216 protein-coding genes, 4 tRNA genes, 1 other RNA gene and 13 pseudogenes (3 of these 234 only partly in view) are annotated in these 225,196 nt (G+C 68.3%); 98 read left to right on the top strand and 136 right to left on the bottom strand.

Annotated elements, in window-relative coordinates; all coding sequences use genetic code 11:
- Positions 1-823, top strand: partial view of an ATP-binding protein gene (locus tag GVO57_RS08025; protein ID WP_327785502.1) — the 3' portion only. 434 nt of this gene lie to the left of the window's left edge; the window shows 823 of its 1,257 coding nt (coding positions 435-1,257); its start codon lies beyond the left edge, outside the window; the stop codon is at positions 821-823.
- Between the two features lie 78 nt (positions 824-901).
- Positions 902-1,426, top strand: coding sequence for a response regulator transcription factor (locus tag GVO57_RS08020; RefSeq protein WP_160593900.1), 525 nt, complete (start codon positions 902-904; stop codon positions 1,424-1,426).
- Between the two features lie 144 nt (positions 1,427-1,570).
- Here GVO57_RS08020 and GVO57_RS08015 read toward each other — a convergent pair whose 3' ends face one another.
- The 8 genes and pseudogenes from GVO57_RS08015 to GVO57_RS07980 form a co-directional block, all read right to left on the bottom strand.
- Complete coding sequence (locus GVO57_RS08015; protein WP_160592714.1) at positions 1,571-2,821, bottom strand: cation:proton antiporter; 1,251 nt, start codon at positions 2,819-2,821, stop codon at positions 1,571-1,573.
- Positions 2,818-4,126 (bottom strand): annotated as a pseudogene (locus GVO57_RS08010) (sugar MFS transporter). The gene GVO57_RS08015 and the pseudogene GVO57_RS08010 overlap by 4 nt, the downstream one beginning before the upstream one ends.
- Positions 4,123-5,607, bottom strand: a complete 1,485-nt coding sequence (locus GVO57_RS08005; protein WP_160592713.1) for a tryptophan halogenase family protein — start codon at positions 5,605-5,607, stop codon at positions 4,123-4,125. The pseudogene GVO57_RS08010 and the gene GVO57_RS08005 overlap by 4 nt, the downstream one beginning before the upstream one ends.
- A gap of 88 nt (positions 5,608-5,695) precedes the next feature.
- Positions 5,696-7,740, bottom strand: a pseudogene (locus GVO57_RS08000) (glycoside hydrolase family 97 protein).
- Complete coding sequence (locus GVO57_RS07995) at positions 7,737-9,344, bottom strand: alpha-amylase family glycosyl hydrolase (RefSeq protein WP_160592712.1); 1,608 nt, start codon at positions 9,342-9,344, stop codon at positions 7,737-7,739. Before GVO57_RS07995 ends, GVO57_RS08000 begins: the two are co-directional and overlap by 4 nt.
- Positions 9,344-11,142 (bottom strand): annotated as a pseudogene (locus GVO57_RS07990) (alpha-amylase family glycosyl hydrolase). The gene GVO57_RS07995 and the pseudogene GVO57_RS07990 overlap by 1 nt, the downstream one beginning before the upstream one ends.
- 14 nt (positions 11,143-11,156) lie before the next feature.
- Positions 11,157-12,671, bottom strand: coding sequence for a tryptophan halogenase family protein (locus GVO57_RS07985; protein ID WP_160592711.1), 1,515 nt, complete (start codon positions 12,669-12,671; stop codon positions 11,157-11,159).
- 19 nt (positions 12,672-12,690) lie between these two features.
- The gene (locus GVO57_RS07980) at positions 12,691-15,567 is read right to left on the bottom strand and encodes a TonB-dependent receptor (protein WP_233281291.1); all 2,877 of its coding nucleotides are present in this window, start codon (positions 15,565-15,567) and stop codon (positions 12,691-12,693) included.
- A gap of 248 nt (positions 15,568-15,815) precedes the next feature.
- On the opposite strand from GVO57_RS07980, the pseudogene GVO57_RS07975 reads away from it, so the two are divergent.
- Positions 15,816-16,843, top strand: a pseudogene (locus tag GVO57_RS07975) (LacI family DNA-binding transcriptional regulator).
- 68 nt (positions 16,844-16,911) lie between these two features.
- Positions 16,912-18,408: an MFS transporter gene (locus tag GVO57_RS07970; protein ID WP_160592710.1), complete on the top strand. Its 1,497-nt coding sequence runs from the start codon at positions 16,912-16,914 to the stop codon at positions 18,406-18,408.
- 123 nt (positions 18,409-18,531) lie between these two features.
- On the opposite strand, the gene GVO57_RS07965 is transcribed toward GVO57_RS07970, so the two are convergent.
- From GVO57_RS07965 to groES, 5 genes are all read right to left on the bottom strand, one after another.
- Positions 18,532-18,960 carry an Hpt domain-containing protein gene (locus tag GVO57_RS07965; RefSeq protein WP_160592709.1) on the bottom strand — a complete coding sequence of 143 codons (429 nt, stop codon included), beginning with the start codon at positions 18,958-18,960 and terminating at the stop codon, positions 18,532-18,534.
- A gap of 115 nt (positions 18,961-19,075) precedes the next feature.
- A complete protein-coding gene (der, locus tag GVO57_RS07960; protein ID WP_160592708.1) occupies positions 19,076-20,437 on the bottom strand; it encodes a ribosome biogenesis GTPase Der in 1,362 nt (453 codons plus the stop codon).
- Between the two features lie 81 nt (positions 20,438-20,518).
- Positions 20,519-21,064 (bottom strand): hypothetical protein, encoded by a 546-nt coding sequence (locus GVO57_RS07955; protein WP_233281290.1) that lies wholly within the window; start codon positions 21,062-21,064, stop codon positions 20,519-20,521.
- A gap of 223 nt (positions 21,065-21,287) precedes the next feature.
- Entirely contained in the window at positions 21,288-22,931 is a 1,644-nt protein-coding gene (gene groL / locus GVO57_RS07950) for a chaperonin GroEL (RefSeq protein WP_160592706.1), read from the bottom strand.
- A 57-nt stretch (positions 22,932-22,988) separates the two neighbouring features.
- Positions 22,989-23,276 carry a co-chaperone GroES gene (groES, locus tag GVO57_RS07945; protein ID WP_160592705.1) on the bottom strand — a complete coding sequence of 96 codons (288 nt, stop codon included), beginning with the start codon at positions 23,274-23,276 and terminating at the stop codon, positions 22,989-22,991.
- A gap of 294 nt (positions 23,277-23,570) precedes the next feature.
- Between groES and sppA the strand changes: the two genes are divergently transcribed.
- Entirely contained in the window at positions 23,571-25,442 is a 1,872-nt protein-coding gene (sppA, locus tag GVO57_RS07940) for a signal peptide peptidase SppA (RefSeq protein ID WP_160592704.1), read from the top strand.
- Positions 25,427-25,999 carry an arsinothricin resistance N-acetyltransferase ArsN1 family B gene (locus tag GVO57_RS07935; protein WP_233281289.1) on the top strand — a complete coding sequence of 191 codons (573 nt, stop codon included), beginning with the start codon at positions 25,427-25,429 and terminating at the stop codon, positions 25,997-25,999. Before sppA ends, GVO57_RS07935 begins: the two co-directional genes overlap by 16 nt.
- Positions 26,000-26,073: 74 nt before the next feature.
- Here GVO57_RS07935 and GVO57_RS07930 read toward each other — a convergent pair whose 3' ends face one another.
- Positions 26,074-26,703, bottom strand: coding sequence for a trimeric intracellular cation channel family protein (locus GVO57_RS07930; protein WP_160592703.1), 630 nt, complete (start codon positions 26,701-26,703; stop codon positions 26,074-26,076).
- 43 nt (positions 26,704-26,746) lie between these two features.
- Between GVO57_RS07930 and GVO57_RS07925 the strand changes: the two genes are divergently transcribed.
- Positions 26,747-27,460 (top strand): DUF1275 family protein, encoded by a 714-nt coding sequence (locus GVO57_RS07925; protein WP_160592702.1) that lies wholly within the window; start codon positions 26,747-26,749, stop codon positions 27,458-27,460.
- A 56-nt stretch (positions 27,461-27,516) separates the two neighbouring features.
- Here GVO57_RS07925 and lpdA read toward each other — a convergent pair whose 3' ends face one another.
- The 6 genes from lpdA to zapE all read right to left on the bottom strand — a co-directional run bounded on the left by lpdA (position 27,517) and on the right by zapE (position 36,323).
- The gene (lpdA, locus tag GVO57_RS07920) at positions 27,517-28,911 is read right to left on the bottom strand and encodes a dihydrolipoyl dehydrogenase (RefSeq protein WP_160592701.1); all 1,395 of its coding nucleotides are present in this window, start codon (positions 28,909-28,911) and stop codon (positions 27,517-27,519) included.
- An 11-nt stretch (positions 28,912-28,922) separates the two neighbouring features.
- Positions 28,923-30,143, bottom strand: a complete 1,221-nt coding sequence (gene odhB, locus GVO57_RS07915) for a 2-oxoglutarate dehydrogenase complex dihydrolipoyllysine-residue succinyltransferase (protein WP_160592700.1) — start codon at positions 30,141-30,143, stop codon at positions 28,923-28,925.
- 2 nt (positions 30,144-30,145) lie between these two features.
- Complete coding sequence (locus tag GVO57_RS07910; RefSeq protein ID WP_160592699.1) at positions 30,146-33,067, bottom strand: 2-oxoglutarate dehydrogenase E1 component; 2,922 nt, start codon at positions 33,065-33,067, stop codon at positions 30,146-30,148.
- A 109-nt stretch (positions 33,068-33,176) separates the two neighbouring features.
- Positions 33,177-34,061: a succinate--CoA ligase subunit alpha gene (sucD, locus tag GVO57_RS07905; protein WP_160592698.1), complete on the bottom strand. Its 885-nt coding sequence runs from the start codon at positions 34,059-34,061 to the stop codon at positions 33,177-33,179.
- A 77-nt stretch (positions 34,062-34,138) separates the two neighbouring features.
- Positions 34,139-35,104 carry a malate dehydrogenase gene (gene mdh / locus GVO57_RS07900; RefSeq protein ID WP_160592697.1) on the bottom strand — a complete coding sequence of 322 codons (966 nt, stop codon included), beginning with the start codon at positions 35,102-35,104 and terminating at the stop codon, positions 34,139-34,141.
- Between the two features lie 106 nt (positions 35,105-35,210).
- Positions 35,211-36,323: a cell division protein ZapE gene (gene zapE / locus GVO57_RS07895; protein ID WP_160592696.1), complete on the bottom strand. Its 1,113-nt coding sequence runs from the start codon at positions 36,321-36,323 to the stop codon at positions 35,211-35,213.
- A gap of 167 nt (positions 36,324-36,490) precedes the next feature.
- Here zapE and GVO57_RS07890 point away from each other — a divergent pair, with 167 nt between their 5' ends.
- Genes GVO57_RS07890 through GVO57_RS07880 form a run of 3 tightly spaced genes read left to right on the top strand, consistent with a single transcriptional unit; the run spans position 36,491 to position 39,500 of the window.
- Positions 36,491-37,492 (top strand): efflux RND transporter periplasmic adaptor subunit, encoded by a 1,002-nt coding sequence (locus GVO57_RS07890; protein WP_160592695.1) that lies wholly within the window; start codon positions 36,491-36,493, stop codon positions 37,490-37,492.
- A complete protein-coding gene (locus tag GVO57_RS07885) occupies positions 37,486-38,778 on the top strand; it encodes an ABC transporter permease (protein ID WP_160592694.1) in 1,293 nt (430 codons plus the stop codon). The genes GVO57_RS07890 and GVO57_RS07885 overlap by 7 nt, the downstream gene beginning before the upstream one ends.
- Positions 38,775-39,500, top strand: coding sequence for an ABC transporter ATP-binding protein (locus GVO57_RS07880; protein ID WP_160592693.1), 726 nt, complete (start codon positions 38,775-38,777; stop codon positions 39,498-39,500). Before GVO57_RS07885 ends, GVO57_RS07880 begins: the two co-directional genes overlap by 4 nt.
- A gap of 212 nt (positions 39,501-39,712) precedes the next feature.
- Here GVO57_RS07880 and GVO57_RS07875 read toward each other — a convergent pair whose 3' ends face one another.
- Together GVO57_RS07875 and GVO57_RS07870 are read right to left on the bottom strand one after the other, a co-directional pair.
- Positions 39,713-40,252: a PaaI family thioesterase gene (locus tag GVO57_RS07875; protein ID WP_160592692.1), complete on the bottom strand. Its 540-nt coding sequence runs from the start codon at positions 40,250-40,252 to the stop codon at positions 39,713-39,715.
- 59 nt (positions 40,253-40,311) lie between these two features.
- A complete protein-coding gene (locus GVO57_RS07870) occupies positions 40,312-41,097 on the bottom strand; it encodes a succinate dehydrogenase iron-sulfur subunit (protein WP_160592691.1) in 786 nt (261 codons plus the stop codon).
- Positions 41,098-41,226: 129 nt separating this feature from the next.
- On the opposite strand from GVO57_RS07870, the gene GVO57_RS07865 reads away from it, so the two are divergent.
- Positions 41,227-42,135 carry a LytTR family DNA-binding domain-containing protein gene (locus tag GVO57_RS07865; RefSeq protein WP_160592690.1) on the top strand — a complete coding sequence of 303 codons (909 nt, stop codon included), beginning with the start codon at positions 41,227-41,229 and terminating at the stop codon, positions 42,133-42,135.
- 200 nt (positions 42,136-42,335) lie between these two features.
- Here the strand turns inward: GVO57_RS07865 and GVO57_RS07860 are convergent, their stop codons facing one another.
- Entirely contained in the window at positions 42,336-43,337 is a 1,002-nt protein-coding gene (locus tag GVO57_RS07860; protein ID WP_160592689.1) for a D-alanine--D-alanine ligase family protein, read from the bottom strand.
- Between the two features lie 104 nt (positions 43,338-43,441).
- On the opposite strand from GVO57_RS07860, the gene GVO57_RS07855 reads away from it, so the two are divergent.
- The 4 genes and pseudogenes from GVO57_RS07855 (at position 43,442) to GVO57_RS07840 (ending at position 47,845) form a co-directional block, all read left to right on the top strand.
- Complete coding sequence (locus GVO57_RS07855; protein ID WP_160592688.1) at positions 43,442-44,887, top strand: hypothetical protein; 1,446 nt, start codon at positions 43,442-43,444, stop codon at positions 44,885-44,887.
- Positions 44,887-46,034, top strand: a pseudogene (locus GVO57_RS07850) (alpha-hydroxy acid oxidase). Before GVO57_RS07855 ends, GVO57_RS07850 begins: the two are co-directional and overlap by 1 nt.
- Before the next feature lie 148 nt (positions 46,035-46,182).
- Complete coding sequence (locus GVO57_RS07845) at positions 46,183-47,181, top strand: tetratricopeptide repeat protein (protein ID WP_160592687.1); 999 nt, start codon at positions 46,183-46,185, stop codon at positions 47,179-47,181.
- Positions 47,182-47,248: 67 nt separating this feature from the next.
- A complete protein-coding gene (locus tag GVO57_RS07840) occupies positions 47,249-47,845 on the top strand; it encodes an MT-A70 family methyltransferase (RefSeq protein WP_160592686.1) in 597 nt (198 codons plus the stop codon).
- 9 nt (positions 47,846-47,854) lie between these two features.
- On the opposite strand, the gene GVO57_RS07835 is transcribed toward GVO57_RS07840, so the two are convergent.
- The gene (locus GVO57_RS07835) at positions 47,855-48,028 is read right to left on the bottom strand and encodes a hypothetical protein (RefSeq protein WP_233281288.1); all 174 of its coding nucleotides are present in this window, start codon (positions 48,026-48,028) and stop codon (positions 47,855-47,857) included.
- Between the two features lie 166 nt (positions 48,029-48,194).
- Between GVO57_RS07835 and GVO57_RS07830 the strand changes: the two genes are divergently transcribed.
- From GVO57_RS07830 to GVO57_RS07805, 6 genes are all read left to right on the top strand, one after another.
- On the top strand, positions 48,195-48,407 hold the full coding sequence (locus tag GVO57_RS07830; RefSeq protein WP_160592684.1) for a hypothetical protein: 213 nt from the start codon (positions 48,195-48,197) through the stop codon (positions 48,405-48,407).
- A gap of 115 nt (positions 48,408-48,522) precedes the next feature.
- The gene (tilS, locus tag GVO57_RS07825) at positions 48,523-49,473 is read left to right on the top strand and encodes a tRNA lysidine(34) synthetase TilS (protein ID WP_160592683.1); all 951 of its coding nucleotides are present in this window, start codon (positions 48,523-48,525) and stop codon (positions 49,471-49,473) included.
- A gap of 64 nt (positions 49,474-49,537) precedes the next feature.
- Positions 49,538-51,487, top strand: a complete 1,950-nt coding sequence (gene ftsH / locus GVO57_RS07820; protein WP_160592682.1) for an ATP-dependent zinc metalloprotease FtsH — start codon at positions 49,538-49,540, stop codon at positions 51,485-51,487.
- 218 nt (positions 51,488-51,705) lie between these two features.
- Positions 51,706-52,572, top strand: a complete 867-nt coding sequence (locus GVO57_RS07815; RefSeq protein ID WP_160592681.1) for an NAD(P)-dependent oxidoreductase — start codon at positions 51,706-51,708, stop codon at positions 52,570-52,572.
- On the top strand, positions 52,569-54,224 hold the full coding sequence (locus GVO57_RS07810; protein WP_233281287.1) for an amidohydrolase: 1,656 nt from the start codon (positions 52,569-52,571) through the stop codon (positions 54,222-54,224). The genes GVO57_RS07815 and GVO57_RS07810 overlap by 4 nt, the downstream gene beginning before the upstream one ends.
- Positions 54,211-54,816 (top strand): hypothetical protein, encoded by a 606-nt coding sequence (locus GVO57_RS07805; RefSeq protein WP_160592680.1) that lies wholly within the window; start codon positions 54,211-54,213, stop codon positions 54,814-54,816. Before GVO57_RS07810 ends, GVO57_RS07805 begins: the two co-directional genes overlap by 14 nt.
- A 59-nt stretch (positions 54,817-54,875) precedes the next feature.
- Here the strand turns inward: GVO57_RS07805 and GVO57_RS15425 are convergent.
- Positions 54,876-56,954: pseudogene (locus tag GVO57_RS15425) on the bottom strand (protein-disulfide reductase DsbD family protein).
- A gap of 188 nt (positions 56,955-57,142) precedes the next feature.
- Between GVO57_RS15425 and GVO57_RS07795 the strand changes: the two are divergent.
- A pseudogene (locus tag GVO57_RS07795) lies at positions 57,143-58,749 on the top strand (alkaline phosphatase family protein).
- A 440-nt stretch (positions 58,750-59,189) separates the two neighbouring features.
- Here GVO57_RS07795 and GVO57_RS07790 read toward each other — a convergent pair.
- The 3 genes from GVO57_RS07790 to panB form a co-directional block, all read right to left on the bottom strand.
- Positions 59,190-60,560 (bottom strand): outer membrane protein assembly factor BamB family protein, encoded by a 1,371-nt coding sequence (locus tag GVO57_RS07790; protein WP_160592679.1) that lies wholly within the window; start codon positions 60,558-60,560, stop codon positions 59,190-59,192.
- Between the two features lie 73 nt (positions 60,561-60,633).
- Positions 60,634-61,314, bottom strand: coding sequence for a tetratricopeptide repeat protein (locus GVO57_RS07785; RefSeq protein WP_160592678.1), 681 nt, complete (start codon positions 61,312-61,314; stop codon positions 60,634-60,636).
- Between the two features lie 124 nt (positions 61,315-61,438).
- Positions 61,439-62,296 (bottom strand): 3-methyl-2-oxobutanoate hydroxymethyltransferase, encoded by an 858-nt coding sequence (gene panB, locus GVO57_RS07780; RefSeq protein ID WP_160593896.1) that lies wholly within the window; start codon positions 62,294-62,296, stop codon positions 61,439-61,441.
- 781 nt (positions 62,297-63,077) lie between these two features.
- Between panB and GVO57_RS07775 the strand changes: the two genes are divergently transcribed.
- The 3 genes from GVO57_RS07775 (at position 63,078) to GVO57_RS07765 (ending at position 65,451) form a co-directional block, all read left to right on the top strand.
- Positions 63,078-63,151 (top strand) — tRNA-Gly (locus GVO57_RS07775).
- A gap of 365 nt (positions 63,152-63,516) precedes the next feature.
- Entirely contained in the window at positions 63,517-64,164 is a 648-nt protein-coding gene (locus tag GVO57_RS15605) for a T4SS efffector SepA family protein (protein ID WP_407695681.1), read from the top strand.
- Positions 64,165-64,215: 51 nt separating this feature from the next.
- The gene (locus GVO57_RS07765; protein ID WP_160592677.1) at positions 64,216-65,451 is read left to right on the top strand and encodes an MFS transporter; all 1,236 of its coding nucleotides are present in this window, start codon (positions 64,216-64,218) and stop codon (positions 65,449-65,451) included.
- Between the two features lie 173 nt (positions 65,452-65,624).
- Here GVO57_RS07765 and GVO57_RS07760 read toward each other — a convergent pair.
- A pseudogene (locus GVO57_RS07760) lies at positions 65,625-66,382 on the bottom strand (competence/damage-inducible protein A).
- Positions 66,383-66,440: 58 nt separating this feature from the next.
- Between GVO57_RS07760 and map the strand changes: the two are divergent.
- From map to GVO57_RS07715, 12 genes are all read left to right on the top strand, one after another.
- Positions 66,441-67,262 carry a type I methionyl aminopeptidase gene (map, locus tag GVO57_RS07755; protein ID WP_160593895.1) on the top strand — a complete coding sequence of 274 codons (822 nt, stop codon included), beginning with the start codon at positions 66,441-66,443 and terminating at the stop codon, positions 67,260-67,262.
- A 295-nt stretch (positions 67,263-67,557) separates the two neighbouring features.
- Positions 67,558-67,851 (top strand): hypothetical protein, encoded by a 294-nt coding sequence (locus GVO57_RS14950; RefSeq protein ID WP_233281286.1) that lies wholly within the window; start codon positions 67,558-67,560, stop codon positions 67,849-67,851.
- A complete protein-coding gene (locus GVO57_RS14945) occupies positions 67,734-68,144 on the top strand; it encodes an outer membrane protein assembly factor BamB family protein (RefSeq protein ID WP_456115034.1) in 411 nt (136 codons plus the stop codon). Before GVO57_RS14950 ends, GVO57_RS14945 begins: the two co-directional genes overlap by 118 nt.
- Positions 68,145-68,149: 5 nt before the next feature.
- Positions 68,150-69,727, top strand: coding sequence for an outer membrane protein assembly factor BamB family protein (locus GVO57_RS07750; protein ID WP_233281551.1), 1,578 nt, complete (start codon positions 68,150-68,152; stop codon positions 69,725-69,727).
- A gap of 179 nt (positions 69,728-69,906) precedes the next feature.
- A complete protein-coding gene (locus GVO57_RS07745; protein ID WP_160592676.1) occupies positions 69,907-70,245 on the top strand; it encodes a P-II family nitrogen regulator in 339 nt (112 codons plus the stop codon).
- Positions 70,246-70,359: 114 nt separating this feature from the next.
- Positions 70,360-71,772 (top strand): type I glutamate--ammonia ligase, encoded by a 1,413-nt coding sequence (glnA, locus tag GVO57_RS07740; protein WP_160592675.1) that lies wholly within the window; start codon positions 70,360-70,362, stop codon positions 71,770-71,772.
- A 136-nt stretch (positions 71,773-71,908) separates the two neighbouring features.
- A complete protein-coding gene (locus GVO57_RS07735) occupies positions 71,909-73,471 on the top strand; it encodes an MBL fold metallo-hydrolase (protein WP_160592674.1) in 1,563 nt (520 codons plus the stop codon).
- A gap of 145 nt (positions 73,472-73,616) precedes the next feature.
- On the top strand, positions 73,617-73,787 hold the full coding sequence (locus tag GVO57_RS14600; RefSeq protein ID WP_201752604.1) for a hypothetical protein: 171 nt from the start codon (positions 73,617-73,619) through the stop codon (positions 73,785-73,787).
- The gene (locus GVO57_RS07730; protein WP_160592673.1) at positions 73,784-74,053 is read left to right on the top strand and encodes a hypothetical protein; all 270 of its coding nucleotides are present in this window, start codon (positions 73,784-73,786) and stop codon (positions 74,051-74,053) included. The genes GVO57_RS14600 and GVO57_RS07730 overlap by 4 nt, the downstream gene beginning before the upstream one ends.
- A gap of 71 nt (positions 74,054-74,124) precedes the next feature.
- Positions 74,125-74,544, top strand: a complete 420-nt coding sequence (locus tag GVO57_RS07725) for a BLUF domain-containing protein (protein WP_160592672.1) — start codon at positions 74,125-74,127, stop codon at positions 74,542-74,544.
- 196 nt (positions 74,545-74,740) lie between these two features.
- Positions 74,741-75,178 (top strand): BLUF domain-containing protein, encoded by a 438-nt coding sequence (locus GVO57_RS07720; protein ID WP_160592671.1) that lies wholly within the window; start codon positions 74,741-74,743, stop codon positions 75,176-75,178.
- A 112-nt stretch (positions 75,179-75,290) separates the two neighbouring features.
- A complete protein-coding gene (locus GVO57_RS07715; RefSeq protein WP_160592670.1) occupies positions 75,291-76,427 on the top strand; it encodes a mechanosensitive ion channel family protein in 1,137 nt (378 codons plus the stop codon).
- Positions 76,428-76,448: 21 nt separating this feature from the next.
- On the opposite strand, the gene GVO57_RS07710 is transcribed toward GVO57_RS07715, so the two are convergent.
- Complete coding sequence (locus GVO57_RS07710) at positions 76,449-77,000, bottom strand: hypothetical protein (protein ID WP_160592669.1); 552 nt, start codon at positions 76,998-77,000, stop codon at positions 76,449-76,451.
- 199 nt (positions 77,001-77,199) lie between these two features.
- Positions 77,200-77,331 (bottom strand): hypothetical protein, encoded by a 132-nt coding sequence (locus tag GVO57_RS15265; protein WP_268830405.1) that lies wholly within the window; start codon positions 77,329-77,331, stop codon positions 77,200-77,202.
- Between the two features lie 195 nt (positions 77,332-77,526).
- Between GVO57_RS15265 and GVO57_RS07705 the strand changes: the two genes are divergently transcribed.
- Positions 77,527-78,651 (top strand): sensor histidine kinase, encoded by a 1,125-nt coding sequence (locus tag GVO57_RS07705; RefSeq protein WP_160592668.1) that lies wholly within the window; start codon positions 77,527-77,529, stop codon positions 78,649-78,651.
- Positions 78,638-79,396: a LytR/AlgR family response regulator transcription factor gene (locus tag GVO57_RS07700; protein ID WP_160592667.1), complete on the top strand. Its 759-nt coding sequence runs from the start codon at positions 78,638-78,640 to the stop codon at positions 79,394-79,396. Before GVO57_RS07705 ends, GVO57_RS07700 begins: the two co-directional genes overlap by 14 nt.
- Positions 79,397-79,507: 111 nt before the next feature.
- On the opposite strand, the gene GVO57_RS07695 is transcribed toward GVO57_RS07700, so the two are convergent.
- Positions 79,508-79,858: a UrcA family protein gene (locus GVO57_RS07695; protein WP_160592666.1), complete on the bottom strand. Its 351-nt coding sequence runs from the start codon at positions 79,856-79,858 to the stop codon at positions 79,508-79,510.
- Positions 79,859-80,142: 284 nt separating this feature from the next.
- On the bottom strand, positions 80,143-81,438 hold the full coding sequence (locus tag GVO57_RS07690) for a dicarboxylate/amino acid:cation symporter (protein WP_160592665.1): 1,296 nt from the start codon (positions 81,436-81,438) through the stop codon (positions 80,143-80,145).
- Positions 81,439-81,456: 18 nt separating this feature from the next.
- On the opposite strand from GVO57_RS07690, the gene GVO57_RS07685 reads away from it, so the two are divergent.
- The 7 genes from GVO57_RS07685 to rplL all read left to right on the top strand — a co-directional run bounded on the left by GVO57_RS07685 (position 81,457) and on the right by rplL (position 87,263).
- On the top strand, positions 81,457-81,735 hold the full coding sequence (locus GVO57_RS07685; RefSeq protein ID WP_160592664.1) for a hypothetical protein: 279 nt from the start codon (positions 81,457-81,459) through the stop codon (positions 81,733-81,735).
- 240 nt (positions 81,736-81,975) lie between these two features.
- Positions 81,976-82,641 (top strand): peptidylprolyl isomerase, encoded by a 666-nt coding sequence (locus GVO57_RS07680; protein ID WP_160593894.1) that lies wholly within the window; start codon positions 81,976-81,978, stop codon positions 82,639-82,641.
- A 121-nt stretch (positions 82,642-82,762) separates the two neighbouring features.
- Entirely contained in the window at positions 82,763-84,634 is a 1,872-nt protein-coding gene (locus GVO57_RS07675; protein WP_233281285.1) for a putative bifunctional diguanylate cyclase/phosphodiesterase, read from the top strand.
- Positions 84,529-84,807 carry a PilZ domain-containing protein gene (locus GVO57_RS14940; RefSeq protein WP_233281284.1) on the top strand — a complete coding sequence of 93 codons (279 nt, stop codon included), beginning with the start codon at positions 84,529-84,531 and terminating at the stop codon, positions 84,805-84,807. Before GVO57_RS07675 ends, GVO57_RS14940 begins: the two co-directional genes overlap by 106 nt.
- Positions 84,808-84,919: 112 nt before the next feature.
- A complete protein-coding gene (locus tag GVO57_RS07670) occupies positions 84,920-86,335 on the top strand; it encodes an NAD(P)/FAD-dependent oxidoreductase (RefSeq protein WP_160592663.1) in 1,416 nt (471 codons plus the stop codon).
- A 10-nt stretch (positions 86,336-86,345) separates the two neighbouring features.
- Positions 86,346-86,861: a 50S ribosomal protein L10 gene (gene rplJ / locus GVO57_RS07665; RefSeq protein WP_160593893.1), complete on the top strand. Its 516-nt coding sequence runs from the start codon at positions 86,346-86,348 to the stop codon at positions 86,859-86,861.
- A gap of 24 nt (positions 86,862-86,885) precedes the next feature.
- On the top strand, positions 86,886-87,263 hold the full coding sequence (gene rplL / locus GVO57_RS07660) for a 50S ribosomal protein L7/L12 (RefSeq protein WP_160592662.1): 378 nt from the start codon (positions 86,886-86,888) through the stop codon (positions 87,261-87,263).
- Positions 87,264-87,522: 259 nt separating this feature from the next.
- Here the strand turns inward: rplL and GVO57_RS07655 are convergent, their stop codons facing one another.
- Both GVO57_RS07655 and GVO57_RS07650 read right to left on the bottom strand, forming a co-directional pair.
- A complete protein-coding gene (locus tag GVO57_RS07655) occupies positions 87,523-88,521 on the bottom strand; it encodes a hypothetical protein (protein ID WP_160592661.1) in 999 nt (332 codons plus the stop codon).
- Entirely contained in the window at positions 88,500-90,737 is a 2,238-nt protein-coding gene (locus GVO57_RS07650) for a WD40/YVTN/BNR-like repeat-containing protein (RefSeq protein ID WP_160592660.1), read from the bottom strand. The genes GVO57_RS07655 and GVO57_RS07650 overlap by 22 nt, the downstream gene beginning before the upstream one ends.
- 124 nt (positions 90,738-90,861) lie before the next feature.
- On the opposite strand from GVO57_RS07650, the pseudogene thrB reads away from it, so the two are divergent.
- Positions 90,862-91,799, top strand: a pseudogene (gene thrB / locus GVO57_RS07645) (homoserine kinase).
- Complete coding sequence (gene rnhA / locus GVO57_RS07640) at positions 91,796-92,260, top strand: ribonuclease HI (RefSeq protein ID WP_160592659.1); 465 nt, start codon at positions 91,796-91,798, stop codon at positions 92,258-92,260. Before thrB ends, rnhA begins: the two are co-directional and overlap by 4 nt.
- A gap of 78 nt (positions 92,261-92,338) precedes the next feature.
- Here the strand turns inward: rnhA and GVO57_RS07635 are convergent.
- The 3 genes from GVO57_RS07635 to rpsA all read right to left on the bottom strand — a co-directional run bounded on the left by GVO57_RS07635 (position 92,339) and on the right by rpsA (position 94,711).
- Positions 92,339-92,424: transfer RNA gene (locus GVO57_RS07635), tRNA-Leu, on the bottom strand.
- A gap of 70 nt (positions 92,425-92,494) precedes the next feature.
- Positions 92,495-92,773, bottom strand: coding sequence for an integration host factor subunit beta (ihfB, locus tag GVO57_RS07630; protein ID WP_160592658.1), 279 nt, complete (start codon positions 92,771-92,773; stop codon positions 92,495-92,497).
- A 231-nt stretch (positions 92,774-93,004) separates the two neighbouring features.
- Positions 93,005-94,711 (bottom strand): 30S ribosomal protein S1, encoded by a 1,707-nt coding sequence (rpsA, locus tag GVO57_RS07625; protein WP_160592657.1) that lies wholly within the window; start codon positions 94,709-94,711, stop codon positions 93,005-93,007.
- Positions 94,712-95,237: 526 nt separating this feature from the next.
- On the opposite strand from rpsA, the gene GVO57_RS07620 reads away from it, so the two are divergent.
- Complete coding sequence (locus GVO57_RS07620; RefSeq protein WP_160592656.1) at positions 95,238-97,553, top strand: EAL domain-containing protein; 2,316 nt, start codon at positions 95,238-95,240, stop codon at positions 97,551-97,553.
- A gap of 296 nt (positions 97,554-97,849) precedes the next feature.
- Here the strand turns inward: GVO57_RS07620 and GVO57_RS07615 are convergent, their stop codons facing one another.
- Genes GVO57_RS07615 through aroA form a run of 3 tightly spaced genes read right to left on the bottom strand, consistent with a single transcriptional unit; the run spans position 97,850 to position 101,123 of the window.
- Positions 97,850-98,494, bottom strand: a complete 645-nt coding sequence (locus tag GVO57_RS07615; protein ID WP_160592655.1) for a (d)CMP kinase — start codon at positions 98,492-98,494, stop codon at positions 97,850-97,852.
- Positions 98,491-99,813 (bottom strand): tetratricopeptide repeat protein, encoded by a 1,323-nt coding sequence (locus tag GVO57_RS07610; protein ID WP_160592654.1) that lies wholly within the window; start codon positions 99,811-99,813, stop codon positions 98,491-98,493. The genes GVO57_RS07615 and GVO57_RS07610 overlap by 4 nt, the downstream gene beginning before the upstream one ends.
- Positions 99,810-101,123 (bottom strand): 3-phosphoshikimate 1-carboxyvinyltransferase, encoded by a 1,314-nt coding sequence (aroA, locus tag GVO57_RS07605; RefSeq protein WP_160592653.1) that lies wholly within the window; start codon positions 101,121-101,123, stop codon positions 99,810-99,812. Before aroA ends, GVO57_RS07610 begins: the two co-directional genes overlap by 4 nt.
- A gap of 169 nt (positions 101,124-101,292) precedes the next feature.
- Between aroA and GVO57_RS07600 the strand changes: the two genes are divergently transcribed.
- Together GVO57_RS07600 and GVO57_RS07595 are read left to right on the top strand one after the other, a co-directional pair.
- Entirely contained in the window at positions 101,293-101,607 is a 315-nt protein-coding gene (locus GVO57_RS07600) for an FYDLN acid domain-containing protein (protein WP_160592652.1), read from the top strand.
- A gap of 133 nt (positions 101,608-101,740) precedes the next feature.
- Positions 101,741-101,816 (top strand) — tRNA-Ala (locus GVO57_RS07595).
- Positions 101,817-102,004: 188 nt separating this feature from the next.
- Here GVO57_RS07595 and GVO57_RS07590 read toward each other — a convergent pair.
- The 3 genes from GVO57_RS07590 to cpdR all read right to left on the bottom strand — a co-directional run bounded on the left by GVO57_RS07590 (position 102,005) and on the right by cpdR (position 103,373).
- On the bottom strand, positions 102,005-102,613 hold the full coding sequence (locus GVO57_RS07590) for a pyridoxamine 5'-phosphate oxidase family protein (RefSeq protein WP_160592651.1): 609 nt from the start codon (positions 102,611-102,613) through the stop codon (positions 102,005-102,007).
- A 233-nt stretch (positions 102,614-102,846) separates the two neighbouring features.
- Positions 102,847-102,921: transfer RNA gene (locus tag GVO57_RS07585), tRNA-Val, on the bottom strand.
- 74 nt (positions 102,922-102,995) lie between these two features.
- Positions 102,996-103,373, bottom strand: a complete 378-nt coding sequence (gene cpdR, locus GVO57_RS07580; RefSeq protein ID WP_160592650.1) for a cell cycle two-component system response regulator CpdR — start codon at positions 103,371-103,373, stop codon at positions 102,996-102,998.
- Between the two features lie 158 nt (positions 103,374-103,531).
- Between cpdR and GVO57_RS07575 the strand changes: the two genes are divergently transcribed.
- Positions 103,532-104,410: an N-formylglutamate amidohydrolase gene (locus GVO57_RS07575; protein ID WP_160592649.1), complete on the top strand. Its 879-nt coding sequence runs from the start codon at positions 103,532-103,534 to the stop codon at positions 104,408-104,410.
- 227 nt (positions 104,411-104,637) lie between these two features.
- On the opposite strand, the gene GVO57_RS07570 is transcribed toward GVO57_RS07575, so the two are convergent.
- Genes GVO57_RS07570 through GVO57_RS07560 form a run of 3 tightly spaced genes read right to left on the bottom strand, consistent with a single transcriptional unit; the run spans position 104,638 to position 107,524 of the window.
- Positions 104,638-105,228, bottom strand: coding sequence for a cytochrome b (locus GVO57_RS07570; RefSeq protein WP_233281283.1), 591 nt, complete (start codon positions 105,226-105,228; stop codon positions 104,638-104,640).
- Positions 105,228-106,001, bottom strand: coding sequence for a SapC family protein (locus GVO57_RS07565; RefSeq protein WP_160592648.1), 774 nt, complete (start codon positions 105,999-106,001; stop codon positions 105,228-105,230). Before GVO57_RS07565 ends, GVO57_RS07570 begins: the two co-directional genes overlap by 1 nt.
- Before the next feature lie 47 nt (positions 106,002-106,048).
- On the bottom strand, positions 106,049-107,524 hold the full coding sequence (locus GVO57_RS07560; RefSeq protein WP_233281282.1) for an FAD-binding oxidoreductase: 1,476 nt from the start codon (positions 107,522-107,524) through the stop codon (positions 106,049-106,051).
- A 154-nt stretch (positions 107,525-107,678) separates the two neighbouring features.
- Here GVO57_RS07560 and GVO57_RS07555 point away from each other — a divergent pair, with 154 nt between their 5' ends.
- On the top strand, positions 107,679-108,131 hold the full coding sequence (locus GVO57_RS07555; RefSeq protein ID WP_233281281.1) for a hypothetical protein: 453 nt from the start codon (positions 107,679-107,681) through the stop codon (positions 108,129-108,131).
- Between the two features lie 113 nt (positions 108,132-108,244).
- Positions 108,245-109,683 (top strand): annotated as a pseudogene (locus tag GVO57_RS07550) (DEAD/DEAH box helicase).
- A 63-nt stretch (positions 109,684-109,746) separates the two neighbouring features.
- Here the strand turns inward: GVO57_RS07550 and tgt are convergent.
- The gene (gene tgt, locus GVO57_RS07545) at positions 109,747-110,874 is read right to left on the bottom strand and encodes a tRNA guanosine(34) transglycosylase Tgt (protein WP_160592646.1); all 1,128 of its coding nucleotides are present in this window, start codon (positions 110,872-110,874) and stop codon (positions 109,747-109,749) included.
- Positions 110,875-110,964: 90 nt separating this feature from the next.
- Between tgt and GVO57_RS07540 the strand changes: the two genes are divergently transcribed.
- Complete coding sequence (locus GVO57_RS07540) at positions 110,965-112,524, top strand: MFS transporter (protein WP_160592645.1); 1,560 nt, start codon at positions 110,965-110,967, stop codon at positions 112,522-112,524.
- An 87-nt stretch (positions 112,525-112,611) separates the two neighbouring features.
- Here the strand turns inward: GVO57_RS07540 and GVO57_RS07535 are convergent, their stop codons facing one another.
- The 24 genes from GVO57_RS07535 to GVO57_RS07420 all read right to left on the bottom strand — a co-directional run bounded on the left by GVO57_RS07535 (position 112,612) and on the right by GVO57_RS07420 (position 129,028).
- The gene (locus GVO57_RS07535; RefSeq protein ID WP_327785501.1) at positions 112,612-113,091 is read right to left on the bottom strand and encodes a superoxide dismutase family protein; all 480 of its coding nucleotides are present in this window, start codon (positions 113,089-113,091) and stop codon (positions 112,612-112,614) included.
- A 236-nt stretch (positions 113,092-113,327) separates the two neighbouring features.
- Positions 113,328-114,464 (bottom strand): OmpA family protein, encoded by a 1,137-nt coding sequence (locus tag GVO57_RS07530; protein WP_160592643.1) that lies wholly within the window; start codon positions 114,462-114,464, stop codon positions 113,328-113,330.
- 157 nt (positions 114,465-114,621) lie between these two features.
- Positions 114,622-115,074, bottom strand: a complete 453-nt coding sequence (locus GVO57_RS07525; RefSeq protein WP_160592642.1) for a DUF2793 domain-containing protein — start codon at positions 115,072-115,074, stop codon at positions 114,622-114,624.
- Between the two features lie 108 nt (positions 115,075-115,182).
- Positions 115,183-115,383 carry a hypothetical protein gene (locus GVO57_RS07520; protein WP_160592641.1) on the bottom strand — a complete coding sequence of 67 codons (201 nt, stop codon included), beginning with the start codon at positions 115,381-115,383 and terminating at the stop codon, positions 115,183-115,185.
- 48 nt (positions 115,384-115,431) lie between these two features.
- The gene (locus GVO57_RS07515) at positions 115,432-115,671 is read right to left on the bottom strand and encodes a DUF2312 domain-containing protein (RefSeq protein ID WP_160592640.1); all 240 of its coding nucleotides are present in this window, start codon (positions 115,669-115,671) and stop codon (positions 115,432-115,434) included.
- Between the two features lie 69 nt (positions 115,672-115,740).
- A complete protein-coding gene (locus GVO57_RS07510; protein ID WP_160592639.1) occupies positions 115,741-116,091 on the bottom strand; it encodes a hypothetical protein in 351 nt (116 codons plus the stop codon).
- On the bottom strand, positions 116,088-116,393 hold the full coding sequence (locus GVO57_RS07505) for a hypothetical protein (RefSeq protein ID WP_160592638.1): 306 nt from the start codon (positions 116,391-116,393) through the stop codon (positions 116,088-116,090). Before GVO57_RS07505 ends, GVO57_RS07510 begins: the two co-directional genes overlap by 4 nt.
- Positions 116,393-116,941 carry a glycoside hydrolase family 108 protein gene (locus tag GVO57_RS07500; protein WP_160592637.1) on the bottom strand — a complete coding sequence of 183 codons (549 nt, stop codon included), beginning with the start codon at positions 116,939-116,941 and terminating at the stop codon, positions 116,393-116,395. The genes GVO57_RS07505 and GVO57_RS07500 overlap by 1 nt, the downstream gene beginning before the upstream one ends.
- A gap of 160 nt (positions 116,942-117,101) precedes the next feature.
- The gene (locus GVO57_RS07495) at positions 117,102-117,455 is read right to left on the bottom strand and encodes a hypothetical protein (RefSeq protein ID WP_160592636.1); all 354 of its coding nucleotides are present in this window, start codon (positions 117,453-117,455) and stop codon (positions 117,102-117,104) included.
- A gap of 361 nt (positions 117,456-117,816) precedes the next feature.
- On the bottom strand, positions 117,817-118,179 hold the full coding sequence (locus GVO57_RS07490) for a hypothetical protein (RefSeq protein ID WP_160592635.1): 363 nt from the start codon (positions 118,177-118,179) through the stop codon (positions 117,817-117,819).
- Positions 118,176-118,436, bottom strand: a complete 261-nt coding sequence (locus tag GVO57_RS07485) for a hypothetical protein (protein ID WP_160592634.1) — start codon at positions 118,434-118,436, stop codon at positions 118,176-118,178. The genes GVO57_RS07490 and GVO57_RS07485 overlap by 4 nt, the downstream gene beginning before the upstream one ends.
- Positions 118,421-118,960, bottom strand: a complete 540-nt coding sequence (locus tag GVO57_RS07480) for a DUF4376 domain-containing protein (RefSeq protein ID WP_160592633.1) — start codon at positions 118,958-118,960, stop codon at positions 118,421-118,423. The genes GVO57_RS07485 and GVO57_RS07480 overlap by 16 nt, the downstream gene beginning before the upstream one ends.
- Positions 118,927-119,199: a hypothetical protein gene (locus GVO57_RS07475; protein ID WP_160592632.1), complete on the bottom strand. Its 273-nt coding sequence runs from the start codon at positions 119,197-119,199 to the stop codon at positions 118,927-118,929. Before GVO57_RS07475 ends, GVO57_RS07480 begins: the two co-directional genes overlap by 34 nt.
- Positions 119,196-122,033 carry a hypothetical protein gene (locus GVO57_RS07470; protein WP_160592631.1) on the bottom strand — a complete coding sequence of 946 codons (2,838 nt, stop codon included), beginning with the start codon at positions 122,031-122,033 and terminating at the stop codon, positions 119,196-119,198. The genes GVO57_RS07475 and GVO57_RS07470 overlap by 4 nt, the downstream gene beginning before the upstream one ends.
- The gene (locus GVO57_RS07465) at positions 122,030-124,675 is read right to left on the bottom strand and encodes a coiled-coil domain-containing protein (protein ID WP_160592630.1); all 2,646 of its coding nucleotides are present in this window, start codon (positions 124,673-124,675) and stop codon (positions 122,030-122,032) included. The genes GVO57_RS07470 and GVO57_RS07465 overlap by 4 nt, the downstream gene beginning before the upstream one ends.
- A 125-nt stretch (positions 124,676-124,800) precedes the next feature.
- Positions 124,801-125,304 carry a phage tail length tape measure family protein gene (locus GVO57_RS07460; RefSeq protein ID WP_160592629.1) on the bottom strand — a complete coding sequence of 168 codons (504 nt, stop codon included), beginning with the start codon at positions 125,302-125,304 and terminating at the stop codon, positions 124,801-124,803.
- Positions 125,301-125,489, bottom strand: coding sequence for a DUF1799 domain-containing protein (locus tag GVO57_RS07455; RefSeq protein ID WP_233281279.1), 189 nt, complete (start codon positions 125,487-125,489; stop codon positions 125,301-125,303). Before GVO57_RS07455 ends, GVO57_RS07460 begins: the two co-directional genes overlap by 4 nt.
- Before the next feature lie 149 nt (positions 125,490-125,638).
- Complete coding sequence (locus GVO57_RS07450; protein WP_160592628.1) at positions 125,639-126,052, bottom strand: histidine kinase; 414 nt, start codon at positions 126,050-126,052, stop codon at positions 125,639-125,641.
- Positions 126,052-126,990 (bottom strand): phage tail tube protein, encoded by a 939-nt coding sequence (locus GVO57_RS07445; protein WP_160592627.1) that lies wholly within the window; start codon positions 126,988-126,990, stop codon positions 126,052-126,054. Before GVO57_RS07445 ends, GVO57_RS07450 begins: the two co-directional genes overlap by 1 nt.
- A 3-nt stretch (positions 126,991-126,993) precedes the next feature.
- Positions 126,994-127,179, bottom strand: coding sequence for a hypothetical protein (locus GVO57_RS07440; RefSeq protein ID WP_160592626.1), 186 nt, complete (start codon positions 127,177-127,179; stop codon positions 126,994-126,996).
- A 10-nt stretch (positions 127,180-127,189) separates the two neighbouring features.
- Positions 127,190-127,600 carry a phage tail terminator protein gene (locus tag GVO57_RS07435; protein ID WP_160592625.1) on the bottom strand — a complete coding sequence of 137 codons (411 nt, stop codon included), beginning with the start codon at positions 127,598-127,600 and terminating at the stop codon, positions 127,190-127,192.
- Entirely contained in the window at positions 127,597-128,103 is a 507-nt protein-coding gene (locus GVO57_RS07430) for a phage virion morphogenesis protein (RefSeq protein ID WP_160592624.1), read from the bottom strand. The genes GVO57_RS07435 and GVO57_RS07430 overlap by 4 nt, the downstream gene beginning before the upstream one ends.
- Positions 128,100-128,825: a DUF1320 domain-containing protein gene (locus GVO57_RS07425; protein WP_160592623.1), complete on the bottom strand. Its 726-nt coding sequence runs from the start codon at positions 128,823-128,825 to the stop codon at positions 128,100-128,102. Before GVO57_RS07425 ends, GVO57_RS07430 begins: the two co-directional genes overlap by 4 nt.
- Complete coding sequence (locus GVO57_RS07420; protein WP_160592622.1) at positions 128,822-129,028, bottom strand: hypothetical protein; 207 nt, start codon at positions 129,026-129,028, stop codon at positions 128,822-128,824. The genes GVO57_RS07425 and GVO57_RS07420 overlap by 4 nt, the downstream gene beginning before the upstream one ends.
- Before the next feature lie 143 nt (positions 129,029-129,171).
- Here GVO57_RS07420 and GVO57_RS07415 point away from each other — a divergent pair, with 143 nt between their 5' ends.
- Positions 129,172-129,426 carry a hypothetical protein gene (locus tag GVO57_RS07415; protein WP_160592621.1) on the top strand — a complete coding sequence of 85 codons (255 nt, stop codon included), beginning with the start codon at positions 129,172-129,174 and terminating at the stop codon, positions 129,424-129,426.
- 33 nt (positions 129,427-129,459) lie between these two features.
- Here GVO57_RS07415 and GVO57_RS07410 read toward each other — a convergent pair whose 3' ends face one another.
- The 3 genes from GVO57_RS07410 to GVO57_RS07400 form a co-directional block, all read right to left on the bottom strand.
- On the bottom strand, positions 129,460-130,389 hold the full coding sequence (locus tag GVO57_RS07410; protein WP_160592620.1) for a major capsid protein: 930 nt from the start codon (positions 130,387-130,389) through the stop codon (positions 129,460-129,462).
- An 85-nt stretch (positions 130,390-130,474) separates the two neighbouring features.
- Positions 130,475-130,807: a DUF2190 family protein gene (locus GVO57_RS07405; RefSeq protein WP_160592619.1), complete on the bottom strand. Its 333-nt coding sequence runs from the start codon at positions 130,805-130,807 to the stop codon at positions 130,475-130,477.
- A gap of 41 nt (positions 130,808-130,848) precedes the next feature.
- Positions 130,849-131,781, bottom strand: a complete 933-nt coding sequence (locus tag GVO57_RS07400) for a hypothetical protein (RefSeq protein WP_160592618.1) — start codon at positions 131,779-131,781, stop codon at positions 130,849-130,851.
- A gap of 282 nt (positions 131,782-132,063) precedes the next feature.
- Between GVO57_RS07400 and GVO57_RS07395 the strand changes: the two genes are divergently transcribed.
- Together GVO57_RS07395 and GVO57_RS07390 are read left to right on the top strand one after the other, a co-directional pair.
- A complete protein-coding gene (locus tag GVO57_RS07395; protein ID WP_160593889.1) occupies positions 132,064-132,864 on the top strand; it encodes a DNA adenine methylase in 801 nt (266 codons plus the stop codon).
- Between the two features lie 131 nt (positions 132,865-132,995).
- Complete coding sequence (locus GVO57_RS07390) at positions 132,996-133,202, top strand: hypothetical protein (RefSeq protein WP_160592617.1); 207 nt, start codon at positions 132,996-132,998, stop codon at positions 133,200-133,202.
- A 160-nt stretch (positions 133,203-133,362) separates the two neighbouring features.
- Here the strand turns inward: GVO57_RS07390 and GVO57_RS07385 are convergent, their stop codons facing one another.
- Complete coding sequence (locus tag GVO57_RS07385) at positions 133,363-133,770, bottom strand: hypothetical protein (RefSeq protein WP_160592616.1); 408 nt, start codon at positions 133,768-133,770, stop codon at positions 133,363-133,365.
- Positions 133,770-134,405 carry an XRE family transcriptional regulator gene (locus tag GVO57_RS07380; protein WP_160592615.1) on the bottom strand — a complete coding sequence of 212 codons (636 nt, stop codon included), beginning with the start codon at positions 134,403-134,405 and terminating at the stop codon, positions 133,770-133,772. The genes GVO57_RS07385 and GVO57_RS07380 overlap by 1 nt, the downstream gene beginning before the upstream one ends.
- 76 nt (positions 134,406-134,481) lie before the next feature.
- Here GVO57_RS07380 and GVO57_RS07375 point away from each other — a divergent pair, with 76 nt between their 5' ends.
- The 18 genes from GVO57_RS07375 to GVO57_RS07290 all read left to right on the top strand — a co-directional run bounded on the left by GVO57_RS07375 (position 134,482) and on the right by GVO57_RS07290 (position 148,369).
- On the top strand, positions 134,482-134,763 hold the full coding sequence (locus tag GVO57_RS07375) for a helix-turn-helix domain-containing protein (RefSeq protein WP_160592614.1): 282 nt from the start codon (positions 134,482-134,484) through the stop codon (positions 134,761-134,763).
- A 94-nt stretch (positions 134,764-134,857) separates the two neighbouring features.
- Positions 134,858-136,657 carry a DDE-type integrase/transposase/recombinase gene (locus GVO57_RS07370; RefSeq protein WP_160592613.1) on the top strand — a complete coding sequence of 600 codons (1,800 nt, stop codon included), beginning with the start codon at positions 134,858-134,860 and terminating at the stop codon, positions 136,655-136,657.
- Complete coding sequence (locus tag GVO57_RS07365; RefSeq protein ID WP_160592612.1) at positions 136,654-137,415, top strand: AAA family ATPase; 762 nt, start codon at positions 136,654-136,656, stop codon at positions 137,413-137,415. Before GVO57_RS07370 ends, GVO57_RS07365 begins: the two co-directional genes overlap by 4 nt.
- A gap of 59 nt (positions 137,416-137,474) precedes the next feature.
- Positions 137,475-138,368, top strand: coding sequence for a helix-turn-helix domain-containing protein (locus GVO57_RS14935; protein WP_233281278.1), 894 nt, complete (start codon positions 137,475-137,477; stop codon positions 138,366-138,368).
- A complete protein-coding gene (locus tag GVO57_RS07355; protein ID WP_160592611.1) occupies positions 138,369-138,599 on the top strand; it encodes a hypothetical protein in 231 nt (76 codons plus the stop codon).
- Positions 138,600-138,743: 144 nt separating this feature from the next.
- Positions 138,744-139,316, top strand: a complete 573-nt coding sequence (locus GVO57_RS07350) for a host-nuclease inhibitor Gam family protein (RefSeq protein WP_160592610.1) — start codon at positions 138,744-138,746, stop codon at positions 139,314-139,316.
- A gap of 264 nt (positions 139,317-139,580) precedes the next feature.
- Positions 139,581-139,811 (top strand): hypothetical protein, encoded by a 231-nt coding sequence (locus GVO57_RS07345; RefSeq protein ID WP_160592609.1) that lies wholly within the window; start codon positions 139,581-139,583, stop codon positions 139,809-139,811.
- Between the two features lie 14 nt (positions 139,812-139,825).
- Complete coding sequence (locus GVO57_RS07340; RefSeq protein ID WP_160592608.1) at positions 139,826-140,326, top strand: helix-turn-helix domain-containing protein; 501 nt, start codon at positions 139,826-139,828, stop codon at positions 140,324-140,326.
- Positions 140,248-140,958 (top strand): regulatory protein GemA, encoded by a 711-nt coding sequence (locus GVO57_RS07335; RefSeq protein WP_160592607.1) that lies wholly within the window; start codon positions 140,248-140,250, stop codon positions 140,956-140,958. The genes GVO57_RS07340 and GVO57_RS07335 overlap by 79 nt, the downstream gene beginning before the upstream one ends.
- Before the next feature lie 83 nt (positions 140,959-141,041).
- Entirely contained in the window at positions 141,042-141,461 is a 420-nt protein-coding gene (locus GVO57_RS07330) for a hypothetical protein (RefSeq protein WP_160592606.1), read from the top strand.
- Between the two features lie 116 nt (positions 141,462-141,577).
- Complete coding sequence (locus GVO57_RS07325) at positions 141,578-141,871, top strand: hypothetical protein (protein WP_160592605.1); 294 nt, start codon at positions 141,578-141,580, stop codon at positions 141,869-141,871.
- Positions 141,868-142,161, top strand: a complete 294-nt coding sequence (locus GVO57_RS07320; RefSeq protein ID WP_160592604.1) for a VpaChn25_0724 family phage protein — start codon at positions 141,868-141,870, stop codon at positions 142,159-142,161. Before GVO57_RS07325 ends, GVO57_RS07320 begins: the two co-directional genes overlap by 4 nt.
- A 1-nt stretch (position 142,162) precedes the next feature.
- Positions 142,163-142,705 (top strand): phage protein Gp27 family protein, encoded by a 543-nt coding sequence (locus tag GVO57_RS07315; protein WP_160592603.1) that lies wholly within the window; start codon positions 142,163-142,165, stop codon positions 142,703-142,705.
- An 8-nt stretch (positions 142,706-142,713) separates the two neighbouring features.
- Complete coding sequence (locus tag GVO57_RS07310; RefSeq protein ID WP_160592602.1) at positions 142,714-143,076, top strand: hypothetical protein; 363 nt, start codon at positions 142,714-142,716, stop codon at positions 143,074-143,076.
- Complete coding sequence (locus GVO57_RS07305; protein WP_160592601.1) at positions 143,073-144,608, top strand: terminase large subunit domain-containing protein; 1,536 nt, start codon at positions 143,073-143,075, stop codon at positions 144,606-144,608. The genes GVO57_RS07310 and GVO57_RS07305 overlap by 4 nt, the downstream gene beginning before the upstream one ends.
- 1 nt (position 144,609) lies before the next feature.
- A complete protein-coding gene (locus GVO57_RS07300) occupies positions 144,610-146,544 on the top strand; it encodes a phage portal protein family protein (protein WP_160592600.1) in 1,935 nt (644 codons plus the stop codon).
- Positions 146,544-147,890, top strand: coding sequence for a PBECR2 nuclease fold domain-containing protein (locus GVO57_RS07295; protein ID WP_160592599.1), 1,347 nt, complete (start codon positions 146,544-146,546; stop codon positions 147,888-147,890). The genes GVO57_RS07300 and GVO57_RS07295 overlap by 1 nt, the downstream gene beginning before the upstream one ends.
- Positions 147,891-148,045: 155 nt before the next feature.
- Positions 148,046-148,369 (top strand): hypothetical protein, encoded by a 324-nt coding sequence (locus tag GVO57_RS07290; RefSeq protein WP_160592598.1) that lies wholly within the window; start codon positions 148,046-148,048, stop codon positions 148,367-148,369.
- Here GVO57_RS07290 and GVO57_RS07285 read toward each other — a convergent pair.
- The gene (locus tag GVO57_RS07285) at positions 148,359-148,745 is read right to left on the bottom strand and encodes a hypothetical protein (RefSeq protein WP_160592597.1); all 387 of its coding nucleotides are present in this window, start codon (positions 148,743-148,745) and stop codon (positions 148,359-148,361) included. The two genes, GVO57_RS07290 and GVO57_RS07285, sit on opposite strands and share 11 nt — an antisense overlap.
- A gap of 10 nt (positions 148,746-148,755) precedes the next feature.
- On the opposite strand from GVO57_RS07285, the gene GVO57_RS07280 reads away from it, so the two are divergent.
- Both GVO57_RS07280 and GVO57_RS07275 read left to right on the top strand, forming a co-directional pair.
- Positions 148,756-150,909, top strand: coding sequence for a hypothetical protein (locus tag GVO57_RS07280; RefSeq protein ID WP_160592596.1), 2,154 nt, complete (start codon positions 148,756-148,758; stop codon positions 150,907-150,909).
- Entirely contained in the window at positions 150,909-152,096 is a 1,188-nt protein-coding gene (locus tag GVO57_RS07275) for a right-handed parallel beta-helix repeat-containing protein (protein WP_160592595.1), read from the top strand. The genes GVO57_RS07280 and GVO57_RS07275 overlap by 1 nt, the downstream gene beginning before the upstream one ends.
- 267 nt (positions 152,097-152,363) lie before the next feature.
- On the opposite strand, the gene GVO57_RS07270 is transcribed toward GVO57_RS07275, so the two are convergent.
- The 17 genes and pseudogenes from GVO57_RS07270 to GVO57_RS07195 all read right to left on the bottom strand — a co-directional run bounded on the left by GVO57_RS07270 (position 152,364) and on the right by GVO57_RS07195 (position 166,296).
- The gene (locus tag GVO57_RS07270) at positions 152,364-154,520 is read right to left on the bottom strand and encodes a phage tail protein (protein ID WP_160592594.1); all 2,157 of its coding nucleotides are present in this window, start codon (positions 154,518-154,520) and stop codon (positions 152,364-152,366) included.
- Positions 154,502-154,882 (bottom strand): NlpC/P60 family protein, encoded by a 381-nt coding sequence (locus GVO57_RS07265; RefSeq protein ID WP_160592593.1) that lies wholly within the window; start codon positions 154,880-154,882, stop codon positions 154,502-154,504. The genes GVO57_RS07270 and GVO57_RS07265 overlap by 19 nt, the downstream gene beginning before the upstream one ends.
- Positions 154,879-155,697, bottom strand: a complete 819-nt coding sequence (locus tag GVO57_RS07260) for a DUF2163 domain-containing protein (RefSeq protein WP_160592592.1) — start codon at positions 155,695-155,697, stop codon at positions 154,879-154,881. The genes GVO57_RS07265 and GVO57_RS07260 overlap by 4 nt, the downstream gene beginning before the upstream one ends.
- Positions 155,694-157,982 (bottom strand): DUF2460 domain-containing protein, encoded by a 2,289-nt coding sequence (locus GVO57_RS07255; protein ID WP_160592591.1) that lies wholly within the window; start codon positions 157,980-157,982, stop codon positions 155,694-155,696. The genes GVO57_RS07260 and GVO57_RS07255 overlap by 4 nt, the downstream gene beginning before the upstream one ends.
- Before the next feature lie 37 nt (positions 157,983-158,019).
- Positions 158,020-158,607, bottom strand: coding sequence for a tail tape measure protein (locus GVO57_RS07250; RefSeq protein ID WP_160592590.1), 588 nt, complete (start codon positions 158,605-158,607; stop codon positions 158,020-158,022).
- Positions 158,600-158,800, bottom strand: coding sequence for a phage tail assembly chaperone (locus tag GVO57_RS07245; protein WP_160592589.1), 201 nt, complete (start codon positions 158,798-158,800; stop codon positions 158,600-158,602). The genes GVO57_RS07250 and GVO57_RS07245 overlap by 8 nt, the downstream gene beginning before the upstream one ends.
- 2 nt (positions 158,801-158,802) lie before the next feature.
- Positions 158,803-159,114, bottom strand: coding sequence for a gene transfer agent family protein (locus GVO57_RS07240; protein ID WP_160592588.1), 312 nt, complete (start codon positions 159,112-159,114; stop codon positions 158,803-158,805).
- Complete coding sequence (locus GVO57_RS14930) at positions 159,111-159,518, bottom strand: phage major tail protein, TP901-1 family (RefSeq protein ID WP_233281550.1); 408 nt, start codon at positions 159,516-159,518, stop codon at positions 159,111-159,113. Before GVO57_RS14930 ends, GVO57_RS07240 begins: the two co-directional genes overlap by 4 nt.
- A gap of 147 nt (positions 159,519-159,665) precedes the next feature.
- A pseudogene (gp17, locus tag GVO57_RS14925) lies at positions 159,666-159,950 on the bottom strand (tail completion protein gp17); the annotation flags it as partial.
- Entirely contained in the window at positions 159,947-160,165 is a 219-nt protein-coding gene (locus GVO57_RS07230; RefSeq protein ID WP_160592586.1) for a hypothetical protein, read from the bottom strand. The pseudogene gp17 and the gene GVO57_RS07230, both read right to left, overlap by 4 nt.
- The gene (locus tag GVO57_RS07225; RefSeq protein ID WP_233281277.1) at positions 160,165-160,746 is read right to left on the bottom strand and encodes a head-tail connector protein; all 582 of its coding nucleotides are present in this window, start codon (positions 160,744-160,746) and stop codon (positions 160,165-160,167) included. The genes GVO57_RS07230 and GVO57_RS07225 overlap by 1 nt, the downstream gene beginning before the upstream one ends.
- A 45-nt stretch (positions 160,747-160,791) precedes the next feature.
- The gene (locus GVO57_RS07220) at positions 160,792-163,068 is read right to left on the bottom strand and encodes a hypothetical protein (protein ID WP_160592585.1); all 2,277 of its coding nucleotides are present in this window, start codon (positions 163,066-163,068) and stop codon (positions 160,792-160,794) included.
- Positions 163,068-163,343, bottom strand: a complete 276-nt coding sequence (locus GVO57_RS07215) for a spike base protein, RCAP_Rcc01079 family (RefSeq protein WP_233281276.1) — start codon at positions 163,341-163,343, stop codon at positions 163,068-163,070. Before GVO57_RS07215 ends, GVO57_RS07220 begins: the two co-directional genes overlap by 1 nt.
- A gap of 78 nt (positions 163,344-163,421) precedes the next feature.
- Positions 163,422-164,447, bottom strand: coding sequence for a phage major capsid protein (locus tag GVO57_RS07210; RefSeq protein WP_407695727.1), 1,026 nt, complete (start codon positions 164,445-164,447; stop codon positions 163,422-163,424).
- Between the two features lie 59 nt (positions 164,448-164,506).
- The gene (locus GVO57_RS15420) at positions 164,507-164,647 is read right to left on the bottom strand and encodes a hypothetical protein (protein ID WP_327785500.1); all 141 of its coding nucleotides are present in this window, start codon (positions 164,645-164,647) and stop codon (positions 164,507-164,509) included.
- Between the two features lie 202 nt (positions 164,648-164,849).
- Positions 164,850-165,173: a DUF6127 family protein gene (locus tag GVO57_RS07200; RefSeq protein ID WP_160592583.1), complete on the bottom strand. Its 324-nt coding sequence runs from the start codon at positions 165,171-165,173 to the stop codon at positions 164,850-164,852.
- Entirely contained in the window at positions 165,163-166,296 is a 1,134-nt protein-coding gene (locus GVO57_RS07195) for a phage portal protein (RefSeq protein ID WP_160592582.1), read from the bottom strand. The genes GVO57_RS07200 and GVO57_RS07195 overlap by 11 nt, the downstream gene beginning before the upstream one ends.
- A 290-nt stretch (positions 166,297-166,586) precedes the next feature.
- Between GVO57_RS07195 and GVO57_RS07190 the strand changes: the two genes are divergently transcribed.
- The 8 genes and pseudogenes from GVO57_RS07190 (at position 166,587) to GVO57_RS07155 (ending at position 173,291) form a co-directional block, all read left to right on the top strand.
- Positions 166,587-167,276: a peptidylprolyl isomerase gene (locus GVO57_RS07190; protein ID WP_407695680.1), complete on the top strand. Its 690-nt coding sequence runs from the start codon at positions 166,587-166,589 to the stop codon at positions 167,274-167,276.
- A gap of 62 nt (positions 167,277-167,338) precedes the next feature.
- The gene (locus GVO57_RS07185) at positions 167,339-168,226 is read left to right on the top strand and encodes a TraB/GumN family protein (RefSeq protein ID WP_160592581.1); all 888 of its coding nucleotides are present in this window, start codon (positions 167,339-167,341) and stop codon (positions 168,224-168,226) included.
- Between the two features lie 138 nt (positions 168,227-168,364).
- A complete protein-coding gene (locus GVO57_RS07180; protein WP_160592580.1) occupies positions 168,365-168,967 on the top strand; it encodes a 50S ribosomal protein L25/general stress protein Ctc in 603 nt (200 codons plus the stop codon).
- 127 nt (positions 168,968-169,094) lie between these two features.
- The gene (gene pth / locus GVO57_RS07175) at positions 169,095-169,664 is read left to right on the top strand and encodes an aminoacyl-tRNA hydrolase (RefSeq protein ID WP_160592579.1); all 570 of its coding nucleotides are present in this window, start codon (positions 169,095-169,097) and stop codon (positions 169,662-169,664) included.
- Positions 169,665-169,669: 5 nt separating this feature from the next.
- Positions 169,670-170,274: pseudogene (locus GVO57_RS07170) on the top strand (TIGR02466 family protein).
- Positions 170,275-170,387: 113 nt separating this feature from the next.
- Positions 170,388-171,488 carry a redox-regulated ATPase YchF gene (ychF, locus tag GVO57_RS07165; RefSeq protein WP_160592578.1) on the top strand — a complete coding sequence of 367 codons (1,101 nt, stop codon included), beginning with the start codon at positions 170,388-170,390 and terminating at the stop codon, positions 171,486-171,488.
- On the top strand, positions 171,481-172,749 hold the full coding sequence (locus tag GVO57_RS07160; protein ID WP_160592577.1) for an alkaline phosphatase family protein: 1,269 nt from the start codon (positions 171,481-171,483) through the stop codon (positions 172,747-172,749). Before ychF ends, GVO57_RS07160 begins: the two co-directional genes overlap by 8 nt.
- Before the next feature lie 92 nt (positions 172,750-172,841).
- Positions 172,842-173,291 (top strand): MaoC family dehydratase, encoded by a 450-nt coding sequence (locus GVO57_RS07155; protein ID WP_160592576.1) that lies wholly within the window; start codon positions 172,842-172,844, stop codon positions 173,289-173,291.
- A gap of 31 nt (positions 173,292-173,322) precedes the next feature.
- On the opposite strand, the gene GVO57_RS07150 is transcribed toward GVO57_RS07155, so the two are convergent.
- The 3 genes from GVO57_RS07150 to trmD form a co-directional block, all read right to left on the bottom strand.
- A complete protein-coding gene (locus tag GVO57_RS07150; RefSeq protein ID WP_160592575.1) occupies positions 173,323-174,738 on the bottom strand; it encodes an AMP-binding protein in 1,416 nt (471 codons plus the stop codon).
- Positions 174,739-174,878: 140 nt separating this feature from the next.
- Entirely contained in the window at positions 174,879-175,268 is a 390-nt protein-coding gene (gene rplS, locus GVO57_RS07145) for a 50S ribosomal protein L19 (protein ID WP_160592574.1), read from the bottom strand.
- 3 nt (positions 175,269-175,271) lie between these two features.
- Positions 175,272-176,009, bottom strand: a complete 738-nt coding sequence (gene trmD, locus GVO57_RS07140; RefSeq protein ID WP_160592573.1) for a tRNA (guanosine(37)-N1)-methyltransferase TrmD — start codon at positions 176,007-176,009, stop codon at positions 175,272-175,274.
- Between the two features lie 130 nt (positions 176,010-176,139).
- On the opposite strand from trmD, the gene eda reads away from it, so the two are divergent.
- Complete coding sequence (eda, locus tag GVO57_RS07135; protein WP_160592572.1) at positions 176,140-176,754, top strand: bifunctional 4-hydroxy-2-oxoglutarate aldolase/2-dehydro-3-deoxy-phosphogluconate aldolase; 615 nt, start codon at positions 176,140-176,142, stop codon at positions 176,752-176,754.
- A gap of 215 nt (positions 176,755-176,969) precedes the next feature.
- On the opposite strand, the gene GVO57_RS07130 is transcribed toward eda, so the two are convergent.
- The gene (locus tag GVO57_RS07130) at positions 176,970-177,716 is read right to left on the bottom strand and encodes a prepilin peptidase (protein ID WP_407695679.1); all 747 of its coding nucleotides are present in this window, start codon (positions 177,714-177,716) and stop codon (positions 176,970-176,972) included.
- A 187-nt stretch (positions 177,717-177,903) separates the two neighbouring features.
- On the opposite strand from GVO57_RS07130, the gene GVO57_RS07125 reads away from it, so the two are divergent.
- A complete protein-coding gene (locus GVO57_RS07125) occupies positions 177,904-179,091 on the top strand; it encodes an acetyl-CoA C-acyltransferase (protein WP_160593883.1) in 1,188 nt (395 codons plus the stop codon).
- A 51-nt stretch (positions 179,092-179,142) separates the two neighbouring features.
- On the opposite strand, the gene GVO57_RS07120 is transcribed toward GVO57_RS07125, so the two are convergent.
- Positions 179,143-180,363, bottom strand: coding sequence for a hypothetical protein (locus tag GVO57_RS07120; RefSeq protein WP_160592571.1), 1,221 nt, complete (start codon positions 180,361-180,363; stop codon positions 179,143-179,145).
- Between the two features lie 68 nt (positions 180,364-180,431).
- Positions 180,432-180,734, bottom strand: coding sequence for an Hpt domain-containing protein (locus GVO57_RS07115; RefSeq protein ID WP_160592570.1), 303 nt, complete (start codon positions 180,732-180,734; stop codon positions 180,432-180,434).
- 129 nt (positions 180,735-180,863) lie between these two features.
- Here GVO57_RS07115 and GVO57_RS07110 point away from each other — a divergent pair, with 129 nt between their 5' ends.
- Positions 180,864-183,185: a coiled-coil domain-containing protein gene (locus tag GVO57_RS07110; RefSeq protein ID WP_160592569.1), complete on the top strand. Its 2,322-nt coding sequence runs from the start codon at positions 180,864-180,866 to the stop codon at positions 183,183-183,185.
- A 34-nt stretch (positions 183,186-183,219) separates the two neighbouring features.
- On the opposite strand, the gene GVO57_RS07105 is transcribed toward GVO57_RS07110, so the two are convergent.
- The 20 genes from GVO57_RS07105 to ndhC form a co-directional block, all read right to left on the bottom strand.
- Positions 183,220-183,492 (bottom strand): DUF1467 family protein, encoded by a 273-nt coding sequence (locus GVO57_RS07105; protein ID WP_160592568.1) that lies wholly within the window; start codon positions 183,490-183,492, stop codon positions 183,220-183,222.
- Between the two features lie 132 nt (positions 183,493-183,624).
- Positions 183,625-185,265: a ribonuclease J gene (locus GVO57_RS07100; RefSeq protein WP_160592567.1), complete on the bottom strand. Its 1,641-nt coding sequence runs from the start codon at positions 185,263-185,265 to the stop codon at positions 183,625-183,627.
- Positions 185,266-185,310: 45 nt separating this feature from the next.
- Positions 185,311-186,090: a type III pantothenate kinase gene (locus tag GVO57_RS07095; protein ID WP_160592566.1), complete on the bottom strand. Its 780-nt coding sequence runs from the start codon at positions 186,088-186,090 to the stop codon at positions 185,311-185,313.
- 20 nt (positions 186,091-186,110) lie between these two features.
- Positions 186,111-186,764 carry a biotin--[acetyl-CoA-carboxylase] ligase gene (locus GVO57_RS07090; protein WP_233281275.1) on the bottom strand — a complete coding sequence of 218 codons (654 nt, stop codon included), beginning with the start codon at positions 186,762-186,764 and terminating at the stop codon, positions 186,111-186,113.
- Between the two features lie 44 nt (positions 186,765-186,808).
- Positions 186,809-188,248: an NADH-quinone oxidoreductase subunit NuoN gene (gene nuoN / locus GVO57_RS07085; RefSeq protein WP_160592565.1), complete on the bottom strand. Its 1,440-nt coding sequence runs from the start codon at positions 188,246-188,248 to the stop codon at positions 186,809-186,811.
- Positions 188,248-189,780, bottom strand: a complete 1,533-nt coding sequence (locus GVO57_RS07080) for an NADH-quinone oxidoreductase subunit M (RefSeq protein ID WP_233281549.1) — start codon at positions 189,778-189,780, stop codon at positions 188,248-188,250. The genes nuoN and GVO57_RS07080 overlap by 1 nt, the downstream gene beginning before the upstream one ends.
- 40 nt (positions 189,781-189,820) lie before the next feature.
- The gene (gene nuoL / locus GVO57_RS07075; RefSeq protein WP_160592563.1) at positions 189,821-191,911 is read right to left on the bottom strand and encodes an NADH-quinone oxidoreductase subunit L; all 2,091 of its coding nucleotides are present in this window, start codon (positions 191,909-191,911) and stop codon (positions 189,821-189,823) included.
- Entirely contained in the window at positions 191,908-192,213 is a 306-nt protein-coding gene (gene nuoK, locus GVO57_RS07070) for an NADH-quinone oxidoreductase subunit NuoK (protein WP_160592562.1), read from the bottom strand. Before nuoK ends, nuoL begins: the two co-directional genes overlap by 4 nt.
- Positions 192,210-192,821, bottom strand: coding sequence for an NADH-quinone oxidoreductase subunit J (locus tag GVO57_RS07065; RefSeq protein WP_160592561.1), 612 nt, complete (start codon positions 192,819-192,821; stop codon positions 192,210-192,212). Before GVO57_RS07065 ends, nuoK begins: the two co-directional genes overlap by 4 nt.
- Positions 192,822-192,946: 125 nt before the next feature.
- Positions 192,947-193,432 carry an NADH-quinone oxidoreductase subunit NuoI gene (gene nuoI, locus GVO57_RS07060; protein ID WP_160592560.1) on the bottom strand — a complete coding sequence of 162 codons (486 nt, stop codon included), beginning with the start codon at positions 193,430-193,432 and terminating at the stop codon, positions 192,947-192,949.
- On the bottom strand, positions 193,429-194,475 hold the full coding sequence (nuoH, locus tag GVO57_RS07055) for an NADH-quinone oxidoreductase subunit NuoH (protein ID WP_160592559.1): 1,047 nt from the start codon (positions 194,473-194,475) through the stop codon (positions 193,429-193,431). The genes nuoI and nuoH overlap by 4 nt, the downstream gene beginning before the upstream one ends.
- Positions 194,472-196,475: an NADH-quinone oxidoreductase subunit NuoG gene (nuoG, locus tag GVO57_RS07050; protein WP_160592558.1), complete on the bottom strand. Its 2,004-nt coding sequence runs from the start codon at positions 196,473-196,475 to the stop codon at positions 194,472-194,474. The genes nuoH and nuoG overlap by 4 nt, the downstream gene beginning before the upstream one ends.
- Positions 196,476-196,484: 9 nt before the next feature.
- A complete protein-coding gene (locus tag GVO57_RS07045) occupies positions 196,485-197,144 on the bottom strand; it encodes a hypothetical protein (RefSeq protein WP_160592557.1) in 660 nt (219 codons plus the stop codon).
- 11 nt (positions 197,145-197,155) lie between these two features.
- Positions 197,156-198,454, bottom strand: coding sequence for an NADH-quinone oxidoreductase subunit NuoF (nuoF, locus tag GVO57_RS07040; protein ID WP_160592556.1), 1,299 nt, complete (start codon positions 198,452-198,454; stop codon positions 197,156-197,158).
- Positions 198,451-198,621, bottom strand: coding sequence for a hypothetical protein (locus tag GVO57_RS14595; RefSeq protein WP_201752708.1), 171 nt, complete (start codon positions 198,619-198,621; stop codon positions 198,451-198,453). The genes nuoF and GVO57_RS14595 overlap by 4 nt, the downstream gene beginning before the upstream one ends.
- The gene (locus tag GVO57_RS07035) at positions 198,618-199,289 is read right to left on the bottom strand and encodes a complex I 24 kDa subunit family protein (RefSeq protein ID WP_160592555.1); all 672 of its coding nucleotides are present in this window, start codon (positions 199,287-199,289) and stop codon (positions 198,618-198,620) included. The genes GVO57_RS14595 and GVO57_RS07035 overlap by 4 nt, the downstream gene beginning before the upstream one ends.
- Positions 199,289-200,521, bottom strand: a complete 1,233-nt coding sequence (locus GVO57_RS07030; protein WP_160592554.1) for an NADH-quinone oxidoreductase subunit D — start codon at positions 200,519-200,521, stop codon at positions 199,289-199,291. Before GVO57_RS07030 ends, GVO57_RS07035 begins: the two co-directional genes overlap by 1 nt.
- The gene (locus GVO57_RS07025) at positions 200,514-201,272 is read right to left on the bottom strand and encodes an NADH-quinone oxidoreductase subunit C (RefSeq protein ID WP_160593881.1); all 759 of its coding nucleotides are present in this window, start codon (positions 201,270-201,272) and stop codon (positions 200,514-200,516) included. Before GVO57_RS07025 ends, GVO57_RS07030 begins: the two co-directional genes overlap by 8 nt.
- 2 nt (positions 201,273-201,274) lie before the next feature.
- Positions 201,275-201,826 carry a NuoB/complex I 20 kDa subunit family protein gene (locus tag GVO57_RS07020; RefSeq protein ID WP_160592553.1) on the bottom strand — a complete coding sequence of 184 codons (552 nt, stop codon included), beginning with the start codon at positions 201,824-201,826 and terminating at the stop codon, positions 201,275-201,277.
- Positions 201,817-202,194 (bottom strand): NADH-quinone oxidoreductase subunit A, encoded by a 378-nt coding sequence (gene ndhC / locus GVO57_RS07015; RefSeq protein ID WP_160592552.1) that lies wholly within the window; start codon positions 202,192-202,194, stop codon positions 201,817-201,819. Before ndhC ends, GVO57_RS07020 begins: the two co-directional genes overlap by 10 nt.
- A 204-nt stretch (positions 202,195-202,398) precedes the next feature.
- Between ndhC and GVO57_RS07010 the strand changes: the two genes are divergently transcribed.
- Together GVO57_RS07010 and GVO57_RS07005 are read left to right on the top strand one after the other, a co-directional pair.
- Positions 202,399-202,890 carry a YbjN domain-containing protein gene (locus GVO57_RS07010; protein ID WP_160592551.1) on the top strand — a complete coding sequence of 164 codons (492 nt, stop codon included), beginning with the start codon at positions 202,399-202,401 and terminating at the stop codon, positions 202,888-202,890.
- A gap of 156 nt (positions 202,891-203,046) precedes the next feature.
- Positions 203,047-203,430 carry an META domain-containing protein gene (locus GVO57_RS07005; protein WP_160592550.1) on the top strand — a complete coding sequence of 128 codons (384 nt, stop codon included), beginning with the start codon at positions 203,047-203,049 and terminating at the stop codon, positions 203,428-203,430.
- A 17-nt stretch (positions 203,431-203,447) separates the two neighbouring features.
- Here the strand turns inward: GVO57_RS07005 and GVO57_RS07000 are convergent, their stop codons facing one another.
- From GVO57_RS07000 to GVO57_RS06985, 4 genes are all read right to left on the bottom strand, one after another.
- Positions 203,448-204,248, bottom strand: a complete 801-nt coding sequence (locus tag GVO57_RS07000) for an inositol monophosphatase family protein (RefSeq protein ID WP_160592549.1) — start codon at positions 204,246-204,248, stop codon at positions 203,448-203,450.
- Positions 204,249-204,311: 63 nt separating this feature from the next.
- The gene (gene efp, locus GVO57_RS06995) at positions 204,312-204,875 is read right to left on the bottom strand and encodes an elongation factor P (protein WP_160592548.1); all 564 of its coding nucleotides are present in this window, start codon (positions 204,873-204,875) and stop codon (positions 204,312-204,314) included.
- 154 nt (positions 204,876-205,029) lie between these two features.
- Positions 205,030-205,713, bottom strand: coding sequence for a thiamine phosphate synthase (gene thiE, locus GVO57_RS06990; protein ID WP_160592547.1), 684 nt, complete (start codon positions 205,711-205,713; stop codon positions 205,030-205,032).
- 117 nt (positions 205,714-205,830) lie between these two features.
- Positions 205,831-206,739 carry a class I fructose-bisphosphate aldolase gene (locus GVO57_RS06985; RefSeq protein ID WP_160593880.1) on the bottom strand — a complete coding sequence of 303 codons (909 nt, stop codon included), beginning with the start codon at positions 206,737-206,739 and terminating at the stop codon, positions 205,831-205,833.
- Positions 206,740-206,952: 213 nt separating this feature from the next.
- Between GVO57_RS06985 and GVO57_RS06980 the strand changes: the two genes are divergently transcribed.
- Positions 206,953-208,212 (top strand): Coenzyme F420 hydrogenase/dehydrogenase, beta subunit C-terminal domain, encoded by a 1,260-nt coding sequence (locus tag GVO57_RS06980; RefSeq protein ID WP_160592546.1) that lies wholly within the window; start codon positions 206,953-206,955, stop codon positions 208,210-208,212.
- On the opposite strand, the gene GVO57_RS06975 is transcribed toward GVO57_RS06980, so the two are convergent.
- The 5 genes from GVO57_RS06975 to tkt form a co-directional block, all read right to left on the bottom strand.
- Positions 208,202-209,245: a protochlorophyllide reductase gene (locus GVO57_RS06975; protein ID WP_233281522.1), complete on the bottom strand. Its 1,044-nt coding sequence runs from the start codon at positions 209,243-209,245 to the stop codon at positions 208,202-208,204. The two genes, GVO57_RS06980 and GVO57_RS06975, sit on opposite strands and share 11 nt — an antisense overlap.
- Positions 209,246-209,314: 69 nt before the next feature.
- Positions 209,315-210,508, bottom strand: a complete 1,194-nt coding sequence (locus GVO57_RS06970; RefSeq protein WP_201752707.1) for a phosphoglycerate kinase — start codon at positions 210,506-210,508, stop codon at positions 209,315-209,317.
- A 2-nt stretch (positions 210,509-210,510) separates the two neighbouring features.
- Positions 210,511-210,951: an MOSC domain-containing protein gene (locus GVO57_RS06965; RefSeq protein WP_160592544.1), complete on the bottom strand. Its 441-nt coding sequence runs from the start codon at positions 210,949-210,951 to the stop codon at positions 210,511-210,513.
- 89 nt (positions 210,952-211,040) lie between these two features.
- Positions 211,041-212,045 (bottom strand): type I glyceraldehyde-3-phosphate dehydrogenase, encoded by a 1,005-nt coding sequence (gene gap / locus GVO57_RS06960; RefSeq protein WP_160592543.1) that lies wholly within the window; start codon positions 212,043-212,045, stop codon positions 211,041-211,043.
- A 13-nt stretch (positions 212,046-212,058) separates the two neighbouring features.
- Positions 212,059-214,023: a transketolase gene (gene tkt / locus GVO57_RS06955; RefSeq protein ID WP_160592542.1), complete on the bottom strand. Its 1,965-nt coding sequence runs from the start codon at positions 214,021-214,023 to the stop codon at positions 212,059-212,061.
- Between the two features lie 172 nt (positions 214,024-214,195).
- Here tkt and GVO57_RS06950 point away from each other — a divergent pair, with 172 nt between their 5' ends.
- From GVO57_RS06950 to ssrS, 3 genes are all read left to right on the top strand, one after another.
- Entirely contained in the window at positions 214,196-214,456 is a 261-nt protein-coding gene (locus GVO57_RS06950) for a hypothetical protein (RefSeq protein ID WP_233281521.1), read from the top strand.
- A 32-nt stretch (positions 214,457-214,488) separates the two neighbouring features.
- Positions 214,489-214,875 (top strand): cell division protein ZapA, encoded by a 387-nt coding sequence (locus GVO57_RS06945; RefSeq protein ID WP_160592540.1) that lies wholly within the window; start codon positions 214,489-214,491, stop codon positions 214,873-214,875.
- A gap of 54 nt (positions 214,876-214,929) precedes the next feature.
- Positions 214,930-215,086, top strand: a non-coding RNA gene (gene ssrS, locus GVO57_RS15720) — 6S RNA.
- Between the two features lie 231 nt (positions 215,087-215,317).
- On the opposite strand, the gene fabG is transcribed toward ssrS, so the two are convergent.
- Together fabG and fabD are read right to left on the bottom strand one after the other, a co-directional pair.
- On the bottom strand, positions 215,318-216,058 hold the full coding sequence (gene fabG / locus GVO57_RS06940) for a 3-oxoacyl-[acyl-carrier-protein] reductase (RefSeq protein WP_160592539.1): 741 nt from the start codon (positions 216,056-216,058) through the stop codon (positions 215,318-215,320).
- A gap of 76 nt (positions 216,059-216,134) precedes the next feature.
- Positions 216,135-217,066: pseudogene (gene fabD, locus GVO57_RS06935) on the bottom strand (ACP S-malonyltransferase).
- Positions 217,067-217,314: 248 nt separating this feature from the next.
- Here fabD and rpsF point away from each other — a divergent pair.
- The 3 genes from rpsF to rplI are packed head-to-tail and all read left to right on the top strand — an operon-like array spanning position 217,315 to position 218,529.
- On the top strand, positions 217,315-217,680 hold the full coding sequence (rpsF, locus tag GVO57_RS06930; protein ID WP_160592538.1) for a 30S ribosomal protein S6: 366 nt from the start codon (positions 217,315-217,317) through the stop codon (positions 217,678-217,680).
- A gap of 14 nt (positions 217,681-217,694) precedes the next feature.
- Positions 217,695-217,919, top strand: a complete 225-nt coding sequence (rpsR, locus tag GVO57_RS06925; protein ID WP_046347832.1) for a 30S ribosomal protein S18 — start codon at positions 217,695-217,697, stop codon at positions 217,917-217,919.
- Between the two features lie 13 nt (positions 217,920-217,932).
- Positions 217,933-218,529 carry a 50S ribosomal protein L9 gene (gene rplI / locus GVO57_RS06920; protein ID WP_160592537.1) on the top strand — a complete coding sequence of 199 codons (597 nt, stop codon included), beginning with the start codon at positions 217,933-217,935 and terminating at the stop codon, positions 218,527-218,529.
- Between the two features lie 155 nt (positions 218,530-218,684).
- Here rplI and folE read toward each other — a convergent pair whose 3' ends face one another.
- Positions 218,685-219,296: a GTP cyclohydrolase I FolE gene (gene folE / locus GVO57_RS06915; protein WP_160592536.1), complete on the bottom strand. Its 612-nt coding sequence runs from the start codon at positions 219,294-219,296 to the stop codon at positions 218,685-218,687.
- Positions 219,297-219,408: 112 nt separating this feature from the next.
- Positions 219,409-222,033, bottom strand: coding sequence for a TonB-dependent receptor (locus GVO57_RS06910; RefSeq protein WP_160592535.1), 2,625 nt, complete (start codon positions 222,031-222,033; stop codon positions 219,409-219,411).
- Between the two features lie 282 nt (positions 222,034-222,315).
- Positions 222,316-225,196, bottom strand: partial view of a TonB-dependent receptor domain-containing protein gene (locus GVO57_RS06905; protein WP_233281520.1) — the 3' portion only. The gene runs 47 nt beyond the window's last position; 2,881 of the gene's 2,928 nt are visible here — the last part of the coding sequence; its start codon lies beyond the right edge, outside the window; the stop codon is at positions 222,316-222,318.
- Positions 225,165-225,196, bottom strand: the final stretch of a protein-coding gene (locus GVO57_RS06900; RefSeq protein ID WP_160592534.1) for a hypothetical protein. It continues 430 nt past the right edge of the window; only the last 32 of its 462 coding nucleotides appear in the window; the start codon falls outside the window, past its right edge — the gene reads right to left on this strand; the stop codon is at positions 225,165-225,167. Before GVO57_RS06900 ends, GVO57_RS06905 begins: the two co-directional genes overlap by 79 nt.

Raw genomic sequence — 225,196 nt, 5'->3', positions numbered from 1 at the left:
GGTCGATCCGGTGCCGCTTGCGCTGCCGCCGCCCTATGATGCCCAGCCGCTCGGCCTGTATCTGCAGGGCAGCATCGTCAGCTTCATCCTGATCGTCATCCTGCTCGTCGCGTTCGTGACCCGCATCGCGCGCAACCTTCGGGAACGCGATGCCGCGCTGGCCGCGATCCGCCAGCGCGCGGCGGAGGAGGATCACATCATCCGCATGGGGCTGCTTGCCTCGAGCGCGGCGCATGAACTGGGGACGCCGCTCGCCACCCTGTCGGTGCTGGTCAATGACTGGCGGACCATGCCCGAAATCCAGGGCCAGCCGGCGCTTGAGGACGATATCGACGACATGGATGCCGCGATCCGGCGCTGCAAGACCATCGTCAGCGGCATCCTGATGTCGGCCGGCGAGGCGCGCGGCGAGGCGACCGAGCGCACGACGCTGCGCGCCTTTCTGGCCGGTATTGTCGATGAATGGCAGGGCGTGCGCGGGCTGCGCCGGCTGGAGCTGTCGGACGATCTGGCCGCCGATCTGCCGATCCTGTCCGATCCGGCGCTGCGCCAGGTGATCGGCACCGCGATCGACAATGCCGCCGAGGTGTCGCCCGACTGGGTCGGCCTCAACGCGACGCTGGACGGCACGGCGCTGGTGCTGAGCGTGACCGACCGGGGACCGGGCTTTCCGGCCGATCTGCTCGATGGCTTTGGCCGGCCCTATCGCTCGACCAAGGCGCGGCCGGGGCCGGGCTGGGGCTGTTCCTGCTCGTCAATGTGGTCCGCAAGCTGGGCGGCACCGCCAAAGGCGCGAACCTGCCCGAAGGCGGGGCGCGGGTGACGATCCGGCTGCCGATCGCGGCGCTGAGCGTGCCGGACAGGGCGGGCGGATGAGCGCGCCGCCCGTGCTGCTGCCGCCCTGCTGCTGATCGTCGAGGACGATCCCGCCTTTGCGCGCACCCTCGCCCGCTCGTTCGAACGCCGCGGCTATCAGGTGGCGACCGCGACGGGGCATGACCAGCTGGCGGCCCTGCTTGCCACGGGCGCGCGGCCCAGCCATGCGGTCGTCGATCTGAAACTCGCCGGCGGCGCATCGGGGCTGGCCTGCGTGCAGACGCTGCGCCACGCCCTGCCCGAGGCGCGGATCGTGGTGCTGACCGGCTTTGCCAGCATCGCCACCGCGGTCGAGGCGATCAAGCTGGGCGCCGACCATTATCTCGCCAAGCCATCGAACACCGATGATATCGAGGCGGCGTTCGCGCGCATGGGCGGCGATGTCGATGCCCCGGTCGATGGCCGCCATTCGTCGATCAAGACCGTGGAATGGGAACATATCCACCAGGTGCTGGTCGAGACCGACTTCAACATCTCCGAGGCTGCACGCCGGCTGGGCATGCACCGCCGCACCCTCGCCCGCAAACTCGAAAAGCGCCAGCTGCGCTGACCGGCGCCAAACAACCGCTATGTAGCGCGTTTTTTTGTTCGTCTTTCCGGCCCATGCCGGACAAGACATGCAAGCCCGTCGGTCGTTAAGGGGCCGGAGCCCAGAAAGACCAGCGCTGATCGCGGACGAAGAACGTTCTTGTGGTCAGCGCGACGGGGGGCAAGGCGATGGCGGGGCCTCAGGACAGAGTGGATGCGGCTTCGCGCCTGTGGCCGGGCTGAGGACACGCAGCAGCGGGCCGGTCAGCAGCGTGCAGGCCAGCGCCATCAGCACGAGCGGGGCAAACAGTGCCCCGCCGATCACGCCGCGTTCGACAAGGATGGTCGCGACCAGCACCTCCATCAGCCCCTTGGTCTGGAGCGCGACGCCAAGCGCCAGCCCCTCGCGCTGCGTCAGTCCGGCGATGCGCGCGGCCAGCGCGACCCCGGCCACCTTGGCGATCACCGCCGCGCCGGTCAGCAGCAGTACCAGCGCGACCAGCGCTGGCGACAGCAGGTCCGCCGTGATGCGCAGGCCGGTTGCCATGAAGAAGAACGGCATCAGCAGGAACAGCGCCGGCCATTCGATGCGGGCGCGGATGTCAGCGCGCAGCCGGGCGGGAACGATCATGCCCGCCGCGAACGCGCCGATGACCGCACCCAGCCCGATCATGTCGGCCAGCGCGGCCGACAGCGCGGCAAACGCCGCCGCCAGGATCAGCGGTGCCGCCATGTCGCCCCGCCCGGCCAGCCAGGCCAGGCCGCGCCCGGCCGCCCAGAGCAGCAGGCCGTAAGCGGGCAGCCACAGGATCGATCCCACCGTCGCCGCCCCGCCGGCCACCAGCAGGATCGCGGCGACACACAGCCACATGCCCGCATCGGTGATCGCAGCGAGGCCCAGCGCGCGCTGACCAAAGCCGGTGCCGATCAGCCCAAGCTCGTCGAGCAAAGCTGCCAGCACCGGCAGGGCCGTCACCGACAGCAGCAGCGCTAGTGCGGCTGCATAAAGCCCGAAAGGCGTGCCCGGCGGCAGCGTTTCGGGCCAGACCCGCGCCAGCGGCACTGCAAGGGCAAAGCCGGCGGCGAGCGGGACGAGGAACGATCCGGCGGCGATCAGCGCCAGCCCGCGGCTGCGCCGGAGCACCAGGCTGTCGAGATGCATGCCCGTTGCAAAGGCGTAGAGGACGACGCCGATCTGCGCGACCGTGCCGATCGCCGCCGCCGAACCGGGCGGGAAGATCGCCGCCTGCACACCCGGCGCGATCCGCCCGAGGATCGCCGGGCCGAGCAGCACCCCGGTCACGATCTGCAGCACCGCAAGCGGCACGATCCGCGCCAGCCCGAACAGCCGCCACAACAGCCATGGCCCCGCGATCAGCAGGGCCGCCTGGACAAGCAGCTGGGCACCCGCGCTCATCGGCGCGTGGCCCGGCGGGCGAACAGGCCGAACCCGGCGATGACGGCATAGCAGAGAGCCGGCACCGCCAGCGCCGCACGCAGCCCGGCCAGATCGGCGACATGGCCGGTCAGCGGCGGGATCAGCGCGCCGCCGACGATCGCGACGCAGATGATGCCCGACCCATCGGCGGCGCGCGGCCCCAGCCCGTCACAGGCAAGGCTGAAGATGGTCGGAAACATGACCGCGTTGCACAGGCCGATCGCAAGCAGTGCATAGCCCGAAATCGCCCCGCCCGCGACCGCCGACACCAGCAGCAGCGCTATCGCCCCCGCGGCCACGCCCGTCAGCATCCGCCCGGGGGCGATCCGGCGCATCAGCGCCGCGCCGACGAACCGGCCAAGCAGCGCACCGCCCAGTAAAGCGGCACGTGCTGGCCCGCTGCGCGTTCGCCAAGCCCCAGAACATCGCCCTGCATCAGATAGTTGACGATCAACGATCCGATCGCGACCTCTGCCCCACATAAAGAAAGATCGACATGGCACCGAAGCCGAAGCGCGGCCGGGCGAGCAGATCGATCCCCGCCGGCATCCTGCCCGTCTGTGCCGGCGCGCCCGTCCCCGACATGGCCGGGCCGTCAGCGCCATCCCCCGCCAGCCGGTCCCGCCGCCGCCAGACGAGCAGCGCGACGACCAGGATGCCGGCCGCCAGCGCCAGATAGGTGCGCACGATGATCTGCGTCTCGGCAGCGCGATAGGCGGTGAGCGCATCCCCGGCCAGTCCGGCGGGATCGACGGTCGCAAGCGATCCGAGGATCAGCGACGCGCCCAGCAGCGGAAAGACGGTCGTGCCCAGCGCGTTGAACGCCTGCGCGAAGGTCAGCCGGCTGGGGGTCGAGCGCGCAGGGCCGAGCAGCGAGATCAGCGGGTTGGCGACCACCTGCACGGTGGTGATCCCGCTGGCGAGCACGAACAGCGCAGCAAGGAACAGCGCGAAGCGCCCCGACAGCGAAGCCGGGATGAACAACAGGCAGCCAGCCATCATCGTCACCAGCCCGAGCGCTGCCGCGCGCAGATAGCCGATGCGGCGGACCAGCGCGGCAGCCGGCAGCGACACGACGAAATAGGCGGCGAAAAACGCCGACTGGACGAGCATCGCCTCGGCATAGCTGAGCGTGAACAGTTCCTTGAGCTTGGGGATCAGAACGTCGTTCAGGCTGGTGATCCCGCCAAAGATGAAGAACAGCGCGAACACGAACAGCCGCAGGTCCGGCGCGTCCACGCCGTCCGCGTGCGGGGGGCTGCCCGATGCCGCCTGTGCCGTCATCGCTGCGCCCGCCATACCCCGTCCTTCCCGGCCGCCGCGGCCGTCTGCGCCAGCCATGCCTTCTGGCCGCCAAAGTTGCGCGCCGCGCGGCGCAGGAAATCATCGACGCGGTCGAGCCGCGCGGCCAGCCCCGGCGGCGGTGCCGCCCGCGCCGGTCCGGCAAAGGCACCATAGCCGGCCAGCAGGCAATACCATGACATGGGCGCATAGATGCCGCCAATGCCCAGCCCGTCGATCACCGCCCCCAGATCCTCCCCCGCCGTCCAGGCGGCAAGCACCGTTTCAAGACTGTCCGACAGGCCGGTCAGCGCCGCCGCGTCGCGCCAATAGGGCGTGTCCCGCCGGCCGTTCATCCGGTAATGGCAGACGATGTAATCGCGGATGCCGTCGATGCGCGCGGCGATGCGGCGGTTGAACGCGTCGCGGTGGCGCGGCGTGAAGCCCCCGGCCTCGAACGCCTGGATGAAGCCTTCGACCGTCGCCTGGACGATGTGCAGCGCCGTCGCCTCCAGCGGTTCGACAAAGCCCTGGGCCAGCCCGATCGCGAGACAGTTTGCCGCCCAGCTTTCAGCCAGCCGGCCAACCCGCATCGTCAGGTGCCGCGCGGGCGGCGCATCGCCGCCGTCCAGCCGCAGATGCGCGCGCAGTTCCGCCTCAGCCGCTGCCCCGTCGAGATAGCGCGACGCATAGACATAGCCATGGCCGGTGCGGTGCTGGAGCGGGATCGCCCAGGCCCAGCCGGCGGACAGGGCGGTCGCGCGGGTCTGCGCGTCCGGGCCGTCGGGCGCGACCGGGCCCGGCAGCACGACCGCGCGGTCGTTGAACAGCGTGTCGGCAAAGGACAGGAACGGGACCCCAAGCGCATCGCCGGCCAAAAGCGCGCGAAAGCCGCTGGCATCGATGAACAGATCGCCGGCCAGCGGTTCATCATCGGCCAGCACCAGCCGGGCGATGCGCCCATCCTCGATCTCGGCGCCACGGACATTGCGGGCGACATGCCGGACGCCCAGCCGCCGGCCCGCATGTTCGGCGAGCACCCGGCCGATCAGCGCGGAATCGAAATGATAGCCATAGCCCGGATCGAACGGGAAGCTTTCGTCCGGATGCGGTGCCTTGCGTCCGGCGGCCAACAGGGCCGACAGGAAGAAGCGATCGGGATGGGCCGGAACGTCAACCCCCTGTTGACGGGCGTGGCACAGGTCGAAGAACAAGGGCGCGCTGTGCATGTCGAGCGGCCCGGCAAAGGGGTGGAAATAGCTGGCATGGCCCGGCCGGTCGGACCAGCCGTCAAACCGGATGCCATGCTTGAACGTCGCCTGGCAGCGCGGCATCCAGTCGGCCTCGGCAATGCCCAGCGTGTCGAACAGAGCCTTGAGCTGGGGGGTCGATCCCTCCCCGACCCCGATGATGCCGATGTCCGGATCCTCGACCACGGTCACCACCGCCCCGCGCCAGCGGCGGGCGATCAGACAGGCGGCCATCCAGCCCGCGGTGCCGCCCCCAGCACGACGATACGCAGGCCCGGCGGGACGGCGCTGCCCCCCGGCCCTGCCATCGGCCCGGCAGCGGTCATCGCCGGGCGGCCCGGATCAGCACCGCATAGCCGCCGCCCGGTGCCATCGGGATCGCCAGCGTGTCACCGCGCCTGACGGTGCGGGTTTCGACGATCATCCGGTGGCGGCTGTCCGCCGCAGTCGCGCTGGCGTCGGGCGCGTCGCGGTGGATCACCGCCTCGTAACCGCGCCCATGCTCGAGAAAGTCGAGCGCGACGGGCACCGTCCGCGCGGTGGCGTCGGTCACCGCGCCCAGCACCCAGTCATCCCCGCCCGCGCCCGGCGGGCGATCGTCACATGCTCGCCGACCGCGCCCGACAGGACGCGCGTTTCCTCCCAGTCGGTCGGCACCGCGCGGATGAAGGCGAGCGCGGCGGGCGCGCGCGCATAGGCCTCGGGCGTGTCGGCCACCATCTGCAACGGCGAATAAAGGACGATGTAGAGCGCCAGCTGCTTGGCGAGCGTCGACATGATGGCGCTGCCATCCTGCCCGGTCAGGCTGACAATGCCCGGCGTGAAGTCCATCGGCCCTTCGAGCATCCGGGTGAACACCAGCGCGGCCTCATGCCCCGGCGGGTTCTTGCCGCCCCAGGCGTTATACTCCATCCCGCGCGATCCCTCGCGCGCCAGCCAGTTGGGATAGGTGCGGTGCAGGCCCGTGCCCTTGACCGGTTCGTGCGCGTCGATCGCCACCCGGTGGCGCGCCGCCGTCTCGAGCACGCGCAGATGGTGGCCGACCATCCACTGGCCCTCATGCCATTCGCGCAGCACGCGACCGTCCGGCATCCGGCGTTCGATCTGCCCGGCATCGGTGACATAGCCGGTCTTGACCACCGCCTCGCCGTGCCGCGCGGCAAAGGCGAAGGCGCGGTCGAGCTGGTCTTCATAATGGCTGACCGCGCCGCCGGTCTCGTGATGGCCGATCAGGCGCACGCCGCGCCGCCGCGCATGGGCGGCCATCGCCGCCAGATCGAAATCCTCGGTCGCGCGGGTGAAATCCATCGCATTGCCGTTGCCGAACCAGTCGCCGTCCCAGCCGATGTTCCAGCCTTCGACCAGCACGCCGTCAAACCCGTTGTCGGCGGCGAAATCGATATAGCGGCGGACATTGGCGGTGGCGGCCCCGTGGCGCGGCCCGCGCGCCCAGCTCCATTCGCCCTTGATCATGTTCCACCACACGCCGACGAACTTGCCCGGCCGGATCCAGCCGATGTCGGCGATGCGCGCGGGCGCGTTCAGGTTGAGCATCAAATGGCTCATATACAGGCCGGGCGCATCATCGGCGATGATCAGCGTCCGCCACGGCGTCGCCCAGGGGCCGGTGCGCACCACCTTCGCCCCTTCCGCCGCCGGCGTCAGCACCGCCCTGAACCCGGTGCCACCGGTGCGCATCACCGCCATGCCGGCATAATCGACCAGCGCCGCCTCGTGCAGCGCGACATGGGTGCCATCGGCCAGCCGCACCGTCAGCGGCGTCGCCGCCGTGCCGACCGCATCCAGCGGCGTGCGTTCGTAAAGATATTCCTCGCGGTTCCACAAAAAGGCCGGCTTCCACCAGGCGGTACCGGGCTGGGCGAAGTTGAACTCGGTCAGTTCCTCGGCGATGCGGGTTTCGCCGGCGCCCGGCTGCTCGGGCATTTCATAGCGCAGGCCCAGCCCGTCATCCTGCACGCGGATCACCAGATCGATCGTGCGGCCGGGTGCCGCCGCCTCGCGCATCCGCACGCGCAACTCGTTATGATGGCTGCGGATCACCCGCCATTCGCCCCAGGGCTGCTGCCAGCTTTCGTCGCGGGTCGTGCGCCCGGCCTCGGCCAGCACCAGTCCGCGCTCGAACTTGCGCTGATCGGAAAACAGGAAGCCCAGGCGCGAGGGCGCGATGATCGCCGCCCCGCCGCGGCGGACGGCATAGCTCGCCCGCCCTTCATTGTCGGTGTCGACCACCACCTCGATGCGCCCGTCGGGCGAGGTGACGCTGAGCGGCGCGGCCGCTAGCGCGGTCGGCGCGGCGGCCAGCAGCATCGCCGCCAGCAGCCGGCGCAGCATCGGACGCGCGCTCATCCGCCGATCACCATCGCCGCATAAGCGCCAAGTCGACCGGGGGCGGCATCGCCGACGCCGATCAGCACCGGTCCGGGCGGCGTCTCGACCAGCACCGGATCGCCGCTCAGGTTGAACAGGCAGGTCAGCCGGGCATTGCCATGCCGGCGGGCGATGACGAGCACCCGCTCATCGGCGCGCAGCACCTCCAGATCGCCCCAGCGCAGCGCCGGCTGGGCGGCACGGAACCGGATCAGCCGCCGCGCAAGGTTGAGGAGTGAGCCCGGATCGGCATCCTGCCGGTCAACGGCAAGCGGCGCATGATCCGGCCCCAGCGGCAGCCAGGGCCGCGCGGTCGAAAAGCCAAGCCCCGGTTGCTCCGCCGCCCAGGGCATCGGCGTGCGCGCCCCGTCGCGCGACAGCGTCAGCGGCCAGTTTGCGATCGCTTCAGGGTCGCGCAGATCGGCAAAGCCGATTTCGACCTGGGTCAGGCCCAGTTCCTCGCCCTGATACAGGATCGGGTTGCCGCGCAGGGACATCAGCAGCAGCAGCGCCATGCGGGCAAAACCGTCCCGCCCCTCGGGCGCGACCCAGCGCGAGACGCAGCGCGGCGCGTCATGGTTGGAAAAGGCCCAGCTCGGCCAGCCCAGCCCCGGCGCGTCCGGCCAGCGCGTGACCGCGTCCGCAACCAGCGCGGGGGTCAGCCGGTCGGCATAGAGAAAATCGAAGCTGTAGGCAGAGTTCAGCCGCCGGTCGCCGGCGGTGAACGCCTTCATCTCGGGATCGGGATCGGCGCCGCCCACTTCGGCGACGGTGAACCGGTCCGGATAGTCGTCGACCGCCGCGCGCAGCCGCTCGATAAAGGCCGGGATGTCGGCATGGCTCTGATTGTGGCGATGCTGCTGGAAATCGAACGGCCGGGTGCGCGGCCGGCCGCTGTCGGGCGCGGGCGGATTGTCGGTCAGCGCCGGGTCGTGCATCGTGAAGTTGAGCGCATCGAGCCGGAAGCCGTCGACGCCGCGGTCGAGCCAGAACCGTGCGACACCGAGCAGCGCCGCCTGCACTTCGGGATTGTGGCAGTTGAGATCGGGCTGCGACGAGAGAAAGTTGTGCAGATAATATTGCCCGCGCCGCGCATCCCAGGTCCAGGCCGGGCCGCCGAACACCGACTGCCAGTTGGACGGCGGCGTGCCGTCGGGCCGGGGATCGGCCCAGACATACCAGTCGGCCTTGTCGGCCCCGCGCCCCGACCGGCTGTCGGCGAACCAGGGATGCTGGTCGGAGGTATGCGAATAGACCTGGTCGATAATGACCTTGAGGCCCAGCCGGTGCGCGCGGGCGACAAGCGCGTCGAAATCGGCAAGCGTGCCGAAAATCGGATCGACATCGCAGTAATCCGCGACGTCATAGCCGAAATCGCGCATCGGCGAGCGGAAGAAGGGCGACAGCCAGATCGCGTCGACACCCAGCCTTGCGACATGATCGAGCCGCGCGGTGATGCCCGGCAGATCGCCGATCCCGTCGCCGTTCGAGTCCGCAAAGCTGCGCGGATAGATCTGGTAGATGGTTGCGCCGCGCCACCAGGGCTGGCCGGTCACGGGGATGATGATGGGGGATGTCGACATCAGGTGGCCTCTGCCGCGCAGATCACCGATCCGAGCGGCGCGATGGTGAGCAGGATGCTGCCGGGCCGCGCGGCGGCCGCCGGACAGTCGCCAAGCAGCGGGGTGAAACGGGCGGACCGGGTGTCGACCTCGACCGCCGCGGTCAGCGGGCGGGTGGAGGTGTTGAACGCGAGCACATATTCGCGCCCCGAGTCCGGATCGAAGCGGGAGACGGCGAACAGGCCGGGGCCGTCGTCCCCGGCATGGCGCAGCCGCTGCGCGCCGCGACGGAGTGCCGGATGCGCGGCGCGCAGCCGGGCGAGCGCGGCAATCTCGCGGTAGAGCGGATGGCCGGGATCGAAGCCGCCATCCCCGACCAGCCGGTCGGTGCCCAGCCGTGGCTCGCGCGCGTGGGCGGCGACCCGGGTGGGGAACATGGCGGCGCGCGCATCCTGATCGCCGCCGGTGCCGACATAGCCCTGTTCGTCGCCGGCATAGATGGTCGGCACACCGCGCAGCGTGAGCAGCATCCGGTGGGCAAGCAGGGTGCGGCGGTAGAGCTCGTCCGGGGTCGCGCCCGGATTGGCGCGCGCGACGAACCAGCCGAACCGGCCGATATCGTGATTGCCAAGAAAGGTCGGCAGGGCGAGCGCCGCCGCCGCGCCGCCTTCATAGAGCGGATCGCCGAAGAACAGCCGCGCCAGCCGCGCCGTCGGCCGCCCTCTGCCACGGTTTCGGTAATCGCCGCCTGGAAGGCGAAATCGAGCACCGACGGCAGACCGTCGACCCGGGTGTGGCGCGCGCTGCGCCCGGGATCGACCTCGCCAAAGGCGATTTCGCCGAAAATATGGAAGTTGGGGATGCCGCGCGCCGCCGCCCGCGCGCGCATCGCCGGCACGAACGCCGCCCAGAATTCGGGGTTCACATGCTGGGCGGTATCGATCCGGAATCCGTCAATCCCGAACCGGTCGATCCAGCTGCCATAGATCTCGATCATCCCGGCGACGACGCGCGGATGCTCGGTCATCAGATCGTCAAGGCCGGCAAAATCGCCCATCGTCGAACTTTCGCCCTGAAAGGTCGAGTTGCCGCGATTGTGATAAAGCAGCGGGTCGTTCAGCCAGCCGGGCACCTTCACCCGTTCCTCGCCCGCCGGGACATAGGGGGTATAGGCATAGCCGGGATCGGTCAGCCGGGCGAAGTTTTCGGGGCTGCGGACATGATCGCCGGCAAAGCCCGGATTGATCGCCAGGCCGGACAGCCCGCCCTTCGCCTGATAGGGATAATCGGCGCGCGACCGATAGGCGCAGGGCGCGCATTCGCGGTACAGGATGACATCGGCCGTGTGATTGGCGATGATGTCCATATAGACCTTGATTCCGCGGCGGTGGGCGGCGTCGACCAGCGCCCGAAACTCCGCCTCGGTGCCGAAATGCGGATCGACGGTGGTGAAATCGGTCACCCAATAGCCGTGATAGCCCGCGCTCTCGCCGCCCTTTGGCCCCTGCACCGGCTTGTTGCGGAAGATCGGGCCGAGCCAGATCGCCGTCGCGCCCAGCCCCTCGATATAATCGAGCCGCGCCATCAGGCCGCGCAGATCGCCGCCATGGAAAAAGCCCTTGTGCGCGGGATCGAACCCCGTGACCTCGCGCGGGCCGGACAGGCCGCCCCGGTCATTGGCGGGATCGCCGTTTTCGAACCGGTCGGGCAGCAGGAAATAGATCAGCTCATCCCCGGGCGGGCGCGCGCGCAGCCGGGCGAGCGGATCGGTGTCCGCCGCCCCCGCGCCGGACCCGAGCAGCGCGAGCGCCGCGAGCAGGTGTCTGAGCGCCCTCACGCCGCCTCGGCCCCGACGGTCGTCGCGCAGGTTGCGGCGATAAAGGCCGCGTGATCCGGCATCTGCGCGGCGACATGAGCGGCATGGGCGCGGTTGAGGGCGATGAACTCGGCCAGCTGCCCCGCATCCAGCCGGTCGGCAAAGGGATGATAGCCGGCGGGCATGATCCCCTGCCCGATCATCACCTGCAGCCACGCCGCCTCGGTGAACAGATCGTGCGGCTGGCGGGTGATGCGGCCATTGGCGCGGAACAGCGCGATCCGCGCGGCCAGGCTGTCGGGCACGGCCATTGCCGCCATGTCGCGCCAGAACGGCTCGGGCCGCTGATTGGCGTGATAATGGAGGATCAGGAAATCGCGGATCGCCTCCCACTCGGCTGCGGTCTCGCGATTATACGCGTCGATGTCGGCCGGATCGAAGCCGCGGCGCGGGAACAGGTCGACCAGCCGCGCAATGCCCGACTGGACCAGATGGATGCTGGTCGATTCAAGCGGCTCGAGAAAGCCGCTCGCCAGGCCCAGCGCCACGACATTGCGGTCCCAGGCGCGCCGCCGCCGCCCGGCTTTGAAGCGCAGCTGACGCGGGGTGGCGAGCGGAGCGCCATCGAGGCTCCGCAGCAGGATATCCGCCGCCTGATCGTCCGACATGGCATGGCTGGCATAGACAAGGCCGTTGCCGGTGCGGTGCTGGAGGGGAATGCGCCACTGCCAGCCCGCCGCCCGTGCGGTCGACCGGGTGAAGGGCAGCAGCGCCCCGGCAGCCGCACAGGGCACGGCCAAAGCCCGGTCGCAGGGCAGCCAGCGCGACCAGTCGTCAAAGGCGGTTTCAAGCGCGCGGCCGATCAGCAGCGCGGCAAAGCCCGTGCAGTCGATGAACAATTGTCCCTCGACCTGCCGGTCCCCGTCGAGCGCGAGCGCGGTGACGAAGCCGGTTTCGGGATCGCGCCGGACATCCTCCACCCGCCCCTCGACGCGCACGACGCCGCGTGCCTCGGCCTCGCCGCGCAGAAACGCGGCATAGAGCGCGGCATCGAAATGAAACGCCCAGGCCATGCCCGATGCAGGCGCGCCCGGCCGGTCCTCGATCCGTGCGAAGCGATTGGCGTCGGCGGCCTGTGCGCAGGGTGATGCGTCCCACAGCCCCGCCGTCCCGCCCTCGGCGCGGTGGCGCAGCCAGTAATGATGATAGGGCAGCACGCCCAGCCCGCGCCCGATCGCGCCAAAGGCGTGGATGTAGCGCGACCCGGGCGCCCCCCAGCCGTCAAACACGATCCCCAGCTTGAAGCTGCCGCCGGTCGCGCGCAGGAACCGGTCCTCGTCAATGCCGAGGCTGGCGTTGAACTGGCGGATCGGCGGGATCGTCGCCTCGCCCACCCCGACCGTGCCGATCTGGTCGGATTCAATCAGGGTGATCGCCGTTGGCTGGGGCACCAGCCGGCTGAGGGCGGCGGCGGCCATCCAGCCCGCCGTGCCCCCGCCCAGAATGACGATCGAGGTGATCCGCCCGTCCATCGCGCCCCTCCCCGGCCGATCAGAAGCGGTAGGTGAAGCCCGCCTGGAACCGCCGTCCGAACGACTGATAGTCGATGACCTCGTTGGGCGCGCCCGGATTGATCGTCACGAACGGCTCGTTGGTCAGGTTCTGACCCTGGATGAACAGGGCAAGGCCGTAAAGCGGGCTGCCTTCCTGGAAGTCATAGCCGATCTGGCCGTCGATGATCGTTTCGGCGAGCGCCCGGCGACGAACCCGATTGGCACCGAAACCCGACACTTCGCCGATGAAGCTCGACCGGTAGCGGACGCTGCCGCGCACGTTCAGGCCCCATTTCTCAAAATAGGCGGTGCCGTTCGCCACCCATTTGGAATAGCCGGGAATGGCCGTCGACGGCTGGCCCGGCGCCGGGCTGATGCGGCTCTTGGTAAAGCTGCCGCCGCCGGTCAGGCCAAAGCCGTCAAGGGCGGAGGTGAACACGCTGAACGGCAATGTGCCCGCCAGTTCGATGCCGTAAAGCTCGCCGCCCTGGCCGTTGATCGGGGCGCGAACATCGCCCGCCGTGATGATGGTGATCGGGCGCGGTGGCAGCGGTCCGGTCGGCCCGTCGGGATCGATGGTGCCGGCCGGGGGCACCGGCAGGCCACTGAAATCGAACGGGATATTCTCTTCGTAGATGTAGCTTTTCAGATCCTTGTAGAAAAGCTGGGCGGCGACATAGCCCTTGGTCCCGCCAAAGTATTTTTCCACCGTCAGGTCGACGGCATTGGCCCGCCACGGCCTGAGCGCCGGGTTGCCGGAGTTGCCGCGCACCACCGCTGCCGGCAGGCCCTGCGCATCGACCGCGCCGGTATTGAACTCGGTGCCATAGCTGAGGCTGGCGCGCAGATCGTCGATCCGCGACCGCACGATCTCACGCGCCGCGCCGAAGCGGATGACCAGATCGCTCGGCAGGCGCAGCGACAGGTTCAGGCTGGGCAGGATGTCGGTGTAGCTGTCTCCCTCGCGGCGCGGGATGCCGGTGACGTTCGGCGAACCATTGGGGTTCGTGCCGAGGAACGCTGCCTGCGCGCCCGAGGATTTCTGGTCGGTGAAGATCGCCTGCACCCCGACATTGCCGGTCAGGCGGCTGGCGCCGATATCGGTTTCGATGTTGAGCTGGGTATAGCCGATCATCAGCCGTTCGGAGATGTCGAACGACTTGACGATGACGTCGCCATAAGGGTTCGGGACGCGCTGATAAACATTGCCGCGGTTGAGCAGCGCGACCGGATCATAGCTGATCACCGGGCCAAGCCCCAGAAAGCCGAGATTGGTCGGTGCCAGGCGGAACGCCTGCGGCACCGGCACGCTGACCGTGCCGTCGGTGTTGGCGATCAGGCCGATAAACGCCTCGTCCGGGGTCAGCGACTTGGACCGGTTGGTGTAATTGAGCCCCAGCTGGACGCTGCGGAACAGCCCGCCCAGCTCGCGCTCCACCTCGCCGCGGAACTGCATCAGTTCGTCATCGATGATGCGGTTGTTGTAATAGCCGTCCTGCCCGCCGACGATCCGCCGCCCGTCGACCGCCGTCTGGTCGCCGCCCCAGCCGAGCGGGCTGGTCAGCTGAATGAGGCCGTAATCGCCATAATTCAGCCCCGGACGGAACTGGGTGCCGCGCGGCCCGCTGGTGAAGGAAATGGTATCGGTCGCGCCAACGCCCTGGCCGCGCCCGGTGCCGGCATTGGTTTCAAGCACCAGTTCGTTTCGGTCGGTGCGCGAATAGCTGATGTCGAGAAACGCGTTCCAGCCATTGTCGCCCTTGTAGGTGCCGTTCCAGCCGAACGAATAGAGCTTGGCCTTGCGCTCGAACGCATCGTTGCGCACCACGCCTTCCACCCCGGCAAAGGTGCCGGCGGTCACGAACCCGCCGGCCGACTGGGCGCCGGTCAGCGGCCGGGCAAAGCCCAGCGGCAGTTCGATGCCGCGCTTGATCTGGCGGTCCTCGAAATCGGTGTAAAAGGCATCGAACGAGGTGGTGAAGCTGTCCGACACCCGCCACTCGACCGTGCCCTGCAGGCCGAGCCGCTTGAGCACCGTCGAGGTCGCATAGGATTTGGACCCGCCGATCACATTGCCCGACGGGGTGCCGGCATAGCCCCAGGCGTTGAACTCCTCGATCTGATACGGCTCGTCGACATAGGAGGCCGACAGCACGATCCCGATCTCGTCATTCTTGAACTGGTCGACGAAATAGCCATTGACCCGGTAGCCCAGCTCGCGCGAGCCGGAGTTGAGCTTGCCGAGATCGGTGTAATTGCCGCGCGCACCGACCGCGAGCACACGCTTGCCGAACTCGAGCGGGCGGATGGTGCGCAGATCGACCGTGCCCGACAGCCCCTGGCCGACCAGCGACGCGCTCGGCGTCTTGTAGATCAGCACCTGGTTGATGATTTCGGACGGATACTGGTCATATTCGACCGCGCGGTTGTCGCCGGTCGAGGTCTGTTCGCGGCCGTTGAGCAGCGTGGTCGAAAAATCGGGGGCAAAGCCGCGGATCGAGATCACGTTCGACCGGCCCGACACGCGCTGCGAGGTGATGCCGGGCAGGCGCGCGATCGATTCCGCGATCGACGCATCGGGCAGGCGGCCAATATCCTCGGCCGACAGCGATTCGACGATCTGGTCGATATTCTTCTTTTCCGCGACCGCGGATTCGAGCGCCTGGCGGAAGCCGGTGACGATGATATCGCCTGCCGGCGCATCGCGGCCGGCAGCCTCCTGCTGCGCCTGCGCCTGCACATCGTCGGGCGCGGCCACGGGCTGCGCGACGCCGGGCACTGCCCAGGCGAGCATCGCCGCCGCGACGACGCCGCGGCTGGTGCCTGCGGCAAGAATGGCCTTGCGGCCCGCGCGGGCGCGGTTTGCGTTCGTCATGATCTTCCTCCCCTTGGGCCCCGGCCTCTGGCGAGCCGGCGGCCGGCGTCGCGGCCGCCCCCGGCCGATCGACGCACAAAACCGTCACAACAGGATGCTATGTGACGCAGACCCGGCCGCCGCAGAAGCCAAGCGAATACGTATTCAAGCCGGCAGACGGCAGCGGCGCTTTCCCTTCCCCTTGCTGCTGGCTAGTCTTGGCCACGATCCGCGCACAGATGCGGGCACAGGGCAGGAGCGCCGGGGACATGCAGGAAAAGCTGACGTCGTTCGACATCGCCCAGCGCGCGGGCGTGTCGCAGCCGACCGTGTCGCGCGCGCTGCGCGGCGACCCGGCGGTCAGCGAGGCGACGCGCAAGCGCATCGAGGCGATCGCCCTGCAGCTCAATTACACCGTCGACAAACATGCCTCGAGCCTGAGGCGGCGGCAGAGCAACACGCTCGCGCTGCTCTTCTTCGAGGATCCGACCTCGGACGATTCGCTGATCAACCCGTTTTTCCTGTCGATGCTCGGCTCGATCACCCGCACCTGCGGCCTCAGGGGCTATGATCTGCTGACCTCGTTCCAGCAGATGTCGAGCAACTGGCATGTCGATTATGAAGACAGCCGCAAGGCCGACGGGCTGATCCTGCTCGGCTATGGCGATTATGAAAGCTATCGCAGCCGGCTGGAACAGCTGGTCGCGCAAGGGACGCGCTTTGTGCGCTGGGGGTCGGTCGAGCGGGGGCAGCCGGGGCTGACCATCGGCTGCGACAATGTGCTGGGCGGACATGAAGCGGCCGCCCATGTGATCGCCGGGGGCGGCGGCGGATCGCCTTTGTCGGCGATGCATCGCCCCATTATCCCGAGTTTCACGACCGCTACCGGGGCGTGTGCCGGGCGCTTGCCGCCGCCGGCCTGCCCGTCGATCCAGGGCTGCAGGTCAATGCCATCACCACCGAGGCGGCGGGCCATGACGCGACCTGCCGGCTGATCAGGCGCGGCATCGCCTTCGACGCCATCGTCGCGGCGAGCGACCTGATCGCGATCGGCGCGCTCAGGGCGCTGGCCGAACACGGCATCGACGTGCCCGGCCAGGTCGCGGTCACCGGTTATGACGATATTCCGGCCGCCGGGCTCGCCAGCCCGCCGCTGACCTCGGTCGCGCAGGATTATCGCCGCGCGGGCGAGCTGCTGGTCGATACGCTGCTGCGCCAGGTGCGCGGTGAAAAGGCCGAAAGCCGCGTGCTGCCGCCGCGGCTGGTCGTGCGGCGGTCAAGCGGGGCCGCCCGGTGACGGGCGGACCGGCGGGCGCGACCGCCCCCATTCTTGCGCCGCCCGCAGGTCGGGCCGCCGGTCCGAGTGTGGATCGGCCTGCCGACCGGCACGAACGCCCCGCCCAGCGCTGGACCGGGCTGTGGAACATCTCGTTCGGGTTTTTCGGCATCCAGATCGGCTTTGCACTGCAGAACGCCAATGTGTCGCGCATCTTCCAGTCGCTGGGCACGGCGATCGATGATCTGGCGATCCTGTGGGTGGCGGCACCGCTGACCGGGCTGATCGTGCAGCCGCTGATCGGCCATTTGAGCGACCGCAGCTGGACCAGATTCGGCCGGCGGCGGCCGTTTTTCCTGCTGGGCGCGGTGCTGGCCGCGCTCGCGCTGGTCGCCATGCCCAATGCCGGCGGGCTGGTCGCCGCCGCGCTGCTGCTCTGGCTGCTCGATGCCTCGCTCAACATCAGCATGGAACCGTTCCGCGCCTTTGTCGGCGACATGCTGCCGCCGCGCCAGCGCGCCGCAGGCTTTGCGTTCCAGACCGGGTTCATCGGGGCAGGCGCGGTCGCGGCATCGCTCGCGCCGATGCTGCTCAACAATGTGTTCGGGCTGAGCAACACCGCCCCGCCGGGCGAGGTGCCGGATTCGGTGCGCGTCGCCTTTTATCTGGGCGCGGCCGCGCTGTTCGGCGCGGTCATCTGGACGGTGGCCACAACCCGCGAATATCCGCCCCCTGCCCTGAACGGCGACGCGCGGGGCGCCACCATGCCCGAACCCGACCCGGCCGGGGCGGTGACGCCCGCCGTCAGCGGCGCAAAAGCCTGGCTGTGGACGCTTGCCGGGCTGGGCGGTGCCGCCCTGGTGTGGCGCGCCGGGCTCGACCGGCAATTGCTGCTGCTGTGCGGGCTGATCGCCGGGTTCGGGCTGCTGCGCCTCCATGCCGCAAGGGGGAGCAGGCGCGGCGGCGCGGCAGCGATGATCCTTGGCGATCTGGACCGGATGCCGCCGGCCATGCGGGCGCTGGCTCTGGTGCAGTTTTTCACCTGGTCAGCACTGTTCATCATGTGGATTTTCACCACACCGGTGGTCACGCAACGCTTTTTCGGCGCGGCGGATGCGGGCAGCGCCGCCTATCAGGACGGGGCTGACTGGGTGGGCGTGCTGTTCGGCGTCTATAACGGGGTCGCAGCGCTTGCCGCCTTTGCGCTGCCCCGCGCGGCACGGCGGCTGGGCGCGCGCAACGCCCATATCGTCTGCCTGACGCTGGGCGCGGCCGGATTTGCGGCCTTTCTTGCCGTCGACCGGCCGATGGCGCTGATCGTGCCGATGGCGCTGATCGGCATTGCCTGGGCGGCGATCCTGACCCTCCCCTATGCGATCCTCGCCAACGCGCTGCCGGCGGCGCGGCTTGGCACCTATATGGGGCTGTTCAACATCTTCATCGTGCTGCCGCAGCTGATCGTGTCGAGCGTGATGGGCCCGGTCGTGGCGCGGTTTTTCCCGTCCGATCCGGCCCCGGTGATGCTGATCGCGGCCGGGCTGCTGGGGTGCGCGGCGCTCAGCATGGCGCGGCTGCCGCGCGACTGACCGGGTGCTGCGTCATGCCAGGTCGCGCTACGCGCGGCCCATGGCTCCCGCCCCGCCTCCCTGCCCGGCCGGGCGGGGAGACGGGGCGGGAGATGCAGGGGTTCGCATCAGCGAACCCTGGTGTCAGCCGGTGGCGCGGCCGAAGCTTTGCGGGCGGCGGCCGAACCCCGACCGGCGTTCGACCAGCGGATTGGTCTCGCGGTCGAACAGCTCGAGCGTCTGCTCAAACAGCGGGCGCAGCCTGACGACCTGGGGGATCAGCTCGTCCGGGCTGGTGCGCAGCTCGACACAGCGCCGGGCAACCATTTCGATTTCCTCGGCAATTTCAGCGAGCGGATCGGCCCCGAATTGTTGCGCCTCGCCCTTCAGCGTATGCGCCGGCCGCACCAGCGCGGCGGCATCCTTGGCGCGCATCGCCGCCTCGATCGCGGCGACCGATTTGACGCCATCCTCGCGGAAATAGCCAAGGATGCGCACGAACCCCGCGCCCAGTTCCTGCCGGGCACGGGCAAAGGCGGTCCAATCAACCAGAATCGGGCCAGCATCGTCCATGCACCGGGGCTTAGCGCCCCGATCGTTACCAGCGGGTTGATGATCGGGCCGGCCCGTCTGCGCCGATCACCTGCAAAGCATTGCATCGCCGCGACATTCGCGGCCCCGCAGCGGCTCAGCGGTCGAACGGATTTTTGGGTGCGCGCACCGTCAGCCGCACCGGCACCGCGCCAAAGCCCAGATCGCGGCGGATGCCGTTCACCAGATAGCGGCGATAGCTTTCGGGCAGCAGATCGACGCGGGTGCCGAACAGCACGAAGCTGGGCGGTCGCGTCTTCACCTGCGTCAGATAGCGCGGCTTGATCCGCTTGCCGCCGGGCGCGGGCGGCGGATTGCGCTCCATCGCCGCTTCGAACCAGCGATTGAGCTCCCCGGTCGGCACGCGCCGCGACCACGCCTCGCGCGTTTCGAACGCGACCTTGATCAGCGTGTCGATCCCCTTGCCGGTCACCGCCGACACGGTCAGCACCGGCAGTCCCTTGACCTGCGCCAGCCCTTCTTCGAGCGCCGCGCGCACGCCGTTGAACAATGACGAGGCGTTTTCGGCGACATCCCATTTGTTGAGCGCGATGATCAGCGCCCGGCCTTCCTGCAGCACGGCGTCGGCGATCTTCAGATCCTGCGCCTCCAGCCCGCGCGTCGCATCGAGCAGCAGCACGACCACTTCGGCAAAATCGACCGCGCGGCGCGCATCGGCGACCGAGAGCTTTTCCAGCTTGTCGGTCACATTGGCGCGCTTGCGCATCCCCGCCGTGTCGATCAGCCGCACGGGCCGCCCCTGCCAGTCCATGTCGATGGCGATCGAATCGCGGGTGATCCCGGCTTCCGGCCCGGTGATCATCCGGTCTTCGCCAAGGATGCGGTTGACGAGCGTCGATTTGCCGGCATTGGGCCGCCCGACGATCGCGAGCTTGAGCGGGCCGGAGCGCGCCTCCTCCTCCTCATCGACATCGACCTCCGGCTCGTCGTCCGGGCGGTCGATATAGGGCAGCAGCGCGGTGAACAGATCGGCCACCCCCTCGCCATGTTCGGCCGACAGCAGGATCGGTTCGCCAAAGCCGAGCGCCATCGCCTCGATCGCGCCCTGTTCGCCCGCGCGGCCTTCCGCCTTGTTGACGGCAAGCACCACCGGCGTGTCCTCGGCGCGCAGCCAGCGGCCGATTTCCTCGTCCAGCGGCACCAGCCCGGCACGCGCATCGATCAGGAACAGCGCGACATCGGCCTCGCGCACCGCCGCCTCGGTCTGCGCGCGCATGCGACCGGGCAGCGACTGGGGGTCTTCATCTTCGAAGCCGGCGGTGTCGATGACCTTGAAATCGACGCCCAGCAGATGCGCATCGCCCTCGCGCCGGTCGCGGGTCACGCCGGGCCGGTCATCGACCAGCGCGAGCTTCTTGCCGACCAGGCGGTTGAACAGGGTCGATTTGCCGACATTGGGGCGGCCGACAATCGCGACAACGGGAAGGGTGCGGGACATGGCGCTCGTTAGCGCGTGTGCGCCCGAAACTGAACGCCTAAATCCCCGGTGGCCGGGACAGTGCGGCGCGGCGCGGCGGAATCAGCCGATGGCGCGCTTGTAATAATGGAACGGGAACCAGGTCGACACATGGGTCCAGCCGCCCTCGGGCGCACGGCCGAGCGTGCGGCAATATTCCCAGCACTGGCCGGTGCGGCGGAAAACCAGGTGCAATGCGCCGGTGCGCAGCAGCTCCATGCCCTTGCGGCCCTCGGCCTCGAGGATCGCCAGTTCGTTGAACGCGGTCGCGCCGATGCGGACATGCTCGATCCCGTCATCGCCGCCAGCCGCTGCGGCTTCGGCACCCGGATCGCCGGGGCTGCGGAACCGCTGCTGGGCTGCCTGTTTGCTGATGCCGAGCACCTCGCCCACCTCGCTCCAGCTCATGCCCGAACGCCGCGCCGCCTCGATCCAGCGGTGCAGCGCCAGCCGCGCCTCTTCGGCAACGACATTGGCGGCTGAAATCAGCGCCGGAAAATCATCCTTGCGGTCGCCGGTCAAAGCCGGCGTCTTGGCCATCGCCCAGAAAGGCACGATCCCTGCCGTGCGCGCGCGCAGCCGTGTCTGTTCGTCCTCGGTCATCGCCATCCCGTCAACCATGCCATGACATTATAGACAGGTTCAGGTTGACGCCCAAATCAACCGGCGATTGACGTGTGTGTCAGGCGATCCTTGACGGCCGCCGGCAAGCCGCGATTGACGCGATCGTCAACCAGCGCCTGACCGGACCGTCAACGACATGCTGACCCCAAGAAAAAGGGCCGGGGGAATGCCCCCCGGCCCCTTCTGTCGGTCAGGCTGACCGGATGGATCAGAAGTCCATGCCGCCCATGCCGCCCATGCCACCGGCACCCATCGGCGCGGCCGGCTTGTCTTCCGGCAGTTCCGCGATGGTCGCTTCGGTGGTGATCAGCAGACCGGCGACCGAAGCCGCGTTCTGCAGCGCCGTGCGGACGACCTTGGTCGGGTCGATGACGCCGGCGGCGACCAGGTTTTCATAGGTGTCGGTCGCGGCGTTGAAGCCGAACGAGGTGTCCGACTGGTCGAGCAGCTTGCCCGACACGACGGCCCCGTCATGGCCCGCATTGGCCGCGATCTGGCGGACGAGCGCGGTCAGCGAACGGCGCACGATGTCGACACCGCGGGTCTGGTCTTCATTGCCGCCCTTCAGGCCTTCGATCGCCTTGGTGGCATAGAGCAGCGCGGTGCCGCCGCCCGGAACAATGCCTTCTTCCACGGCCGCGCGGGTCGCGTGCAGGGCATCGTCAACGCGGTCCTTACGCTCCTTGACCTCGACTTCGGTCGCGCCGCCGACCTTGATGACGGCCACGCCGCCCGCAAGCTTGGCCAGCCGCTCCTGCAGCTTTTCGCGGTCATAGTCGCTGGTGGTCTGTTCGATCTGCTGGCGGATCGCGTCGCAACGCGCCTTGATCGCGCCTTCGTCGCCCGCACCGTCGACAATGGTGGTGTTGTCCTTGTCGATGGTGACGCGCTTGGCCTGGCCGAGCATGCCGAGCGTGACGCTTTCCAGCTTGATGCCCAGATCTTCCGAGATCATCTCGCCCTTGGTCAGGATCGCGATGTCTTCGAGCATCGCCTTGCGGCGATCGCCGAAGCCCGGCGCCTTGACCGCCGCGACCTTCAGGCCGCCGCGCAGCTTGTTGACCACCAGGGTCGCCAGCGCTTCGCCTTCAATGTCTTCGGCGATGATCAGCAGCGGACGGCCCGACTGCACGACCGCTTCGAGGATCGGCAGCATCGCCTGCAGCGACGACAGCTTCTTCTCGTGGATCAGGATGAACGGGTCGTTGAGTTCGACCTGCATCTTTTCCGGGTTGGTGATGAAGTAGGGCGACAGATAGCCACGGTCGAACTGCATGCCTTCGACGACATCGAGTTCGAACTCGAGGCCCTTGGCTTCCTCGACGGTGATGACGCCTTCCTTGCCGACCTTTTCCATCGCTTCGGCGATCTTCTCGCCGACTTCGCGGTCGCCATTGGCCGAAATGATGCCGACCTGGGCGATTTCCTTCGAGTCAGCGACCGGCTTCGAACGCGACTTGATGTCTTCGACCACCTTGGCGACGGCCAGATCGATGCCGCGCTTCAGGTCCATCGGGTTCATGCCGGCGGCAACCGACTTCATGCCTTCGCGCACGATCGCCTGGGCAAGCACGGTGGCGGTGGTGGTGCCGTCGCCAGCGAGGTCGTTGGTCTTCGACGCCACTTCGCGCACCATCTGGGCGCCCATATTCTCGAACTTGTCCTTCAGTTCGATTTCCTTGGCGACCGACACACCGTCCTTGGTGATGCGCGGCGCGCCGAAGCTCTTGTCGATCACGACGTTGCGGCCCTTCGGGCCGAGCGTGACCTTCACCGCGTCGGCGAGAATGTCCACGCCGCGCAGGATGCGCTCGCGCGCGTCACGCGAAAACTTGACGTCCTTGGCTGCCATGTGACTGCCCTTTCAGTTTGTGGATTGAAGTTGACTTGTTGAACGTGCCGGAAAAGCTCAGCCGACGATCCCGAGGATGTCGGATTCCTTCATGATCAGAAGGTCTTCGCCGTTGATCTTGACTTCGGTGCCCGACCACTTGCCGAACAGGATGCGGTCGCCGGCCTTGACGTCGAGCGGGGTCACCTTGCCATCCTCGGCCTTGGCGCCCGCACCGGCGGCGACGACTTCGCCTTCCTGCGGCTTTTCCTTGGCGCTGTCGGGGATGATGATGCCGCCGGCCGTCTTCTCTTCAGCTTCGACGCGACGGACGAGCACGCGGTCGTGCAGCGGACGAAAGTTCATGCGTCACCCTTTCCAAATAACGCCCATGGGGCCACGGGGTCGAAGTGCCGCCGCGCCCTGCCGGGCATCTGGTCCAAAAAGTGTTGGCACTCACCTCCCGCGAGTGCCAGCGGCGGCGATATGGGTGGGCGTTGATCGAGCGTCAAGCGCGGCTGGCAGAATTTTCATGAAGCGGGACGCCACCCTGCGCCACTGGCTCGGCCATGGACCGCAGGCCGCGCGCGGGAAAGGCTTGCAAAGACCCGCCGCGCGGCCAAGTCTGTCCGGGCAGCTTAGCAGAAGGGCTCGTTTTCGATGAAATTCATCGCCGGTTTCTGGCGGCTTCTGGTCGGGGTGAAGGATGCGCTCGTCCTGATGGCGATGCTGCTGTTCTTCGGTGCCCTGGCCGCCGCGCTCAACTCCGCGCCCAGCCGGGGCATTGGCGAAGGGGCCCTCGCGCTCGATCTGGCCGGGGTGCTGGTCGAACAGCCCGCCGCGGTCGATCCGCTGGCGACGTTCGGCAGTGGCGCGCGGCTGAGGGAACACCGGCTGTCGGATCTGGTCCGCGCGCTCGACCGGGCGGCGGGCGACAAGCGCATCAAGGCGGTGACGCTGGAGCTGGACGGCTTCATGGGCGGCGGCCAGGTGGCGCTGCAGACGCTGGGCGACGCCATCGACCGGTTCCGCAAGCAATCGGGCAAGCCGGTGCTGGCCTATGCGACCGTCTATTCCGACGACAGCTATGCGCTCGCCGCCCATGCCAGCGAGATCTGGCTCGATCCGATGGGCGGCACGGGCTTTGCCGGGCCGGGCGGCTCACGGCTGTATTACAAGGGGCTGCTCGACCGGCTGGGCGTGACCGCCCATGTCTACCGCGTCGGCACCTATAAATCGGCGGTCGAGCCTTATGTGCGCAGCGACATGTCGCCCGAGGCGCGCACCGCCGCCCAGACGCTCGCCGATGCGCTGTGGGAAGGCTGGCAGCGTGACATCGCCGCCGCCCGGCCCAGGGCAAAGCTTGCCGCCGCCATCGCCGATCCGGTCGGCAATGGCGATTTCGCGCGCACCGCGATCGCCCAGGGGCTGGTCGACAGGCTGGGCGACGCCCAGGCCTTTGCCCGCCGCGTTGCCGAGCTGGCGGGCGAGGACAGGAAAACCCGCGGCTATCGCAAGGTCCACGCCGCCGACTGGATTGCCGCCAATCCCCCGGCCACGGGCGATGCGCGGATCGGCATCGTCACCATCGCGGGCGAGATTCGCGACGGCGATCACGGCCCCGGCGTCGCCGGTGGCGACACCATCGCGCGGGCGATCCGCAAGGGGCTGGCGCGCGGCGACCTGAAGGCGCTGGTCGTGCGGATCGATTCACCCGGCGGCTCGGCGCTCGCCTCCGAACAGATCCGGCTGGCGCTGATCGAGGCGAAGCAGGCGGGCCTGCCGGTCATCGTGTCGATGGGGTCGGTCGCGGCATCGGGCGGCTATTGGGTCGCGACCGCCGGGGACCGCATCTTTGCCGAGCCGGACACGATCACCGGGTCGATCGGCGTGTTCGGCGTGCTGCCGACCTTTGAACAGACGCTGGCCAAGATCGGCCTGTCGGCCGATGGCGTACGCACCACCGCCCTGTCGGGCCAGCCCGACCTGCTCGGCGGCACCTCCCCCGCCTTTGACCGCATGGCGCAGGCCGGGGTGGAGAGCGTCTATCGCCGGTTCATCGCGCTGGTCGCCAAGGCACGCGGGCTGACGCCGGCACGGGTCGATGAAATCGGCCAGGGCCGGGTGTGGCATGGCGGCACGGCACGGCAGATCGGGCTGGTCGATGCCTTTGGCGGGCTGGATGCCGCGATTGCCGAGGCCGCGCGGCGGGCGAAGATCGATGCCGGCAAGGCCGGGATCGTCTATCTGGAAAAGCAGCCCGAATGGTTTGAAAAGCTGCTGGCCGATGCGATGCGCCCGGCCGACGACGGCGCGGGCGAAAATGGCGGCAGCGGGGCGGCGCGCGACATTCTGGGGCGCATCCATGCCCGGCAGCAGGCGATGGCGCTGACCGCGCTCGACGATGCCCGGCGGCTGGCCGGTGGCGCGGCGATCCAGGCCCGCTGCCTCGAATGCGCGGCCATGCAGCCGCCGCGCCCGGTGGATGGCACTGGCATGATCGCGGCGTTCGGGGCATGGCTCAGCCGATGATCCGCATCCGCCCTGCCCGCCCCGCCGACGCCCCGCAGCTGGCGGCGATCTACGCCCCCTATGTCGCGACCGGCATCGTCTCGATGGAGGAAAGCCCGCCCGGCGCGGAGGAGATGGCGGCGCGGATGGCGGCGGCTGGCGATTTATACCCCTGGCTGGTCGCGACCGGCGGCGATGAGGACACGGTGCTCGGCTATGCCTATGCCACGGCGTTTCGCGCCCGCCGCGCCTATCGTTGGGCGGTCGAGACGACCGTCTATGTGGCGGGCGACCTGCACCGCCAGGGCGTCGGCCGGCTGCTCTACGAAGCGCTGATCGACACGCTGCGCGCCCAGCGCTTCACCCAGGCGATCGCCGCCATCGCCCTGCCCAATGACGCCTCGATCGGCCTGCATGAATCGGTCGGCTTCCGCCGGGCCGGGGTTTACCGCGAGGTCGGCTGGAAGGACGGGCGCTGGGTCGATGTCGGCCTGTGGCAGGCGAGCCTGGCCGAACCGGAAACCCCGCCGGTCGAGCCGCGCCCGTTCAGCGAGATCGGGCTGGTGCGCGAACCCTGACCGGGATTTACGCCCGAGGCGGCGCGGGGGTGTTTCGTTTTGTCGCGGCACCGGCCCGCTCCCCCACCTCCCCCTCACCCGCGCCCATAGCCGGGCAGCTTCAGTCCCTTCAGAATCGCCAGTGCCCTCAAGGCAAAGCCGGTGGCGGCGGCGATCGGCGCGGCGACGGGCGCGCCGACCCCCAGCGCCATCAGCAGCACGAACAGCCCGGCGGCCAGCGCGGCTGCCGTCACATAGAGTTCGGGCCTGAGGATGATCGACGGTTCCCCGGCCAGCACGTCGCGGATGATGCCCCCGACACAGGCGGAAATCACCCCCATCAGCATCGCCGGCACCGGCGGCACGCCGACACCCAGCGCCTTGCCGGCCCCGAACACCGCATAAGCCGCCAGCCCCACCGCATCGAACCAGTCGAGCGCGCGGCCCTGCCACCAGCCGGCGGGCGTCAGCCAGATCAGCAATGCCGTGCCCAGACAGACGCCGGCGACCAGCGGATCATGGACCCAGAAAACCGGCGCGCCGATCAGCACATCGCGCACCGTGCCGCCGCCGGTGCCGGTCACCAGCGCGAAAAAGGCGAAGGTGACGAGCGTCTGGCCCCGGCGCGCCGCCGCCAGCGCGCCCGAGGCGGCAAAGACGGCGATGCCGAAAAGATCGATCGAAGGCAGCAGAACCGCGAGCGAGGGTTGCAGGTCGGGCGACATCGCCCCAGCTATCGCGGGCAACCATTTCGTCTGCAAGTGAGGGATGATGACACGCAGCGCCGGCTATCTTCCCGCCGCCGCGCTGGCGCTGACGGCGCTGGCCGGCTTTGTCGATGCGGTCGCGCTCAGTTCGCTGGGCGGGCTGTTCGCATCGGCGGTCGACGCCAATGTCGTCCGGATCGGCACCGCGCTGGTGTGGGGCGACGGCGCGACGTTCCGGACCGGGATCGCACTGCTGCTGGGCTTTGTCGCGGGGGCGATCGGCGGCCAGGTGCTGCTGCGCGCCGCGCCGGTGCGCGGCCCGGCGCTCGCCGTGCTGCTGGCCGCGCTGCTGGCGCTTGCCGGCTGGGCGGCGGCGCGGCTGCCGCTGTTGATCGGCGATGGCGGGGCATCCGGCATTGGCGGCTGGGCCGGGATGTTTGGCGGGGTAACGATGCCGGCGCTGGCAGCGGCGATGGGGGCCGTGCATCTGGTGCTGCGCAGCACCCCCGCGCTGGACGTCGCGCCCGGCACGGCGCTGATCGGGCTGGCGCGCGGGCTGGCGGACCGGCTGCTCGGTCTGGCGCCGCCTGCCGGCCATGACATGGGGATTTACGGGCCGGCGCTGCTCGGCTTTGGCGCGGGCGTCGTGCTCGGCGCGCGCCGGTTTGGCGCACAGGGCCTTGATGCGGTTGCGGAGGCATCAGCCGCCGCCCTACTGATCGGGCTGCTGCTGCTCGCCGCCCCGTCCCGCCGCCCTTCCAGCCACCCGGCCTGAGCGACCGGGAAGCCGAGGCCAAGGCTGGGACACGCAGGTGTCCCAGCCCGTCACTTTCAGATGTGGATCGGCTTGCCGGTCACCGCCATCGCCGCTTCCTTCAGCGCTTCGGCATGGGTCGGATGAGCGTGGCAGGTATAGGCGATGTCCTCGCTCGTCGCGCCGAACTCCATCGCCTGGGCGGCCTGGGCGATCATCGTGCCGGCAAGCGACGAGATGATGTGCACGCCCAGCACCCGGTCGGTGCGCGCATCGGCCACCACCTTGACGAAGCCGTCGGTGTCGCGGTTCGTCTTGGCGCGGCTGTTGCCGGCAAAGGGGAATTTGCCGACCTTGACCTCGCCGCGCTCGCGCGCCTGCTCCTCGGTCAGCCCGACCCCGGCGATTTCGGGATGGGTGTAGACGACCGACGGGATGACATCGTGATTGATGATCCCGGTCTGGCCGGCGACATATTCGGCGACCGCAATCCCCTCATCCTCGGCCTTGTGGGCGAGCATCGGGCCGGGAACGACATCGCCGATCGCGCGGATGCCCGGCACGGCGGTGCGGAACTCGTGATCGATCTCGATCTGGCCGCGCGCATTGGTCGTGAGGCCAGCCGCCTCCAGCCCCAGCCCGTCGGTATTGGGCTTGCGGCCGATGGCGACCAGAACGGCGTCGGCCGCGATGGTCTCTGCCGCGCCGCCCGCCGCCGGCTCGACGGTCACGGTCGCCCGGCCGCCATCCACCGCCACGCCGGTCACCTTGGTGCCGGTGCGGAACTCAAAGCCCTGCTTCTTGAAGATCTTGGCCGATTCCTTGCGGATCTCGCCGTCAAAGCCGGGCAGGATCTGGTCAAGATATTCGACCACCGTCACCCGCGCGCCCAGCCGCCGCCAGACCGAGCCAAGCTCCAGCCCGATCACGCCGCCGCCGATCACCACCAGATGCTCGGGCACGCGCGGCAGCGCGAGCGCGCCGGTCGAATCAATGACCACCTCATTGTCGATGGTGACGCCCGGCAGCGGGGTGACCGACGACCCGGTGGCGATGACGATGTTGCGCGCGCGCACGCTGCGCCCGGCCACCTCGACCGTGTCGGCGGCGGTGAAGCGGGCATAGCCCTTCAGCCAGTCGACCTTGTTCTTCTTGAACAGAAACTCGATGCCGCCGGTCAGTTCCTTGACCGCCTTGGCCTTTTCGCCGTGCATCGCGCTGAGGTCGAGCGTCGCGCCGGCGATGTTGACGCCGAACTTGGCCAGCGCGCCCGAATGCGCTTCCTCGAACAGTTCGGAGGCGTGGAGCAGCGCCTTGGACGGGATGCAGCCGACATTCAGGCAGGTGCCGCCCAGCGTTTCGCGCCCTTCGGCACAGGCGGTCTTCAGCCCCAGCTGCGCGGCGCGGATGGCCGCGACGTAGCCGCCCGGCCCCGCACCGATCACCAGCAGGTCATAATCATAATCAGCCATGTCGCGGCTCCTTAAAGGTCGATCAGCAGGCGGGTCGGATCCTCGATCGCGTTCTTGAGCGCGACGAGGAAGGTCACCGCCTCGCGGCCGTCGATCAGCCGGTGATCATAGCTGAGCGCCAGATACATCATCGGCCGCACGACGATCTGCCCGTCGCGCACCACCGGCCGGTCCTCGATCCGGTGCAGGCCGAGCACGGCCGACTGGGGCGGGTTGATGATCGGCGTCGACAGCAGCGAGCCGAACACCCCGCCATTGGAAATGGTGAAGGTGCCGCCCTTCATCTCGTCGATCTTGAGCGTGCCGTCCTTGGCGCGCTTGCCGAAATCGCCGATCGTCTTTTCGATCGTCGCGACCGACATCTCCTGCGCGTCGCGGATCACCGGCACCACAAGCCCGTTGGGCGCGGACACGGCCACCGACACATCGACATAGTCGCGGTAGACGATCTCGTCGCCCTCGATCGAGGCATTGACCGCCGGCACGTCGCGCAGCGCCTGCACCGCCGCCTTCACGAAAAAGCCCATGAAGCCGAGGCGGACGCCATGCTTCTTTTCAAACAGGTCCTTGTAGCGGGCGCGCGCCTCGATCACCGCCGTCATGTCGACATCGTTGAACGTCGTCAGCATGGCCGCAGTGTTCTGCGCCTCCTTGAGGCGCGAGGCGATCGTCTGGCGCAGACGGCTCATCCGCACCCGCTCCTCGCGGCGCGCACCGGCGGGCGCAGGCGCGGCAGCGGCAACCGCCGGGGCGGCGGCGGGCGTCGCCGGGGCCTTGGCCTTGGCGGCCTCGGCTGCGGCGAGCACATCTTCCTTGGTCAGCCGGCCATCCTTGCCGGTGCCGCGGATCTGGGTCGGATCAAGCCCGTGTTCGAGCACCAGGCGGCGCACCGACGGCGACAGCGTGAGGTCGCCGGCCGGTTCGTCGGCCACAGCGGCAGCGGCGGGGGTGGCGGCGGGGGCAGCGGCCGGCGTCGCCGGAGCGGCGGCAGCGCCACCTGCTTCCAGATAGCCGATGACCGCGCCGACGGCCACGGTGTCGCCCGGCTGGGCGGCATGGGCGCCCATCACGCCGTCAGCGGGGGCCGGCACCTCGACCGACACCTTGTCGGTTTCAAGCGACGCCACGGGTTCATCGGCCTTCACCGCCTCGCCGGGCTTTTTCAGCCATTCGCCGATCGTCGCTTCGGTGATCGATTCGCCGAGGGTCGGCACCTTGATTTCAACGCTCATGATCAGCCCTTTTTCTGGCGCTTGATTTCGTCCCGCACGCTGTGGCCGAGAGCATCGGCGATCAGCGCGCCCTGTTCGCTCTGGTGCCGCTTCGCAAGGCCCGTGGCGGGCGACGCGGCGGCGGCGCGGCCGGCATAGCGGGCGCGGGCAGGCCCCACCCCGGCATCGGCCAGGCACTGTTCGATCAGCGGCTCGACAAAGAACCACGCGCCGTTGTTCTTCGGTTCTTCCTGCGCCCAGACCACGTCTTCCAGCCCGGTCATGCGCTTCAGCCGCACGGTCAGCGGCTCGCCCGGGAACGGATAGAGCTGCTCGATGCGGACGATGGCGGTGTGCTTGTCGCCCGCTGCGTCGCGCGCCTCCATCAGGTCATAGGCGACCTTGCCCGAACACAGCACCAGCCGGCGCACATCGGCATCGGCGGGGGCATTGGGATCCGACAGGATCCGCATGAAATGGCTGGCGCCCTGGAAATCCTCAGCCGCCGACACCGCCATCTTGTGCCTGAGCAGCGACTTGGGCGTGAAGATGACGAGCGGCTTGCGGAACGGCCGCAGCATCTGCCGGCGCAGGATGTGGAAATAATTGGCCGGCGTCGTGCAGTTGGCGACCTGCATATTGTCCTGCGCGCACAGCTGCAGATAGCGCTCGATCCGCGCCGAGCTGTGCTCCGGACCCTGGCCTTCATAGCCGTGCGGCAGCAGCATCACCAGGCCGTTGGCGCGCAGCCACTTGGCCTCGCCCGAGGCGATGAACTGGTCGATCATGATCTGCGCGCCGTTGGCGAAATCGCCGAACTGGGCTTCCCACATTACCAGCGTCTTCGGGTCGGCAAGCGCATAGCCATATTCAAAGCCGAGCACGCCATATTCGCTGAGCGGCGAATCCAGCACCTCGAACCGGCCGTGCGGCAGCGTCGTCAGCGGAACATATTTGGCCTCGCTGCGCTGATCGACCCAGACGGCATGGCGGTGGCTGAACGTGCCGCGGCCCGAATCCTGGCCCGACAGCCGGACGCCATAGCCCTCGGTCACCAGGCTGCCGAACGCCAGCGCCTCGCCGGTCGCCCAGTCAAACCCCTGGCCGGTGCGGAACATCTCGCGCTTCGCCTCGATGATGCGGGCAAGCGTCTTGTGGATGGTCACGTCCTCGGGAACCGTGGTCAGCGTGCGGCCAAGGCTGTCGAACAGCTTGGGCTCGATGCCGCTTTCCACATTGCGACGCGCGCTTTCCGAATCCGCGGGCGAATGCAGGCCGGACCAGCGGCCGGCAAACCAGTCGGCCTTGTTGGGCCGGTAGGATTTGGCAGCCTCGAACTCTTCTTCCAGATGCTGGGTGAAGGCGGATGCGGTCTGGTCGGCAAAGGCCGGATCGATCACCCCCTCGCCGCGCAGCCGGTCGCCATAGACCTGGGCGACGCCGGGCTTGTCCTTGATCCGCGCATACATCAGCGGCTGGGTGAAGCTCGGCTCGTCGCCTTCGTTATGGCCGAAGCGGCGATAGCACCACATGTCGATCACGATGTCGCGGCCGAAACGCTGGCGGAACTCGATCGCGATCTTGCAGGCAAAGGTGACGGCTTCGGGATCGTCGCCGTTCACATGCAGGATCGGTGCCTGCACCCCCTTCGCCACATCCGACGGATAGGGCGAGGAGCGCGCGAATTGCGGGCTGGTGGTGAAGCCGATCTGGTTGTTGATGATGAAATGGATGCAGCCGCCGGTATTGTAGCCGCGCACCCCGGAAAAGCCGAGGCATTCCCACACAATGCCCTGGCCGGCAAAGGCGGCATCGCCATGGATCAGCACCGGCAGCACCTGATTGTGCTTGTCCAGATCGTCGCGCGCCACCTGGGTCGCGCGCACCTTGCCGAGCACGACCGGATCGACCGCCTCGAGATGCGAGGGGTTGGGCACCAGCGACATGTGCACGCTGATCCCGTCAAACTCGCGGTCGGTGGAGGTGCCGAGGTGATATTTGACGTCGCCCGATCCGCCGACATCCTCCGGATTGGCCGAACCGCCGGAAAATTCGTGGAAGATGACGCGGAACGGCTTGGCCATGACATTGGCCAGCACGTTCAGACGGCCGCGATGCGCCATGCCATAGACGATCTCGCGCACGCCCATCTGGCCGCCATATTTGATGATCGCCTCAAGCGCGGGGATCATCGCCTCGCCGCCGTCAAGGCCGAAGCGCTTGGTGCCGACATATTTGCGGCCCAGGAACTTTTCGAACTGCTCGCCGCGGATGACGGCCGACAGGATCGCCTTCTTGCCCTCGGGGGTGAACTGGATGACGGCGTCCTTGCCCTCCATCCGTTCCTGCAGGAAGCGCCGCTCCTCGGTGTCGGCGATGTGCATATATTCAAGGCCGACCGGCCCGCAATAATTGCGCTGCAGGATCGCGACCAGCTCGCGCACCGTCGCGGTTTCGAGGCCGAGCGTGCCGCCCAAATATATGGGCCGGTCGAGATCGGCACCGGAAAAGCCGTGATATTCGGGCGTCAGATCGGCCGGCAGCTCGCGCTTCAGAATGCCGAGCGGGTCGAGCTGGGCGGCCAGATGCCCGCGCACCCGGTAGGTGCGGATCAGCATCATCGCGCGGATGGAATCGGCGGCGGCACGGGCGACCGCGCCCGGATCGGCCGGCGCGGCGGCGGCAGGTGCCGCCTTGCGCGGATCGGCCTTGGGCGGCACCGCCATCTGGGTCGGGTCGAGCGCCGCGGTCAGCGCGTCGGTGTCGGCCGGCGGCCAGTTGCCGCGCTTCCAGCTCGGCCCGTCGATGCTGGCTTCAAGCCCTTCGAAAAAGCCGCGCCAGCCGGCCTCGACCGAGGCGGGATCGGCGACATAACGGCGGTAAAGCGCCTCGACGAACGACGGCGACACGCCCTCGATATCGAATGACTGGCCTTCAAAACCCATGATCTTCATCCGTCCATGTCGAGCAAAGTCCAGAAACGCCCCGGTCCGGCCCCTCTCGTGCCGGCCAGACCGGCCGGCACGAACGGATGCAGGGTCAATCGGCTCTCGCTCAGCCCTTCAACACTTCTAGCAGGGTCTGGCCCAGTTCGGCCGGGCTGGGGCTGACGCGGATGCCCGCCGCCTCCATCGCCGCGATCTTGTCTTCCGCGCCGCCCTTGCCGCCGGACACGATCGCGCCGGCATGGCCCATGCGCCGCCCCGGAGGCGCGGTGCGCCCGGCGATGAAGCCGACCATCGGCTTCTTGCGGCCGCGCTTGGCCTCGTCGATCAGGAACTGGGCGGCCTGCTCCTCGGCGTCGCCGCCGATTTCGCCGATCATGATGATCGACTTGGTGTCGTCATCGGCCAGGAACAGTTCGAGCACGTCGATGAAGTTGGTGCCGTTGACGGGATCGCCGCCGATGCCGACCGCCGTGGTCTGGCCAAGGCCGGCGTTCGAGGTCTGGAACACCGCTTCATAGGTGAGCGTGCCCGAACGCGACACGACGCCCACCGAACCCTTTTTGAAGATGTTGCCCGGCATGATGCCGATCTTGCACTCATCGGGGGTCAGCACGCCCGGGCAGTTCGGGCCGATCAGCCGCGACTTGGAGCCAGACAGGGCACGCTTCACCTTCACCATGTCGAGCACCGGAATGCCCTCGGTGATGCAGACGATCAGTGGCACTTCGGCGTCGATCGCCTCGAGGATCGAGTCGGCGGCGAAGGGCGGCGGCACATAGATGACCGAGGCATCGGCTCCGGTCGTGGCGACGGCTTCATGCACGGTGTCGAACACCGGCAGGCCGATATGGGTGGTGCCGCCCTTGCCCGGCGTCACGCCGCCGACGACCTGGGCGCCATAGGCGATCGCCTGTTCGGAATGGAACGTGCCCTGGGCACCGGTAAAGCCCTGGGTGATGACCTTGGTGTGCTTGTTGACGAGAATCGACATGGATGCGCTTTCTTTCTTCGTCACGCCAGCCGCGGCTGGCCCTTGGCCGCGCGCCCGGCCGGGCGCGCGGCCGGATCTCAGCCCTTCAGGCTTTCATCGATGTTCTGGCAGGCCGCGACCAGTTCCTTCACGGCGTCGACCGACACCTGCAGATTGGCCTTGGCTTCGCCCGACAGCTGGATCTCGACGATCTTTTCAACGCCGCCCGCGCCGATGATCACCGGCACACCGACATAGAGGCCGTCCTGGCCATATTGACCGTCCAGATAGGCCGCGCAGGGCAGCAGGCGCTTCTGGTCCTTCAGATAGGCCTCGGCCATTTCGATGCCGCTGGTCGCGGGCGCATAAAAGGCCGAACCGGTCTTGAGCAGGCCGACAATCTCGCCGCCGCCCGAACGGGTGCGCTGGACGATCGCGTCGATGCGCTCCTGGGTCGACCAGCCCATCTTGATGAGATCGGGGATCGGAATGCCGGCCACGGTCGAATATTCGACGACCGGCACCATGGTGTCGCCATGCCCGCCGAGCACAAAGGCGGTCACGTCCTGCTTGGCGACGCCGAATTCCTCGGCCAGGAAATGGCGGAAGCGGGCGGAATCGAGCACGCCGGCCATGCCGACGACCTTGTTGTGCGGCAGGCCCGAAAACTCGCGCAGCGCCCAGACCATCGCATCGAGGGGATTGGTGATGCAGATCACGAACGCGTTCGGGGCATGCGCCTTGATGCCCTCGCCCACCGCCTTCATGACCTTGAGGTTGATGCCCAGCAGGTCATCGCGGCTCATGCCCGGCTTGCGGGCGACGCCGGCGGTGACGATGCAGACATCGGCACCGGCGATGTCGGCATAGTCGTTGGTGCCCTTGAGCGCGCCTTCGCGCGCCTCGATCGGGCCGCACTGGTTGAGGTCGAGCGCCTTGCCCTGGGGAATGCCGTCGACAACGTCGAACAGGACGACATCACCCAGGTCGCGGGTGAGCGCGAGATGCGCGAGAGTGCCGCCGATATTGCCCGCGCCGATGAGCGCGATCTTGTGCCGTCCCATATTGAGCCTTCTCCCGAATGTTTGCGGTCCGCTTAGGCGCGATTCGTTAAGGCTTCAACCTCGGGAAAGTGATTATTTTTGCAAATGAGAACGATGTGCAATAACGTCAGCGCACGCCATGGCCCAGCGCCATATAGGCGTCGGACTGCATCTCCATCAGCCGGCTGACCGTGCGTTCGAACTCGAACCGCCCGTCGCCCTCGACATAAAGCTCGCCCGGCGCGGCGTCGGCGCCGGCGATCAGCTTGACCCGATGTTCGTAAAGCGCGTCGATCAGGGTTACAAACCGCGCCGCCTCGTTGCGGTTTTCCGGGCCAAGCCGGGGAATGCCGACCAGGAACACCGTGTGATACCGCCGCGCGACCGCCAGATAATCGGCCGCGCCGCGCGCGGTGCCGCACAGTTTCCTGAACGAAAACACCGCGACCCCCTTCAGCGATTTGGGCACGGCGAGCGTCCGCCCGCCGCCGAGCGGCAGCTCCTCGGCGGGCACATGGGCGCTGTCTTCGGGCGGATAATCGGTCAGGCGGAAAAACGCCTCGCGCAGCCGCTCGGTCGTCTCCGGGCCATTGGGGGTCAGCCAGGTCGTCACCCCGGCCAGGCGCGCGCGCCGGTAATCGACCGGGCCGTTGAGCGCGATCACGTCCAGCCGCGCGCGCAGCAGATCGATGAACGGCAGAAAATGCTCGCGGTTCAGCCCGTCCTTGTACAGATCCTCGGGCGCGCGGTTCGATGTCGCGACCACGGTCGTCCCACCGGTGATCAGCGCGGTGAACAGCCGCGACAGGATCATCGCATCGGGCGAGTTGTTGACGACCATCTCGTCAAACGCGATCAGCCGCGCCTCGCCCTTCAGATCGGCGGCAACCGCCGGGATCGGGTCGCCCGTCTCGCTCTGCCGCGCGATGCGCAGCCGGTCATGCACCTCGAGCATGAACTCGTGGAAATGGACGCGGCGTTTCACGCCAATGTCCAGTTCGTTGAAGAACAGGTCCATCAGCATCGATTTGCCGCGCCCGACCCCGCCCCACAGATACAGGCCGCGCGGCGCCTCGGGCTGGCGGCCGGCCAGCCGCCACAGCAGCGAACCGCGCCGGGGGCTAGCCTCAAGCTGGTCGGCAAGCTGGCCGAGCCGGGCGGCGGCATCGGCCTGGGCGGGGTCGGGACGCAGCTCGCCGTCGCGGACGAGCGTCTGATAACGGGCAATGATCTTGTTCACTGCCGCGCCGATATCTGCCCGGAGGAAGCTTGAAAAGCCGCCGTCGCCCGAAACCGCTGCCGGCGGGCGGCACGACCGGCCGGGCCGCGACATCCGCAACAGGCCTTATTCCACCCCCATGCCGACACCGCTAAGCCGGGGGTGCGGGGGATGAAAAGGGGCGCGCAATGACCAGCCGGGCGATGCTGACGGGCCTTGCCATTGCCGCTGCGGCGGCGATCGGCCTGTGGGCGCTGTTCGGCCGCGCGCCGGCGGTGAACGGTGTGCGCGCCACCACCGGCCCGGCGCTCGACCTTGTTTACGCCACCGGCTTTGTCGAGCCGGAACGGCCCGTGACGCTCGCGAGCCGGGTGACCGCACCGGTCGTCGCCGTGCTGGCGGACGAAGGCATGGCGGTGCGCGCCGGCCAGACGCTCGTCCTGCTCGACGATGGCGAACAGCGCGCCCAGATCGCCCAGCTTGCCGCCCAGACGCGCGAGAGCGATGCCGCCGAACAGCGCGCCCTGACGCTGTTCGCCCGCGGCTTTCTGGCTGCCGCAGGCCGCGACCGGGCGGTCGCCGCCGCACGGTCCGCCCGCGCCGCCGAAGCCGGGGCGCGCGCCCGGCTCGGCCAGTTCGCGCTGCGCGCCGGGCTGGACGGGGTGGTGCTGCGCCGCGATGTCGAGCCGGGCGATCTGGCAAGCCCCAGCCGCACGCTGATGACGCTGGGCGATCCCGCCCGGCTGCGCGTGACCGCGACGGTCGATGAGCGCGACATTCCGCGCATCGCCCCCGGCCAGCGGGTGCTGATGTCCACCGCCGCCTATCCGGGCCGGATCATGCGCGGGCGGGTGCGCGCGGTCACCCCCGGCGGCGATCCGGACCAGCGCGCCTTCCGGGTCAGGATCGCGCCCGATGCCGGGCCGCCACTGCCGGTCGGGCTGACGCTTGAGGTCAACATCGTCACCGCCGCGCGCGACAATGCGGTGCTGGTGCCCAGCCGGGCGCTGCGCGACGGGCAGATCTGGACCGCGGAGGGCGGCACTGCCCGGCCGGTCCGCGTGACGGCGGGGATCGAGGGCGGCGAGCGGACCGAAATCCGGCAGGGCCTGACCCGCAATGCCTGTGTACTGCCCGATCCGCCGCCCGGGCTGCGCGCCGGCCAGCGCATCCGGCTGGGCGGATGCTGAGCGGCGCGGACCAGCCGGGCGGCGCCCCTGCCCCGCTCTCCGCCCGCCTGCCGCTGCTCGCCGGGATCGCCGGCACCCATTTGGCGAAACGCGCGCGCCAGACCCTGGTCGCGGTGGCGGGCGTCGCGGTGGGCGTCGGCTTTTTTCTGGCCGTGTCGGCGCTGATGATCGGCAGCCAGAATGATTTCATCGAAACGCTGATCGATGCCGCGCCGCATGTGGTGATTTCAGACGAGCTGCGCAGTCCGCCGCCCCAGCCGGGGCTGGCGGCGATGCCGGGGGCGGCGATCCGGCTGCGGGGGTTCAAGCCGCGCACCGAAGTGCGCGGGCTGCGCGGCTGGCCGCAGATCGTGGCGGCAGCCGAGGCCGAGCGCGGGGCCATCGCCTCCCCCTCGCTGTCGGGGGCGGTGACGCTGCGCGCGGGCGGGCGCGAGGAACCGCTGGCGCTGGTCGGCATCGATCCGGCGATCGAACGGCGCATCTCGACAATCGAGGAGCTGCTGGTCGCCGGGCGGCTGCGCAATCTGGAAACGACGCAGGGCGGCGTGATCATCGGCGAGGAACTGGCCGGGCGGCTGGGCGTGGGCATGGGCGACATTGTCGGCGCCACCTCGGCGCGCGGCGGCACAAGGTCGCTCAGGATCGTCGGGCTGTTCGGCAAGGGCCGGGGCGCGCTGGGCGCGGCATCGGGCTATGTGCTGCTGCGCGAGGCGCAGTCGCTGACCGGCCAGCCCTTCGTCATCAACCGCATCGGCGTCAGGCTCGCCGATCCCGCCCGTGCCCGCGAAAGCGCCGCCGCGCTGGAGGCGCGGTTCGGCTACAAGGCCGAAAGCTGGCAGGAACGATCAGCGGATTTCCTGGCGCTGCTGCTCACCCGCAACGTCATCATGTACAGCGTCGTCTCCGCGATCCTGCTGGTCGCCAGCTTCGGCATCTACACGGTGGTGTCGACCGCCGTGACCGACAAAAGGCGCGACATCGCCATCCTGCGCTCGATCGGCTTTTCGCAGGGCGATCTGCAGACGGTGTTCGTGATGCAGGGGATCGCGATCGCGCTGATCGGCGTGGTGGCGGGCTTTGCGCTCGGCACCGGGCTCATGGAGATATTGGGCAGCCTTGAGTTCACCATCCAGGGCAAGACCGAGCATCTGCCGCTCGACCGCAGCCCGCGCCAGTTCCTGATCGCGGGCGGTGCCTCGCTCGTCTCGGCCACGATCGCCGCCTGGCTGCCGGCGCGCAAGGCGGCGCGGGTGGACCCGGTCGACATCCTGCGCGGCGCGGCATGACCGGCCCCGCCGCCACCCCCCTGCCCGCCGGTCCGGCAGAGCCACCGCCGATCCTGAGCGCGCGCGGGCTGGGCCGCGTGCTGCCCGGCGACCCGCCGGTGGCGCTGGTGACGGGCGTCGATCTCGACATCCGGCCCGGGCGGTTCGTGACCGTGATCGGCCCGTCGGGCTGCGGCAAATCCTCGCTGCTCTATCTGCTCGGCCTGCTCGACCGCCCGACCATGGGCACGCTGACGCTCGACGGGGCCGATACGGGCGGCATGTCGGGCGATGCGCGCGCGCGGGCGCGGCTGCGCCGGTTCGGATTCGTGTTCCAGTTCCACTTTCTGCTCGGTGAGTTCAGCGCGCTCGACAATGTGCTGCTGCCGATCCGGCGGCTGGGCGCGCTTGCCCCCGCCGCGGCGCGCGCGCGGGCGATGGCGCTGCTCGAGATGATGGGGCTGGCCGATCAAGCGGCGAAGACGCCCGACCGCATGTCGGGCGGGCAGCGCCAGCGCGTCGCCATCGCCCGCGCCCTTGCCAACGACCCGGCACTGGTGCTGGGCGACGAGCCGACCGGCAATCTCGACAGCCAGAACAGCGCCCGCGTGGTCGAAATCCTCCGCGCGCTCGCCCATGACGAGGGGCGCGCCGTCGTCTGCGTCACCCATGACGGCGACATCGCCGCCGCCGCCGACACGCGCATCCACATGCGCGACGGCCGCATCGAGCGGATCGACTGAAAAGGCGGGCGGGGTGTTTTTTGCCGCGCCTTACGGTATGTTTGTGTCGCGCCTGACGGCGCGGGGGCGGCACCGGCCCGCTCCCCCACCCGGCCACCCAACGGCAGGATACGCTATGGGTGGCCGGGTGGGGGAGCGGGCCGGTGCCGTTCTTCCCAATCAACAAACTCTCGGCGCCGCGACCGCGCCGTCGGGCGCGCGACATACAACGCTCAGCGCCGCGCGGGCTTGCGGATCGTTCCCGAATAGCTGGCGCAGATCTGCGTCCCGCCGGCTGCGTCCTGCTGCTCGATCAGCCCGCGGACGAACACCAGCCGCCCGGTTTCGCGCAGCACCTCAGAGACGAGGTCGAGCGGCCGGTCGATCGCCGCGCCGGCGATGAACTGGGTCGACAGGTCGAGCGTGACCGCCACCCCGGCCTCGACAATGCCGTGCAGCCGCGCGGTCGCGAACAGCGCGACATCGATCATGCCAAGCAGCGCCCCGCCATGCACATTGTCCGACAGGTTGGACTGGGCGCGGGCCGGAAAGGCGCGCAGCCGCACCCGGCCATCCCCGTCGCGCCGGACGATCAGCGGGCCGAGCGCGGTGTTGAACCGGTCCGCATCCGACAATTCCCAGCGCAGCCAGCCCGGATGATCGGGATGCGGATCGTGGATGAACGCCGGATGGCGGATCTCGGCCGCAAGCGCCTCTGCCGCATCGGTGTCCGGCGCGGCGTCGATATCATGCGCGGGGGCGCGTGCTGCCATGTCTGTTCACCCTGTCGCCGGAGCGGCTGCGCCGGTGCGGGGCACCGGCACGGCCTGCATCAGATCGCGCGTTCGACGACCATCTTCTTGACCTCGGCGATCGCCTTGGCCGGGCTCAGCCCCTTGGGGCAGACATTGGCGCAGTTCATGATCGTGTGGCAGCGATACAGGCGGAACGGATCCTCCAGCTCGTCCAGACGCTCGCCGGTCTGCTCATCGCGGCTGTCGGCCAGCCAGCGATAGGCCTGGAGCAGGATCGCCGGGCCGAGGAACTTGTCGGAGTTCCACCAATAGCTCGGGCACGAGGTCGAGCAGCAGGCGCACAGGATGCATTCGTACAGCCCGTCGAGCTTCGCCCGGTCTTCGGGGGTCTGCAGCCTTTCCTTGCCCGAGGGCGGCGGCGTCACCGTCTTCAGCCAGGGCTGGATCGACGCATATTGCGCGTAGAAATGGCTGAAATCGGGGACCAGATCCTTGACCACGTCCATATGCGGCAGCGGGGTGATCCGGATATCGCCCTTCACATCCTCGATCGCCTTGGTGCAGGCGAGCGTGTTGCGCCCGTCGATGTTCATCGAGCAGCTGCCGCAAATGCCCTCGCGGCACGACCGGCGGAAGGTGAGCGAGCTGTCCTGCTCGCCCTTGATCTTGATGAGCGCATCAAGGACCATCGGCCCGCAGCTGTCGAGATCGACCTCGAACGTGTCGTAGCGCGGGTTTTCGCCGCTGTCGGGATCGTAGCGGTAGATCTTGAAGCGTTTGACGCGCGTCGCCCCCGGCGCGGCCGGGAAGGTCTTGCCATCCTTGCGAATGACGCTGTTCTTGGGCAACGCGAACTCAGCCATGGTCTTACCCGCTTGTTTTTGGTTCCGCACGCCAGATAGGCCGGAGTGCGCCAGACCTCAACCGTCTGTATGCACATCCCGGATGCCAAGGCGGGGTGACCGGAGGGTTAATGGCCGGAAAGGGGAAAAGTGACCGATAGCGGGCGCACCGCCGAACAGACCACCGGGCGCGGCGTCTCCGCCCCGGCCGCGAAAGCCGCCGGACGGGCGCGGACCGCGCGGTCGGCGCGCGAACTGCTGGCGCTGCTGGTGCTGGCGGTGCCCGCCGCACTCGCAACCGGGCCGGCAGGGCTGTCGGCAGCCGAGCTGCGCGACTGGGCGGCGGCGATCCTCTGCGGCTATTTCTGCGCCCGGCCGGTCGCGGGCTGGGCCGGCACATTGGCGGCACGGCTTGGCATCACCCGGGCGGCGATCCTGGCGGCGGGCGGCGGCATCGCCGTGCTGCTGCTGTGGCTGGCCGCAACCGGGCTGGGCTTTCCCGCCGGTGCCGATGGCGCTGGCCGGGCACTGATGGCCGCCTTGCTCGTCGCCGCCACACTGGCCGTCGCGGGCATCGGCAGGTCCGGTCACGCAGCACCGGCGGCGATCAAGGCGGCGGCAGACAGCCGGCCCGCGCCCTCACCAGCGCCCCAGCCCGCGCCGTCGCCCCCGCGCCTTGCGGTCGTGCCGGGCCCGGCGGCCCCCGCCCCTGCAGCCGCTCCCCCTGCAACCGCTCCCGCCCCGCGCCCCGATTTTGTCGACCGGCTGCCGGAGGCGGTGCGCGGCATGGTGCTCGCGCTCGAGGCGGAGGATCATTATCTGCGCGTCTACACCGATCGCGGCACCGCGCGGATCTTCCTGCGGATGCGCGACGCGCTGGGCGAACTGCCCGCTGACAGCGGCACCGCCGTCCATCGCAGCTGGTGGGTCGCGCATATCGCGATGGCCACGCTCGAACGCGACGGCCGCAACCATAATCTGCGGCTGATCAACGGCCTGATCGTGCCGGTCAGCCGCGATCGGGTGGCGGACCTGCGCGAACGCGGGCTTGGCGGCTGAGAGATTGCCTGCCCGGGGGCGGCGTGTTTTTTGCCGCGTCTTACGGCGCGGGGGCGGCACCGGCCCGCTCCCCACCCGGCCTCCCATAGCGTAACCTGCCGTTGGGAGGCCGGGTGGGGGAGCGGGCCGGTGCCGTTCTTCCCAATCAACAAACTCCCGGTGCCGCGACAATAAAAAACCCCGGCGCCGCGACAAAAGACTCAGAACAGCCCGTGGCGCTTCATCGATTCGGCCAGGATCGTTTCGATCAGCTGCGCCTGGGTCAGCCCCGCCCGCCGGGCGGAGCGGCCGAACACCTTTTCCGACCACAGATTGCAGTTGAGATTGACCTCGAGGAAGTTGACCTCCCCGGTCTCGGGGTTTACGCGGAATTCGTAGCGGCCATAATCGAACGGCACGAACTCGCCCATGATCCGGCGGGTGTAATCGGCAATCTGCGGCATCAGCCGGGAATCGTCGAAATCGACCAGCTGATATTTCTGCGCCCGGTCGACCAGATCGCGCTTTTCATAATAGGTGCGCAGATGGCTGGGATCGGCCTGTTCGAACAGCATCATCGGCATGATCACCGGATCGCCGATGGTGATGACCGGCACCTCGACGTCCGAGCCGTTCAGAAACGGCTCAAGGATCGCGTCATGGCCCATGTCGTGGATTTCAGCGACCGCGCGCACGACACCCGGCCAGTCATGCGCGTCCATCACCCCCCAGCTGGCCGACGAGGCATTGGGCTTGATCACCATCCGTTCGGCCATCGGCACGCCGGCCTCGGTCACGGGCGCGCCGCGCCGGAAGATCGCCCAGGGCGCGGTCGGCACGCCGCGCGCGCGCACCGCCAGCTTGGTCAGGTGCTTGTCGTCCGACAGGCCGCGCAGGATCGGCGAGGCGCCCAGATAGGGAATGCCGAGCCTGGTGCACAGCAGGGGCAGCAGCATTTCCGAGTTCAGGAACCCGCCCCGGTTGAGCAGCGGGAACACGAAATCCACGCCCGGATTCTGGAACAGCGCGTCATAGCTGTCGGCAAGCAGCAGGTTGAGGCCCAGCTCCTCAAGGATCGTGCGGACCTCGACATGATAGAGCGCATGGTTCCCGTCTTCGGGATGCAGCCCGCCGCCCCATTTGGCGTGCTTGGCGATGAACATCACCCTGAGGCGCGCGCGCGCCGCATCGGGAATGGCGGTCGGACGGATGATATCGGTCATGGCGCGCCCACATAAGCGCGCGCCCGCCATTCTCCAAGGCAACGGGAAAGAAACCCGGCAAAAGCTTGGTTTGCGGGCGACGAAGCTGCGGTTTAGGGAGCGGCATGATTTCCGAACACGCCACGTCCTTTGCTGCGCTGGAGGCCGCCGGGCGCGCCGCCGCGATGCTGATGGCGACCGGGGGCGATGCGCGCATCACCCTGTCGCCGCCGGGCTTTACCAACCGCTATCATTCCGCGCCCTGGCCGCGGCCGGTGCTGGCCTATGCCTCGTCGACGGCAAACGACATTTCGCCCGCCGCCTTCGCCCATGTCGCCGCCCTGCCGGCCCGCCCCTACCCTGCGGTGCTGGATACGCTCAGGCAGCGGATCCGCGCCGCTTACGGGCTGAGCGATGACGTCGGCATCGTGTTTGCGGCATCCGGCACCGATCTGGAATATGTCGGCCTTGCCTGCGTGGCCGACCGGGCGGCGCACATCCACAATGTGCTGCTGGGCGCGGACGAGGTCGGCAGCGGCTGCATCCATTCCGCCCATGGCCGCTATTTCGCGGAGGAAACCCCGCTTGGCACCGCCACGGTTCCGGCAACCCCCGTGGGCGGGCTTGGCGACCGGATCAGCCTGACCGACATTCCGGTGCGCGACACGCTGGGCCATGCCTATACGAGTGCGGCGATCCGCGACCGCATCGACGCCGCGATCGAGGCGGAACCGGATGCCCATGCGCTGGTGCATGTCGTCCACGGCTCCAAGACCGGGCTGATCCTGCCTTTGCTCGACGATATCGACGATCTGCGCGCCCGGCATGGTGACCGCATGACCCTGGTCGTCGATGCCTGTCAGGCGCGGATCACCTCGCCGGCCATCGCCGCCTATCTGGCGCGCGACGCGATCCTGTTCATCACCGGATCCAAGTTCATGGGCGGCCCGCCGTTCAGCGGCATCGCGCTGGTGCCGCCGGCCATCGCCGCCCGTGCGCCATCGCTGCCGGCGGGGCTGGCGACGATCTTCCGCCGCGCCGAATGGCCGGCGGGCTGGCCGGGTGCCGACGCGCTGCCCGACAGCGGTAATGACGGGCTGGCGCTGCGCCTCGAGGCCTCGGTGTTCGAGCTTGAGCGGTTCCAGCGCCTGCCGCTGGCGCGGGTCGAGCGGGTGATCCTTGCGTTTCACGCGGCCGTTCGCGCGGCGATGGTCGACCGGCTGGGCGGGCGGCGCGTCGCCCCCTATCCGCCCGGCCACCGCGCCGAGGGTGATGCCCATCCGGTCGAGATGCGCACCCTGTCGACCATCGATCTGTCGCGCCGCGCCGGCCATCCCGATTTCGACGCGGCGGTCGCGCTCCACCGCGCGCTGGTCGGGCGCGGCATCCGGCTGGGCCAGCCGGTCAAATGCGTGCGACTGGAGGATGGCCGCTGGGGCGCGACGCTCCGGATCGGGCTGTCGATGCCGCAGGTCGTCGCGTTCGATGCGCTCGGTGACCAGGCGCTCGCCGCGCGGCTGGCCGCCGACATGGACAGGATCGCGGCGGCAATCGAGGAGCTGAGCGGCTGATGCGCCTTGCCGACTGCCACAATGTCGAGGATTTCCGGGCGCTGGCGCGCCGCCGCCTGCCGGCACCGGTGTTCCACTATATCGACGGCGCCGCCGATGACGAGCTGACCAAGGGGCGCAATACCGAGGCGTTTGCGGACTGCGACCTTGTGCCGAACGTGCTCGCCGGGGTCGAGACGGTCGATATGGGCGTGACGGTGATGGGCAAGCGGATCGACCTGCCGCTGTTCCTGTCGCCCACCGCGCTGCAGCGGCTGTTCCACTGGCAGGGCGAACGCGCGGTGGCGGCGGTCGCGTCGCGGTTCAACACCTGGTTCGGCATTTCCAGCCTCGCGACCGTCAGCATCGAGGAGATCGGCCGGCTGGTGCAAAGCCCCAAGCTGTTCCAGCTTTATGTCCACAAGGACCGGGGGCTCAACCGGTCGATGATCGCGCGCTGCCGCGAGGCGGGGTTCGATGCGATCGCGCTGACCGTCGACACCATCGTCGGCGGCAATCGCGAACGCTGCCTGCGCACCGGCTTCACCTCGCCGCCCCGGCTGACCGCGCGGTCGGCGCTCAGCTTTGCCGCGCATCCACGCTGGACGCTCGACTATCTGCTGCGCGAACCCTTTTCGCTGCCCAATCTTGCCACCCATGTGCGCGAGGGATCGACGGTCGCGCTGTCGGTCGCCGATTATTTCAACACCATGCTCGACCAGTCGATGGACTGGAAGGCGGCAGAGGCGATCCGCGCCGAATGGGGCGGCCCTTTCTGCCTGAAGGGCGTGATGTCGGTGGAGGATGCCCGCCGCGCGGTCGATATCGGGGCGACCGCGATCATGGTGTCCAACCATGGCGGCCGCCAGCTTGACGGCAGCCGCGCGCCCTTCGACCAGCTGGCCGAGATCCTCGACGCGGTCGGCGGGCAGATCGAGGTCATATTGGACGGCGGCGTGCGGCGCGGCAGCCATGTGCTGAAGGCGATGTCGGTCGGGGCCACCGCCTGTTCGGGGGACGGCTGTACCTTTATGCGCTGGCCGCCGCCGGCGAAGCGGGGGTCGCGCGCGCGCTCGGCACGCTGCGCGACGAGATCGAACGCGACATGAAGCTGATGGGCGTGCGCACGCTGAGCGCGCTTGGCCGGCACAATCTGCGCTGGCGCTGAGACCGGTCGATCCGGCGGCCCGTCGCGCCGGCGGCACCCTTTGCCCCCGCACCGCCCGGCGCTGCACGACAGGGGTTGAGCCGGGGCACGGGGCGGTTAGAGACGGAAAACATCCGTTTGTCCGATCCCGGCCCGTTCAGGAACCGCCATGCCCAAACCGTTTCTCGCCTTTCTGCTGCTGAGCGTTGCCCTGCCGGCTTCGGCGCAGGTCGCCGCCCCCGACCTGACCGGCCGGGTGACGAAGATCGAAAAGGAACTGCGCGCCGTGCAGCGCAAGGTGTTTCCGGGCGGCACCCCGGTCGAGCCGGAAATGACGGTCGCGCCGCAGACGGCCACGCCCGCAGGCACCCCGGCGACGCCGCCGCTTGCCGATCTGACCGCAAGGGTCGATGCGCTGGAGGCCGCGCTGCGCACGGTGACCGGGCAGAGCGAGCAGAACGCCTTCCGCCTCGGCCAGCTGGAAGAACGTCTGGCCCGCATCGAAGCCGCTGCCGCCGCCGCCCAGCCGGCCGCTGCCGAACCCGGCACCGCCCAGCCCGGCGCGTCTGCCCAGCCCGGCGACCCTGCCCAGCCCGGCACGGGTGCAGCGGACGCTGGCGGCGACATGGCCGCGCCCCGCGCGACCGCCCCGGCGGCGACCCGGCCGGCACCGGCAGCCCCCGCGCCCAGGCCGACGCCCGCTGCGGTCAGCCCCGCGCCGGCACGCACGGTGACCGCCGATACCGCGGCGACCACCGTGCTGCGGCCGCGCACCGGCGACGATGCCGAGGACAGCTACATCCATGGCTTCCGCCTGTGGCAGGCCAAGGACTATGCCGCTGCCGAGGCTGAACTGAAAAAGGTGGTCGAAAAGCACCCCGAGCACCGGCGCGCCTCCTATGCGCAGAACCTGCTCGGCCGGCTGTATATGGACGATGGCAAGATCGCGCTGGCGGCGGTCGCCTTCTACGAAAATTACCAGAAATTCCCGAACGGCGCGCGCGCGACCGAAAGCCTGTTGTCGCTCGGCGAGGCGCTGGTGCAGCTGAAAAAGCCCGCCGATGCCTGCAAGGTCTATCTGGAGCTGGACAGCGTCTATGGCCGCAGCCTGACTGCCGCGCAAAAGGCGCAGTTCGACAAGGGGCGCAAGGCCGCGCGCTGCCGCTGAGCGGTCGGGACGATCCGGGGGGATTGGCCGGGATGACGGGAACAGGCGCAAGCGCCGGGGACAGCCGATGACGCGGTGGCGCGACCTGCCCGACCGGCGTTACGATGTGATCCTCGCCGATCCGCCCTGGGCCTATTATGGCCAGCAGAACAAATGGGGCGCGGCGGCGAAGTTCTATGCGACCGCGCCTGACGAGGCGATCGTCCGCCTGCCCATCCCCGACCTGCTCACCGACCGCGGCGTGCTGTTCCTGTGGGCGACATCACCGCGCCTCGATGTCGCCATGGCGTGTCTTCAGGCTTGGCAGCTGCATTTCCGGGGCATCGCCTTTGTCTGGGTGAAGGCGCGCAAGGATGGCGGGCCGATCCGCGCCCAGGGCGTGCGCCCGTCGATCGTCAAGCCGACCGCGGAATATGTGATCGCGGCCAGCCGCGTCGCCAAGGGCCGGCCGATGAAGCTGGCCGACGAGGCGGTGTCGAACGTCATCCTCGCCCCGCGCCGCGCGCACAGCCAGAAGCCCGATGCCGTCGCCGAGGCGATCGAGCGGCTTTATCCCGAGGCAAGCCGGCTGGAGATGTTCGCCCGCACGCTCAGGCCCGGCTGGGACCTGTGGGGCGATGAAGTGGGCAAATTCGGCGCGGACGGCAGCCCCGCCGCCCCTTGACCCACACGCTCAGGCGCGGCGGCGGTCGACCAGCCAGAACAGGGTGGCGAGCACCGCCGCCAGCCCGGTTCCGGCAAGCAGGCCGATCACCGGCTGGCCGGCAAGACCAAGGGCAATCGCCCCGCCCAGAGGCAGGATCGCGAACAGGCAGCCGGCGGCGCGGGGGGATCTGGGTTCAGCCACGAACCGGCCCATGCCATGTCCCGTCACGATACGCCAGCCGGTCCATCTGTCCCCCGCTGGCACTTGGTCAACGCGCCATTGACCTCTGCAAACCGCCGCACAGGCGAAAATCCCGTTTCTGGCACGCGACTTGGATCAAGGGCGGCAAGACCAAGGGGAGATGTGCATGGAGCAGATGCTCTATGTGGCCGATCGGGCGACGCTGGCCGCCGCCACCGATCTTCTGGCACGGTTCGGCGACGATGCCGGATTCGAGGCCGCCGCGCGCGCGGATCGCAGCCGCGATCTGGGCAATGTGATCGATTTCTGCCGCTGGCGTCAGGTCGAGCGGCTGGTGCTGTTCCTCGCCGCCGCCGAGACGGCGGGGACCGTGCACTGAAGCCTTTGGGCGCCGGGTCGAATGACCCGCGCCCGGGCCGGATCGAGGGCCAGCGCCGGGTCGAAACCCCGGACCCGTTTCCCCCCGGCGACAAATCGCTTTAGACCGGGCGATCATGTGCCCCATCCTGTCCGCTGTCACCGGTGACGCCCGGATCGGCATCGCCGTATCCGGCGGGCCGGATTCGCTTGCCCTGCTGCTGCTGGCGGCTGCCGAGCGGCCGGGCCAGGTGCGCGCCGCAACCGTCGATCACGGCCTGCGCGCCGAAGCCGCAGCGGAGGCGGCGGCGGTCGGTGCGGTGTGCGCGCGGCTGGGCGTCGCGCATGATGTGCTTCAGGTCCGCGTCGCCGGATCGGTGCAGGCCGGGGCGCGCGACGCGCGTTACCAGGCCCTTGCCGGCTGGGCAGCCGATCACGGCCTCAGCCATGTCGCGACCGCCCATCATGCCGATGACCAGGCGGAAACGCTGGTGATGCGGCTGGCACGCGGCGCGGGGCTGGCGGGGCTGGCCGGCATCCGCCGCGAACGCCCGCTTGCCCCCGGAATCACGCTCATCCGCCCGGTGCTCGACTGGCGGCGGGCCGAGCTGCGCGCGGTCGTCGACGCCGCCGGGATCATGCCCGCCGCCGATCCGTCGAACGACGATCCGCGCTTCGACCGCACCCATGCCCGCCGGCTGATGGCGGCGGTGCCGTGGCTCGATCCGGCGCGACTGGCGCACAGCGCGGCGATTCTGGCCGAGGCGGAAGCCGCGCTCGACTGGGCGGCGGCGCGGCTGGCGGACGAACGCATCGCCGGCGACACGCTCGATCCGCGCGGCCTGCCGCCCGAGCTTGTCCGGCGGCTGGTTCTGCGCCTGCTGGCGGCATTTGGCATTGTGCCCGACGGGCCGCGCCTCGCCCGGCTGATCGCCCGGCTGGATGCGGGGCGGACCGCGACCATCGGCACGGTCAAGGCGCTGCCGGGCCCGGTGTGGCGGTTCATGCCCGCCCCGCCCCGCCGCCCCGGCGGGAAAGCCCCGCCGGACGGCCGGGCGACCGCCCCACCACCTGCCATTGTTACTTAACCCGTCTCATCCTATCTTGGTCACGAACCCCTTGGCGTCCGCGCCGCTGACGAGTCTCGCCCCGATGAACGACAAGAACCAACCCGACGGCACCAACCCCTGGATGAAGAGCCTGATGATCTGGCTCGGCGTCGTGCTTGCGCTGGTGCTGTTCGTGCAGCTGTTCGACAGCCGCACCCGCGTGGCGGGCGGCGAAGGCATCGCCTATTCGGAGTTTCTGCAACGCGTCGAGGACGGGTCGGTCAAGGAAGTCTCGATCGCCGACAACATCGTGTCGGGCACGCTGACCAATGACAGCGCGTTCCGCACCCAGGCGCCCGATGATCCCCGGCTGATCGACCGGCTGATCGCCAAGGGCGTGAAATTCTCCGCCAAGCCGCGCGAGGAGCCGAGCTTCTGGATGATCCTGATCTACCAGTCGCTGCCCTTCCTGCTGATCCTGGGCGTCGCCTTCTTCGTCATCCGCCAGATGCAGAAAAATGCCGGCTCGGGCGCGATGGGCTTTGGCAAGTCCAAGGCCAAGCTGCTGACCGAAAAGCATGGCCGTGTGACCTTCGACGATGTCGCCGGCATCGATGAAGCGCGCGAGGAGCTGCAGGAAATCGTCGACTTCCTGAAGGATCCGACCCGCTTTGCCCGGCTGGGCGGCAAGATCCCGAAGGGCGCGCTGCTCGTCGGCTCGCCCGGCACCGGCAAGACGCTGCTCGCCCGCGCGATTGCCGGCGAGGCGAATGTGCCCTTCTTCACCATTTCGGGTTCCGACTTTGTCGAAATGTTCGTCGGCGTCGGCGCGAGCCGCGTGCGCGACATGTTCGAACAGGCGAAGAAGAATGCGCCGTGCATCGTGTTCATCGACGAAATCGACGCCGTCGGCCGCCACCGCGGCGCGGGCCTCGGCAACGGCAATGACGAGCGCGAACAGACGCTCAACCAGCTGCTGGTCGAGATGGACGGCTTTGAGGCCAATGAAGGCATCATCATCATCGCCGCGACCAACCGGCCCGACGTGCTCGACCCGGCGCTGCTGCGCCCGGGCCGCTTCGACCGCCAGGTCGTCGTCCCGCGCCCCGATATCGAGGGCCGCGAGAAGATCCTGTCGGTGCACATGAAGAAGGTGCCGCTGGCCCCCGATGTCGACAGCCGCACCATCGCGCGCGGCACGCCGGGCTTTTCGGGTGCCGACCTCGCCAATCTCGTCAACGAGGCCGCGCTGCTCGCCGCGCGCAAGGGCAAGCGCCTGGTCGCGATGCGCGAGTTTGAAGAGGCCAAGGACAAGGTCATGATGGGCGCCGAGCGCAAGTCCATGGTGATGACCGAGGAGGAAAAGCGCGCCACCGCCTATCACGAGGCCGGCCACGCGCTCGTCTCGCTGCATGTTCCGGGCTGCGATCCGCTGCACAAGGTGACGATCATCCCGCGCGGCCGCGCGCTGGGCGTGACCTGGAACCTGCCCGAGCGCGACCGCTATTCGATGTCGATGAACCAGATGAAGGCGCGGCTTGCCCTGTGCTTTGGCGGGCGCATCGCCGAACAGCTGATCTATGGGGCCGACGCGCTCAACACCGGGGCGTCCAACGACATCCAGCAGGCGACAGACATGGCCCGTTCGATGGTCATGGAATATGGGATGAGCGAAAAGCTCGGCTGGCTGCGCTACCGCGACAATCAGGACGAGGTGTTCCTCGGCCATTCGGTCGCCCGGTCGCAGAATGTGTCGGAAGAAACCGCGCGGCTGATCGACCAGGAGGTCCGCCGCTTCATCGAGGAAGCCGAAGCACGCGCGCGCCAGGTGCTGACCGACAATCTCGACGAACTGCACAAGCTGGCCGAAGCGCTGCTCGAATATGAGACGCTGACCGGCGAAGAGGCGAAGCGCGCGATCAAGGGCGAGGATATCGGCCGTGGCGAGGGCGACCGCAGCCGCCCCGCCGCCCCGGCCGCCGGCAGCTCGATCCCGCGCACCCGGCCCAAAAAGCCCGGCCCGTTCGGCGATCCGGCCCCGCAAGGGGCCTGAGCCAGACCCAAAACATCCCGATCAGGGGCGCGGCTGCCGGAACCGGTGCCGCGCCCCTTTTTTGTGCCAGGCATCCATTCGCCGCCCGGTGCAGCCGCCCGGCCTGCTCCTCCCAAAGGCCGGGCGCATCGGACCAGCCGCTCGAGCTTTTTGTTTTTCCGGATTTTGCCGGCAGCCGGGTGTTTCCACCCGGCCTGAAAATGCTCTAGGCAGCGGGCATGGCGCGCATTGCATTTATCGGGCTGGGCGTGATGGGCGGGCCGATGGCCCGGCATCTGGCCGCAGCGGGGCATGAACTGGCCGTGTTCAACCGGTCGCCGGCCAAGGCGGAGGCCTGGGTCAGCGCCCATGGCGGCGTGCAGGCGGCAAGCCCGGCCGAAGCGGCCACGGATGCGGATGCCGTCATCACCTGTGTCGGCAATGACGATGATCTGGCCGATGTCACGCTGGGCCGCGACGGGGCGTTCCGCACGATGCGCGCGGGGGCGCTGTTCATCGACCATACGACCGTGTCCGCCCGCATCGCCCGGCAGCTGGCGGTCGAGGGGCGCGGGCGCGACCTGCTGTGCGTCGATGCGCCGGTCTCGGGCGGCCAGGCGGGGGCCGAGGGCGGCACGCTGTCGGTGATGTGCGGCGGGCGCGAGGATGCGGTGCGCGCGGCCGAACCGCTGATCGCCGCCTATGCGTCGCGCATCACCCATGTCGGGCCGGCAGGGGCCGGGCAGACCACCAAGATGGTCAACCAGATCGCGATTGCCGGCGTCGTCCAGGGGCTGAGCGAGGCGCTGCGCTTTGCCCAGCGCGCGGAACTCGACACCGACCGGGTGTTCGAGGCGATTTCGGGCGGCGCGGCGGCCAGCTGGCAGATGCTCAACCGCTGGCATTCCATGGCCGAGGACCGGTTCGATTTCGGCTTTGCGGTCGACTGGATGCGCAAGGATCTCGGCCTTGCCATCGAAGAGGCGCGCACCAACGGCGCGACCCTGCCGGTCGCAGCCCTGGTCGATCAATTCTATGCCGAAGTGCAGGCGCTGGGTGGCGGCCGCGAGGACACCAGCGCACTTGTCAGGAGACTGCCGCGATGATCACCCGCAGGATGCGCGTCGCAGGCGCCGCAGCCGCGCTGGCGCTTGCCCCGTTCGCCCTGGCCCCGATGCCGGCACTTGCCGACGGGCTGATCGACAATGTGAACGGCATGACCATCGGCCGGGACGGCCAGATCGAACGCTTTACCGGGCTGGTGATCGGCAAGGACGGCCGCGTCGTCAGCCTGCTCAAAGCGCGCGACAAGCGGCCCGAACGGCCCGATTTCCGCCATGACGGCCAGGGCCGCACGCTGATCCCCGGCCTGATCGACGCGCACGGCCATGTGATGGAACTGGGGTTCAAGGCGATCCAGCTCGACCTGACCGAGGCGCGCTCGCTCGACGAGGCAAAGGCGATGATCGCTGCCTATGCCGCCGCCAACAGCGACCGCGCCTGGATCATCGGCACCGGCTGGAACCAGGAAAAATGGGGGCTGGGCCGGTTCCCGACCAATGCAGATCTCGATCAGGCGGTGTCCGACCGGCCGGTCTGGCTGGTCAGGGTCGACGGCCATGCCGGCTGGGCGAACAGCGCGGCGATGAAGGCGGCGGGCGTCACCGCCGACACCAAGGCCCCGGCGGGCGGGCGGATCGAGGCGGGCGTGTTCGTCGATGCCGCGCGCGAGCTGATCGAACGCGCAATCCCCGCCCCCCTGCCCCGCGAACGCGATCTCGCTTTGTCCAAGGCGCAGGGGATCCTGATCGCCAATGGCGTGACCGCGGTTGCCGACATGGGCAGCACGACCGACGACTGGAACGTGTTCCGCCGCGCCGGCGATGCCGGCGTGCTCAAGGTGCGCATCATCAGCTATTCGGCGGGGATCGATCCGCTGCTGGCGGTGGCCGGGGCCGGGCCGACGCCCTGGCTCTATGATGACCGGCTGCGCATGGTCGGCATGAAGCTTTATGCCGATGGCGCGCTCGGCTCGCGCGGGGCGTGGCTCAAGGCGCCTTATGCCGATGATCATCACCAGACCGGGCTGGGGCTGCTCAGCGATGCCAAGCTGCGCAACCTGATGGTGCGCGCGGCGATGGACGGGTTCCAGGTCGCCACCCATGCGATCGGCGACCGCGCCAATGATCAGGTGCTGGGCGCGATCGAAGAACTGTCCGAAACCTTCAAGGGCGACCGGCGCTGGCGCATCGAACATGCCCAGATCGTCGATCCGGGCGATCTGCCGCGCTTTGCCCGGCACGGCATCATCGCGTCGATGCAGCCCGTCCACCAGACGTCCGACCGGCTGATGGCCGAAGCGCGGCTGGGCACGGCGCGGCTGCAAGGGGCCTATGCATGGGAATCGATGCGCCGTCAGGGCACGCCGATCGCCTTTGGCTCCGACATGCCGGTCGAACATCCCAACCCCTTTGCCGGGCTGGCGGCGGCGATCAGCCGCGAGGATGCGGACGGCGAACCGCTGGGCGGGTGGCAGCCGCAGGAACGCGTGTCGCGCGAAGCGGCGCTGGCCGGCTTTACCACCGGCGCGGCCTATGCGGGCTTTGCCGAGGACCGGATCGGGCGGCTGGCCCCCGGCTACCGCGCCGATTTCCTGATCCTCGACACCGATCCGCTGCAATCGACAATGGCCGAACTGCGCGCCACCCGCGTGCTCGAAACCTGGATCGGGGGAGAAAGGGTCCATGCCGTCAAATGATGGCGCCACAGCCTGGCGCACCGCCCTGCCGCTGACCGCGATCATCGCCGGGGTGATGGCGCTTGGCGGCTGCACCGACATCAAGCCGCAGGAACGCGAGCAGCGCGCGGGCGAGGTGCGGGTGAACGCCGACCCTGAACTGATCGAATCCGATGCGCCGGTCGCCACTGCCGGCCCGCCCCCGGCCTGGAGCGTGAACGGCGCCACGGCCTCGTTCGGTGCGGCGGGCGAGGCCCCGCTGCTGGCGCTCAGCTGCGACCGGGCGCGCGGCCAGATCATCGTCGAACGCGCGGGCGATGGCGATGTGCTGACACTGCGCGCCGGCGATGTGGAAAAGAACATGCCGGCCCGCCCGGCGGGAACCGCGCGGGTGCAGGCCAGGCTTGCCGCCGGCGATCCGCTGTTCGCCGCGATGGCAGCCCCGCAGGCGCAGATCCTGCTGATCGGCGGCGCGGGCGAACAGCTGACGCTGCCGGGCGGGGTTTCGGTCAGGCGGGTGCGCGAGGCGTGCCTTGGCCCCGAACCGGCGCCAGAGGCTGCCCCGCCGCCCCCGACCGAACCCGCCGTGCCAACCGGCTCGAAACCGCTCTAGTTTGTCGGTTTGCCGCGTCTTCCGAACCGTCAGGTGATCCCACCTGACTGGAAACCGCTCTAGCCCGCCAGCGCGGTCAGCATCGCCGGGGTCAGCAGCTGGGGCAGCTCCTCAGGCTCCGCCGCGCCGGGGCGGTAGAACAGGTAAAGCGGCACTCCCGAACGCCCGCGCCGGGCAAGAAAACGGCCGATCGCCGGATCGCCATTCGTCCAGTCGCCGACCAGCACCTCGATCCCGCCGCGCGCAAAGGCGCGGGCGGTGTCCGCGCGGTCGATCGCGGCGCGTTCATTGACCTTGCAGGTGATGCACCAGTCGGCGGTGAAATAGACGAACACCGGCCGGCCGCTCGCGCGGGCGCGGTCGAGCGCGGCTTCGCTGAACGGCCGGGCGGCGAGCGCGCCCCCGCCGGACGGCGCGGCAGCAGCCCCCGTCACCGGCCGGACCGCGACGGTCAGCGCCAGCGCGGCGAGCAGCACCGGCAGCGCCGGCCAGACGCGGCGGCCGCCCGCCTGGCGCATCCCAAGCCACCACAGGCCAAGGCCGAGCAGCAGCGCCGCCGCCAGCCCCAGCGCCATGCCGTCGCCCCCGCCTGCCGGCCAAGAATCCAGGCAAGGCCGAGTGCGGTTGCAAACATCGGCACGGCCAGAATGCGGCGCAGCGTCGTCATCCACGCGCCCGGACGCGGCAGGCGGCGGCGCAGCGCGGGAACAAAGCCGATGGCGAGAAACGGCAGCGCCAGCCCCAGCCCCAGCCCGGCAAAGATCGCCAGCGCCGCCATCACCGGCAGGACGAGCGCCGCGCCGAGCGCGGCGGCCATGAACGGGCCGGTGCAGGGCGTGGCGACAAAGGCGGCGAGCGCCCCGGTCCAGAATGCGCCTGCAGCCCCGCCGCGGTGCGCCAGCGCATCGCCCGCGCCGATGCTCGCCAGTTCGAACAGCCCGGCGAGATTGAGCGCGATGGCGACGACCAGCAGCAGCAGCAGCGCGATCACGCGCGGGTCCTGCAGCTGAAACGCCCAGCCGACCGACGCCCCGCCCGCGCGCAGGGCAAGCAGCAGCCCGCCCAGCGCCACACAGGTCAGGATCACCCCCGCCGCATAGGCCAGCGCCTCGCGCCGGGCGACGGCTTCGTCGATCCCGCCGCGCGCGAGGCCGAGCGCCTTGAGGCTCAGGATCGGGAACACGCAGGGCATGATGTTGAGGATCAGCCCGCCAAGAATGGCGGCCCCGAGCGCCGCCAGCAGGCCGAGCGCGCCGCCGCCAAAGCCAGCGCCCCCCGCGCCCGCACCATCGGCGGCGTCCCCGGTCGCAACCGGCGTGCCGGGCGGCGGCACCGCCCCCGCCACCGCCGCGAACGCCAGTGCGGTGCGATCATCGACGCGCAGCACCCCGGCAAGCGGCTGCGCCCCCGGCGCGGAGGCCGGCAGTTCGACGATCAGCGTGTCGCCGGTGCGGCTGAAGGATTGCGGCCCGGCATGGTCGATCAGCCGTTCGGTCAGCGGAAACACATAGGGTTTGTCGAGCGCAATCCCCGCCGGCAGCGGCACGGCCAGCCGGATCATCTTGCCCGCCCGCGCCGCCTGCACCGGCGCGCCGAGCGGCCGGGGCAGCGCCCGCCGCCAGCCATCGAACCGCGCCGTCTGCGCCGGATCGGCTGCCCCCGTTCCGACCGTCAAGCCAAGATTGACGCGCCCGCGTTCGGGCACGCAGACCTGATCGGTGCAGGCCAGCCAGTCGAGCTCGGCGGCGATCTGCAGCCGGTCGCCGGGCCGCGCGCCCGCTGGGACGGTGAAGGGCAGGATCAGCGCATAATCCCGCGCGAACACATAGTTCATCAGCCCGGCGATCAGCAGCTTTTCGGGCACCGGATAGGCAAAGGCCCCACCCGTGCGCCCGCCGGCAGCGTCCAGCGCACAGCGAGCGGCACCCCGGCATCGCCGGGATTGGCCCAATAGCCGTGCCAGCCCGTATCGGGCTGCATCAACAGCGCCAGATCGATGGTCTGGCCCGGCGCGGGCGCGGCGACTTCGGCGACCAGGGTCGGACGGATATGCGCGGTCGCACCAGCCGGCCCCGCCGGCCCTGCGCGCGGGCCGGGGCGATGGCCAGCAGCAGCGCCAGCGCCGTCAGGAGCGTCATCACCGCGCCATGAAAAACGGCATAAGGCAGACCGCCACCGGCGCGGCGGACGGGGGAGCTTGTCGGTTCAGCGGCCATGCGCCATCCCCTATCCGCACCCGGCCCATGGCCCAAGGAGATTCTGTTCCGTGATCCGCACCCTCGTTCTGCTGCCCGCGCTGTTGCTGGCAGGCGCATCGGCCCAGGCGCTGGCCCAAACGCCTGCCCCGCCGCCTGCCCCGCCCTCCGCTCCCGCGCAGCCGGCCGCCCCCGCATTGGTCGTCACCATCGCCGTCGACCAGTTTTCCGCCGACCTTTTCGCGGAATATCGCCAATATTTCAGTGGCGGGCTGAAGCGGCTGTCGCAGGGCGTGGTCTTTCCCTCCGGCTATCAGTCGCACGCCGCGACCGAGACCTGCCCCGGCCATTCGACGATCCTGACCGGCGCCCGCCCGGCGCGCAGCGGCATCATCGCCAATGACTGGCTGGATCAGTCGGTCGCGCGCGCGGACAAGACCGTCTATTGCGCGGAGGACGAGAGCGTCGCCGGCAGCAGCTCGTCAAACTACACGGTCTCGCCCGTGCATCTGAAGGTGCCCACGCTGGGCGACCGGATGAAGGCGGCCAATCCGGCCAGCCGGGTGGTGTCGGTGTCGACCAAGGACCGCGCGGCGGTGATGCTGGGCGGCCACCGCGCCGACCAGATGTGGTGGTGGAACGGCCGCGACTATGTCGGCCCCGCCGGCCAGACCGCTGATCCGGCGGTCGCCGCCGTGCGCGCGCGCGTCGCCGCCCGGCTGGCCGCGCCGCAGCCGGCGATGGACCTGATCGCCCCGTGCGACACCCGCGCCCGCGCCGTCCCGATCGGCGGCGGCAAGACGGTCGGCGACGGCCGCTTCGCCCGCGCCGCCGGTGATACCCGCGCCTTCCGCGCATCGCCCGAAAGCGATGTGGCGACGGTCGATCTGGCGCTCGCCCTGTTCGATTCGCTGAAGCTGGGGCGCGGCAGCGCGCCCGATCTGCTGGCGCTCAGCGCCTCGGCCCCGACTATGTCGGCCACACCTATGGCACATCGGGCAGCGAACAATGCCTGACGCTGATGGCGCTCGACCGCGAGCTGGGCCGACTGTTCGCCGCGCTCGACGCCAGCGGCGTGCGCTATGTCGCGGTGCTGACCGCCGATCATGGCGGGCATGACCTGCCGGAACGCAATGTCCGCCACGCCGCGCCCGATGCCCGGCGTGTCGATCAGCGTTTCGATCCCCAGGCGATCGACGCCATGATCCGCCAGGAGCTGAAGCTTGCCGGCCCGGCGCTGATCGCGAATGGCGGCGATCTCTATGTCCACCGCGACGTGCCGGCGCGCCGCCGTGCCGCCGTCATCCGCCGCGCGGCCGAGCTGGTGCGGCGAAGCCCGCTGGTCGAGGCGGTGTTCACCGGCACCGAGCTGGCCGCGATGCCGCAGCCCGATGGCCCGCCCGAGACCTGGTCGCTCGCCGCACGGGCGCGCGCATCCTATTTTCCCGGCCGGTCGGGCGATCTGATCGTGGCGCTCAAGCCGCGCGTCACGCCGATCGCCGATCCGCGCGGCGGCTATGTCGCCACCCATGGCAGCTTCTGGGATTATGACCGGCGCGTGCCGATCCTGTTCTGGTGGCCGGGGGTGACGCCGTTCGAACAGCCGCTCGGCGTCGAGACGGTGGACATCCTGCCGACGCTCGCCGCGCTGCTGCGCCTGCCGGTCGCCCGCGCCGAGATTGACGGCCGCTGCCTTGACCTCGATGCGGGCGACGCCGACAGCTGCGCCGTCAACTGAACCACCACCATGGCCGGGCATGGTGCCCGGCCATGGTCCCTTGCCGACGGAGCCTGTGATGTCCCGACTGCCTGCCGCGCTGTGCGCTGCCCCCGCCCTGCTGGCGCTTGCCGCCTGTTCAGGCAACACCGGCAATGACATGGCCGCGGCGAACGGCTCGGCCGCGACCATGGCGACCGCCAATGCTGCGGTCGACACCGTCGATGCAGCCTTGCGCGCTGCCGAGACGCAGATGGATGCGGATCTGGTCGTAGATCAGGCAGCCGGAACCCCCGCCGCCGCCGGTTCGGCGGCCGTCAACACGACCGGGACGCAGGCGCCCCCGCCGACGCCGCCGATGCCGGCAGCCCTGCCCCGGCAGAGCCGGTCGCGCCGGCGACCGAACCCGGCGGGAATGACAGCGGCCCGGCCTGAACCGGGTCCTTGCGCGCCACGGCTGGTCAGCGCCAGGCGGTCAGGCGCCCCTTGTCGTCGACCAGGAACAGCATGTTGTTGGCAACCACCGGGGCCAGCGAAAAGCCCTTGCCGGCCTTTTTGATGACCGACTGGATCTGGCCGTTCGTCGGGTCGACCGAAATGATCTGCCCCAGGCTGTTGGTCAGCACCAGCCGCCCGCCGGCGAGCACCGGGCCTTTCCAGCCAATCGCCCCGGTCTTTTTCTTTTCCTTGCGATAGCGGCTGAGCTGCGTCGCCCAGCGCACCCGGCCGTTCGACCGCGCGACCGCGAGCAGCCGGGCATCCTCGGTCACGACGAACGCCCATTCGCCCGCCACCCAGGGCATCGAAATGCCGGCGGCGTTGATTTCCCACAGCCGCTGGCCGGTGAACAGGTCGAGCGACACCATGCGCCCGCCCGCGCCAATGGCGATCACCCGGCCCTGATCGACGACCGGCGGGGCGTCGATGTCCGACAGCGTGGCGACCGAGGTCGAGATGCTGGTACGCGACAGCGCATCCTGCCACAGCGGCCGGCCATTTTCGTAGCGAAAGGCATCGAGCTCGCCCGACGAGAAGCCGGCCACCACCGTGCCCTGCCCCGCCGCGGGTGCGGCGACGCCGAACACGCCCGACACCTCCAGCGTCGCGCTGTCCGTCCATTCGACATTGCCGTCGCTCTGGCGCAGCGCGAACAGCTGATTGTCCTGGCTGACGACGAACAGATTGCCGGCAAACAGCGTCGGCGCACCGCGCAGCGGCCCGCCCGGGCGCTTTTTCCAGATGATGCTGCCATCGGCGGCGCTCAACGCGACGACATCGCCCAGCCCGTTGGTCGCATAGACGCGGTCGCCCTCGGCACTCACCCCGCCGCCGAACAGCGCGCCGCTGACCCCGGTGGCCTCGCCGCTCCAGAAGCTGACGCCCCCCTTCGAGTCCTTTTCATCGCCAACGAACACCGTCCACAGCTTGGCCCCGGTGTCGGCGTTGAACGCATGCAGCCGGGCCATCGCATCGACGATGAACAGCCGGCCGCCGGACACCACCGGCGCCGCCGCCAGCCGCGACCTTTTCTTGTAGCCCGCATTGACGCGCGCATCCCACACCTGCTTGGGTTCAGCCCCCAGGCCCAGATGCCCCATCGACTTGGCGGCATTGCCGCCGGCCTGCGTCCAGCTGTCATTGACGATCTGCACCGGCAGCAGCACGTCGACCGCCGCCAGGCCGGGATCGACATCGGCATTGGTTTCGGAAACCAGGATCGGCACCCGGTTGCCGATCACCGGCGTCTTGGGCTTGGCCTGCTTGAACGTGCCGCACCCGGCCAGCGCGACTGCAAGAGCAAGGATCAGGGGGCGGGAATAAGGGCGGATCATCGCGGAGGCACTCGGCTGGAACGGAGACGAAAGGGCGGAGGGATCAGAACAACGACGCGCGGGCGCGGATCGTTCAGCGCCCCTGATTGTCGACGCCCAGCAGGGCGGCGATCTGGACGGCGCGGGTGCGGATCGTCTCGGGCACCGACGGATCGGCGGCGATGGCGGCAAAGATCGGCCCGGCAGCCTCAGGCCGTCCGGCCTTCAGATGCGCGGCGGCAACCATTTCGCCCGCGCTGCCGAACCAGGCGCTGCCCTTCTGCGCCAGCGGCTGCAGCCGGGTGATCACCGTCTGCGGCGGCAGCTGATCGAACTCGACCGCCGTCTGGCGGATGAGCGCGAGGTCGCGCAGCGGCTGCGGCAGGCCGGCATCGCCCGCCACTTCGGCAAAGCGGGCGGCGGCGGTGCGCGCATCATCGGCCTGGGCCGCGACACCGCCCAGCGCCAGGCGCGCAGCGGCGCGGTAACCGGCGCGGTCGGAGCGGGTCAGTTCCTCAAGCGCGGGCTTGGCATCGGTGAACCGGTTGGCCGACAGCTTGTCGACCGCAGCCTGCAGCTTTTCGCCGGTCAGCCCGGCCTGCTGGTCCTGATGGTGACGCCAGTAAAGAAAGCCGGCAAACACGGCGAGCCCGACCAGAATGACGACGAGCACCGTGCGCCCATAGCGTGCCCAGAAACCGAAAATCTGGTCGCGGCGCAGCTCCTCGTCGACCTCGCGGATGAATGCGTCGCTATTCTGCGGCGGAAGGGCCAAGCCAGTTCTCCGTCGGTTGGGAAATCAGCCGCCGTCTTAGCCGCGCCGGCCGCGCGGGGAAAGAGGCTGGGAGAAAGGGTCTGGGAGAAAGGGGCCAGAGGAACGGGACCGTCCCCCTGCCCCGTCATTTGGGGGCATAGATCTCCGCATCGCCCGGAAAGCTGCGCGCGCGCACATCGCGGGCATATTCGGCGGCGGCACCGTCGATCAGCGCCGCCATGTCGGCATAGCGGCGCACGAAGCGCGGCGTGCGCTCGAACAGGCCGAGCATGTCCTCGGCAACCAGCACCTGCCCGTCACAGGCGGCCGACGCGCCGATCCCGATCGTCGGACAGGCGATCGCCTGCGTCACGGCAACGCCGATCGGTTCGACCACGCCCTCGACCACGACGGCAAAGGCCCCGGCATCGGCAATGGCGCGGGCATCGGCGACAACGCGCTGCGCGGTCGCTTCGTCCCGCCCCTGCACGCGGTGGCCGCCCAGCATGTTCACCGCCTGCGGCGTCAGCCCGACATGGCCCATCACCGGAATGCCGCGCCGGACGAGAAAGCCGACCGTTTCCGCCATCGCCTCCCCGCCCTCGAGCTTGACGGCGGCGGCACCGCTTTCCTTCAGGATCCGCGCGGCGCTGGCAAATGCCTGTTCGGGCGAGGTTTCATAGCTGCCAAACGGCATGTCGACGACGACCATCGCATGATAGCTGCCGCGCACCACGGCGGCCCCGTGCGCGCACATCATGTCAAGGCTGACCGGAAGGGTCGATGGCAGGCCGTAGACGACCTGGCCCAGGCTGTCGCCGACCAGCAGCATGTCGCAATGCGGATCGAGCAGCTGCGCCATGCGCACCGTATAGGCGGTGAGCATCACCAGCGGCTCGCCCCCTTTGCGCGCGCGGATGGCAGGCGCGGTCAGCCGCTTCATCGGCTGCGGGGTCGGGTTGGCGCGGCTGGTCGCGGTATCGAGGGTGTAGGTGGTCGACATGCCGCGCATTTAGGCGGGCAAGGCATGGCCCGTCCATCGGCGATTGGCGTCAATCAGGGGTTGACGCGCGGCAGGGCCAACATGGTGGTGGAGGCGCGGCGGGGCCGCAGACCACCCGAACGCACGGCGTGGAGCCGGGCGCGAAAGCCCGGCTCCACCGCGTGTCTTGCCGCAGATGCGGGCTTGGTCAGGCGCCCCGGATCAGGTGCCGAGGATCAGGCAGGCCCGATCAGAACGCCGCAGCGGCGCTCAGCGGCACAAAGGCCGAGGTGGCGGCGCCGGTGAGGCCAAAACCCAGCAGCAGGGCAGCGATCGCAGCAATCATCTTCATCGTTCAGTCTCCTTTGTTTTTGGCCCGAGCGCGCCCGCCACCGCCAAGGGGGAGAGAGAGGGCAGCGGCCGCGCTCGGGCGATATTCCGTCCGCGCAATCGCGCGGTCCGGAGGGACGCTGCGGGCGTAAGGGGGTGGGCGCTCCGCAACGTCGACCGGCAGTGCCGGCGTGGGCCAGTATGTAGCAATGTTGCAATTTTATTTCAATACCGTTTCGGTAGACAAATATTGCGCCGCAGCATGATTGCCGCTCAGAATCGTGCGCAAATGGCGGTTTTGCGCCAGTCGCCCGGCCACTCCCCGATTCGCGGCTGGTGCCCCGGCGGGGCCGAGTCGCGAGCTTGCGCTTGCCAGAAGCGCGCGCGGCCTCCGCAGCCCCTTGCCGTGCCGGCCAGCGCCCGCTATCTGAGCCGCCGCATCAGCCGGGCGCGCCCCGGATACGCCCTTCGAGCGGGTATGATGTAATGGTAGCCTGTCAGCTTCCCAAGCTGAACGCGCGGGTTCGATTCCCGCTACCCGCTCCAGGCCCCTCAACATCCTGAAATGCCGCGGAGATTTGTCCGCGATCAGACGGATCGCATGCGTGGGCCACTGAGGTGCTGCACGCGACCGGCACGCAATCGGAGACGATGCGCTCGGCCCGTTCAGGAAAGCTTCGCCGACACGGGCATGCAGTCCGCTCTCACGAGGATTTGGCCGAGAAGTGCGCGCTGCGAACTCGGGGTAAGGGCTCCTGCCGATCTTGGGCCGACTTTAGAACGCGTTCACGGATCGATGCACTGTTGAGGTGAAGCGTCCTGAGGTCCGGCTAGCGCCCCCCCTTCTTCAGCCTCAATGACCGCCACCGTCGCGAAAACCGTTCAGCGATGGGGGGCGCAGGCGCACCTGAATGCAGGTGTATGTTACATATCCTATTGGAAAGATCGTCAGAATATGTAACATATCATCATCGAGTGACGGGAGGCTGACCGATGCCGGTGGTGAGATTGAACGACGCGACTTTCGCGAGCCTGAGCACGCTGAAAACCTGGCTGGGCACAAGGACGCCCAGCGAAACGATCGATCGCATCGTCCACGAGGCAATGGAAAGCCTCGGCATAGAGAGGGACGACCAACCAAAGTCTCAACTCCCCCCACGGCAGAAGGCGTTATCCAGTTTGCCTCCGCCCCCGGACTTGCGTTCACCAAGCCGCTGGCGGCTTCGGTAGATGGCGAAGCCATTCAGAGCCCGCGCTGGTCGTCCCTGCTCCTGACAATGATCGCGCATTTGAAGGCAAAAGGCTTTGAAGGAGAGCGGCTGGTAAGCCAGCTGCAAATTCCCGCGAGAGCCGAGCGCTACGAGACCGAGGGCTTCAAATATCACACTGACCTCGGCATCTCGGTTCAAGGTCAGTCGGCTGCCGACGCGTGGAAGGAAATCGACCGAATTGCCCGAAAGTGGAAGATTCCCGTCAGCGTGAAATTCTGCTGGCGTAACAACCCGAAGGCGCAACATCCTGGGCAAACCGGGATACTGAAGATCGGGGTGCCCAACTGACCCCCTTCGCCCGCCCTTCCCCACGCCAGCCAAGCCGGGTTAGGCAGGGGCATGACCAGCGCCTCCCCCGCCCCTGCGCCGCCGCGCCTTGCCGCCGACGGGCATGCGGTGCGGTTCGTGCTGGTGACGATCTTCATCGATGCGATCGGGTTCGGGCTGATCATCCCGGTGCTGCCGCGGCTGTTGATGAGCGTCGGCGGCGTCGATCTGCCCGGGGCGATCCGCATCGCCGCCTGGCTGGGGCTGGCCATCGCCATCGCGACATTTTTCGCCGCGCCCGTGCTCGGCAACCTGTCCGACCGGTTCGGCCGGCGGCCGGTGCTGATCGTGGCGCTTGCGGGGCTGGCGGCCGATTATCTGCTGCTGGCGCTGGCCGACAGCCTGATGCTGATCGTGATCGGCCGGCTGCTGTCAGGGGCGCTCGGCGGATCCTATGCCCCGGCGCAGGCGGCGATCGCCGATCTGACCGCGCCCGAAGCGCGGGCGCGGCGGTTCGGGCTGGTGAGCGCAGCCTTCGGCGTCGGCTTCATCGCCGGGCCGGTGATCGGCGGGCTGCTGGGGCAGCTGAGCGACCGTGCGCCTTTCTACGCCGCCTCGGCGCTGGCGGCGCTCAACATGCTTTACGGCCTGACGGTGTTTCCCGAAACGCTCGCCCGCGCCAACCGGCGGCGGTTCGACTGGCGGCGGGCCAATCCGCTGGGCGCGCTGGCCGCCGCGCGGGCAGCGCCGGGCATGGTCCATGCCGCGTTCGTGCTGACGCTGTGGCAAATCGCGAGCCTCGTCTATCCGCTGACCTGGAGCTTTTACGGCATCGCCCGGTTCGGCTGGTCCAACGCGATGATCGGGCTGAGCCTGGCTGCGGTCGGCATCGTCATCGCCGCCAGCCAGACCCTGCTGACCGGCCGCGCCGTCCACCGGCTGGGCGAGCGCGACGCGGCAACGCTGGGCCTGATTGCGGCGATTGGCGGCTTTGTGGCCTATGCCTTCATCACGGAAAGCTGGATGGCCTATGCCGCACTGGCGTTCATCGCCGGCCAGTCGCTTGTCCAGCCGAGCCTGATGGCGATGCTGTCGCGCCGCGCGACCCCGGACACGCAGGGCGAGGTGCAGGGCATTGCCAGCATGGCGCTGGGCCTGGGCGCGATCATCGCGCCGCTCGTCCTGACCGGGGTGATGGCGGAGACGACCCGCCCCGGCGCGCCGACATGGCAGTCAGGCGCGGCGTTTCTGGTCGCGGCGGGCTTTGCGCTGCTGGCGCTGGCGCTGCTCCGCCGACTGCCGCGCTAACGCGACTGAAGGGCGTTGGTTTTTTGCGCGCCTCCCGGCGCGGGGACGGCACCGGGTTGTTTGTGGTGCGGCTTGCGCCGCACGAGCGGCCCCGGCCCGCACCCCACCCGGCCTCCCAACGGCAGTATCATGTGGAAGGCCGGGTGGGGGTGCGGGCCGGTGCCGCGCGAAACTCAGATCCCGCCGGCCACGCTGTCCCGCCCGGTTTCGGCCAGCCGCGCGGCCAGATCGGCGGCGCAGGCGTCGAGCGCCGCCTGATCGGTCGAGCGGATGACGAAGTTCGCCCCCACCCGCCCCTCGCGGAAAAACGGATAGGAGCCGATCTGGCAGCCGTCATGCGCGGCCTCGGTCTGGCGGAGCAGGTCGGCGACCTCGCTTTCCGCGACCCAGCAGCCAAGCGTCGCCGACAGGAGCGGCCGCCCGCCTTCGAGCGTGCCCGACAGCGCATCGAGCATCATCGCGGTGATGTGCGGCACGCCGGCCATGATGAAGATATTGCCCCAGCGTATGCCAGGTGCCCCGACATGCGGTTTTCGATCAGGTCCGCGCCCTCGGGCACGCGCGCCATGCGCAGCCGCGCCTCGGTCAGCCCGCCCCGGCTGGCATAATAGGCCTCAAGCACCGCGCGGGCGCGCGGATGGACGATCACCGGCACGCCCACCGCCGCCGCGATCGCATCGACGGTGATGTCGTCATGCGTGGGGCCGATGCCGCCGGTGGTGAACAGATAGTCGTTGCGCGCGCGCAGCGCGTTCACCGCCTCGACGATCGCCGATTCGGTGTCGCCCACCACCCGGACCTCGGCGAGGCGGATGCCCTGCAGGTTCAGCCACAGGGCGATCTGGGCGATGTTCCGGTCCTGCGTGCGGCCCGACAGGATCTCATCGCCGATGATCACGAGGCCGGCGGTCCAGATGCGTTCGCTGGTCATGGCCGCTCCTTCATCCAATGGCGTTGGATTGACAAGCGTTCGCGACTATATCGCGGCGATGACCAGCTATATCGACGCCAGCGACGCCAGCCTTGCCCGCACCAACGCCATCCGGCTGCACGGCCCCGACGGGTTCGAGGGGATGCGCCGGGCCGGGCGGCTGGCCGCGGAGATTCTGGACGACATCACCCCCCATGTCGTCCCCGGCGTAACGACGGCGGCGCTTGACGACATGATCCGCGCGCACATGCTGCGCGCCGGCGCGGTGCCGGCCACGCTCGGCTATCGCGGCTATGCGCACAGCTGCTGCATCTCGATCAACCATGTCGTGTGCCACGGCATCCCGTCTGACCGCACGCTCAGGGACGGCGACATCGTCAACATCGATGTGACGCCGCTGCTGGATGGCTGGCACGGCGACACCAGCCGCATGTATTTGGTCGGCGATGTGCCGATCAAGGCGCGCCGGCTGGTCGACGTGACCTATGAGGCGCTGATGCTGGGCATCGAACAGGCGCGGCCAGGCAACCGGCTGGGCGATGTCGCGCACGCGATCCAGCGCCATGCCGAAGGGCATCGTTACGGCGTGGTGCGCGATTTCTGCGGCCATGGCCTGGGCCGGCTGTTCCATGACGCGCCCGAGGTCGTCCATGTCGGCCGCCCCGGCACCGGGCCGGAGCTGCGCCCGGGCATGTTCTTCACCATCGAGCCGATGATCAATATCGGCCGGCCCGACACCAAGCTGCTCGACGATGGCTGGACGGCGGTGACGCGCGACCGGTCGCTGTCGGCGCAGTTCGAACATTCGATCGGCATCACCGAAACCGGCTGCGAGATTTTCACGAAAAGCCCGAAGGGCCTCGACCAGCCCTATCTGTAAGGCTGGATCGTTTACGCCAAGGCGGGAGTCTTTAGTTTGGATCGCGGCACCGGCCCGCTCCCCCACCCGGCCTCCCAACGGCAGTATCATGTGGGAGGCCGGGTGGGGGTGCGGGCTGGTGCCGCCCTGCGCCGCAAGGCGCAGCACAAACACCCCCTGCGCCGCAAGGCGCAACGCAAACACCCCCCGGTGCCGCAAGGCGCAAAAAAGAAGTAGCGATTTACAACTGATCTCGGCACTCTCCCCGGCCAGATGACCGCGGCGCACGATCGCGGCACCAGGCAGGAGAGGATGGATGCGGGCAGTGATGGTGGCGGCGCTGATGGTCGGCGTTGCGGCGGCTAATCCCCATGCGCTGGCGGGCGCGCCGGGCGGCGGCAAGGCGGGCGGCGCAAAACCCGGCAGCGGCGTCGATGCCGCCTATCTGGCCAGGGGCGGCAATGGCGCGGACTGGCCGTCGGTCGGCGGCGGATCGGACGAGCGGCGGTTCAGCCCCTCGATGCGATCAACGCCGGCAATGTCGCGCAGCTGGGCATCGCCTGGTGGACCGATCTGCCCGATGCGCGCGGCCAGGAAGCGACGCCGGTGATGGTCGACGGCGTCCTGTATCTGACCGGCCCATGGTCCAAGGTGTTCGCCTATGACGCGCGCACCGGGCGCCTGCTGTGGACGCATGATCCCAAGGTTCCCGGCGAAACCGCCGTCCGCGCCTGTTGCGACGTCGTCAATCGCGGCGTCGCGGTGTGGAAGGGGCGGGTGTTCGTCGGCACGCTCGACGGGCGGCTGATCGCGCTCGATTCAGCGAGCGGGCGGTTGCTGTGGAGCGTGCAGACCACCGATCCCGCCCGCCCCTACACGATCACCGGCGCCCCCGGATCGTGAAGGACATGGTGGTGATCGGCAATGGCGGGGCCGAGTTCGGCGTGCGCGGCTATGTCACCGCCTATGACGCGGCGTCCGGCGCGAAAAAATGGCGCTTCTACACGGTCCCCAACCCCGATGGGCGGCCGGACGGCGAGGCCTCGGACCGGGCGCTCGGCACCCATGCGGCGGCGACCTGGTCGGCCGGCGGCCAGTGGCGGCAATCGGGCGGCGGCGGCACGGTGTGGGATGCGATCGTCTATGACGCAGCCCTCGACCAGCTTTATATCGGCGTCGGCAACGGCAATCCGTGGAACCACGGCCTGCGCTCGGGCGGCGAAGGCGACAATCTGTTCCTGTCGTCGATCGTGGCGCTCAGCCCCGACAGCGGCGAATATCTGTGGCATTATCAGGAAACGCCGGGCGAGACCTGGGACTATACGGCGACCCAGCCGATCATCCTGGCCGAACTGGACGGGCGGCCGGTTCTGTATCACGCGCCCAAAAACGGTTTTTTCTTCGTCCTTGACCGGCGCAGCGGGCGGCCGCTGTCGGCGGACATGTTCACCAAGGTGAACTGGGCGACCGGCTATGATCCCGCGACCTGGCGGCCGATCGAGGCGCCCGAGGCGCGCTTTTACCGGACCGGCAAGCCGTTCCTCGCCGTCCCCGCGCCGATCGGCGCGCACAGCTGGCAGCCGATGAGCTTCAGCCCGGCCACCGGGCTTGTCTATCTGCCGGTCAACGACATCGCCTTTGCCTATCTGCCGCCGCTGCTACCCGGCGACGATCAGCCGCGCCCGCTCGGCTTCAACACCGGCACAAACCTGACCGAGGGCGGGTTGCCGCGCGACCCGGCATTGGTCAAGGCAGCGATCGCCGCGACGCGCGGCGCGCTTGTGGCGTGGGACCCGGCGGCGCGGCGCGCGCGCTGGCGCGTCGATTATCCGACGCCCTGGAATGGCGGCACGCTGGCGACGGCGGGCAATCTGGTGTTCCAGGGCACGGCGCTGGGCGAGCTGCGCGCTTATGCCGCCGACAGCGGCCGTCAGCTCTGGGCGCTGCCCACCCAGTCGGGGGTGATGGCGGCCCCGGCGACCTATACGCTGGATGGCACGCAATATGTGGCGTTCACCACCGGCCGGGGCGGCGCATGGCCGCTGACCGCGGGCGCGGCCGGCGGGGCGGCCAATCAGGTGCCGAGCATCCCGCGCCTCATCGTGCTGAAGCTGGGCGGCACGGCCCGGCTGCCGGCGGTGGAGACGGCCGACCTGCCCTTTGATCCGCCCGCCCAGACCGCATCGGCCGACACGGTGCTGGCCGGCAAGCGGCTGTTCGCGCGCTATTGCTCGGTCTGCCACGGCTCGGGCGCGGTGGGCGGCGGGGTGACCCCCGATCTGCGCCGGTCGGGCCTGCTGGGCGATGCGGCGGCCTGGCGGTCGGTGGTGCTGGACGGCGCGCTCACCGACCGCGGCATGGTCAGCTTCCGCGCCGTGCTCGACCCGGCGGGGGCGGAGGCGCTGCGCGCCTATGTGACCGGCGAGGCGCATTATGCCCGCAGCCAGCAGCAGGCCCGCGCGGGCGGATCGGTCGGCACCCGCTGATTGCGCCCGGCCGCCTTCGCAAAACTGCCTGTTTGCGCGCCATTTGCCGCCCGCCTGCCCAGCAAATGGGCAGACGGGCGGGACATTTCGCATTTGCAGCGGCGCTTGCTTGCGACTCGCCGGGCGGCGGGCTTATGCAGGGTCAGGCGGCGGACACACGCCCGGGGGATGAGCAGCCAGTGAAGAAGATCGAAGCGATCATCAAACCCTTCAAGCTCGACGAGGTGAAGGAGGCGCTGCACGAGGTCGGCGTATCCGGCATCACCGTGACCGAGGCCAAGGGCTTTGGCCGCCAGAAGGGCCATACCGAGCTGTATCGCGGCGCCGAATATGTCGTCGATTTCCTGCCCAAGGTGAAGCTTGAGGTCGTCGTTGCCGACGAACTGGCCGAACGGGTGGTCGAGGCGATCAGCAACGCCGCCAAGACCGGCCGGATCGGCGACGGCAAGATCTTCGTCCTGCCGGTCGAAACCGCGCTGCGCATCCGCACCGGCGAACGGGACAATGACGCGCTGTAAGGCGCGGACGCATCCTTCGGGGCGGCCGCCGGTGCCGCCTTTTCCGGGGCGCCGGCGCCCCAACCTCCACCCGCCCCGGCCATGCCGGCCCGGGGCCTGACCAAGGACAGACTGATGCCGACCACCGCTGCCGATATTCTGAAGCGCATCAAGGAAGAGGAGATCGAGTGGGTCGATCTGCGCTTCACCGATCCCAACGGCAAGTGGCAGCATCTGTCGATGTGCGCCGGGGTGATGGACGAGGACGCGCTGACCGACGGCCTGATGTTCGACGGCTCGTCGATCGCCGGCTGGAAGGCGATCAACGAGAGCGACATGATCCTGAAGCCGGATCTGGACGCGGCCTATGTCGATCCCTTCTCGGCCACGCCGATGCTGATCCTGTTCTGCGACGTGGTCGAACCGTCGACCGGCGAGCTTTATGCCCGCGACCCGCGCTCGACCGCCAAGCGCGCCGAGGCCTATCTGAAGCAGACCGGCATCGGCGACACCATCTATGTCGGCCCCGAGGCCGAGTTCTTCATGTTCGACGATGTCCGCTTCGAAAACGGCTACAACACCAGCTATTACCGGATCGACGACATCGAGCTGCCGACCAACACCGGCCGCGCCTATGACGCCGGCAATCTGGGCCACCGCCCGCGCGCCAAGGGCGGCTATTTCCCGGTCGCGCCGGTCGACAGCGCGGTCGACATCCGCGCCGAGATGGTGTCGACGATGCTCGAAATGGGCCTGCCCTGCGACAAGCATCACCATGAAGTCGCCGCCGCGCAGCACGAGCTGGGCCTGACCTTCGGCACGCTGGTCGAAACCGCCGACCGGATGCAGGTCTACAAATATGTCGTCCATCAGGTCGCCCATGCCTATGGCAAGACCGCGACCTTCATGCCCAAGCCGATCAAGGAAGATAATGGCTCGGGCATGCACACCCACATGTCGATCTGGGCGGAAGGCAAGCCGCTGTTCGCCGGCAACGGCTATGCCGGCCTGTCGGACATGTGCCTTTACTATATCGGCGGCGTCATCAAGCATGCCAAGGCGCTCAACGCCTTCACCAACCCGACGACCAACAGCTACAAGCGGCTGGTGCCGGGTTACGAAGCGCCGGTGCTGCTCGCCTATTCGAGCCGCAACCGCTCGGCCTCGTGCCGCATTCCCTATGGCGCAGGGGCCAAGGCCAAGCGCGTCGAGTTCCGCTTCCCCGATGCGCTCGCCAACCCCTATCTCGCTTATGCAGCGCTGCTGATGGCGGGTCTGGACGGCATCCAGAACCGCATCCATCCGGGCGATGCGATGGACAAGAACCTTTATGATCTGCCGCCGGCCGAGCTCGCCAATGTGCCGACCGTGTGCGGGTCGCTGCGCGAGGCGCTCGACTCGCTCGAGGCGGACATGGACTTCCTGCTCAAGGGCGATGTGTTCAGCCGCGACCAGATCGAGGCCTATATCGAGCTGAAGCGGTCTGAGGTCGCGCGCTGGGAAATGACCCCCAGCCCGGTCGAGTTCGACATGTATTACAGCGGCTGAGCCGTTGGCGGGCGGGCCGTCGCGGCCCGCCTGCACCATCCGGGCGGCACCGCCCGCTCCGGACGACAAGAACGCCGCGCCGTGATGCGCGGCGTTTTTGCTTGGCAGGCTGCCCGCCCCTGTCCAGTCTCGGCGCATGACCAGCACCATCGCTTTTCACGGTGCCGCCGGCACGGTGACCGGGTCCTGCTATGAACTAGATCTTGGCGGTCGCCGGCTGCTGATCGACTGCGGGCTGTTCCAGGGATCGCGCAGCCTCGAGACGCTGAACGCAGAGCCCTTTCCCTTCACCCCGCGCCGGATCGAGGCGGTGATCCTGACCCATGCCCATCTCGACCATTCGGGGCTGCTGCCCCGGCTGGTGGCGGCGGGGTTTCACGGCGCGGTCCATTGCACGCCCGAAACCGCCGAGCTGCTCGAACATCTGCTGCGCGACGCGGCGCGGATCAGCGAACAGGATGCCGAGCGGCGCAACCGGCGGCGGGACCGGGCCGACGAACCGCCGGTGGAGCCGCTCTACGCGATCGACGATGCCGAACGCGCGCTGACGCTGCTCCGGCCGGTCGCGCTGCGCACCCCGTTCGTCCCGGTCGAAGGGGTGACGGCCGAGCTGTGGAATGCCGGCCATATCCTGGGTTCGTCGTCGGTGCTGATCAATCACCGCGGCATGAAGCTGCTGTTTTCCGGCGATCTTGGGCCGGACGGCGCAACGCTGGTCGCCGATCCGGAAGCGCCCTCGGGGATCGATCATGTCATCATGGAATCAACCTATGGCGACCGGGCGCGCGACCCGCTCGACCCCGACCAGCGCCGCGACCGGCTGGCCGCCGAAGTGACGGCGGCGCGGGCGCGCGGCGGCAATCTGCTGATCCCCAGCTTTGCGCTTGAACGCACGCAGGAACTGCTGCTCGATCTGGCCGTCCTCATCAACCGGGGCCGGCTGCCCCAGGCGCAGATCTTCATCGATTCGCCGCTCGCCACGCGCATCACCCGCGTCTTTGCCCGCCATGCGGCACGGCTGGACGATGTCGAGGATGCCCATGTCTTTGAACATCCCGCCTTTCATTATGTCGAGACGGTCGAACAGTCGCGCGCGCTCGAACGGCTGTCGGGCGCGATCATCATCGCCGGGTCGGGCATGTGCGAGGGCGGGCGCATCCGCCATCACCTGATCGACAATCTGGCGCGCAGCGACTCAACGCTGCTGTTCATCGGCTATCAGGCGACCGGCACGCTGGGGCGCACGATCCTTGACGGGGCACGGCGGGTGCGGATTTCGGGCCATGATGTCGCGGTGCGGCTGACGGTGCGGCAGCTCGACGATTATTCGGCCCATGCCGACCGGAACGGGCTGATCGCCTGGGCGCGGGCGCGGCTGCCGGTGACGGGCACGCTGTTCCTGACCCATGGCGAGAAAGACGCGCTGGCGGCGCTGGCCGGGGCGCTGGGCGCGGACTTTGCCGATGTCGCGACACCGGCACTGGGCGAGACCTGGGTGCTGACCCCGGCCAGCCCGGCCGTCCGCCGGGGCGGCCCGCGCGCCGACACCGCCGAACTGCTCGGCCGCGGCTGGCAGAACGACTATGCCGAGCTTGCGGTCAATCTGCGCCGCGATCTGGGCCGGATCGCGGACCCCGCGCGCCGCCGCGCGGCCATTGCCGAACTGCGCGCCGTGCTGGACGCCTATCGCCGGCCCTGATGCGGCGCGGGACGTGCCGGCCGCATGGCCCGCGCCCGATCCACTCCATTCTGGAGCAGAATGCCTAGGATTCTACCTAGACAAATAGGAATATGAGCGCTGGATAGGGAAATGCCTATTCAATGCCCTATCCGGAGTCTTCGCAATGATCCTCAGGCGAATCGAGAAATATCTGCGCGACCACACAATGGCCCCGACCCGGTTCGGCCGCACGGTCGCGAACGATCCCCGGCTGGTGTTCGACATGCGCCGCGGCCGCGAGCCGACCGCGCGCATGACGGCGCGGATCGAGGCGTTTCTGGATCAGCCGCAATGACCGATCCGCACCGCGCCCTCGCCCGCGCACTGACGCGGCTCCAGCCCGGCTGGACCCTGCTGTCATCTGAGGCAACCCCCTGGGCCAGCATCACATTTTCCGGGACGCGGCATGTGCTCCACTATCGCGGCGCGGCACCGGACATCGTGCTTGGCGAACAGGAGTTCGCACTGCCCGGGCATCTGGTTGCGGACATCACGGCCGCTGTTGCGGGCGACAGGATCGTGATCGAGGCGCTGACGATCGAAACCGGCGAAACAGTGTAGAAACCCGAACTTGGCGGGCTGATCGAGACGGCTATAGCCGAGGCTCTTCACTGGATCGACGCAACCACGCCATGCTCGAGCGGATCATCCTCGTCAGCAAGATGCCGACTGCGGGCGCGCGGATCGGGCCGGCGTTCGTGCCCTGCGGCGGCATCGGCCGCACATCGGCGGCACAGCTGACCGGGGCGTGGATTTCAACCGGTGCGCACTGTGCCGAACTGATCGAAGGACCGCCGGCGGGGCTGGACGGCGTGATCGCCATGCTGCCCGCGATGCGCCAGGGCCAGCATCACCGGCTGGTCCTGCGCGAAACGATCGACAGCCGCGGCTTTGGCGGCTGGCACACCGCCTATTCGGGCGAAGCCACCTATGTCGATCGCCAGATCCGGGGGTTTCTGGTCGATGATTTCGGGCCGCTGTCGCGCGACGATGCCGCCCGGCGGCTGAGTGAGCTGATCGTTCAACTCGTGCTTGCCCAGACCGAAAGCTGAGCCTTGGCCGCCCCGGGCTCACCGGACTGCGATATCGCTTCTTGAATCCTTGCCGATGTGCTATTCTGGCACTGTCCGGTTGAACTGGCGCGCCCGGAAAATGTTCCTGCGCCCTGACTGTTACCCATCAAGGTTTGCGGCGCTTGTTGGTGGCCGTTGATCATGCCCGACAAGACCGGACCAGGTGAGACAAATCTTGCTCGAGACGATCATATATGTGAGCCGATCGCAGATCGCGCTGGCTGATGCGCGCAGCGAGGTTGCAAATATTGTTGCAACCGCTTCGCAGGCAAACCGGCTGGCCGACATTTCCGGCGCGCTGATCTATACCGGGGGCCATTTCGCGCAGGTACTGGAAGGCGCGTCGGAGCAGCTTGAGCCGTTGATGTCCCGCATCCTGGCCGACCGGCGGCACCGCGAAGTCAATATCCTGTTACGCGTCCCGCTTGGCGACCGGCGGTTCGCGCAATGGGCCATGGCCTATTCCGGGCCGTCGCATTTCGTCGACCGGCACATCGCTCCCTTCACCTGCCTCCGCAGGGGCGGCTCGGCCTGTGTGCTGGCTGCCGACCGCATTCTGGGCATTGCCACCCGCTTCATCGCCCGCCAGCCACCGACGCCCGCATTGTCTTGACCACGGCCGGACGCGGAACGATCCTGCGCGCCGGGCATTGCCCGACGGACCGGCACCGGGGACCGTCCCATTCCCCTGTGCCCGGCCATGACCATGTCAGGAGAAACCGCTTTTGCCGACCACGCCCGATGCCGACTGGGCGGGCCTGTCCGCCCGCTTCACGGCCCTTGTCGACCAGTTGATCGCCTGGATCCGCGACCAGGGTGCCGGATTGCTGCTCGGGCTGGCCGCTGCCGCCCTGCTTGCGGGCGTGCTGCTCGGGCTGCGCCGGCTCGGGTCACAGCTGTGCCGGCGCGACACGACCGGCCAGGGCTGGACGGCCATCATCGGCCGCGCGGTCAACCGCACCGGCAATCTGTTCATCCTTGCGGTCGCCGCGCGGCTGGTGGTCAATTATTCCGACGCACCGGCGGTGATCGCCGAGCCGGTGCGCATCGCCTTTGTCGTGGCCGCCACCCTGCAGGTGGCGCTCTGGGCGCGCGAAATCATCATCGGGCTGATCGAATACCGGACCGAGGCCGGCCAGCACAACGCGCTGGGCAGCGCGCTCGGCATCATCCGGCTGCTGGTCACGGTGGCGCTGTTCATCATCGCCACCATCGTCATCCTCGACAATATCGGGGTCAATGTGACCGGCCTGGTCGCGGGGCTGGGGATTGGCGGCATCGCCATCGGCCTTGCCGCACAGGGCATTTTCGCCGATCTGTTCGCGGCGCTGTCGATCCTGTTCGACCGCCCGTTCCGGCGCGGCGACGCGATCGCCTATGACCAGACATCGGCGACCGTCGAGGCCATCGGGCTCAAATCCACGCGGCTGCGGTCGGTGAGCGGCGAGCAGCGGGTGATTTCCAACAAGCAGCTGCTGGACAAGGAAATCCGCAACATGTCGCGGCTGGAGCGGCGGCGCGGGCGTTTCCTGCTGTCGCTCGTCTATCACACCGATCCGCAACAGGCCGCCGCCCTGCCCGCGCTGCTGCGCGCGCTGGTCGAGGGGCTGGGGCATCAGTTCGTGCGCGCCGGCTTTGTCGGCTTTGCCGCCAGCTCGCTCGATTTCGAGCTGGAGTTCGACGTCGAGTCGGACGATTTCGAAACCTTCGTCGCCGCGCGCCACGCACTGGGCATGGCGATCCTGGCGCGCTTTCGCAGCGACGGGCTGGAGTTTGCCTACCCGACCCAGACGACGCTGACCGCCGCACCCGACGGGCGGCTGATCATGCCCTATGCCACTGCGGCGGACCGCAGCGGCTGAGGCGGCAGGCCACGCCGCAGGTCAGTGGCGGGCGGCCGAGGTGTCGATCTTTTCCACCCATTGCGGGAAGAAAGCCGGCGAGCGGCTGGACCAGCCCGGCGCGGTTGCCGCCGCTTCGCTGATCGACTGAAGCAGCCGGCGGCGCTTGTCGGGATGCAGATGCGGCAGTGCCGCCGCCGCGCAGAAGGCGCTGGGCAGCCAGGGCCGCACCGACGGGCCGATCAGCCGTTCATACAGAAACCGATAGGCCGAAAAGCTGGCCAGCCTGTCCTGCCCCAGATCAAAGGCGCTGACCGTGACCAGAGGCGTCATGAACGGCTCGATCGCGTCCAGCCCGCTGTCGTCGGGCACCATCGCCCTCAGCCCCGGCAGCCGTTCATAGACGCGCATCTGCGCCTTGATGCTGGCCGCCTCGACCACATCGCGCGACCACAGGTTGATCGCATCGTCCCGCTCCAGCCCGATGTCGAGCGAGCGGCGGATGTAACGCTGCGTGCGCGAGGGGAAGCTGGCGAACTCTTTCATTTCCACCAGCGCCAGCGCACCTGCGGCAGGCCCGACCCTATGCCCCATTGTCTTCTCCGACCTTGCTGTCGGGGGCGATCTTGCGGGCATCGAGGTTGATCGCCCGTTAACCGCCCCTTCCGGACAGAATCGAAGCAAATAGTTTTTTGCAGTGCAACAGGATTTCGACCAATCGCCGCATTGGGCAAGAAAACTTCTTTTCCGGCAGTGCAGCATCGCCCCGCCGACGAGACTGGCGGACGCTGCGTCAGCCGCCATTTCCGGGCGGCGGGGTGGGGTCGCGGCGCGCGCCGGGGGCCGATGTCGCGGGCGGATCGGATGCGTCCATCGACTGGTCGACGCCGGCATCGATGCGGGCGTCTTCTTCCCCCGGTGTCATGGCGCAGGCGGCGGATCGAATCACCCTGGCCGGCAGCCCGGCGCGGGCCGTGCGTGGCGGCGGTGGTTGCGCGGGCGGGTGTGAAGGGCGCTGTGCGGGCAACGGCGCGGTTCCGCTTCGATCAACGCGTCTGCCCCTTCGACCAGCGCCGCCCTGCCCCTCGCCCTGCCGCGATGCCGGCGCTAGACAGGCCGGATGCACGGCTCTTCTCTCGGCGCCAGGCGCGGCGTCGGCCATGAGGTTGCGATCTATTCCATCCTCGGCTTCTGGCTGTTCTACGTCGCGATCGTCTCGCTCCAGGCCTGGATCCAGGGCTGGCCCAATCAGGGCGAGATGGCCGAACGGCGGATGATGGTGACGGCGGTCGGCATCGTCATCACCTTCCTGCTCTATCTGGTGCTGCGCCGCTTCGACCGCCGGCCGTTCGGCACCCGCATCGCGGTCGCCTTTGCCTGCGCGGTGCCGGCGGCGATGCTGATCGGGCTGGTCAACGCCTATCTGTTCACGCTCTACAAGCCCGAGGCGCTGTTCAGCGATCCCAACATCCTGAAGGAAATCGCCGAAAAGCCGCGGCTGTTCCGCAGCGTCGCGGAAACCGCAGTGTCGCGTTATTTCTTCATCGCCGCCTGGGCGACGCTCTATCTGGCGATTTCCTATGCCAATGACGTGCGCGACGCCGAACGGCGGATCGCCGCCTTCGCCCAGGCCGCGCAGGAGGCGGAGATCCGCGCGCTGCGCTATCAGGTCAATCCGCATTTCCTGTTCAACACGCTGAACTCGCTGTCCTCGCTCGTCATCACCGGGCGCGCGACGGAGGCGGAGGCGATGATCATGAACCTATCGACCTTCTACCGCACCAGCCTGTCGGGCGATCCGCTGGACGATGTGCGGCTGGAAGAGGAAGTGCGGCTGCAGCGCCTCTATCTCGACATCGAGGCGGTGCGCTTTCCCGACCGGCTGCGGACCGAGATCGACATTCCAGCGGCGCTGCGCGGGGCCTGTGTGCCGGGGCTGATCCTGCAGCCGCTGGTTGAAAACGCGATCAAATATGGCGTGTCGCGCAGCACCAGGCCGGTCACCATCACCATCCGCGCCGCGCATGACGCCGGTGTGCTCCGGCTCGAGGTCAGCGATGACGGGCCGGGCGCGAAACCGGATGCCAAGGCGGCGGCCGGTGCCGGCATCGGCCTGGCCAATGTCCGCGACCGGTTGCAGGCCCGGTTCGGTGCCGCCGCCGGGCTGACCACCGAAGCGCCGCCCGAAGGCGGCTTCCGCGTCACTCTCTGCCTGCCCGAGGTGTATGACAATGGACGATCCTAAGCAGGCCGACACCCGGCCCGTCCGGACGCTGATCGTCGATGACGAGCCGCTGGCGATCGAGCGGCTGCAGTTGCTGTGCGCGCGTGAACCGATGATCGATCTGGTCGGCACGGCATCGGACGGGGCCGCCGCATTGCGGCTGGTCGAGGGGCTCGAGCCCGAAGTGGTGCTGCTCGACATTTCGATGCCCGAACTGGACGGGATGGACGTCGCCCGCGCGCTCGCCGGGCGGCCGCACCGCCCGGCGGTGATCTTCGTCACCGCGTTCGACAGCTTTGCGGTCGAGGCGTTCGATCTGGCAGCGCTCGACTATCTGCTGAAGCCCGTTGCGCCCGACCGGCTGAGCCGCGCGTTCGAGCGGGTGATCGCGCGGCGGGGAGCCCAGCCGGCGCCCGGAACCGGCGGCACGGGCGGCTATGTCGACGAATTCTGGGTGCCCCACCGTGCCGAGCTGATCCGCATCGCCGCCGCCGATATCGACCGCATCCAGGCCGAGCGCGACTATATGCGGCTGCATGTCGGCCAGCGCAGCTATCTGCTCCACCAGACGATCAGCACACTTGAAGAACGGCTCGATCCGGCGCGCTTCATCCGCCTGCACCGCTCGACCATCGTCCGCCGCGACCGCATCAAGGCGCTGCGCCATGACGGCGGCGGCGTGTGGTGGGCCGATCTGGGCGAGGGCGAGGAGGTGCGGATCGGCCGCACCTATCTGGACGCAGCCAAGGCGATGACCGGCCGCTGACACCTGAAAACGGCAGGCCGCAAAAAAGCGCCCCGGTGCAGGGCACCGGGGCGTTCAGGGTTGCGGCCGGCCAGCGACGCACCGGCCGCAATGCGGGACTCTCGTGGCCGGTCAGTTCGCCGCGACGCGCACCCGGCCTTCGGCGCGGGCGACGGCGTTCTTCACCTCAAGGCCAGCGGCGGTGATGGCGTCCTGCTGGCAGGCGCTGATCGCCTGCCGCTGGGCCAGCGGCGCACGCGCCACCGCGCCGCACACCTGTTCGACCGCGCGGTCGATGCGGCGGGCAAGCCGCGCCTGATCCTTGGCGGTCGACAGATCGAGATCGCCATAGGCGACATCAACCGACCGGCCATCACCGACAGGCGCGACTTCGATTGCGGCGGCAAAGGCCGGCGACAGGGTCGGGACAAGGGTCAGGCCGGCGGCGGCGCAGGCCAGCATGGCGCTCTTCAACACACGCATCGCACATATCCTTCTGAACAACGGATCGGGGAACCGGTGCGGCCCGAAAAAGGGGGAAAACAGGCCGCCCCGAAGGGGTGGCGACGGGCCCGTCAGGGGCCGGGGAGCTCATCGGGGCCCGCCGCGCATTGCCTTGGTAACAAAGGCGGATCGCCGCCGCAGCGACGCTTCGACCGGATGCGGCCGGCCATCGGCAAAGCCCCGATTCAGCGGACGAACGACCGATCAGCGTCGACCGACTACAACTGTAATCATTCTGTCATCGCGCCGCGCGGGCGGCGGGTTCAGCGCGCGGCCGGGTGCGGATCGACCAGCTCGTCAAGCGCCGCGTCGACCGCCGCACGCGGCGCGCCGCGCGCGACCGTGGCCGTCACGCCCAGATCCATGCTGACATTGCCAAGCGTGCGGAAGATGTCGGGGATCGTCTCGACCGCGATCAATATGCCCAGCAGCTCGACCGGGACGCCCATCGCCGCGCAGATCGGCGCGATCGAGGTGACGAAGCTGACCTGCCCGGGCAGGCTCACCGCCCCCAGCGTGGTGATCGATGCGGTCGCGATTCCGGCGGCAATCGGCGCCGGGCCGAGCGTGATGCCGGCCCAGTGCGCGACATAGAGCGCAACCGCCAGGTTCATCGCCGGGCCGGTCGCGCGGAAGATCGCGACGGCGAGCGGCAGCACGACCCCAGCGGCGCTGACCGGGATGCCCAGCGTCTCGGCACCGCGCAGCATCGATGGCAGGCTAGCGAGCGAGCTTTGCGTGCTGATCGCGACCGCCTGGGACGGCGCGGCGGCGCGGGCGAAACGGGCCAGCGTCACCCGCCCGCCCAGCGTCCCGATCAGGAACCCGGCCAGCCAGATCACCACCCCGACGCTGGAGACGATCAGCACATAATGAATGAGCGCACCGAACGCCCCCAGCCCCGCGCGTGCGCCGACGACAAAGGCCAGCGCCAGCACCCCGGCCGGGGCCAGCCACAGCACCCAGTTGATGATGATCAGCATCGCCTCGACCACGGCGGCGAAGAAATCGGTCAGCAGCCGGCGCGGCGCATCGGGCAGCCGGGTGACGGCAAAACCGAACACGGCGGTAAACAGGATGAGCGGCAGGATCGCATCATTGGCCGCCGCCGCGACCGGATTGGTCGGCACGACCGAGCGCAGGAAGCTGGCGATCCCGGGCGTATCGGTGGGCGCAGGCGCAACCTGCCCCAGCGCAGTGCGCAGCGCCGCCGCAGCCTCTGCCGACAGCGGAAACAGGCTGAGCAGCGCCGGGATCATCAGCGCGGCGAGCGTTGCCGAACAGACGAGCAGCATGGCAAAGGCGATCACCGCCCGCGCGGCGATGCCGCCGGCGCGCGCCGCCTCGGCATTGGCGGCAATGCCGGTGACGAGCAGCGCAACGAGCAGCGGCACGATGGTCATGCGCAGCGAATCGAGCCACAGCCCGCCGACCGTCTCCCCCAGCGTCAGCAGCACGGGCAGGCCGGCAACGCCGGACCGCGCGGCGGCGACGCCGAGCAAAAGCCCGGCGACAAGGGCGATCAGGATGCGGGCGGGGGGCGAGAGCAAGGCCCTCATGGGCGCAGAAATCCGGTCATGGCCGCGCCGCTTTCGTCGCTCAGCCGCGACTTTTCAAGCAAGCCGGGGCTGGTGCGGATAAAGCCGGGCTTTGGCCGCCCCGGCGCGTCGCACCCCGCCCTGCGCGCGGGATCAGCGGCGCTTGTTGCGATGATGTTCGCGCTCCAGCCGCCGCCGCTGCCAAGGCCGGAACACCGTGTAATAGCCAATGACAGCGCCGACGCACAGCAGCATGGCCAGGCCAAGGCCGAGAAGAAAGAGTGGGTCGATCAAAACGCAGCTGCCCTTAATGTGTGAATTCAAGGCGTCCGCGCGGTCGATGCGGCAGCGCCTTGAACTTTGCAAGCCGGGAGCCGTCGCATTCGTCGCCAATCGCCGGTTTACCGCCACGGCCCGTCTTGTTCGAATAATGCAACCGGGTGGCGCGCGCGGGTGGCTCGCCTTCGTCGCCCGGCTCGATTATCGACGCCGGCGATGCCCATCCCTGCGCGCCCTGCCCTGCCCCGCCTGTCCACCGGCCGCGCCGGATGGCGTGCGATGCCGGTGCTGGCATTGGCCGCGGCTGCCCTGCTTGGCGCGACGCTTGCCCCCGCCCGGACGGCCACCCCGCCCCGGCCCCGCCCGGCCGCCGAACCCGCGGTTGTGCGCGTGCGGCTGGTCACGTCGCTCGGGCCGATCACCGTGGCGCTCGACACGCGGCGGGCACCGGTGACGGCAGCGAACTTTCTTGCCTATGTCGATGACGGGCGGCTGGAGGGGACGAGCTTCTACCGCGCCTCGCGCCGGCGCAGTAACCCGCGCTTCGGCTTCATCCAGGGCGGGATCGACACAGACCATCGCCGCGCGCTCACCGCCATCCCGATTGAACCGACGACCAGGACCGGTATCCGCCATGTCGATGGCGCGATCTCGATGGCGCACGGCACCGATCCGAACAGCGCGCGCGGCAATTTCACCCTGGGGGTCGGGCCGAATCCCGCGCTCGACGCCCGGCCCGGCTATCCCGGCTATGCCGCATTCGGCCGGGTGGTCGCGGGGATGGACACGGTCAGGAAAATCCTTGCCCTGCCCACCGGCGGCGGGCGCGATGCGATGCGCGGCCAGATGATCCTGAAACCGGTCCTGATCCTGAAGGCCGAGCGGCTGGACGGGACCCCGCGCCCGACCGGCCGGGTCAAACCCTGGCTGCTGTTCGGCCGCTGACCGGACGGCCATGTTCGCACCGGATCGGACCGGATCGGGCAGGCGTTAACCAGCGGGCCTAAGCGATCATTTACCAGCACAGCCTAGTCCGTTTCCCATGTTCTTTTCCTCATCCCAGCGCGTGACGGGGCGCAAGCGCCAGCCGGGCAGCAACCAGGCCCCGCTGGACGAGGAAGGGCGGCTGCGCGGCGATTTCGCCGAGCGGCTGGTGCGCGAGTTCGAGCAGCAGAGCGCCGGCTGGTTCTGGGAAGCCGATGAGCATGGCCGGCTGCGCTACATCTCCGACAAGGTCGCGCGGCTGTTGTGCGCGCCGGGCGACAGCGTGATCGGCATGCCGCTGACCGCGCTGTTCGAAACCGCCGAGGGGGAGGATGCGGGCGGCCGCACGCTGGCCTTTCATCTGTCGTCGCGCACCGCGTTCAGCGACCTGCCGGTGTGCAGCGCCCAGTCGCCCGATCATCACTGGTCGATTTCGGGCCGGCCGATCCTCGACCGGCTCGGCCATCCGCTCGGCTTTATCGGCCATGGCAGCGACCTGACCGAGAAACGCCGTGCGGAGGCGGAAATCACCCGGCTGGCGCTGTTCGACGCGCTGACCGGCCTCGCCAACCGCCAGCGCATGCAGCTCGTCCTGCAGCAAAAGCTCAGCCAGTCGGCCGCCACCTACCGGCCGACGACCCTGTTCCTGATGGACCTCGACCGGTTCAAGGCGGTCAACGACACGCTCGGCCATCCGGCGGGCGACGAGCTGCTGAAGCAGGTTGCCTCGCGGCTGCTGCAGTGCGTGCGCGACACCGCTGTCGTCGGCCGGCTGGGCGGGGACGAATTTCAGATCGTCATGTCCGGCACCGACGACCGGCACGCGATCGGCGCGCTCGCCAACGAGATCATCCAGTCGCTGTCCCAGCCCTATTACATCGCCGACACCAGCGTGACGATCGGCTGTTCGATCGGCATCGCGATCGCGCCTGCCGACGGCGTCGATGCCGAAACGCTGGTGCGCAATGCCGATCTGGCGCTCTATGCCGCCAAGGCCGGCGGGCGCGGCGTCCACCGTTTCTTCGCCGACAAGATGCTGGCCGAGGCGCGCCACCGCAAAAGGCTGGAAGACGATCTGCGTGACGCGCTGACGCAGAACCAGCTCAACCTCGTCTATCAGCCGATTGTCGGCACCGAAGACCGCCGCATCGTCGGCTATGAAGCGCTGCTGCGCTGGACCCATCCCGAACTGGGGCCGATTTCGCCCGCCGTGTTCATTCCGATCGCCGAGGAATCGGGGCTGATCGAGCCGCTCGGCGAATGGGTGCTGCGGCGCGCGACCGAGGCGGCGGCCGGGTGGCCCGCCAATGTGCGGATCGCGGTCAATGTCTCACCGATCCAGTTCGCCAATCCCGAACTGCCCGCTCTGGTGATGAACGCCATCGCCCGCTCGGGCATCGCCTGCGACCGGCTGGAGCTGGAAATCACCGAAAGCGTGTTTCTGGGCGATGAAAGCGGCAGCGCGGCGATGTTCGCGCGGCTGAAAAAGCTGGGCGTGCGGCTGGCGCTTGATGATTTCGGCACCGGCTATTCGTCGATGAGCTATCTGCAGAAGGCGCCGTTCGACAAGATCAAGATCGACCAGTCGTTCGTGCGCGGCGCGGCGCTCGAAGGATCGCGCAATCCCGCGATCATCCAGGCGATCGTCACGCTGGCCAATGCGCTGGGCATGGACACCACGGCCGAGGGTGTCGAGATGCTCGACGAGATCGACCTGATCCGCAGCCTTGGCTGCTCGCACATCCAGGGCTTTGCATTCGGCGTCCCGCTCACCCCGATCAGGTGCGGGTGCAGCTCGACCGCGATGGCGGCATCGCCCAGGTGGTCAGCCGGTTCAAGACGCGGGCGATGCGCTACAAGGTGCTGCGCCGGGCGCGGATGGAGCTGGGCGGGCGCACCAGCGACGTCATCATCCGCAACATTTCCGATGGCGGCGCGCTGGTCGAGGGGCTGAGCCTGCCGGGCGGCTGGGAGGAAACGCCGGTGCGGATCGCGCTGCACGGGATGGGCATGATGGGCGCGACCGTGCGCTGGTCGGCCGACCGGCGCATCGGCGTGCGCTTCGACGATCATGTCGGCGGCGACCGGCTCAACCAGCTGGTCGGCGGCGGGGGCGACGCCGGCTAAAGCGTTTTTCAAGCCGGGTGGGCTCACCCGGCGACCCGGAAAAAACGGAGCAAAGCCCGGGAACCGATTGCCGCCGGGTGCCGCGAGCCGCTAGCCTGACCATGGAGGCGGTATGGACGGCAGCACGGCGGAGTTCCTGATCATCGGCGGCGGTGTCGCCGGCCTGTCGGCGGCGGCCGCGCTCGCGCCCAATGGCCGCACGGTCGTGCTCGAGGCGGAAGCGGCGACCGGCACGCACAGTTCGGGCCGCAGCGTGACATTTTCGCATTACGGCATCGGCGGGGCGACGGTGCGCGGGATGACCGCGTGGAGCCGCGCCTTTTTCCTCGACCCGCCCGACGGGTTCGACGCGCTGTGCCGGGTGACGCCGGCGCTGTTCGTCGCCACGCCGGAAATGCGCGACGAGCTGGGCAGGCTGGAGGCGATCACGCGCGGCCTGACCGACCAGGTCGAACGGCTGGACGACGCCGGCATGGCGGCGCTGTGCCCCGTGCTCCGCTTCGGGCCGGACGCGATCACCGATGGCTTTGTCCATCATGAAGGGCTGCGGCTCGACCCGCATGCGATGCTGACCGGCTATGCCCGCCAAGTCAGGCGACATGGCGGCAGCGTGGTGACCGGGGCACGCGTGGCAGCGATCGCCCGGACCGGGACCGACTGGCAGGTGACGACGGGCACCGGCGAGCGCTGCAGCGCGCCGGTGCTGATCAATGCCGCCGGGGCCTGGGCCGACGGGCTGGCGGCGCTGGCCGGGGTCGCACCGCTCGGCCTGTCGCCGCTCAGGCGCACGGTCATCGCTTTCGATCCGTCCCCCGGACAGGATGTGCGCGCCTGGCCGTTCGTGAAGACGGCGACCGACCATGTCTATTTCCTCCCCGATGGCGGGCGGCTGCTCGCCTCGCCGGTCGACGAGCATCCCGACCAGCCGGGCGATGCCCAGCCCGAGGAGATCGACATGGCGATCGCCGCCGACCGGGTGATGGCGATCACCCGTCTGGACGTGCGCCGCATCACCCACAAATGGGCGGGGCTGCGCACCTTCACCGCCGACCGTGTGCCGGTGGCCGGCTGGGCAACCGATGCGCCGGGCTTTTTCTGGCTGGCCGGTCAGGGCGGCTATGGCCTGCAGACCGCGCCCGCCATGGCGCAGATCAGCGCGGCGCTGATCACCGGCACCGCCTGGCCCGAAGGGCTGACCGAGGCCGGCGCGCCACCGGCCGCGATCACCCCGAACGCCTCGCTACCGCCTGCGTCTGACAGGGCCGGTGCGCTCCGGGCTGGCCTGCGACCGGGACGATTGACGCCGGCTGAGGATCTGCTAAAGGCCCGCGCTCAATCGGGCAGAGTTTTGCCTGATTGCCGTCCGAGACAGCTGGTGGGGCGCATGCCCCTTAATCTCCAGCCTAGACGGGGAAAGACATCGGGTCTGCACCGCTCCGCCTTTTCCGGCCGGGCCAGTGCCGGCGCGCCCCATTCCCCATCGCGGACTGATGACGCGGCCCCTGGGCATATGCCTTTGGGCCATTGAGGAGAATGGCATGGATCGAGCTCAAAAAACCGAGCTGGTCGAAGAGCTGAGCCAGACCTTTGCCGAAGCCGGCGTTGTGGTCGTGACCCGTAATCTGGGCATGACCGTCAAGCAGTCGACCGAACTTCGCAACAGGATGCGCGCAGCCGGCGCCAGCTATCAGGTGGCCAAGAACCGCCTTGCCAAGATCGCGCTCCAGGACACGGCCTATGTCGGCATCCAGTCGATGCTGACCGGGCCGATCGGCCTTGCTTATTCCCAGGACCCGGTTGCCGCCGCCAAGGTGGCCGTCGAGTTCGCTAAGACGACCGACAAGCTCGAGATCGTCGGCGGGGGAATGGGCGATACCGTCCTGGATCCGGCTGGTGTTACGGCCCTGGCCTCGCTGCCCTCGCTGGACGAACTGCGGGCGAAGCTCGTGGGTCTCATCCAGGCGCCGGCAACGAAGCTGGCCCAGATCGCTCAGGCGCCCGCCGCGCAGGTTGCGCGCGTGCTCAACGCCTATGCGACCAAGGAAAACGCATAACCTTTACCCGATTGGAGATTTCACATGGCAGACCTGAATTCCATCGTCGAACAGCTCTCGGCGCTCACCGTCCTCGAAGCGGCCGAACTCTCGAAGCTGCTGGAAGAAAAGTGGGGCGTCTCGGCCGCTGCGGCGGTTGCGGTTGCGGCTCCGGCCGCCGGTGGCGCCGCGGCTCCGGCTGCTGAAGAAAAGACCGACTTCGACGTCGTTCTCGTCAGCGACGGCGGCAAGAAGATCAACGTGATCAAGGAAGTCCGCGCGATCACCGGTCTCGGCCTGACCGAAGCCAAGGCGCTCGTCGAAGGCGCGCCGAAGGCCGTCAAGGAAGGCGTCAACAAGGACGAAGCCGAAAAGATCAAGAAGCAGCTCGAAGAAGCCGGCGCGACCGTCGAACTCAAGTAAGTTCGACCGTCCGGTTTTCCGGAGCGAAAAGAGGGGCGGCCCGGCAACGGGCCGCCCCTTTTTTGCGCAACCGACGCCAGCCGCGATCCGCGCGATCCGAATGCCGGCAGCCACAGGCGGGAAGGACCGGGCAGATCCCCGCCTCCCCGCCTGCGCGGCTGAGAGCGGTTGATCTGGCTGCGCCAGATCAACCGCTCTCATTTGTCGGTTTGCCGCGTTTTCCGAACCGTCAGGTGGGTCCACCTGACTGGAAACCGCTCTAGGCCGCGGGCTTCGGCACCTGCGGCGTGCGCGTGATCGGGGCCAGCCCGGCCGCGCCCAGTGCCGTGTTGATGCGGGCCAGATCAGTGTCGAGCAGCGCCGCCATCGCCGCCAGCTCGCGGTCAAGCTGACCGGACAGCTCGGCAAAGGCCTGACGCGTCTGGTCGGTCGGGCGCGCTTCCGCGCTTTCGATCACCCCCAGCAGCCCCGCCAGCTTATCGTTGAGCATGATCGGGAAGTTGAGCGGATCCTGCCGGCTTTCGTTGCGGACCTGATAGATCCGCCCCTCGACCGCGCGCAGCCCGGCGATCAGGCCATCGAGCGACGCCTTGAGCCCCGGATCGCTGGCCGTCGCCGCGCGCGCGCGCGCCTGATCGGTGATGCCGCGGATCAGGAGCACCGCCTCGTTCGCCTGGCTCACCCGGTCGCGCACCTGCATGGCCAGTGCAAAGCGCTCCCGCAGCGCGTCCGGCGTGGCATCGGTGACGCGCGGATCGACGCCGATGTCGAGCATCTGGCTCTGCTGACGGCCATCGACGGTCAGCGTCACCCGGTAACGCCCCGGCAGCGCCAGCGGCCCGCCACGGTTGCGGCTGGTCCACAGGATCATGTTCGGGAAATCGACAAAGCCCGGATGGCGCATGTCCCAGCTGAACCGGTTCAGCCCCGGCTTCATCGTCGGGGGCGGCGGCCCCTTGGGGCCGTCATCCTCGTCATCGTCACCGCCTTCGCTCTTGGGCTTGGCATCGGGCTTCACCCCGTCAAGGCTGCGCACCAGCCGCCCGTCCGCGTCATGGATCTCGATCTTCAGACTGGTAGGCGTTGCGGGCAGGAAATAGTCGATCGCCGCCCCGCTATCGAGGCCGCGCAGCGCGGTGGCGGGCGCGAACAGCCGCGCCGCCGTCTCCTTCGCCCCGAGCTGGCGCAGCACGTTCACACGCTCCATCACCCAGAAGGACCGGCCATGGGTGGCGATCACCAGATCGTCGCCCGCCACCCCAGGTCCGACACCTGCACGGCAGGCAGGTTGCGCTGCAGCTTGTCCCACGACCTGCCGTCGTTGAACGACACCCAGACGCCGCGTTCGGAGCCAAGGTAGAGCAGCCCCGGGCGCACCGGATCCTCGCGGATGCTGCGCGCGGTTTCGTCCGCAGGCAGGCCGGCATCGATGCGGGTCCAGCTGCGGCCATGGTCGGTGGTTTTGAGCACATAGGGCGCGGGATCGTCGAGCAGCACGCGGTGCCCGGTCAGATAGGCGGTGCCGGGCCGGTGCGGCGAATCCTCGATGGTCGTGAACTTGATGAACGGCGGCAGCCCCGGCGGCGTGATGTTCTGCCAGCTGCCGCCATTGTCGCGCGTGACATGGACGAGGCCGTCATCCGACGCCGCCCAGATCGCATCCGCCTCGCGCCGCGACGGGGCAAGCGCGAAGACGGTGGCATAGGTTTCAACGCCCGTCTGGTCGCGGGTGATCGGCCCGCCCGAAGGGCCGAGCGTCGCGGGGTCGGCCCGGGTCAGATCGGGGCTGATCTTCTGCCAGCTCTGCCCCTCATCGGTGCTGCGCCAGACATGCTGGGAGGTGACGTAGAGCGTCTTTGCATCCTGCGGGTCGAACACGATCGGGAAGGTCCATTGGAACCGTTCCTTCAGGTCGCCGGCCGAATAGCCCATCGGATTGTCCGGCCACACATTGATCGCCCGGCTCTGCCCGGTGCGGGCATCGAACCGGTCGAGCGTGCCGCCATAGCTGCCGGCATAGAAAATGTCGGGATTGCGCGGATCATTGGCGACATAGCCGCTTTCGCCGCCGCCCGCGGCAAAACCATAGCCGCCCAGCACATCGCGGTGCCGCCAGCCGCGCACCGGAACGCAGATGGTGCTGTTGTCCTGCTGCCCGCCACAGGCAAAGGGCGGCTGGTGATGGCTGAGCCCGAGGCGATAGATCTGCGCGGTCGGATAGGTCTGCGCAGTCCAGCTGTCGCCGCCATTGACGCTGACATTGGCGCCGCCGTCATTGGCCTGGATCATCCGCTGATTGTCGTCGGCGGCGATCCACAGATCATGATTGTCGCCATGCGGCACCTTGATCTTCTTGGCAAAGGTCTTGCCGCCATCGTCCGACCGGTGGAACTGGACGTTGAGCACATAGACCCGGTCGCGCACCTTCGGATCGGCGACGATGCGGGTATAGTAAAAGGCACGCTGGCGCAGATCGCGGCTGTCATTGGTGCGCGCCCAGCTCTGCCCGCCATCGTCGGACACGAACACCCCGCCCTGTTCATGCTCGACCATCGCATAGACGCGGCGGCCATCGACCGGGGAGACGCTGACCCCGATCTTGCCGATCAGGCCCGACTGCGGCAGGCCGGGGGCGCGGGTGATCTCGGTCCAGCTTTCGCCGCCATCCTCGCTGCGGAACAGGCCGCTGCCCGGCCCGCCCGAGCTCATCCCCCAGGGCTTGCGCCAAGCCTCCCACAGCGCGGCGAACATGATGCGCGGATTGGCAGGATCGATCGAAATGTCGACCGCACCGCTGCGCGGATCGCGGTAGAGTGTGCGCCGCCAGCTCTTGCCGCCGTCGCTGGTCTTGTAGACGCCGCGATCGGCATTCTCGACCCCGTAGCGGCCAAAGCCGCCGACGAACACCGTGTCGCAATCCTTGGGATGGATGCGCACGCGCGAGAAATTCTGCACGTCCGCCAGCCCGATATGCGTCCAGCTCTTGCCGGCATCGGCCGATTTATAGACGCCGTTGCCGGTCAGGATGTTGCCGCGCAGCTGGGTTTCGCCGGTGGTCAGATAGACGATGTCGGGATTGGCCTCGCACACCGCGACGCCGCCCACCGACCCGGTCGGGATCTTGCCATCGGTGACGTTCGACCAGCTGGTGCCGCCGTCACGGGTCTTCCACAGGCCGCCGCCGACCGCGGCGAAATAATATTCGTTCGGGCGCGCGGTGCTGCCCGCCGCCGAGATCGAGCGGCCGCCGCGATTGGGGCCGATATTGCGCCACGACAGCGCGGCGAAGCGGGGATCGCCGGCGTCTTCGGCGGGCTTGGCATCGGCAGGCTTGGCGTCGGCGGGCTTGGCAGGCGTCAAGTCCGACTTGACGTCCTTGCCCGACGGCGCGGCCAGTGCCGGCGCAGCCGCCAGCGCCACCGCCAGCGCGCCCAGTGCCGGCTCTGCCCAGCAGCGCCCCAGTCTATCCCGCATCGCCCAATCCTCCCGATTATTGTCTGGTCAAATGCTTAGCATGGCACCGTGCCGGGGCAAGCGGCGCGCGGCGGCGATGCGCGGGGCTTTTCATTTGGCCTTGAAGGCCGCATGACCGGCGGCGATGGCTGTCTATACCCAGGTTTCCGCCGAGGCGATGGCGGCACTGCTCGCCGGCTATGACGCCGGCACGCTGATCTCGGCCAAGGGCATTGCCGAGGGGGTGGAAAACTCCAATTATCTGGTCGAAACGACGGCGGGGCGCTTCATCCTGACGCTGTATGAAAAGCGCGTCGATGCCGCCGACCTGCCCTTTTTCCTCGCGCTGACCGATCATCTCGCCGCCGCCGGCTGCCCGGTGCCGCGCGCGATCCGCGACCGGGCGGGCACGCAGATCCAGACGGTCGCCGGCCGCCCGGCCTGCCTGATAGAATTCCTGCCCGGCGTCTCGCTGGCGCAGCCGACAGCGGCGCAGGCGGGGGCGGCAGGCGCGGCGCTGGGCGATATGCACCGGGCGCTGGCGGGCTTTGCGCTGGAACGCCCGAACACGCTCGGCCTTGCCGGATGGCATGCGCTCGCCGCGCGCTGCGGCTGCCAGCTCGATGCGATCGCCGACGGTCTGGGCGCGCGGGTGGCGGACGAGCTCGCCTTTCTCGACGCGCACTGGCCGACCGACCTGCCCCAGGCCGTCGTCCATGCCGATCTGTTTCCCGACAATGTGCTGATGCTGGGTGACCGCGTGACCGGCATCATCGATTTCTATTTCTCCTGTACCGAAATCCGCGCCTGGGATCTGGCGGTGACGCTGACCGCCTGGTGCTTCAGCGCCGATGGCACCGTGTTCGATCCGGCGATCGATGCGGCGCTGCGCGCCGGCTATGCCGCTGCCCATGGGCTGACCGCGCGCGAGGAGGCGGCGCTGCCGGTGCTGGCGCGCGGGGCGTGCCTGCGCTTTCTACTCACCCGGGCGTGGGACTGGCTGAACACGCCCGCCGACGCGCTGGTGACGCGCAAGGACCCCTCGCCTTTTTGCGCCGGCTCGACCATTACGCGCGGCGATGACCGACACCAGTGCCGACCTGCCCATGGTCGAAATCGCAACCGACGGGGCCTGCAAGGGCAATCCCGGCCCAGGCGGCTGGGGCGCCGTGCTGCGCTTCGGCGACCGGGAAAAGGACATGTCGGGCGGCGAGACGCCGACGACCAACAACCGCATGGAAATGACCGCCGCGATCATGGCGCTCGAAGCGCTCAACCGCCCGTGCCGGGTCAGGCTGTCGACCGACAGCCGCTATGTGCTCGACGGGCTGACCAAATGGCTGCCCGGCTGGCAGCGCAATGGCTGGCGCACCGCCGACCGCAAGCCGGTGAAGAATGCCGATCTGTGGCAAAGGCTGGTCAACGCCGCCGCGCCCCACCGGATCGACTGGATCTGGGTGAAAGGCCATGCCGGCCACCCCGACAATGAACGCGCCGACCGGCTGGCCAGCGACGCCGCCGACGCGCTGCGCAGCGGGCGCTGAACCGGGGCGGGCACCAAGGTTGGGTGGGTGCCAAGGCTGGACGATGCGGCGGCTGCGATAACGCCAGCCGCGTCGCACTGGTGCGGACGGCGGGACTTGAACCCGCACTCTCGTTGAGAAGCGGATTTTAAGTCCGCTGCGTCTACCGATTTCGCCACGTCCGCCCGGCGGCGATCGGCTTGTGGGATGGACCGGGGCCGGCGGTCAAGTGCGCCGGCCGGCCGCGACCGTGCCTTACATGTTGAGGCGCAGGCGCATTTCCTTGCCGGGCTTGAAATAGGGAACGCGCTTGGCGTCGACGGCGACGGTATCGCCGGTGCGCGGATTGCGGCCGACACGGGCGTCGCGCGCGCGGGTGGAAAAGGCGCCGAAGCCGCGCAGCTCGACACGGCCGCCCTGGGCCAGACGGTCGCTGATCTCGTCGAAAAAGATGCTGACGATCCGTTCGATTTCCTTCGCCGACAGCTCCGGATTGTCCTTGGCGATCAGCTGCACCAGCTCGGATCGGATCATAAGCGCTTCATCCCCCGCTTTGCTTCGATGATGCGACACGGCCGGATGGCCGCCGCCCGGTGCATTGTCGCCGCGACCCCCTGATCACGGTGTCAACACCCGCCCGCTACGCCACTCGGGGAGATAGATATATCAAAGCCCCCCCGGCTGCGCGAGGGCAGGCACAAAAAAGTCCGCCGGCCCGAATGGGCCGGCGGATCAAACACTTAGCAGTCCAAAAGCGGAAAAGGCTTACTTGCCTTCGCGCGCCTTCAGCGCTTCGCCCAGAATGTCGCCGAGCGATGCACCCGAATCGGACGAACCATATTGGGCAACGGCCTGCTTCTCTTCGGCAATCTGCATCGCCTTGACCGAGAAGGTCGGCTTCTTCGAACGATCAAAGCCGGTGACCATCGCGTCGAACTTCTGGCCGACCTGGAAGCGCTCGGGGCGCTGCTCGTCGCGGTCACGGCCAAGGTCCGAACGCTTGATGAAGCCGGTCGCACCGTCTTCGCCGGCCTGCACTTCGAGGCCGCCGTCACGCACTTCGAGCACGGTCACGGTCACGATCTCGTTCTTGTGCAGACGCGAACCGTCGCTCACGCCGCCAGCCGCCGGAGCGCCACGCTCAAGCTGCTTCATGCCGAGCGAGATGCGCTCCTTCTCGACATCGACGTCGAGAACGATCGCCTTCACCATTTCGCCCTTGCGGTGCAGGTTGAGCGCGTCTTCGCCCGAAATGCCCCAGGCGATGTCCGACATGTGGACCATGCCATCGACATCGTTGTCGAGGCCGATGAACAGGCCGAATTCGGTCGCGTTCTTGACTTCGCCCTCGACCACCGAGCCGACGGGATGTTCTTCGGCGAACTTTTCCCACGGATTGGCCTGGGCCTGCTTCAGGCCGAGCGAAATGCGGCGCTTGTCCTGATCGACTTCCAGGATCATCACATCGACTTCCTGGCTGGTCGACACGATCTTGCCCGGATGGACGTTCTTCTTGGTCCAGCTCATTTCCGAGACATGGACCAGGCCTTCGATGCCCGCTTCGAGTTCGACGAACGCACCATATTCGGTGATGTTGGTCACGCGGCCCGACAGCTTCGCGCCCACCGGATACTTGGCGGCGGCGCCTTCCCACGGATCGCTTTCCAGCTGCTTCATGCCGAGCGAGATGCGCTGCGTCTCGCGGTTGATGCGGATGATCTGCACGCGGACGGTGTCGCCGATGTTCAGCACTTCCGACGGGTGGTTGACCCGCTTGTAGCTGAGGTCGGTGACGTGGAGCAGGCCGTCAATGCCGCCCAGGTCGACGAACGCACCATAGTCGGTGATGTTCTTGACGACGCCGTCGATCACCTGGCCTTCGGCCAGCGACTGGATCAGGCCGGTGCGCTGCTCGGCGCGGGTTTCCTCGAGCACGGCGCGGCGCGACACGACGATGTTGCCGCGGCGACGGTCCATCTTCAGGATCTGGAAGGGCTGCGGAATGTCCATCAGCGGCTGCACGTCGCGGACCGGACGGATATCGACCTGGCTGCCCGGCAGGAAGGCCACGGCGCCGCCGAGATCGACGGTAAAGCCGCCCTTGACGCGGCCGAAGATCACGCCGTCGACGCGGTTGCCGGCGGCGAATTCATGTTCAAGCTTGTCCCAGGCGGCTTCGCGGCGCGCGCGGTCGCGCGACAGCATCGCTTCGCCATGGATGTTCTCGACGCGGTCGACGAACACTTCGACTTCGTCACCGACCTTGAGATCGGCCTTCTGGCCCGGCGCGGCGAACTCGCGCAGCGGCACGCGGCCTTCGGACTTCAGGCCGACATCGATCACCGCCATGTCGTTTTCGATCGCGGTGACGGTGCCCTTGACGACGCGGCCCTCAAAGCCTTCATTGTCGCCAAGCGTTTCGTTGAGCAGCGCGGCAAAATCATCGCGCGAGGGGAATGCGGCCGTGGCCATAGAGCTAGGTCTTCCTCAACAGTCGTTGCTGGCCAGCCGGTTGTCTCCGGCGGTCTAGCCCGACAAAGCGCCGGGCCAAGGCCAATCCGCCCGCCCGGCCCCGTGCCGGACGTGCATCCGGCGGGCAGAGCGCGGGTCCGGAACGTGCGCGCGAGACGGAAGGAAGCCCGGTGCGGGCAACCGCCGATGCTCAACGCCAAAGGGCGCGCCGGAATCCCGCCGCGCCTCGCCATTCCGTCCGCCGTCTTCCGTCAGACGCGCCGCACATAGCCGCAAAGCCCGCGCCGGGCAAGCGCGGCTGGGCCTGAGCGCCCGTATCCGGCACGCGCACCAGGCCTTCGCCGGGGCTGCCAGGCGGCAATCAATCGCCCTGCCCAGTTATTTCAGGCGGATAAGCCATGATTAACGACTTGGCCTTATTGGTGCCCGCCATGTCACGCCCGCCCATCGCTGCCGCGGCCCCGTCCGTCGGCACGGCACCGGCTGCCCCGGCCCCCGCCAACCGGCGTTCGGGGCGCAGCCGGGCATGAGCAAACGCGCCGCCCGCACGCCCGCCAGGCCCAATCCGCGGCTGCGGATTTTCCTGTGGGCGTTCATCATCAGCCTGATCTGCGGCGCGATCGAGTTTGGCGAGCCGCTTGAAGACGTGATCAAGGCCGGGCGCGACTATGTTCGCCGCCAGCCAGCCAGCGGATCGATCGTGGTGGTCGGCGTCGATGACCGCACGGGCGCGGACATGGGCGGGTTCGGCTTTGACCGCAGGGTCGATGCGCAGGTGATCGAAAATCTGTTCGCGATGGGCGCGAAGCGGGTGTTTTTCGACCGGATCTATGCCGACGGCACCACGCCCGCAGCCGACCGCGCGTTCATCGCAACGCTGAAACGGCATCGTGGCCGGGTGTTTCTGGGGGCAGCAAGTCCCTGGGTTGACGGCAAAAGCGCGGTCGAAACCATCCCCGCCGCGCAGTTCAGGGCGGTCGCCGCCTATCGCTCGCTCAACGGGCTGTCGACGCCGTTCACCCTGTCGGCCAATCTGACCTATAGTGACCGGTTCGAGGGACGGACCATCCCCTCGGTGTCGAGCGAGCTGGCCGCAGTCCCCATCCGGGGTCAGGGCCATTACCGCCCCGACTGGTCGATCCGGATCGCCTCGATCCCGTCATTCAGCTTTTCCGACATCTACAAGATGCGGGTCCAGCCCAGCCAGATTGCCGGCCGGGATGTCCTCATCGGCTGGACGGACCCCTCCTTCCGCGACATGCACAACATCCTGTCGCAGGGGATCAAGCCCGGCGTGTTCTTTCATGTCGTCGGTGCCGAGACGCTGCGCCGTGGCACGCCCACGCGCCCGGGCTGGCTGCCCGCCTTTGCGTTCGGGACGGCGCTGTCGATCATCTGCCTGCTCGCCAGGCGCCGCGCGACCGTTGCCGCCACGGTTGCGGCGGCGGTGCTGGGCATGGGCGTGTTGCCGCTCTATCTCGATCACCTGCTGGTCGAGGTCGACATCGTGCCGGGCGCGCTTCTGTTCGGGATCGTCGCCTATCGGATCACGATGCTGCGCCGGCAGCGCGAGACGCGCCGCCATCACCCCGCATCGGGCCTGCCCAATCTGGTCGCGCTCGAGGAGGATCATGAGCGCAATCCGGGCACGCTGGTCGCGGCCAAACTACGCAACCATTCGGAAATCGCGGCTTCGTTCGAGGTCAAGGTCGAGCGCGAAATCTATGCCGAGATCCGCCGCCGCATCGGCGTGTCGGGGGACGCCAGCGAAATCTATCACGGCGATGATGCGCTGCTCTGGTTCACTTCACAGCCCATGGGGCAGGAACTCGCCAACCATCTGACCGGCCTGCACAAGCTGACCGCCCAGTCGATCCGCATCGGCGACCGCGAGGTCGATCTGCTGCTGTCCTTCGGCGTCGATGCCGACCCCGAACGGCCGCTCAGCAGCCGCATCGGCAGCGCCATCCTCTCGGCCGAGGAAGCGGCGCGGGGCAATGACGTGTGGAAGCTCTACGACCCGCAGCGGCTGCACCAGGCAGCCTGGCAGCTGTCGCTGATGAGCCGGCTGGGCCAGGCGATCGAAACCGGCGAGGTGTGGGTCGCCTATCAGCCCAAGGTCGATATGGCGACGCGGGCAATTATCGGCGCCGAGGCGCTGGTGCGCTGGCTGCACCCGACCGCCGGCGCGATCAGCCCCGAACAGTTCGTTGCCGCCGCCGAGGCGCATAACCGCATCGGCCAGCTGACCTATTTCGTGCTCGAAACCGCGCTGCGCGATCTCGCCGGGCTGCGCGCGGCCGGCCATGACATCGGCATGGCGGTCAATCTGTCGTCGCAGATGCTCGACGATGCCGATCTGGTCCAGCGGGTGGAAACCCTGCTCACGCGCTATGGCGTGCCCCGGGGCAAGCTGACGCTGGAAATCACCGAGACCGGCGAGCTGCTGTCGACGCCCGCCAAGATCGCGATGATGGAACAGCTGGCAGCAACCGGCGTCCAGATTTCGATCGATGATTACGGCACCGGCAATGCCACGCTTGAATATCTGAGCCGCCTGCCGTCGCAGGAGGTCAAGATCGACCGGACGTTCATCAGCGATCTCGACCGCAATGCCCAAAATCTGATTCTCGTCCGCTCGACGCTGGAAATGGCACACAATCTCGGCCGCCGCGTGGTCGCCGAGGGCGTAGAGAACGAAGCGGTGATGCGCTTGCTGCGCGAACTCGGCTGCGACATCGCCCAGGGCTATCTGATCGGCAAGCCGCTGCCCTGCGCCGACCTCACGGCCATGCTGGCGGCAGATATTCCGGCCCGCAAGCTCCGGGTTGTCATTTCGTAAACGTCTCGTTAACCCTGATTCTTGGGTCCAGAATCATGTTCTGTGCCCGTGTCGATAAGGGGAACGATTATGGCTAAGAAGACTGCCCAGCAGGGCCGCGGCTTCTGGTCGCTCATCGGCGGGTTCTTCGGGATCCGTTGAGCTGATCTGGACGTCATTTTGTGATGGGGGGCTTCGGAGCGATCCGAAGCCCCTTTTGCTTGGGGCTGTTTCACCCGCCCACGCTGGGCGCAGACGCGCGACCAGCGGACCGGTCAGAGCAATTCAGAGCCGGTGGAATCGGACCCGAAACCGCTCTATCCGCCCACAACACCCCGGCGCGCCGCGACCTGGCGTTCGACAATCTCGATCGCATGGCTGACCGCCGCCTCCACCGACATATAGCTGGTGTCGAGCAGCACCGCGTCATCGGCCTGACGCAGCGGGGCGCTGGCGCGAGTCGTGTCACGCAGGTCGCGGGCCTTGATGTCGGCCAGAACGCGGTCATAGCTCAGCCGCGATCCGGCTGCGGCCAGTTCGTCATGCCGGCGACGGGCGCGGATCGCCGAGGTTGCGCGGACGAACAGCTTGGCATCGGCATCGGGGGCGACCACCGTGCCGATATCGCGCCCGTCGAGCACCGCCCCGCCCGGGCGGGCGGCAAAGTCGCGTTGACGGTGGAGCAACGCCGCGCGCACGGCCGGATGGGCGGACACCTGCGAGGCCGCCACCGCCGCCGCATCGAGCTTCAGCCGCGGATCGGCGAGCAGCGCATCGTCAAAGCCGCAGCCGCCCAGCGCCTGGTCCGGATCGGCCGGATCACCGCCGGCATCGAGCACCGCCTGCCCGACGGCGCGGTAAAGCAGCCCGGTATCGAGATGCGGCAGGCCATAATGGCGGGCAAGCGCGCGGGCGATCGTGCCCTTGCCGCTGGCCGCCGGTCCGTCGACGGCGATGATCATTGCGGGTCCTTGCTGGCCGGCCCCGGGGACGGCGGGGCGGGCGGATTCTTGCGGTCCGTTGCCAGATCGCGCAGCGCCGTCCGCGCGGCATCGCGCAGCGCCGGCCAGCTGTCACGCGGCTTCAGGCGCAGCGGCCCGGCATTGCCGCCCATCGCGGCAGTCATCGCGGCCATGCCGGCACGGCACACCCACCAGGGCTCGGCATCGCCGGGCAGCGTCGCCTCCTGCGTCAGCGCCGCGTCGATTGCGGCACGGTAGCGGGCATCACCGCGCCAGCGGGTCATGAAAGCGAGATCGGGGCCGACCAGCCGGTCCCACGCGATCAGCGCCTCGTCCGCCGCCGGATCGACGCAGCGCGCGGCGTCATAGGTCATGCGCAGCTTGGCAAGCATGTAGGTGGCGAGCGCCCGTTCGGCGTCAACCCCGGATTGACGGCGCGCCAGCTCGTACAGCAGGGGCGTCGGCCCGGTCGGGGCGCGGCGTGCCAGATCGTCAAGCACCGCCTGATCGCTGAACGGCAGATCGTGCAGCCGCTGCATATCGGCATCGAACCCGAAGGCCGGGGGGATGCGCGGATTGTCGATCACCGAATAATTCTGGGGGCGCACCTGGGCGGGAACGGGCGCGGGCAGCAGCTGGTAGTTGTGCACCTTGGTGCTGGTCGCCATCACCCGCAGCATCTGCGCCTGCCGGTCGCCCGCCGCCTGCGCCGCGTCGAGCACCGCCAGTCCGCGCGCGACATCGCGCGGCACCCGCCGCCCCTGCAACAGCGTCAAGGCGAGCTTGACCGAGGCGCCGGGAAACCCGGCCTTTGCCGCCCGGTCGAGCAGAGCGATGCCCCCCGCCGCATCGCGGGGACCGCCCTTGCCGTCGATCAGCAACTGGCCCAGCAGATCGGCAGCGGCGATGTTGCCGCGATCGGCGGCGATCTGCAGATGCCGCCGGGCGCGCGCATAATCGGGGGGCAGCCGCTCGGCCGTGCCCAGCAGCGCGCCCATCAGATAATGCGCCGCCGAATGGTCTTCGGCAGCAATCGCGCGCTCAAGAATCGCGAGCGCCCGCGCCGAGCCTTGCGGCGAGCTGCCCGCCAGCGCGGCGGCGAGTTGCAGCGACACGCCGGTTTCGCCGCGCGCCAGCCGCGCCGCACAGTCCGGCCGCGCGGCGAGCAGCGCTTCGTCAGTCACGTGGCAGGCCGGGTCGATGGCGAGCCTGGCACCTTCCTCTCCAAGCCATGCCCTGGCAGCGCCGGCGGCCGGGCGCGAAACCGGCTGGACGGGGGCTGTGGCCTGAAGCGCCATGGCAAAGAGCGCGGCGATCACCGCCCCTGCCCTGCGCCCAGCCGGTCGAGCAAGGTGACGAAATCGGGAAAGCTGGTCGCGACCGGCGACATGTCGTCGATCGTCACCGGCGCGCGCGACGCGAGCCCCGCGACTGCAAAGCTCATCGCGATCCGGTGGTCGAGCAGCGATGCGATCGTCGCGCCGCCGGGCAGCGGATCGCCCCCCCGCCCCTCGACGATCATGCCGTCGGGCAGTTCCTCGACCGCAACGCCGATGGCGCGCAGGCCGGCGACCATCGCCGCGATCCGGTCCGATTCCTTGACGCGCAGCTCCTCGATCCCGCGCATCACCGTGCGCCCGGCAGCCATGGCGGCGGCGATGGCGAGCACCGGATATTCATCGATCATCGCCGGGGCGATTTCGGGCGGCACCTCGATCCCGGTCAGCGCGCTGTGGCGCACGACAATGTCCGCGACCGGCTCGCCCCCGACCACGCGCTGATCGGCGAAGGCGAGGTCCGCGCCCATCATGCGCAGCACCTCGTACAGCCCCGACCGGGTCGGGTTGATGCCGACATTTTCCACCCGGATCGATGATCCGGGCACGATCAGCGCGGCCACCACCGGAAAGGCCGCCGAAGACGGATCGCCCGGCACCTCGATGGTCTGGGGCGACAGTTCGGCCTCGCCGTGCAGCCGGATGTGCCGCACCCCGTTTTCAACCTCGACCGTCAGATCGGCCCCGAAGCCCTTGAGCATCCGTTCGCTATGATCGCGGGTCGGCACCGGCTCCTCGACATGGGTGATGCCCGGCGTGTTGAGCCCGGCGAGCAGCAAAGCCGATTTGACCTGCGCCGAGGCGACCGGCAGCCGGTAGCGGATCGGCACGGCCGGGCAGGCGCCGCGCACCATCAGCGGCAGGCGTCCGCCCGGCGCGGCGGTGATGTCCGCGCCCATCTGCATCAGCGGGTCGATCACCCGCGCCATCGGGCGGCGGGTGAGCGAGGCATCGCCGGTGAAGGTGGCGGTGACCGGATGGCTGGCGACCAGCCCCATCAGCAGCCGGGTCGACGTGCCCGAATTGCCCATGTCGAGCGCGGCTTCGGGCTGCAGCAGCCCGCCCACGCCGACGCCGTTGACGGTCCAGAGACCCTCGGGCGAACGCGCGATGACCGCGCCCATTGCGCGCATCGCTGCGGCGGTTGCCAGCACATCCTCACCCTCGAGCAGGCCGGTGATCCGGCTGGTGCCGACCGCCAGCGCGGACAGCATCAGGGCACGGTGGCTGATCGACTTGTCACCGGGGACGCGCACGGTGCCGCTCAGTGGTGGCGCGGCCGCAAAACTCATCGAATGCACGTTCATTGCCCCTGATCTGTGCCCGGCGGGCCGGGAGGCGGCGCAGGGCGGCCGCAGTTTTTGACAGCGCCGCTGCACTATGGCAAGGCGCGGCCCGTCCGGCGGGGCATCACCACGATGCGCCGCCCCTTTTTCTTTGGTTTCGGAGGCACGGCCACAGATGGTGAAGCCTGAATGGGGCAGCAAGCGCAGCTGCCCGAAATGCGCGACCCGGTTCTACGATCTCGGCAAGGACGATCCCGTCACCTGCATCAACTGCGGCTATGCCTGGGAGCCGGAACCGGTGCTCAAGTCGAAGCAGCCGCTGCCGTTCGACGCGCCCAAGAAGGAAGAAGCCAAGGGCGATGATGCAGTTCTCGTCGGCGACGAGGATCTGGACATCGACGATGGCGAAGTGTCGCCGGACGAGGATGTCGATCTGGGTGGTGACGACGATCTGGGCGTCGACACCGGCGATGACGGCGACGAAAACTGATCGGCGCCGCAACGACATTTTTTTCAAGAATCGGATTGCAAAGGGTGCGCCGCCCGGTCTAAGGGCGGCGCTCTCAAACGCCGGGGACCAGCCCGGCGGGCTGCCGGTCCCGGACCGGGTGGCATGAAAATGTGGGGCCGTAGCTCAGCTGGGAGAGCGTCGCAATGGCATTGCGAAGGTCAGGGGTTCGATCCCCCTCGGCTCCACCATTTCCCCTCCCCGACAGATAAGCCGATCATCAACCTGAGCGGCGCTGTTGTTCCGCTGTAGCCGCTGACCTGTGGGGCTGAACCGCCATAACCGCCAGACCTGTTCGGTCGATGCGCCCCCGGCGCGAGTCAGATCTGCCCCGGCACGATTCGGCCAGAGTGACCGGCGCGGCGAAACCGGCGTTGCCTCAGGGCGCGAGCCACATCGCCTGTGCGGGCGCAGCGGATGCGGCCGCATCAGCGCCGTCATCCCACATGAACCGCGCCCGCCGATGGCCATCGGCGGCCAGCCACAGCCATTCGAGCATGTCGAAACGGAACAGGATCACCGCGAAATGCGCGCGCGCTCCGGCCTCCTCGGTCGCGGGCGGCAGCGGCGCGGCCGGAATCGGCGATCCGGGGACGGTGTCGGGAGCGTAGCACAGCCGGGCCATGGGCTGCGACGCCGCCCAGGCGGCATCGGCCAAAGCCCCGGCGCGGTCCACGACCGCATGGCCCCGCAGCCGCATCTGCAGCCGCGACCGCGCGTCATAGCCATGCACCATCACCCGTGGATCGCGGTCGATCTGGGCGATCTTGCCGCTGCGGACATCGCTGTGCAGGCGCAGCGTGCGCGCCACCGGATCCACGGCACGCAGCACCATCGTGCGGACATCGGGGCCGCCATCGGTGGCGATGCTGGCGACATTGACGGTGCGAAAGCCATGCCGCCGGTCTGCAACGCCCCGGCGCAGCTCGGCCAGGCCGTGCGCGAGCACCTCGTCGAGCGTGGCCGGAGCGGACAGCGGCTGGGGCATGGCGCGATTCCCTGAAGGTGGACGGCGTGCAGAAATGCCGGGAGCGGCACGGGGCCGGTTCTGGCGGCACGGACCCGCAATGAAAAGGGCCGGGAAACAAGAACGCGCCCGACCACGATGCCCGCCTGCCCGCGATGAGCCGCCGCATCCACCCGAATCGCCGCCGGGGCAGCCAGCTGGTGCCGCCACATGAAAAACCCCGCCTGCCGGACCCGGCGGGCGGGGTTTTCAAATGGTGGGCGCGGCAAGGATTGAACTTGCGACCCCTGCGATGTCAACACAGTGCTCTACCACTGAGCTACGCGCCCCCAAGGGAGGGCTGCCATTAGCCAAGCCCGCGCACCGGCGCAAGCGGCTTTGCGCGCCCCGATGCGGCTTTTTTTCAGCTCAGGCCGCTGGCGCTGCCAATCTCGAACATCCGGTCGACCTCTAGCACCAGATCGCGCAGGTGGAAGGGCTTGGACAGCACCTTGGCCTGCGGCACCGCCTTGCCGGCCTTGAGCGTCACCGCCGCGAATCCGGTGATGAACATCACCCGCATGTCGGGCGCGAGCGCGGCGGCGCGCTGCGCCAGTTCGATGCCGTCCATTTCCGGCATCACGATATCGGTTAGCAGCAGATCGAACCGGTCTTTTTCCAGCAGCGGCAGCGCCGCCGTGCCGCGATCGACCGCAGTCACCGCATAGCCGGCCCGTTCGAGCGCGCGGTGCAGATATTGGCGCATCGCCTCGTCATCTTCGGCCAGCAAGATTCTGATCATTGGCATCCCCGCCGGGCCGCCCCCCGTTCCGGGCCGCGCCGTGCGAACCGATTATGCGCCAACAGCTTAATTTTTTCCAGCCGTTCCGCATTGTCCGTGCGGCTTTTGCCGTCCGGCCCCGGCTTGCGGGCTGCGCGGCTAGCCTCTAGCACCGGGGCATGTCGCTGCCCCCGCCCCCGGCCAGCTTCGACCTGCTGGACGCCGATGCGGCCGGCGCGGTCGTGATGTCGGTGCCCCATGCCGGGCGCGACTATTCCCCTGCCATGCTGGCGATGCTGCGCCCGCCGCCCGACAGGCTGGCGGCGCTTGAAGACCGGCGGATCGACGAGGTTGCGCGGGCCGTCGCCGGCATTCCGATGCTGATCGCCCGCCGTCCCCGGCTGTGGATCGACCTCAACCGCGCCGAGACCGAGATCGACCCCGAGATGATCGCGCCGCACACGATCGGGACCGACGACCATGGCCTGATCGGCGGCTTCACCCTGTCACCCAAGGTGCGCAGCGGGCTGGGGCTGGTGCCGCGCCGGCTGCACGGCCTGGGCGAACTGTGGACCGGGCGGCTGAACGCCGCCGACATCGCCCGGCGGATTGCCGAGGATCATCGCCCCTATCACGCAGCACTCGCCGCGCTCGTCGCGCGTGCGCGCGCCCGGCATGGCTGCGCGGTGCTGGTCGACCTGCATTCGATGCCGCCCCTTGCAGGGGCCGAGCCGCCCCGGCTGGTCATCGGCACGCGCCATGGCGCGACCTGCCACCGTGCCTTTGTGGCCCCGGTGATCGCGGCGGCCGCCCGCGCCGGCCTGTCCTGGCGCGAAAACCATCCCTATGCCGGCGGGCATGTGATCGAACGCCATGGCGACCCGCGCCGGGGCGTGCACGCGATCCAGATCGAGCTTGACCGCAGCCTGTATCTCGACGCCGCGCTCGACCGCTGCGATCCGGCTGGCCTCAAGCGCGTGCAGGATTTCGTCCGCGACATGATCGCCGGGCTGGAGGCGGCCATTCCGCGCGCCCCCTTCGCCGTCGCCGCCGAATAGCTGCGTTCCCCCTTCCCCAAACACCGCCGCAGAAAAAAGCCGCCCCGCGCGATGCGCGGAGCGGCCAAGGTTCAGGGAGGAACACGCCCGAAGGCGCGAACAACGCGGGGAGAAAAGGGGGGAACTCCCACGCGCTAGGATTAAGATAGGGATTGCGCCCGGCTCTTCAAGCTAGGGGTTTTGCGGATCGGCCGATCAAGATTTGACCAGCCAATGCCGGGCCGCGATCAGATGCCGGTGCGGCGCTGCCCCGGCATCATCCGGAACAGGAAAGTCCGGCCATGGGCGAAATGGTGGCGCAGCGCGCCCGCGACATGCAGCACCAGCAAAGCCAGGATCAGGTAGAACAGCAGTTCATGCGCATCATGCGCGACGACCTGAAGCGCCTTGTCCCCTTCGACCGGCAGATAGGGCAGGTCGAACAGCCCGAACCAGTTGAACGGCCGGCGCGGGCTGGCGGCGGAAATCATCAGCCAGCCGGAGATCGGCAGCGCGAACATCAGCAGATAGAACAGCGCATGCACGCCGTGCGCGGCAAGCGCCGTCATCCGCCCGATCGCGGCGGGCAGCGGCGGCGGCCGGTGACCGAGCCGCCAGCCAAGGCGCAGCACGCTCAGCACCAGCACGGTCATCCCCGCCGCCTTGTGCATGCCCATGGCAAGACCGCGCACCGGCCCCTCCATATCCTCGGTCGCGACCGCGCCGACGATGTTGAGGATGATGAGCGCGGCGATCAGCCAGTGAAAGGCCATCGCGCCCCTCGAATAGCGCATCTGCCCCGAAAGGTCGGGCCGGGCGGGATCGAGGGGCGTCGCCATCAGGCGGCGGCCTGTGCCGGCAGCAGGCCGAGCGCTGCCTGCCGGGCATAGATGTCACGCATCAGATCGAGCGAGAACAGGTGCGCCATGATCAGAGGGAGCATGCCATTCTGGTTCATCTTGCGCAACTGATCGCCCCGCAGGTCGCGCAGCTTTTCCTCATTGACCATCTTGAAGCCGCGATAGACGCTGGGCGCCGCGCCGTTTTCGCCCGGCGTGATCGTCACTTCGCCGTCCATCAGCAGGTCCATCTCGCGCAGTTCCTTGATGAACGCGCCGGTGCGCTGGGCCGAGGTTTCGAACTGCTCGCAGAACTGCAGGATCGCGCGCGTGCCGTCGGTCGGCTGGCCGTTTTCGAACAGCACGACGCCGTCGCCATCGGGCTTCACCAGCCCGGCGGTCGGATCGAAGCACAGCGACAGCTCGCCCTGGTTCGGCCCGAGCTGGGCGAGCATGAACGGATAGCGGCGGATATAGGCCGGGACATAGACCGGCGGATTGAACACCCCGGCATCGTCCAGAAACACGTTCACGCCCTCGTTCAGGCCCATCAGCGCCAGCGGCACCGGATTTTCGGCATCGGCGAAGATGATCGGATAATGGCGCTGCACGAGCACGAACTCGTCGATCGTCACCGGGATCGCATGGACATTCTTCAGGAACGGCGCGCCGGTCAGCGTCTGGGTCTTCCAGTCGGCATGCTCGTTGGACGACAGCGGGACAAGGTCGTTGTACAGGATCGGCAGGCCAGTGGGCTGCGGCGCGGTCGCCATGTCAGGAACTCCGGTGGTCGAAAGATAAAAAGACGATGCGCGCCTGCTTATGGCGCGGCGGGCGGTGACGCAAGCGGCACCAGCTTGCCGGGGTTCATCAGCCCCAGCGGGTCGAGCGCCTGCTTGACCGCGCGCAGCATCGCCAGCCGCACGGGATCGCCCAGCCGGGCGAACACGTCGCGCTTCATCTGGCCGATGCCATGTTCGGCCGAGATCGACCCGCCAGCGGCAGTGACCAGATCATAGACGAAATCGCTGACCGCCGGCCCCTGCCGCGCCACCCAGTCGGCCGGAGCATTGGCGGGCGCGCGGACATGGAAATGCACATTGCCGTCGCCCAGATGCCCGAAGCCGCTGGCATGGGTGCCGGGAAAGGCCCGCTCCGCCGCCTCGGCCGCCGCGATCATGAAATCGGGCATCGCCGCGACCGGCACCGAGATATCGTGCTGCACGGCCGGCCCGGCGGCTTTCTCCGCCGCCGACACCGACTCGCGGATGCGCCAGAAAGCCGCCGCCTGCGCGCTGCTCGCCGCCGGCACCGCATCGCCGATCAGCCCGTCGCCCAGCGCCGCCGCCAGCGCCGCCTGAAGCGCATCGGCAACGCCCGCCCCGCCTTCCGCCCCGCCTTCTGCGTCACCCGTCGCCTCGATCAGCGCGTGCCAGCGATGATCCCCGGAAAGCGGCGCGCGCGCGCCGGGCAGATGATCGAGGACAAGCGCAAGCGACTCCGCCGGGATCAGTTCGAAGCTTTCCACCGCCAGCCCGGCTGCCTCCAGCCGCCGCAGCAGCGTGAGCGCGTCCTGCGGGCTGGCCAGCCCCGCCCAGGCAGTGGCGGTCGCCGCCGGCTGCGGCACCAGCCTGAGCGTCGCCGCGGTGATGATGCCGAGCGTCCCCTCCGCGCCGATCAGCAGCTGGCGCAGATCCGGCCCGCGATTGTCCTTGCGCAGCGGCGTCAGGCCATTCAGCACCGAGCCGTCGGGCAGCACCGCCTCCAGCCCCAGCACCAGAGCCCCCATGGTGCCGAAGCGCAGCACCTGGGTGCCGCCGGCATTGGTCGCGCACAGCCCGCCGATGGTCGCCGATCCCTTGGCCCCGAGCGACAGCGGAAAGCGCCAGCCCGCCGCCCCGGCGGCGTCGTGCAGCGTCTCAAGCACCACCCCCGCCTCGGCGACTGCGGTTCCGGCCGCAGCGTCGAGCGCGCGGATGCGGTTCATCCGCCTGAGCGACACGAGCAGCGCGGACCCGTCGGCGGGCGGGGTTGCCCCGCCGACCATCGACGTGTTGCCGCCCTGCGGCACCAGGGCGACGCGGTGGGCGGCACACAGGCTGATCAGCGCCGCCACCTGTTCGGTCGAGGCAGGACTGGCCAGCCAGTCGGCCCGCCCGTGATAGCGGCCGCGCCAGTCGGTCAGCCAGGGGGCGATGCGCTCGTGATCGGCGGTCAGCCCCTCAGGGCCGAGCAGTTCGGCGGCAGCGGCCAGGAAGGCGGCCGGGATCGGGCCGGACGACAGGGGCGAGGTCAAGTTGGACGTTGCAGGCACGCCGGACCTGATAGGGCAAAGCCGCGCGCGCGGAAACCGGCCCCGTTCGCCGAGACAGATCGCGGTTGCGCGCCCGATCAGTTCAGCCGGCGTTAAACTCGACTGGGCCACCCGCACCGGCCATGGGGCAACTGGCATGAGAAACGGCGCGATGGTCGCGGCACTGCTCGGCGTGAGCGGGCCGGCGGCGGCCATCGCGCTGCCGTCTGCCGGCGGTGTCCAGATCGCGCAGCTGAACATCCAGCAGCGCGTGATCATCCGCGTTCCCACCCGCCCCGAACCGCCGGAGCGGCGGATGCGCTGGAAGGAAAAGGACGGCCCCGACTGCATCGACGCGACAGCGCTTGCCGGGGCGCAGGTCGGGCCGGACGGGGTCGACCTGCTGCTCAATGGCGGGACAAGGCTGCGCGCCCGGCTGTCGAGCGCCTGCCCGGCGCTGAATTTCTATTCGGGTTTCTATGTGCGCCCGGGGCGCGACGGACGCATCTGCGAGGACCGCGATTCGATCCGCACCCGTGCGGGGGGATCGTGCGAGATCGACCGCTTCCGCCGCCTCGTGCCCGACAAGCGCGACCGACGCCGGCGTTAACCGGCCGCCCGCGGCCGACGACCCGCGAAAATCTTGACATTCGCCTGAGTTTTGCCCATGCGCGGCCCAAAGGATCAGGCGGAAACAGCCGCCATCCTATCCTCGGGAATTCGATGAGCTTTGCCGATCTCGGCCTGTCCGACGAGCTTTTGAAGGCTGTCGGCGATTCCGGTTACAACGACCCGACGCCGATCCAGCGCCAGGCCATTCCGTCGGTCCTGATGGGCCGCGACCTGATCGGCATCGCCCAGACCGGCACCGGCAAGACGGCAAGCTTCGTGCTGCCCATGATCGACGTTCTCGCCCAGGGCCGCAGCCGGGCGCGGATGCCGCGCTCGCTGATCCTCGAACCGACCCGCGAACTGGCCGCTCAGGTTGCCGAAAACTTCGACAAATACGGCAAATATCACAAGCTTTCGATGGCGCTGCTGATCGGCGGCGTGTCGATGGGCGACCAGCAAAAGGCGCTGGAAAAGGGCGTCGACGTGCTGATCGCGACGCCCGGCCGGCTGATGGACCTGTTCCAGCGCGGCAACATCCTGTTGACGGGCTGCGAGCTGCTGGTGATCGACGAGGCGGACCGGATGCTCGACATGGGCTTTGTGCCCGATATCGAGGAAATCTGTTCCAAACTGCCCAAGACGCGCCAGACATTGCTGTTTTCGGCCACCATGCCGCCGCCGATCAAGAAGCTGGCGGACAAGTTTCTGACCAACCCCAAGTCGATCGAGGTCGCGCGCCCGGCCAGCGCCAATGCGCTGATCGAACAGCAGCTGGTCGAAACCGCCAGCCGGGACAAGCGCGAGACGCTGCGCCGCCTGCTGCGCGCTGACGATCTCAACACCGCGATCATCTTTGCCAACCGCAAGACGACGGTGCGCGAACTGGCGACCAGCCTGAAGCGCTATGGCTTTGCGGTCGGCCAGATCCACGGCGACATGGAACAGCCCGAGCGGCTGCGCGAGCTTGACCGGTTCAAGGCCGGGGAGATCAACATCCTCGTCGCCTCCGACGTCGCGGCGCGCGGCCTCGACATCAAGGGCGTCAGCCATGTGTTCAACTTCGATGTGCCCTGGCACGCCGATGACTATGTGCACCGCATCGGCCGCACCGGCCGCGCGGGCGCGACCGGCAAGGCCTTCACGCTCGTCACCACCGAGGATGGCGAAGCGGTCGCCAACATCGAAAAGCTGACCGGCCAGAAGATTGCGCGGATCAAGGCCGGCGGCACGGCCGCTGCCCCGGCGCGCGATGCCGGGGACGACGAGGCTGGATCGCCCGCCCCCCGCCCGCCCGTGCGCGGCGCGGCGGCCGCAAGCCGGTCGAGGCGCAGCCCACCACCGCGCCCGCCCCGCGTGAACAGGCCCGGCGTGAACAGGCCCGGCGCGAACCGGCCGCACCGCCCCGTGAGCGGCCAGCCGATGCACCGCGCACCGCGACACCGCATCAGGCCGAACGCCCGCGCCGTGCCGGCAATGTGCAGGCGGCGCAGCCGGACGAGGGCTGGAACGGCCCCGTTCCTTCGTTCCTGTCGGTCGGCTTCACGGTCTGAGACCGGCGGCCCCTGCCGGGGCCACCGCATCACGGCCGGAGGGATCCGGCCCCACGCCGGCAATCAGCTGCTGAGATAGCGGTCGCGGAAGCCGTTGGCGAACGTGGTCAGCCGCCCTTCGGCGATCGCCGCGCGCAGATCGGCCATCAGCGCCTGGTAGAAGAAGATATTGTGCTCGGTCATCAGCATCGCGCCCAGGATTTCCCCGGCGCGCACCAGATGATGCAGATAGGCGCGGCTCCATCGCGCACAGACCGGACAGGCGCAATCGGGGTCGAGCGGCCCCTGATCCTCGGCAAAACGGGCGTTGCGGATGTTGATCGGCCCGTCGCGGGTGAACGCCTGGCCGGTGCGGCCGCTGCGCGTCGGCAGCACGCAATCGAACATGTCGATCCCGCGTTCGACCGCGCCGACAATGTCATCGGGCTTGCCCACGCCCATCAGATAGCGCGGGCGGTCAGCCGGCAGCTGGCCGGGCGCATAATCGAGCACGCCGAACATCGCCTCCTGCCCCTCGCCGACCGCGAGGCCGCCGACCGCATAGCCGTCAAAGCCGATCTCGACGAGCGCATCGGCCGAGGCGCGGCGCAGCCCTTCGTCGAGCGCGCCCTGCTGGATGCCGAACTGGGCCGCGCGCTCGGCATGGGCGCCGCCGTCCAGAAAGGCGGTGCGCGAGCGCCGGGCCCAGCGCATCGACCGCTCCATCGCCGCCGCCTGCACATCGCGGCTCGACGTCGCCGGCACCAGCTCGTCAAACGCCATGACAATGTCAGAATCGAGCAGCCGCTGGATCTCGGTCGAGCGTTCGGGGGTGATCAGGTGGCGCGCGCCGTCGAGATGCGATTTGAACGCCACCCCCTCCTCCGACCGGCGGGTCAGATCGGCAAGGCTCATCACCTGATAGCCGCCGCTGTCGGTCAGGATCGGGCGGTCCCAGCCCATAAAGCCATGCAGCCCGCCAAGCCGGGCGACACGCTCGGCCCCGGGGCGGAGCATCAGATGATAGGTGTTGCCCAGGATGATGTCGGCACCGGCGGCGCGGACATCGCCGGGCTTCATCGCCTTGACCGTGGCGGCGGTGCCGACCGGCATGAAGGCGGGGGTGCGGATGTCGCCGCGGCGCATGGCGATCACGCCGGTGCGAGCCCGGCCGTCGGTGGCGGTGATCTGGAAGGAGAAACGCTCGGTCATGGCCGAAAGCCTTTGGCAGGCCGCGCGGCGCTCTGCTAGCCCTTGGACAAATGGCCGCATGACGGCCGGAACCGATCAGGGGGGCGTTGCTTGGGCAGTCAGGTCGAGGGCGAGAAGGTCAGGCCCGGCGGGCCCTATGCCTGGTATGTGCTGACGATCCTGGTGATCGTCTATGTGCTGAACTTCATCGACCGGCAGATCCTGAGCATCCTTGCCGAAGACGTGAAGCGCGATCTGGGGCTGAGCGATGCCGATCTCGGTTTCCTGTTCGGCACGGCGTTCGGCGTGTTCTACGCCCTGTTCGGAATCCCGCTCGGCCGGCTTGCCGACAGCTGGCACCGCGTGCGGCTGATGACCATCGGCCTCGCGCTCTGGTCGGCGATGACGGCCCTGTCCGGCCTGTGCCGCACCGGCTGGCAGCTCAGCCTGGCGCGGATCGGCGTCGGCGTCGGCGAGGCCACGGCATCGCCCTGCGCCTATTCGATCCTGTCCGATTATTTCCCGCGCGAACAGCGGGCGACCGCGCTCGCCGTCTATTCCTCGGGCATCTATATCGGCGGCGGCCTGTCGCTGTTCATCGGCGGCGCGATCGTTCAGGGCTGGAATGCCGCCTATCCGGGCGGCGGGCCGCTCGGCCTAGTCGGCTGGCAGGCGGCGTTCATGGCGGTGGGCCTGCCGGGCGTGCTGCTCGCTTTGTGGGTCGCAACGCTCAAGGAGCCGGTGCGCGGCCTGTCGGACGGGATGCCGACCCCGGTGTCGCCATCGCCATTCCGCGATTTTGCAGGCGAACTGGTGACGATCATCCCGCCTTTCACGCTGATCGGCGCGGCGCGGCGGGGTGCGGCGGCGCTCGCGCTCAACCTGCTGGCCGGAGCGCTTGCGACCGGCTTTGCGCTGGGGATGATCGGGCTGACCGGATCGGTGCCGCAATGGAGCGCGGTCGCGCTTGGCGGCTATGCGGTGTTTTCCTGGGCCAGCGCGCTGCGCAGCCGGGATCTGCCGACGTTCAGGCTGATCTGGGGGACGCCTGCGTTTCTCTATGTCGCGCTCGGCTATGGGCTGATCGCCTTTACCTCCTATGCGATCTCGCTCTGGGCCGCGCCCTATGCGGAACGCGTGCTCGGCGAACCCAAGGCGACCGTCGGCTTCGTGCTCGGCGGCGGCGCGGCGCTGGGCGGGTTTCTGGGCGTGGTGCTGGGCGGGCGGCTGGCCGATCATTGGCGGCGGCGCAACCCGGCCGGGCGCATCCCGGTGATCCTGATCGGCATTGTCGGCCCAGTCCTGCCGATCATCCTTGCCTACACGACCGGCAGCGCGCCGCTCTTCTACGCGCTGTCGTTCATGATCCAGCTGCTCGCCAGCAGCGCGCTTGGCGCGGCGGCGGCGACGACGCAGGATCTGGTGCTGCCAAGGATGCGGGGCACGGCGACCGCGACCTTCTTCATCGCGACGACATTGGTCGGCCTGGCGTTCGGGCCGTGGTTCACCGGCTATGTTTCGGGGCTGAGCGGCAGCCTGCGCACCGGAATCCTGGCGCTTCTCGGTGTCGCGCCCGTCTCCGTGCTGCTGCTGCTGCTGGCCTATCGCGCCCTGCCAGCTGCTGAGGCGAGCGTCGCCGAACGCGCACGGCTGGCGGGCGAAGCTGGCTGAGCCAGGCCAAGGGACGGGCCTGACAGCCCCCACCGCGCACACCGTCACCCGCGGGCACCGCACGGGTCCGCAGATCGGGCAGACGCTCTAGCCCGGCAGAACCACGCCACAGGCGATGCGCCCGCCGCTGTTGCCGCTGGGATCGGTCCGATAGTCATCGGGGCCGGCATGGATCACCAGCGCACCGCCATCCTCATCGAGCAGGCCGCCGGAACCGATCAGCCGCGCGCCGGGGACAACAAAACGCAATCTGCCCCGGCCATCCGCGTCGATGCTGAGATTCGGCAGGTCGCCGGCATGAGCGCCCCGGGGATTATCGCGGCCATGGGCATGGCCGGTCGGGTTCCAATGCCCACCGGCCGAGGCAAAGTCCGGGGCGAGGCAGCGCCCGACCATATGGAGATGCAGGCCATGCGGCCCCGGCGGCAGGCCGCGACCACGCACCGTCACCTCAAGCCCTGATGGCGTGTCACGCAGCTTCGCGTCGCCAAGCTGGCGCCCGTCGGGTCCGGTGAGCGCAACCTTGGCGCGCGTCACCGGGCCGGCGGCGTGCGCGACCGGCGCCATGGCTGTGGCACCAAGACCGGCCAAACCAGCCATGAACATCAACCGACCCACCGCCATTATCCGCTCCCTCCATCATCAAGGCCGTCGTCGCGCCGCGCACGCCGTGCAGCGTGGCGGCTGAAATCAATCACGCCACATGGCACAGATGCAATCGGCGAACACCGCCCGGGTAGAGAACAAGAAAAAAGGGCCGGTCGTTCCCGACCGGCCCTCCATCATCCAGCCATCAGGCCAGATTACATGCCCGAACCCGGACCGTAGGTGATTTCCACACGGCGGTTCTGCAGTTCGCGGACGCCGTCCGCCGTCTGCACACGCAGGTTGGTTTCACCGAACGCCTGGGTCGTGATCACGCCGTCCGGAATGCCACGGCCGGCCATATAGGCCTTCACCGCATCGGCGCGGCGCTGCGACAGGCCGAGGTTGTACTTGGGCGTGCCCGACGTGTCGGTGTAGCCGGCAAGCATGACCTGCGCGTTGCCGCAATCACGGTAGGAGGTGATCGCATTGTCGAGGATCGACGCCGCTTCCGGGGTCACCACCGACGCGTTCCATTCAAAGAACACGATGTACGGCCCCGGGGCGCAGACCGCAGCAGGCGGCGGCGGCGGCGGCGGGGGAGGCGGCGGCGGCGGGGGAGGCGGCGGCGGCGGCGGCGGCGGCGGCGGGGCAGCCGGTTCGCCGAAGTTGAAGATCAGGCTGCCCAGCAGCGAGTGCGAGCGGAAGCGACCGTCAAACACATCGCCGTTGATGCCGACCATCGACAGGCGCGAGGTGTTGAAGAAGCGATACTTCAGGCCGACGTCGATGTTGTCGGTGATCGGCGCGCGAATGCCGGCAATCGCCTGCCATGCAAAGCGCGTGTCCGAATCATCGATGAAGCTCGGAGTATCCGAACGCAGACCATAGTCGGCGCTCACGCGCGCAACACCGAGACCACCGCCCGCGTAACCGCTCAGGCCCTCTTCGTCACCGAAGTCGAACAGACCGTTGAGCATGAAGCTGAGCGCCGACGTCGAACCACCGGCTTCGCCATAAAGCACGTTCGGAATGGCCGAGCGGCTGCCGATCGGCGTCGAAACGGTGCTCTCATAGCCTTCAAGCGTCGCGGTCTTGTAGGCCACTTCGGCTTCGAGCCGGAACACGCCGAAGTCGTAGCCAACCAGACCACCAACATCGTACCCATACTTATGGTTGACGGTATTGGTGCCAAGGGTCGCGGTCGCGCCCGTTCCGCGGGTGATGTCGAAGTTGATGTCCTCGACGAGGAGGGCACCACCTTCAATGCCCACATACCACGCCTTATCCTTCGCCAGCGCGGGCGAAGCGATCGCCGTGGAGGCCAACGCCATCGCAATGGCAAGCTTCCGCATAGAAATCCCCTTTCTTGGTGTCACTCGGACAGCCCCAACTCACTACAGACTGCATAGTTGCCGCGCAAGACTGCAAATCCTGAAACTGTTGCATAAAAGCCGCAATAGCGGCGGATTTCTGCGGCTTGTTGGCATCCGGGAACGATCATGTCCGGGGTCAGTCGACCAGGCCATGGGCGACCATCCGCGCCACGATCACCGCGATCGCCGCCCGGGCTTCGGCATCGATCACGGCCCCGCCGGACGGCACCGGCACGGCCGGCTGGCGCGGGCCGAGCACCTGCTGGCCGGCGATGCTGAGCGAGGCAAACCGCCCCTCCCCGATCCGCCACGCGCCCCCGGTGCGGACCGCCCAGAGCTGCCGGTCGATCACCCATGCCGCCATGCCGTCGATGCCAGGCGACAGGCGCCAGCCATTCTCGGTCCAGCACGCCAGCGCGCCGGGCGCATCCTGCCACTCCCGCTCCGGTGCCGACCCGACGAGCCAGCACTGGCCCGGCTGCGGGTCAGCGGGCGGTTGATCGAGCGGGCCGGTCTCGACTGCCGCATGGGCCAGCATGTCGAGCCTGACCAGCGCTTCGTTGTGGGTCAGCTCTTTCTGCGCCTGCATCGCCGCGATCAGCGGCAGAGCATGTCTCCGGGTTGCTCCATCCGTCATTGCATCTCCTCCTCGCTGTCTGTGTTCAGTGTAGCGCGCCAAAAAATCCGCGCCAAAAAATCAGGGACGCGCGAGCGCCTGGACAGCCCGGTGAGCGTCGTCGCTGTCCCGGCGCGCGTCACGCAGAGCATCGTCGAGCTGACGTGAGGCACCGTCATCCAGCAGCGGGCGGATAACCTCGACAAGGGCGCCGAAGGCTGGCGATGCCGCGCCGATCAGGCGCGCTGCACCCAACAGCCGATCAACATCAATGCCCATCATGATTTACTCCCCGGCGACAGCGATTTCTTGCAGCCTGCCCCGTCGATTTCAGTCAAGACCAAGGGCGTCACGGTAAGTCTGAAGCAATGCATCGGCTTCCTGCCGTGCATTCTTTTCCATCCGGCGCAGCCGCACGATCGCCCGCATGGTCTTGACGTCATAGCCATTGGCCTTGGCCTCGGCATATACGTCGCGGATATCGTCAGCGAGGCCGCTCTTTTCTGCCTCAAGTCGCTCGATCCGCTCGATCAGCAACTGCAACTGCTCAGCCGGGACAACGTCAGACACGTTACAACCCCCTGTAAAGAAACGACAATGACGCCCGAACGGGATCCGACACCTGAGGACGCCAAGCCATCATCGCGCGTGCGCCGCCTTGGCCATCGCCTGCAACGCCGCGCAGAGGTGCTCGGCCAAGGCCAGAGCATCGGCACCTTGGGCATCGGAGGCATCGATCAGCTGCCGTGCACGCTGAAGCTGAGCGTAGATCGCCCGGTCCAGACCCTGCGCCCGGATTAGTTCCGCGTCCGACAGTTTTCCTGCTTCAGCGGCGGCGACAATGCTCAGCGCGGCCGTCTGATATGCGCGTTCAACGGCGATGGCAGACGAGGCTTTTGCCTCGGATGACCAGACCGGCGGGCGATGCTGCACCGCAGCACAAGCGGAGCAGATCAGCGCGAGAGACAGGATGATCGAGGACCGGATCATGACTTGTCGTCCTTGGCGCGAGCCATGCCCCGAAGGGCCGCTCGCGTGAGGCCGAGCCCCTCGCCCACCTGGCTCGCCGCGCGCTGCGCGCCGACCGTTGTGCCGAGATAGAAGGCGCTCGCGGAGGTGAAGGCCACGATGAGCGCGCCCTCCAGCTGATCGGTCGGGCGCCGGAAGTAAGCGCCACAGAAAGCCGCGACCAGAGTGTAAGCGATGACCACCTCGGGCTGCTCAAACAGCCTCGTGATGAGGCGATCGAAGATGCCCCGGCGCGGTGCATCGATTTGATCCTCGGGCAACATTACGCCTGTCCGATCCGGTGATCGATCCAGCCGAAAAAGAAGCGCTCGTTGGCCGGCCGAGCTTCGGTGATTTCCGCGTAGCGGCTGACCTGGAGGCCATCGAGGATCTTGATCAGCACGTCCTCGCCACGGGCGCCCCGGCGAGCCTTATACTGGCGCAGGGCCGCGATCGTCATGGGACCGACCGCGCCGTCAACGCCGATGTCGGGATAGGCGCGCGCCTGGTCGTTGAGGAGGTTCAGGCCGCGCTGAAGCATGCGGGCGGCAACCACCGGCCCCATGTTTACGCCGGTGTCGAGCAGTTCTGCCGCGACACGAGGATAGATGGTTGCCACCTCATCGAAGCGAGGCCCTGACCAATAGCGCTTGCGGTAGATTTCCACGGCCGTCGCGCGCGCCAGCTGACGCATATCGCCGTTGTAGCCATAGGCCCGGGCCACCTGCTCGGTGATGCCCCATCGGGTCGGCCCGCCCCGATCCGCCGGATCGTCGACGAAGCCGCCCTCGCGCCCGATAAGCTCATCAATCAGCCGGTCGACGTTCGTCATATATCAGCCCTTCAATGGCAGGCTGTTTGGCGAGGCATCCCAGCCCGCTCGGGGAGCCACCCCGCTGCGCTCTTTCCGTTTGCAGGGTCGCATGGCGCAGCGCACCGCACTCCCTTGTCGCCGAGATACCAGGCCCCGCGCGACGAATAGGCTTCCGCCATCAGACCCACTCCGTCATCGAGAGCGCCCACGCATTGTCGTTCGGGTCGGCACGTTCATAGGCATCGAACCGGTCGAACAAGCCGTAGTGAATGCGTTCATCGGCGCCGGCAGCTTCGCTGTCCGGCTCCTCAATCACCAGCACAGGCCTGGTCTCGCCCCGCCGGTAAGCCAGCGCCCAGAGGCGACGACGGGAGGCGTCTGAAAGCCCGACGAAACGCCATTTCAACGACGCGCGCACGACCCCCTCGACGATCGCGAACCCGCCATCGGGCAGGTCTTCCTTGACGCTGCTATCGCGCAACTGCCGGCCAGCCCCTCTCTCGTGCCCCGCGACGAAGCGCTGCCCGACCATAACCACCCCGCCATGAGGCCGGCCGGCGCGGTCAGCTGGAGCCGAATGTGCCGCACCATCACCGGAGCAGCGAGCAGCGACAACATGTGCGGCCGGCCGGAAATGGCATCGGCCGCCGTCGCCAGCTGCTGCGGCTGCAATTCTGGGCCAGCCCCTCCGGCACCGGCGATGATCCGCCACTGCACGGCCGGCCCGGCCGAGGTGAAGCCGAGAAACACCGTATCGACCGCCCGATCGGCCCCGAGGTCGATATCGATGACAGGATTTGCGCCGCCGGCCAACCAAACCTCTTTCGGGCTGGCGGTGAGCAGATTTTCGGCTCCCGACGTGATCGCCGCGATAGGCTCTGGGGACAGGATCATCATAGGGCGCGCACCACCGTCAGGCGGGTTGTTGCGCCATCATCGGCCGGCTCGACACCGATCACGAAAACCGGCTGCCCTGCCTGATATCCCAGCCGGCCGGCGGAAACGGTGATGCACCGGCCAAACAGATCGACCCGCCGGCCCGGCACCACATGAATGTCGATTGCCAGCGGCTTGCCGAGGACTTGCAGCTGACGATCTGCCTCCGTTTGAGCGTCTGCTGCCAGAGCGATCGGAGAGAGGATTTCACTCTCGGTTGTATCGCGCAGGCCCCATCCGGTGACGTTGGCTGACGGACGATCGGCGAACAGCGCGCGCGACTTGAGATACTCGGCAAAACCCGCATCGACAGCACTCACTTGCCGATACTCCTGCGGCAATGGCCCGGCGCATCGCCGAGCAACAGGAACAGGCCGTCGATCACGCGCTCAGCGATCAGCGCCCAGCGCTCGCCCGCGATCGCCGCGCGGCCGACGCGGCTGGACAGAGTTTCGTCACGATCTGGCATGGGCATGTCGTCATCGACGACATGCAGCATCCCGCCGAGCACGAGGTGCAGCAGCTGCGACAGAGCCGCGCCGACTTCGATCATCAGAGCTTTCAGGCGTCGGGCCATGCCACCTCCTCGATTTCCGTGAGGCTGGTTGCGGCGTTGATTGCAGCCTCAAGGGCAAAGCTGACCGCATAAACGGCCTGTATATGTGCCAGCGCTTCGAGAGCGACCGACTTGAACTGCTGGCGCGTGTAATGGCCGAGCACATTATCGGCCCGTTTCCAGACGATCGGCTCTTCCACGCCGGGGCCGAGCAATTCCAGCGCCTGCATCATGCCCAAGATGTTCGACCGCCCGGTCTCATCAACATCGAGCGGCCCGCCGCTGGTCGGCGCAACGCGCAGCCGCCGCTCCCGCTCGGCCTTGATCGCCGCCCAGCGCCGCGCGCGCGCCGCGTCGAGATCGGCGGTGATCGTGCCATCGGCCGCGACCATAGCCAGATCGGCGGGCACCCACGCTGGCAGTGGGCCGATCTGCTCCCACACAGGCTCGCCATGGCCGCCGAGGCCCGTCACAACGGCTAGAGCGCCGCTGGCGCGATGACGCATTACGATCATGGATGGCCTGCCCTCATGGTGCCCTGCCACCCGCTGACCGGCCCGCTGGCGCTGGCGCGCACGAAGACGCCGACCTCATAGGCCGCGCCGGCGGTCAGTCCGCCTTGGGTCCGGCTGATATTGATGCCGCCCGAGTTGCTCTCGGGCTCGCCCGGGGCGAGCCAGCCGCGCTGCGCGGTGCTGCCGACCTCCTGGACGCCGATGTCGATCCACGCCCCGCCGCTGCCGGCCAGCCTATATGCGAGCTTCGCAATGGCGGTCCAACTCAATGTCTGCGGGAACGGTGCGTTACCACCCACAAAATAGCTCGCGCCCATATCAGCACGGATCTGTCCGCCGGGGCTCGCCGACACGGTGACAGCCGCGTCCGGGCCGGGCGGGAATGTCGACTCATCGCCAGGAGACGGCACGGTGACCGACAAGTTGGTCGCGGTCGCTGGCGGCGCGGGATCAAGCACGACAGCGCCCCCACCCGCGCGCGGAGCACCGTGCCCTGATAGATGGCACGCACGACGATCAGCGATGACGTGCTGGCGAGCGCCGACACAGTCAGCAGCCCGCCGGCCGAGATGCTGGCCGCCGAGCCGTCAGCCGAGACACTCTCCACTGCCCAGGACGTTTGTCCCGTGACGTCGGCTCCACCGGCAAAGCAAGCAAACTGGATAGCGCGCGGCAGCTGCCCCGGCTTGATCGTGCCCAGATAATCGGCGCTCAGCGTGATAGTGGTCGCCGCCGGGGTGATCGAGCGGCCGTCCTGACCGGCAGCACCAGGGGCACCGGATCGGCTGAACGAGACGCTGTCCAGCCGCTGCCCAGCCGCGCCCGCCGCTCGCACCCAGAGCTGGTGCGCCCGATCTGCCGGGATCCCGGTGGCGATCGGCGTCCCAATGTCGGCCCCATTAATGTAGCCTCGCATCTCGGTGCCGACATGGGCGACTTCGAGGAGAAGCCCGGGAGCCGTCGCCACGCCGGTCGAAACCGCGACCACGCCAGACCAGTGGCGCCAGATCGTCGTCCCGTTGCCCCAGAAAGCGGCAGGCGAGCGGATAAGCTCATAGATCGTCCCGCTGCCCGGGTCGCGCAGCCCGATGCCAAACGTCCCGAGCACCGGGCCGACCACTGCCGAGGCACGGCCCTGAGCCGCGACCTCCACGCTGATCGCATTTCCGTCGCCGGTGCCGGTGTAAGAGAATGTGCCGCCGTTTCGGGCAAGCCCGTCGAGGGTGACATTGTAGGCATTGGCACCATCAAGGCCGTCAGCGCCATCAAGCGCGCGGGCCAACGACCATCTGTCCACGATCGACGTGCCGTTGAGCCATGCCTCGTAAACCAGGCCGCCACCCGCGCCATAGGCGTCCGACAGCCAGCCGAACCGCACATGACCGAGCACCACCTCATCATCGCTGGGCGCGCTATCGACCCAGCCGTTGGCCGCCATATCGGCGGCGGTCTGAAAGAAGCTGACCGGTTCACCGGTATCGGCGCGCAAGACACGCCAGATCGTCTGCAGTGCGGTGTTCTGCCGCCGCGCGGTCAGCCGCGTGGTCTGCGGCTTTGCAGCACCCGCGCCGTCATATCGGAATTCGGCATGCGTGCCCGAGACGGTGATGAGCGGGGGACTGATGCCAGGCTGCCCCTGACGCACCCGGCTGAGGCTGTATTCACGGTCGAACGACAGGCCGTTCCACAGGGCGCGGAACCGCGCGGTGCCGGTGTCCAGGTCGGCGGCCCGCGCCCGATAATTGCCCGCCGCGTCAATGACCGCATCAAGGCCCGCATCGGCAACAACGCTAAAGGTGGGAGCCGGCGATACGGCGACTCCACCCAGCTGCACCTCGAACCGCCCACCCAGCGCCGGCAGATCGTCGAGATCGACCTCGCCGTTGGTGCCGGCAGTGACTGTGGCCGCCGGCCGGGTCAGCTGGGCGGTGATCGCCTGAGCACCCTCGGTCAGCACCAGTGCAATCTCGCCGTCGGAATGCGGGCGCTCATTTCGCCGATAGCCGACGCGGCGGACGCGGCTGGGCAGCATCTGCCTGTCCCGGGTGACATCCACCGACCGCACGGCCTCGCTGGGTGCGGCAAGGGTGATGGGAGATATCCGCACTGCGCCGGCAGCGTCGAGGGTCCAGAGCATGGACACGCCCAGCAGCAGCCGATCAATCACCTGGGCGGCGGTTTCGGTTTCGCTGCCGACATGCAGACCAACCGCATATGGCCGGGCAAGATCAGCTGCATCGCGGACGGCCGCAGATATCGCTGGCCCGCCGACCGCTTGCAGCACCCGCTCGGCGATGGCCGCAGGACGCTCGACATAGCCGCTGCCCACCTCGCCGAGCAGATCCGCGGTCACCGGGCCGACCGGCACGGTAAACCATTTGGCACAGGCGATTGATGGCGCGACGAGAGCACCGCCTGCCGGCGCGGAGGCTGCCTGCAGCGCGGCGAAGGTGGCTGCGGCGGACCCCTGCCAAGGGAGGACTGCACGGGCGCCGTCGCGTCCCTTGTCCCGCACCACGGTGATATCCTGCAGCGGGCGCGCAGGATCGCCGAACTCATAAATCGAGTTGGCCTTGTCCAGCAGGCGGCCCTCGACATTGAATACTCGCCCCCAGCTGCGCCGCTTCGGCCGCCCCGCCGCCTCGGCGACGCCCTCCAGCCCGCCCGACCCGGCAAAGCGCGCGGTGACCAACGGCCGGTCAATGCCGGATGAGAGATCGGCAGCCTCGATGATCAGCCTGGGGCCTGCGACGCGCGCCGATGCGCATGTGCCTGTCAGGTAGCGCACGAACGGCCCGGCGTCAGGCCCGACGCTGATCACGAGGTCTGCGCCGCGCCAGAACAGCCGGCCCAACGCGTCGAGTAGCTGCCTGTCTGCGGGAGCAAAGATAATCGACCCGCTGGTCGGTATCGAGCCGCCGGTCCAGCCGCGATCATCCCACTGGATGGACGCAGCCAAGACCGGCACCGCAAGAATGCCAGCGCGGTAATGACGGCCGTTGTGATGGAGCGGCGAACGTCCGCCGCCGCCAAGAAAAACGGGCGTCAGCGCGCCTGTGGCCGGATCGCGCGGCGACGCATCGACCAGCGTCCGGACCGTCACAGCTGCACCTGTCGACCGGTCGAGCGTTCAAACCCGCCCGAGACCAGGCCTGGCAGCACCGCCAGCTGGTCAACCATCTGCCCCAGCTGGCCGCTGATCTCGATCAGCAGTTCGTTGCCCTCGTTGGCAAGGCCGTTGGCGCGATCGAGCTTGTCATTCGTGGCCCGTGCGAGATCAGCCTGTTCGCGGACGCGGCGGTTCTCGGCATCGATGATCCGCTGGGCCGACGCACGGCTGGACGACAGGTCGGCGGCGAACTCGCTCCCGGCAGTGCCAAACGCCTCACGACTGACCTCGATCAGCCTGCGGCGGAGCTCGGCCACCTGCTGGGCAGCACCATCCCGGCCAGCTGCTGCATCGGCTTCCGCCGTCGCAATATCACCGAGCAGCCTTGTGCGACGCTCTGCAAGCGTGCCCTCGGCCAGATCGCCAGTGGTGAGATCGCGCAGGAGCGTCTGTAGCGATCCCACGCGGTCAGCCAGGACGCGCTCGAGCGCGTCTTGACGGTCCTTCGCGTTCCGCTCCTCGAGCTTGACCAGGTCAAACCCATATTTGGCGGCAATGCGATTGCGCTCCACGATCTGACGCTCGAGATCGCGGAACGTCCGGTTGACCGCAGCATCAATGCCGCCCAGCAGCACCTCGATCTCATCGACCTTCAGGGCTTCGCGGACCGCTTTGTCCAGATCGCTCGAGGACTGCAATGCCTTTGCAACGGCCGGCGAAATGCCGGTGATGACGCCGTCCTTGATCGCATCGGCGGTTGCAAACGCGATCGCGCCGGCCTGATCCTCCCCGAAGTCGACCGCCCCGCGCCGTGTCTTGGTGATGCCCCGGCCCGTCGGATCGACGCGGAAAGAATTGTCGCGCACGCCGATAGACACGCTCGGCGTGCCAGTGATCGAGCCGCCAAACTGCTCGGCGATCCGCTGCAGCGACCCGATTACGCTGTCGGCAGCTGCCGACGAGGCGACACGCCGCTGCTGGCTGTTGCCCGTGACGGACGACACCTCCAGCCCATCTGCCCCGAGGCCGATGGTCGCCGAGGCCCGGCGGGTGGGCTTAAGCGCGCCGCCCACCACCGACCCAAGGATCGAGCCAATGATTTCGCCGCCCGGGATCGGCAGAAACGCGCCGACCGCGCCGCCAAGCTGGGCTCCCGTGCTAGATCCCTTGATGCCCAGTGCGGACGTGACCGGCTTGCCGATCTGACTGCCAATGGTGGCACCACCGAACGCCTTGCCCAGCGTTTTCCCAAGCGCGCCCGAGAAAATCCCCGTCTCACCAAAGATCGATTTTATGTCGCGCGTGAAGCCTCCGAGCGTTTCATCCACCCCGGCACCGAAACCGCCCTTTGATCGCGCCTTGACAGTCGACCGCGCGACCTCTTTGCCGAGAGCCTCAATGGTATCATCCTGGGTGCGCCGCGCTGCACCGCCCGCCGATGGCGAGCCACCGGCCAGCAGCTGCAGCACGCCGCCCGCGCGACCGCCAACACTGGTGAAGCTGCCGGTGTTGCGGCCCTGAATGAGCCCGAGCAAGGCAGAGACCGACCGCCCAAGACGCCCGCCAAACACCTGCGAGATTGCCTGAGCGGCATCCAGGCCGGCGTCGCGAAAAGCCTCTCCACCAGCGCGGCCAGCATCCTCCATCCGGGCAGTGACGTTATCGGCAAGATCGGCGAGAGGCTTATCAGCACCCTCAACGATGGCTCGTCCCGCCTCGCCTAACCGCGCCCGCCTTTGCTGCTCACGTGCCTGGTTGACCTGCTCGGCATTTCGCGCACCGGCATCTACACGCAACGCAAAAGCTTCGTCGTCGCTGATCGATCCTGTTCTCTTGAGGCGTTCGATATCGGCGATGGTCTCGCTGTATTCGCGGTTCGCCGCCGCCACGCCATCAAACCGACGCTCGAGGCCGACCAACGCAGTTTCCAGTTCGCGTTGAGCTTGGGCGGCCTGACGGGTCGCTATCGTGGTGATGCGACGCGCCTGAGCAGCACGGGCCTCGGCCGCCTCTGCGGCATTTACCTCGCGGCGCGCTTCGAGGAGATTGGCTCTATACTCATCGGCGGCCGCGCCACCCGCCTTGGCTGCGTCCCGCCCGCGAAGCTCCACGATCCGCAGCTGCTCGCGTGCACGCGAGACACGATCGGTGGATGCTGCGAGGGCGGCCTCGGCCTCGATCAATGAAACATTGACCGGCTCCTGTTCGCGGCGCGCCTCCACGAGCCGCTTCTGCGCCGCCGTTGCCGACCCTGCCGCGACGGCGATTTGCGCGATCTCGAGCCGCGTGCCTTCTGCTGCGCGCGCACTTTCGATCGTGGACGCCGCCAGCTGCCTGATCCGGGTTGCGAGCCCCTGAATTTTGGGGTCGGTCGACGCGATACGATCCACCTGCCGGCTCAGCTGCTCGGCGTTGATGGCTCCCTGGCTATAGGCGGCGGCCAGCTTGGCGACCTCTCGGGCGCTCGCCGACGCCTGACCGGGGATGGCGATCCCAAAGCCGCGCTCACCGCCAGAAGTTCGCTGCTGGCCGGCCTCGAGGCCGGCCGCGATCAGCGCGGTCCGGCGTTGGGAAAAATCGGCCCGTTGACGCGCAAAGGTCGCCGCGCGCTGATCTGCCAAGGCAAGCGCCTGCACGACCGAGATCTGGCGGCGCAGCTGACCAGTCGTCTGATCGACGATCGATGCAAGGGCGACCTGCTCGCGCTGCAGCGATTTTGCTGCGTCGGCGGTCCGAAACAGCGTTGTGGCAAGCAGGCCGGCTACGCTGACCGAGCCGAGCAGAGCTGCACCCAGCGGCCCTGAGAAGAAAGTGGCGACAGACCCACCACACCGCCGAGCCCGGTCAAGGCACCAGCGACCTGCCCACCCTGCTGCGCAAGGATCGCAAAGACGCTGGTCCCGGTCGACAGCGATGCAAAAACGTCCTGCACCTGCAGGCCCAGCTGCGCGTAAGCCGCACGCTGCTGGCCGGCGGTGGCTACAGCGGCCCTGCCTGCGTCGCCGACCCGCCCTTGCGCCGCGGCCAGCCCAGTCGCGGCCGCAGCCGCAGCTCGGCTGGCGGCCGCCATGCCGTCAGCAGCGGCACCCGCTTGGCCGATCGCGGTAGCGGCACCGCCGGTCTGATCGCGCAAAGCTCCGGCCGCCGCAGCTGCCTGCTGCTCCGCCTTCGCCAAGCCCTGGATCTCGGCTTCGGTGGCGCGGATCTGGCCGACAAGGCCGCCATCCTGCGCGGTGAGCCGGACGGAGACGACAAGATCGGTCATGGCCGCTCCGCCCAGGCCGCGAGGGCGGCGCCCTCCATCACCCGCAGATCACCGAAAAGGGCGGGAGTGAGGCTCAAGCCGAGTGCGGCCGCAGCGACCGGCACCGCTTCGTAGCGCAGCCCAAGCCGCGTGCCGGCCATCGGATGGACCTGCCACTGCGTGCCAAGGGAGATGAAAAGCGCCACAGCATCGACCTCCTCAGGTCCGACCTCAATCTGCGCCTGGGCTGTCCGCGGGCGGACCCATGTTGGCAGATCGCTCGCCCGCGTAAGAGCATCGTGATCCGCCTGGGCTCCGCCGCCGTGCCCCGTAGCCCAGGCGCGCGCGGCGGCGATCAGTTTCCCCGGCGCGTCTCCTCGCGCGCGGCGATGCACGCGTCGAAAGCCCGCAGGATCGATCCGAAGACGCCGTTCACCTTGAGAAGCCGCTGCAGATTGGTCGCATTGAACGGCAGGGGCTCACCATTGGCCGCGCCCACGCCACGCCAGTCAATCACGATGCGACCGAGATACTCGGCCCAGATCTCGGTCGCAGTCGCAGCTTCGGCCTCACCCGAAAGCATGGCCGCACCGATCTCCGCCACCCGCTGGTCGACCCGGGCACCCTCCACCTGCAGGTCAATCACCTGGTCGGTGTCCAGCAACCGGAACCGCAGCTCGATGCGATTCTCGATAATGGAGCCATCTTCGCTGACGCCAGGCCATCTGACGGGCCACCAGGCGGACTGATCGGGGACAAGCTTGAACATCACTTGGCCCTCCAAATGATGTCGTCCTGACCGGCCCTCACATTCGCGCCGTAGGAGATCGTATACATCAGGTCGTCGCCATCCTCCTGCTCCTCGATTGCGAGGATCTGCAGGAAGCCCATGACAAGCTCGATGATGTTGCCGGCGGCAGTGCCGTGGATGAGCTCGCACGAGATTTCCGCGCCCGCGCGCAGCGTGGCGAAATAGTTTCGCTCCGCGACCGAGGGCGCCTTGATCACCATCTGGCCTGTAAGCGCATGATTGCCGCGCTGCACATAGTTTTCGCCGACCAAGTTCCGGATGGCAGGCTGCGCGCCGATTTCGCCGGTCAGGCTCTGCAACTTGGCCGCATAGCCGTCGAGCGTGAAATCGGTGTTGGCGGTGTTGACTTCGAGCGGCGCGCGCCAGCGCGAGAAATCGGGCGCGGCGGGCGCAGCCTCAACGACCGGCTGGCCAGTCGGCAGCATGCCCACGAAAGAGAGCGACAGGAAAGGATAGGCCCCTGCGGTGAAGTTAAAGCCATAGGTGCCGCGTGCGCCCAGCGAGATTGCCTGCTGGTTGCCGCGCCAGTGATAAGCGGTTGCGGAGGACAGTGCCGCGCCTGCAGCAGCGAACCGCAGGCTTGCACTCTGGCCTGCGACCAGCGTGGGCGCAGCCATGCCGCACGCCTCCAGGTGTTCCATCCACGCCGGCGCGGTGCCGGCCGCGCCCGACCCGGCGAGCTCAAGCTCGTAGGAGAAAGCCGACCGCGCATTCGTGCTGCCCGTGGGCGACCGGCCGCGCGAGGGCACGTCCAAATTCCGCTCGAGCGTGTCGGTCTGAACCGGCGTGCGCTGAAAGTTACGCGTCAGCGCGGCGTTGGCCGCAGCTGTCGGCACGGCATCGGTGCCATACACCGCCTCCTTCTTGAAGAGGATCGTCTTGACGACATCAACCATGGGTCACTCCTTGGGCTGTTCGGCTGCGGTATCAGCGGGCGCATCGGCCGGGTCCGGCCGCCCATCGAGCGCCCGAAGCCGGGCCGGACCGGACAGCGGCAGGCCATGACCGTCGAGCAGATAGCCGGCGGCGTTGGCAGGCCTCGGCTGTGTCGGCCCATCCTCAATCCGTGGCGCGCGGCGCGTCATCGAAATCTCCTCAGGTTCGGCGAAGTCTCCAGGCCGTCCTAAACTGCACCCCCCAGACCAGACTGCTTCCGTCGACGGACAGCAGCCGCCCGCCCGCGAACTCGACCGGGCGGCTGGCGTCGGGATGCGTCCAACCTGCCAGGGCATCGATCGCCTGCTGCTCGGCCGCGTGGATGTCCTCGGCCACCCGCTCGGGCTGACGCGCCTGGGCAGGCAGCACGATGGCGACCAGCAGCTGCTCGGTGACCTGCTGGTCGATGGCCGTCTGTCCGGCGAGCGCATTCGGTGCGGCCGCCGACTGGGACGGGATCACATAGAAGCTCTGGCCCGACGGTGCCGTGCGCAGGCCAGCAAACTCCATCGCGCCCCACGCGCGCAGCCCCTGGTCTCGCAACCGGTCGACGAATGGCTGGAGCCTCACGACGGCGTCCCTCCGAATACCTCAGCGAGGTGATCGGTGATCACGTCGAGCGCGAACGCTCGGTTTTCGTCGGAAAAACCCAGGAATGGCCGGGCCGGAATGACCGCACGTGCAACCACCCGGCCGGCGAAGCTGAGTGCCTTGGCCGTCCTCGGGGTGATGGTTGCGCCAAACTGATGCACCGCCGCATAGACGGCTGGGCCCCCTGATGCCTCGACCCCGGCCGCCGCATAGTCGCGACCCCAATCCGGCTCGATCGATTGGCGCAGGAAGCCGCTCAGATTGAGCGTCTTGGCCCCCGGCTCCTCGAGCGTGCGGCGCGACGGCTTCCAGGGCATGCCTGTGGGATCGCGCTCCTGGTCAAATCGTTCGACGGTCGTGGCAGCCAGATGGACCGCGATCTCCTGCATCGGCCCGGTCAGGTCCGCACTTGCCTCCGCCGCGCGGGACAAAGCGCGCCGCAGATCGCCACCGACCTCGATCTGCACGGCGATGCCGGTCACAGCCGATAATCCTGCAGGCCATCGGGATAGGCCCGCTCGCCCGCATCGAACAACACAGGGTCGGCGGCGATGGCAGCGGCGGCAAGAGGGACCGCAGAAGGCAAAGTCAGCCGGCCGTCACGGATCTGCTCCAGCATCCGCATGCTGGCGCGCGCCGCATCAGCCACGCCATCCGGAGCGCCGCCGGGATACAGACTGGCCCGTGCCAGATCGGCAATGGCCTTCTTGACTGGCAGCGGCACCTCGGCGAGCGGGAGCGCATAGCGCCCGGCCAAGTGCGCCTCGACAATCGCCTGCGCATCGACCAGCTGCGCCACCAGCAAGTCTCGATCAATCCGCCCGCTGCCATCGGCGTCCGTCATCCGCACGATCTCCGGCAGGCCGAAGCGGCGGACAAAATCTTCGATCGACAAATAGGGCGCGCCGCCATCCGGCATCACCCACGCGGCGTCGATGACGACGATCTCCGCCTCGGCTTCGCGCTCCTCGCCTGTGGCGAGCGTGGCCCGCACTGTGACGAGATAGCGCTCACCATCCGTGCCGCCCGCCAGCGTGACCGTCACCGAGCCGTCGACCAGAACTGCGTCTGCCTGCAGCGCCGCAGCGCCCGCCACCATGCCACGCGCAACCGGGGTCGCGGCGAGTATCTGTGTGACGGGCGCGCCGAACGGCACCAGCTGGCTGATCACCTCTGCCGGTTGCTTGATGACGGTCTGGATCACGCCGCGCCCCGGGCGGTGACGCGGCCCGCCCCAATCTTGGCAACGAGCTCTGCCTTGGTGTCGTTATTGTCGAACTTCACGCCTTCCTCGGCGGCGACCTTGCGGAGATCGGTCAGCCGCATCTCGATCGACACCGGGGCGGGCTGGGGCGCAGTGGGAGCCGGGGCCGGGGCCTGACTGGCGGTATCGCCACCGGTCGGCATGCGGCGGAGCTCCCCTCGAGCCGGATGATCTCATCCAGCCGCGACTCCGCTAGGTCTTTCCAGCCCCGGAGCTCCTCGGCCGCGTTGGCGGCCGCAGCCACGAACGGCGCCGCCGCCGTGAGTGCGGCGGCCTCATCATCGAAATGGCCGAGCTTCTGAACGACGCCCGCCTCGTCAACGACAAGCGCGAGCACTGCGCCCGGGCGATCGGCAGCGACGGTGCCATCGACGACGCCCAGGATCTTGAGTGCACCGACGCCCTCAAGCTCACCTGCCTGGTCGGCAGCCATCACGCCGCTGCCGCCAGGGGCCACAAGCTTTCCGTCGATGCGGAGCGGGGTGATCGCCTCGACGATCACCGTATCGGCCAACACTTCCATATGAACCTCGGTCGCTAAAGCGGCGGCGACCGAGCGGCCGCCGCCTGTGGATCAGATCGCCGCCTGGATCAGAAAGCCGGCGTCGGCCCCGACCAGTTCGGGCGAAAACTCATCGAAGCAATCGTTGAGCCAGCTGCGGGTGTCGCCGTCCCAGCGCACCGGGGCGACGAACGGGTGGTTGCGCAGCTGATAGGTGTAGCCGAAGCTGGGCAGCCCCATCTGGCGCTGCGCTCCGGCCGGCGGAACCCAGGCCAGGATCACGTCATTGCCCCAGATATCCACCGAGGTGCCGTCGGCCAGATCGTAGATCGCATCGCCGGCGACCATCGTGTCGACCTCGAAGTAGCGCCGCAGCTGGTCCATGGTGACCGAGTCCTGCGCGGTGTATTTGAAGTTCTCGAGGATCTGCGGATGGACCTGAAGCTTGCTCGCGACCGCGCCGCCCACCAGCATGGTGTTCGGACGACGGCCGATCCGGCGACGGATGGTCTCCTTGGCATCGAAGACGAGCGTTTTCGGCCGCGAAGCCGGATCGCTCCACTTGTCCGCGCCGGCCAGCGCCGTCTTGTTGCTCGCAGCATAAGCGGCGGCGTTGCGCGCCGTCTCGGCCTGCGAGATTTCCTTGTCCAGCGCAACGGTCGCCAGCACAAGGTCGACGCCCATCTGCTGGAGATCGAGGCCGGGCACCTCCTGCGCTTCTTCCATGTGCTCGACCGGCGTCTTCGCCGCGATCGCGCGCTGGATCAGGGACACCGGCTTGCCCTCATAGCCGAACTGGATCTGGGCGATGCGCGCGCCAGGCGCACGCTGGATCTGACGGCGACGGAAGGACGAACGGTCGAACTCGATCCGCTTGGCGGCACGGGTGGGCATGGTCACGCTCGGGAACAGCGCGCCGCCGACATAATCGGCGTTCGAATAGCCACGGGCGTGTTCGGTGAGGACCGGATCGACAACACGGGCCTGGTCGGGGGACATCATGGGTCTGAGCCTTTCTGCAAGTTTTTGAACGTTGGCGGCATTTCACCGCCTGCGGCCTGCGCCGCACTTGCCTTGGAGTGGGCGATCAGTTCTTGATCAGGAGGATCTCGATCATCTGGCCGGCCGCCGTAGCGGGGGTCAGGGCGCGGCCGTTGGCAACGCCAGCCGCGCGAACAATGGCGCGCCCCTGCGCGTCCGACTGGACTTCATCACCCACCGCCACTGCGCCGCCCGTTTCAACGGTGGCTGTGCCGAGCACGACCACGTTGAGAGGCCGGGCCGCCGCAGCCTCATAGTCAGCAACACCAAGGGCGCGCTCGTTGGCGACCGCCTGCGTTCGCGCATAGGTAACGAAGCGCTTTCGGGCGATCGCGGCGGATGTGATGATCGGGTATTCGAGAACGGGTCGCTGCTGCATGAATCGATCCTTTTCGTGAAAATTTTCGTGATCGGGCGCGGTCAGCCCTGAGCCAGCCGGACCGCGTCCATCCAGCCGAGGTTGGGCGTGGACGCCTGCAGCGCCTTGGCGCGGCGGTGGATCTCGGCGCCCTTGGGGTCGACAGAATACCCCGACGGCGCAGCGAAGCTGATGGCACCAGTCGTCGCCTTTTCCGCGCCGGCCGCCTCGCCAAGCGACACCAGGGGCTTGGCACCGCTCAGCAGCTTCTTGAGCGCCGCGGCAGGCGCAAGCTCGCCAGCCTCGCCGAACGACACGGTCTCCACCGCCTCAAGGCTGTCGAGCACACCGACCAGCAGCGACTTCCCTGCCGGGGCGAGCTTGGCCTCGGCAACCATCCCCTCAGCAAATGACACGTTGGCCGCATGCAGTGCGGCGCGGGCGGCTGCAGTCGCTGCCGCTTCACGCTCCCGCAGCGCAGCTTCGCGCGCCTCGATATCCTTCTCACGCTCGGCGAGGCTGACGGTCTTGTCGGTCACGGTGATCTTCTCCTCTTGTTCGAAGGTCGCGAGCGGCGCCTGGTCGACCGCCTCGCGAAATTGGACGGTGCCCAGCCCCTTCACCGCCGGGGCTGCGGCCCCCAGAAAGCCGATGTGCTTCAGATACCAGCGACCTGGCGCCGGGTTGGCGGGGTGATCGGGCGGATAGAAGCTGGATGAGATCTTGGCGTAGCGGCCATCCTTGACAGCCTCGGCGAAGGCAGGCTCGATCCGCTCGGCGTCCGCTACGAGGCGATCGCCATCCATGCGGAGCGCCTTCGCCCAGCCGTAAGCGGGCGCATCAAGCTGCGGATGGCCGACGACAAGCGGCGCCGGATCAGCTGCGGGATCATAGGCCGCAGCGACGCCGGCCAAATCTTCGGCAGTAAAACTTACAGCCTGCCCCTCGACCGAGGTGAAGGTGCCCGGGCGCATGATGACGATTGTGCGGTCCATGCGCCGGTCATGGGCGCTGGTCGGCGGCGGCTATGCTTCCGCCAGCGTAAAGCGGCGGATCGGCGCGGCAGCACTAGGGCCGGGGTAAGCCACCCGAGCCTTTTCGCCAAGCGTGTATGTGGATTGCAACCGCAATGCATGGCCGCTGCGACAGGCAACGAGGGAGGCCAAGGGCGGTGGCACGCCCTAAGCCGCGGGAGATAGCCCGCACATCACGCGGCCCGGGCCGCGATCCGTTCCCTCGGCGGGCACCCCGCGAGGGTCATAGAGCAGTTGAAAACCATGGAGTCGAGTCCCAACACCGCTGTGCGCCCTGTGCGACCGATCGCCCCTTACATCGGGGGCAAACGCAACCTAGCGCGGCGCATCGTCAAGCTGATCGAAACGATCGACCACAGCGCCTATTTCGAGCCGTTTGTTGGCATGGGAGGAATATTCCTGCGCCGGACGTCGCGGCCGAAGACCGAGGCGATCAATGACATCTCTGGCGATGTCGCGACGCTGTTTCGCGTGCTCCAGGAGCATTACGCCTATTTCGTCGATATGCTGCGCTGGCGACTGACCAGCCGCGCGGAATTCGACCGCCTGTTATCACTGCCAGGCGACCGGCTGACCGATCTACAGCGGGCCGCGCGGTTCCTCTATGTCCAGAGGCTGGCGTTTGGCGGCAAAGTCGCCGGCCGCCATTTCGGCGTCCAGGCGCAGGCACCCGCACGGTTCGATATCACACGGCTTGAACCGATGCTCGCGGAGATCCACGAGCGCCTGTCAGGCGTCGTGATCGAACAGCTGGACTACGGCGCTTTCATCGACCGGTATGACCATCCAGGCGCGCTTTTCTATCTCGATCCGCCATATTGGGGCTGCGAAACCGACTATGGCCCAAAAGTCTTTACCCGAGGCGACTTTGAGACGCTTGCCGATCAGCTGGCCCTGCTGAAGGGCCGCTTCGTGCTGTCGATCAATGACACCGCCGAAATCCGCACGATCTTCAGCAAATTCGACCTGCAGCCGGTCGACCTGACCTACCAGATCAGCGGCAAGCCGACGTCTGCGCGCGAGCTGATCATCCAGCCCCGATGACACCTACGCGGGCGGCACACGATGCCGCCCGCCCAACGGGTTCAAATCGGACCGTTTTTCCCCTTTCCTATTGTTCCCCATCCGTTCCAAACGACGAACGAGTCGCAACGAGAACAAAAGGAGGGACATCGATGTGGTTCAGGTTCGTGACACCGGGGAAACAACGCGGGCCGTGGCGCGATACCCAACGGCGCGCGATGCTGGATGCAGTGCGCGCGGGCCTAGGCTCAGTTGACGAGTTCGAGCAGCCTGACGGGCGGGGTCACCGGATCTACCTGCACCCGTTCGTCAGGATCGAGCGGTTGGCGGAAGATACCGAACCGGGCCTTGCAGCCTGAGCCAAGGCCACCCTCAAATCAGAATGCAGCCAGATTGCCCTGACCACGCTGGACAGGGCAATCGACATAAGATTTGGGGTGAAGGGCCGGACGGGCAGCACATGCGCCTCAACGGGGCTCTATGCGGCAGCCCAGCCCAACCCGACTGGCCGCCCTACATTCACAAGGCTTCGGTGGGATAGCCGAACGCTGTGCACTGGAGGTAAGCCTCGCCCGGATCTAGCTCCACCGAGGTGACTGCGCCGCCGCCGGCAGGCAGGAAAAAGGCCACCCACTGGAACCCAGCATAGGCGCCATAAGCATTCTTTGCGTTCACCAGGGCGCAGACTGTCGGCCGGCCACCGATGCGCGGCAGCCATTCGTATCTGGCCGACGATGCGTCCCGAAGCCCCCTGCCGATCGCAGCCACCGCACGCGCCTTTTCGGCCGCCGTAAGCTGCACGGGTGGCAAAATCTTGCGGCATTTCTCTCCCGCGGCCAGAGCACGCGCGCCGGCCGCCGTCGCTGCATCCGGATCGGCGCAGGAGGAAAATGGCGACTGAAGAGCCAGCGCCAGCGCCATGATCATCACCACTGCTTTCCACTCCAAACCACACGACCAAGCACGATGAGCCTAAGATCGACCTCCGTCGCCGGTATCTCAATCGGACCGTAGGCAGGATTCATACTCAAGATCCGGAAACCGGCCGCGCTGCGCTGCAGCCGCTTCACCATCAGATCGCCGTCAAGCACGATCACATACATGCCTTCAGCTCGGTAGGGCGTCCCCTCCTCGTACATGATCAGGTCGCCGTCGCGGATGTCCGGCTCCTGGCTGTCGCCACGCGCCGTTACCAGACGCAGTGCTGCGATTTGGCCGAGCTGCCGAGCATAAGCGGCCGGGAATGGCATGTGGTCAACAATCGCCGGGCGCGTGGCAGCCGCCCGGCCGGCACCTGCGGCAGCCTCAATCTCGACGATCGGCAAATTGACAATGTCAATCTCGCTTGTCTGGTCTTCACCCGACAGAATGTAATCGACGCTCACACCCGCCTCAGCGGCGATCGCAGCCAGCCTCGATGCGCCTATCCCTTTGCCCGACCGCAGCACGTTGTTCAGGTTCTGCCGGCTGATCTGCAACCGCCGTGCGATTTCCGACTGGCCGCCAGCCTTTTTGACCGCAGCCGCAAGGCGCTCGCGCGCTTCGGGCGACAGGCCCGACACCCCCGATCGCGGATCAGTTGACATGTAAACCTGACTTGTCCATAAAAAGGCGACAACTCGACCAGGGAGTGTAAAGTTGAGCGTCGCTGATTGGCATCCCGAGGACATCAAGGCTGCCGTGCGGAAGCGTGGCACCAGCCTCGCCATGATCGGTCGGCGCGCCGGCATTTCGCGGCAGGCAATGGCGAACGCGCTCGCGATGCCGAGCGAGCGCCCTGAACAGCTGATCGCCGCTGCGATCGGTGTTGAGGCTCATCAGATCTGGCCCTCCCGTTACAATCCGGACGGCTCGCGCAAGCGCCCCCAGCCGTCCGCCAACTATTGGCGCTCTGCCCGCTTTCTGGAGCAGCACGCATGAGCGGGTTCTATATTAATCCTCACACCTTTATCCACACAGAAAACCGCGCCCGCGGCCCAGTGTCTCGGCTTGGCACCTTTTGCTGGAGGCGCGGATGATCGCGCCCGGCACCACTCATCTGAGCGCCGAACAGCTGGCGAAGCTCGGTCTTGATGGCTTGCCCCGCACCAAGCGTGGCATCCATCTGCGCGCCGAAGCTGAGGGCTGGACCGCAATCCGCAGGTCCGGCCGCGGCGGTGGCTTGCTCTATGCACTTGCGGATCTGCCGGCACCCGCCCAGGTGGACATTGCAGAGCGAATGTCAGGCGACAATCGTCGCAGGCGGGGGCGGCCAAAAGACACCGATTTCTGGACACGGCACCCGGATGTGGCAGACGCGGTGGAAGCGATCCTCGCCGAACAGCGGATCGCGGCTCCCCGGGTGCTCGAGCTGCTCGAAACGCGGTTCGATGAGCTGCCCTCGCTCCGGTCGCTGCAGCGCCGGTGCGCAATGGTCGAGCGGACAAAGCCCGCGCTCCTCGCGTCGATGCGCGACCCTGATGCATATAAGAGCCGTTTCCGCCTGGCGCTCGGCCGCGCGGACGGCGGCGTCGATCGCGCGCACCAGGTCTGGGAACTCGACACCACCAAAGCCGATGTGATGACACGCGGCGGGCGCCGGATGGTGCTCGGCGTCATTGATCGCTGGTCGCGGCGCGCGCGGTTCCTGGTTGCGCCATCGGAAAGCGGCCAGAGCGTGCGCCGGCTGCTGATCGACACGATCCGCGCGTGGGGCGTGATGCCCGAGACAGTCGCGACCGACAATGGCGCGGGATACATCAATGCCTCGATCCGGACCGCGCTCGATACGCTCGGCATCGAACACCGCATCTGCCCACCCGGCAGCCCTGAAAAGAAGCCCTTTGTGGAGCGGCTTTTCGGCACCTTCACCCGCGAACGCGCGCAGCTGCTCGCCGGCTTTGCCGGGCACAGCGTGGCCGAAGCACAACGTCTGCGCGCGGTCGCCAAGAAGCAGACCGGCCGAGCGGTTATTGTCGCCGAACTGGAACCAGAAGATCTCCAGGCGATCCTCGATGCTTGGGTGGACGGCGTCTATCACCAACGTGAGCACAGCGCGCTCCGGATGACGCCGATGCAAAAATGGCTGTCCTCTCCGGTGCCAGCGACGGCTGCGCCTTCGGAAGACGTGCTGCGCGTCGCGCTCTCCGCGCTGGTCGGCACACATAAGGTTGGCAAGCGCGGCATTCAGTGGAAGGCCGGCCGCTATTGGACCGCTGAACTGACGCCGTGGATTGGCAGGCAAGTGGTCGTGCGCCGCGACGAGGAAGATCTCGGCGCGCTCTTTGCCTTCGATGAAGACGGGCATTTCATCGGCACTGCCGTGAACGCCGAGCGCGCCGGCTTCTCCGAAGCGGATTTCGCCGCCGAGGCCAAACGGCAACAGGCCGAATGGACCCGGCAGGCCCGCGCGCAAGTCCGAGAGCGGCAGCGCGGTTTCGGCATCGACGAGGCGAAACAGCTTCTGCTCCGCCGCGATGCCGAACGGGCTGGGAAGCTGCATGCACTGCCGCTGCCCACCGAACAGCGCGAGACGGTCGCGATGCGGAGCATTGTTGCACGACCGGCGGCGGAAATGCCGGCGCCGGCCCGGCTCGCCGCCGCCTGGACACAAAGCGAGCAACCCAAGCGTGGCGAGACAGTCGCGGAACGCGTCGCCCGCACCGATGCGATCATCGCCGCCGCCGAGCGCGGCGACACCGTCGACCCCGACGAGCTGCGCCGCGCCCGGCTGTTCACTGCCTCGAGCCAATACCGCGCCGAGAAGCTGATCACCGGCGACTTCGCCCCAACCCCATCCAGGCCCGCCGGGCCGCATCCTGAGGAGCGCACATGACCCAGCCTTTTCAACCTCAACTCGCTCTGGAGCCGGGCCAGCCGGCGCAGGCGCACCTGACAAACATGTCGGTGGCATTGCGCACAATGCTCGATTGCATCGAAGCGCCTGAGGGCAGCCCCCGCCTGAGCGTCTTTTACGGCCCAAGCGGTTACGGAAAGTCAGTTGCCGCGGCCTTCTGCGCTGGCCGGTTCGACGCCGCGTTCGTCGAAGCCAAATCGGTCTGGGCGCAGCGGTCGATCCTCGAGGCCATAGCCCTCGAGCTGGGCGTCTCCCGGCTCGCGCGCACCAACCCGAAGATCCTGCAACAGATCATCGACGCGCTGCTGCACGAGCCGCGGCCGCTGATCATCGATGAGATGGATCACCTGGTCAAAAAGCAGTCGGTGGAGGTGATCCGCGATATCCACGACGGCGCGGGCATCCCGATCATGATGATCGGCGAAGAGGCGCTGCCCGCAAAGCTGAAGGAATGGGAGCGTTTCGACAATCGCATCCTGGTCGCGAGCGCGGCTCACCCGGCCAGCCTCGATGACGGCCTGAAGCTGCGCGACCATTACTGCGCACGGGTGGCGATCGCAGACGACCTGGTGGCCTATTTTGTCGCCGCGACAAAGGGCGTCACCCGGCGCGTGGTGACCAACCTGCAGCAGGCGCAGCGCATTGCGCTCGAAGAAGGGGCTGACCTCATCGACCGTGCCTGGTGGGGCCGAAGGCCGGTGCTTACCGGCGACGTCCAGCTGCGCAGGGCGGCGTGATGCAGGCGCAACCCCTTGCCAGGCCTTTGTGGTCGCTGCTCGCCCGAAAGACCGCCCCGATGACCGTCCGCGATCTCGCGCAGGCGACGTCCGGCCGCCGCAATGCGGTCGTGCGCATCCTCGCCCGATGGGAGCGCGCCGGCTTTGTCCGCCGCCTCCCCGACCAGAAGCCGATCAGGATCATCATGGCACCCGATATCCGCAAATATGAAACACCTCCCCGGGCAGACAGTATCGCGCCGCCTCGGACCACGGCGCGCCAGCGCATCTGGGCGTCGATCCGCATCCTCAAGCGGTTCGATGTCCCGACGCTGCAGATCGCGGCCGAAGCCTCACGCCGTGCGGTGGAGACCTACCTGAACGCCCTGATGCGCGGCGGTTATGTCCGCCGGGTCACCCGCGGCCATCACAAGGCGGGCAGCTGGTCGGTCTATCAGCTCGCCCTCAACACCGGCCGGCGAGCGCCCGCCGTCACCCAGCGCGGCGGCACGACCATCATCCTCGATCGCAATGACGGCAGCCGCCGCGAGATCCGGTCCGAACGCGAAACGTCGGACGGGGGGAAGTTAACCATGTTTGTTAACCATGGCACAAACCTCGCCAAGGCGCTGGCCGCCTGGAGCAGTGATCTGCCGGACTGGGTGCGTCTGCTGGCAAGCGCTTGCGACACGACCAATCAACGAACCGTTGCTGAGCGGCTCGGTAAATCCAACGGGTATGTCAGCCGCCTCATAAATCGCTCCTACGCTGGCAGCTACTCAGAGGCGGAGACGCTCGTGCGAGCCGCCTTCGGTCAAGAGGGCGTGGTTTGCCCGGCTTTCGCCGACACCATCCCGCTGGCCAGCTGCGTGCGCTCCCGCCGCCGCCGCGATCCGCCGACCACGGCCATCCGGCGCCTTTACGCGCGCCTTTGCCCGAGCTGCCCGAACAACACCGACGCTCAGGAGGGCTGAATGCGCATTTCACGTCCGTTTCAAAGGCCTCAGCCGACAGGCCAGCTCGGCGACCCGGCACCTATCATTCGCCAGCGCATCCGCGAGTGCCAGTGCGGCGACAACAGCCGGCACTGCCCTCGGTGCGACAGCCGTGGATGGCTGATGCCGATCTACTGGCCTGACCTGGTCGCCACTGCGCTTGTGACGATGATGGCGATCGTCACCGCACTCGGATTGCTCGCGCTGTGACGCCGCGCACGGTCCCCGTTTGGCGGTCAGGCATCGCCTGCCCTGATTGCGGGTCGGCAAGCTGGGTCGTCGGACGACAGAGCGCCGAATGCGCCAGCTGCAACCTGCCGCTCCCCCTTTTCAACCTGAAAGAAAGGAACCGTAATGTCCGCACGCCCGCGGCGTAAGGCTGTCAGCCTGGACGCGCCACAGACCATCGAGCAGGCTACCCAGCTGCTCTCCGATTACGCACTGTGCCTGACGCAGGCCGAGCAGATCCGCGCCGACGCGGACGCGGCGATCGCCGAAATTCAATCTGCCCGCGATGGCTGGCTCAAGCCGCTCGACGAGCGGATGAAGACCATCTTCACCCAGCTGCGCACATGGTGGGCTGTGGCCGCCCCGCACCTTACCGACGGAAAGCGGCGGTCGGTGGAAATCGCCGGCTGCATCATCGGTCATCGCACGAGCATGCCGAGACTGGATCTGGGTGGCGCCAAAGCCGAAGATCTGGTGGCTCGGCTGCTGAGCGACGGCCTCGAGGCCGTAATCCGCACAAAGCACGACCTGGACAGGCAAACCATCCTTCGCGAACTCGGGCGCTTGCCGCTTGAGGATCTGGGCGAGCGCTTGGCATCCTACGGCCTCTCCAGGCGCCAGCGTGAAGAGTTCTTCATCGATCGTTCCGGCGAAAAGCCGGCTCCGACCGAAATTGTCGAACCGGAGGATGCGGCATGACCACGCATTTCTGGGTGACCTTCGAAGGGATCATTGGCTGGGGAGACACACTCCCGCGCGCCGTCCTACCGCTCGGCACCGGCCGCTCGCGCGCCGAAGCTGACCGGCTCGAGGCCGCAGTGACCGTTTTGGCCCGACACAGCCGGAGGGACTCCAGCCTTCTGGTGCCCGGCATGCCTGAAGCCGAGACCTTTGCTGAGCTCGAGCGCGCCTACCACCGGATGGTGGACGCCATTGAAGTCCGCGTTCCTGGGGGGCCGCACGATGAGCAAATATCAAGTCAGTATCGTGCCGGCCCATGTGGTCCCAGTTCAGCACGAGCGGCATCTGGAGGGTGTCGCGGTCGGGCGAGATAGGTTGGGGGTCATTGTGCTCACGATCATGCACCGCGACGGCGGGTGCCTGTCCGCCCGGCTTACCCTGTCCCAGCTGAACACAATCGCGCATCTGATGGCCGATTGTGTCGAGGCAGACCCGGAAAGGGCCGTGCATTGACCGACCTAACACCAATGAGGCTCGACGCACTGGAGCGTCGCATGGCCGCGCTGGAGCAGCGCCTCTCTCTCCTGTCGCCCGACGAGATCAAGCTTGTCCGTGGTGACCGGCTAATCACCGCGCTCGTGGGCGACGTTGCGACAGCGACCGGAGTGCCGGCAGCGAAGCTGGTCGGTGCCGGTCGCGACCGCACCACGGCGCGCGCGCGACACCTCGTCTGCTGGGTGGCGCGCAAGGCACATGCGATCTCCCTGCAGGACATCGGCCAAGCACTGGGCGGCCGCGATCACACGACCATCATCCTGAGCGTCAGGCAGGCCGACCGCCTGTGCCATCGCGATCCGCATTTTCGCCTGCTGGCAAACGACCTCCTGGAGCGTGCGACCGCCAGGGGGCGGCCATGCAGTCCGAAATCAATGAGCACGGGGAAAGCTGAATGGCTCAATCCTTTAAGGCGCTGGCCGGGCGCGCGCTGCGGACGGCAGATGGCAAGTCCGACAGCCGCAAGCGTCTGATCGGAGCGGTCAGGGCAGCGGCGCATCGCAGCGGCCTTGCAGACGACGACCGTCGCGCGCTGCAGGCCCAGATCACCGGCAAGACGTCGTTGAGCGACATGACACTGGCCGAGATCGGGCGCGTGCTGGACCATCTCAACCGTGGCTGGCAGCCGACCGGCTCACGTGCGACGACACCTAAAATCCGTGCCCTATGGTGGACGCTGTATTGGGTGGGCGCCGTCCACGACGCTTCTTCGCGCGCAATCGATTCTTGGGTGAAGCGGCAAAGCGGGCGCGCGAGCCTGCGATTTGTCGACCACCAGGCCGCGGCGCCGCTGATCGAGGCATTGAAGTCCTGGGCGAGCCGTGCCGGCGTGCGCTGGCCGGAACCGGCGGACCTTGAGGCCGCACGGCTTGGCCACCCGGATGTCACGATGCAGCTTCTCGAGCGCCATGCGGTGCTTCGGGCGATCACGGATAAGCTGGTTGACCGGGGCGAGATCCATTGGAACGGGCACCTGCCCTATATCCGGTCCGCTCTCGGGCTGGGTGCCAATCACTGGGCTTGGAGCGCTCACGAGCTCGACGCCGCAATCCGTCTTTGCGGAAAACGGCATCGCCGGCTGCTTGACCGCGAGGTGCAGCCATGAGCCCACCGCCCGCGCCACACCTGACGATCGAGGATCTGCCAATCCCCGCCGACACGCGGCCGGGGCCTTATTGGACGCCCCAGATGGTCGAGATGGCCGGACACATTGGAGCCTATCTGACCCTTGTCCTTATTGACCGGTATGGCGGCCAGCAGCTGTCTTTCACCCAGGCTTTCGCGGATGGCCCTCTGGCCGAGCTTCTGGGCGCGGAGGCTGCAGCAACGCTCCGTCAAGTCTACCGGGGCGAGCGGGTTTTCCTGCCGACCGGACGGCGGGCGATCGCGTATGCGAAGCGCCAGCCTATTTTGGCGGCTGTTCGCGCAAACCTGCTGACAGGACAGGAAGCCACGCGTATCCTGCGCACCTCGCGCACCTACGTGTCCTACCTGCTGCACGAGACCACTGAAGGCACCGGCGTGGTCCCGCCCCCTGAGTTCCGCGCTCGCAGGCGGGCAGTTGATCCGCGACAAATCGATATGTTTGGAGACGACCAGCAGGCTTAAAGCTCGCTCGTCTAACGGTAGCGGAAGCATGTCTCCCGCGCGGGGTGATCCAAGGTAGCTCCTCAAATCGAGGAGCACCGCGTGACCTATCCTCATCACTGCTACCGGCGGCGGCCATGACGCTGCGCGATCTCGTCCAGATCGGCGCTGCCCTGTCCGGCCTTACGCCAATCATCCTCGTCACCGGCTTGTGGTGGCTCGGTCACCGGCTCGCAGCGGCCGAGGCGCGGATCGAAGCGATCGAGCGCCATCGTCAGGCCAGTCCGCTGCCCAGCGAGCTCTCCAAGGACATTGGCAAAGTGGCCGAGCGCGTGCGCGGCCTCGAGACCGGCCTCGACGCGCTGCAGCGCATGGTCGGCACGCTCAATGACTATCTCCACACCGTGCTCGAGAAGGGCCTTGGCCGATGAGACTGCCTCAGCCGATCATCGAACTCGTCCGTCGTGCGATCCTCGATCTCCTGACCGAGATCGGCGGCGAGCATAATGACGACGTCGTCGCACGCTGGCTGGTAGGGGTGGGGCACCGCGTCGCGCGCCGTGAAGTTCGCGACCAGCTGCGCTGGCTCCACTCGCAGGATCTGGTCTCGCTTGAAGAAGTCGGGCCGTATCTGGTCGCGCGCGTACTGGCCGACGGCCGCGACGTGTCGAACGGCCTTATGACCGTCGACGGCATCAGCCGCCATAAGACGGGCGATTGAGATGGCGAAGCGCTCTTCAATCGATCAGCTGCCGCCGCAGATCAGGGAAGAGGTCGATGCCGCGATCAAGCGCGGCCTCACCATCGACGACATTGTAGCTCGCCTGCGTGAGCTTGGTGCGGATCACATCAGCCGCTCGGCTGTCGGACGCTACAGTCAGCAGTTTCGCGAGTTCGCCGCTCAGCAGCGGCAAATCTCCTCGGTCGCCCAGGCATTCGCGACCGAGTTTGGCGAGGCGGATGACCGGCAGGGGCGCTTCATGATCCAGGCGCTGACCTCCGTCATCACGCGCGCGATCCTGCCCGTTGCCAGCGGCGACGAGATCGAACTCAACGGGCAGGAACTGCACTATCTCGCCCGCGCCGTGAAGGACGTCGCATCGGCGTCTAAAATCGACGTCGATCGCGAGGCAAAGATCCGCGAGGAGACCCGGAAGCGCGCGCGCGAGGAAGCGGCGGCAGCTGCCGAGAGCGCCGGCCGGAGCGCCGGGGCGACCCCCGAGACCATCGACGCCATCAAGCGCAAGATCCTGGGGATCGATTGATGCAGCCGATGCGCCTGGTCATCGGCCAAGGGCGATCCACGCCCCAGGCTGTCGGCCTCCTGGCATTCAAGATCGCCGATGCGGCGAGGATGCGCGGCATCAGCGTGCAGAGGATCGCCGCCAGCCATGATGTCACCTCCGGCAGCCGCTATATCGATATGGTGGACGCACGCCGGCAGATCTGGCGGTTTCGCGTGTCCAATCACCGCCGGCCGCTCAAGCACAATCACCATCGCCCGCCGCACTTCGACCTCGTGTCGATTGATGCGCATTCGGGCATCGAGCAAGCGATCCAGTGGCTGGACGAGATCGCCTCGGGGCGGTTGCCGCATTTCACGCCCGAAATCCGCAGCGCAAGGCGGCGGCGATGAGCGCCGCTATCCCAGCAGTCCTGCTGCCCTATCAGGCGGAGGCGCTAAAGCTTTCCGCCAGCCATGACCTATACGTCTGCGAAAAGTCGCGGCGCACCGGCTTGACATACGGTTTTGCCGCCGACGCGGTCCTTACGGCTGCCCCGCCTGGGCGCGCGGGAATGGACTTCTTCTACATCGCCTATAATCTCGACATGACCCGCGAGTTTATCGACTATGCGGGCACTTTCGCGAAGCTCTTCAACGAAGCCGCGAGCGAGCCGGCAGAATTCCTGTTCGACGACGGCTCGGATGAAGGCATCAAAGCCTTTCGGATCGACTTCCCGTCTGGGCACTCGATCGTTGCCCTGAGCTCCAAGCCCCGCTCTTTGCGCGGCAAGCAAGGCAAGGTGCTGATCGACGAGGCCGCATTCCACGACAATCTGGATGAATTGCTGAAAGCAGCCCTCGCGCTGCTCATGTGGGGCGGCCGCGTCGTCGTCATTTCGACCCATGATGGCGCAGACAACCCCTTCAACGCGCTGATCGAAGATATCCGGGCCGGCAAACGCGCGGGTGTGGTGCACCGCGTCACACTCCGCGACGCCCTCGAACAAGGCCTTTACCGGCGCATCTGCCTGGTCACTGGTAAAGCCTGGTCGCCTGAGGCCGAGGCCGAATGGGAGGCGAAGCTCCGCAAAACCTACGGCGACGCGGCCGAGGAGGAGCTCGACGTCATTCCCGCGCGCGGATCTGGCACCTACCTCGCGCGTGCGACCATCCTGGCTGCAATGCGGCCCGAGCTCACGGTCGTCCGGCTTCGGTGTCCCGACGGCTTCGAGCGCGAAACCGACGCCTATCGGCAAGACTTCGTGCGCGAGTGGCTGGAGGAGCATGTCCGGCCGCTGATCGACCAGTTTGACCGCAACCGCCGGTCCTTTTTCGGCCAGGACTTTGCCCGCACCGGCGACGTATCGCCACTGGCCTTCGGGCAGCACGATGCCCAAATGGTGCTGCTGGCGCGGTTCATCCTCGAGATGCGCAATACGCCGTTCCGAGAGCAGGAGTTCGCGGCCAACTGGGTGCTTGACCGGCTGCCGCTTTTTTCGGCCGGCAAGATGGACGCACGCGGCAACGGCTCGGCTCTAGCCGAGGCGATGCAGCAGCGCTGGGGCTTCGATCGCATCGAAGCCGTCCAGGCGACGGACAAGACCTACCTCGCCTTCATGCCACTCTTGCGGGCCGCCATCGAGGATCGAACGATGCTGATCCCGCACGACGAGGGGACGCTCGAGGATCTGCGCATGATCAAGCTGGTGCGCGGCGTGCCGAAGATCCCGGACCGGTCGGTTATGTCCAAGGCGGACGGAGCCAAAGGTCAGCGTCATGGCGACAATGCGATCGCCCTGATGCACCTCCGCGCGGCGGCAGATGCCGACACGGGGCCGTTCGACTTTCTATCGACCGGGCCGCGTCAGAGCACGCCCGATCTCATGATTTCGCATCGCGGGTTCGGCACTGTCGCCGGCCGCTCAGACATTGCGGGGTTCTAACATGGCCAGAAAGGTGCCTGCCGAGCTGGCACGCGAAATCGCGACCACCGGAATGGGTCGCGACATTACGCGCCCCTACACGAGAGACCTTGAGGAGCCGAGCGATCCACGACTGCTGGGTGCCGTCGACTGGGGCGTCTATGACCGGATCAAGTTGGACGATCAGGTCCGATCGACCATGGCCCAGCGGATCGCGGCTGTGGTCTCGCGCGACTGGGACGTCCTGCCGGGCGATGACGCCGACCCGCGATCCGTGCAGGCGGCCGATGCCCTGAAGCTGGTGCTCGAGCAGGCGTCGATCGACCGCGTCCAGGAGAAGATGCTTTGGGCGACCTTCTACGGATATCAGGTCGCAGAGATCATCTGGGTGCCCGGTCCTGAGCGCATCGATTTTCGTTTCAAAGTGCGGCATGCGCGCCGTTTCCGATTCACGCCGGAAGGCGATCTGCGCCTGCTGACAACAACCGCGCCGCGCGGCGAAGCCCTCCCTGATCGCAAATTCTGGGTGGTCAGGTCGGGTGGCACCGACGACGACGAGCACTACGGTCGCGGCCTCGCCGAATGGCTCTACTGGCCCGTGCTGTTCAAGCGGAACGGCATCCGCTTCTGGAACAAGTTCCTCGACAAATTCGCGGTGCCGACCGCGCTTGGCAGGTATCGCCCTGGCGCACCGCGAGAGGAAGTCGAACGGCTGCTGCGCGCGCTGGCGGCGATCGCCAACGACACCGGGATCGCCATCCCCGATGGCGCGGCCGTCGAGCTGCTACAGGCGGTCAACAGCGGCCCGGCCTTCGAAGCAATGCCGCGCTACATGGATGAGGCCATCGCCAAGATCGTCCTGTCCCAGACCATGACCACCGAGGACGGGGCCGGCGGGCGCGCGACCGGCCAGATCCACGCGGGCGTCAAGCTCGAAGTCATCAAGGCAGACGCCGACACGCAAAGCGACAGCTTCAACGAAAGTGTGGCGCGCTGGTGGACCGACCTGAATTACGGCCCAGATGTCGCATCGCCGCGCTTCGTCCGCATCGTCGAAGAGGAAGCGGACCTCAAGCACCAGGTCGAAGTCGACGAGGGGCTGAGCCGTCTCGGCTGGACCAGGAACGACGACAGTTTCCGCGACGTCTATGGCGATGGCTTTGAGCGAATGGCACAGCGGTCAGCAACCGCTCCAGCGCCTGCCAATGATGCGCGGCCCGGTCGAACGGCCGCTGTCAGCTTCGGCGTGGCCGACCCTGCTCCGCTATATGTCCAGCGGCGCCTTCGCAACAGCGACGAGCTCGTTGCATGGGCGATGCAACAGGGCTTCAGCGCACTCATCCCGGCCGATCAGATGCACGTCACCGTGCTTTACTCGAGGCGGCCGGTCGATTGGTTCGCGCTCGCCGACGACTGGACAAGCGGCGAGCCGCTGATCATTCCAGCCGGCGGCCCCCGTCGCTTGGCGCGCATGGGCGATGGCGTGGCGCTGCTATTTGGCAGCTCCCGTCTCGCCTGGCGTCATGACGAAATGGTGCGGGCTGGGGCCAGCCACGACTTCCCCGAATATCTGCCTCACATCACCCTGACATATCAGGGCGACGATCTCGATCTCGACGCGATCCAACCCTTCACCGGAGCGCTCGAGTTCGGCCCGGAGCAGTTCGAACCTCTCAACCTCGACTGGCGGGACGAGATTGCCGAGGTCAGCTTTGCCGAGGGCGACGGCGATATCGTCGATGCAGTGGCTGCCCGTCTGGTCGACCAAGGCCTAACCGCCATGAGCCCGATGCTGATCCCGCTTATCCAGGCGATCGAGACATCGGCCTCGGCCGAGGAACTTGAGCGCAACCTCCTTGGTGCGGTCGATGCCACGCGCGTTGAAGAGTTGGCCCAGCTGCTAGCGCGCGCCGGCTTCGGCTTACGGATGGCCGCCGAAGGCGGCGCGGACAGCTGATGGCAGATATTCGCGCCTCGATCGGGCTGCCGCCCACTGACACGCTCGAGGCGTTCCGTTCGAAGGGCGTCTATCCGGTCACGGCCGACTGGGACCGGGTGTGGCAGGAAGAAAATGCTCGCGCATTTTATGTCACCAAGATGCTCGATCGCACGCTTGCGGAGCGGGTCCGGGCGTCGTTGGATGACGTGATCGCCAAGGGCGGCACTTTTGAGCAGTGGAAACAGACGATTGTGCCCCAGCTGCAGGCCGCTGGCTGGTATGGGCGCATCGATGGGCGGCCGGAGCTGACCGGCGTCGACTATCCGATATTTGTCGGAGAGGGACGCCTTCGGACCATCTACGACACGAACCTGCGCATGGCGCGGGCCGCAGGCAAATGGAAGCGCATTCAGGCGCTAAAGTCCGTCGCTCCGTATCTGCGCTACTCGGCAATCCTGGACAGCCGCACGCGCCCTGACCACCGGCTGTGGCATGGCACCATCCTGCCGGTCGACCATCCTTGGTGGGACACGCACTTCCCGCCGTGCGGATGGCGGTGCCGATGCACCGTGGTGCAGCTTTCTGATCGTGACCTGAAAGCGCGCGGCTGGAAGGTCACTGAGACCCCGCCGGACAGCAGCCTGCGGCCGTGGCGAAAATCGGATGGCACTGTCGTCCAGGTGCCTCAAGGGATCGATCCCGGGTTCGCCTACAACCCTGGGAAAGCACATCTACGCGGGCTCGCCCCAGGACCGATAGACGGCGGGCTGCGATTTCCGATCATCGGTCCCGACCGCAAGGCGTCAGATGAAACGCCGGCCGAACGGACCGCCCGCCTCGACCGGCTCGCCGAACTGCCGCCAATGCCTCAACCGCGTGAGGTCTCGTCCGACCTGCTGCTGTCCCGCGACACACCGCCAGAGGACGCCATTCAGCGCTTTCTCGACCATTTCGGGCAGCGCGGGATTACGGACGGCGTGGTGCGCCTCATCGAGGACGTGGCAGGTGAGCCGCTCGTGATCTCGGACAGCTTCTTTTTCCGGGGCGGCGTTGCAGGCCAAGGACCGCTGAAGCTCGACGATAAGGGATTTCGCACCGAACATCTGCTTTTGCTCGCTGAGACATTGATCTCGCCCGACGAGATTTGGTGGGCATGGGAGTATTTCGACGCGCTCGGCCGGTGGCAGATGCGCCGCCGTTATTTGGCTCGCTTTCTGGTGGACGGGCAGACCCGCGCAATGATCCTGTCCATGAATACTGGCGCGGCCGGCTGGGAGGGCGTGTCTGCCTTCGCATCAAAGCGCGGCACAAATTATCTGACCAACCAGAGGGGAGGCGTGCTTGCATGGCGTCGCCCCGAATAGAAAAGCCCGGCCGAAGCCGGGCTCTTCCCAAGTTTTCCGCTGCTCTTGGACCCACCACCGCCAGGCATCGAACAGCGCGGCGCAGCCGCCGTGCGGTCCGGTCTTCTTACGCCAGCGCAAGCCGACTTTCAAGATCAGTCATCAGAGGGTGAGACATGGGTAAACTGACAGCTGGTAGCACGGACCTTGCCGCGCAGGTTGACGAGGGCGCACTGACCTCAGCAGCTACAGTCGGCGATGCGGTGCGCGTGATCGGCCGCACCAACGTCACGATCTCCGGCGGTTTCGTCGGCACGCTGCGCCTTGAGAGGAGTTTTGACGCCGGCGTCACCTGGGTGCCCGTCACAGTCGGCGGCGTGCCGGTCGATTTCACCGGGCCGATGAGCGAAGAGGTCGACGAGCTCGAAAGCGGCATGCTGTATCGGTTCCGCGCGACCTCTCTGACGTCCGGGGCCGCAAACTGGCGGATCAGCCGATGAGGAGCGTGCTCTCAAGAGCCACGGTCGGATCTGCAGGCGCATCTCTTCGCGCGTCGGCCAATGCCTTTCTGGCGAGCGCCGCCCAAGGCGCCATCATTGCCGACGTCAATCGCCCGTTCGGGCCTGCGACGGTGCTGGCGGCAATCGGCGGCATACCCGGGCAGCTGGCCTTCGATGCGGCCAGCGGTCGAGTCAGTCGTGGGGCCTCCGCGTCGATCGTCGGCACCAGATACGAGCTCAAGGTTCGAGCAACCAGCGCAGACGGGCGGCGCGAGACGGCGGAAACGCTCTCTTTCCTGGCAGCGGCTGCTCCGACGCCTTCGCCCACGCCCAGCCCGGCCCCCACACCCAGCCCGGCCCCATCAAGCACCATCACCGGCCTGACCGTGCTGGGCGCGGGGCAGTTGCCCGATGGCGCGGACGCGGCGGACGGCAATGGCTGGGTGGCGCGGGTGACGCTACCCGAGATTGCCGGGGCGACCTTCGATCCGACGCGCATTGTGCTCACGGTTCGCGATCCCGGGTTCGAGGATGGCGTCGCCGTCACCCGCACGCGCACCGTGCGCGGCGGCGCGGTTATCCGGCGCCAGGCCCCCAACCAGACCCAGCGGCTGGCCGGGGCGACGGCCGGGGTGATGACCGTCCATTTCTCGCTGGCCGAGGATGTCTATGCCGGCTCAACGCTGGTGTCGGCGACGGCCGAGGCCGGCTATTATGGCGCGGCACCGGCGGGCAGCGTGGCGGGGCTCGCCAACCAGTCGAGCCTTGCCTATCCCAAGCCCCTGGCCGGTGCGCTCAACCGGCAGGAGGAGCGGGCGACCGGCAGCGCCTTTGCCTTTGAGCTGGTCGCCGTCCACAGCCATGCGATGCGCGGCCGGCAGGTCGATTGCATCAAGGCGATCGCGCGCGACGAGAGCGGCAACACGACGCCCGAGATCGTCATCACCCAGCCGGCGCTGTCCGACTTCCAGAGCGCCGGCACCCGGCCCGAGGCCTATAAGGGGTCGATCCCGCTTGCCCCGCTGACCCAGGGGCAGACCTGCCAGGTCGAATGGGAGGTCTATCCGCATATCGGCGATGCCTCGGCGGTGCTGCGCGTGGCGAGCGATGGCTTTGCCTGGCCGACGCCGCGCCCGCACACGCCGCTGCGCTTCCTGTGCGACAAGACCGGGGGCTATGGCGGCGCACATGCCGCTGTCAGGATCGGGGCGAGCGGCGGCGCGGTGGCGGCAAACCGCGCGAGCGCCGAGGCAACGCCTTATCCGACCATACCCGCCGCGCTTGCCGCCGTGCGCGCCTGGAACGCGGCCAATAAGGGCCATGACGATCACAGCGGCGCGACCATCTGGCTGATGGAGGCCTCGGCCGGGGCGGGTGCCGACCATGTCGTCGGATCGACCTCTGCGGTTGCGGCCGGCAAGTGCTGGACCGAGATCCGCGTCAGCCCCGGGGCGACCGGCCCGGTGCGCGCGGTGGTCAACGAGATCGTGGGCGTGGCCGACAAGCTCTGCTTTGCCTGCCCGGTGGCCTCGCTCGGCTTCCATGCGCTCGACGGCGGCGGTGGTGTCAGCCGGATGCTGGCGTTTGAGGGGATGACGCTCAGCCAGGGTGGCAGCCTGCAGATCAACTATCAGGTGCCGCTCGTCTATTGGCGCAACGTGACGGTGACGAGCGGGCCGAACCCGCTGTTCACCTTCTCCAACGTCCGCACCAGCGCGGCGCTGGCGCTGGGCGTGACGCTGCAGGCGGGCGTGTCGGGGCTGGTCGCGCCCTATATCGTCGCCGGGTGCCGGTTCGACGGCCAGTCACTGGGCGAGTTCCCGACCAGCCACCCCAATGCGGTCACGCATGACGGGGCGATCATCGTCAGCAGCGCGTTCATGCGTCTGTCGGGGCCGTGCCAGCTCGGGTTCCAGCGTCCGATCGCCCTTGGCATCGGAATGCTCAACGTCGTCATCGAGCGCGCGGCATCGGCCCCGTCGGAACCGGCGCTGCAGATCGGTGCCGACGATGCGGTCCAGCCGATCGCCAATGTCGTGCTGCATCACCTGACGGTGCCGGGGGTCGACATCGCGGGGCGTTCGAACCTTGCCTATGCCGACGTGGCCGGCGCGGCGGGGGTGGTCAAGCGGCTGAGCCGGCGCGGCTGCCTTTTCAGCCAGTTCAACATCAAGACCGATACCTTCGGGACTGGCTCGGGCCGAACCGGCAACTGGCATCCGCGCTACAGCGTCGGATCGGCCTGGAACGTCATCACGCTGGGCGACACCAATGGTGCGACCGCGCCCAATGCGAGCGGCAGCAACTGGATCGGCGAATATGTCGATCCGGGCACCGTGGTGCCGGCGACCGTCGCTTTCGTGTCCGACCAGAGCGGCCAGGCCAGGCCGGGCAACGGGGACTACCGCCTGAGTGGCGCCAGCTCGCCGGCCTATGGCCGCATCCCGGCGGGCGGAGCGCTCGCGGCATTCGATCTGGCCGGCGCCGCCCGGCGCAACGACGGCACCGGCGCGGCCGGGGCGTTCGAAAGGACGGTGTGATGCGGATCACGACAGCACAGGATCTCGCGGCCGCGCTCCGGAAGTGCGTCGGCGGCGAGCATATCGAATCCGCCGCGCCGCTCACGGGTGTCAGCCTGCATGGCTACCGCTTCCCGGTCGACAAGCCCGTGCGGATCACCGGGCATTTTCGCGCCGATCAACGCGCCCGAAATGGGTGGACGAACGCTGTTGAGGTCCATCAGTGCGCCAGCATCGAGTTTGTGGACAGCCATTTCGAGGCCGTGGTGGTGTCCGAGTACGAGCGCTACGCGCGCGGATTGTATGTGGAGCGTGGCGAGCGGATTGCGCTCCGGCGCTGCCGACTTGGCGACGGCAATCAGGGCGCTTTGATCAACAGGGTGGACGGCCTGGCCATCGAGGATTGCGATTTCGCGAACCTCGGCAATTTCGGGCTACAGGGCGCAGTCCTGAAAAACTTCGTGTTGCGCCGCAACATTTTTCGCGGCTTCCACTTGGCTTTCGACCCGACCCTTTCTGCCCATGTGTCACCGCACGGCGATGCGGTGCAGCTCATGGCGGTCCCTGGATACGAAGAAGGCTGCGAACGTGGATTGTTTGAAGACAATCTGATCTTCTGCGACCCGGACAACAAGGTGCAAGGCATCTATTTTCAAGATCTCGATGACTGCGCACTCAGGGCGGGTCGGCCGCATCGTGACATCCATTTCAAGCGCGACATCTTGCTGGGGGCGGGCTGGGACGCGCTGGCACTCGACGTAGCGGGAGGCGGCCTCGTGATCGAGGACGTGCAAGCGCTGATGATCCAGGGTGGCCGTCCCGCGCCCAGCGAGCCTCCGGGCGGTCAACAGGTCGTTGAAGCTCGCATCAACATCGCCCGTAAAGATGGGGCTGAGTTCCGCCGCTCGACAGCATCGCGACTGCTACTACCTGGCCGATACAACGCGCAGGTTGAAGGCTTTACCGTCTCGCCGCAGATCACCCTGGCACAGGCCGACCAGATTGCCTCAGCGTGGCTGGCGCGCCACCGGAAAAAGAGCGCGGCCACTGATCCGCTTATGGACGAGATCGCGAGGCTGACCGCCGAGCGCGGCGACCTGGACGCGCAACGCGCGGCGATCTCACGGCGTATCCGGCAAATCGACAGCAGGCTTCGCACGCTGCGGCGGCAAGCGGCGGCTCCCATTTCTGGCGCGCGCGCCGTCTAGCCCTCATCCTGTTGTTTTCGCGGGGTTTTTATGGCTGGCGAGCATAGTTGTTTCGCAAACTGGGAAGTGGCCCAAATTGCAATGGGGATGCACCGCGGTTTTCAGCCATTTTCCACCACAGCAGACTGCGGATCTGGGAAGCGACGCGCCAGAAAACATGTGGCGCCCGTTTCGCGCCTCCGAACGGCGGAAATCCGCCATTTTGTCCCACGGTATCCCGCCAAATCCCGGGCCGTTTATCTCGATAGATTTATTGGCGGGTCACATTCAGGCTCCCAGCGCGATCCGCAGCTGGGCGGGCTGCGAGGCGGCAAAGCTGCCCAGCTGCACGACCCGCATCGTCACGCTGACACCGGCCAGCCGGTCGCGCGCGACGTCATCGGGGCCATAGACATGAAACGCGCGGTCGCTCAGCCAGCTGCGCGCAGGACCGGATTCCGTTACAATCTCAAGCCGATAAGCCTCGCGCTCCTCGCCAAGCGGCGCGTCTGTGCCGTCAATCCAGCGCCCGCCTTCGCGGCTCTGCCGGATCCAGGACAGGTCAAAGCCGCCGTCCGCGCGACGCCGGGCGGCAAGATGCACGGGCGGCAGCGGCCGCACGGCAGCACCGATGCCGCGGGCCACGCTCTCGACCGGCTGCGGGTCGCCGATCCCGCTGGCCAGCACCACCATGTCCGCACCGATGGCATCGACCGGCGGTTCATGGACGCGCAGCGCATCCGGCTCGATGAGCAAAAACCGCTCCCCCGCGCGGTGCCCCGCCACCGCCGCGCCGGTGCCGCGCCGCCCGCGCACGAGGCGGGAAAGGCGCCAGCGCCCCTCGCCCAGCGGCCGGGCCATGCCATATTGCACCAGCTCGTCCCCGATGAGCGCCAGATTTGCCCCCGCAATCAGCCGGCCGTCATCGGCATCCGCCAGCATCATCCCGGCATGGGCCATTGCCACGTCAACGCTGTGCCGCAGGTCGAACAGCCCCGGATCGGCCGGAGGCAGCGCCGCCAGCGCGGTGCCGATCAGCGCCGGCGCGACGGTATCGCCGATCGGCTGCAGCTCTGCGGTGGCGGCACGCCCGATCAGCAGCGCGGCGCGCCGCCATCCCGGCATCGCCCCGGCGGCTGCCACCAGCAGACGGGGTCGCGCGACCGGCGCATCATCGAGCGGCGGCAGATCGAGCAGATGGACGCGCGTCGGCCCATGCACCGCGTCCGGCGGCAGGGCGGGCCGGCCGGGAGCCGCAGGCAGATCGGCGGTCAGGCCATGGGCGATGGCGACAAGGCTCAGCATCACGCCGTCGCGGCCGATCCGCCGTTCGGTGACGCGCCAGATCCGCGCCTCATCGGGGGTCTGCACCAGATCGCCCGGCGCAAGCGTTAGGCGTCGCCAGCCGCAGCGCAGCGTCCGCTGCCGCATCCCCGTTCGCCTGCGATCAATCGCCCGCTCGGCAAGCTGCCGCGCCGCCCCGGCGTCGAGCGTGACAGGCAGATCGATGCGCGCCTGGCTTTCCCCCGCACCCGGCCGCCGGGCACGCTGCACCCCGGCCTGATAGTCCCGGGCCGGATCGAAATAGCCAAGCGACAGCGCGGTCGGGCCGGCAGCGGAGCTGCGCGTCTGCCGATCCTCGATCCCGATTTCATCCGGACCCAGGGTGACGGGCGGGCCCGCCGCGCCGATCCGCAGGCCCCGGCCAGCCGGCACCGGCATGGCCGGCAGCAGATCGGCAAACGTCTCGACCGCCTGACCGAGCGTGTCGGCGGCGACGACCAACCCGCTGACCGCATCACCCCCCTGCCCGACAACCGCCCCGCCGCCCAGCTCGGCCAGCACATCGTCGAGCATCACCGGGCCGGGATCAGCCTCCACCTCGAACGTCAGCGCCGGAATGCGGTTGCCGAACGGTGCCAGCTGCAATTGCTCGAATACCGCATAGGCACGCCCCCGATAGGCAGGTGCGGCAGGCTCCAGCGCGGCGATCAGCGGATCGGGCGGCTGATCCGCACGTCCGTCGTGCAGGCGAAAACCACCGATTTCGCCCTTCCAGTCGCCCCCCGCGCCGCGCAGCAGGTTCCCATCGGCCCAGATCCGGCGCACCGCGCCCACCCGCCGGCCGGACAGCAGCACCGCAAAGGACGCCGAATAGCTGTAGCTGGTCGTGCTGGGCCGCCCCTTGCCGCCCCCTTGCCGGTTGCGCGTTTCAATGAGGTCGGTCGACCAGATCAAGGTGCCGGCGACACGGACCGTGCCGAACAGCTGCGGGATTGGTGCGCCATAGGACGATGTCTGGATCCTGAGATCCTGAAGGCGCGGCCCCGATGCGCCGCGCGGCCCGAAAATGCGCCGGTCGACAAGTTGGCCAAGCGTCGCCCCGATGGCGGCACCAACCGGCCCCAGCACCGCGCCAAGCGAGGTCAGAACAAGCGTCGCCATGATCCGATCACCTCCCAGGGAATGGGGCCGGGCCGTTCAACCACCCGGCCCAGCGCCGCATCGGCATGGATCAGCCCGGTCGCCGTCCGCACCCCAAGATGCAGCTGCGCCGCGCCGGGCCGCATCAGCAGAATGTCGCCAGGCTGCGGATCCTGCGCCGGGGCCGCGACCAGCCCGGCCTCGGCAAGGGCGGCGGCGACCCGCGCCGGATCGCCGCCGCGCAAGCCATAGCCGCCGGGCGCAGTCCGCCCGAGCGCCAGCGCCACCAGCCCGATACAGTCCAGGCCGTGCGCCGGATCGCGGCCATGCAGGCGAAAGCGCACGCCCACCAGCGCGCGTGCTGCCACAACAATCTCGGTCATGGCGGCGGATAACGCGTCAACAGATCATTGCCGGGGACATGCGGCTCGCCCTGGAAGTTGCGGGCATTGCCGAACCGGACAGAGCAGGTGGCGAGCAGCCGGTCGCATCCCTCGATCATCACCACCCGCTCGCCCGCCAAGGGCGGAAATGCCGGCGGGGCAGCCAGGGTGACACGCGCGCCGCTGCTCGCCAGCACCAGCTGGCTCAGCCCGCCATTGCGCCCGTCAAGCCAGCGCAGCTGCCCCCAGCCCCAGCCATTGGCCACCGGCTCGACGATATCGAGATCGACAATGGGGCCGTCGGCGCTGCGCACATGGCCGATCCGTGTGCGACCGGCCAGGTCGACCCGGCACCTGCGATCACCCAGGGCTGCCCGGCATTCCGGCGTCACCTCCTCGACGACGGGCCGGGCCAGCAGCATCTCCGGCCCTTCCAGTTCGGCGGTGAACCGCCCCTGGCCCGCGCTTACCGGACCAAGCCGCCCTTCAGCGATCACGACATGGCGCGCCGGGGCCGTCCAGTCCGCCACGATCAGCGTGACCGCCGCCCCGTCCCAGCGGCCTGCGCCCAGATCGTCGGCACCCAGCGCATCGGCGGTCAGCGCGCCGCTGATTTCCATCGCCCCGTCGCCCGGCCTGCCGCCCGTGACCTGCTCGATCGCCGACGGGGTCAGGCCGGGCGCGGCACGATAGACAAAGCCGTCAATCTCCAGTTGACGATCATGGCCGGTCAGGCCGATGGCGACGCCGTCGCGCCGTTCGATGCGCCAGCACAGCGCCAGATGCACCAGCGCCGTATCCGCAATCGCGCTCATCGGTCTTCCTTCACCTCGATCAGCGGGACGCTCGGGGCCTCGCCGGCCAGGAATGTCGCGCGGGCAATGTCCAGCCGGTCCTCGGCAAAGCGCACCGGCACGTCGAAACGGAAACCGGCGGTTACCGCCGCACCGGCGGGAGGGGGCCGGTCGAACGCGACCACCCCGCCCGCTTCGAGCGCAAAGCCGGTCACTTCATCGCCCGCCACCGCCACCCTGACGGTCGCCGCAACCGGGCGGGTGATGCGCCGCGTGACATCGCCATAGCGCTTGATGAGCGGGAACCGGCTGGTGCGGCCGTCGCCCGTCCCGATCAGCTGGTCGGCCGGATCGGGCGCAGCGGCGGCAGCACAGGACCGGTCATCGAACGGATCCCGGAACCGAAACGCCCGTGCCGGGCCGCGCCGTCCACGAAAAAACGCCACCAGATCAGCAAGATCGCTTTCCGACCGAACGCCCGGCCCGGCATCGAAGCGCAGCCGCGCCTCGGCCCATTCGGCGCTGCGCTGTTCATGGCCGCCGGCGCCGCTGGCAATGGCGGTCGAGGTCATCGCACTCATGCTCGCCTCGCGCCCGATCTCGAGCGGAAAGACCACATCGTCGAAAGCATCCATGCGCTCTTCCTCCGGAAACCAGGTAAAGCCGTCGCGGATCACCTGCGGCAGCGCCCACACAAAGGTCTGCGCGACGCCGCGCGCCATCGCCGCGCGCGCCGCCGCCGCAATCGGCGCCCATTGGCCGCGATCCTCGGGCCGCAGCACAAAGCCGCTCAGATAATGCTGCTCCTCAAGCGGATAGCCGAGCCGCGTCCCCATTTCCGCCAGCCCCGGCGCGCTGCGCGCGGTCAGCCCGTCCGTGACCCATTCATAATCCTCGAGCTGGAGGACATCGAAGGCGGGCTTGCGCCAGCCCAGCGGGGCGAGCGCGCGCGGCAGTTCGGGCGCTGAAAAGATCGTCGGCAGATAGAGCAGGATCAGCGCCTCGGCATCCGGCACGACGGTGCGGACGGCGGCGACCAGATCGGCTGTCGATGCCGCAAGCAAAGCCCCGGCGCGGTCGAGCAGCGCCCGCTCGGCTGCCCCCATCGGCGCGCCGACATCGTCGATCACTGGCAGATCGGGACCCAGGGCGGCGCGCGCGGCGGCGTCATAGATGTGCAGCCGCAAGTCCCGGCCGACCCACCACCACGGCTCCCCGACCTGAAAGCGCATCGTCAGGCCCGCATCGCGCGCAATGACGGCAAAGGCGCGACCCACAGCCTGCAGATAGGCCATTGCCGCCGCACTGGCCGGCGACAACAGCGTCGATGGCGGCGACCAGCCGGTCAGCGCCGGATCGCCATTGGCCGCACGCTGCTTCCAGTCTTCCGGGCAATGGGCGTCGAACAGCTCATAGCTCAATGACCAGATCAGATCATAATCAAGCGCCCGCGCCCGCGCCGCCAGATCGCGGTGCCATGCCGTGCAGGGCACACACAGCGGATCGGCGTCAGCCCCGCTCACCAGCCCGCCGGCCAGGCGGAAATAATGGCTCATCCCGACATAATGGTTGATGGTCCCGCGATAGCCGAGGTGCAGGATCGTCCGCAGCAGCCGCGCGGGGGTGACGTTATAGGCGTCGTCATAGCCGGTCGCGATCCTGAGGCTGTGCGGCGGCACCAGCACGTCGCCGATCTCCAGCACCGAAGCCGGGCCGTCACAGGCGATCTCCGTCAGTTCGACAAAGGCCTCGACCGGCGCGGGCAGCGCACCGCCTGCGGGCGCATAGCCCGGCGGCACCAGCGAGATGAACATCCGGTCGATATCGCCGGCAAAGACCGGATCGGCCTCGTCCGGCAGCAGGAACCCGCCAGCCAGATCCCCGAAATCAAGCGTGATCGCCGCATCCTCGGGGCTGCCCTCGGCGTAATTCCACAGCCGGACATACCATGCCCGCGCCTGCCCGGCCGCATCGCGGCCCTCGATGGTGAGGGTCGGGCCATTGACCGCATCGAGCGGCACCACCCCAGCCGCCCGCCACCGGAAGCGCAGCCGGCAGCCGCGATAATCGCGCCGCGTTTCATAGGCGAGCAGCGGATGATCATGCCGATCCTCGGACCACCAGATCAGCCCGGCCAGTTCGTCGCGCGCGTAAAACACCGCATCGACGCGCAGCGCATCGGGCGCGGTGGTCACCACCGATGCCATCATCGGGCGCGGAAAATCGACCGTCCAATATTGCGGATCGAACCGCTTGATAAAGCTCGTCTCCTGGACGCTGCGTTGCCGGGCCAGCCAATACCCCATCCGTTCCTCCCTGCCGCCCGCCGGCGCGGTCTGTGGTTCAGCCGAGCGCCCGGCGGACCTCGCGCGCGATCTGGCGGCTGGACCGCGCCAGCGCCTGCGCCTGATCGGTGCCGCCGGGCGCGTTGACGGTGATCGCGATGCGCACGTCGCGGCCCGGCGCAGCGCCGGGCGCGATCCGGCCCGACATGGTCGGCACGAACAGTTCCGGCCCCCGCTCACCGACCAGATAGGCCTGGCCGGGGCTGACCGGCCCGCCGGTCGCGCGGCCCGGCAGTCCGCCGATCAGGCCGCCGGTCAGCCCGCCGAGCAGACCGCCGGCAATCCCGCCCCTGCCCGTCCCGCCCCCGCCAGCACCGATGCCGGCCAGGATTGCGCCGATGCCCGATGTGACGGCGGATGCGGCGATCTCGCCCAGCACCTGCAACGCCACGCGCTTCAGATCCTCAAAGCCCAGCCGGCCGGTGCGCACCGCGCGGGCCAGCACCGCCTCCAGCCCGCGCCCGGCGCGCGCCACCCCGTCGCCGAACGGCCCTTCGAGCTGGGCGCGCATCGCCTCCAGATCGCGGGCAAAGCCGGCGGTGTCGGCGCGCACGCCGATCACCAGCCGTTCGATTTCCTCATCCATCGGGAAACAGCTCCTTCAGCCTTGTGAGCAGCGCGCCATCGGCGGGCACCTCCGCCGTCGGGACCAGACCGGCCACCGCCAGCGCCAGATCGGCAGGCGTCGCCGCCCAGAACTCATCGGGCCGCCAGCCGAGCATCGCCTGGGCGTGCCCCGCCAGCTGCGCGGCGGCGGCGGAAAAGCCACGCCCGGCCATGGTCAGCGCCCCTCAAGGATCTGGCGCAGCAGCGTGGCGAGCGCCGGTGTCGCGGCGGCAAGCCCGGCCGCCGCCACCGCCTCGCCGAGCGCTTCGCGGCTCAGCTCCACCGGCCGGTCGCGCAGGCAGTGCCAGAACAGCGCAGTCATCTCCTGCAGGGTCAGCTGACCGGCGGCGGCACGCTCGACAAGCGCAAACAGCGACCCGAGTTCCGACTCCGCCGCCACCAGCGCCGCAAAGCTTGGCCGCAGCACCAGATCGGCCGCGCCGACGCGCAGGCTGGCCTCGCCGCGCACGGGATTGGCCCCGCTCACAGCGCGGCCACCGCGCCGGAGCTTTCAAGGGCAAGCGTGTAGCTGCGCTCGCCGTTGAAATCGCCGGCATAATCAAGGCGCGCGACGAGAAAGCGCCCCTGCATCCGCTCGCCGCCCTCAAAGCTCAACTCGCAGTCCGCGAGCGTCCCGGACAGCGCATGGGCCTTCAGCCGCGCCTCAGCCGCCGAACCGGTGAACACGCCCGCGCCCGACACCGAGACTGACCGGACCCCGGCCCCCGACAGCAATTCGCGCCAGCCGCCCGACCCCTTGTTGGTCACGACCACCGCTTCGCCATTGATGCTCAGCTGCGTCGTGCGCAGCCCGGCCACGGTCTGATAGGCGGGCGGTGCCGCACCATCGCTGATCTTGAGCAGAAACGCGCTCCCGCGTTCAATCGGCATCGCCTTGTCTCCCTTGTTTCGCACGGGCCTCGTCCGGGCCCCGCCATCGGCCAGCATCCGCAGCCGGTGTTCGACCAGCCCGGCCCAGCCACGCGCTTCGCGCAGCATCCGGACGCGGATCATCTGCGCGCCGCCCAGCATCCAGCCCGGCAGGCGGCGCGGCAGGCGCGTGAGCGCCGCATCGACCGCATCGACCAGATCGCCCGCCCGGCGCGGATCATCGCCCTCGTCGCGCACCCACAGCGCGATGCGCAGCTCGCGCCCCGCCGCGTCCTTGACCGACCAGTCGGCCCATTGCGGCGGTTCGACCTCGATCCAGGGCGGCGTGGCGCGCAGCGGCGGGCCGGCGAACACGCCATTCACCCGCGCGCGGATCGCCGCATCATCCTCAAGCGCGGCGATGATCGCCGCGACCAGTATCTGGGTCGTCATCGGATCAGCCCCTTGAGCGCGCGCAACGCGGGTTCGACGATGAAGCGGCGGCGCAGCCCGTGTCCGCTGACGATGATCCCGGACGGGATCCGCCGGGCGCGAATGCCGGCGCGGCCAAGCGCCTCGGCCAGCCGGTCAGCCACGCGCCCGCGCTTCGCCTCGGCCAGCGCCGCCGCGCGGGCGGCCAGCCCCGGCAGGAATCGCTGCCCGACCATCAGGCCAGCCCCATCCGGCGCCATGGCCGCCACAGCGCCGCGACCGCCGCAGGCGGCAGCGCCGCCGATGGCGTGCCCGGCATCTCGCGGCTGGAAAACAGATGAACGGCCAGGCGGACAATGCCCTGGGCGATGGGTGCGGGCAGCGCCGCCCAGTCCGGTGCCAGCCCGGCGCGATACTGGACGCGCACCCGGCCGGCAGCCCCCGGCGCGATCACCCGCAGCAATCCGGTGCCGTCCTCGTCAATGTCGATCGCATAGGCATCGACCGGCAGGGCAAAGCCCGCCCCCTCGGCCGGGATGCCCTCGACATTGAGGATCGCGGCGACCGGACGGGCCGCCAGCCGCTGCCAGTCGCCGCGCGCCGGCAGGATCTGCGCCGCGGTGCGGGACAGCATCTGACAACCGCAAAACGCCTCGCACAGGCCAAGCGCGGCGAGGATCTGCGCGTCGAGCACGGTCTCCTCGCCGGACTGGGTGATCCGCGCATGATCGCGCGCGGCCGCTCGTGCCGCGGCGAGGTCCGCGGCGGCCATTTCCGCCAATGTCAGCACATGCGCCTCCCCCGCCGGACGGCGCATGCCGCCCGGACCAGATGTTGATCGCCAGCCAAAAGGCTTTCCGGATCAGACAGTTGCTTCAAACGCCCCGGCCGCGCCGGTGCCGTCGTTGCGGCGGGCGGTGCCGGCCAGATCGAACGCCGCAAGCGCCCGGCCTGCCGGGATGCGGCCCAAGGCGGGCGAGCCGGCACCGCTCAAGCGGTAATCGCCGCCCCCCGGCCTGGCCTGACCACTCTGGTCGGACACGAAGGCGATACCCGCCTGCAGTACCGTGCCCGGATCGACATATTCACCGATCCAGTTGCCGCCGCTGGCATCGGGCGCGGTTGCGCCATCGGTGTCGCCGCGCGCAACGACATTCCAGGCCGATCCGACGCCATAGCGCGGATGCCAGTTGCCGGTGCGTCCCGTGCCGGTCCCGAACGTATCGGTCTTGATATTGAGCTGGCTGAAGATCGAGCCGCGCCGGCTCAGCCGCTTGACCACCCCGGCTGCGCCGGCCGCGTCGGTATAGGCAAGGTTCGAACGCCCCGCGATATCGACCCCCGGCACCGTCAGGTAATGTAGCACGACATTGGCGATCGGCTGGACCGCATCGTCGGCACCGATCTGCAGCGCGGGTTCGGACGGGGCGGCGGCAGCACGCTCGATGACGACATTGAGCATCCCGATGCCAAGGGCAACCGGGCGCTGGAACCCCAGCTGGCACGGCCCCGACAGACGCATGAACGCGCTGCTGACGATGATCGCCCCGTCATGCGTGACCGCATTGGGATGGCTGGTCGGGAACTCGCCCAGCCGCTGGCCGTCGAACCGGCACCCGGCGACGATATAGGGCGCGACCAGCCCCGACACGCCCGCTTGCAGCGTCACGCCCAGCGCCAGCGCCGCGCTGGTGCGGACGTTGGAGAAGGTGAACAGCGGGTTCGGCCCGCTCGTCACCGTCACGTTGCGCCAATAGACGAGCGGCACCTGATAGTTGATCTGCAGGCTGCCGCCCTGGCTGAGCGTCATCCCCTCGAACGCCAGCATCCGGCTGACACCGCCGCCGCCGTCGAGCGCGGTAAAGCCGCTATTGTGGACCGGGCAGGCAAAGCAGAGCTTGTCGGCCACGCCTACGATCTCGTTGACCACCGCGCGCACCGGGCCGGTCGCGCCGGGGCTGACCCGGATCTCGGTCCAGCATTTGCCAGCCGCAACCGCAGAGGTCGATCCGACGACATGGTCGGCACCCGCCCCGGCTAAGGCCTCCATCAGCCAGATGGTCGCGCCGCTGTGATCGTCATGGCCCTTATTGGCCGCGTTCCAGGCGCGCACGGCGGCAAGCGCGGCGGGGATGGTCGGATAAGGCGTCGCCTCGGCGCTCGCGCGGCTCGCGGCCACCGCGCCGCCGCTCGCCCCGATCCTGACGGCGGCATGCGCGCCGCCATAGCCCCCGGTCTTGTCGCACAGGAAGCGCAGCGGCGTGTGCGGGCGCGGCGTCGGCCAGGCAAAGCCGTCGCTCGCCACGCGCAGCACCGCCGAGGCATCGCCGATATGCGGATAGACATCCCATTCGACCTGGCAGGTCTGCCCTTGGATCAGCGGGGCAAGCGGGATCGAGCCCTTATAGGCCTCGGGCCGGGTGCCGGCGGTCTGGAAGTCGGACAGCGCCGGCTGGGTGATGACGCTCTCGGGCGTCGTGTTGCCGCTCTCGTCGCGCGCGATCGCCTTGATGCAATCGACCTGCCGGCCGCGCATCGCATGGGTGTGGACGGCGACCAGCTCGAAGGCAAAGGCGCTGCCGGTCGCCCGCTCCTCCTGCCGGTTGAGCGCGCCGGCCAGCGGCTTGGGATAGGCAAGGCTCGACTGGTTGGCGAGCCCCGCCACGCTGCCCGCCGGTGCCGCGCCATAATAGCCGGCCTCGGCCGTCGCCGAGACCAGCGTCGAGCCGGCATAGACATCCTCGGCCAGCGAGAAATGGACGGTCATCACCCCGGCCGTCGCCCCGGCCAGCCGCTGCGTCTGGTTGGGGGCCTGCCGCCGGATGACCGCGCCGCCGCGCACGGTGCGCGTGCGGGTGACGGCGACGCCATCCTCGAACCCCGGATCGCGGACCGTGAGCACGATGCGCGTCGGGTCGAAGGTCGCCCCGGCAATCTCGGGCAGCGTCACCCGCGCCACCCAGCCATTGCCGTCCGCCGCATCCGCGCCATCGGGCAGCGGCCCTGCACCCAGCACGGTCAGGCCGGTGATGGTGCTCGCGGGTGAGGGCGTCGGGGTCGGCGAAGGCGCGGGCGCTGTCCCCGCCGCGATGCGGCGCGGCCTCACCCCCAGCCCGACTGAAAAGCCGATCGCCGTCATCAGCAAAGCGCCACGATATGGGTCGCGCTGGTGCCGGTCGCGCGGACGAAACTGGCGCGGAACGGCAGGATCGCGCCGGCGGCCAGCCCCCGGAACACGGTGTCGCGGTCGTCGTTCATGCCGCGCGCGACCAGATCGCCACCCCCGCCGATGAACAGCGCCTTGGGCAGATGGGGCAGCGGAACGGTGTCGCTGGGCGTGACGGCAAGCGCGCGGGTGGCCGGCGCGCTCACCCCGTCGACCAGCCCGGCAAAGGGATCGGACATGGCGGGCATCTCCAGAAGATGGGAAAACAGGGACGGGTCCGGCCCTGCCACCCCGATTGGCGTGGCAGGGCCTGAAGCCGGTGCCGGTCAGCTGGCCGAGAAGCGCAGCAGCTTGATCGCCTCGCTGTTCGCAACCGCGCCGCCCAGCCGCTTGACCGCATAGAAATGGACGAACGGCTTGTTCGAGAACGGATCGCGCAGGATGCTCGTCTCGCCACGCTCAGCAATCAGATAGCCGATGCGGAAGTTGCCGAACGCGATCGACAGGCTGTCGGGCGCGATGTCGGGCATGTCCTCGGCCTCGACCACCGGATAGCCGAGCAGCGTGTCGGGCTGACCGCCGGTCAGGCCGGGCTGCCACAGGAACGCGCCGTCGGCGGTCTTGAACTTGCGGATGCGGGCCAGCGTCGCCGCGTTCATTACGAACGCCGCTCCCTGACGATAGGGCGCGCGCAGCGACTGGATCAGATCGACCAGCCGGTCCTGCGGATTGCTGGCCGGAAATCCGCCCGCAGCACCGGCAGGCAGATATTGCAGCGTCCCGAACGGGCGCGTCGCGTCGCCGGCGGTGCTGACCGGCCCGGCCAGGAAGCCGCGCGGCTTGTTGACGCCGTCACCAGCGACAAAGGCCGCCCCCTCGGCGCGGGCAAACTCGGTCGCGATTTCGCCGGCCAGCCACGCCTCGACATCGAACGCGGCATCGTCGAGCATCGCCTGACTGGCGGCGGGATTGGCGTAAAGCTCGCCCATCGGCGGGGCGATTTCGCGGAAATCGGGGGTGTCGGTTTCCGGCCGCGACGCCGTTTCGCTGACCCAGCCCGACGGCGTGCCGCCGGTCGTCACCAGCTTGCGATAGCCGGCCGATCCGACGCGCACGACCCCGGCGATCGCCCGGATCGGCGACAGGCTGACGAGCGTGGCATCGATGCGCGCATCGATCTCGCGCGGCACGGCAAAGCCGCCCTCGATGCCGCTGGTGCCCGCCAGGCTCTTGACCTCATGGTCCGCCCCGCGCCGCAGATACCCCTCGACAAAGGCGCTCCGCGCGCCCTGGTCGCGTGCGGCGGCCAGCGGCGGACGCTGCCCGCTCCCCGCGCCGACGACACCCGCCATCGCCCCGAAACCCGCGCCAAGCGGGCCCGTTCCCTGTTCCATCACTGTCTCCTTGGCTGTTACTCGACCGCAATCACCCGCGCCCAGGCCTGCATCGGCAGGTGCACTAGGCTGACTTCCATCAGCGCGAGATCGATCAGCTCGCGCGCTGCTGCCGACCGGCGCGCCGCGCGCACGCGGTAACCGATCGAAAGGCCCATGCCGGGCCGGACCGGCCGGTCGGTCCGGCAGACGACCGCCAGCCCCTGACCGTCCTCACCCAGCCATTCGACCGTGCCCGCTGGCGCGCCATGTTCCCACAGCAGCGGCAGCGGCGCGGATGCGGCGGCAAAGGCATGGGGGCGGATGATGTCGCCCCCCGATCGGGCCGGTCGAAAATCGCGGCATAGCCGGAAAAGCGGATCACGCCCCCCGGCTCCACGGCCCCAGCCCCCACGCCCCGAGCCGCACCGTCAGCCCGAGAACGAGCAGCGCCAGCAACATCCGCGCCAGCCAGCCGGCAAGCGCCTTCAGCGCCGAGCTGCGCACGTCGCGCCACGCCTTCAACAGCCCGCGCAGCTCGCGCACATCGCGGTCGGCATGCTCATCGGCCAGGCCCAGCGCCTCGAGCGCCCGGTGCGCGCCAAGCGCGCTCGCCTCCTCGATCAGCCCGCGCAGCGTCGTCATCGCCGCGCCCTCGTCCCGCGCCTGCTGCACCAGCGCGGCAAGCACCATCTCATTGGCCATCGACCATCTCCGATCCGCGCGGTCCAAGGCCGATCATCGCCCGCTTCTCGTCCGCGGTCAGGAAATCGGCGCTGCCCAGCATCGTCCACAGCCGCTCGCGCTCCTCGGCCAGCTCGGGCACCCGGTCGACATCGACGGCCAGCATGAGGTCCGGCCGCCATGGCCGCAGCGCCTGGGCCAGTCCGGTCAGGATCTTGGCGGCCAGCGGCAGGATGGTCAGCCGCCACAAGGCCCGGTTGGCCTCGCGGTAATTGGCATAGGTGGCATCGCCAGGCAGACCGAGCAGCATCGGCGGCACGCCGAACGCCAGCGATATCTCGCGCGCGGCAACCGCCTTCAGCTCGACAAAATCCATATCGGCGGGGGTCAGGCTCAGCGCCTGCCATTTCAGCCCGCCTTCCAGCAGCAATGGCCGCCCGGCATTGCCCGCGCCCTGGAACAGCTGGTCCAGCTCGCCGCGCAGCCGGGCGATCTGGTCGGCCGACAGCGGCATCCCCTCGCCCGGATCATGGATCAGCGCGCCCGATGGCCGGGCGGCATTGTCGAGCAGCGCCTTGTTCCACCGCGTCGCGGCATTGTGGATGGCGACCGCCCCAGCCGCTGCGCCCAGACAGCCCAGCCCCCTGTGATCATCGAGCGGGTGGAACGCCTTTAGGTGCACGACCTCAGGCTGCGGACCGGCGGGATCGAGCCGCAGCACGCTGTCCCCGGCACGGTAGACATAGGTGGCGGGCCAGCCGCGCGCATCGGCCTCGATGGTGATGCGTTCGGGCCGCAGCGCGAACAGCTCGACCGGCGCACCGCTGTCGGCGGCCATGATCTGGACATAGGCATTGCCATTCAGCAGCAGATGCGCGGCGACCGTCTCGACCAGATCCTGCCCGCCCGATTTGGCGGCGATCAGCGCGGCAGCATCGGGATCGGAGCAGGCGATCGGTGCCTGACCGACGCTTTCGGCCACCAGCCGGACCGCGCGCTGCGCAACCGGATTGGCCGCATAGGCATCGCGAACCTGCGCTTCATAGCTGCGCGGCCAATCCCCGCCCTGCGCGCCAAGGGCAAAGTCGCGCCCAAGCGCCGGCCGCGCCGCAGGGCGCGCCGATTTGCGTCCGAACCTGAACATGACTGCTCCCCATCGCCCGGGCCGGCCCCGCCCAGGCGGCCCGGCATCGCCGGCACGAAAACGGGCCGGGAGGCATGTGCCCCCGGCCCGGCCGGCTTTTCTCACGATGCGCTGCTTGTGCCATATGAGCGTGACAATGTCAATCTGTTTTTGCCTATCTGGTTATTTTTTATCGCCTCCCAGGCACGCGCCTCCGCGCATGTCGCGTGCCCCAGCACTCCGGGCATTGAGCGCCGCAGCGCAACAGGGCAAAAGCCGGTCTGCAACGCTCAGGCCATGGGGAGATGCAGATGAGCAACCACAGCGGCAGCCCGGACCGCCGCCTGACGGGGCGTCGGCCCATTCTGGGCAGGGCCGCCCTTATCGGCCTGCTCTGCGCCATGGCGGCGGTGCCGGCGGCCGCGCTTCGCGCCCAGCCTGCGCCGCCACCCGCGACGTCCCCCGCGCCGGCACCGGTGCGCGTCACGCTCCAGACCGCGCTCGGGCCGATCGTGATCGAGGTGGACCGCGCCCGTGCGCCCGTCACTTCCGCCAATTTCCTGCGCTATGTCGATCAGAAGCGGCTCGACGGCGCGAGCTTCTACCGTGCCGCCGCCTCGCCCGGATCGACCGAATATGGGCTGGTGCAGTTCGGCCTCAATCCGCTGCCGCAAAGGCTGTTGCCGCCGATCGCGCATGAACCCACGACGCGCACCGGCCTGACGCATCTGAGCGGCACGATCTCGCTGGCGCGCGGCGCACCCGGCACCGGTCAGGGCGACTTCTTCATCGTGGTGGGCGACATGCCCTCGCTCGACGCCGATCCCAAGGCCGCGGGCGACAATCAGGGCTATGCCGCGTTCGGCCGCGTGGTCGAGGGCATGGACGTGGTGCGCGCCGTGCTGGCCGCGCCGATCTCGCCGACGCTCGGCTCGGGCAGCTTCCGGGGCCAGATGCTGGCCGCGCCGGTGCGGATCACCAGCGCCCGGCGGGTTCCCTGAACCGCCGCCGGGCGGCACCAAGGTTGCGATCCGTTCACCTCTTCGGCGATAGGAACACGCGCATGCGCACACTGATCTCGGGCCTGCTGGCCTTCACCCTCGCCGCCTGTTCGGCCGCCCCTGCCCCGGCCCGTCCGGCCATCTGGAAGGTCGCGGACCCCGACACCACCATCTATCTGTTCGGCACCGTGCATGTGCTGCCCCCCAGGATCGACTGGCAGACGCCCAGGCTCAAGGACACGCTGGCCAGCGCCGATGAGCTGGTGCTGGAAATCGCCGATCAGGACGACAAGCAGCAGATGGCGGCGACCTTTGCCGGCCTTGCCATCTCGCCGGGCCTGCCGCCGCTGGCCGACCGCCTGCCGGCGGACCGGCGCGCCAAGCTCGATGCGCTGCTTGCCAAGGCGGGGCTGAAGCCGGGCCAGCTCGACATGCTCGAAACCTGGGCGGCGGCGGTCACGCTCGGCTCTGCCGTCTATGCGGGGATGGGCATGACCGTCGAAAACGGGGTCGAGCGCCAGCTGACGCGCGCGTTCAAGGACAATGGCAAGGATAAGGGCAAGAACAAGCGCATCGACGGGCTGGAGACGACCGCCCAGCAGCTCGGCTATTTCGACACGCTCGATGAAGCGACGCAGCGCGAGCTGCTGACCAGCATCGTCGATGATTCGGACAAGGCCGCCGCCGATTTCGACCAGATGATCACCGCCTGGTCGCGCGGCGACGTCAAGGCGATCGCCGAGACGTTCGACAACGAACTGCGCCGCTCGCCCGAACTGGCCGAGGTGCTGCTTGACCGCCGCAACGCCAACTGGGTCGGCTGGCTGCGCGACCGGATGGATCGGCCGGGCACGGTCGTCGTCGCCGTCGGCGCGGGCCATCTGGCGGGCAAGGGATCGGTGATCGAGCGCCTGGAAGCCGCCGGGCTGCGGGTCGAGCGGGTCCAGTAATCCCGGCGGACCGGAGCAGCGCGGGCGGCCAGCCTTGCGGTCGCGCGCCTTCTCGGCTATGCGCCCGCGCTTCCGCTATGGTCATCCCTGGAGGCGTGGCGGATAAACTGTGCAACCGACAAGATTTGGAGACATGCGATGAGCGAGACGCTGACGCTGTCGGCCGAGGTGCGCGAGCGGGCAGGCAAGGGAGCCTCCCGCGCCATTCGCCGCGAAGGCCGCGTGCCCGCCGTCATTTACGGCAACAAGGAAGAGCCGCTGGGCATTCACGTTGAAGAACGTGCGCTCAACAAGCTGCTCAACACCGGTCACTTCATGAACGCGGTGGTGATGATCGAAACGCCGAACGGCGCGATCCGCACCCTGCCCAAGGACGTCCAGTTCCACCCGGTGACCGACCGTCCGCTGCATGTCGACTTCCTGCGCATCGGCGAACATTCGACCGTGACGGTCGAAGTGCCGGTGCACTTCACCAACGAAGCGGCCTCGCCGGGCCTGAAGCGCGGCGGCGTGCTCAACATCGTCCGCCACGAGATCGAACTGGTGGTCGATGCCGCCGAGATCCCGGACGAAGTGATCGTCGATCTGGCCGGCTATGAAGTCGGTGATTCGATCCATGTCAGCCAGATCAAGCTGCCGGCCGGCGCGCGCGCCGCGATCGAAGACCGCGACTTCACCATCGCGACCATCATCGCGCCGTCGGGTCTGAAGTCGTCGGAAGGCGAAGCCGCCGAAGGCTGATTCCGGCCGATAACCGGTGTTTGACCGGCCACCGCCCCCGCGCCTTTGGCCAGGGGGCGGTGGCCGGAACATCTGAAGCCGCCGGGCCGCGCAGGACAGTCACCCACCCCCGCCAGGACGGGCAGCGATGCAGATCTGGGTCGGCCTGGGCAATCCGGGCGCGCAATATGCGCTTCACCGCCACAATGTCGGCTTCATGGCGATCGATGCGATCGCCGAAGTGCACGGTTTCCCCGCCCCCCGCCGCGCCTTTCAGGGCTGGGCGCAGGATGGCCGGATCGGCGCGCACAAGCTGCTGCTGCTGAAGCCCGCAACCTTCATGAACGAAAGCGGCCGCGCGATCGGCGAGGCGATGCGCTTCTACAAGCTGACGCCCGCGGACGTGACCGTGTTTCACGACGAACTCGATCTCGCGCCCTTCAAGGTCAAGGTGAAGCAGGGCGGCGGCACCGCCGGACATAACGGCCTGCGCTCGACCGAGGCGCATATCGGCGCCGAGTTCCGCCGGGTGCGGCTGGGCATCGGCCATCCCGGCCACAAGGACCGGGTGACCGGCCATGTGCTCGGCAATTTCGCCAAGGCGGAAATCGAGCCGCTGACCGACATGCTGGGCGCGATCGCCGCCGAGGCAGGCTCGCTTGCCGCCGGCGATGCCACGCGCTTCATGAACGACGTCGCGCTCAGGCTGCAGGACTGAGGATCATGACGGTCCGCCATCTCTTTGCCACCCCGCTTTACGAGGCCGATCTGGGCCAGCCGGCGCTGATCGCCGAACTGGCCGATGCGGCCCGTGCGCTCGCCGCCGAGGACCGCGCCGGGCAGCGCTGGTCACGCGCCAATGGCTATCGCGGCTACACCTCCTATGCCTCGCTCAACGATCTGCCGCTGCGCGATCCGCGCTTTGCCGATCTGAAAAAGCTGCTCGACCGTCATGTTGCCGGCTTTGCCGAGCAGGCGGCACTCGATCTCGCCGGGCGGCGGCTGAAGCTCGACAGCCTGTGGGTCAACATCCTGCGCCCGGGCGGCGCGCACAGCGGCCATATCCATCCGCACAGCGTGGTGTCAGGCACGCTCTATGTCGAAACGCCGCCGGGCGCGGGGGCGATCCGGTTTGAAGACCCGCGCCTGCCGCTGCTGATGGCAGCGCCGCTCCGCCGCGCCGACGCACCGGCGGAAACACAGAATTTCGTCCATGTCGCCCCGCCCCCGGCCGGCTGCTGCTCTGGGAAAGCTGGCTTCGCCACGAAGTCCTGCCCAGCACCGCCCGCGCCGACCGGATCAGCATCAGCTTCAACTATCGCTGGTGACGCGCGGGAGTTGCGGGAGCGGCCCGGATCGCCCTATGGGCGGGCGCTGACGAAGGGCGTCGGCCACGGCGCCGCACAGGACGCGGCCATGAACGCGCCGCAAGGGAGCATCCATGGGTTTTAAATGCGGCATTGTCGGGCTGCCCAATGTCGGCAAGTCGACGCTGTTCAACGCGCTCACCGAAACGGCGGCGGCGCAGGCGGCCAATTATCCCTTCTGCACGATCGAGCCCAATGTCGGGCAGGTCGCGGTGCCCGACCCGCGGCTCGACCGATTGGCGGAGATTGCAGGCTCGGCCAAGAAGATCGAGACGCAGCTCGCCTTTGTCGACATTGCCGGGCTGGTGCGCGGCGCATCGCGCGGCGAGGGCCTTGGCAACCAGTTCCTCGCCAATATCCGCGAGGTCGACGCCATCGTCCATGTGCTGCGCTGCTTTGAGGACGGCGACATCACCCATGTCGAGGGCCGGGTCGATCCGATCGCCGATGCCGAGACGGTCGAGACCGAGCTGATGCTCGCCGATCTGGAGAGCCTCGAAAAGCGGGTGCCCAACCTCGTCAAGCGCGGCCAGCAGGGCGACAAGGACGCCAAGGCCGCCGCCGCGATCCTGTCGCGGGTGCTCGACCTGCTGCGCGACGGCAAGCCGGCGCGGCTGGTCGATTGCCAGGACGAGGAGGAGCGCCGCCATTTCGACATGGCGCAGCTGCTGACCAGCAAGCCGGTTCTCTATGTCTGCAATGTCGACGAGGCCAATGCCGCCGACGGCAACGCGCTGTCGGCGCGGGTGTTCGCCAAGGCGGCGGCCGAAGGGGCGCAGGCCGTTGTCGTCTCGGCCGCGATCGAGGCGGAGATCGCGACGCTGGAACCGGGTGACCGGGCCTCGTTCCTCGCCGATCTCGGCCTTGAGGAAACCGGCCTCGCCCGGGTGATCCGCGCCGGCTATGCGCTGCTTGATCTCATCACCTTCTTCACCTGCGGCCCCAAGGAGGCGCGCGCCTGGACGGTGCACAAGGGCGCCCGCGCGCCGCAGGCGGCCGGGGTCATCCATTCGGATTTCGAACGCGGCTTCATCCGTGCCGAAACGATCGCCTATGACGATTATGTCACGACCGGCGGCGAAGCCGGCGCGCGCGAGGCGGGCAAGCTGCGCCAGGAAGGCAAGGACTATGTCGTCCAGGACGGCGACGTCATGCTGTTCCGCTTCAATGTCTGAACGGGGCGGCTGGCGGCGCGCGCTCGCCGCCCTGTTGCTGCTGGCCGCGCTGCTGGTGCCGGGCGGGCCGGTGGCGGCACGCGGCGCGGCGGCGCGGGTGCCGACCATCCTGATCTCGGTCGACGGCTTCCGGCCTGATTATCTGGAGCGCGGCGTCACCCCGGTGCTGTCGCGGCTGGCGCGCCAGGGCGCGACCGGGCCGATGCGCCCCGCCTTTCCGTCCAAGACTTTTCCCAATCACTGGACGCTCGTCACCGGCCTCAGGCCCGACCGGCACGGCATCGTCGCCAATGTGATGGAGGATGCGCGCCGCCCGGACGAACAGTTCACGATGGCGAGCGACGATCCGTTCTGGTGGAACGAGGCCGAACCGATCTGGGTCGCGGCCGAACGCGCCGGCGTGCGCACGGCGACGATGTTCTGGCCGGGGTCCAATGTCGGCTGGGGCGGCACCAAGCCCGCGGCACGCTATGCCCCGGTCGAAAGCGGCAGCCGCCCGGCCGACTGGGTGCAGTTCAACCAGGCGGTCACCGGGGTGCAGCGGGTAAATGCCGTGCTCGACTGGCTGCGCCGTCCGCCCGCGATCCGGCCCGGCTTCATCACCTTGTATTTCGACACGGTCGACACGGCGGGGCATGAATTCGGGCCTGACGATCCGCGCACCAACGCCGCCATCGCCGCGCTTGACCGCGACATCGGCCTGCTGATCGACGGGCTGGCGCGCCTCGGGGCGCGGGCCAATCTGGTGATCGTCGCCGACCATGGCATGGCCGCGACGTCGAGCGCGCGGGTGATCGCGCTCGACCGGATCGTCGATCCTTCGCTCTACCGGCTGGTCGAGGCCGGCCCCTATGCCAGCTTCGTGCCCGCCGCTGGCCGCGAAGCCGCGCTGGAAGCGGCGCTGCTTGCCCCGCACCCGCACATGCAATGCTGGCGCAAGGGCGATGTGCCGGCCCGGCTCGGCTATGGCCGCCACCCGCGCGTGCCGCCCTATCTGTGCCTTGCCGACAGCGGCTGGACGATCGTCCGCACCGCGCCGACCGAAAGCTGGACCGGCGGCGCGCATGGCTATGCGCAGGATGCGCCCGACATGGCGGCGCTGTTCATCGGCCATGGCCCGGCCTTCCGGCGCGGCACGCGGCTGTCCGGATTCGACAATGTTGCCGTCTATCCGCTGATCGCGCGGCTGCTTGGCATCCTTCCGAAAAAAGGTCTGGACGGGGACGCTACGGCATTGGCGGGCGCGCTTCGCCGCCGCTGAACGGGGTCTTGATCGCCCTGCCCGACCCGGTTCAGGCTCGCATCGATCCGGCGCGACAGCCGGACCGGGGAGCGGAACAGGATGACGGGCGCATGATCTATTTTGAGGATATCGAGGTCGGGGCGACGGCGCGGTTCGGGGCCTATCACGTCTTGCGCGAGGAGGTGATCGACTTTGCCCGGCGCTACGATCCCCAGCCCTTCCATTTGTCGGACGAGGCCGCCGCCCAGACCCATTTCGGCCGCATCGCCGCCTCGGGCTGGCACAGCTGCGCGATGATGATGCGGATGCTCGTCGATCACATGACCGAGACGAAACAGGCCGGCCTCGGCTCGCCCGGGATCGACGAGCTGCGCTGGCTGAAGCCCGTCTATCCGGGCGACACGCTGCGCATGGAAAGCGAGATCCTCGAGAAAACGCCGTCGCGCAGCCGCCCGGACATGGGCAGCTACAAGACGCGGGCGACGGTGTTCAACCAGCATGACGAACCGGTGATGACGCTGCGCTCGATCGGCCTGATCCGCCGCCGCCCGGCCGGCTGAGCCGGGCCTTGGCGTCAGGAGAGGATTGACGTCAGGAAAAGATTGACGCGTGGCGCTGCCGCAGCGCCGCCTTCTCGATCTTGCCCATGGTGTTGCGCGGCAGCGCGTCGACCACATGCACGGCCTTGGGGATCTTGTAGGCCGCCAGCCTGTCCCTGAGCGCCGCCGGGATCGATGCCGGATCGAGCCGGGCGCCAGCCGCAGGGGCGACGATGGCGACCACCGCTTCGCCGAAATCGGGATGCGGCACGCCGATCACCGCCGCCTCCGCCACGCCCGGCAGCCGGTCGATCTCGGCCTCGACCTCGGCCGGATAGACATTGAGCCCGCCGGTGATGACCAGATCCTTGGCGCGGCCGACAATGTGCAGATAGCCGGCATCGTCAAACCGGCCCAGATCGCCGGTGCGGAACCAGCCATTGGCGGCAAAGGCTTCGGCAGTGCGATCCGCCTGCCGCCAATAGCCGCCAAACACATTGGGTCCGCTGACCTCGATCCCGCCGACACCGTCATCATCGGGATCGTCGATGCGGATCGCGACCCCCGGCAGCGGCGGCCCGACACTGCCCGGCACCCGCGCCCCGGCGAGCGGGTTCGACGCCAGCATGCCCGTTTCCGTCATGCCATAGCGTTCAAGGATCGCATGGCCGGTGCGCGCGGCAAAGGCGCGGTGCACTTCGGCAGACAAGGGCGCCGAGCCGGAAATGAACAGCCGCATCGCCGCCACCCGGTCGGGCGTCAGGTCGGACCGGTCGAGCAGCCGGCTGTAAAAGGTCGGCACGCCCATCAGCACGGTCGCCCGCGCCAGATCCCCGGCCACCCGGCCGGCATCGAAGCCGCCATGCCAGATCATCCGCGCCCCGGACCCGAGCGCGCAGTGGCTGGCGACGAACAGGCCATGGACGTGAAAGATCGGCAGCGCATGGATCAGCCGGTCAGCGGCGGAAAATCCCCAGGCGCGGATCAGCGTCGTCGCATTGGCGGCAAGATTGCCATGGCTGAGCATCGCCCCCTTGGGCCGGCCGGTCGTGCCCGATGTGTAGAGGATCGCCGCCAGCGCATCGGCGGATGGCGGCGGCAGCGGCGACGGGGCGGCAGCGGCGGCCTCCCCGCCCAGCGCGGCCAGCATCGCGGCGTCGACAATCAGCGCCGGTTCGGCATCGGCGCGGAAATAATCCAGCTCATGCGCGGTCGCGCCGGGATTGACCGGCACATAGACGATGCCGGCGCGGATGGCGGCCAGATAGACGGTGAGCGCCTCGACCGATTTGGGCGCGGTCGCGAGGATGCGGTCGCCCGGCCGGACCCCGCGTGCGGCCAGCGCGGCGGCCAGCCGGGCGGTCATCGCGTCCAGATCGCCATAGCTGAGCGGCGTCAGCCCCGGTCCTTCGATCGCAATGGTGGCGGGATCGGCCGGAAACCCGGCCCGCAGCGTTTCAAACAGCATGACCCGTTCTTGCCTGCCCGGCGCGGCGCGGCAAGACCATGTCGCCGGGCGCGACGCGCGGAACCGGCTGATGCGAAAAGGGCCGGCCATCCCGCATGGATGGCCGGCCCTTCAGGTCGCGGTCGATGACCGGCCGACGCTTATTCGGCGGCGGTCGCCTCGGTCGTGCGGGTGTCGCGACGCTCGGCGATGCGCGCCGACTTGCCGCGGCGGCCGCGCAGATAATAGAGCTTGGCGCGGCGCACGACGCCCTTGCGGACGACTTCGATCGAATCGATGTTCGGCGAATAGAGCGGGAACACGCGCTCCACGCCTTCGCCGAACGAAATCTTGCGGACGGTGAAGCTCGACCCCATGCCCTTGTTCGCGCGCGCGATGCACACGCCTTCATAGGCCTGGACGCGGGTGCGGTCGCCTTCGACGACCTTCACGCCGACGCGCAGCGTGTCGCCCGGACGGAAATCGGGGATGCTCTTCGTTTCCTTGAACTTGGCGATCTGCTCGGCTTCGAGCTGCTGGATCAGATTCATGGTTCAGTCCCTGTCTCGTCGCTGCGCGCCAGAGGGCGGTCGGTCCCGAGCGCTCCTATAGCGCTCCCAAAGGTCCGGCCGCCTTAGCCGTGTATCGTCCGCCGCCCTTTGTGCCCGCCAGGCGGCGATCTTCGCATGATCCCCCGATCGCAGCACTTCGGGGATCGTGCGCCCTTCCCATGTGACAGGTCGGGTATATTGCGGATATTCGAGGAGCCCGCTTTCAAAGCTCTCCTCGACCCCGCTCGAAGCCGCGCCCATTACGCCGGGAAGCAGCCGAATGCAAGCATCAAGCAGGGTGAGCGCGGCCATCTCCCCGCCCGACAGCACATAGTCGCCGATCGACACCGGCTCGACCGGCCGGGCCTCGAACAGCCGCTCGTCCATCCCCTCGAACCGGCCGCACAGCAATGTGACCCCCGGCCCCGCCGCCAGCGTGCGCACCCGGTCCTGGGTCAGCGGCGCGCCGCGCGGCGTCATCGCCAGCACCGGGCAGTCGGGCCGCGCCGCCAGCGCCGCATCGACCGCGCGCGCCAGCACATCGGCCTTCATCACCATCCCCGCCCCGCCACCGGCCGGCGTGTCATCGACCGACCGGTGCCGGTCCTCGGCGAAATCGCGGATCTGGAGCGTGTCGAGCGTCCAGACCCCGGTGCCCAGCGCCCGCCCCGCCAGGCTGTGGCCAAGCGGTCCGGGAAACATGTCGGGGTAAAGGGTGAGGATCGTGGCAGCAAAACTCATGCCCCTCCCCTGACAGAAGCACGCGCCGCCGAAAACCCCGGCCACAAACCACTTGCGCGCCGCGGCACGGGCGGCAATGCCTCTGCGCGCCCCGCATGGGGGGCAGAGGCCGGAGACAGAAGGGGACAAGATGACCAGCCCGATCGAAACCGTCATGCGCACCGCGCCCGTGATCCCGGTGCTCGTCATCGACGATGTGGCAAGCGCCGCGCCGATTGCGGCCGCGCTGGTCGCCGGCGGGCTGCCGGTGCTGGAGGTCACGCTGCGCACGCCGGTCGCGCTCGACGTGATCCGCGAAATGGCGGCCGTCGACGGCGCAATCGTCGGCGCGGGCACGGTGCTCAATCCCGCCCAGCTCGATCAGGCGCTGGACGCGGGCGCACAGTTCATCGTCAGCCCGGGCCTGACCGACCCCCTCGCCCGTGCAGCGATCGACCGCCAGGCCGCGTTCCTGCCCGGCATCGCCAATGCGTCGGATATCATGCGCGGGCTGGATCTGGGGCTGGACCGGTTCAAGTTCTTCCCCGCCGAATCATCGGGCGGCATCCGCGCGCTCCGGGCGCTGTCGGGACCGTTCGGCGATGTCCGCTTCTGCCCGACCGGGGGCATCACCCCGGCGACGGCGGGCGAATGGCTGGATGAAGAGGCGGTGCTGTGCGTGGGCGGATCCTGGCTGGTCAAAGCCGGCATGGACATGGACGGCATCACCAAGAACGCCCAGCGCGCGGCGCAGCTGCGCCGCTAAGGGGGATTTTTTGCGCGCCTCACGGGCGCAGGGGCGGCACCGGCCCGCTCCCCCACCCGGCCACCCATATGATCCTGCCGTTGGGTGGCCGGGTGGGGGAGCGGGCCGGTGCCGCCGTGCGGCGTAAGCCGCACCACAAACAACCGGAGCGGGCCGGTGCCGTTCTTCCCAACCAACGACATCCGGTGCCGTTCTTGCCCTGATCGCCACCGCGCTCAGCCATGCGCGTAGGCGAACACCCAGATCGGCCATGCCGCCAGCGCCATCAGCGTCCCGAACGGCAGCCGCGTCTGCGGCCCGACCGCGACTCCGCGCCGCCACAGGATGAAGGCGGCGGCCAGCCCGACGAGCGCGGCGAGCACCAGCATCTGCGGCAGCAAGGCCCAGCCCAGCCAGGCCCCGATCGCGCCCAGCAGCTTGGGATCGCCGCCGCCCAGCCCTTCGCGCCCGCGCGCCAGCCGATAGCCAAGGCCGATCGCCGCCAGCCCCAGATAACCGGCTGCCAGGCCGATCACCCGGTCGATCGGCCAGGGCGGCGCGCCCAGCGCCCCGAAGGCGAGACCGGTGAGCGCGAGCGTGGCGGTCACCCGGTCCGGCAGCCAGAAATGATCGAGATCGGTGAGCGCCAGCAGCGCCAGCAGCCAGCCGAACAGCGCGCCGCCCAGCCCGGTCAGCCCCGGCGCCAGCCCGAATGCAGTCGCGCCGATCACGGCGCACAGCGCCTCCATCGCCGGATGACGCGGATCGATCCGCGCCCCGCACGCCGCGCAGCGCCCGCGCCGCACGGCAAAGCTGATCAGCGGCACCAGATCGCGCGCGCCGATCACCACCCCGCAGGCATCGCAGCGCGACCGGCCATGCATGACCGAGCGCCCGGCGGGCCAGCGCAGCGCGGCGGTGGCGAGGAACGATCCGGCAACCGCCCCCAGCACGCCCCCCAACGCTGCCCAGATCATGTCCATGGCCGGGGCTGCTAACCGCTTTGCCGGCAAAGGTCGATTGGCGGCGGGTCAGGGGGCAGGCGGGAGAACGGGTGGGGGAACGGGCGGCCAGGTCCTCCCGGCTTGAAATCGCGCCGGATCGTCCGCAAGGGGACGATCAAAGCCATTACCGCCAACAAAAAAGGTCCGCACCATGTCCGCAGATCCGATGTCCGCCGACCCGATCGTCATCCTGTCTTATGCGCGCACGCCGATGGGCGGGTTTCAGGGCGTGCTCGGCGGCGCGGGCGCGACCGCACTCGGCGCCAGCGCGGTCGGCGCGGCGGTTGCCCGCGCGGGCGTTGCCGGCGATGCGGTCGAGCGCATCTATATGGGCTGCGTGCTGCCCGCCGGGCTTGGCCAGGCCCCGGCGCGCCAGGCCGCGCTTCATGCCGGGCTGCCCCAGTCGGTCGAGGCCACGACCGTCAACAAGATGTGCGGTTCGGGCATGCAGGCCACGATCATGGCCGCCGAGGCGCTGGCCGCCCGGTGGGTCGACCTGATCGTCGCCGGCGGCATGGAGAGCATGACCAACGCCCCCTATCTGATGACCAAGCATCGCGGCGGGGCGCGCATCGGCCATGACCGGATGTTCGACCATATGTATCTGGACGGGCTGGAAGACGCCTATGAGCCGGGCAAGCTGATGGGCGCGTTCGCCGAAGAGGTGGCGGGCGAATATCAGTTCAGCCGCGCCGCGCAGGACGATTATGCGATCGCCTCGCTCACCCGCGCACAGGCCGCCCAGACGAGCGGCGCGTTCGACGACGAGATCGTCCCGGTCGAGATTGCCGGCCGCAAGGGCAATGTGACCATCAGCCTCGATGAACAGCCGCAAAAGGGCGATGCGGCGAAGATCCCGACGCTCCGGCCCGCCTTTGCCGCCAATGGCACGATCACCGCGGCCAATGCCTCGTCGATCTCGGACGGCGCGGCGGCGCTTGTCCTCACCCGCGCCAGCGTCGCGGAACGGCTGGGCGTGACGCCGGTTGCCCGCATCGTCGCCCATGCCGCCCATGCCCATCAGCCCGCACGCTTTACCACCGCCCCGGTGGCGGCGATGCGCAAGGCGCTGGACAAGGCCGGGTGGAGCGTCGGCGACGTTGATCTGTTCGAGGTGAACGAGGCCTTTGCCGTCGTGGCGATGATCGCGATGCGTGACCTGAGCCTCGCCCATGATGTCGTCAACATCCATGGCGGGGCCTGTGCGCTCGGCCATCCGATCGGCGCGAGCGGTGCGCGCATCCTCGCGACCCTCATCGCCGCGCTGCGCCGGCACGGGCAGAAAAGGGGCCTGGCCTCGCTGTGCATCGGCGGCGGCGAAGCGACCGCGATGGCCGTGGAGCTGATGGCCTGACCGGCCGGGCCGGGGTGCGCGTCCGGCGCATCCCGGCCCGCCCCCCCTGCATCAATGCGCGCGTGCGGGCGCAGCCATGCGCTGGACGGCCAGCAGGCTCGCCAGCGCATGGCCGGCAAGGGCGATCAGCCCCGCCTCCCACCAGCCGGCGGCGGCAAAGGGCGCGATCAGCCAGATCATATTGTCCGGCTCGGCCAGCCAGAGCGGCCGGCGCGGCGGCGGTCCCAGCCAGTGAACATGGCTGATGAGCGCCGCGACCAAGCCGAGGATGAAGAGCGCGAGCGCCAGCGGTGTCCAGCCCGCGGCCAGCCCCGTCGCGCCGCCCGACCGCACCCAGCCGAGCGCGAGCAGCGCCAGCGCCGCCGCCCCGCCCCGCACCAGCGTCCAGCGCGCATCGGTGCCGCCCGAACGCTGGCCCAAGGCGGCCAGATGCCGGGCCAGCGACCAGCACGGCGCGGCTGCCATCATCAGCGTCAGCCCCGCACCGGGCCAGCCGGCAAGGGCAAGCAGCGCGGCGGCCAGCCAGGCCGTCACCATGCCCAGCCGCAGCCAGGCAGGATCGATCCGGGCCGCCATCGCCGGCGCGGCGAGCCGCCCGACCAAAGGTGCGAACAGATGCCGGTCGACCAGCCCGGTCGGATGCTGAACGGCACGCGCGGCCAGCGCCCCTTCGGCGGCGAGCGCCGCACCGGCATCGGTTGCGGCCATGAACAGCGGCATCGGCGCCAGCGCTGCGGCGTCGACCTGCGCGGCATGGGCCTGCACCGCGCGGCGCAGCAGCGTTGAACAGAAATCCCAGTCGCCCAGCATCTGCGCCGTCTGGCGGATCGCCGCCTGGTCGGTCAGCATCACCCCCGCCCAGCGCGCACCCGGATCGATCAGTTCATGCGCGTGATATTGGGGCTGGTTGGGCAAAGTCAGGATGGCGGGGCCGGGCAGGCGCAGCAGCGCGGTCGCCGCCGCCGGCTCGGTCACCAGCGCATCGGCGATCAGCAGCACGCGCGCATCCGGCCCGATGCGGTCGGCCAGATCGGCGACCGACCGGGCAATGTCGACGGCCAGCCCGTCGCGGCGCAACCGGTCGACCGCCGCCGCCAGCCCGGCGGTCAGACGTTCGGCATGGATGACGATATGGCGCAGCCCGGCACGCGCCAGCAGGCGTGCCTGATGCTCGACGACGCTCTGCCCGGTCACCGACAATTCGGCGCGCAGGCCGGGTGCGTCGTCGGCCTCTTCATTGGCGATGATCAGTCCGGCGGTCGGCCCGTGCATGGCCCCGCGTTAGGCATTTCCGGCGCGCGGCGCAAAGGGGCGCGCGGCCTGTGCGACGGGTTCGGGTGTTATTGCACGCCCATCACGGCCAGCGCGCGCTCGATCGCGGCCAGCGCCTCGGCATCGCCGCGCGGGGCCGCGGCGGCCTCATCGGCCAGTTCGATCAGCCGCCCGGCACCGAAGCTTGCCGCCAGCCCTTTCAGGCGCAGCGCCGCTTCCTGCCATTCCGCATCGCTGCGCGCCCGCGCCATCGCATCGGCATGGCGCGCCGCACTGTCGATGAACGCCGACCGAAGCTCGGCCACCAGCCCCGGATCGTCGCCGACGGCGGCGGCAAGGGCGAGTTCGAGGGCGGAGGGTTCGTAGGACATGGGCGAAGACTAGCGCGGGGGGCGTTAACACTTCGTTTAAGAAGCAGGTCGCGGCCGGGCGCGCGGTGGCCGGCGGGGCGCTCGCCACTGGCTTGTTCTCAAGCCGTGAAAAGCTGGTAAACAGGCGCGATGAGCGGGGCGAACATCGTCGGCCTCCGGCCGGACCAGCAGCATGAAGACCAACAGGATGATCGGGTGATCGAGGTGGCGGACAGTGCCGCGCACGATTCCGGGCCGCACTACGGGGCCGGGCCGCAGCATGATGCCGACGCCCTGGCCGCCGATGCGCCGCCCCCGGGCCGGGGGGCAGCCATATTGACCGGCGTGCTGGCGCTTGCCTGGCTAGGCTTTGCCGGGTGGACCGCCGCGCCGCGCCTGTCCGCCGGGGGCATGACGCCCGCCGATCTAGCGGGGCTGATCGCGCTGTGGAGCGCACCGCTGGCGCTGCTCGGCGTCCTCTTTCTGGCGCTGCTGCGCACCAGCCGCGCCGAATCGCTGCGCTTTGCCGACACGGCGCGCCGGATGCGGGCCGAGGCAGCGGCGCTCGACTACCGCGTGTCCGAACTGACCGCGCGGCTGGAGGCCAATCGCGAGGCGCTGGCGATCCAGGCCGAACATATGCTCAGCCTTGGCGACGATGCGACCGGCCGGCTGGCCGCGCTGACCGCCGGGATGCGCGGCGAGGCGCAGGAAATGGCGCGTCAGGCCGAAGGGCTGAAGGCCGCCGCCGATGCCGCGCGCAGCGATCTGACCGCGCTGATGCAGACCCTGCCGCGCGCGCAGACCCAGACCCGGCAGCTGACCGCTGCCCTTCAGGAAGCGGGCACGGGCGCGCTCGATCAGGCCGGTGCGCTCGAGGCGCAGCTGTCGGCCCTGCTCGCGCGCGGGCGCGAGGCCGATCAGGTCGCGACCGGCGCGGCGCAGCGGCTGGCGACGCATCTGGAGCGCATGGACGCGGCCAGCCGCGACGCCGGCGACCGGCTCGATTCGGCGGCCGGGCGCATGGGCGCGGCGGTCGATGCCGCGCTTGCCCGCGCGGCCGAGGCGCTCGACGAGGCCCGGCGCAGCATGGAAACGCAGGGCGCGGCGATGCTGGCGATGATCGAGCAGTCGCGCGGCGCGCTTGACCGCACCGGGGCGGAGACCGCTCAGGAGCTTGGCCGGCGGTTGGCCGAACTGGCGGCGGGAATCGAATCGCTGGGCGCGGGCCTTGCCACCCATGACGGCACCGGCCGTGCGCTGGTCGAGCGGCTGGAAACCGGTCTGGCCGGGATCGAGGCCCGGCTGGGGCGGATCGCCACCGAAGGCGCGGCACAGACCGAGCGGCTGGCCGGCGCGCTGGCCGGGCTGAGCGGCCATGCCGAGACGCTGGCGACGCGGCTGGCCGATGCCGATGCCGCCGCCGACAGCTTCGTCACCCGCGCCGAGACGCTGCTGACCGCGCTCGACGCCAGCGCGCGCGAGATTGACGAGACGCTGCCCGCCGCCCTCTCCCGGCTCGACCAGTACAGCAATGCGAGCCGTGACCGCATCGCCGCCATGTCGCCGGGCATCGAGGCGATCGAGGCCGGGGCGACCCAGGCGCTCGACCGGCTCGCCCAGACCGAAAAGCTGCTCGAACAGCAGCGCGAGGCGATCGAGCTGCTCGGCCTCAGCGCCGAGCGTCAGCTGACCGCCAGCCGCAAATCGGCGGGCGAGCTGGACGAAACCGTGGGCGCCGCGCGCGACCGGATCGCCGATCTTGCCGATGGCGCGGGCCAGCAGCTGGTCGGCGTGATGCTGCGGGTGCGCGATGCCGCCGCCCAGGCCGCTGAACGGGCGCGCGAAACGCTCGACCGCGTCGTCCCCGAAGCCGCAGCGGCAATGGCGGAAGCCGGGTCGGATGCGGTGCGCCAGGCGCTCGGCCACAAGGTCGAAGCGCAGATCGCCGCGCTGGCCAAGGCGGCCGAACATGCGGTTGAAGCCGCCAATTACGCGTCGGACCGGCTCAGCCGCCAGATCGCGGCGGTGACCGACAGCACCCAGCTGCTCGAAGCGCGGCTCGACAAGGCGCGCGACATGGCCGAGGACAGCCACCGGGAAAGCTTTGCCCGGCGTGCTTCGCTGCTGATCGAGGCGCTCAACTCGACCGCCATCGACGTCGCCAAGATCATGTCGAGCGAGGTGACCGACAGCGCCTGGGCCGCCTATCTGAAGGGCGATCGCGGCGTGTTCACCCGGCGCGCGGTGCGGCTGCTCGAGGCCGGGGAAACGCGCGAAATCCTGCGCCATTACGAGGCCGATGGCGAGTTCCGCGATCAGGTCAACCGCTACATCCACGATTTCGAGGCGATGCTGCGCCATGTGCTGGCGACGCGCGAAGGCACGCAGATCGGCGTCACGCTGCTCAGCGCCGATATGGGCAAGCTTTATGTCGCACTCGCCCAGGCGATCGAGCGGCTGCGGACCTGATACGGCCCGCAGCCCGCGCCTTTATGGGGCAGGCTTAATCCGCCGGGGGCCGGATGAAGGCGACATCGTCTGCCGTAATCCAGCCATTGACGTAATTGGCGTAATAAAGCCCGAACAGCACCGCCGACAGGATGGTGGTCCGCATCACGAAGCGGCCGACGCGGAAGTTTGCGGGCGCGCTGTCCGCCTGGCCGGGCACTTTTTCGACCCCGGCCTCGTCATGCGTGCGCACGCCGAAGGGCAGGACGAAGAACACGCTCATCGCCCAGAACAGCAGATAGATGGCAAGTATCGAGGTCCAGCGCATGGGGCTGCCCCCTAAAGCATTTTCCAGCCGGGTGGAAACACCCGGCGGCCCGGAAAATGCGGCGGACGAAAAAGCCGCGAACGGCCGACGCGACGCCCGGCGCGTTTCTGCGCGCCGGGCCGGCACCGGGCGTCAGAGCGTGATCACCAGCACATCGACGATCGGCTTCTTGCCGGTCCATTCGACCGCCTTGCGCCGCACCGCGAGCCGCACCGCCTCGCGCAGCTTCTCCAGCTCGCGGGGCGCGGCGCGCGCGGCCTCGCCCGCCGCATCGGCGGCCTCGATCAGGAAATCATCCTTGTCTTCCTCGACCGGCACGCCCTGCACGCGCACCTGCGGCTCACCGACAAGACGCCCGCTGGCATTGAGCGCAAGCGCGACCGAAATCTGGCCGTAAGAGGCGATCCGCCGCCGCTCCTGCATCGTCGCGCCATCGGCGGGCAGGATCACATCGCCGTCAAGCATCAGCCGGCCCGCGCGCTCATGGCCGATGATCGCCGGCCCGTCCGGGGCCAGACGCACCATCTGGCCATTTTCCTGCACGATCGCGCGCGGCACGCCCTGTTCGAGCGCAAAACGCGCCTGTTCGGCCATGTGGCGGCGCTCGCCATGGACGGGCAGGATGATCTCCGGCCGGATCCATTCATACATCGCCTCGAGCTCGGGCCGGCCCGGATGGCCGGAGACATGGACATGCGCCTGACGGTCGGTGATCATCCGGATCCCGCGCGCGGCGAGCGCATTCTGGATGCGGCCGATCGCGATTTCATTGCCCGGGATCTGCTTCGATGAAAACACCACCAGATCGCCGGCATCGAGCTTGATCGGGTGCTGGTCGAAGGCGATGCGGCCAAGCGCCGCCCGCGCCTCGCCCTGCCCGCCGGTCGCGATGATCATCACCTCGCGCGGGGGCAGCTTCATCGCGGCGTCGAAATCGACCGTTTCGGGAAAATCGCGCAGATAGCCGACCGAGCGAGCGACCTTCAGGATGCGGTCGAGCGACCGCCCGGCCACGCAGATGCGCCGCCCGGTGTCGCGCGCGACATCGGCGAGCGTCGCCAGCCGCGCGGCGTTCGATGCAAAGGTGGTGACCAGCACCCGCCCCTCGGCACCGCGGATCGCCTGATCCAGCCCGGCGCGCACCGCGCCTTCGGAGCCGGACGCCTCCTCGTTGAACACATTGGTCGAATCGCAGACGAGCGCGAGCACACCCGCATCGCCGATGGCGCGCAGTTCCTCCGCGGTCGACGGCGTGCCGAGCATCGGCGCATCATCGAGCTTCCAGTCGCCGGTATGGAAGATGCGCCCATAGGGCGTGCCGATCACCAGCGCATTGCCCTCGGGGATCGAATGGGCGAGCGGCACATAGTCGAACGAGAACGGCCCCAGTTCGAACCGGCCATGCTCACGATCGATGACGTGCAGCCGCACCTGATCGGCCACCCCCTCTTCCTCGAGCTTGCCCCGGATCAGCCCGGCGGTGAACGGCGTCGCATAGAGCGGGACGCCCAGATCGGCGGCCAGATAGGGCAGCGCGCCGATATGATCCTCATGGCCATGGGTGAGCACGATGCCGAGCAGATCGCCCAGCCGTTCCTCGATGAACGCCAGATCGGGCAGGATCACATCGATGCCGGGATAGCCGGGATCGGCGAAGGTGATGCCGCAATCCACCATCACCCATTTGCCCTGGGTGCCGTAGAGATTGACGTTCATGCCGATTTCGCCCGAGCCGCCAAGCGCGAGGAAAAGAAGTTCGTTGCCGGGGGTCATGCAAATCCAGTGTGCGGGGGCGCGCGGCCGGGGGTCGGCGCGCGGTCAGCCATTATGGGCGCGGGCGTGCAGCATCGCCAGCCCCTGAATCGTCAGATCGGGCTCGACCGCGTCGAACAGATGGTCATGATCCTGGAACAGCGCCGCCAGCCCGCCGGTCGCGATCACCCTGACCGGGCGGCCGACCTGCTTTTTCAGCCGGGCGATCAGCCCTTCGATCATCGCCAGATAGCCGGTGTAGATGCCGATCAGCATCTGCGCCTCGGTCGTGCGGCCGATCACGCTGCCATCCTCGGGCGCGCGGATCGCGATGCGCGGCAGCTTGGCGGTCGCGCCGACCAGCGCGTCGAGGGACAGGTTGAGGCCCGGCGCGATGATACCGCCCTTATAGGCACCGGTGTAATCGACGATGTCGAACGTCGTCGCGGTGCCGAAATCGATGACGATCAGGTCACCGGGATAGCGCGCATGGGCGGCGATGGCGTTGACCACGCGGTCCGCGCCGACGCTCGCCGGCTCGACCACGTCCAACTCGATCCCCCAGTCGACCGGCGCGCGCCCGGCGATCAGCGCCTCGACGCCGAAATATTTGCTCGCCAGCACCTGCAGATTGTGCAGTGCGCGCGGCACGACGGTCGCCACGATCACCGCGTCGATGTCGCTGCGCGCCAGCCCTTCGAGCGTCAGCAGCTGGGTCAGCCACACCGCATATTCGTCCGCCGTCCGGCGCGGATCGGTGGCGATGCGCCAGCGCGCCCGGATGTCGCCCTGATCGACCAGGGCGACAACGACATTGGTGTTCCCCGCATCGATCGCGAGCAGCATCGGCACACTCTCCCCCGCCGTCAGATCATGAACACGTCGCCCGCATGGACGATCCTTGTTTCGCCCGATGCCAGACGCAGGCGCAGCGCGCCATCGCTTTCGAGCCCGTCGAACAGCCCGTCAATCGCCGGCGCGCCCGGCAGGCGCACGCTGAGCGCGGTGCCGGGCGGATGGGCGGCCTCGCGCCAGCGCCGTGTGATCGCCGCCAGATCGGCGCGCCAGCAGCCGAGCCAGCGGGCAAAGGCCTCGGCCAGATCGGCAAGGAATAGCGCCGGATCGGGCGCGCCCAGCCCTGCGGCCGCCAGGCTGGTCACCGCACGGCCAAGACCCTCGGGATGATGCGCAAGATTGACGCCGATACCGATGATGACCGCATCCCCGCTGCGTTCGAGCAAAATGCCCGACAGCTTCGCGCCGTCGAGCAGCAGGTCGTTCGGCCATTTGATCACCGGCCGGGCGCCCCAGCCGCGCAGCACCTCGTCCAGCGCCACCGCCGCGACCAGCGCCAGCGTGGCGGGCAATGGATCATCGGCGCGCAGCCGCACCAGCGTGCTGGCATAGAGGTTGCCGGGCGGCGACACCCAGTCGCGCCCCAGCCGGCCGCGCCCGGCGGTCTGGCTGATGGCGCGCAGCCATTCGCCCTCGGGCGCGCCGGCACCCGCGCGCAGGATCATGTCGGCATTGGTCGAGGCCGTGACCTCGACCGTGCGCAGCGTGATCAGAACAGCGCCTTAGCCGCCGTCATGCTGGCAAGGCCAAGCGACGGGATCAGCAGATAGCCGAGCGGCGAGATCGCCGCCGCACCGGCCAGGATCAGCGCGCCTTCGATCCGGTTGGTCATCGGCGCGAACGCAGGGGCAGGCTCGTCAAAATACATCGTCTTGACGATCTTCAGATAATAATAGGCACCGATCACCGAAAAGGCGATGCCGATGGCGGCGAGCGGCCACAGCCCGGCCGCGACCGCCGCGTCGAACACCACGAACTTCGACCAGAAGCCGAGCAGCGGCGGAATGCCGGCGAGCGAGAACATGAACAGCATCATCGCCGCGGCCAGCGCCGGGCTGGTGCGCGACATGCCCGACAGGCTGGCGATCGTCTCCAGCTGGTTGCCCTCGGCGTCGCGCATCTGCAGCACGACGAGGAACGCGCCGATCGTCATGACGATATAGATCGCCATATAGGTCATCACCGCAGCGACCCCTTCGGGCCGGCCGGGCTGGACCGCCGCCAGCCCGATCAGCGCAAAGCCGATATTGTTGATCGACGAATAGGCAAGCAGCCGCTTGATGTTGGTCTGGCCGATCGCCGCGACGCCGCCCAGCACGATCGAGGCGAGCGCGGAGAAGATGATGATCTGCCGCCACGCCTCATAGGCCGGGCCCATCGCCTCAACCGACAGGCGGATGAGCAGCCCCATCGCCGCGACCTTGGGGGCCGAGGCAAAGAAGGCGGTGACCGGCGTCGGCGCGCCTTCATAGACGTCGGGCGTCCACATGTGGAACGGCACCGCGCTGATCTTGAACGCCAGCCCGGCCAGCGCGAACACCAGCCCGAAGGTCAGGCCGAGCGACAGCGGCCCTGCGCCGAACGCGCGCGCCAGCCCGTCAAACTGGGTCGTGCCCGAAAAGCCGTAGAGCAGCGCAATGCCGTAAAGCAGGATGCCCGAGGCAAGCGCGCCGAGGACGAAATATTTGAGTCCCGCTTCGGCCGAGCGCGCGTCGCGGCGCATGAAGCTCGCCAGCACATAGGCTGCCAGGCTCTGCAGTTCGAGGCCGACATAGAGGGTGAGCAGATCCGCCGCCGACACCATCATGCCCATGCCGATCGCCGACAGCACAATCAGGATCGGATATTCGGCGCGCAGTTCGCCGCCGCGCCGGGCGAAGAAATCGGGGGCGAGGATGACCGAAACCGCCGCGCCGCCGAAAATCAGCGCCTTGGCAAAAGCCGAAAAGGCATCGGCCCGGTAAAGCCCGTCAAACGCGTCGCCGCCCGGATTGAGCGCCGCGACCAGAGCGGCGACGAGCAGCGCCACCGCCAGCCAGCCGATCAGCCGCGTGCGCGCGTCGCCGGCAAAGGCCGCGATCATCAGCAGCGCCAGCGCGCCCAACGACAGGATGATCTCCGGCAGGGTGATGAACAGGCTTTCAGTCATTAATGGCCAACTCCGTGCGCGGCAGCTTCGGCGCCATGGCTTTCGCCATGCGCAGCCGCTGCCGGCTTGCCCGCGACCCAGCGCGGTTCATAGGTCGGACGCGCGCGGTCGACCCGCGCGACGAGCGCGCCGATATCCGCCCGCATCGGCGCGAGGAAACTTTCAGGATAAACGCCCATCCACAGGACGACCGCGCCGATCGCGGCGAGGCTACCCAGCTCGCGGGCGTTGAGGTCGGGCAGCGACGCCACTTCTTCGCTCGGCGCGACGCCGAACACGACCCGGCGGTAGAGATAGAGCGCATAGGCAGCGCCCAGGATGATGCCGGTCGTGCAGACCGCCGTCGCCACCGTGCTCACCTGCCATGCGCCCATCAGCGACAGGAACTCGCCGACAAAGCCGCTCGTCCCCGGCAGGCCGATCGAGGCCATGGTGAACAGCAGGAAGAACAGCGCGTAACGCGGCATGTTGTTCGCCAGCCCGCCATAGCGCGCGATCTCGCGGGTGTGCAGCCGGTCATAGATGACGCCGACACACAGGAACAGCGCGCCCGACACCAGACCGTGGCTGAGCATCACGATCATCGCGCCCTCAAGCCCCTGGCGGTTGAACGCGAACAGGCCGATGGTCACGATCGCCATGTGCGCGACCGAGGAATAGGCGATCAGCTTCTTCATGTCGGCCTGCACCAGCGCGACGAGCGAGGTGTAGACCACCGCCACCCCGGACAAAGCGAGCACCAGCCCGACCAGCGCCCCCGAGGCTTCGGGGAACATCGGCAGCGAGAAGCGGATGAAGCCATAGCCGCCAAGCTTGAGCAGCACGCCCGCCAGGATCACCGAGCCGGCGGTCGGCGCCTCGACATGGGCGTCGGGCAGCCAGGTGTGCACCGGCCACATCGGCACCTTGACCGCGAACGACGCGAAGAAGGCGAACCACAGCCAGGTCTGCGCCTCGATCGGGAAATCATGGTTGAGCAGGGTCGGGATGTCCGACGTGCCCGCCTGCTGCGACATCCACAGCATCGCGATCAGCATCAGCACAGAGCCGAGCAGCGTATAGAGGAAGAATTTATAGCTGGCGTAGATGCGCCGCGCCCCGCCCCAGATGCCGATGATCAGATACATCGGAATGAGGCCGGCTTCGAAGAAGATGTAGAACAGGAACATGTCCTGCGCCGCGAAGGTGCCGATCATCAGCACTTCGACGAACAGGAACGCCGCCATATATTCGCTGACCCGGCGCGTGACCGATTCCCAGCTGGCGAGGATGCAGATCGGCATCAGGAACACCGACAGCATGATCAGCATCAGCGCGATGCCGTCGATGCCCAGCGACCAGGCGAAGCGGCCGAACAGCGGCAGATGTTCCTGATACTGCCATTGCGGCGCGCCCGGCCCCTGATCGAAGCCGATCCAGAGCGCGACGCCAAGCGCGAAATCGATGAGCGTGGCGGCCAGCGCCAGCCAGCGGGCACCCGCCGCGCCCAGATAAAGACATGCGATCGCCGCCGCGGCCGGAACCGCGAGCATCAGCGACAGGATGGGAAAATCGAACTGGTTCACTTCTCAATCACCCCGCGATCGCCCAGGTCGCAGCGCCGGCGAGGCCGATCAGCATCACGAACGCATAGGTATAGACATAGCCGGACTGAACCCGCTGGCTGACCCGGCCCGCGCCGGCGACGAGCGCAGCGAGCCCGTTCGGCCCGAAGCGGTCGATCGTGCCTTCATCCCCGCGCTTCCAGAAGAAGCGGCCAAGGAGCTGCGACGACCGGACGAACACCAGATTATAGAGTTCGTCGAAATACCATTTGTTGAGGAAGAAGGCATACATGCCGCGGAACGTCGCGGTGAAGCGCGCGGGCACGCTGGTATCCCAGACATAGGCCCAGAGCGCGAACACCAGCCCCGCCAGCATCGCCGCCGTCGCCGACAGCTTCACCCACAGCGGCACCTCGTGCATCGCGTGCATCAGATGGGTGTCGAACACCAGGCTGCCGCGCCAGAATGCCGCACCCGGCTCCGCTTCCAGGAAGCTGTGGTGGAACACAAAGCCCGCAAACACCGCCCCCAGCGACAGGATGACAAGCGGGATCAGCATGACCAGCGGGCTTTCATGCGGGTGATAGCCCGCCGTCCCGGTGGCCGCATCGTCGTGATGATCGCCATGAGCAGCGTCAACATGATGTCGACCATGATCGTCATGGGCGTGCCCATCATGCCCGTGCGCGTCATGGCCATGCGCGTCATGCCCGTGATCGCCATGCACGGCATGCTGGATATGCTCCGACGCCGCCCAGCGGGGCGTGCCGAAAAAGGTCAGGAACACCAGCCGCCACGAATAGAAGCTGGTGAGCAGCGCCGCGAACACGCCGATCGCAAAGGCGACGCGCCCGGCCTCGGTGCCGCTCGCAAAGGCGGCTTCGAGGATCGCGTCCTTCGAATAGAAGCCGGCAAAGCCGAACACGCCCATCACGCCGACGCCGGTGATCGCCAGCGTGCCGAGCATCATCGCCCAGAAGGTCAGCGGAATGTGCCGGCGCAGGCCGCCGTAAAAGCGCATATCCTGTTCATGGTGCATCGCATGAATGACCGAGCCCGCGCCCAGGAACAGCAAAGCCTTGAAAAAGGCGTGGGTGAACAGATGGAACATCGCCGCGCCATACGCCCCGACGCCGGCGGCGAAGAACATATAGCCGAGCTGCGAACAGGTCGAATAGGCGATCACGCGCTTGATGTCGGTCTGCGTCGTGCCGACGGTCGCGGCAAACAGCGCCGTCGCCGCGCCGACCACGGTCACCACGGTCATCGCGACATCGCTCTGCTCGAACAGCGGCGACAGGCGGCAGACCATGAACACGCCCGCGGTCACCATCGTCGCGGCATGGATCAGCGCCGACACCGGGGTCGGCCCTTCCATCGCATCGGGCAGCCAGGTGTGCAGGCCAAGCTGGGCAGACTTGCCCATCGCGCCCAGGAACAGCAGCAGGCAGATCAGCGTCATCGTATCGACGCTGTCGCCAAGGAAGCCGACCGTCGATCCGGCCATCGCCGGCGCCATTTCGAGGATTTCGGGGATCGACACCGTGCCGAACACCAGGAAGGTGCCGAAAATGCCGAGCATGAAGCCGAAATCGCCGACGCGGTTGACGACGAACGCCTTGATCGCGGCGGCATTGGCCGACGGCTTGTAATACCAGAACCCGATCAGCAGGTAGGAGGCGAGACCCACGCCTTCCCAGCCGAAGAACATCTGCACCAGATTGTCGGCGGTCACGAGCATCAGCATCGCGAAAGTGAACAGCGACAGATAGGCGAAGAAGCGCGGCTGGCTGTCGTCCTCCGCCATATAGCCCCAGCTGTAGAGATGGACGAGCGCCGAGACCGAGGTGATGACGACCAGCATCACCGCCGTCAGCGTGTCCACCCGGAGCGACCACATGACGTTGAAGCTGTCCGAACGGATCCAGCTGAGCACCGGCACGACCATCGCATCGGCGTCGCCGCCGAGAAAGCCCAGGAACACCGGCCAGGACAGGCCGCACGACACGAACAGCGCGCCGGTCGTCACCGCCTTGGCGACGGTGTTGCCGATCATCCGGTTGCCGAGCCCGGCAACCAGCGCCGCCAGCAGCGGCAGGAATACGATGAGCTGGATCATCCCTTCATCCTGTTGGCGTCATCGACCGCGATCGTGCCGCGGTTGCGGAAATAGATGACGAGAATGGCAAGCCCGATCGCCGCCTCGCCGGCAGCGACCGTGAGCACGAACATGGCGAACACCTGGCCGACCAGATCGCCCAGATAGGCGCTGAAGGCGACAAGGTTGATGTTCACGCCCAGAAGGATCAGTTCGATCGCCATCAGGATCACGATGACGTTCTTGCGGTTGAGGAAGATGCCCAGCACGCCGAGCACGAACAGGATCGCCGAGACGACCAGATAATGCTGAAGCCCGATCACAGCGTCACGCCCTCCCCGACCGGCTGATCGACCATCCGGACCGCATCCTCCGGCCGGCGGCGGATCTGCTGGTCCGGCCGCTGCGCGCGGAAATCCTTGCGCGCACGGTGGGTGAGCACGATCGCGCCGATCATCGCCACCAGAAGGACAAGGCCGGCGGCCTCGAAAATGTAGAGATAGCGGGTGTAGAGCAGCTGCCCGACCGCCTGGATGTTGGGCATGTCAACCGGCGTCGGCGCAGCGCGCCCGGCCAGATCCACCGCCCCGGCATTCCATGCCGCCACCGCGAAGATGATCTCCGCCGCCAGCACGACCGACAGCAGCAGCCCGACCCCCAGATACCGGGTGAAGCCCGCGCGCAGTTCGGCGAAATCGATGTCGAGCATCATCACGACGAACAGGAACAGCACCGCGACCGCGCCGACATAGACGATGACGAGCAGCATCGCGATGAACTCGGCGCCCAGCAGCAGCATCAGCCCCGCCGCGTTGAAAAAGGCGAGGATCAGCCACAGCACGCTGTGGACCGGGTTGCGCGCCGTGATGGTGAGCGTCGCCGCCGCGACCACCAGGCTGGCGAACAGGTAAAAGGCGATGGTCTGGATCAAGACGAAACCCTGTTTGCTTTGGCGTTTGCTGTGGCGGGGATCCCGGCGCCGGGCCGGGATCCGGTGGTTACGCTTCAATGCCTGCCCGGCACGACCGGACGGGCGGAGTCAGTGTCGGGCGCCGCTTAGCGATAGGGCGCATCGGCGGCAAGGTTGACGGCGATCGCGCTTTCCCACCGGTCGCCATTTTCGAGCAGCTTCTGCTTGGAATAGATCAGCTCCTCGCGCGTTTCGGTCGCGAACTCCAGGTTCGGGCCCTCGACAATCGCATCGACCGGGCAGGCTTCCTGGCACAGGCCGCAATAGATGCACTTGGTCATGTCGATGTCGTAGCGCGTGGTGCGGCGGCTGCCGTCCTCGCGCGGTTCGGACTCGATGGTGATCGCATAGGCCGGGCACACCGCCTCGCACAGCTTGCACGCGATGCAGCGTTCCTCGCCATTGGGATAGCGGCGCAGCGCATGTTCGCCGCGGAAGCGCGGGCTGAGCGGATTGCGCTCATAGGGGTAATTGATCGTCGCCTTGGGCTTGAAGAAATACTTCAAGGTCAGGGCATGCGCCTTCACAAATTCCCACAGGGTGAAGGACTTGATGAAATGTGCGACGCTCATGCTTGAACTCCGTACCGCGTCAGCATCAGGAAACCGGACACCAGGAACACCCACAGCAGCGACAGCGGCAGGAAGATCTTCCAGCCCAGCCGCATCAGCTGGTCATACCGGTAGCGCGGGACCGTCGCCTTCACCCAGCTGAAGATGAAGAAGAAGACGAGGATCTTGAGGATCAGCCACACCAGGCCGGGAACCGCATAAAGCGGCGCCCAGTCGACCGGCGGCAGCCAGCCACCCCAGAACAGGACGGCGTTGAGCGCGCACATCAGCAGCACATTGGCATATTCGCCAAGCCAGAAGAGCGCGAACGCCATCGATGAATATTCGGTCTGGTAACCGGCGACCAGCTCGGACTCCGCCTCGGTCAGGTCGAACGGGGCGCGCGCCGTCTCTGCCATCGCCGAAATCAGGAACACCACCCACATCGGGAACAGCAGCGGGTTGAAGCCGAAGCCGTTGAGGAACCCGTAAAGCCCCTTCTGCGCATCGATGATCGTGCCCAGGTGGAAGCTGCCGGCCCACAGCACGACCGAGATCAGCACAAAGCCGATCGACACTTCATACGACACCATCTGCGCGGCCGCGCGCAGCGCCGAATAGAAGGGATATTTGGAGTTGGACGACCAGCCGGCGATGATCACCCCATAGACGCCGAGCGACGACGCCGCGAGGATGTAGAGCAGCCCGACATTGATGTCGGCCAGCACCATTTCCGGCCCGAACGGAATGACCGCCCAGGCAATCAGCGCGACGGTGAAGGTGATGATCGGCGCCAGCAGGAACAGGCCCTTGTTGGCCGAAGACGGGATGATCGTTTCCTGCAGGAACACCTTGATCCCGTCGGCAAAGCTCTGAAGAATGCCGAAGGGACCGACGACGTTCGGCCCGCGCCGCAGCGCCATCGCCGCCCAGATCTTGCGGTCGAAATAGATGACGATCGCGACCGCCAGCATCACCGGAAAGGCGATGAGCAGGATGGCGATCAGCGTGGCGACGAACCAGCCGCCCTCGGGGCCGAGCAGGGTCGAGAAATAGGCGGTCATTCGGCGGCCTCGGCAAGAACCTCACCCTTCACGATCTCGGCCGAGCAGCGCTGCATGGTCGGGCTGGCGCGGCAGATCGCGTTGGTCAGGTAAAAATCGGAAATCGGATAGGCGACCGGCCCGGCGGCCGTCGCGGCAAGCGCCGGCGGTGCCCAGTCGAACGCGGCAAGTTCGCCCTCACGGCCCAGCGCCGGCACTTCGGCGACCATCGCCGCGCGCAGCGCGCCCAGCGTGTCGAACGGCAGCGGCTTGCCGAGCACGTCGGACAAAGCGCGGAAGATCTTCCAGTCCTCGCGCGCCTCGCCGGGGGCGAACACGGCCTGTTCGCCGCGCTGCACCCGCCCTTCAAGGTTCACATAGGTGCCGCTCTTCTCGACATAGGAGGCCGCCGGCAGGATGACATCGGCATGATGCGCGCCGCGATCGCCATGATGGCCGACATAGACCTTGAGGCTGGCGGCGAAGCGGGTGAAATCCACCTCGTCCGCGCCCAGCAGGAAGACGATGTCGGGATTGGCCGCCGCGATATCGGCGATGCCGCCCTTCTGCGCATAGCCCAGCATCAGCGAGCCCATGCGCGCCGCCGCCATGTGCAGCACGTTGAACCCGTTCCAGCCGTCGCGGATCAGCCCGAGCGGACCGACCAGCGCCAGCCCGGCGCCGAGCGCCCCGGCCTTGAGCGCGCCGCCGCCCAGGATCAGCGCAGGGCGCGCGGCAGCGGCAAAGGCGTCGGTGACATGCGCCGGCAGCGCGCCGAGCACGGCCAGATCATTGCCCAGCCAGTCGACGCGGTAGGTCAGATCGGTTTCCGGGCCGACCGCGAACACCCGCGCGCCGCGCCGCACCGCCTTGCGGATGCGGGTGTTGACCAAAGGTGCCTCGCGGCGGACATCGGTGCCGACGAGCAGGATGACATCGGCCTCCTCGATCCCGGCGATCGTCGAGTTGAAGTTGACCGCCGCCAGGTTCGACACGTCATAATCCATGCCGGTCTGGCGACCCTCGAGCAGATCCGAGCCGAAGGCGGCGAGCAGCGCCTTGGCCGCATACATGGTCTCGCAGTCGACAAGATCGCCGGCAATCGCGGCCATCCGGCCGCCGGCGCGCGCCGCGACCGCGGCAAAGGCCTGCTGCCAGGTCGCCGGAACCAGCTTGCCATCGACCCGCACGAACGGCCGGTCGAGCCGGCGGCGGACCATGCCGTCAATCGCGTGGCGCGACTTGTCCGACAGCCATTCCTCGTTCACGTCCTCGTTGATGCGCGGCAGCACGCGCATCACCTGACGGCCCCGGCTGTCGAGGCGGATCGCCGAGCCGACCGCGTCATGCACGTCGATCGACGGGGTCTTTTTGAGCTCCCAGGGCCGCGCCTCGAAGCTGTAGGGGCGCTGCAGCAGCGCGCCCACCGGGCACAGATCGGCGACGTTGCCGGCCAGTTCGCTGGTCAGCGTCTTTTCCAGATAGGTCGTGATCTGCATGTTTTCGCCGCGGCCGATCGCGCCGATTTCCTCGACGCCCGCGACCTGTTCGGCAAAGCGCACGCAGCGCGTGCACTGGATGCACCGGTTCATCGAGGTCTTGATGATCGGGCCCATATATTTGTCGGTCACGGCCCGCTTGTTCTCGGCAAAGCGGCTGGAACCACGGCCATAGGCGACCGACTGATCCTGCAGGTCGCATTCACCGCCCTGGTCGCAGATCGGGCAATCGAGCGGGTGGTTGATGAGCAGAAACTCCATCACCCCCTCGCGCGCCTTCTTGACCATCGCGCTGTCGGTGCGGATCTCCTGCCCGTCCGACGCCGGCAGCGCGCAGCTCGCCTGCGGCTTGGGCGGCCCCGGCTTCACCTCGACCAGGCACATCCGGCAATTGCCGGCGATCGCCAGCCGCTCATGATAGCAGAAGCGCGGAATCTCCTTGCCCGCGGCCTCGCAGGCCTGGAGCACGGTCGCCCCCTGCGGGACCTCGACCTCGATACCGTCAACAGTGACTTTGGGCATTTCTCGTCCTCAGCGTCCTTGCGCCTGACCCGCCAAGGTCATTTCCCCGGCCCAGTAACGGGCCGACACATGATAGGCAGCCTGGGTGATCGCCGCGCGCATCGCCCCGCGCCCGAAGGCGATCGGCGCTGCCGTGCGGTGGCAGGCCTGCATCAGCGGCGTCAGCGCTTCCATCACCCGCATTTCCCCGCTGCTTCCCGGCGCGGTCTTCATCAGCTGTTCGGCGCGCGTCGGGCTGGAGCGCGCGACACATTCGGCGACCAGATACAGCGCGCGCACATCGGCCGACGCGCCCTCACCGCCCGGCCCGAGCGCGGTCGGCAGGTCGATGCGCGCGAGATCGGCGATCACGCGGCGCGGCTGCACGCCGAACTCGACGAAATCGCGCGCGAACATGTCGTCCGCCACGCCGCCACGCACCAGAATCGCCGACACCGGCCCGGTGACACCCGTTGCACAGGCCCCGCCCCGGCCCAGCGCCAGCGCCGCCGGATCGACCGGCTCGTCGCCCAGCGGCAGCGTCCGCATCAGGTCAAGCGCGGCACTGCGATCGGCCTTGGCCACGCAGCGGCCCAGATCGACGGCCGCCGCTACGGCAGCCGGCGTCGCGGCAGGCGCGGCGGCCGGCACGAACGCGGCCAGCCACAGCGGCACCAGGGCAAGGCGCATCGCCGCCATCCTCATTCCGCCGCGATCGGCAGCGCACCGGCGCGGCGCTCGGTGATGCGGCGTTCGATTTCGGGGCGGAAATGCCGGATCAGGCCCTGGATCGGCCACGCCGCGGCATCGCCCAGCGCGCAGATGGTGTGACCTTCGACCTGACGGGTCACCTCTTCGAGCATGTCGATCTCGCCGATTTCGGCGTCACCGGTGCGCAGGCGCTCCATCATCCGCCACATCCAGCCCGTGCCCTCGCGGCACGGCGTGCACTGGCCGCAGCTTTCATGCTTGTAGAAATAGCTGAGCCTGCTGATCGCGCGGACAATGTCGGTCGACTTGTCCATGACGATGATGGCGGCGGTGCCCAGGCCCGATTTCAGGTCCTTGAGCGCGTCGAAATCCATCGGGCAGTCCATGATCTGCGCCGCCGGCACGACGGGCACCGACGACCCGCCCGGAATGACCGCGAGCAGATTGTCCCAGCCGCCCCGGATGCCGCCGCAATGGCGCTCGATCAGCTCGCGGAACGGGATCGACATCGCCTCTTCGACGACGCACGGCTTGTTCACATGGCCCGAGATCTGGAACAGCTTGGTGCCTTCGTTCTTGGGCCGGCCGAAGCTGGCGAACCAGGCCGGGCCGCGCCGCAGGATCGTCGGCACCACGGCGATCGATTCGACATTGTTGACCGTGGTCGGGCAGCCATACAGACCCGCGCCCGCCGGGAAGGGCGGCTTCAGCCGCGGCTGGCCCTTCTTGCCCTCCAGGCTCTCGATCATCGCGGTTTCTTCGCCGCAGATATAAGCGCCCGCGCCGCGGTGGACGAAGACGTCGAAATCATAACCCGAGCCGCAGGCATTCTTGCCCAGAAAGCCCTTGTCATAGGCCTCGGCCACGGCGGCAAACAGCGTCTCGGCCTCGCGGATATATTCGCCGCGAATATAGATATAGGCCGCCCGCGCGCGCATCGCATAGCCGGCGATCAGCGCGCCTTCGACCAGCTTGTGCGGGTCGTGGCGGATGATCTCGCGGTCCTTGCAGCTGCCGGGTTCGGACTCGTCGGCGTTGATGACGAGGAAGCTCGGTTTGCCGGGCTTCGGCTCCTTGGGCATGAAGCTCCACTTCATCCCCGTCGGGAAGCCCGCCCCGCCGCGCCCGCGCAGGCCCGAGGCCTTCACATCCTCGATGATCTGGTCCTGGCCGCGCGCCATCAGCGCCTTGGTATTGTCCCAGTCGCCACGCTTCATCGCGGCGTCGATGCGCCACGACTGATAGCCGTAGAGATTGGTGAAGATCCGGTCCTTGTCAGCAAGGCTCACGACTTGTTCCCTCCCGACCGGCCGAGGCTGAACACCCCGAAACCGCCGAACAAAAACGCCAGCAGCGCCCAGACGACCCAGCCGTCCCCGTTCAGGAACTTGAGGATCGCCAGCGCCAGAAAGATGATGCCGATGACCGGAACGCCGGCCCTGGCCGTCCGGCTCACTGCCACTCTCCGCGATAATCATGGTTGGCGTCGACCATCGCGGTCAGCGTGGTCGGCCCGCCCAGCGGTTCGACCGTGTGCCGCCCCGGCTCCTGCGTGCCGGTCTTGGGCGTCTCGCCGCGCGCCAGTGCATCGAGGATGGCGACCGTGCGGTCGAAATCCAGATCCTCGTAATTGTCGTCATTGATCTGGACCATCGGCGCGGACGCGCAATTGCCCATGCATTCGACCTCGGTCAGCGTGAACAGCCCGTCGGGCGTCGTCTGCCCCTTGGCCAGCCCCTTGGACTTGCACGCCGCCATCACATCGTCGGACCCGCGCAGCATGCACGGCGTCGTCCCGCACACCTGCACATGATAGCGGCCGACGGGCGCCAGATTGTACATGGTGTAGAAGGTCGCGACCTCATAGGCGCGGATGAACGGCATCTCGATCTGCGCGGCGACATATTCGATCACCGGCACCGGCAGCCAGCCCTGGGTCTGCGTTTCCGCCCCGACCTGACGCTGGGCCAGGTCGAGCAGCGGCATCACCGCCGAATGCTGCCGCCCGGCCGGATAGCGGGCGATGATCTCGCGCGCCTTCGCCTCATTCTCGGCCGTCCAGGCAAACGCGCCCCAGCGCGCGCGCACTTCGGCTTCGTCGGGGATCTGCACTGCACCCGCCATTACCGATCACACTCCCCGAACACGATGTCGATGGCCCCCAGAATGGCGGTGACGTCGGCCAGCATGTGGCCCTTGCACATCATGTCCATCGCCTGGAGGTGGCTGAACGCCGTCGGCCGGATCTTGCACCGCCACGGCTTGTTGGTGCCGTCGGACACCAGATAGACACCCAGCTCGCCCTTGGGGCTTTCGGTGGCGACATAGACCTCGCCGGCCGGCACATGAAAGCCTTCGGTGTAGAGCTTGAAGTGATGGATGAGCGCTTCCATCGACCGCTTCATCTCGCCGCGCTTGGGCGGCGCGACCTTGCGGTCGAGGCTCAGCACCGGCCCCTCGGGCATTTCCGACAGGCACTGCTTCATGATCCGGGCGGACTGGCGCACTTCCTCGACGCGCACCATGAACCGGTCATAGCAGTCGCCGCGCGTGCCGACCGGCACGTCGAACTGCATCCGGTCATAAACGTCATAGGGCTGCGACTTGCGCAGATCCCAGGGGATGCCCGACCCGCGGATCATCGGCCCGGAAAAGCCCCAGCGCACCGCGTCGTCCTTGCTGACCGTCGCGATATCGACATTGCGCTGCTTGAAGATGCGGTTGTCGACCACCAGGCTCATCGCGTCCTCGAACAGGCGCGGCAGGCGCGTGTCGAGCCAGTCGGCAATGTCGGCGAGCAGCTTGACCGGGGCATCCTGATGGACGCCGCCCGGGCGGAAATAGGCGGCGTGCATGCGCGCGCCCGACACCCGCTCGTAAAAGTTCATGCAGTCTTCGCGCAGCTCGAACAGCCACAGATTGGGCGTCATCGCGCCCACGTCCATGACATGGCTGCCCAGATTGAGCAGATGGTTCTTGATGCGCGTCAGCTCTGCCCAGAACACGCGCAGATATTGCGCGCGCAGCGGCACTTCGACGTTCAGCAGCTTTTCGATCGCCAGCACATAGGAATATTCCTGCGCCATCGGCGATGCGTAATCGAGCCGGTCGAAATAGGGCACCGACTGCAGATAGGTGCGCGTCTCGATCAGCTTTTCGGTGCCGCGGTGCAGCAGCCCGACATGCGGATCGACGCGCTCGACAATCTCGCCATCGAGCTCGAGCACAAGGCGCAGCACGCCGTGCGCGGCCGGATGCTGCGGCCCGAAGTTGATCGTGTAATTCTGGATCTCGACATCGCCGGCGGGCGTCGCGGCCGCGTCCGACATCTGGAGATCGCTGATCGCCTCAGCCATTCTTGCCCTCCGGCTGATCGCCATTCTTCGCCGCCGGCGCGCCCGCCGCAGCCGCGCCGCCCGAGACATTGACCGTGCCCGCACGGGCGATCTGATCGGCCGTCAGCGGCGTCGGCGCGCCCTGCGCCGCCGGCACATGGCCGCCGGCCTTCTCGTCACCCGGCAGCACATAATCCGCCCCTTCCCAGGGGCTGGTGAAATCGAACGCACGGAAATCCTGCGTCAGCCGCACCGGCTCGTAGATCACGCGCTTATGCTCTTCGGAATAGCGCATCTCGACATAGCCGGTCAGCGGGAAATCCTTGCGCAGCGGGTGGCCGCGAAAGCCGTAATCGGTCAGGATGCGGCGCAGGTCGGGATTGCCGTCGAACAGCACCCCGTACATGTCATAGACCTCGCGCTCCAGCCAGCCCGCGACCGGCCACAGATCGGTGACCGACGGCACCGGCGTCGCCTCGTCGGTCGACAGCTTCACCCGGATGCGATGGTTTTTGGTCAGCGACAGCAGGTGATAGACGACCTCGAACCGTTCGGCCCGGTCGGGATAGTCGACGCCGGCAATCTCCATCAGCTGCTGATAGCCGAAATCGTCGCGCAGCGTGCGCAGCACATCGGCCACGGCGTCGCGGCGCACGGTCAGCGTCACCTCGAACACATGCTCGACCGCGTCCAGCAGCCGGTCACCCAGCACCGGCGCGATCGCCGCGATCACGCCGTCATTCGTCGCCTGTCGCGGGGCGGGAGAAAGCATCGTCACCGCTCGATCGTCCCTTCGCGGCGGATTTTCCGCTGCAGCTGCATGATGCCGTAAAGCAGCGCCTCGGCAGTCGGCGGACAGCCGGGCACATAGATGTCGACCGGCACGATCCGGTCGCAGCCGCGCACCACCGAATAGCTGTAATGATAATAGCCGCCGCCATTGGCGCAGCTGCCCATCGAGATGACGTAGCGCGGCTCCGACATCTGGTCATAGACGCGGCGCAGCGCCGGGGCCATCTTGTTGCACAGCGTGCCGGCGACGATCATCACGTCCGACTGGCGCGGGCTGGCGCGCGGGGCGACGCCGAACCGCTCCAGATCATAGCGCGGCATGTTCACATGGATCATCTCGACCGCGCAGCAGGCCAGGCCGAAGGTCATCCACCACAGCGACCCGGTGCGCGCCCATTGGAACAGCTCCTCGGTCGAGGTGACAAGGAAGCCCTTGTCGGTCAGCTCGCTGTTCAGATCGTTGAAAAACGCCTGATCTGGCGCAGTCCCTGCGGGCGGAACCGCCTGTCCGGCGGGGCTGAGCGTCACTCCCATTCCAGGGCTCCCTTCTTCCAGGCATAGACATAGCCGAGCACCAGCTCGCCCAGGAAAATCATCATCGCGCACCATGCGGCCCAGCCGGTGCCCATCAGCGACACCGCCCAGGGAAACAGGAACGCGGCTTCGAGGTCGAAGATGATGAACAGGATCGCGACCAGATAGAAACGCACGTCGAACTGGCTGCGGCTGTCCTCGAACGCGGGAAAGCCGCATTCATATTCGCTGAGCTTTTCGGGATAGGGCTTGTGCGCGCCGGTCAGCCGCGACACCGCCATCGGCAGGAACACGAAGGCGCAGGACAGGATCAGCGCCACGGCGAGGAACAGCAGGATCGGCAGATAGCCGGCGGCGACGGACGCCATGTTCAACTCCACTCACAAGCCACCCGAACCGGCACACCCGGCGGACTTGGGCGGCCATCTAGGCCGCTCACGCGGCCGACGCAACCATTTCCCGGCTCCGGAAAAAACCCGGTGGCGCAGGCGATGGCAAGGATTGAAAAGGCTGTTGGAATGAATGATCGGCGCTTAGGATCACAGCCCGGCGCAACCAGGGAGAACAGCCTCATGCAACCCATTATAGCCGGCCTCGCGCTCACGCTCGCGCTTGCGGTCCCCGGACCGGTGAACAGCCGGGCGGGCGCCCAGACAACGGCCCCGGTCTCGGCCACCCCGCAATCGGTGGTGAAGGCATTGCAGGACGCCGGTTACAAGGCGGAACTGACCAAGGATTCGACCGGCGCCCCGCTGATCCACAGCGCCTCGGGCGGGGCCCGCTTCTCGATCTTCTTTTTCGGCTGCGACAATGGCACCGGCTGCGGCGAGATCCAATTCTATGCCGGCTGGACCGACAAGATCAGCCTTGAGCGGATCAACCAGTGGAACCGCACCCACCGTTTCGGCCGCGCCTATCTGGACGACAAGGGCGAGGTGAACATCGAATATGACATCAATCTCGAACAGGCATCGATCAGCGGCGCGCTGTTCCGCAACGATCTTGAGCTGTGGACCGGGCTGATGGCCCGGTTTCAGGGATTTGTCGGCGGGAAAGACGATTGAGCCGGGAACAACCGGGCATTTCCGGCCATGATGCCGGCAGATGAATGACGGAGGCACCGCGATGCGCAGACCGGTCCTGATTGCCCTGCTGCTGTCCGCCTGTGGCGCGACCGGGGCGGACGGCACCCCCCGCCCCCGGCGGCGGCCGGTCAGTCGTTGGTCGGGCCGACCTGGACCCTTATCGAATACCGGCCCGCGGGCGGCGGCGCGCCGATCCGCGCGGCAGACGGCGAAATCTACCAGCTCGGCTTTCAGCAGGGCGGACGGCTGGTCGCGCGGCTGTCATGCAATCGCGGCACCGGGCGCTGGACGGCGACGGACGGCCGCGCGGCGTCAGGGGCGATCGGGATCGGCCCGATCGCGGCAACGATGCGCGGCTGTCTGCCGGGCAATCTCGACCGGCTGGCCGCCGATCTCGAGCGGGTGCGCAGCTATGCGGTCAAGGGCGGGCGGCTGCACCTGACGATCGCGCCCGACGCGCAGGCGACCGAAAGCGGCACGGCAGGTGGGGGCGATTATGTCTGGACGCCGGGCGGCTGAACGGGCCGCACCGGCGATCAGCGCAGTGCGGTCGCGACCAGCTTGTGCAGCTTGGACTGGAGCGCGTCGTTCGCGGCCAGCACCTCGCGGCGCTCGCGCGGGCGGTCGCCGCCCCGGAAATCGGTCACGAAGCCGCCGGCTTCGCGCACCAGCAGGATGCCGGCGGCGACGTCCCAGTCATTAAGGCCCGCTTCCCAGAACCCGTCATAACGGCCGGCCGCGACCCAGGCGAGGTCGAGCGCGGCGGAGCCGAAGCGGCGGATGCCCGCCACCTCGGGCGCGACAAGCCCGAAAATCCGCGCCCATTGCGCCATGTCGCCATGCCCCTTGAACGGGATGCCGGTCGCAACCAGCGCCTCGTCGAGGTTGCGGCGTGACGACACGCGCAGCCGCTGGTCCTGCAGCCACGCCCCCCGGCCCTTTTCGGCCCAGAAGCTTTCATCGGTGAGCGGCTGGTAGATCAGCCCCGAGGTCACCTCGCCCGACGGCTCTTCCACCGCGATCGAGATCGCGAAATGCGGGATGCCGTGCAGGAAGTTCGACGTGCCGTCGAGCGGATCGATGATCCAGCGCGGCTTGGCCGGATCACCCTCGATCGTGCCGCCTTCCTCGAGCAGAAAGCCCCAGTCGGGCCGCGCCTTGCGCAGTTCCTCGACCAAAGTCTGCTCGGCCCGCTTGTCGGCCATCGACACGAAATCGGCCGGGCCTTTCCGCGACACCTGCAGGTGCTGGACCTCGTTGAAGTCGCGGCGCAGGCGCGGCCCCGCCTTGCGGGCGGCGCGTTCCATGACTGTCAGCAGGCCGGAATGGGAAGGCATTGCATCAATCTCCGCCCGGCGCACGCGCGCCGGGCCATCGTGTCACAGGAAAAGCGGCGCGGCTCAGTCCGCGCGCTTCACATATTCGCGCGCATAGACATCAACGACGATGCGCGTGCCGCTGGCAATGTGCGGCGGCACCATCACGCGCACGCCATTGTCGAGCACGGCGGGCTTGTAGCTGGACGAAGCGGTCTGCCCCTTCACCACCGCATCGGCCTCGACGATCGTCGCCTCGATGGTGTCGGGCAGCTGCACCGAAATCGGCTTTTCCTCGTGCAGTTCGAGGATCACGTCCATCCCGTCCTGCAGGAAGGCGACCTCGTCACCCAGCATGTCGGTCGACAGGGTGATCTGCTCATAGGTTTCCTTGTCCATGAACGTCAGCTGGTCGCCGTCGCGGAACAGGAACTGGAAATCCTTGGTGTCGAGCCGCACGCGCTCGACGCGCTCGTCGGAGCGGAAACGGTTGTTGGTCTTGCGCCCGTCGATCAGGTTCTTCATTTCGACCTGCATATAGGCACCGCCCTTGCCGGGCTGGGTGTGCTGGATCTTCACCGCCCGCCACAGGCCGCCTTCGAACTCGATGATGTTGCCGGGGCGAATGTCGACGCCGCTGATCTTCATGAACCGTCTCGCTGATGAGAAAAGAGCCGGCGCGCCCTCTAGCCGCAGTCGCCCCGGCGGGCAAGCGCGGGCCGCGCCCTAGCCCCGGCCCGCGCGGCCCGGAACGGGACGGCCAGAGCCGGACGACCGCACCGATGCGGTCAGACCGGCAAAATCAGAACAGCGCGGTCAGGCGCCGCACCGCCTCGGCCTCGCCCTCGGGCGCGGCCCACACGCCCGATGACACGGCGATGAAATCGGCCCCGGCGTCAATCAGCGGCTTGGCATTGTCGGCGGTGATGCCGCCGATCGCGACCGAAGGCAGCTCGAACAAGGCCGCCCACCAGCCGAGCAAAGCGGGATCGGCATGGTGCGACACGGCCTTGGTCGTCGTCGGGTAAAAGCTTCCGAACGCGACATAATCGGCCCCGGCCTCTCCCGCTTCCATCGCCAGATGGCGGCTGTTGTGGCAGGTCACGCCGATCTGTGCCGCCGGGCCGAGTGCCGCCCGCGCCTCGCGCACATCGCCGTCGCCCTGCCCCAGATGCACGCCGTCCGCCCCCAGCCTTTTGGCGAGCGCGACCGAGTCGTTGACGATGAACGCGGTGTCATGCGCGCGGCAGATGTCGATGAGCGGCGCGGCGAGCGCCGCCGCCTTGTGCTGGTCGATCCCCTTGACGCGGAACTGGAAGGCCGCGACCGGCGCGGCCGCAAGCGCGCGCGCCAGCCGGTCGGGAAAATCGCCGCCGGTTTCGAGCGGCGAGATCAGGTAGAGCTGGCACGGCCCGCGCGCATCGTCGCGGGCGAACATTTCGGCAAAGGCCGGATTGGGCGTTTCGGGCAGCAGATCGTCGGACATCGGCGCTGCTTGGCCCCGCCCCGCCGGGCGTCAAGCCGGAGCGGCGACGGGAACGAGGGGGCAGGACACGGCCCCAGCCCCGCCCCGCCTTATGCCGCGCCCCGCCCTTGCCCGGGCTTATTCTTCGCCCTTGTAGATCCGGACCAGCCGGTCGAGCATCGCCAGCGCCTCGTCGCGCGGGCGCTGGAAGGTGTTGCGGCCGATGATCGAGCCATTGCCGCCGCCGTCGCGAATGTCGCGCGCGTCCTGATAGACGGCGTCGGCGCCCTTGGCTGCGCCGCCCGAGAAGACGACGATGCGGCGGCCGTTGAAGCACGACTTGACGACATGGGCGACGCGCTTGGCCTGGGTCGACCAGTCACCGCCCTCATAGGCCTTTTTGGCGTCCTTCTGCTCGATATGGTCGGTCGGCAGCTTGACCTTGATGATGTGCGCGCCAAGCAGGGCGGCCATGTGCGCGGCATAGGCACCGACGTCGAGCGCCAGTTCGCCATCCTTGGAAATGTCGCCGCCGCGCGGGTAGGACCAGATCACGGTCGCGATGCCGACGGACTTGGCCTCCAGCGACATTTCGCGGATTTCTTCAGCCAGTTCAAAGAAATGGTCCGAACCCGGATAGACGGTGAAGCCGATCGCCGAACAGCCGAGGCGCAGCGCGTCATCGACGCTCGCGGTCACCGCCTGATCCTTGGCATTGGCCCAGCTATTGGCCGAGTTGACCTTGAGGATGGTCGGGATCTGGCCGGCAAAGCTGTCCGCCCCGGCTTCGATCATGCCGAGCGGCGCGGCATAGGCCGACAGGCCGGCATCGACCGCCAGCTGGAAATGATAATGCGGGTCATAGGCCGGTTCGTTGACCGCAAAGCTACGCGCCGGGCCATGTTCGAAACCCTGGTCGACCGGCAGGATGATCAGCTTGCCGGTGCCGCCCAGCCGCCCCTGCATCAGGATGCGCGCCAGATTGGCCTTCACCCCGGGATTGTCGGATTCATATTTGTCGAGAATCGCTTTCACGGTCGGCGTCATCATCGCACCCCTTCTGGCAATGGTCCTTGTGGCGGCCTGTTAGCGGGCGATCCGCGCCCCGGCAACGCCGGCCGCGCACCCCGGCGGTTCATCCCGGGACGCTCCAGCGCCGCGCCGCACAGCCAAAGCGCGCAACATGGCACACGGGCTTGCCGCCCCTGCCCCGATCGGGCAGCCTTGGCCCCAGCCCGATAACGGGCCGGGGGAGGGGCTATGACGGCAACGGGGCCACAGGATCCGGTCTGGGTACCGCCAATCGGGCCGGCCGCCGCGCGCGGCCTGTGCACCGATTGCGGCGTGTCGCGGATGCGCGACGCGACGCAGTGCGGCACCGCCTGCCAGTTCATCCGCCCCGATTATGCGGCGATGGAGGCGCGCGTCCATGGCCGGGCGCGCGATCCCGACCGCCCGGACGAGCTGTTTTTCGGCCCCTTTGTCCGCATGGCGCGCGCCCGGCTGGCCGCCCCGCTGCCCGGCGCGCAATGGACGGGGATCACGACCCGCATCGGCGAAAGGCTGCTGGAAACAGGCGCGGTCGATGCCGTGCTGACCATGGCCCCGGATCCGGACGACAGCTGGCGTCCGCAGCCGGTGATCGTCACCCGCGCCGAAGGCATGGCGCGGGTCAGGGGCATGCGCATGGGCTATGCCCCGCTGCTCGCGCTGCTCGAACCGGCGGCGGCGGCCGGGCACAGGCGGATCGCGGTGATCGGCATTCCCTGCCAGGTCCATGCGCTGCGCGCGATCGAGGCGAAGCTCGGCTTTGAACGGATCGACGTCATCGGCACGCCCTGTTCGGACAATACGACCACCGAACGCTTCCACGCCTTTCTCGCGCTGCTGACCGACCGGCCGGAGACGATCACCTATCTGGAGTTCCGTGCCGATTATCATGTCGAGCTGCGCTTTGCCGACGGCACACGGCGCGAAATCCCGTTCCTGATGCTGCCGCTTGCCGATCTGCCGCCCGATTTCTTCCCGCTCACCTGCCGCACCTGTGTCGACTATACCAATGCGCTGGCCGATCTGACCGTCGGCTATATGGGCGGCACCGGCGAACAATGGCTGATCGCGCGCAATGCCCGCGGCCTCGCGCTCATCGAGCTGCTGGGCGATGAACTGACGCTGTCGCCGCTCACAAGCGCCGGGCGGCGCGCCGGGGCGGTGCGCGGCTTCCTCGCCAATGTCGCGCGCGCGGCGGGCGGCCTGCCGCTCCGGCGGATGCCGGGCTGGGTGCGCCCGATCGTCGCCCGGCTGATGCCGCGCATCGGCCCGCGCGGGCTGGAGTTTGCGCGGGCGCGGGTGGAGATGAAGGCGATCGAGACGGTGCTGCACTTGCGCCGCGAAAAACCCCGGCGGATGAAGCACATGATCCCGGCGCATATCTGGGCGCTGGTCGCACCCTATGGGCTGGCCCCGGCAGCGGGCGAAGCCCCCGCCGGGGCTGCCCCGGAGCCGCCGGTCAGGCCGTGATCTCGATCCGCTTCGGCGCGCCCAGCCCGACCAGTTTTTCGGTCAGGTCCCACAGCCGCCGGTTGCGCGCTTCGTCGGTCCCGCGCGCGCTGAGCGGCTGGCTGAACGCGGCGCGGCCGGCGACCTGGCGATTGCCCCAGCTCCAATGCACGCCCGATGCGGCAAAGCCCGGATCGGCGACCACGTCCGCCACCCGCTCCCCGGCCAGAGGCTGGGCGACATAGCCGCCGGTCACATTCTTCTGGAACCAGGGAAAGATGCTGCGAAACGCTGGCGGCGCATGGCGGAACAGCGGCGTGTCGGCGACGCAGCCGGGATAAAGGGTTGAAAACACGATCCCGGTTTCGGCGTGATGGCGGCGATGAAACTCGCGGCTCATGATCATGCAGGCCAGCTTTGAGTCCTTATAGGCCTTGCCCGGCCGGAACGGCTTGCCGTCGATCATCGCGACCGGTGCCTGGAACCCGGCCTCGAACCCCGACAGATCGCCCAGATCGGCGGGTGCCGGGATCGGGATGCGCCCGCCAAACTCCGCGCTGTTCGCCGTCACCGTGCCGAGGGTGACGAGGCGGGGTGCCGGCGCGCGGCCAAGCAGCGGCAGCAGCAGCCGGGCGAGCAGGAAATGGCCGAGATAATTGGTCGCAACGCTCAGCTCATAGCCCTGGGCGGAGCGCAGCGGCGCGGCAAGGCGCGGCATATAGACGGCGGCGTTCAGCACCAGCGCGTCGAGCCGCGCGCCGGGCACGTCGAACGCGGCAGCAAAGCGGCGCACATCGTCGAGATCGGCAAGGTCGAGCGCCATCAGCCGCCGGCGTTCCGGGTCGATGCCCGTCGCATCGGCTGCCCGCGCCGCGCGGTCGAGATCGCGACAGGCCATGACGACCTGCCAGCCACGCTCCGCCAGCGCCCGCGCCGCCCACAGCCCGACGCCGGACGACGCCCCGGTGATGATGACCACTTGCCCGTCCGCCATCCGTGCCCCCGAACGTCCATCGACGCCGACACCGGCGTCCGTCCAGAAAGTCTGACGCAAGCCCGCCCGCCGGGCAAGAGGCGGGCGGATATGCGGTTCGGATGTGGAGCGGATCTGGCGCGGGCGGCCTTAACCGGCGAGCGCGCGCACGCCGGGCAGGTCCTTGCCTTCCATCCATTCGAGGAATGCACCGCCCGCGGTCGAGACGAAGCTGAACTGATCCGCCACGCCCGCCTGGTTGAGCGCGGCCACCGTATCGCCGCCGCCCGCAACCGACACCAGCGACCCTTCGGCGGTCAGCGCCGCCGCCGTGCGCGCCAGCGACACGGTCGCGACGTCGAACGGCGCGGTCTCGAACGCGCCCAGCGGGCCGTTCCACACCAGAGTGCGGCAGGTCTTGAGCACATCGGCCAGCGCCTCGGTCGCCGCCGGGCCGATGTCGAGGATCATCTCGTCGGCCGCCACCTCGTGCACATTGACGGTGCGCGTCGGCGGATTGGGGCGGAACTCGGTCGCGACCACCACGTCATAGGGCAGATGGACGGTGCAGCCCGCCCGGTCGGCAGCGGCCAGGATCGCCTCGGCAGTCCCGGTCAGATCATGTTCGCACAGCGACTTGCCGACATTCACCCCGCGCGCGGCGAGGAAGGTGTTGGCCATGCCGCCGCCGATGATCAGATGATCGACACGGGCGACCAGATGGTTGAGCACATCAAGCTTGGTCGACACCTTGGCCCCGCCGACCACGGCCGCGACCGGATGTTCGGGCGCGCCCAGCGCCTTTTGCAGCGCCGCCAGTTCGGCCTCCATCTGCCGCCCGGCAAAGGCGGGCAGCGCGCGCGCCAGCCCCTCGGTCGAGGCATGGGCGCGGTGCGCCGCCGAAAAGGCATCGTTCACATAAAGCTCGCCCAGCCGCGCCATCGCCGCGACCAGCGCCGGGTCATTCGCTTCCTCGCCCTTGTGGAAACGGGTGTTTTCGAGAAGCGCGATCTCACCCGCGCGCAGCATGCCGACCCCGGCTTCGGCGATCGGCCCCTCGCAATCGGGGATGAAATGCACCTGCCGGCCAAGCAGGTCGGACAGCGGCGCAGCGATCGGCTGCAGCGACATGTCGGCGCGCGGCTGGCCCTTGGGGCGGCCGAAATGCGCGAGCACCAGCACGATCGCCCCCTTGTCGGCCAGTTCGGCCAGCGTCGGAACGGCGGCACGCAGCCGCGTGTCGTCGGTCACCCGGCCCTCGGCCATCGGCGCGTTCAGATCCTCGCGCACCAGGATGCGGCGGCCGCGGACATCGCCCAGATCGTCGAGCGTCTTATATGCCATGTTCATTCCTCGATGATGATCGGGTCGCCGACCCGGATATCGCCTTCCTCCACCACCCGGGCGAGCGCACCGCCGCGCCAGTCGGGGCGGAGCGCGGCCTGCAGCCCGGGGGCGATTTCATCCATGCGCGTGCAGGGATCGCATTCAACGGTGATCGCGACGCGCGCGGTGCGGCCGATGCGGATCACGGCGCCGGCGCGCTGGGGCAGGTCCAGCCCCTCGACCAGCAGGTTCGCCCGGCGCAGCTGCCATGATCCGGCAAGCGCGGCGATCGCCGCCGGATCGGCATCCGGCCGGGCGGCAAGCTCGGCAATCGCCGCCTGCCAGTCCCCGGCCTCGATCAGCGAGATCTGCCGCCTGGTCTTGCCGGCGCGGACCACGCCGCGCCAGTCCCCGACCAGCCCCAGATCAAGGGTCAGCCGGCCCTGATCGGCGGGCACCATCGGTGCGCGGGGGCAGAACGCGTGGCGATGCCGGCCAGCACCCCGGTCGCATCGCCCGCCGCCATTGCCGGCCCCGCCCCCGCCGGCCCTTAGAAGCGGGCCATCGCGGTCGCGGTGTCGACCATGCGGTTGGAGAAGCCCCATTCATTGTCATACCAGCTGACAACGCGGACGAGCTTGCCGTCGATGACCGCCGTTTCCAGGCTGTCGACAGTCGACGAGGCCGGGCTGTGCAGCAGGTCGATCGACACCAACGGCTCGTCGCTATAGTCGAGCACGCCCTTCATCGCACCCTCGGCCGCCGCCTTGAGCAGCGCGTTCACTTCATCGACCGAGGTGTCGCGGCCCGGGGTGAAGGTCAGATCGACGAGCGAAACGTCCGGCGTCGGCACGCGGATCGCCGAGCCGTCGAGCTTGCCCTTCAGCTCAGGCAGCACCTCGCCCACCGCGCGCGCCGCGCCCGTGGTGGTCGGGATCATCGACATCGCCGCCGCGCGCGCACGGCGCAGATCGGGGTGGATCTGGTCGAGGATCTTCTGGTCGTTGGTGTAGGCGTGGACCGTGGTCATCAGCCCGCGTTCGATGCCCAGCGCATCGTTGAGCACCTTGGCGACCGGCGCGAGGCAGTTGGTCGTGCACGAGGCGTTGGACACGATGCGGTGATCGGCGGTCAGCCGGTCATGATTGACGCCGTAAACGACGGTCAGGTCGACATTCTTGCCCGGGGCCGAGATCAGCACCTTGCCCGCGCCCGCTGCCAGATGCTTTTCGCAGGCCGCACGGTCGGTAAAGAAGCCGGTGCATTCAAGCACCAGATCAATGCCCAGATCCTTGTGCGGCAGGGCGGCGGGATCGCGTTCGGCGGTCACGCGGATGCGGCGGCCGTCGATCACCAGATCCTGGCCGTCGGCCGCGACCTCGCCCGGATATTTGCCGTGCACCGAGTCGCGCTTGAACAGCCACGCATTGGACTTGGCATCGGCAAGGTCGTTGATCGCGACCAGTTCGAGCGCGCCATCGCCGCGCTCCAGCATCGCCCGCGCGACCAGGCGCCCGATGCGCCCGAAGCCGTTGATCGCAACCTTAACCGCCATGTCCCTTGCTCCCTTACTGGCTCAGCGCCGCGCGCACCCGCGGCACGATATGGTCGGGCGTCAGCCCGAAATGGGTGAACAGATCGCCCGCCGGCGCCGATGCGCCGAAACTGTCGATGCCGATGCTGAGGCCGTCCTGGCCGGTATGGATCTGCCAGCCGAGCGTGCTGCCCGCCTCGATCGACACTTTGAGCGCATCGGCGGGCAGGATGTCGGCACGATATTCGGCCGGCTGCTCGGCAAACAGTTCCCAGCACGGCATCGACACCACATCCGCGCCGATCCCCTCAGCCTCGAGCCGTTCGGCGACGGCGGCAGCGATCTCCACTTCCGATCCGGTCGCGATCAGCACGACGCGGCGCGGCGCGGCTGCCGCGCGCAGCCGATAGGCACCGCGCGCGCAGCGATTTTCATCGCCATCGCTGCGCAGCTGCGGCAGATTCTGGCGGCTGAGCGCGATCAGTGCCGGCCGGTCGGCGCGCGACAGCGCCAGCGCCCAGCATTCGGCGGTCTCGACCGCATCGCACGGCCGGTAGACGTCCAGCCCCGGGATCAGCCTCAGGCTCATCAGATGCTCGACCGGCTGATGGGTCGGCCCGTCCTCGCCCAGCCCGATCGAATCATGCGTCATCACATAGACGACGCGGGTGCGCTGCAGCGCCGACAGGCGGATCGCCGGGCGGCAATAATCGGAAAACACCAGGAAGGTGCCGCCATAAGGAATGACGCCGCCGTGCAGCGCCATGCCGTTCATCGCCGCCGCCATGCCGAACTCGCGGATGCCGTAATAGACATAGCGGCCGGCATAATCGTCGCGGGTGAAGGGCTTAAGCGCCTTGGTGCGGGTGTTGTTCGAGCCCGTCAGGTCGGCCGAACCGCCGATCGTCTGCGGCAGGGCGGCGTTGATCGCCTCGAGCGCGATTTCCGATGCCTTGCGGGTCGCGATCTTTTGCGGGCTGGCGAGCAGACCGGCGACATGCGGCTTCAGCCAGTCATCGCCCACCTGCCCGGCCATGCGGGCATAAAAGCCGGCGGCCTCGCCGCTTTCGGCCAGCCGCGCTTCCCAGTCGGCGCGGGCGGCGGCGCCGCGCATGCCGGCCTCGGCCCAGGCGGCGGCGATGTCGGCGGGGATTTCAAACGGCGCGGCGGTCCAGCCCAGCGCCGCCTTCGCACCCGCGACCTCGCTGGCGCCAAGCGGGCTGCCATGGGTGGCCGACGTGCCCTGCTTGCTGGGCGCGCCCTTGCCGATCACCGTGCGGCACGCGACCAGCGACGGCCGGGGATCGGCCATCGCATCCTCGATCGCACGGGCAATGTCCGCCGGATCATGGCCGTCACAGGCCGCGACATGCCAGCCCGAGGCGCGGTAACGGGCCGCGACATCCTCGCTGGTCGACAGATCGGTCGCGCCGTCGATGGTGATGCGATTGTCGTCCCACAGCACGATCAGCCGGCCAAGCCCCAGATGCCCGGCCAGGCCGACCGCCTCGTGGTTGATCCCTTCCATCAGGCAGCCATCGCCGGCGATCACCCAGGTGCGGTGATCGACCAGCCGGTCGCCATAGACGGCGTTCAGATGCCGCTCCGCCATCGCCATGCCGACCGCGGTCGCCAGCCCCTGGCCGAGCGGCCCGGTGGTCGTCTCGACGCCCGGCAGCTCGAAATTCTCCGGATGGCCGGCGCAGGGGCTGTGCAGCTGGCGGAAACGGCGGATGTCATCCATTGTCGGGCGCTGATGGCCGGTCAGGTTGAGCAGCGCATAGATGAGCATCGACCCATGCCCGGCCGACAGCACGAAGCGGTCGCGATCGGCCCAGTCGGGCGCCTTGGGATCGAACCGCAGATAGCGGGTGAACAGCACGGTCGCGACATCGGCCATGCCCATCGGCATCCCCGGATGGCCGCTGTTCGCCGCCTCGACCGCATCCATCGCCAGGGCGCGGATGGCATTGGCGAGCTGGTCGTGCGTCACGGTCATGGCGGGTTCCGGAACTATGGGAGCGAACGAGTCGCGCTGGATTTGCGCGCCCTTTGCGGCCTCGCCTCGGCCCAAGTCAACTCGCCTTGCGCCCCGGACGGCCGGACGGGCGCAGCGCCGGCAGCGCGGCCGGTCGCTTGCGCCCTGCGCCCGGCATGCTAGTGACGTTTTTGTGACGGACAGGCCTGTGACGGACGAACGGCTCCTTATTGCAATCGGACGGCTGGACCGGGCGCTGGCCCGGGTGGAGGCTGCTGCCGCGCGCGCTGCCGCCGCGCCAGCGGACGATGACGGCCAGGAAAATGGGGGACAGCCGGCAGAAGCCAGGCGGGCCGACACCGACCTGGCAGCACTGCGCCTGCGCCACGAACGGCTGCGCGCCCATGCCGAAGATGCGGTGGCAGCACTCGACCGGCTGATCGGCCGGGGCTGAAATATCGCGAGGGGCGCGCGCCAGGGGGGATTATGGCCGACGTAACGATCGAGATTGGCGGGCGGCGCTACGACGTCACCTGCCGCGACGGTGAAGAAGACCAGCTGCGCCGGCTGGCGCGGCTGGTCGACGACAAGGCCGCCCAGGCACGCGCAGCGGTGGGCGGCGTCACCGAGGTGCGCCAGCTGCTGCTCGCCTCGCTGCTGCTTGCCGACGAGCTGGTCGATCTGCGCGCGGCGCGCGACAGGACGGCAGGTGAAGGGGCTGGGCGTGAGGGGCGTGCGCTGCCGCCGGTCGCGACCGGGGCCCCGGCCGGCTCCGGTCCGATCGCCGACCCGGCGATTGCCGGGGCGATCGAACAGCTTGCCGCGCGGATGGAAAGGATCGCCGACCAGATCGATGGCGGCGAACGGGCGTAAAGCGCAGCCGGCGCATCTTGAGGATCGCGCCGCCACGCCCTAGATTGCGCGTGACGGGTACTGCCCGGTGCGCGCCTTTGAGACTATCCCTGAGCCGATAAGACATCCTCGGGGGCTGTCCCTGGGCGGATCCAGGTCCGACCTACACGGTCCCCACCTGACGTTTGGGCGTCAGAGGATAATCCGGCAAACGGCCCATGGTGGTCCCGTCACCCGCTTTTCCGATGCGCTGTTGTTTGTTGCGCGCCTTGCGGCGCGGGGGCGGCTTTGGTTGTGCTGCGCCTGACGGCGCAGGGCGGCACCGGCCCGCTCCCCACCCGGCCTCCCATAGCATATCCCGCCGTGGGGAGGCCGGGTGGGGGAGCGGGCCGGTGCCGCGACAAACGAACACCCCCGGTGCCGCGCCACTCACAAACGCGCGGCACCCGGACAAACACCCGCCTCAGATCATCGCCATGCCGCCATTCACATGCAGCGTCTGGCCGGTGACATAGCCCGCCTCGCGGCTTGCCAGATAGGCGACGGCCGCGCCGATATCGCCGCCCTCGCCCAGCCGGCCCGCCGGGATGCGGCCGGTCAGCGCCTCTTTCTGCGCATCGGGCAGCACATCGGTCATCGGCGAGGTGATGAAGCCCGGCGCGACGCAGTTCACGGTCACGCCCCGGCTGGCCAGTTCCTGCGCCATCGCCTTGGTCATCGCGGTCAGCCCGCCCTTGGACGCGGCATAGTTCGCCTGACCCGGATTGCCTGTCGCGCCGACGACCGAGGTGATCGACACGATGCGGCCGAACCGCGCCTTCATCATCGGCTTGGCCGCCGCGCGACACAGGCGGAACGCGGCTTCAAGGTTGATGCGGATCACCTGATCCCATTCGTCATCCTTCATCCGCATCAGCAGATTGTCGCGCGTCACCCCGGCATTGTTGACCAGAATGTCCAGCCGCCCGCCCAGCGCCTCGACCGCGCGCGGCACCAGCGCGTCGACCGCCGCCGCATCGCCCAGATTGCAGGGCAGGATCACCGGATCATGCGCCAGCCCCGCCGCCACGCGCTCCAGCGCCTCGGCGCGGGTGCCCGACAGCGCAACCCGCGCGCCCTGGCCGGCAAGCGCGGCGGCGATCGCCGAGCCGATGCCCCCCGATGCGCCGGTCACCAGCGCGGTCATTCCCGATAGATCGAACATTTGAGCCTCCCTGACCGGCGGGGTGCCGCCGGTCGCATGGTCCCGCCGCGCACCCACGCTGCGGGACATGATTGAACTAGAGATCGCGGACCAGCGCCTCGATATCGGCCATGGTGACGATGCTGGTCGCCGCTGCATCGGGGGCGATGCGCTTGACCATCGGGCCAAGCACCTGCCCGCCAAACTCGACAAACTGGCCGACCCCGGCACCCGCCATGTTGAGCACGCTTTCGCGCCAGCGCACCGCACCCGTCACCTGCCGGACCAGCAGGTCGCGGATCTCGGCCGGATCGACGGCCGGGGCGGCAGTGACATTGGCATAGACCGGCACCAGCGGCGCGCGCAGCGCCACCCCCGCCAGCGCCTCGGCCATCGCATCGGCCGCCGGCTGCATCAGCGGGCAGTGGAACGGGGCCGACACCGGCAGCGGCAGCGCCCGGCCGCCGCGCGCCTTCGCGCCCTCCCCCGCCCGCGCGACCGCCGCCTTGTGGCCGGACACGACCACCTGGCCGGGCGCATTGTCGTTGGCGACCGCACACACCTCGCCCTCAGCCGCCGCGGCGGCGATTTCGGCGACGGCGTCGTAATCAAGCTTCACGATCGCGGCCATCGCGCCCTCGCCCACCGGCACGGCGGCCTGCATCGCCTGACCGCGCAGCTTGAGCAGCCGGGCGGTCGTCGCCAGATCGATCGCGCCCGCCGCGCACAGCGCGCTATATTCACCCAGCGAATGTCCGGCGACGAACGCCGCCTTGTCTGCGAGGCTGATCCCGCCCTCGCGCTCCAGCACCCGGAAGGTCGCGACCGCATTGGCCATGATCGCGGGCTGGGCGTTTTCGGTCAGGGTCAGCGCATCGGCCGGCCCTCGCACATCAGCCGGAAAAGATGCTGGCCAAGCGCGTCGTCGACTTCCTGAAACACCTCGCGCGCGACCGCGCTCGCCGCCGCCAGGTCGCGGCCCATGCCGACGGCCTGGCTGCCCTGACCGGGGAAAATGAAAGCTCGCATCATGATCTGTTCCTCCGCAGGCCGGTGCGCTTTGCACAAGGGCGGCGCTGCCGCAACCGTCCGGCCTGTGCCGGCGGCGCGATGCGCCTTGCGTTTTGGCGCGGTTTCGGCCATGGGCCACGGCTTCGCGGCACCGGGCCATTCGTTCCCCGCCGCGAAGACACAGAATGATGTGTGACAGACGACAGCCGGAGGGGCGTCCGCATGGGGCGGCGTCAGCGATCGGCCAACAGTGAGGACATCGGACCATGCCGCTTTACGAGCATGTGTTTCTCGCGCGTCAGGATCTGGCCCAGGCCCAGGTCGATGCGCTGGCGGAAGCCGCCACCAAGATCATCGAGGAGCAGCAGGGCAAGGTCGTGAAGACCGAGACCTGGGGTCTGCGCAACCTCGCCTATCGCATCCAGAAGAACCGCAAGGCGCATTATGTGCTGCTCGACATCGAAGCGCCCGCCGGTGCGGTTGCCGAGCTGGAGCGTCAGACGGCGATCAACGAAGACGTCATCCGTTACATGACGGTCCGCGTCGACGCCCATGAAAATGGCCCGTCGGTGATGATGCGCAAGAGCGAGCGCGACAGCCGTCGCCGCCGCGATGAGCGCGAAGACGCCTGAGGGAGACAAGAATCATGGCACGCCCGTTTTTCCGTCGCCGCAAGAGCTGCCCCTTCTCCGCGAAGGACGCGCCGCGCATCGACTATAAGGATGTCCGTCTGCTCCAGGGCTTCGTCTCTGAGCGCGGTAAGATCGTTCCCAGCCGCATCACCGCGGTGTCGGCCAAGAAGCAGCGCGAACTCGCCCAGGCGATCAAGCGCGCCCGCCATCTCGGCCTCCTGCCCTATATCGTGAAGTAAGGAGCCGCCCCCAATGGACGTTATTCTGCTCGAACGCGTCGAGAAGCTGGGCGGCATCGGCGATGTCGTGTCGGTGAAGCCGGGCTTTGCGCGCAACTATCTGCTGCCGCGCAAGAAGGCGCTGCGCGCCAACGAAGCCAACCGCAAGGTCTTCGAAGCCAATCGCGCCCAGATCGAGGCGGACAATGCGGCCCGCCGCGCGACCGCCGAAAAGGACGCCGGCACCGTTGACGGCAAGTCGGTCACGCTGATCCGTCAGGCGTCGAACACCGGCCAGCTTTACGGTTCGGTCTCGGTGCGCGACATCGTCGAGGCGCTGGCCGCCGCCGACGTCAAGGTCGCCAAGAACCAGATCGTGCTCGACAAGCCGATCAAGGCGATCGGCATCAGCACCGTCAAGGTCTCGCTGCACCCGGAAGTCGCGGTCACGATCACCGTGAACGTCGCCCGTTCGCCGGAGGAAGCCGAGCTGCAGGCCAAGGGCGTCGACGTGATGGCCGAGATGTTCGAAAAGGACGAATCGGGCTTCACCGAAGCGTTCGACCCGAATGCCGAGCCGGGCACCATCGCCGCCGACGCTCCGGCGGCCGAGGACGACGCCCAGGGCTGATCGCCCCCGGCGCCGGTCACCGGCACATGAAAAAACCGCCGTCCGGACGTTCCGGGCGGCGGTTTTTTATTGGACAAGCAGCCCGTGCAGGCGGCCGATGCGGGCGAGAGGGATCGAGCGACGGCGGGCGGCGGCTGCCGCCCCCGCCCCGGGGCTCAGCAGCCCATCAGCGCCAGCACTTCCTTGCGGCTGCGTTCATCGTCGCGGAACACGCCCATCACCCGGCTGGTGGTCATCGCGACGCCCGGCGTGCGCACGCCGCGCGCGGTCATGCAGCTGTGGCTCGCCTCGATCACCACGGCGACGCCCTGCGGCTGGAGATGCGTCCAGATGCAATCGGCGACCTCGGCGGTCAGCCGTTCCTGCACCTGCAGACGCCGGGCAAAGCCGTGCAGCACACGGGCAAGCTTGGAAATGCCGACGACGCGGTGGCGCGGCAGATAGGCGATATGCGCCTTGCCGATGATCGGCGCCATATGGTGTTCGCAGTGCGACTGGAACGGAATGTCCTTGAGCAGCACCAGCTCGTCATAGCCGCCCACTTCCTCGAAGGTGCGGGTCAGGTGGACGGCCGGATCCTCGTCATAGCCCTGGCAATATTCCTTCCACGCGCGCGCGACGCGCAGCGGCGTATCGCGCAGCCCCTCGCGGTCGGGATCGTCCCCGGCCCATTCGATCAGCGTGCGGACCGCCTCGGCGACCTTGCGCGGCACCGGCAGCTTGCCCGGGGTTTCGATCAGGTCGTCCATCAGAAACTGCTCTATCATAGGTTGTTATGTTGGGGGTGCGCGCCCCAAAAACAATGGCCCCGCGCGCAAATAGCGGGCGGGGCCGAAACGAAATCTGCGCGCCGGACCGCGATGGCCCGGCCGCAGCGCATCAGAAGGTGTAACGCGCCCTGACGCCGTAGAAGCGCGGCAGGTTCGGATAGACGGCAAAGTTGCTGCTCTGCTCCGGGATCGGGAAGGCGGTCACGTTGAAATAGGTGTCGAACAGGTTCTCGACATAGGCCTCGACCAGCAGCTTGCGCTCCAGGAAGGTCAAGCCGACACGGGCGTTGACGATCGCGACGCCCGGATTGCCGGTGAACGGTTCGGACCCGAGCACGTTGATCGTGCGCGTCTCACCCGAATAGCGCATGTCGGTATAGACGCTCAGCCCCACCGAATCCGACAGCTGCGGCGTCCAGTTCATCGCCACCGTCACCACGTCGCGCGGGGTGTTGGTGGTCTGCGCACGGTTGCCCGCCGCCAGTTCCGGGATCGCGTTCAGGCGGTCGTCGATATACTGGGAGTCGGTGTAGGAATAACCCAGGTTGAACGTCAGGTCGCGATAGGGCCGGATGATCGATTCCAGTTCCACCCCGCGCGAGCGCAGCTTGGCGACCGAGGTGACGCGGAAGTTGTTGCCGATGAAGGTCAGGTCCTGGAAGTTCTTGAAATCGGCCGTGAACAACGTCGCGTTGAAGGTGAAGGCGCTCGAGAAATTGGTCTTGATGCCGATTTCATAGGAGTCGACCGTCTCGGGCCGGAACGACAGATCGTCGATCTGCGCGCCATTGCCGCCCAGCAGCCGGGTGTCGAACGTGCCGCGGTCGAGGTTGAACCCGCCCGACTTGAAGCCGCGGTCATAGCCGCCATAGAGCGTCACCGCTTCGCTGATCTCATAGGACAGCTTGGCCGTGCCGGTGAACTCCTCGTCGGTGCGGCGGCCATTGTAGATGCCGTTGAACTCGGAGTTGACGGTCGGGTTGCAGGCAAGGTTGGTGATCGCGCTGCCAAGGCCGCTCGGCAGGCCCGCAAGCCCGGCGCGCAGCAGCGTGGCATTGGGGTTGAGCAGGAAGCTGCACGCCGGCACGGTGGAGTTGAGATCGGCGCGGATCTTCTTCGTCTCGCGGTTGTAGCGCAGGCCGAGGGTCAGCTTCAGATCGTCGGTGATGCTCAGGATGTTGTGGGTGAACAGCGCGATGGCGTTGGTCTTGACCCGGTAATTGTCGGCCTGCTGGCCGCCGCCATTGGGCGTGCCCGGAAATGGCGACAGGAAGGTGCCGAGCACCGCCGGGCCACCGGCCGCCGCCGCCGCCGCCAGCGCCGGGTTGGACGCCAGCAGCACCTGACCGACGAGCGGGGTGCCGGCGCGGGTGCCGAACACCTGGAAGCCGGTGGGCAGCGTCGCCGAACGGGTCAGGTTGCTGATGAAGCCGTCGACATACTGGCTCGATTCGGTGCCGAAGCGGACCGTGTCGCGCAGCGTCAGCGTTTCATTCAGGTAGAAGCCGCCGACCAGCCAGTCGAGCTTGTCGTCAAACGCCTGGCCCTGCAGGCGCAGTTCCTGGGTGAAGTTCTTGAACCGGTTGCGATAGCCCTCGCGATAGGCGCGATCGACGCCGGAGAAATCAATGTCCTGGTTCCGGCGCACCTGCCAGTCGCGATAGGCGGTGATCGAGGTCAGGTTGAGCGAATCCGACAGCGTGTAATCCAGCTGCCCCGACACGCCCCATTCCTTGACCGCTTCCAGATAGTCGCGGTTGGGCGAAATCGCCATGCGCCGCTCGCTCGGCCGATAGGGGGTGACGATGCCGGTGCGCCCGCCGGCAGCGGCGACCTGCTGGATCGCGCTGGCGGCCGCAAACGCCGCACCGAACGCCGGGTTGCCCGGCCCGCCCAGCGCGACCGGCTGGCCCTGCAGGAACGAGTTGGTGTTGACCGCGCCGCAGCATTGTTCGTCGGTCTTCGCATAATCGGCGATCAGGCGGAAACGGACATCGTCATTTTCAAACAGCGCCTGGCCGCGCAGCAGGTAACGGTCGAGATTGTTGATCCGCCGGTCGCTGTTGACGTCGCGGATCGTGCCGTCGCGGACGTGATAGACGCCGTCGAGGCGCAGGGCGAGCGTGTCGGACACCGGACCGGTGATGCCGCCGCGCACTTCAAGCTCGTCATAATTGCCGTAGCTGACCTCGGCATAGCCGCCCAGGTTGAACGCCGGGCCGGCGGTGACGATGTTGAGCGCGCCGGCCGAGGTGTTGCGGCCGAACAGCGTGCCCTGCGGCCCGCGCAGCACCTCGACCCGGTCAAGCTGCGGCAGTTCGGCGAGCGCGATGCCCGAACGCGCGCGGAACACGCCGTCGATGAACACGCCGACCGCCGGCTCGAAGCCCGGATTGTCGCCTGCCGTGCCAACCCCGCGGATGCGCAGCACGGTGCCGGTCGCCGCCGACTGGCCGGTCGTCGTCTGCAGCGACGGCGCGATCTGCTGGATGCCGCGCACATCGACGATGTTGCCGCGCGTGATCAGTTCGCCGCCCAGCACGCTCACCGCGATCGGCACGTCCTGCACAACCTGGGCGCGGCCGGCAGCCGTCACGATGATGTCGGCGACATTCTCCTGCTCCTGAGTTTCCGTAGCGTTATCCTGCGGCGCGGGAGCCGACTGGGCAAGCACGGGCGACGTTGCAAACAATGCAGCGACCGCAGACGACACAAGAAAACGCGCAGATTTCATTCCTCATCCTCCCCAGACTGGACGCGCCCTTTTGGCGGGCGCTGTGATTTATTGCATTTGGATCAGGTCATAACCTTGCTGTCAACGCACCCGGCGCTGGAACATTGTGTCGCAGGTTAATGCGTTAAAAATGTCACACCCTGGCACAGCCCGCCGACGAGCCCCTCCCGGAACGCGCGCGGCCCCCAAAAGGAAAGGGACGCGGCTGATGCCGCGCCCCTTATCCTGCCGATCTTTCGCAATGAGCAGCGAAGCTGCCAGCCTGCTTCGGACCAGCGCGCCTCAGAACCGCGCGCGCGCGCCCAGGAAGAAGAAGCGGCCAATCCCCGACACCGGATAGGCGGAGCTGGACAGATAGGGCTGCTTGTCGGTCAGGTTGTTGACGCCGCCATAGAGGTTGATCTTGTCGGTCAGCTCATAGTTCACCGACAGGCCGTGGATCCAGTAATCGGGAGCCAGCCCCGCCGGCCCGAATTCGGTCTCGATCCGTTCGATATCGATCACGCTCGCCACCGCCGTGCTCTGGATAAACTGCAGATTATAGCCAAGCGTCAGGCGCTTGTAGTTGAGGGCGATCGTGCCGACGCCCGACCATTCCGGCACGCTCAGCTCACCCAGCGCCGGATTGACCAGCGTGCGGTCGGTCGGGTCGAAGAAGCGGTTGACCTTCTCGGTCCAGTTGCCGTTGACGCCCAGGTTGAACTTCCAGTCATTGGCGATGCTGAAGGCATAGTTGACCGAGAAATCGACCCCCGACGTCTCGATACCAACAAAGTTGAGCTGGGTCTGACGCAGGAACCGGAAACCGAACGTCGCCGGGCCGGCGGACGGCCCGTTACGTTCGAACAGCGCGCAGAACTGGTTGGGGAAGCCCGCATTGTCATAGCAGGTGTTGACAATGTCCTGCGCCGTCGGGGCTGCAATCGCATTGTCGATGCGGATCGAATAATAGTCGCCCGACAGCGTCAGCCCGGGCACGAAGCGCGGCTGCACGACCGCGCCGACCGTCCAGGTCGTCGCCTCTTCCTCGGTCAGGTCCGGATTACCGCTTACGCTACCCGGGAAACGGGCGCTCAGCGGATCGGTATAAGTCGACAGGAACTGCGCGGCATTGGGGATGCCGAGCGCGGTCGCCGCCGCGATGCAGTTCTGCAGCCGGTTGGGCGTATCGTCCTGGTTGACGAGATCGCACGGATCGGCGGGACGGAAGGTCGCGCCCTGCGCCGGGTTGAACAGTTCGGCGATGTTGGGCGCGCGGATCGCGACCGCATAGGTGCCGCGGAAGCGGATGTCGGGCACCGGCGCCCAGGTGCCGTTGACGTTCCAGGTGAACGCCCCGCCGACGGTCGAATAATCGGCATAGCGACCGGCCGCGCCCAGCGACAGCTCGTGGAAGAAAGGCTTGTCGTTCAGGATCGGCAGCGAGACTTCGCCGAACAGTTCGAACACGTCGAACGCGCCGCCTGTATTCTGAGTGCGGGTCGAGGGATCGAAAATCAGCTGCAGGTTGGAGCTGATGTCACCGATGAACGTGCCCGCCGGGCCGGCGGGCGAGCCCTCAGGCAGCAAGCCGAGTTCGAGATCGGAAAAGCGCGAGCGCGACTTTTCGCGCCGGAACTCGGCGCCGGCGGCAAACTGCACCGCCCCGCCGGGCAGGTTCAGGAACGCGCCGGTGTCGCCGGTCAGGCTGGCGGTGATCACCGTCTGCTCGATACGGAACCGGTCGGTCGTCGGCGTGGTGATGAAATCGACCGCTTCCTGGCTGATCGACTGGGCACCGCGCAGGATGTTGGCCGGGCGGCACTGCCCGTCACCGGGCCGGAAGGTGAAGAAGCCGGGCGCGATGACCGGGAAGGTTTCCGAACCCGGATGCGGAACCGAGCTGATGTCCGACCGGCAGATCGGCTGGCCATTGGGACCGCGCACCACGTCGATCGCGGCGAACAGCCGGTCATAACGAACCGAATTGCTCTGGGTCACGCTGTTGTCGGTCCGGCCATAATTGGCGACGAACTCATAGCGCAGATGGTCGGTCATCTCGCCACGCAGCCCGGCCACCAGCCGGTAGGTCTGGCGCACCGCCCGCTGGGTGTTCGGCCCCAGATCGGTAAAGTCGCGGCTGACGCGCAGGCCGCCGGCATCATCGGCCTCGCCCTGCAGCGCGGCGGGGACGAACGGATTGTCCGGAAAGATCAGCAGCGAGTCATAGAAGGTGTTGTAGTTGTTGCGCGAGACGGAAACGTTGCGCGCGAACTTCGCGTCGACGAACAGCTCGGCTGCGTCGGAAAACTCGTAGTTGGTGCGCAGATTGGCGTAGAAACGCTGCGACCCGGGGATCAGCGAGCTTTCATTGGTGCGCTCGACCGCGCCATCGCCGCCAAACTGGTTCTGGCTGGTCGATATGATCCCGTCTTCAAAGATCTTCACGCCGCCATTGGGGGTGGTGACATAGCAGCCCCCGCCGCCAAAGCCGGTCCAGCCGACATAGCTTTCGTTACAGTCGGCGATGCCGTTATTGTTGAGATCGGTCTGGAAACGCGCAAAATCGGCGCGGAACAGCAGCCCGGCATTGGAGCTGATCGCAAACACCGGCGCACGGCCGATGACGAAGTTTGGTGCCTCGGCGGCGCGCGCCATCAGCGCGGTTTCGGCCGCGGTCGGCGTGCGGCCGGGAAAAAGCCGGGCAAAGTCGGCTGCAGTCGGGATCGACGGGCCGAACGCGATGCGCGAGGCGCGCGGCCCCGGGCCGCCGACCCGGAAATAGGATGCGAAGTTCGGCATCGACGATGCGTCGATATCGCCCTTCTGGAACCGCTTGAGCGGGTTCGAATAGACGGTCGAGTTGTTGCCGCGGCCATTGTCGCGGGTGAAGCTGCGGTCGCCGAACAGGATCTCCTGCTCGTCGGTATAGCCGAGCGACAGGGTGATGTTCCCCCGGCCATCGGCGAAGTTGCGGCCATAGGTGCCCTCGATCCGGTAGGATTCACCATCGCCGCGCGACGAGATGCCGGCCTGGGCGTCGAGGGCGATGCCCTCGAAATCCTTTTTGAGGATGTAGTTGACGACGCCGGTCACGGCATCGGCACCGTAAACGGCCGATGCGCCGCCGGTCAGCACGTCGATCCGGTCGATCAGCGCATTGGGGATGGTCGACACATCGACC

The organism is Sphingomonas changnyeongensis, from assembly GCF_009913435.1.
GTDB lineage: Bacteria > Pseudomonadota > Alphaproteobacteria > Sphingomonadales > Sphingomonadaceae > Sphingomonas_B > Sphingomonas_B changnyeongensis.
This window is presented reverse-complemented; position numbering and strand designations above follow the sequence as displayed.

Coding starts and splice junctions, on each gene's coding strand:
- thiE (WP_160592547.1), bottom strand. CDS start 205,713: ATGTCCGACGATCTGCTGCCCGAAACGCCCAATCCGGCCTTTGCCGAA.
- GVO57_RS07290 (WP_160592598.1), top strand. CDS start 148,046: ATGGGTAAACTGACAGCTGGTAGCACGGACCTTGCCGCGCAGGTTGAC.
- GVO57_RS07195 (WP_160592582.1), bottom strand. CDS start 166,296: ATGTTCAGGTTCGGACGCAAATCGGCGCGCCCTGCGGCGCGGCCGGCG.
- trmD (WP_160592573.1), bottom strand. CDS start 176,009: ATGAGTTTTGCTGCCACGATCCTCACCCTTTACCCCGACATGTTTCCC.
- GVO57_RS07670 (WP_160592663.1), top strand. CDS start 84,920: ATGGACGGCAGCACGGCGGAGTTCCTGATCATCGGCGGCGGTGTCGCC.
- GVO57_RS07270 (WP_160592594.1), bottom strand. CDS start 154,520: ATGGCGACGCTTGTTCTGACCTCGCTTGGCGCGGTGCTGGGGCCGGTT.
- GVO57_RS07255 (WP_160592591.1), bottom strand. CDS start 157,982: ATGGGGTATTGGCTGGCCCGGCAACGCAGCGTCCAGGAGACGAGCTTT.
- rplJ (WP_160593893.1), top strand. CDS start 86,346: ATGGATCGAGCTCAAAAAACCGAGCTGGTCGAAGAGCTGAGCCAGACC.
- GVO57_RS07955 (WP_233281290.1), bottom strand. CDS start 21,064: ATGGCGATGACCGAGGACGAACAGACACGGCTGCGCGCGCGCACGGCA.
- GVO57_RS07530 (WP_160592643.1), bottom strand. CDS start 114,464: ATGCGGAAGCTTGCCATTGCGATGGCGTTGGCCTCCACGGCGATCGCT.
- fabG (WP_160592539.1), bottom strand. CDS start 216,058: ATGTTCGATCTATCGGGAATGACCGCGCTGGTGACCGGCGCATCGGGG.
- GVO57_RS07320 (WP_160592604.1), top strand. CDS start 141,868: ATGAGACTGCCTCAGCCGATCATCGAACTCGTCCGTCGTGCGATCCTC.
- GVO57_RS07590 (WP_160592651.1), bottom strand. CDS start 102,613: ATGCCCCAGCCGCTGTCCGCTCCGGCCACGCTCGACGAGGTGCTCGCG.
- GVO57_RS07395 (WP_160593889.1), top strand. CDS start 132,064: ATGGAGTCGAGTCCCAACACCGCTGTGCGCCCTGTGCGACCGATCGCC.
- GVO57_RS07325 (WP_160592605.1), top strand. CDS start 141,578: ATGACGCTGCGCGATCTCGTCCAGATCGGCGCTGCCCTGTCCGGCCTT.
- GVO57_RS06910 (WP_160592535.1), bottom strand. CDS start 222,033: ATGAAATCTGCGCGTTTTCTTGTGTCGTCTGCGGTCGCTGCATTGTTT.
- GVO57_RS07790 (WP_160592679.1), bottom strand. CDS start 60,560: ATGATCCGCCCTTATTCCCGCCCCCTGATCCTTGCTCTTGCAGTCGCG.
- GVO57_RS07485 (WP_160592634.1), bottom strand. CDS start 118,436: ATGGCCCGACGCCTGAAAGCTCTGATGATCGAAGTCGGCGCGGCTCTG.
- GVO57_RS07705 (WP_160592668.1), top strand. CDS start 77,527: ATGCACGGCTCTTCTCTCGGCGCCAGGCGCGGCGTCGGCCATGAGGTT.
- GVO57_RS07345 (WP_160592609.1), top strand. CDS start 139,581: ATGAGCAAATATCAAGTCAGTATCGTGCCGGCCCATGTGGTCCCAGTT.
- GVO57_RS07210 (WP_407695727.1), bottom strand. CDS start 164,447: ATGGCGGGTGTCGTCGGCGCGGGGAGCGGGCAGCGTCCGCCGCTGGCC.
- GVO57_RS07965 (WP_160592709.1), bottom strand. CDS start 18,960: ATGGACGATGCTGGCCCGATTCTGGTTGATTGGACCGCCTTTGCCCGT.
- GVO57_RS15420 (WP_327785500.1), bottom strand. CDS start 164,647: ATGGGCCTTTCGATCGGTTACCGCGTGCGCGCGGCGCGCCGGTCGGCA.
- GVO57_RS07495 (WP_160592636.1), bottom strand. CDS start 117,455: ATGGTCGGGCAGCGCTTCGTCGCGGGGCACGAGAGAGGGGCTGGCCGG.
- GVO57_RS07410 (WP_160592620.1), bottom strand. CDS start 130,389: ATGATGTCCCCCGACCAGGCCCGTGTTGTCGATCCGGTCCTCACCGAA.
- GVO57_RS07510 (WP_160592639.1), bottom strand. CDS start 116,091: ATGATCCGGTCCTCGATCATCCTGTCTCTCGCGCTGATCTGCTCCGCT.
- lpdA (WP_160592701.1), bottom strand. CDS start 28,911: ATGGCTGATTATGATTATGACCTGCTGGTGATCGGTGCGGGGCCGGGC.
- ftsH (WP_160592682.1), top strand. CDS start 49,538: ATGAACGACAAGAACCAACCCGACGGCACCAACCCCTGGATGAAGAGC.
- GVO57_RS07115 (WP_160592570.1), bottom strand. CDS start 180,734: ATGTCCTACGAACCCTCCGCCCTCGAACTCGCCCTTGCCGCCGCCGTC.
- GVO57_RS07880 (WP_160592693.1), top strand. CDS start 38,775: ATGACCGGCCCCGCCGCCACCCCCCTGCCCGCCGGTCCGGCAGAGCCA.
- GVO57_RS07130 (WP_407695679.1), bottom strand. CDS start 177,716: ATGGACATGATCTGGGCAGCGTTGGGGGGCGTGCTGGGGGCGGTTGCC.
- GVO57_RS07390 (WP_160592617.1), top strand. CDS start 132,996: ATGTGGTTCAGGTTCGTGACACCGGGGAAACAACGCGGGCCGTGGCGC.
- GVO57_RS07215 (WP_233281276.1), bottom strand. CDS start 163,343: ATGCCCGCCATGTCCGATCCCTTTGCCGGGCTGGTCGACGGGGTGAGC.
- gap (WP_160592543.1), bottom strand. CDS start 212,045: ATGGCGGTTAAGGTTGCGATCAACGGCTTCGGGCGCATCGGGCGCCTG.
- GVO57_RS07685 (WP_160592664.1), top strand. CDS start 81,457: ATGGCCGCGCCGCTTTCGTCGCTCAGCCGCGACTTTTCAAGCAAGCCG.
- GVO57_RS14940 (WP_233281284.1), top strand. CDS start 84,529: ATGCGCTACAAGGTGCTGCGCCGGGCGCGGATGGAGCTGGGCGGGCGC.
- GVO57_RS07860 (WP_160592689.1), bottom strand. CDS start 43,337: ATGACCGATATCATCCGTCCGACCGCCATTCCCGATGCGGCGCGCGCG.
- GVO57_RS07750 (WP_233281551.1), top strand. CDS start 68,150: ATGGTGGTGATCGGCAATGGCGGGGCCGAGTTCGGCGTGCGCGGCTAT.
- ndhC (WP_160592552.1), bottom strand. CDS start 202,194: ATGGCGTCCGTCGCCGCCGGCTATCTGCCGATCCTGCTGTTCCTCGCC.
- GVO57_RS07200 (WP_160592583.1), bottom strand. CDS start 165,173: ATGGCCAATGAGATGGTGCTTGCCGCGCTGGTGCAGCAGGCGCGGGAC.
- GVO57_RS07600 (WP_160592652.1), top strand. CDS start 101,293: ATGGTGAAGCCTGAATGGGGCAGCAAGCGCAGCTGCCCGAAATGCGCG.
- GVO57_RS07885 (WP_160592694.1), top strand. CDS start 37,486: ATGCTGAGCGGCGCGGACCAGCCGGGCGGCGCCCCTGCCCCGCTCTCC.
- GVO57_RS07185 (WP_160592581.1), top strand. CDS start 167,339: ATGCGCACACTGATCTCGGGCCTGCTGGCCTTCACCCTCGCCGCCTGT.
- GVO57_RS07190 (WP_407695680.1), top strand. CDS start 166,587: ATGAGCAACCACAGCGGCAGCCCGGACCGCCGCCTGACGGGGCGTCGG.
- nuoL (WP_160592563.1), bottom strand. CDS start 191,911: ATGATCCAGCTCATCGTATTCCTGCCGCTGCTGGCGGCGCTGGTTGCC.
- GVO57_RS07080 (WP_233281549.1), bottom strand. CDS start 189,780: ATGCTCGCGGTTCCGGCCGCGGCGGCGATCGCATGTCTTTATCTGGGC.
- GVO57_RS07400 (WP_160592618.1), bottom strand. CDS start 131,781: ATGGACCGCACAATCGTCATCATGCGCCCGGGCACCTTCACCTCGGTC.
- rpsR (WP_046347832.1), top strand. CDS start 217,695: ATGGCACGCCCGTTTTTCCGTCGCCGCAAGAGCTGCCCCTTCTCCGCG.
- GVO57_RS07710 (WP_160592669.1), bottom strand. CDS start 77,000: ATGGGGCATAGGGTCGGGCCTGCCGCAGGTGCGCTGGCGCTGGTGGAA.
- GVO57_RS07120 (WP_160592571.1), bottom strand. CDS start 180,363: ATGCACGGGCCGACCGCCGGACTGATCATCGCCAATGAAGAGGCCGAC.
- GVO57_RS07815 (WP_160592681.1), top strand. CDS start 51,706: ATGGCGCGCATTGCATTTATCGGGCTGGGCGTGATGGGCGGGCCGATG.
- GVO57_RS07555 (WP_233281281.1), top strand. CDS start 107,679: ATGAGAAACGGCGCGATGGTCGCGGCACTGCTCGGCGTGAGCGGGCCG.
- GVO57_RS07615 (WP_160592655.1), bottom strand. CDS start 98,494: ATGATCATCGCCGTCGACGGACCGGCGGCCAGCGGCAAGGGCACGATC.
- GVO57_RS07330 (WP_160592606.1), top strand. CDS start 141,042: ATGGTCGAGATGGCCGGACACATTGGAGCCTATCTGACCCTTGTCCTT.
- GVO57_RS06985 (WP_160593880.1), bottom strand. CDS start 206,739: ATGACGCCGACCGTGAAAGCGATTCTCGACAAATATGAATCCGACAAT.
- der (WP_160592708.1), bottom strand. CDS start 20,437: ATGTCCCGCACCCTTCCCGTTGTCGCGATTGTCGGCCGCCCCAATGTC.
- GVO57_RS07340 (WP_160592608.1), top strand. CDS start 139,826: ATGAGGCTCGACGCACTGGAGCGTCGCATGGCCGCGCTGGAGCAGCGC.
- GVO57_RS07810 (WP_233281287.1), top strand. CDS start 52,569: ATGATCACCCGCAGGATGCGCGTCGCAGGCGCCGCAGCCGCGCTGGCG.
- GVO57_RS07930 (WP_160592703.1), bottom strand. CDS start 26,703: ATGTCGCCCGACCTGCAACCCTCGCTCGCGGTTCTGCTGCCTTCGATC.
- cpdR (WP_160592650.1), bottom strand. CDS start 103,373: ATGATCAGAATCTTGCTGGCCGAAGATGACGAGGCGATGCGCCAATAT.
- GVO57_RS07250 (WP_160592590.1), bottom strand. CDS start 158,607: ATGGATGAGGAAATCGAACGGCTGGTGATCGGCGTGCGCGCCGACACC.
- GVO57_RS07160 (WP_160592577.1), top strand. CDS start 171,481: ATGTCTGAACGGGGCGGCTGGCGGCGCGCGCTCGCCGCCCTGTTGCTG.
- GVO57_RS07575 (WP_160592649.1), top strand. CDS start 103,532: ATGTCGCTGCCCCCGCCCCCGGCCAGCTTCGACCTGCTGGACGCCGAT.
- GVO57_RS07305 (WP_160592601.1), top strand. CDS start 143,073: ATGAGCGCCGCTATCCCAGCAGTCCTGCTGCCCTATCAGGCGGAGGCG.
- GVO57_RS07725 (WP_160592672.1), top strand. CDS start 74,125: ATGCTCGAGCGGATCATCCTCGTCAGCAAGATGCCGACTGCGGGCGCG.
- GVO57_RS07420 (WP_160592622.1), bottom strand. CDS start 129,028: ATGCCGACCGGTGGCGATACCGCCAGTCAGGCCCCGGCCCCGGCTCCC.
- GVO57_RS07730 (WP_160592673.1), top strand. CDS start 73,784: ATGACCGATCCGCACCGCGCCCTCGCCCGCGCACTGACGCGGCTCCAG.
- GVO57_RS07690 (WP_160592665.1), bottom strand. CDS start 81,438: ATGAGGGCCTTGCTCTCGCCCCCCGCCCGCATCCTGATCGCCCTTGTC.
- GVO57_RS07565 (WP_160592648.1), bottom strand. CDS start 106,001: ATGGCGACCGCGCCGCAGCCCACTGGCCTGCCGATCCTGTACAACGAC.
- GVO57_RS07045 (WP_160592557.1), bottom strand. CDS start 197,144: ATGCGCCTTGCCCTGGTGCCGCTGTGGCTGGCCGCGTTCGTGCCGGCC.
- sucD (WP_160592698.1), bottom strand. CDS start 34,061: ATGTCGATTCTCGTCAACAAGCACACCAAGGTCATCACCCAGGGCTTT.
- nuoI (WP_160592560.1), bottom strand. CDS start 193,432: ATGAGCGTCGCACATTTCATCAAGTCCTTCACCCTGTGGGAATTTGTG.
- ychF (WP_160592578.1), top strand. CDS start 170,388: ATGGGTTTTAAATGCGGCATTGTCGGGCTGCCCAATGTCGGCAAGTCG.
- tgt (WP_160592646.1), bottom strand. CDS start 110,874: ATGACCGAGCGTTTCTCCTTCCAGATCACCGCCACCGACGGCCGGGCT.
- GVO57_RS07025 (WP_160593881.1), bottom strand. CDS start 201,272: ATGCTTTCTCCCGCCCCGCGACAGGCGACGAATGACGGCGTGATCGCG.
- GVO57_RS07680 (WP_160593894.1), top strand. CDS start 81,976: ATGCCGGTGCTGGCATTGGCCGCGGCTGCCCTGCTTGGCGCGACGCTT.
- GVO57_RS07500 (WP_160592637.1), bottom strand. CDS start 116,941: ATGACGAACGTCGACCGGCTGATTGATGAGCTTATCGGGCGCGAGGGC.
- GVO57_RS07695 (WP_160592666.1), bottom strand. CDS start 79,858: ATGCGTGTGTTGAAGAGCGCCATGCTGGCCTGCGCCGCCGCCGGCCTG.
- GVO57_RS07295 (WP_160592599.1), top strand. CDS start 146,544: ATGGCAGATATTCGCGCCTCGATCGGGCTGCCGCCCACTGACACGCTC.
- GVO57_RS07315 (WP_160592603.1), top strand. CDS start 142,163: ATGGCGAAGCGCTCTTCAATCGATCAGCTGCCGCCGCAGATCAGGGAA.
- nuoG (WP_160592558.1), bottom strand. CDS start 196,475: ATGCCCAAAGTCACTGTTGACGGTATCGAGGTCGAGGTCCCGCAGGGG.
- tkt (WP_160592542.1), bottom strand. CDS start 214,023: ATGACCGTGACGCACGACCAGCTCGCCAATGCCATCCGCGCCCTGGCG.
- mdh (WP_160592697.1), bottom strand. CDS start 35,104: ATGGGACGGCACAAGATCGCGCTCATCGGCGCGGGCAATATCGGCGGC.
- GVO57_RS07840 (WP_160592686.1), top strand. CDS start 47,249: ATGACGCGGTGGCGCGACCTGCCCGACCGGCGTTACGATGTGATCCTC.
- GVO57_RS07520 (WP_160592641.1), bottom strand. CDS start 115,383: ATGATGGGCATTGATGTTGATCGGCTGTTGGGTGCAGCGCGCCTGATC.
- rnhA (WP_160592659.1), top strand. CDS start 91,796: ATGACCGACACCAGTGCCGACCTGCCCATGGTCGAAATCGCAACCGAC.
- GVO57_RS07225 (WP_233281277.1), bottom strand. CDS start 160,746: ATGCGCCGTCCGGCGGGGGAGGCGCATGTGCTGACATTGGCGGAAATG.
- GVO57_RS07765 (WP_160592677.1), top strand. CDS start 64,216: ATGACCAGCGCCTCCCCCGCCCCTGCGCCGCCGCGCCTTGCCGCCGAC.
- nuoN (WP_160592565.1), bottom strand. CDS start 188,248: ATGACTGAAAGCCTGTTCATCACCCTGCCGGAGATCATCCTGTCGTTG.
- rplI (WP_160592537.1), top strand. CDS start 217,933: ATGGACGTTATTCTGCTCGAACGCGTCGAGAAGCTGGGCGGCATCGGC.
- GVO57_RS07260 (WP_160592592.1), bottom strand. CDS start 155,697: ATGAGCGCGATTGCGGATACGGCGCTGGTGCATCTGGCGCTGTGCTGG.
- GVO57_RS07000 (WP_160592549.1), bottom strand. CDS start 204,248: ATGCCTTCCCATTCCGGCCTGCTGACAGTCATGGAACGCGCCGCCCGC.
- groL (WP_160592706.1), bottom strand. CDS start 22,931: ATGGCAGCCAAGGACGTCAAGTTTTCGCGTGACGCGCGCGAGCGCATC.
- rplL (WP_160592662.1), top strand. CDS start 86,886: ATGGCAGACCTGAATTCCATCGTCGAACAGCTCTCGGCGCTCACCGTC.
- GVO57_RS07370 (WP_160592613.1), top strand. CDS start 134,858: ATGATCGCGCCCGGCACCACTCATCTGAGCGCCGAACAGCTGGCGAAG.
- GVO57_RS07890 (WP_160592695.1), top strand. CDS start 36,491: ATGACCAGCCGGGCGATGCTGACGGGCCTTGCCATTGCCGCTGCGGCG.
- GVO57_RS07620 (WP_160592656.1), top strand. CDS start 95,238: ATGAGCAAACGCGCCGCCCGCACGCCCGCCAGGCCCAATCCGCGGCTG.
- GVO57_RS15265 (WP_268830405.1), bottom strand. CDS start 77,331: ATGACACCGGGGGAAGAAGACGCCCGCATCGATGCCGGCGTCGACCAG.
- GVO57_RS07350 (WP_160592610.1), top strand. CDS start 138,744: ATGTCCGCACGCCCGCGGCGTAAGGCTGTCAGCCTGGACGCGCCACAG.
- GVO57_RS07105 (WP_160592568.1), bottom strand. CDS start 183,492: ATGCGCTGGACCTCGATACTTGCCATCTATCTGCTGTTCTGGGCGATG.
- GVO57_RS06965 (WP_160592544.1), bottom strand. CDS start 210,951: ATGGTGCCCGCCGATCAGGGCCGGCTGACCCTTGATCTGGGGCTGGTC.
- tilS (WP_160592683.1), top strand. CDS start 48,523: ATGTGCCCCATCCTGTCCGCTGTCACCGGTGACGCCCGGATCGGCATC.
- map (WP_160593895.1), top strand. CDS start 66,441: ATGACCAGCTATATCGACGCCAGCGACGCCAGCCTTGCCCGCACCAAC.
- GVO57_RS07030 (WP_160592554.1), bottom strand. CDS start 200,521: ATGGCTGAGGCGATCAGCGATCTCCAGATGTCGGACGCGGCCGCGACG.
- GVO57_RS07245 (WP_160592589.1), bottom strand. CDS start 158,800: ATGGCCGGGCGTGGCTTTTCCGCCGCCGCCGCGCAGCTGGCGGGGCAC.
- GVO57_RS07035 (WP_160592555.1), bottom strand. CDS start 199,289: ATGGCGGGTGCAGTGCAGATCCCCGACGAAGCCGAAGTGCGCGCGCGC.
- GVO57_RS07125 (WP_160593883.1), top strand. CDS start 177,904: ATGTCCGCCGACCCGATCGTCATCCTGTCTTATGCGCGCACGCCGATG.
- rpsA (WP_160592657.1), bottom strand. CDS start 94,711: ATGGCCACGGCCGCATTCCCCTCGCGCGATGATTTTGCCGCGCTGCTC.
- GVO57_RS07875 (WP_160592692.1), bottom strand. CDS start 40,252: ATGGCAGCACGCGCCCCCGCGCATGATATCGACGCCGCGCCGGACACC.
- GVO57_RS06970 (WP_201752707.1), bottom strand. CDS start 210,508: ATGGCATATAAGACGCTCGACGATCTGGGCGATGTCCGCGGCCGCCGC.
- GVO57_RS07100 (WP_160592567.1), bottom strand. CDS start 185,265: ATGACCCCCGGCAACGAACTTCTTTTCCTCGCGCTTGGCGGCTCGGGC.
- GVO57_RS07980 (WP_233281291.1), bottom strand. CDS start 15,567: ATGACGAACGCAAACCGCGCCCGCGCGGGCCGCAAGGCCATTCTTGCC.
- GVO57_RS07020 (WP_160592553.1), bottom strand. CDS start 201,826: ATGGGAGTGACGCTCAGCCCCGCCGGACAGGCGGTTCCGCCCGCAGGG.
- GVO57_RS07365 (WP_160592612.1), top strand. CDS start 136,654: ATGACCCAGCCTTTTCAACCTCAACTCGCTCTGGAGCCGGGCCAGCCG.
- GVO57_RS07275 (WP_160592595.1), top strand. CDS start 150,909: ATGCGGATCACGACAGCACAGGATCTCGCGGCCGCGCTCCGGAAGTGC.
- GVO57_RS07505 (WP_160592638.1), bottom strand. CDS start 116,393: ATGTTGCCCGAGGATCAAATCGATGCACCGCGCCGGGGCATCTTCGAT.
- GVO57_RS07440 (WP_160592626.1), bottom strand. CDS start 127,179: ATGACGCGCCGCGCGCCACGGATTGAGGATGGGCCGACACAGCCGAGG.
- GVO57_RS07415 (WP_160592621.1), top strand. CDS start 129,172: ATGGCCGAGCTTCTGAACGACGCCCGCCTCGTCAACGACAAGCGCGAG.
- GVO57_RS14950 (WP_233281286.1), top strand. CDS start 67,558: ATGCGGGCAGTGATGGTGGCGGCGCTGATGGTCGGCGTTGCGGCGGCT.
- GVO57_RS07450 (WP_160592628.1), bottom strand. CDS start 126,052: ATGTTCAAGCTTGTCCCCGATCAGTCCGCCTGGTGGCCCGTCAGATGG.
- GVO57_RS07220 (WP_160592585.1), bottom strand. CDS start 163,068: ATGACGGCGATCGGCTTTTCAGTCGGGCTGGGGGTGAGGCCGCGCCGC.
- GVO57_RS07180 (WP_160592580.1), top strand. CDS start 168,365: ATGAGCGAGACGCTGACGCTGTCGGCCGAGGTGCGCGAGCGGGCAGGC.
- GVO57_RS07150 (WP_160592575.1), bottom strand. CDS start 174,738: ATGCTGTTTGAAACGCTGCGGGCCGGGTTTCCGGCCGATCCCGCCACC.
- panB (WP_160593896.1), bottom strand. CDS start 62,296: ATGTCGACCACCTACACCCTCGATACCGCGACCAGCCGCGCCAACCCG.
- aroA (WP_160592653.1), bottom strand. CDS start 101,123: ATGAGTTTTGCGGCCGCGCCACCACTGAGCGGCACCGTGCGCGTCCCC.
- groES (WP_160592705.1), bottom strand. CDS start 23,276: ATGAACTTTCGTCCGCTGCACGACCGCGTGCTCGTCCGTCGCGTCGAA.
- GVO57_RS07910 (WP_160592699.1), bottom strand. CDS start 33,067: ATGGGTTTTGAAGGCCAGTCATTCGATATCGAGGGCGTGTCGCCGTCG.
- GVO57_RS08015 (WP_160592714.1), bottom strand. CDS start 2,821: ATGAGCGCGGGTGCCCAGCTGCTTGTCCAGGCGGCCCTGCTGATCGCG.
- pth (WP_160592579.1), top strand. CDS start 169,095: ATGCAGATCTGGGTCGGCCTGGGCAATCCGGGCGCGCAATATGCGCTT.
- GVO57_RS14930 (WP_233281550.1), bottom strand. CDS start 159,518: ATGCCGATTGAACGCGGGAGCGCGTTTCTGCTCAAGATCAGCGATGGT.
- GVO57_RS07405 (WP_160592619.1), bottom strand. CDS start 130,807: ATGCAGCAGCGACCCGTTCTCGAATACCCGATCATCACATCCGCCGCG.
- GVO57_RS07985 (WP_160592711.1), bottom strand. CDS start 12,671: ATGGACGGGCGGATCACCTCGATCGTCATTCTGGGCGGGGGCACGGCG.
- GVO57_RS07735 (WP_160592674.1), top strand. CDS start 71,909: ATGACCAGCACCATCGCTTTTCACGGTGCCGCCGGCACGGTGACCGGG.
- eda (WP_160592572.1), top strand. CDS start 176,140: ATGACCAGCCCGATCGAAACCGTCATGCGCACCGCGCCCGTGATCCCG.
- GVO57_RS07310 (WP_160592602.1), top strand. CDS start 142,714: ATGCGCCTGGTCATCGGCCAAGGGCGATCCACGCCCCAGGCTGTCGGC.
- GVO57_RS07230 (WP_160592586.1), bottom strand. CDS start 160,165: ATGGTCGGGCAGCGATTCCTGCCGGGGCTGGCCGCCCGCGCGGCGGCG.
- GVO57_RS14600 (WP_201752604.1), top strand. CDS start 73,617: ATGATCCTCAGGCGAATCGAGAAATATCTGCGCGACCACACAATGGCC.
- GVO57_RS07925 (WP_160592702.1), top strand. CDS start 26,747: ATGATGACACGCAGCGCCGGCTATCTTCCCGCCGCCGCGCTGGCGCTG.
- GVO57_RS07995 (WP_160592712.1), bottom strand. CDS start 9,344: ATGTCGACATCCCCCATCATCATCCCCGTGACCGGCCAGCCCTGGTGG.
- GVO57_RS07845 (WP_160592687.1), top strand. CDS start 46,183: ATGCCCAAACCGTTTCTCGCCTTTCTGCTGCTGAGCGTTGCCCTGCCG.
- GVO57_RS07935 (WP_233281289.1), top strand. CDS start 25,427: ATGGCTCAGCCGATGATCCGCATCCGCCCTGCCCGCCCCGCCGACGCC.
- GVO57_RS07355 (WP_160592611.1), top strand. CDS start 138,369: ATGCGCATTTCACGTCCGTTTCAAAGGCCTCAGCCGACAGGCCAGCTC.
- glnA (WP_160592675.1), top strand. CDS start 70,360: ATGCCGACCACCGCTGCCGATATTCTGAAGCGCATCAAGGAAGAGGAG.
- GVO57_RS07300 (WP_160592600.1), top strand. CDS start 144,610: ATGGCCAGAAAGGTGCCTGCCGAGCTGGCACGCGAAATCGCGACCACC.
- sppA (WP_160592704.1), top strand. CDS start 23,571: ATGAAATTCATCGCCGGTTTCTGGCGGCTTCTGGTCGGGGTGAAGGAT.
- GVO57_RS07010 (WP_160592551.1), top strand. CDS start 202,399: ATGCAACCCATTATAGCCGGCCTCGCGCTCACGCTCGCGCTTGCGGTC.
- GVO57_RS07445 (WP_160592627.1), bottom strand. CDS start 126,990: ATGGTTGATGTCGTCAAGACGATCCTCTTCAAGAAGGAGGCGGTGTAT.
- GVO57_RS07095 (WP_160592566.1), bottom strand. CDS start 186,090: ATGCTGCTCGCGATCGATGCGGGGAACACCAATGTCGTTGTCGCCCTG.
- GVO57_RS07090 (WP_233281275.1), bottom strand. CDS start 186,764: ATGATCCTGCGCGCGGGTGCCGGCGCGCCCGAGGGCGAATGGCTGCGC.
- GVO57_RS07335 (WP_160592607.1), top strand. CDS start 140,248: ATGGCTCAATCCTTTAAGGCGCTGGCCGGGCGCGCGCTGCGGACGGCA.
- GVO57_RS07385 (WP_160592616.1), bottom strand. CDS start 133,770: ATGATCATGGCGCTGGCGCTGGCTCTTCAGTCGCCATTTTCCTCCTGC.
- GVO57_RS07460 (WP_160592629.1), bottom strand. CDS start 125,304: ATGACCGATCTTGTCGTCTCCGTCCGGCTCACCGCGCAGGATGGCGGC.
- odhB (WP_160592700.1), bottom strand. CDS start 30,143: ATGAGCGTTGAAATCAAGGTGCCGACCCTCGGCGAATCGATCACCGAA.
- GVO57_RS07650 (WP_160592660.1), bottom strand. CDS start 90,737: ATGCGGGATAGACTGGGGCGCTGCTGGGCAGAGCCGGCACTGGGCGCG.
- GVO57_RS07805 (WP_160592680.1), top strand. CDS start 54,211: ATGCCGTCAAATGATGGCGCCACAGCCTGGCGCACCGCCCTGCCGCTG.
- ihfB (WP_160592658.1), bottom strand. CDS start 92,773: ATGATCCGATCCGAGCTGGTGCAGCTGATCGCCAAGGACAATCCGGAG.
- GVO57_RS07155 (WP_160592576.1), top strand. CDS start 172,842: ATGATCTATTTTGAGGATATCGAGGTCGGGGCGACGGCGCGGTTCGGG.
- GVO57_RS07525 (WP_160592642.1), bottom strand. CDS start 115,074: ATGCAGGCGCAGAAAGAGCTGACCCACAACGAAGCGCTGGTCAGGCTC.
- folE (WP_160592536.1), bottom strand. CDS start 219,296: ATGATAGAGCAGTTTCTGATGGACGACCTGATCGAAACCCCGGGCAAG.
- GVO57_RS07110 (WP_160592569.1), top strand. CDS start 180,864: ATGAGCGGGGCGAACATCGTCGGCCTCCGGCCGGACCAGCAGCATGAA.
- GVO57_RS14935 (WP_233281278.1), top strand. CDS start 137,475: ATGACCGTCCGCGATCTCGCGCAGGCGACGTCCGGCCGCCGCAATGCG.
- GVO57_RS15605 (WP_407695681.1), top strand. CDS start 63,517: ATGCAGGTGTATGTTACATATCCTATTGGAAAGATCGTCAGAATATGT.
- GVO57_RS06980 (WP_160592546.1), top strand. CDS start 206,953: ATGACGGCAACGGGGCCACAGGATCCGGTCTGGGTACCGCCAATCGGG.
- GVO57_RS07830 (WP_160592684.1), top strand. CDS start 48,195: ATGGAGCAGATGCTCTATGTGGCCGATCGGGCGACGCTGGCCGCCGCC.
- GVO57_RS07265 (WP_160592593.1), bottom strand. CDS start 154,882: ATGACCGAGATTGTTGTGGCAGCACGCGCGCTGGTGGGCGTGCGCTTT.
- rpsF (WP_160592538.1), top strand. CDS start 217,315: ATGCCGCTTTACGAGCATGTGTTTCTCGCGCGTCAGGATCTGGCCCAG.
- GVO57_RS06945 (WP_160592540.1), top strand. CDS start 214,489: ATGGCCGACGTAACGATCGAGATTGGCGGGCGGCGCTACGACGTCACC.
- GVO57_RS07700 (WP_160592667.1), top strand. CDS start 78,638: ATGGACGATCCTAAGCAGGCCGACACCCGGCCCGTCCGGACGCTGATC.
- GVO57_RS07570 (WP_233281283.1), bottom strand. CDS start 105,228: ATGGCGACGCCCCTCGATCCCGCCCGGCCCGACCTTTCGGGGCAGATG.
- GVO57_RS07535 (WP_327785501.1), bottom strand. CDS start 113,091: ATGGCGCCGGTCGCGCACGCCGCCGGCCCGGTGACGCGCGCCAAGGTT.
- efp (WP_160592548.1), bottom strand. CDS start 204,875: ATGAAGATCAGCGGCGTCGACATTCGCCCCGGCAACATCATCGAGTTC.
- nuoH (WP_160592559.1), bottom strand. CDS start 194,475: ATGACCGCCTATTTCTCGACCCTGCTCGGCCCCGAGGGCGGCTGGTTC.
- GVO57_RS08005 (WP_160592713.1), bottom strand. CDS start 5,607: ATGGCCGCCTGTCTGATCGCCCGCCGCTGGCGCGGGGCGGTGGTGACC.
- GVO57_RS07855 (WP_160592688.1), top strand. CDS start 43,442: ATGATTTCCGAACACGCCACGTCCTTTGCTGCGCTGGAGGCCGCCGGG.
- rplS (WP_160592574.1), bottom strand. CDS start 175,268: ATGAATCTGATCCAGCAGCTCGAAGCCGAGCAGATCGCCAAGTTCAAG.
- GVO57_RS07870 (WP_160592691.1), bottom strand. CDS start 41,097: ATGGCTGAGTTCGCGTTGCCCAAGAACAGCGTCATTCGCAAGGATGGC.